We start from the raw sequence: 172,251 nt of genomic DNA, 5'->3' as shown, positions 1-172,251 counted from the left end.
GCCCTTCCGGGACCCTTGAGAACAGGACGTTCGAAAGGGAGCCTACAGGGACGTACTCGCGGCGTTCCCGGAAGGGCGTCGCGCCCTGAGCCGCGCCCCGGCTGGAGCAACCCTATGCCAGGTCCAGAAGCGCGAGGAGGGCGTCGGTGTCCAGGTGCTGGTCGATGGCGTCGGCGAGGCGGTTCAGGTCGTGCTGGCGGTGGGCGTGGTAGTCGACGGCGGCGGAGGTGTCGGTGAGGCCGGCCCAGCGCAGTAGGGCGTCGGTGGCGCCCGGGTCGTCGAACAGGCCGTGCAGGTAGGTGCCGCGAATCCGGTCGTCGTCGCTGATGGCGCCGTCGGGCCGGCCGTCCAGGCGCAGCAGTGGGCGGTCCAGGGCGGGGCCTTCGCTGACGCCGTTGTGGATCTCGTAGCCGTGGATCGGCACGCCGTCCGGCAGCAGGGTGCCGCTCACGTTGCGCAGCTGCTTGCCCGGGACCAGGGTGGTGCGCAGGGCCAGCCAGCCCAGGCCGGCGTCGCCGCCGGGGTCGCCTTCCAGGCCGTCCGGGTCCTCGATGCGTTCGCCCAGCATCTGGAAGCCGCCGCAGAGGCCCAGCACCTTGCCGCCGTAGCGCAGGTGCCGTTCGATCTCCCGGTGCCAGCCCTGCTCGCGCAGGAACGCCAGGTCGGCGCGGGTGGCCTTGCTGCCGGGCAGGATCACCAGGTCCGCCGCCGGCCAGGGCCGGCCTATTTCCGCGAAGCGCAGCTCGACGCCAGGGTGCAGGCGCAGCGGGTCGAAGTCGTTGTGGTTGCTCATGCGCGGCAGCAGCGGCACGGTCACCTTGAGCGCGCCGGCCCGGTGCTCGCCGCCGCCGGCCACCGCGTCCTCCGCGTCCAGCATCAGACCGTGCAGGTAGGGCAGCACCCCCAGCACCGGTTTGCCGGTGCGTTGCTCCAGCCAGTCCAGGCCGCTTTGCAGCAGCGCCGGGTCGCCGCGAAAGCGGTTGATCACGAAGCCGCGAATGCGCGCCTGTTCCTCCGGCGGCAGTACCTCAAGCGTGCCGACGATCTGCGCGAACACGCCGCCCCGGTCGATGTCCGCCACCAGGATCACCGGGCAATCGGCCAGCTCGGCGAAGCCCATATTGGCGATGTCGTTGGCGCGCAGGTTGATCTCCGCCGGGCTGCCGGCGCCCTCGGCGATCACCACCTGATAGCGGGCCGACAGCGCCTGCCAGGCATCGCGCACCGATTCCCGGGCGGTGGCCTTGAAGGCGTGGTAGTCCAGCGCTTCCATATTGCCGTGCACCCGCCCGCGCAGAATCACCTGGGCGCCCCGGTCGGTCTGCGGCTTGAGCAGCACCGGGTTCATGTCCGAATGCAGTGGCGTGTTCGCGGCCAGGGCCTGCAACGCGGTGGATCGGCCCACCTCGCCGCCGTCCTCGCTGACCGCGCTGTTCAACGCCATGTTCTGTGGCTTGAACGGCGCCACCCGCACCCCGCGCCGCGCCAGCCACCGGCACAACGCCGCCACCACCAGCGTCTTGCCGGCGTCGGAGGTGGTGCCTTGAACCATCAATGTCGTCACAACTCCACGCCTTTCTGCGCCCGTACGCCCTGATCCTTGAACGCATGCTTGACGACTTTCATTTCCGTGACCGTGTCCGCCAGCTCGATCAGCTCTTTCGGCGCGTAGCGGCCGGTGACCACGGCGTGTTGCAGGGGCGGGCGGTTTTGCAGGTCGTCGAGGACGCTGTCCAGGTCCAGGTAGTCGTAGCGCAGGGCGATGTTCAGTTCGTCCAGCAGCACCAGATGGTAGCTGTCGTCGCGCAGCATCTCGCGGGCCACCGCCCAGGCCGCTTCGGCGGCGGCCACGTCCCGCTCCCGGTCCTGGGTGTCCCAGGTGTAGCCCTCGCCCATGACGTGGTAATCCACCTTGGGCAGGTCGCGGAAGAAGGCTTCCTCGCCGGTGCTGAAGGCGCCCTTGATGAACTGCACCACGCCCACCTTCATGCCGTGGCCCAGAGCCCGGGCCAGCATGCCGAAGCCGGAGCTGCTCTTGCCCTTGCCCGGGCCGGTGAGCACCAGCAGCACGCCCTGGTCCTTGTCGGCGCGGGCGATGCGCTCCTGCATGATCCGTTGTTTTTTCGCCATGCGTTCGGCGTGGCGTTGCGGGGTTTTGGCGTCTTCGCGCATGGGTGTCTCCTGCTATTCGGAACCGACGGCAAGGGAGAAACGGCCGTCGAAAATCGACGCGACCAGGGCCGGCGCCGAAGGAAAATAACCGTGGAAGAAGCTGGCCACCAGACCGTTTTTCACGAATACCGGTTCGCCGCCGGTGCCGCTTTGTTTCTCGCTGAACAGTCGCGCCGCCGGCGCGTTTTCCAGGGTGCCGTGGTGGAAGGTATGGCCGCGCAGTTCGTCCTCGCCCAGGCGCAGGGCGTGCATGCCCAGCCCCTGGAGTTTGCCTGTGAGCCGGGCGGTGCCGGGCAGCAGGCCGAAGCCTTGATGGGCCTGGCCGTCGCCGTCCACCACGGTGTCCATGCAACTCATCAGGCCGCCGCATTCCGCCAGAATCGGTTTGCCGGCCCGATGATGGGCGCGGATCGCCTCGCCCATCGACACGTTGGCGGCCAGGGTGGCGCCGTGCAGTTCCGGGTAGCCGCCGGGCAGCCAGAGCGCGTCCACCTCCGGCGGCGCCGTGTCGGTGAGCGGCGAGAAGAAACGGAGTTCCGCGCCCAGGTCGCGGAGCAGATCCAGATTGGCCGGGTACAAAAAGGCGAAGGCCGCGTCCCGGGCCACGCCGATCCGTTTGCCTTCCAGCAGGCGCTCCGACGGCGCCGGGCGTGGCGCCTTGAAGGTCACCGGGGCCGGCAGCCGGTCCAGACCGGCCTCGGCGAGCACCGCGGCGGCCTCATCGAGGCGCCGGTCCAGATCGTTCAGCTCACCGGCCTGCACCAGGCCGAGATGGCGTTCGGGCAAAGTCATCGCCTCATGGCGCGGCACCGCGCCCAGCAGGGTCAGGTCCGCCGGCAGGCCCTCCGCGAGCAGATCGCCGTGGCGCGGGCTGGCCACGCGGTTGGCGATCACTTCGCGTACGGTCAGGTCGTCCCGGTAGCGGGCCAGGCCCAGGGCCACGGCGCCGAACGTCTGGGCCATGCCCCAGGCGTCGATCACCGGGATGGCCGGAATGCCGGCCAGCACCGCCAGATCGGCGCTGGACGGGGTGCCGTCGAACAGGCCCATGGCCCCTTCCACCAGGATCAGGTCCGCCTGCGTGGCCGCTTCCGCCAGTCGCCAGCGGCATTCCGCCTCGCCGGTCATCCACGGCTGCAGCTGATACACCGGCGCGCCGCTGGCGCGCTCCAGCACCATCGGGTCCAGATAGTCCGGGCCGAACTTGAACACCCGCACCTGGCGTCCGGCATTGCGGTGCAGCCGGGCCAGGGCGGCGGTGATCAGCGACTTGCCCTGGCCGGAGCCCGGGGCGCTGATCAGGGCGGCGGGCACGCGGCGGTGGTAAACATCAGGGTCGATCATCGTGAACTCCCGGTTCCGGGTCGGCGGGCACGAACACCGGCGCGCCGCCCACCCGGGCCATGGTCAGGGGCTGGCCGTACAGGTGCGCCAGGGCGGTGGGCTCCAGCATCGCCTCGGCGGGGCCGAAGCAATGCTGGCCATCCGGGTACAGCAGCAGCAGGTGGTCGCACCAGCGCGCCGCCAGATTCAGGTCGTGCAGGCCCATCACCACCGCGGCACCACGCTCGGCGCGCTCGTGCAGCAGTTTCATCACCGCCACCTGATGGTGCAGGTCCAGGTGGTTGGTGGGTTCGTCCGCCAGCCATACGGAAGGCGTCTGGGCCAGGGCGGTGGCGATGGCCACCCGCTGGCGTTCGCCGCCGGACAGAGTGGTCACCAGACGGTCCGCCAGGTGGTCCACCGCCAGGGCGGTCAGGGCCTCGCGGGCCAGCAGCAGGTCCTCCGCTCCCTCCCGGCGCCAGGGCGCCAGGAACGGATGGCGGCCGATCAAGGCGGTTTCCAGCACCGTGGCCGGGAAGCCGTCCTGGCGGTCCTGGAACACCAGCGCCAGCTGTTGCGCCACGCGCTTGCGCTTCAGGGCCTCCACGGGCGTATCGTCCAGAAGCACCCGGCCGGCGCGGGGCGCGCGCAATCCGGCCAGGGTGTGCAGCAGGGTGGTTTTGCCGACGCCGTTGGGACCGAGTACCCCCCAGCGCTGGCCCGGCGCCACGCGCAGGGTCAGGGGGCGGCCGTCGGCGCGGCCGGGGATGTCGATGACCAGATCCTCGGTGGTGAGCACGGTCATCAGCGGCTCCGATACAACAGCAGCAGGAAGGTGGGCACGCCGAGCAGGGCGGTGATCACCCCCACCGGCAGCTGCTGGGGTGCCAGCAGGGTGCGCGCCAGGGTATCCGCCAGGGTCAGCAGGGCGCCGCCGGCCAGCACGCTGGCCGGCAGGATCAGACGCTGATCGTTGCCCAGTGCCAGGCGCAGCATGTGCGGCACCACCAGCCCCACGAAACCGACGCTGCCGGCGGTGCTCACCGCCATGGCGGTGAGGGCGCTGGCCAGCACATAGATGGTGATTTCCAGAGGGCGCACCGCCACCCCCAGGGACGCCGCCTGCAATGGCCCCCGGGCCAGTACGTTGAGGGCGCGTCCCAGCGGCAGCACCAACAGGGTCGCCGGCACCAGCAACAACCAGGCCGGCCAGGGGGAACGGGCATAGCTGAGGTCGCCCATCAACCAGTAGAGCATGCCCGGCAGCCGCTCCGCCGGGCTCAGGGTAAGCAGGAAGGTGACCACCGCGCCCCAGCCGGCGGCCACCACCACCCCGGTCAGCAGCAGCCGGGTCGGGGTCCAGCCGCCCACGCCCTGGGCCAGGCCGAACACCAGCACGGTGGAAAGCAGGGCACCGACAAAGGCGGCGCCGGGCACCCAGACGGCGGCGGCTCCCAGCAGCATGGCGCCCAGGGCGCCCACCGCCGCGCCGCCGGACAGACCCAGCACATAAGGGTCCGCCAGGGGATTACGCAGCAGCACCTGCATCAGCGCCCCGGCCAGCCCCAGCAGGCCGCCGGTGGCGAACGCCGCCAGCGCCCGGGGCAGGCGCAGGGACAGCAGCAGCTCGCGGTGCAGTGGATCGCCGGCGCCGGTGAGCGCCGCCCACAATTCCGCGGCGCCGATCGGCACGCTGCCCACCGCCAGCGACAGCCCCAGGGCCAGAGCGCCGGCCAGGGCCAGCAACGCCAGCACCAGGGGCCGCCGGCTAACGCCGGGCACGGGCGCGCTCCAGGTGATCGCAGAGCCGCCGGGTGCCGTCCAGCATTTGCGGCGTGGGGCGCTGCAGGGTGGAGGGTGGTACGAAGAACAGGTTGTCCCGCTGCACGGCGGTGAGCGCCGGGAAGCGCTTCCAGGGCTCCAGCCACCGGGGATTGTTCTCGCCCATGCCGCCGGCCACGATGGCTTCCGGGTCGGCGGCGATCACCGCTTCGGTACCGATGCGGGGCGCCAGGCCGGGCAGGTCGGCGAACACATTGACGCCACCGCAGGTGCGGATCGCCTCGCTGATCAGGTGCTTGCCGTTCACCGTCATCAGCGGCTCTTCCCAGACCTCATAGAACACCGTTACCGGCTCGGCGTCGGCGAAGCGTTGGCGCAGCTCGGCGATGCCGGCACGGAAGCGGGCGGCGGCGGCGCGGCCGGTCGCTTCCGTGCCGGCCAGCACCGCCAGCCGTTCCAGGGTGTCGGCCACTCCGGCGAAGCGCAGCGGCTCGCCGCGATAGACGGTGAGGCCCAGGCTCTCCAGCCGCTCCACCTGGGTGGCTGGATTGCCGCTGACCCAGGCCACCACCAGGTCCGGTTGGAGGGCCAGGATCGCTTCCAGATCGAGCCGTTTGTAGCTGCCCACCCGGGGCAGCGCCTTGGCCTCGGGGGGAAAGTCGCTGAAGCTCACCGCGCCCACCAGTCGTTCGCCGGCGCCGGCGTCGTAGAGCAGTTCGGTGGCGCCCGGCGACAGGGCCACGATGCGTCGCGCCGGCTGTTCCAGGCACACCCGCCGGTCCGCGTCGTCGTCCACGCACACCCGCGCGGACGCCGCCGTGGCGAGCAGCGTCAGGCTCAGGGCGAGCAGCGCGGTGGGACGAATCATGGCGGTCTCCGATCAGTGCAGGTCGTAGCGCAGGCTCAGCATGACGAACCGGCCGGCGTTGAGATAGTCCCAGCCGGCGAAGTTGGTGGCCGTGCTATAGCGCTTGTCGAGCACGTTCTTGACGGTCAGGCGGGTGGACCAGCGCGGCGCGAATTGCCAGCCGGCGCGCAGATCGAGAATGCCGTAGCCGCCCAGCGGCTCTTCGTTGGCCGCGTCGTTGTAGCGGTCGCCCTTGAGCACCAGGCTGCCGCCCAGGGACAGGTCGCCCAGGTCGCGGTCCACATCCAGCCGCAGGCTGCGCTTGGAGCGGCGCTGCAGCACCTTGTCGGTGTCCCGGTCGCGCGGGTCCTGGGCGGTCACCGCCGCCGCCAGACGCCATTGGTCCAGTTCCACGCCGCCGCTCAGTTCGGCGCCGCGAATGCGTGCCTCGTCGACGTTGTAGGGCGCGTAGAGACCGCCCAGATTGGCGTAGGCGATCAGGTCTTCCACGTCGGTCTGATACACCGCCAGGTCCCAGAACCAGGTCTGGAACTGGCCGCGCACGCCCACTTCCAAGCTTTCCGAGCTTTCCGGTTCCAGCGCGTCGTTGCCGAACCCCGGATAGTAAAGGTCGTTGAAGGTGGGGGCGCGGAAGGCGGTGCCGTAGCTGGCGCGCAGTCGGTGCCGGTGAGTCACTTTATAGCCCACCGCCACGCCGCCGGTGGTTTTGTGCCCGAACGCTTCATTGTCGTCGTAGCGACCGCTGGCCTGCAGGTCCAGATCGCCGAAATCGAGCAGCACCTGGGCGAAACCGCCGCTGTTGTCGCGCTCGTCTTCCGCGTATTGGGTGGTGCTGTCGATGCTGTCACGAAGAAAATCGCCGCCCACCACCAGCCGGTGCTCGCCGAGCAGGAAGGTGTTCTGCCAGTTGGCGGCGCGGCTGCGGGTGTTGAAAACGCTGTCGCGGTCGCCGTCGGTAAAGCTTTCGTTCTCGTCGCGGGCGTCGCTGACCAGCAGCTTGCTTTGCCAGTTGTCGGTGACCCACAGGCTGCCTTTGACGCCGGCCACCTGCAGCACGTAGTCGGTTTCCTTGCGCTGCGCCGGAGTGCTGCCTTCGAATTCGGTGGTGCCCTGGGCACGGAAGCCGAACACGCCCAGTTCCGCGTCGTTGTCGAAACGGTGGGTCAGATGCACCACGCCGGAGGTGTTGTCGTAGCCGCGCTCGTCGCTGTGTTCGCGCAGGGTGTCACCGTCGGTGTCGAAGCGGTCCACCGACAGGCTGTAGCGGGTGCCGTCGCTCTCTCCGGCGGCGCCGGCGGCCAGGCGGCGGCTGTTCAGGTTGCCGGCGCCGGTTTCCACCCAGGCGCCAGGATCGGCGCTGCCATCGGTGAACACCTGCACCACGCCGCCCACGGCGTCGGCGCCATAGAGGCTGCCGCGCGGGCCGCGCACGATTTCCACGCGCCGGATCAGCTGTGGCGGCAGGAACTGCCAGGACGGGCTGCCGGCGGTGGCGGAACGCAGCCGCACGCCGTCCACCATCAGCAGGGTGGAACTGCTGCCGGTGCCGCGCAGGAACAGGCTGGAGGATTTGCCAAAACTGCCGTTGCCGACCATGTCCACGCCGGGCTGACCACGCAGCACTTCACTGAACTCCACCGGCTGCTGGCGGCGCAGTTGTTCTTCATCGATCACCGTGACCGAGGACAGGGAGGCGTCGGCGGTGCGGCTGGTCAGGGTGGGTGTGACCACCACCGGATCCAGGGCGGCGACTTGCAGTGAGTCGGTGTTGTCGGCGGCGGCCAACGGGGCTAAAGCGGAAAAACAAACAGGCAGGACGGCCAGTGCCGTCGAAAAACGCAAGGTCATGCGAAACGATCCCCTTCGCCGAGCTCACCCGCACGGCGTAATAGTGATTGCCGGGGAGAACGGGCGGGCAGGCACGGGGCCGGGCGGCTCCGGGTCATGCCGCCGTCGCCCTCCGCGACGCCAGGTGGGCACCGGCGGGGCCGATGTCCTTCCTCGCGGCCGGTATCCGGGCTGATGAGAGGGACACAGTCCCGGGGCCATCGCCTTCCCGTGTGAAGCACACAGTGGCGACTCCGATGGCCTTGCTCTCAATCACCGTTGCGGGGGCAGCGTCGGGCTGGCGCGGGTGCGCGTCACCGACTTCCCGTTTAACCCCGCCGTCGCGGGGCACCGTAAGGAGCGCGCAAGCTAGCAAGGGAAGGGATAATAATCAACGACGGCGGGCGGTTTTGCCGCCGATCTCAGGGCGCGGACCGGTTCGCCAGCGCCTGATCCAGCCGCCGCCAGCCGGCCTCGTCGCCGGGCAGCCCCAGACGCAGGCCGTCGGGCCCTTCCCAGAGTCGGGTCAGCACGCCCTGGCGGGCCAGGCGTTCGTGACGAACGGCGGCGTCGGCGGTGGCGCACCAGGCGAACAGGTGGCTGTCGCCCTGGGGGTTGAGACCGTATTCCCGGAGCAGGGCATCCAGCCGTTGCCGGTCGGCGCCCAGCCGCTGGCGGGTGGTGGCCTGCCAGTGGTGGTCCGCCAGGGCCGCGCCCATCACGTAACGGGCCGGGTGGCTGAGCGCCCAGGGGCCGAGCCGTTCATCGAGAGCCCGGCATAGCGCTGGCGGCCCGGCCATCAGGCCGGCGCGCAGGCCGGCCAGGCCGAAGAACTTGCCCAGGGAGCGCAGCACCACCAGCCCCGGCGCGCCCAGGTGCGGCACCAGGGAGGTGGCGGGGCTGGCCTCGATAAAGGCCTCGTCCACCACCAGCCAGCCGTCCCGGGCCGCCAGCTGCCGATGCCAGCCCAGCAGGGTATCGGTGTCCAGGGTGGCGCCGGTGGGATTGTTGGGATGAATCCAGACCAGGGCGTCCAGTTCCGGCAGGGCGGCGGGCACCTGGTCGGCGCTCAGCGGCACCACCCGGTGGCCGGCCCGCCGCCAGGCGGCGGCGTGTTCCTGATAGCCCGGGGCGGGTACGCCCACCCGGCCCGGGCGGCGCAGCAATGGCAGGGTCTGCAGGGCGGCCTGGCTGCCGGCCACCGGCAGACAGCCGGCGGCGGCGGGCAGGCCCAGCCAGTGCCGGGCGATCTCCGGCAGGCCGTCGTCGTCCTCCGGCAGCCGTTGCCAGACCCGCTCCGGGATCGCCGGCACCGGGTAGCCTTGGGGGTTGATGCCGGTGGACAGGTCCAGCCAGTCGGCCACCGGGATGCCCCACCGGGCGGCGGCGCGGTGCAGGCGACCGCCGTGGTCCGGGCGCTGTTCGCTCATGGCGCCGCCCCGATGATCAGCGCGATCAGAACGGCCAGCGCCAGCCACAGCACCAGGGCGCGCCGTATCAGGGCCAGGGCCGCGTCGATGGTGGCGGCGTCCGGGGCCGGGCCCAGGCCCAGCGGAGGGCGTTGCTTGAGCGCGCCGTGGTAGGGTGCCGGGCCGCCCAGGGTGACGCTCAGGGCGCCGGCGCCGGCGGCCATCACCGGCCCGGCGTTGGGGCTGTCCCAGTGCCGGGCCTGCTCGCGCCAGCAGCGCAGGGCCGGGCCCAGGTGGCCGCACAGGCCATAGCTGAGGGCGGTGAGCCGGGCCGGCACCCAGTTAAGCGCGTCGTCCAGCCGGGCGGCGGCCTTGCCGAAGCGTTCGTAGCGGGGCGTGCGGTAGCCCCACAGGGCATCCAGGGTATTGACGATGCGGTGCAGCAGCACGCCGGGCAAGCCCGCCACCAGAAACCAGAACAGGCTGGCGAACACCGCGTCGGCGCCGTTCTCCAGCATCGATTCGGTGGCCGCCCGGGCCACCCCGGGCGGGTCCAGCGCGTCGGTGTCGCGGCTGACGATGCGGGCCACCTGGCGGCGCGCCTCCGGCAGGTCGCCGGTGGCCAGCGGCGCCGCCACCGCGCGGCCGTGTTCGGCCAGGCTGCGCGCGCCCAGGGCCAGCCACAGGCCCAGCACCTGCAGCGGCCACAACAGCCAGATCGGCAGCCACAGGGTCAGCGCCAGGGCGGCCAGTACCGGCGGCAGGGCCAGCACGGCCACCGCCAGGGCACCCCGCCCCAGGTCGCCGTCGGTCTGGCGATTGAGCCGCCGCTCCAGCCGGTCCGCCGCCCGGCCCAGGGCGACCAGCGGGTGCCCGCGACCGGGCTCGCCCAGCACCCGGTCCAGGGCCACGGCGGCGAGGGCGGCAAGGGTCAGGCTCCACATGACGGCGGTTCCGGGCAGGGGTAGGGAGGCGCAGTGTAGCGGCAAGCGGTTACCAAAGGCCAAAGGTCCTCGCCTTGACACTACCGGAAGCCGGGAAGAGGATTGGCCCGCTTCCGCCACCACCCCGAGAGGAGTCCGCGTGACCGATACCGCCCGCTGGCAAGCCCCCATCGCCGCCCCCTGTCCGCAACACCGGGAACGGGCCCTGGCCCGCCAGGCCCGTCTTACCAAGCCGCCGGGTTCCCTGGGCAGGCTGGAAGACGTGGCGGTGGAACTGGCGGCCCTGCAGGCCAGAGACCGGCCGGATCTGGACGCGGTGGCGATCACCGTGTTCGCCGCCGACCACGGGGTCTGCGCCGAGGGCGTGTCCGCCTTTCCCCAGGCGGTGACCGGCCAGATGATCGCCAACTTCGTCACCGGCGGCGCCGCCATCAGCGTGCTGGCCCGGCACATCGACGCGCGTCTGGAAGTGGTCAATCTGGGCACGGTGGCGCCGCCGCCGGTGAGCGACGGGGTGGTGGACGAGACCATCGCCCCGGGTACCGACAACCTGGCGGTGCGTCCGGCCATGAGCATGGACCAATTGGAGGCCGCCCTGGCCGCCGGTGACCGGGCCGCCGCCCGTGCCGCCGAGGCCGGTGCGCGGCTGTTCGTGGGCGGCGAGATGGGCATTGGCAATACCACCAGCGCCAGCGCCGTGGCCTGTGCCCTGCTGGGCAAGCCGGCGCGCTCGCTGACCGGGCCCGGCACCGGGCTGGACCGCTATGGCGTGGGCCGCAAGGTGGCGGTGATCGAGCGCGCCCTGCGCCGCCACGCCGACCCCCGCGATCCGTTGCAGGCGCTGGCCTCGGTGGGCGGATTCGAGATCGCCGCCCTGGCCGGCGCCTTTATCGGCGCCGCCGCCCGCGGCCTGGTGGTGCTGGTGGACGGTTTTATCGTCACCGTGGCGGCCCTGGCGGCGGTGCGCCTGCGCCCTGAACTGCGCCCCTGGCTGCTGTTTTCCCACCAGTCCGCCGAGCCCGGCCATGTGCGTCTGCTGCAGACCCTGGAGGCGGAGCCGCTGCTGTGCCTGGGCCTGCGCCTGGGCGAGGGCTCCGGCGCCGCCCTGGCGGTGCCGCTGCTGCGTCAGGCCTGCGCCCTGCACAACGAGATGGCCACCTTCGAGGACGCCGGCGTCCAGGACCGCTCATGACCGCGCCCGCGCGCACCACCTGGTTTGATCTGCTGCGCCACGGCGAGCCGGACGGCGGCCCCAAATACCGGGGCCACCGGGACGACGCCCTGAGCCCGCTGGGCTGGCGGCAGATGCGGGCGGCGGTGGGCGAGGCGGACCAGTGGGACCATATCCTCACCTCGCCGCTGCTGCGCTGCCGGGCCTTCGCCGAAGGGCTGGCCGCCGAGCGCGGCCTGCCCTGCACCGTGGTGGAAGGCTTCAAGGAAATCTCCTTCGGGGCCTGGGAAGGGCTGACCACCGAGCAGGTGGCGGAGCGCTTCGGCGACGGTCAGGCGCGCTTCTGGTCCGACCCGGAGCGACACGCCCCGCAGGGCGGCGAACCGATCCTGGATTTTTACCGGCGCATCGGCGCGGCCTGGACCCACTGGCGGGACGCCCTGGCCGGGCAACGGGTGTTGCTGGTGTGCCACGGCGGCGTGATCCGCATGACCCTGGCCCATGTGATGGGGCTGCCCCCGGGCCGCGCCCTGGGCGCCTTTCTGGTGCCCTACGCGAGCCGCTCGCGGGTGCGCCTGGACGTCACCGAGCAAGGGCTGCTGGGCTGTCTGGTCAGCCACGGCGCGGTGGAGGCCGGGCCGTGAGCCGGCGCGGGCAGCCGGCCCTGCTGGCCCTGTCCCTGCTCACCCGCCTGCCGGTGCGGGTGGCGACGCCGGTGGACGAGCGCGACCAGGGCCGGTCGGTGGCCTGGTACCCGGCGGTGGGCCTGCTGATCGGCCTGCTGTCGTGGGCGCTGGCGGCGCTGCTGGCCGGGGCCCCGCCGTGGCCGGCGGCGGCCCTGCTGCTGCTGGTCTGGGTGGCGCTCACCGGCGCCCTGCATCTGGACGGTCTGGCGGACAGCGCCGACGCCTGGCTGGGCGGCTACGGCGACCGGGCGCGCACCCTGGCGATCATGAAGGACCCGTACTGCGGCCCCGCCGGGGCGGTGGCCATCGTGCTGGTATTGCTGGTCAAGGTGACCGCGCTGGCGGCCCTGCTGGCGGGCGGCGGCACCCTGGCCCTGCTGGTGGCGCCGGTGCTGGCGCGGGCCGGCTGCGCGGGGCTGTTTCTGGCGCTGCCCTATGTACGCGAGCAGGGCCTGGGCAGCGGGCAGGCCCGCCATATCGCGCGGTCGGCCGTGGGCCTGTCGATGCTGGCGGCGGCGCTGCTGGCGCTGCTGCTGGGGCAGGGTGCGGCCTTGCTGGTGACGGTGGCGGTGTTCGTCGGCGGCGCGGCGTTGATGCGCCGCCGTCTGGGCGGCTTTACCGGCGATACCGCCGGGGCGCTGGTGGAGGGGGTGGAAGCCGCCGTGCTGCTGGCGGCGGCGCTGACGCTTTGAGTGGCATCGCGACTGAAGTCGCTCCTACGGTAAGCACGTTGTAGTTGTAGGAGCGACTTCAGTCGCGATGCGGCGGTAACGGCGGGCCCTTGAGCACCTGGGGCAGGCCGGCCACGGTAAGCACCACCCGCTCCGCTCGCGCCGCCAGGTCCTGATTCAGCCAGCCCAGTTCGTCGGCGAAGCGCCGCGTCAGCGGGTCCATGCCGATCAGCCCCAGGCCCACCTCATTGCTGACCACGATCACCCGGCCCGGATAGGCCGGCAGCGCGTCCGCGAACGCCGGCCGCTCCCGCTCGAACACCGCCTCGCCGGCCAGCAGCAGGTTGCTGACCCACAGGCTCATGCAATCGATCAGCACGGTGGGGGCCGGCGCACGCCGGCCGAGGTCGCGCAGGGCGGCGCCCAGCGCCAGCGGTTCTTCCAATAGAGACCAGTGCGCGGGCCGCCGTTGCCGGTGGCGGCGGATGCGCTCGCGCATCTCGCCGTCACCGGGCCGGGCGGTGGCCAGGTACAGCACCGGGCCACCGCCATCGGCGGCCAGCCGTTCGGCCAGGCCGCTTTTGCCGGAGCGCACCCCGCCGAGAATCAGTTCAAGAGGCATGGAAGGAAGGGAGGGGCCGGGCTCAGACCCCGAGCCGGCGGGCCATGGTGTCCATCACCCGGCGCCAGGCGTCGGCGCCGGCCGGGCCCACTTCCTCGAAGGCGTGCAGCAGCAGGTCGTGCTGGATACCGGTGAGGCGCTGTTCCAGATCGGCGCCGGCTTCGGTGAGGGTCAGCCGTTTGACGCGCTTGTCGGCGCTGTCGCGGCTTACCGCCACCAGCTCTTTTTCCACCAGGGTTTTGAGCGGCTTGTGAATCGCCTGTTTGGTAAGGCGCATGGTGTCGACCAGCTCGTTGACGCTGAGGTTGTCGTTGTGGCCGATAAAGAACAGCAAACGGTGGTGGATCCGTGACAGCCCCTGATCCTTGAGAATGTTATCGGGCTCCGCGACCAGGCCGCGAAACGCGAAGTGCAAGGTTACCAGGCTGTCGTTCAAGCGCTCCCGAGAAGCGTCATCGATCATATTGACTCACCACCCTGTTTCATAGCTATATAGGTCACCAAGGTTGACCTTCGAGGAGGTCCAATGCAACCCATTTCGATCGACCCGGACGCCTTCGCGCGGCAGTGGCTGGAAGCCTGGAACCGACACAGCCTGGAGGACATTCTTGCCCACTACCAGGACGACGTGGTGTTCCGTTCCCCCATGATTCCCCGGATCACCGGTGCCCGTGAAGGTATTCTACGCGGGAAACCGGCGTTGCGCGCCTATTGGGGCCAGGCTCTGGCGGCCTTGCCCGATCTGCGCTTCGAGTTGCTGGACGTCCTGTCGGGTTATGAAACCGTGACCCTCTATTACAAAGGACATCGGGGTAACGTAGCGGAAACCTTTATACTTGGCGAGAAAGCCCTGGTGCGCGAGTCCATCGCCTGCTACGCCGCCGGCTGACCGCCGCCCCCGGATTCAAGCGGCGCAGTCTAACGGATTCGCGCCGAACTGGTGTGAACGGTATCGGCCGGGAAGGTTCCCGAAAACCGCACCCGTGGCGGTGGGGATGAACAAAAAACCGCCGGCGCGGAGACGCCGGCGGTTGTCGTTGCAGCGCGGCGTTGGCCGCGCTCGGGGGCGGTTCAGTCGAACAGACTTTCCACTTCATACACCGAGGTGGTGCCGCTCACTTCATTGCCCACCACCAGCAGGGCGGTGCCGCCCGGGGCGTCCTCGGCGGGGATGAACACCAGCCCTTCCGGACCCAGGTCGCCGGCGGCGGCCAGCACCGAGCCCGGATCGTCGGTGGTCCAGTCGTCGCGGGTGTTCAGGTAGTCCACCCGTTGCGGCGCGGTGGGGTCGGTGATGTCGTAGACCAGCACGCCGCCCATGCGCTCCAGCCCCAGGAACAGGAACGTCTTGTCGCCCAGATGGCCCAGGGTCAGGCCCTCCGGCTCGGGGCCCTTGGCGTCGCTGCGGCTGTCGAAGGCGTTGCCTTCATCGTGGCCGGAGTTGAAATAGTCCTTGCAGGGAATGCTGCGCTGGGTGCCCAGCTTGCACTCGTCGCTGGCCAGGAACTGCTCGATGGCGTCGCCGGAGTCGAACACCAGCTCACCGTCCTCGCTCCAGATCGAGAAGGAACGGCCGCCGTAGGCGTACAGCTTGTCGTACATCAGCCGGTCGCCGTTGACGTTGTCCTCGACGCCGGCGGCGGTGAACAGCACCGGGTCGCCGTTGTCGTCGGTGCGGTAGCCTTCGGTCCAGGTCACGTTCAGGCGGCCCAGCACGTCGTCCTCGCGGCAGTCGCCGGGATCGCCGGCGGTGGCGCCGCAGTAGCTGAAGGTGGCCGGATTCAGCAGGGCGCCGGCGGCCAGCCCGCGCAGCTGAGGCGGCAGGTCGTCGCCGCAGCGGCGGTCGAAGCCGCTGGCGTGGACCAGATGCTTGACGCGGAATTCCTCCACGAAGCCCTGGCTGGGATCGCCGGCGCAGCCGCTGCCCTCGGTGCCCCAGTAGGCGTCGTTGTCCTCGCCCCAGGCGCGGGCGTCGCCTTCGTTGGCGGTGACCAGCCAGGTGCCGCCACCGGCGCTGTAGGCGTGGATGGCGTCCGGCAGGTACAGACCGACCACGCCGTCGAAGGTGCGGATATTGATCTCGCCGTCTTCGTCGCTGGCGTCGATGCCGTTGCCGTCCAGGCTCAGATCTTTTTCGCCCAGCGGCAGGATATCGGTGACCGTGGCGCTGGCGATGTCCAACCTGGCCAGGGCATTGTTCTCCTGCAGGGTCACCCAGGCGGTGGTGCTGTCGTCGGCGATGGCGATGTACTCCGGCTCCAGGTCCCGGGCCACATTGGCGTTGGGGCCATAGATGCGCACACCGGCGGCTTGCAGGTCCGCCTGCTGGCCGTTGAAGGCGGTGAAGGTGGCGCGGGCTTCCTGCGGATCGGCCGGGTCGCGGATATCGATGACGCTGATCGAGCCTTCCGGGTCCACGCTGTAGTCGTCGTTGGGCTCGCCTTCGTTGGCGGTGAGCACATAGTGGCCGTCCGGGGTGAACGCCACCATGTCCGGCAGGGCGCCCACCGGCACGAAGCTGATCCGCTCCAGGGTGTTGGCGTTGTACAGGGCCAGGAAGCCGGTGTCGGTTTTGGTGCCGGCCTGCACGGCGATGGCCACCAGGTCGCCCTGCACGGCCACGCTGTTCACTTCCGAACCGGCGGAAATGTCGTCGGTGAGCAGGGTGTCTTCCAGGGTCGGGTTGGCCGGGTCCGCCAGGCTCAGGATGTCCAGAGCGCCCTTGTTGGCGTTGACCACGAACAGGCGCTGGGAGCCGGCGTGGTAGGCGGGGATTTCCGCCGCCGACTCGTCGAACTGGCCGGAGCTGTGGCGGCCCAGGAAATTCAGCTTAACGCTGGAGGGCGTGGGGTCCGCCGCCGGCGGGGCGACGTCGTTATCGTTGTCGCTGTCGCCGCCGCAGCCGGTCAGCAAGGTGGTGGCCAGCAGGGTGCCGGCGCCAAAGGCAAGCCAGGGTTTCATCAAACACCTCGTCATTATTCGTTCACGGATACCCGGGTAGTGGGCCGCAGATCCATGACAAGGGGATGACGTTTTTTTGAAGAAGAGCGCAAGACTGACGGCCGGGCCGGGTCTCTCCGGCGCCCTGGGACGTTGTGTCCAATGTCGAGGGCGGTTTGCCCGGATTAGACTTGTGCCGAGATCTCACAACGAGTCGAAATAATGGATTGGGTTCCGATCGTCCTGCTTACGTTCAAGCTCCTCGTGTTCGGCACGGGCATGTTCTTCGCCATCAAGTGGCATTACGACAAAGGCAAGAAAAAGAAAGAGGCGGAGAAAAACGGCCAGGCACCGTCCCCGCCTGTGGAGAAAAACGGATGACGCCGCGGTCGACCTTCAGTCGTCCTTCAACAACCGGCGCAATACCTTACCCGCCGGCGTCGCCGGCAGCTTATCGATAAAGGCCACCTGGCGCGGGTACTTGTACGCCGCCATATGTTCCTTGGCCCAGTCGATCAGCTCGCTCTCGCTGACCTTGCCCTGGTACTCCGGCTTCAGCACCACGAACAGCTTCACCGTTTCGCCGCGCTGATCGTCGGGGATACCGATGGCGGCGGACTGGGAAATCGCCGGGTGATCGAGCATCAGCGCTTCCACGTCCTCCGGGAACACGCTGTAGCCGGAGCACTTGATCATCTCCTTGATGCGGCCGGTGAAGAACAGATAGCCCTCTTCATCGAAATAGCCCACGTCGCCGGTGTACACGGCGCCGTCGCGCAGGGTTTCGGCGGTGGCCTCGTCGCGCTTCCAGTAGCCCTTGAACACCGCCTTGTTGCGCACCACGATCTCGCCGCTCTGGTTGGGCGCGCACTCCGCGCCGGTGGCGGTATCGAGAATGCGGATCTCATTCTCCGCCATGGGCACCCCGCAGCTGCCCCACTTGATGCGGTCCTTGGGCATGAAGGTGTCGGACGTATGGGTCTCGCTGAGCCCGTAGGCCGCCTCGTGGGTCTGGCAGCCGGTCAGCGCCTTCCACTCCCCGGCCAGTTTCTCGGTAAGAGGAATGCCGAAGCTGGTGCAGGGGTTGTTGGTCAGCGAGGTCAGGTCACGCTTTTCCACCCCGGGGAAATCCAGAATCGCGCGCAGCATCGGCGCGATGCTGTACCAGTTGCGCACCCGATACCGCTCGATGGCGTCGACGGTGGTGGCCGGATCGAAGCGCGCCAGGATCACCAGGGTCTGGCGGGCGTACACCGGCTGATAGACGCCGAAGTTCATGCCGGCGATATGGCACAGCGGCGCGATGCCCAGGCTCACGGTGTCCTCGGCCATGCGGTTGGCGCGGAACGACACCGCCATCTTGAACAGGCTGGATCCGTAACTGAGCATGGCGCCCTTGGGCCGGCCGGTGGTGCCGGAGGTAAAGGTCATCAACCCCACGCCGTGCCACAGATCCACCGGCTCAAACCGCTGCAACGGCGCGGTGTGCGTGAGGATGGATCGCAGATCGTCGGTGTCCGCCGGCGCCGAGGACGGCTCACCCAGCAACTCCTTGGGCACGGTCAAGGTGGGCCGTTCCGGCAGATAATCGCCGTAGGCGGTGCTCACCACCGTGGCCAGGGTCGGCACCTGATCGCGCACCTCGGCGACGATCGGATAAAGATCCCGCGCCACCACCAGCGCCTTGGTCTCCGCATTGCTCAACTGATAGGCCACCTCGGCGGCCTTGTACTGCGGATTCACCGGCGTGACCATGGCGCCCAGCGCCTGCACCGCGTAATGGGCGAAGATGTACTGCGGGCAGTTCTGCATGAACAACGCCACCCGATCTCCGGCCCCCACCCCGTGCTCGCGCAAATGCGCCGCCAACCGCCGCACCGCGTCCCCCACCTGGCCCCAGGTGATCTCGGTGCCGTAATAAATATAGGCAACGCGATCCGGCACCTCCTCGGCGTGCTGGAACAGATACTCGTGCAGCGGCTTCTCGCCACGCAGATAGGAAACGCTATCGCCGGCCCAGACCGAGCCAGGCACCGGCACCGGCTCAAACCCGGCCGCGGAAACGGTGGACATCTTTGTTCTCCTTAATGCTTAAAAACGATTGGCGAGTGACTTAAACCGAACGCCGCCCGACCGCTCCCACTCAAAAATCCAACCTACGGAGCCGCCGGCGACGCTACCTCGAAGCGTCTCGGCGAGGGCCCCCTTCCGGGACCCTTGAGAACAGGACGTTCGAAAGGGAGCCCCCAGGGACGGGTTCACGGCGTTCCCGGAAGGGGGCCCTCGCCGAGACGCGCCCCCGCTGGAGGGTCCAGCCTCAGCAACAAAAGCCCGGTCAGCCATGCCCCCGCGCCGTAGGATCCAACGCCGTCCGCATGGACTCCCCGAGCGCATTGAACGCCACCGCCGTGACCATGATGATCAACCCCGGCGCGTACATCTGCTCCGGCACCAGCGACATATACAGATAACCCCGCGCGATCATGGCGCCCCAGCTCACATCCGGCGGCTGCACCCCCAGCCCCAGAAAACTGAGGCTGGCCTCGGCCAGCAACGCCACCGCCAACAGCAGGGTGCTCTGCACGATCACCGGCTGGATCGCATTGGGCAGCACGTGCCGGCCCAGCAGCCGCAACGGCGAGGCGCCGAAGCAGCGCGCCGCGTCTACATACAGCTCCTGACGCACCACCAGTGTACGGGCGCGGATCAAACGCGCGATTTGCGGCGCGAACACCAGCCCCACGGAAAACATGGCATTGGTCAGACCGATGCCCATGGCGCCGGTCACCGCCACCGCCAGAATGATCGCCGGGAACGACAGGAAGGTATCGATCAGGCGACTGATCGCCACATCGGTCCAACCACCCACGAAGCCGGCGATCAGCCCCAGGGGAATGCCGATCAGCAACGCCACCGACACCGCCAGCAGGGCCGCGTACAGGGAATTGGCGCCGCCATGGATCAACCGGCTGAGCACGTCCCGGCCGAGATCGTCGGTACCCAGCCAGTGGGCCGCCGACGGCCCCTCCAGCATGTGCTCCAGATCCTGGTGAGCCGGGTCGTAGGGCGCCACCCAGGGGGCCAGCAGAGCGGTGCCGAGAATCAGCACCAGCACCAGCAAACTCAACGCGGCGCGCGGATCGCCGCGCAGCCAGCCCAGCACGCGCCGGGCCAGGCCCGGCTCGTCGGCGGCGTGGCTGGACGAAGAAGAAACGGAGGCGGTGGTCATGCGTGAATCCTCGGGTCGAGCACGGTGCAGGCCAGGTCGGTGCACAGGTTCACCAGAATCACCGTCACCACCATGGCGAGCACGGCGCCCTGCACCACCGGAAAGTCGCCCTGCAGCACCGCGTTGACGATGGAACTGCCGATGCCCGGGATGGCGAACACCGCCTCCACCACCACGGTGGCGGCGAGAATCTTGTTGAACAGCAGGCCGATCACGGTAAGCAGATTGACGCTCACGTTCTTGAGGCCGTGCTTCCAGAGAATGCGCGCCGGGCTCAGGCCCTTGGCGTGCAACGTGCGCACATGCTGGGAAGACTGGATCTCCACCAACGAACTGCGCAGCTGCCGGGCCACCTCGGCGATGCCGTTGGTGCACAGCGCCAGCGCCGGCAAGGTGGCGTACCAGAGCGCGCCGCTGAAATCCTCCCGGGGGGAGACGAAGCCGGTGGCCGGAAACCACTGCAGCCCCAGAGCCAGAAACAGCACCAGGATCATGCCGAACCAGAAGTTCGGCACCGCCACGCCCAGGGAGGCGGCGCCCATGATGCCGCTGTCCAGGGGCGAGCCGGCGCGGGTGGCGGCGAGGATGCCCAGCGGCACCCCCACCAGCACCGACAGCAGCACCGCGTAGACCGCGATCAGCAGCGTATTGGGAAAGGTGCGCGCGATGGTCTGCGCCACCGGCTCGCCGGACAGCAGCGAGGTGCCCAGCTCGCCCTGGGCGGCGTGCCCCAGCCACTGGCCGTACTGCACCAGGAACGGCTGGTTCAGGCCGTAGGCTTCGCGGATCTGTTCGATGCGCTCCATGGAGGCGTTTTCGCCGGCCAGGGTGACGGCCACGTCACCCGGGATCAGCTGCATCAGGCAGAACACGATAAAGGTGGCCAGCACCAGAATCGGCAGGGACTGCAGCAGGCGTGCCGCCACCATGCGCTGTTTGACGCGGTTGGCCACGGGTCAGCCCTTCAGCGAAACGTTGTTGAATTTAGGTTTGCCGAGCAGGTTGTTGCGCAGGTTTTGCACCTTGTCGTTGGTGGCGACGATGCTTTCCCGGAACGCCAGCGGCACCACCAGGGCGTCTTCCATGACCAGCCGTTGCACCTTGGCCAGGGCCTCCTTGCGGGTGGCCAGGTCATCGCTGCTGCGCGACGCCAGCAGCGCCTCGGCGAAGCCTTCCGGCGGCGCCTTGTCGCCGGCGTTGAAGTAGGACTCCTGGTTGTACATCAGCGAGTAGCTGAGACTCGGGTCCGGCCGGCCGGTCCAGGCCGACAGCAACAGGTCACCCTGCTTCTTGGCGAAGTATTCCGCCGACATGTCGGCGATGGTGCCGGTGCGGAAGCGGCCCTTGATGTTGGCGCGGGCGAACTGCGCCAGCAGCAGCTCCTGCATCTGCACCGAGGACTGGTCGTTGTAGCCGCGCATGTCCAGGGTCACGCCATCGGCGTAGCCGGCTTCCTTGAGCAGCGCCCGGGCCTTGTCCGGATCGTGGGGATACAGCTCGGCGGTTTGCGCGTCGTAGGCCCAGTGGGACTTCGGCAGGTTCATATAGGCGGCCTCGCCGGAGCCGGCCATGGCGCCGCGAATAAAGGCATCCCGGTCCACCGCGTAGTTGAGCGCCTGGCGCACGCGGCGGTCCGCCAGGGTGTCCCGGGACATGTTCAGATACAGCTGGTAGCAATACACCGTGGAGCCGACCACGCCGTGCAGGGTGGGCATCTTTTCCACCAGCGGCTTCTGGCGGCCGTCCAGGTGGTAGGCCAGGTCGGCCTGCCCGGACATCACCGCGCGCAGCCGGGTGGCGCTGTCGGTGATGATCGAGAAGGTGATGCCGGCCAGGGCCGGCTTGTCGTCGCCCCGGTAGCCCTTGAACGCTTTCAGCACGATCTCGCTGCCGTCGTTCCATTTCTCGAACGTCATGAAGCCGGCGCCCACCGGTTTGCGATCCACCCGGTTGCCGTTGGCCTGCAGCGCCTTGGGCGACACCATCATGCCGGCCCGGTCGGACAGGATCAGGGGCAGGGCGGTGTCCGGGTTCTTCAGATGCAGGGTGACGGTGTGCTCACCGTTCACGGTGACGCTGTCCACCGACCCCAGGTCGGAGCGGATATTGGAAAACTCCGCGGTGCGGCTGCGATCCAGGTTGGTCTTCACCGCTTCGGCGTTGAACGGCGCGCCGTCGTGGAAGGTGACGCCCTGGCGCAGATGCAGCACCAGGGTGCTGGGGTCGGTGAACTCCCAGCGTTCCGCCAGGCCCGGCTGCGCCTTGAGGCTGTCGAAATCCCAGGTCACCAGGGTGTCGTAGATCGGGAACAGGAAAACATGATCCGAGCCGGAGCCGCCGGTGGCCGGGTCCAGGCTGGACGGGTTGGCGTTGGCGCCCACGCGCAGCAACGACGCGCCGGCGGGCTGGGCCCAGAGCGCGCCCGGCGCCATCAGGGTGCCGGCGGCCAGGGCGCCGGACAGCACGCCGAGAAAGGTGCGGCGGGACACGGCCAGGCCGTTCACGTCGAGCAGATCCTGATCCTGGGGGTGGGGCTTCTTGTTCATGCGCTCTCCTGAAATTTTGTTGTTTTGTTCGTAAAAACGGGTCGCTCAGGCGGGGCCGGCGAAATGGCAGGCCACGCGATGGTCCGGCGCCACCTCCCGCCATTCCGGCACCTGCTCGGCGCAGCGCGCTTCGGCGCGCGGACAGCGGGTGCGGAACGGGCAGCCGGACGGCGGATTGAGCGGGCTGGGGATCTCGCCCTGCAGCCGGATGCGGCGCCGGTGGTCACGCTGATCGCTGGGCAGCGGCAAGGGCTCCGCGGACAGCAGCGCCTGGGTATAGGGGTGCAGCGGTTGTTCACAGACCGCGCCGGTCGGACCCTGCTCCATCAGCCGGCCGAGATAGAGCACGCCGACCCGGTCGCTGACGTGGGACACCACCGAGATGTCGTGGGTGATAAAGGCATAGGTGATGCCGAACTCGTTCTGCAGATCGGCGAACAGATTGAGAATGGCACCCCGGATCGACACATCCAGGGCCGCCACCACTTCGTCGCAGACAATGAAGCGCGGGCGCAGGGTCAGGGTGCGGGCGATATTGACCCGCTGCTTCTGGCCGCCGGACAGTTCATGGGGGTAGCGGCGCCCGATCTGCGGCGCCAGGCCGACCCGCTCCAGGGCTTCGTCCGCCACCCGCCGGCGGTGGGCGCGGTCGCCGTCGCGCAGAATGTCCAGCGGCTCCATCACCGACTGGGCAATGGTCATGCGCGGGTTCAGGGCGGCGTGGGGGTCCTGAAAAATGATCTGGTGATCGCGGCGCTGGCGGCGTCGTTCCGCCCGGTTCAGCGACGCCGGCTCGCGGCCGTCGTAGAACAGGCGCCCCTCGGTGAGCGGCTGCAGCCCGGCCAGGGCCCGACCCAGGGTGGTTTTGCCGGAGCCGGACTCGCCGATCAGGCCGAAGGTTTCGCCGGGGCGGATGTCGAAGCTCACGTCGTCCACCGCCTTGACGGTGCCGGCGCGGGTGGGGAAATGCACGCGCACCCGGTCGGCGCGCACGCCGGCGGCCTGGGTGGACGGGCGGGGTGTCAGGCTGGCGTTCATGGTGTCACCGCTCCCGGCAGAGTGAGTTCGGCGCTGCGCCAACAGCGCGCCAGCCGTTCGCGGTCCAGTTCGCGCAGCGGCTGGCCCTGTTCGCAGCCGTCGGCGGCATGGGGGCAGCGCGCCTGGAAGCGGCAGCCGGCGGGCATCTCCGCGGGCGCCGGCACACGGCCGGGAATCGACGGCAGCCGCCCGCCCCGTTCACTGAGGCCGGGCAGCGAGCGCAGCAGGCCGGAAGAATAAGGATGCGCCGGGCGGCGCAGCACGGTGTCCACCGGCGCGCTTTCCACCACTTCACCGGCGTACATGGTGAGCAGGCGCGAGCAGGTTTCCGCCACCACGCCCAGGTCGTGGGTAATGAACAGCAGGGCGGTGCCGGTGGTGTCGCTGAGCTCGCACAGCAGATCGATGATCTGCGCCTGCACGGTCACATCCAGGGCGGTGGTGGGTTCGTCGGCGATCACCAGCTTGGGCCGGCAGATCAGTGCCATGGCGATCATTACCCGTTGCCGCATGCCGCCGGAAAACTGGTAGGGGTAGTCGTCGATGCGCAGATGGGGCGAGGGGATGCCCACTTCCTCCAGGGCGGCGATGCCGCGTTCGCGGGCCTCCTTGCGGCTCACCGGGTAGTGGGCGCGCAGGGTTTCGGTGAGCTGTTCGCCGACCGTGAATACCGGGTCCAGGGCGCTCATCGGTTCCTGGAAGATCATGCTGATATCGCGGCCGCGCCGCCGGCGCAGTTCCCGCGCGGACATGGTCAGCAGGTCCTCGCCCTGGAACAGGATACGGCCGCGCACCCGGGCGGTGCGCTGTGGCAGCAGGCCGAGCAGCGACAGCCCGGTGACGGTTTTGCCGCAGCCGCTTTCGCCCACCACGCCCACCCGTTCACCGGCGCCCACGGTGAACGACACGTCCCGGGTAATGGCGGTTTCGCCGCCGGGATGGACGAAGGCGATGTTCAGGTCCTCCACCGCCAGCAGCGGTTGGGAACCGTTTTCCTCGTGCGCCATGCTTTCTCTCCGTGCCGGCACATCCACGGTCGGCCCGGTGGCGGGCCGAAGGGGATTGTTGTTATCGGGTGCCCGTTGTTATCGGGTGCCCTTTTTACTCGGTGCCATAGGCGGCGGTGACGGTATCGATCACCGCCTGATAATGATCCAGCAGTTTGTTCAGGCCGCTGTGCTGAGTGAGCAGCGAGCCGAAATACCAAAGCGGGGTGATCAGCATCACCACCTGCCGCACCGGCGTGTCCGGGCGCAGCTCACCCTCGCCGATGGCCAGCTTCACGGCGTGGGCCACGAACTCCTCGAAATGCCGGGACATTTCGGAAATGCCCTCCTGGGTGCGCTCGGAAATCAGATGCCGCTCGAAACGCACCCGCGCCGACAGGCTCCAGGGGTTGCGCCCCTTGGCGGTGTCGTTGAATTGGTAGAAACGCCGCTCGCAATCCCGGGCCACCAGGCCGATGCGCTCCGCCAGGGTCAGCCCTGGCCGGGCCCACACGTCCTGAAACTGGGCCTCCAGGTCGTCGAAGGTTTCCTGGAACACTTCCTCGATCAGCGCCGACTTGTTGCCGAAGTGGTAGTGCAGGTTGGCCCGGGTGGTGTTCACCACCTCGGCGATGTCGCCGTAGCTCACGTCGCTGATGCCGCGCTGGATGAACAGGGCGCGGGCGGCCTCCTTGATCTGGGCCTTCATGGGCGGCTGGCCAAGCTGGGATTTCTTTTCCGGTCGGGCCACGCCGGCCTCCTGACGTTGAGTGAGCGCTGTAAGTGCTGACTAATCTGCAAGTAAATAAAACCGGAGTCAATACTAATTGACGTGTAAGTCAGTATCTCGCTATCTTGCCGCCAAACCGATCACTAAAACGAACAAACCGGACCGCGCCATGACCCGTAAGCTTCTGATCGCCAACCGTGGCGAAATCGCCGTGCGCATCGCCCGCGCCGCCGCCGACCTGGACATCGCCACCGTGGCGGTCTATCCCGCCGACGACGAGCGGGCCCTGCACACCCGCGTGGCCGACCAGGCGGTGGCCCTGGAAGGGCGTGGCGCCGCCGCCTACCTGGACGCCGAGCAGCTGGTGCGGGTGGCGGTGGAGGCCGGCTGCGACGCGGTGCACCCGGGCTATGGGTTCCTCAGCGAGAGCCGCGATTTCGCCGAGCGCTGCCAGCAGGCCGGCCTCACCTTCGTGGGCCCCACCCCGGAAGTACTCGCCCTGCTCGGCGACAAGGCCCGCGCCCGGGTGCTGGCGGAGGAGTGCCAGGTGCCGGTGGTGCCCGGCACCGGCGCCGACACCACCCTGGAACAGGCCCAGGCGTTCCGCGATGGTCTCGGCGGCGACGCCACCGTGATCGTCAAGGCGATCGCCGGCGGCGGTGGCCGGGGCATGCGCATCGTCGGCCCCGGCGACGACCTGGCGGAGGCGTTCAAGCGCTGCCAGGCGGAAGCCGAAGCCGCCTTCGGCAACGGCGCGCTCTATGTGGAACGCTTTATCGAACGGGCCCGGCACATTGAAGTGCAGGTGGTGGGCGACGGCGGCGACGCCCCGGTGCACCTGTGGGAACGGGAATGCAGCCTGCAGCGCCGTAACCAGAAGCTGGTGGAGATCGCGCCGGCCCCGACCCTGTCGGAGAGCACCCGCCAGCAGTTGCTGGACGCGGCCCTGCGGCTGGCCGCCCGGGTCGGTTACCGCAGCCTGGGCACCTTTGAGTTTCTGGTGGACGCCGACGAAAGCCGGTTCGCCTTTATCGAAGCCAACCCGCGCCTGCAGGTGGAGCACACCGTCACCGAGGAAGTCACCGGCGTGGACCTGGTGCAGACTCAGTTGAAAATCGCCGGCGGCGCCTCCCTGGCGGATCTGGGCCTGAGCCGCGACACGGTGCCCGCCCCGAACGGCTTCGCCGTGCAGCTGCGCATCAATATGGAAACCATGGACGCCAGCGGCGAAGCGCGCCCCGCCGGCGGCACCCTGGCCACCTTCGAGCCGCCCTCCGGCCCGGGCCTGCGCGTGGACACCTTCGGCTATCGCGGCTACCGCACCAGCCCGCATTACGATTCCCTGCTGGCCAAGCTGATCGTGCACGGCCGGGGCGACTTCGCCACCGCCATCCGCCGCGCCTACCGGGCGCTGTGTCAGTTCCGCATCGAGGGCGTGGACACCAACATCGGCTTTCTGCAGAACCTGCTGCGGCGCGATGAGGTGGCGGACAACGCCGTTTACACCCGCTTCGTCGACGACCATATGGCCGAGCTGGTGAACGGCGGCGAACACCCGTCCCTGCACTTCGGCGCGGACGGCGCGGACACCGAATCCCAGGGCCCCTCGGTGCAGGCGCCGCCGGGCACCGAAGGCGTGCTCACACCCATGCAAGGGGTGGTGGCGGAGCTGCTGGTGGCCGAGGGCGACAGCGTCCGCGAGGGCCAGCCGGTGGCGTTCGTGGAAGCGATGAAAATGCAGCACCGGGTGGTGGCCGCCACCAGCGGCACCGTGCGCCAGCTCACCTTCGCCGTGGGCGACGCGGTGGCCGCCGGTGATCCGCTGCTGTTCGTGCAGCCCGGCGAGGTGGAAGCCGACGCGGACGCCGGGGAGGAAGAGATCGACCTGGATCGTATTCGTCCGGACCTGGCGAAGCTGAAAGCCCGCGAGGGCCTGCTGCTGGACGAAAACCGCCCGGACGCGGTGGCCAAACGGCGCAAGACCGGCCAGCGCACCGCCCGCGAGAACGTGGCGGCGATCGTCGACGAGGACAGCTTTATCGAGTACGGCGGCTTCACCTTCGCCGCCCAGCGCGCCCGCCGTGACCTGGACGATCTGATCCACAACACCCCGGCGGACGGCATGATCACCGGTATCGGCGCGGTCAACGGCGAGCTGTTCGACGAAAGCAAAAGCCGTTGCGCGGTACTGGCCTACGACTACACCGTGCTGGCCGGCACCCAGGGCACCATGAACCATAAGAAAACCGACCGCATTCTGCAGGTGGCCGAGCAGCAGAAACTGCCGGTGATCTTCTTCGCCGAGGGCGGCGGCGGTCGCCCCGGCGATACCGACAACGCCACCAAGGTGGCCGGCCTGGACGGCCCCAGCTTTATCCAATACGCGCGGCTCAGCGGGTTGGTGCCGCGCATCGCCGTGGTGTCCGGCCGCTGCTTCGCCGGCAACGCGGTGTTCGCCGGCACCAGCGACCTGATTATCGCCACCGAGAACGCCTGCATCGGCATGGCCGGCCCGGCCATGATCGAAGGCGGTGGCCTGGGCGTGTTCAAACCCGAGGAAGTGGGGCCGGTATCGGTGCAGCGCGCCAACGGCGTGATCGACTGCGTGGTGAAGGATGAAGAGGAAGGCGCCGCCCTGGCGAAAAAACTGATGGGCTACTTCCAGGGCACGGTCACCGACTGGGACTGCGAGGACCAACGCTGGCTGCGCCGGGCGGTGCCGGAAAACCGGCTGCACGCCTACGACATGCGCGCGCTGATCCGCATCCTGGTGGACATCGACTCCCTGGTGGAACTGCGCGCCGACTTCGCCCCCGGCATGATCACCGCCTTCGTGCGCATCGAAGGCCGCCCCCTGGGCCTGATCGCCAACGACCCGCAGGTATTGGGCGGCGCCATCGACGCCGCCGGCGCCGACAAGGCATCCCGCTTCATGCAGCTGTGCGATGCCTTCGGCATTCCCATGGTCAGCCTGTGCGACACCCCGGGCTTCATGGTCGGCCCCTCCGAGGAAGAGACCGCCATGGTGCGCCGCACCTGCCGCATGTTCGTCACCGCCGCCAGCCTCACCGTGCCGCTGCTGTCCCTGGTCACCCGCAAGGGCTATGGCCTGGGCGCCCAGGGCATGACCGGCGGCTCCTTCCACGCGCCCCTGTTCTGCGCCTCCTGGCCCAGCGGCGAATTCGGCGGCATGGGCCTGGAAGGGGCGGTGAACCTGGCCTACAAGAAAGAGCTGGCGGCCCAGGAAACCCCGGAAAAACGGGAAGCCCTGTTCCGGCAACTGGTGGACAAGCTCTACGAACGGGGCGAGGCCCTGAGCATGGCCGCCGCCCTGGAGATCGACGCCGTCATCGACCCGGCGGACTCCCGGCAATGGCTGATGCGCGGCCTGCGCGCCACCCCGCCCGGCGGGCTGGAGCCGATTGCCGGGAAGCGGCGGCCGATGATTGATACTTGGTAAAACGATAGTTGAAAGTGAAAAGTTAAAAGGGACGCGGGCACGGCCGTCCAGCCGCCCCCGGCCCCCACCCGCGTTTCAACGTTTAACTTTGAACTTTCAACTCTTTCCCCCGTACACCAAATTCTGCAACTCTTCCCCGTTGGCGATGCGCCGCACCTGCTCGCGCAGGTAGGCGGCCAGGCGCGGCATAAGCGCTTCGGAACGGCCGCCCACGTGGGGCGCCAGGTACAGGCCCGGGGCGTCCCACAGGGGATGATCGGCGGGCAGGGGTTCCGGGTCCACCACGTCCAGGGCGGCGCGCAGGCGGCCGCTTTGCAGCTCGGCCAGCAGAGCATCGGTGTCCACCACCGGGCCCCGTGCCACGTTCACCACCAGGGCGCCGTCCGGCAGGCGGGCCAGAAACGCCGCGTCCACCATGCCGTGGGTGTCGTCGTTAAGCGGCGTAATCAGAATCACGATCTCCGCGTTCGGCAACAGGGCGGGCAATTCGTCCACGCCGTGCACATGGCCGTGCTGGTCGTCCCGGGCGCGGGTGCCGACCCGGGTCAGTTCGACGCCGAACGGCGCCAGTCGCTCGGCGATGGCGGCGCCCACGCCGCCGGTGCCGATCATCAGCACCTTGCGGTCCAGCAGGCCCGGTGAGGTGAACGGCCGCCAGAGGTGTTCCGCCTGATCCCGGGCGAAGCGGTCCAGGCCGCGCTGGGCGGTGAGAATCAGCCCCAGGGTCAGCTCCGCGGTGGGGCCGGCGTGCAGGCCATAGGCGCTGGCCACGGCGGCGCCCCGGCCCGCCTCGATAAAGCCGTCGTAGCCGGTGGACTGGGTCTGGATCAGCTTGAGATTGGGCAGGGTGGACAGCCGCCGCTTGCCCGCTTCACCGGCGGGATGGTGAAACACCACCGCTTCCACTTCCTCCTCGCTCAACCCCTCGGGGTCGCCTTTCAGGTCCCAGACCCCCAGTTTCAAATCTCCGGCCTGATCCTTGACGGTGTCCAGGTGCCATTGGGTGGGAAGAGTAAGGGTGCGGATGTTGAGGGTGGTCACGGGGAAGCTCCGGGGGTGAAGACGTTGAAAGTGAAAAGTTGAAAGTGAAAAGGAAAGCAGGGCGGTCAGTGTACCGCATGGTGCGTTGCGGCGCGGGCACGGCGGTTCCGTTTTGCCGGGCCGGCCCCGCGCTTTCAACTTTTAACTTGTAACTTTTAACCCTGTCATGCCTTGCAGCCCGCCGCCCACGCCTCTATAACGGGTGGCCTGTTAAATGTTTACGGCTTTTGAAGCGGGAGAATGCTTGTGTCTCGACTGGTGCCCGAGGTGGATCCGGAAGGTCTGCTGGAATATTCCGTGGTGTTCACGGATCGCTCCCTGAATCACATGTCCCAGGCGTTCCAGCAGGTGATGCGGGACATCTCCACCACCCTGAAGCAGGCTTACCACGCGGACGCCGTGGCGGTGGTGCCCGGCGGCGGGACCTTCGCCATGGAAGCGGTGGCCCGCCAGTTCGCCACCGGCAAACGCTGCCTGGTGATCCGCAACGGCTGGTTCAGCTACCGCTGGAGCCAGATCTTCGAGATGGGCGACATCCCCGCCGCCGAGACCGTGCTCAAGGCACGGCCGGTGAGCGGCGAGGGCGAACCCGCCCCGTTCGCGCCGGCGCCCATCGAGGAGGTGGTGGAAGCCATCCGCCGGGAAAAACCGGAAATGGTGTTCGCGCCCCATGTGGAAACCGCCGCCGGGCTGATGCTGCCCGACGATTACCTCAAGGCGGTGGCCGAGGCGGTGCACGAAGTGGGTGGCCTGTTCGTGCTCGACTGCATCGCCTCCGGGGCGATCTGGGTGGACATGAAGGACACCGGCGTGGACGTGCTGATCAGCGCGCCGCAGAAGGGCTGGAGTTCGTCCCCCTGCGCCGGCCTGGTGATGATGAACGAGGCCGCCCTGGCGGTGCTGGAGAACACCCGCAGCACCAGCTTCGCCGCCGACCTGAAACGCTGGCTGGAGATCATGCGCGCCTACGAGAACGGCGGCCATGCCTACCACGCCACCCTGCCCACGGACAGCCTGACCCGGTTCCGCGATTTCATGGAGGAAACCCGTGCCCAGGGCTTCTCCGTGGTGCGCGCCGCCCAGGAGGAACTGGGCGGCCGGGTCCGGGCGCTGTTCACCCGCTACGGCATCCGCAGCGTGGCGGCGCCGGGCTTCGAGGCGCCGGGCGTGGTGGTCTGCTACACCGACGACGACGGCCTGCACAACGCCAGCAAGTTCATCGCCGAGGGCCTGCAGACCGCCGCCGGCGTGCCGCTGATGTGCGATGAGCCGGCGGATTTCAAAACCTTCCGGGTCGGCCTGTTCGGCCTCGATAAGCTCAGCCACGTCGATCGCACCGTGGAGCAGCTGGAAACCGCCCTTTCCCATATCGCCGGCTGATGCCGTCGGCCCGGAGCCCGCGCGGGCTCCGGGCCGGGGCGATTTGACGGTGTTTTAAACACCCGTCCCCTTTCCTATTTTTTAATGGATTCCTCAGAGCGAATACGGTTTGAGGGACATTTCTTTCTGTTTTGTTTACTCTCTCGGCCCCGCTCATCCCGTGGACTTTCTCCACGTTTTTCCGGAGGACCGTGTCATGATCAAACCGCTGATTTCCGCCGCCCTGCTCGGCGTGTGCGCCGTGGGCTGGGCCGCCGACGATTCCCATGCCATCGAAGGGGTCTGGGAAACCAAGACCGGTGGCTATGTGCAGATTTACCAGGACGGCGATACCTGGAACGGGCGCGTGGTCGGCTCCAGCGACGGCGAAGCCCGCTACGACGAGAACAACCCGGACGAAAGCAAACGGGACCGCCGTCTGCTGGGCGTCACCGTGCTGCAGAATCTCAAATACGCCGGCGGCGAAACCTGGGAAGACGGCAGCATCTACTCCCCGGACAACGGCAAGACCTACAGCGCCAAGGCCAAACTGACCGACCCGGACACCCTGGAAGCGCGCGGCTATATCGGCGTCAGCCTGCTCGGCCGCAGCCAGACCTGGCACCGGGTCGGCGAGGACGCCCCGCACCTGCATAAGGATTTGTTGAAGTAAAAAACGCTTACCGCTAGCCCGGGGCCGAAGGGCCCCGGGCCAATTCCCCTTCCACGAAATACCCCACCATATCCCCCAACCCGCGCACCAGATCGTCGAACGCCACCGTCGGGTGGGGATCGGTGAGATGGCGGATCACGGTGAAGATGCCGCCGTTGATCATGATGAAACCCATGGCCGGCAGGTTGCCCAGGCGGGTCAGGTCCGGGTGGTGCATGACGTACTGCACCAGCAGATTCATTAGCAGCCGGTTGATCGGTTCCAGTTGATTGCGCGGCGCGAAGTAGGCGGCGTAACTCATGTAGCGCAGGTAACGGCCGTCGTCCCGTTCCAGCAGATCGCGGAAGCGGTATAGCAGCTCCGCCACCAACGGCCGGATTTCCATGCGCACCAACTCCGGGATGCGCGGCTGCACCATCTCCACCACTTCCGCCACCACGTGCTGGTGCATGGCGTCGAAGATCTCTTCCTTGTTGGCGAAGTATTCGTACAGCGAGCCCACGCTGACCCCGGCGATCTCGGCGATGTGCCGGGTGGTGGTGCCTTCCACCCCGTGGTGGCTCAGTGAGATGAACCCGGCCTCGACGATGGCGCGCACGGTGGCCTTGGCACGGGGCTGGGTGGGGCGGCGCTGGCGGGAAGGCGGCATATCCGAATTGAATCCGAACAAATGATCGGACTACTTTGCCATTGATGAATGTCACGGTCAATTTGGCACCGTATGGCGAGGACTCCGAACATGACAGAACAAATCACCCGCAACGCCCGCGCCGTGGTCACCGGCGCCGGCAGTGGCATCGGCCGTGCCTTCGCGCTGGAACTGGCCGCCCGTGGCGGCCGCGTGGTGTGCGCCGATATCGACGAAACCAGCGCCGGCGCCACCGTGGAACGGATCCGCGAGAAAGGCGGGCTGGCGCTGGCGGTGCCCTGCGACGTGTCCGAGCTGGCGCAGGTGGAGGCGCTGGCGGACCGGGCCGCCGAATGGTTCGGCGAGGAACCGGACCTGGTCATCAACAACGCCGGCGTGGGCGCCGGCGGCAAACGGGTGGGCGAGATCCCCATGGCCGATTGGCACTGGGTGATGGGCGTCAATATGTGGGGCGTGATCCACGGCTGCCACGTGTTCGCGCCGCGTCTGCGCGCGCTGCCCCGCGCCGGCATCATCAATGTGTGCTCCACCGCCAGCTTCGCGGCGGCGCCGGGCATGGGGCCCTACAACGCCAGCAAGGCGGCGGTGCTGGCCCTGTCCGAGACGCTGGCGGCGGAAAGCGCCGGCAGTGGCCTGCACGTCACCGCCCTGTGCCCCACGGTGGTGAAAACCAACATCTTCACCAGCGGCCGCATCGACGCATCGGTGACGCCACTGATGAACCGCTGGGTGTCGCTCACCGGCGTGTCCGCCAAGGGCGTGGCGCGCACCACGCTCAAGGCCCTGGATCGTAATCGTCTGTACGTGCTGCCCCAGGTGGATGCACGGCTGATCTGGCGCACCAAGCGCTATCTGCCGGCGCTGTACGCCCGCGGCACCGGTCTGCTGAGCCGCTTTACCCTGGTTTCCTGAATCCTTCTGAAAAGGGAGAACAACATGGCTTCCATCGATCTCGACAAAATGCTCGCCAAGGTCAAGGCCAGCCAGTGGGCGCTGGCGGATATCGACTGGGACGCCCCCGGCGCCGAGTTGATCACCGATGAACAGCGCCCCAAGCTGAAAGCCTTCATGGCCGATCTGATGTGGATCGAGCACGTCGGCGCGCGCGGTTTCGCGGCCATGGCCCGCAAGGCGCCCAATGACACGCTCAAGGAAATCTACACCTACTTTCACGCCGAGGAGCAGCGCCACGCCAACGCGGAAATGGCGCTGATGAAGCGCTGGGGCATGCTCGACGGCGACCGGGTGCCGGAACCCAATAAGAACCTGCGGCTGGTGATCCAGTGGCTGGACCGCTACAGCGACGACATGCCGCTGGAGGTGCTGGGCTCGGTGATCCCGATGCTGGAAATCGCCCTGGACGGCGCGCTCTGCACCTTCCTGCTCGACACCGTGGACGACCCGGTGTGCCACCAGGCGTTCGCGCGCATCAACGACGACGAGTCCCGGCACCTGGGCGTGGGCTTCCATGTGCTGGAAATGCAGGGCCACGGCGACACTTACATCAAGGTGCTGAAAGCCATCGCCACCCTGATGGACCCGCGCCTGATTCTCGGCATTGCCTCCTATGTGCCGCTGCTCAACCGCATGCGTGACAACATCATCGACATGGGCCTGGGTGAGGAACGGTTGTACGCGGCCATGAAGAAGTTCGAGCGCATCGGTGGTCGCACCGCCGACGGCCGGCGCAATCCCTGGTACCAGATCATCAGCCGCCACGGGCGCATCGTGATCAACCGCCGCCACAGGCTCTACCACACCCCGGTGGACGCCATGGTGCGGTTGACCGACCGGATCCCGGATCGGGTGATGCCGTCGCGGGTACCGACCTGGGTCAAGGGCATCACCTATAAGCCGGTGGTTTGAACGAGTTGAAAGTTGAAAGTGAAAAGTTGAAAGGACAAGCGGACGGGTCAGCGATGAGCAATCGTGAGGAAAACATTCGTGAGGAAAAGATTGGCGGGCAGGAGCATCCGACGCCGGAAAATAAAACGGCGGTGAAGAAGGCCGCGTCGAGCAAAACCGCGGCAAGGAAGGCGCCGGCCAAGAAAACCGTCGCGAAAAAAGCCGTGGCCAAAAAGGCCGCCGGTAAGAAAGCGGTGCGTAAGGAAGCTGCCCGCAAAGCAGTCCCCAAGCCGGTGTCGGTGCTGATTGTCGGCGCCGGCTTCGCCGGGCTGGGTATGGCGATCCGTCTCAAGAAGGCGGGTATCGAGGACTTCGTGATTCTGGAGCGCGGCGATCGGGTGGGCGGCACCTGGCGGGACAACACCTATCCCGGCGCCGCCTGCGATATCCCCTCCAACCTTTATTCGTTTTCGTTCGCGCCCAATCCGAACTGGTCGCGCAGCTATTCCGAGAGCGCGGAGATCCTCGATTACATCGAGTACCTGGTGGCCGCCTTCGGGCTCAAGAAGCACATCCGTTTTAACCACAACGTGAGCGGCCTGGACTTCGACGAGAAGCAGGGCCTGTGGACCGCCCGGCTGAACGGTGGCGGCACGGTGCGGGCCCGCTCGGCGGTGATGGCCCAGGGCCCGCTCTCCAACGCCCGCCTGCCGGACATCGAAGGGGTGGACGCGTTCCGGGGCAAGAAGATTCACAGTGCCCGCTGGGATCACGATTACGATTTCAGCGGCAAGCGGGTGGGGGTGATCGGCACCGGTGCCAGCGGCATTCAGATCGTTCCGGAGCTGGTGGACCGGGTGGCCAGTCTGAAGGTGTTTCAGCGCACCCCGGCCTGGGTGATTCCGCGTCCGGATTTCCATACTCCGGCCTGGAACAAGACGCTGTTTCGTGCCGTGCCAGCCAGTCAGAAGGCTCTGCGCGAAGCGCTGTTCTGGACCCATGAGACCATGGCCATGGCGGTGATCTGGAATTCGCCGCTGACCCGCCTGGCGGAGCGGCTGGCCCGGCGTCATCTGCATCGGCAGGTGGCGGACGATTGGATGCGCCGGCAACTGACGCCGGATTTCCGCATCGGCTGCAAGCGCGTGCTGGTGTCCAACGACTATTACCCGGCGCTGCAGAAAGACAACGCCCAGTTGATTACCTGGCCCATCGCCAGGTTGTCGGAGAACGGTATTCGTACCGCCGATGGCGTGGAGCACGAGCTGGATTGCGTGGTGTTCGCCACCGGCTTCGATGTGCCGAAGAGCGGTACGCCCTTTCCGGTGCGCGGGCGCGATGGCCGTGAGCTGGGCGAGGAGTGGGCGCGCGGTGCCCAGGCCTACAAGAGCATCAATGTGGCCGGCTATCCGAATCTGTTTTTCCTGTTCGGGCCGAACAGCGGGCCGGGGCACAACTCGGCGCTGGTGTATATGGAGGCGCAGCTGGATTACGCGGTGCGTGGCGTGCAGCGGTTGCTGGACGACAATCTCAGGCTGCTCGACGTGAAACCGGCGGTGCAAGCGCGTCACAACGCTCTTCTGCAGAAGCGGTTGGCGAAGACCAATTGGAATTCCGGTTGCAAGAGCTGGTATCTCACCGAGGACGGTTTCAACGCCACCATGTTTCCGGGGTTCGCTACCCAGTACCGGCGGCAGATGGCGACCTTTGATGATCGGGATTATGAGCGGGTGGCGCTCAAGGCTTAGCGGAGTTTGCGAACGTTTGGACCCTCCATCTGGGGCGCGTCCCGGTGTGGCCCTCTTTCCGGGAACGCCGTGAACCCGTCCCTGGGGGCTCCCTTTCGAACGTCCTGTTCTCAAGGGTCCCGGAAAGAGGGCCACACCGGGACGCTTCCGGGTAAGCCTCGGCCTTGGTGGGTGGAATTGGCGGTACGGCGCCCGAAAAAGGCGGTAGGAGCGGCCGGGCGGCGTACCGCTTCAGCCGCGATGCCGTTGGCACGGCCCATGATCGCGGCTGAAGCCGCTCCTACGGGGGCTCCATATCCCGGCGGCGTTTCTACAGGGTGAAATAGGCGGCCGTGTCGCCCCGGTGTTCGCGGGCTTTTTTGAGTTCGGCGCGGGCCACGGTGCGCAGGTGCACTTCGTCCGGGCCGTCCATGAAGCGCAGGGCGCGGCCCCAGGTGTAGAGGTAGGCGAGGGGCGTGTCCGGGGACAGGCCCATGGCGCCGAAGATCTGGATGGCGCGGTCCACCACTCTGGTTTGCAGGCGGGCGGCCACCAGTTTGATGGCCGACACCTGGGTGCGGGCGGCGGCGTTGCCGTGGCGGTCCATCAGCCAGGCGGCGTGCAGCACCAGCAGGCGGGCCTGGTCGATTTCCAGGCGCGATTCCGCGATCCAGTCCTTCACATTCTCGTGCTCGCTGAGCAGCTTGCCGAACACGCGCCGTTCCAGGGCCCGTTCGCACATCATTTCCAGGGCCAGTTCGCACTGGCCGATGGTGCGCATGCAGTGGTGCACGCGGCCCGGGCCGAGTCTTGCCTGGGCCATGGCGAAGCCGTCGCCGGGGGCGCCCAGGCGGTGGTCGACGGGCACCCGCACGCCACGGAACACCAGTTCGCAGTGGCCTTCCGGGGAGTGGTGCTGAAGGATCGGGATGTTGCGTTCCACGGTGAGGCCGGGGGTATTCATCGGCACGATCAGCATGGAATGGTGGCGGTGCGGGTCGCCGTCGGGGCCGTCGTCACAGCGTCCCAGCACCACGGCGAAGGCGCAGCGCGGGTGGGCGGCGCCGGTGATGAACCATTTGCGGCCATCGACCACGTAGTGGTCGCCGTCGCGGCGGAAGGTGGTGCCGATATTGGTGGCGTCGGAGGAGGCCACGTCCGGTTCGCTCATGGCGAAGCAGGAGCGGATCTCGCCGTCCAGCTGCGGGCGCAGCCAGCGCCGGTATTGTTCGGCGTCGGCGAAGCGGTGCAGCAGTTCCATATTGCCGGTGTCCGGGGCGCTGCAGTTGAACACCTCGGCGGCCCAGGGCAGCCGGCCCATGATTTCCGCCAGGGGCGCGTAGTCCAGGTTGCTCATGGCGGTGCCCGGTTCGTGCTCGCGCAGTTCCGGCAGGAACAGGTTCCACAGGCCCAGCTCCCGGGCGCGGGCCTTGAGCGGCTCGATCACCGCCAGCGGGTAGTCGCCGGCCTCGGCGGCGCGGTGCCAGTCGTTGTTGCGCGGCAGCACCTCGCTGGCCATGAAGCGGCGCAGCAGGTCCTGGACCTGCACCGCGTACTCGGAAAAGCTGAAATCCATGGTGGCTCCGGGACGGTGGGGTCTTCAGGGTAGGTCGCCGGGCGACGGCGCGGCTTGATCCAGGTCAACGGTGGCGGAACGGGCCACGGGATTGACCGTAGCGACGACCGAACGGCCCGCTTTGCCCTTTCCCCGTGGCCGGGGCGGGGGCATCATGCCCTGCAATGAACTTGCCATTGAGTAATGTAATCCTGGTCGCCGGCGGCGACCGGGCTGGAGGTGGGAATGTCCCGGAATCACTTTGATGTACTGATTATCGGCGCCGGCCTGTCCGGCGTGGGCGCGGCCTGTCACCTGAGCCGCGATTGTCCGGATCGCAGCTTCGCGCTGATCGAACGGCGCCAGCGCATGGGCGGCACCTGGGACCTGTTCCGCTACCCGGGGATCCGCTCGGACTCCGACATGTACACCCTGGGCTACAACTTCCGCCCCTGGACCGATCCCAAGGTGCTGGCGGACGGCCCGTCGATCCGCCAGTACATCGTGGACACCGCCCGCGAGTACAAGATCGAGGATAAGATCCATTACGGCCTGCGCATGCTGGGCGCGGATTTTTCCACCGAGACCAGCCTGTGGACCGTGCAGGTGGAGCACGAAGGCAGCGGCGAACGGGAAACCTACACCTGCCAGTTCCTGCTGTGCTGCACCGGCTACTACAACTACGACACCGGCTATAAGCCGGAATTTCCTGGCGAGCAGGACTTCAAAGGCCAGGTGATCCACCCCCAGCACTGGCCGGAGAATCTGGACTACGCCGGCAAGAAAGTGGTGGTGATCGGCAGCGGCGCCACCGCCGTCACCCTGGTGCCGGCCATGGCCGGCGAGGCCGGGCACGTGACCATGCTGCAGCGCTCGCCCACCTACATCGCCACGGTGCCGGAGCGCGATGAGATTTCCGTGCGGCTGCGCCGTTTCCTGCCGGAGATGGTGGTGTACCGGATGGCGCGGGCACGCAACATCGCCTTGCAGCGGCTGGTGTTCAAGCTGTCCAAGACGCGGCCCGGCCTGGTGCGCCGGGCGCTGCTCGCCGCCGCCCGCCGTCAGCTCGGTGACGACGTCGACATGAAGCACTTCCGGCCCAGCTACAACCCCTGGGACGAGCGGCTGTGCGCGGTGCCCAACGGCGACCTGTTCCGGGTGCTCAAGCAAGGGCGCGCTTCCATCGTCACCGACCACATCGACACCTTCACCGGGAACGGCCTGCGTCTGAAGTCCGGCGAGGAACTGGAAGCCGACATCGTGGTGTCCGCCACCGGCCTGGACATGCAGTTGCTGGGGGGCGCGGAGCTGTCGGTGGACGGCGAAACCCGCGAGCCCAACGACGTGCTGGTCTACAAGGGCGTGATGCTGCGCGACGTGCCCAACATGGCGATGGTGTTCGGCTACACCAACTCGTCCTGGACGCTGAAGGCGGATCTGGTGGCGGAATACGTGTGCCGCCTGCTCAACTATATGTCCCGCAAGGGCCTGCGCCAGGTCACCCCCCGTGACCCGGAGGGCTGCGACACCGAGACCTCCTTCCTGGACCTGCAATCCGGCTATATCCAGCGCGCCGCCCACAAGCTGCCGCGTCAGGGCTCCAAGGCGCCCTGGAAGGTGCTGAGCAATTACCTCTACGATTTGCCGCGTCTGCGCTATGGGCGCATCGACGACGACACCCTGGAATTCGTCAAGGACGAAAACCGTAAACGTCGCGGCGTCGGCGCCCTGCTGCGCGGCTGAGCGGTGCGGGTTTTCCCGGTATCGGCGCCCGCCTTCACGGCGGGCGTTTTCGTTGCGGGGTTCACGGAGCAGCCCTCGGGGCTGTCATTTAGTTGTCACGGTAATTTTCCCGTGAAGGTCCCATAATCGGGCTCCCAATCTGGCTGCCCCGGGGGAACTTTCATGGGCCAAAAACCAGGCGACGAAACGGCGTTGATGGCACGCCTTATCGAGGCCGCGCGGGCTCAGGATGAGACCGCTCTGACCTTGCTGAAGGACCAGAGCACCCTGGACCCGGACCGCGTCCATGACCTGCGGGTAACGGTGAAAAGGCTGCGCGCCCTGTGGCGGCTGATGGCCACCCAGGGCCACCGTAAAACCGCCGACAAGCGGGACAAGGCACTGCGTGACGCCGCCCGCCAGCTTTCCGTGGCCCGCGACCGCCAGGTGATGGGCGAGACCCTGGACGCCCTGCGTGCCGGCACCCGCCGCGATTACGAGCAGGAGGCGGTGGACGCGGTGCGGCGGCTGGCCCTGCCGGAGGATGAAACGGCGGTGGCGCCGGCCCCGCCGGACGGCCTGGAGACGGTGTTCACCGACGACCGGGCCGCCTGGGACGCGCTCACCGCGGACCAGGGCAGGGAGGAGAGCACCGACCTGCTGCGCAAGGGTTTCGGCCGCCTCTACGCCGATGCCCGCCAGCGTGGCTTCGAGGCCATCGCCGAGAACCGCGCCACCGTCTGGCACGACTTCCGCAAAAGCGCCAAGACGCAGCTCTACCTGCTGGATCCGATCGCCGACCGTCTCGACGGCAGCGACGTGGCGATCAAGGACCTCAAGAAGCTGGGACGCCGTCTGGGCGAGCTGCACGACCTGCAGGTGCTCGACGAGTTTCTGCGCCAAGCGCGCAAGGAGGCGGACGACAAGGAGCCCTTCGCCCATGTGCGGCAGATGATCGGCCGCCGGGAGGCGGCCGTGGTGGAGGATTGCGAGAAGCGCACCCGGCGCTTCTTCGGGCCCAAGCCGAAAGCCTACCGTCAGGCCCTGCGCCAGGCGCTGAAGGAAAAAAAGAGCGGCTGACAACCGCGCCGGATCAGGACGGTTGGTCGTCGTCCTCCTGGTCCGGCGCCGACGGCTCGAAGGCCCGTTTGTCGTCGGGCAGCGCCACCCGGTCGCCCACCGCCAGGTCGCCGTGGCGGTCGGTGCGCTTGCCGGACTCCGGGTCGATGATCGCCGCCACTTCACCATGGCTGAGGCCGGCTTCCCGGTCGTAGGCTTCCACCCGTACCCGGATTACCCGGCCGCGATGGCGCGCCGACAGAATGCTGCCGGCGTGCGGTTCGGCGTCGATGTTCGGGTCCTTGGCGTAATAGTCGGCCACGCTGTGCGCGCCGGGGTCGTCCCAGACGATATGAGCCATCACAGTTCTCCATCCAGCTCGGGATAATGACGGAAAATGCCGTCCTCATTGAACGGCTGGCGCCGCTCGGAATTCAGATAGGCGCGGACCCGCTCCCGTTCGCCCACCCGCGCCACCAGGGCGTCGATCTTGGGCAGGTCCTGCTCGACCTGACGCATGGCGCGCGGAAAGGCATAGCGCAGCCCGGTGACGGTCTGGAACAGGGACAGATCCACGTAGCTGTGGCGCTCGCCCACCAGATGCTCCGCGCCCCGGGGGTTCTGCTCCAGCACCTGCTCGAAGTATTCCAGAAAGCGCGGCAGGCGATGGCGGCGGAACAGCGCGGCGCGGCGTCCGGCCTCGTCCCGCTGGTCCTCGTAATAGAGCGTGGACGACAACGGATGGTGCACGTCGTGGATTTCGGCGACGAAGTCGGTGAGGGTGAGCTGCAGGCCATGGGCCCAATACCGCTGGTCCTCGTCCTCGCCGATCAGTCCCAGGCGCGGCGCCAGGAATTGCAGAATGTTGGCGACATGGGAAATCACCCGGTCGCCGGCTTTCAGAAACGGCGGCGCGAACGGCGGGCGCGGGGTGGCGTCACCGCTCAGGTACATTTCCAGAGCCGGCACCCCCTGGTCCTGGTCCGGTGAACCCCGGCCCACGTCCAGGTACTCGGCGCCGGCGTCTTCCAGGGCCAGGCGCACGTATTCGCCGCGTCCCTGAATGCCCGGCCAATAGAACAGTTCGTAGCGCATCACGGTCTCCCTGTTCGCTCCTGTTGACGTTCAAACCCTAGGCCAACCATCGGACCCGCGTCCAGCGGGCCGCCCTAGGAACGGGCCGCGCCGCCGTCGCCCTGACCGCCCTCGCAGGGCTCCGCCCAGCGCGGGTCGGCGGTGAACACGGTGTCGGTCACCGTGTTCGGGTACACCTCGGTGACCGCCCGGCGCAGGCGCTCGCGGATCGCGTCCAGGGCCGCCAGGCCGCCCTGCGGCGGAAAGTCCGGGGGCAGTACCACATGGGTCATCACGTAAAGCTGGCGGCCGGGGCGCACCATGCGCACCTCCAGCTGGCGCACCGGCAGGTCCGCCAGGGCCGCGTCGATGGCGGCGCGCACCGGCCGGCGCAGGGTGCGCGGCGGCGCCCGGTTGAGCAGCTCCATCAGCGCGCCCCGGGCCATGCGGATCGGCATGCCCAGGCAGAACAGCACCACCGCGATCACCAGCACCGAGTCCACATAGGGCACGATCTGGTGCCAGCCCAGCCAGCGGGCCACCGGAATGAAGCTGAAGGTGAGCAGCACCGAGCCGGAAATCAGCGAGTTGATCAGCCAGTTTTCGAAATCCGCGCGCACCAGGGGCGTGTCCAGGCGTTCCTTGGCGCGGTACAGGGTCCAGGCGGTGAACGAGCAGGCCAGGGTGGCGAACAGGGCATAGAGAATGGCCGGGCCGGCGACGATGGCGCGGCCGCCGGAGAACAGCGCCAGCACCGCGTCGCCCAGGGCGAACAGGGACACACCCAGAATCAGCAGCCCCTTGCCGGCGTTCACCAGGGACTCAAAGTAGCCGTAGCCGAAGGGGAATTTACGGTCGTCCGGCTGGGTGGTCAGGGCACTGATGCGCACCGTCATCAGCGCCACCAGGAAGTAGACCAGATTGAACAGACCGTCCAGAAGAATGGCCTTGGAGTGGGTGATGCTGGCGGCGGTCACCGCCGCGCTGCCCACCACCAGGGCCATCAAGGTGGACAGGATCAGCACCCCGCGTTCGGTTTTCATCATCACCCTCGTGTCGCCGGAAACGAAAATACGAAAGGCAATCAGTCTACCCGAACGGGGCTCGCGGCTCAGTCCTGGTCGTTGGAGTAACCGCGGTAGGCTTCCAGTGCCTTACGGGTCACCACCGGCCCGGCGGCGCGGGTCAGAAAGCGCCGCGTGCCCGGGCTGGCGGCGATCAATACGCCGGCGGCCAGGGCGCCGATGGCCACCAGGCTGCTGTTGTCACGGGTCCAGCGCAGCGCGCTGTCGCCGATCAATGGCCGCAGGCTGTCTTCCAGCCTGGCCTCCGCCGCCGGGGTGTGCGGGTGGTCGGACGGGGTCTCTGGTTTGGAGGCCACCGCCCGGCGTACCAGCAAGGCCAGCAGCACGGTCACCACCAGCAGCCCGAGGCCGGTGTAGAGCGACGCCAGGGGCGCGCCCACGTGGGGCGCCAGCGCCAGCCACCCCGCCGCCGCGAAACACAGCAGGGTGGCCAGGCCGGTGAGCATGGCCAGCCACACCAGGGCGTTGAGGCTGAACAGGGACGAAAGGGGCCGGCGCAGATTCATGGCGTTAGCGGCTGATCAGTTTGCCGAGCAGAATGCCGACGCCGAAGGCGGCGAACACGCTGGTCAGGGGGCGTTCCTTGATTTGCGAACCCCATTGCTCGGTGTGCAGCTCGGCGCGGGCGCGCACATCGTCGAACTGGGCGCGGGCCTGATCGACGCCGGCCTGGGCTTTCTGTTGGGAGCTGCGCTTGGCGGCCTCGGTAAGGGCGCCGAGATCGCGACGCAGTTGCTCGATGTCCTTTTTGAGCGCTTCGGTTTCCTGGCTCATATTCACCACCTCCTGTCGGTTTTGATGGATATCCTTGAACAGGCCGAGCATAGACAACCAGGGCGGGTGCTGCCTATAGACGAGGATCAGGGAAAACGCGGGAAAGGCGGGGGACGCGGCGTCGAGAGGCCGCCCGGCGCGGGCCGGGCGGCTTTGCAAAAGATTGCTAAAGCGTGCGCTCAGAGATGTTTGATGAGCTCGTCGGTGAACTCGTCGGTGGACGCGCTGCCGCCCAGGTCCGGCGTGACCACCTGACCTTCGCCCACCACGTGGCGGATGGCGGCGCGCAGCCGCTCGGCTTTTTCGTTCATTTCCAGGTACTCGAGCATCATGCCGGCGCCCAGCATCAGCGCGGTGGGGTTGGCCACGCCCTTGCCGGCGATGTCCGGGGCGCTGCCGTGCACCGCCTCGAAAATACCGCGGTGTTCGCCGATGTTGGCACCGGGGGCGAGCCCCAGGCCGCCGGTGAGGCCCGCGCACAGATCGGAAAGAATGTCGCCGAACAGGTTGGTGGTGACAATCACGTCGAAGCGGTGCGGGTTCATCGCCAGCTGCATGGCGCAGTTGTCGACGATCATTTCCTCATGGTCGATGTTCGGGTATTCCTCGGCCACCGATCGGGCCACGCTGAGAAACAGGCCGGAGGTGGATTTCATGATGTTGGCCTTGTGCACCACCGTGACCTTGCGGCGGCCCAGGCGTTGGGCGGCTTCGTAGGCGAAACGCATCAGCCGCTTGGATTCCTTGCGGGTGATCACGCTGCGCAGCTCGGCCCGTTCGCCGTCGTCGCTGACCATCTGGCCTTCACCGGAGTAGATGCCCTCGATGTTCTCGCGGATGGTGAGGATGTCCACGTTGTCGTAGCGCGAGCGCACCCCGGGGATGGACAGCGCCGGGCGCAGGTTGGCGAACAGATCGAAGTGCTTGCGCAGGGTCACGTTCACCGAGCGGAAGCCCTTGCCCACCGGCGTGGTGATCGGGCCTTTCAGGGCCACCGTGTTCTTCTCGATCATGTCCAGGGTTTCCTGGGGCACCAGGTCCATGCCCTGATCGAGAGCGGTCTGGCCGGCGATGGCCCGGTCGTAGGCAAAGTCGCATTCCAGGGCGTCCAGCAGGCGCAAGGTGGCCTCTACGATGTCGGGACCGATGCCGTCGCCGGGGATGACTGTTACGCGTGTCTGCGCCATGGAAGAACTCCTTCGATTATCGGGTTGGATAATGGGTTGGCTGGCCTTCACCGTCGATACGACTTTCGCATCGCCGGGTGAACGGGCCGGGTCTGGGATCACCAGGAGGGCGCCAGTCTACCAGACAGGCGCCGGTTCGTGGGGGCGTGAAGGCAAGCTTCGTGCCAGAGGTTTCATGGGGCGGACTTCGGCGTCATCATATCCGGGTATTTTCGACGGGAAGGGGACGGCCTGATGTGGTTATCGGTGGTGGCGATTTCGGTGGGGGCGGCGCTGGGCGCCAATCTGCGCTGGTTTTTGAGTCTCGGGCTGAATGCCCTGTTTCCCGCCATTCCGCTGGGCACCCTGGCCGCCAACCTGCTGGGCGGCTGGCTGATCGGCGTGGCCCTGGGGGTATTCGCCGGCCTGCCGTCGCTGACGCCGGAGTGGCGGCTGCTGGTGGTGACCGGCTTTCTCGGCGCGCTCACCACCTTCTCCTCGTTCTCCGCGGAGATGTTCATCAACCTGCAGGCCGGCCGCTGGGGACTGGCGGCGGCGGGCATCGCCGCCCATGTGGTCGGTTCCCTGTGCATGACCGGGCTGGGCCTGGGCATGGTGGCCCTGGCCCGTCACTGGCTGACGCGCTGAACGCCCGGGCCGGCGCGCCTCAGGCGCGGGCGGTCTCCGGGTACTCGCCGCGCAGCTTGACCACGTCCGCCCGGGGCGGATTGCCGAACAGGCGGCTGTATTCGCGGCTGAAGTGGGACGGGCTCTCATAGCCCACCCGGAAGCTGGCGGTGGCCGCTTCCAGCCCTTCCGAGAGCATCAACCGGCGCGCCTCGTGCAGGCGCAGCTTCTTCTGGAACTGCAGCGGCGACATGCGCGTCACCTGCTTGAAGCTGTGAAACAGGGACGACTCGCTCATGTTCGCCATGTCCGCCAGGTCGCGCACCCGCAACGGTTCGCTGAACCGGTCCTTGAGCACCGAGATCACCTTCGAAATACGGTGCACCTGGCTGTCGGCCACCGCCAGTTTGCGCAGGCGCGGGCCGATCTCGCCGGTCAGCGCCCGGTAAAGAATCTCGCGCCGGGCCAGGGGCGCCAGAATCGGCGCGTCGGCGGGGCTGTCGAGCAAATTCAGCAGCCGCAGCATGGCTTCCACCTGCCCCTTCTCCGCCTGTACCCGCCCCAGGCCACAGGCGCTTTCGGTGCATTCCGGGTCGTCGTCGATGTCCAGGGCCGCGTCGCCCAATTCCAGCATCAGGTCGGTGACTTCCTGGGGCTCGATGGTGATTTTCAGGCCCAGGTAGGGCTCCTCCGGCGATGCCCGGGTGACCTTGCCGAGCACCGGCAAATGCACCGACGACACCAGACAGCTCAGCGGCCCGTAATCAATCTCCCGGTCGCCCAGCCAGATTGTCTTGGCGCCCTGGGCGATCAGACACAGGGACGGATCATAGATCGAGGACCCCATGCAGCTGGTGGTCGAGTCGGCCCGGAACAGGTCCAGGCCAGCGATGGACGTGGCATTGACCCCCTCGTTGGGGGCCCACTTCTGGATCTGGCTGGAAAGAGTTTTCGCCAAGCGGCCGAGTTCGGGGTCGGGCAGGTTGTGAATCTGTGGGCGGGCGGTCACGGGGCGTCCTCCGGTCGACGGTGAAACGGTGGTGGCATCAATAAGTGGCGAGTCTACGCCCGTATTTAGCGGCTTTTATGACAAAAAGCCAGATATTTGCAGGATTGGGCAAGCACCGCGCAGGAACGGGCAACCGACCTTCACAGTGCCCCGAAACGGGGCCCGGTGTCCGCAGGGCTGTGCCATCTTCTGGCACGCTCTTTACAGGATCAGGCAAGTAAGCGGCAGGAACTCGATAACGCCGTGGTGGCACCCGCCGCTACAGTACACCCCCATAACCTCCCTCTCAGAATAACAACGGCTTCGGGCTTGACCTGAACTTAAGTTGAGGAATTACCGTTCATCGCTTAACGCATACGGAGTACGACACCATGGAAAATCTCAACGACGCCCCGGCGGCGGGCGCGGGCCTGTACTGGGGGCTGGCCACGCTGCTGATGGCGGCCCTGCTGGTTCTGGCCGGCTGCGACGCCCGCGGTGAAGCGGACGCCGCCGCCGCGCCTCCGGCCCCGGAGGTGGACGTGGCCCGGGTGCTGGTGGAACCGGTGACCCTGTGGGAAACCTTCACCGGCCGGGTGGAAGCCCCGCAGACGGTGCAACTGCGCCCCCGCGTCAGCGGCTATATCGATGAAGTGGCCTTCGAGGAAGGCGAGCTGGTGGAAGCCGGCGCGCTGCTGTTCCGCATCGATCCGCGCCCCTACGAGGCCCGGGTGCGCGCCGCCAAGGCCTCGGTGAGCCAGGCTCGCAGCCAGCGCCAGCTCGCCGAGGGCGAGGCCGGCCGCGCCCGCAAGTTGCTGGACGCCCGCGCCATCTCCCGGGAGGAATACGACCAGCGTCAGGCGGCGCTGCTCAACGCCCGTGCCCTGGTGGACGAGGCCGAAGCCGCCCTGGCCAGCGCCGAGCTGGACCTGCGCTACACCCGCATCACCGCGCCGGTGGCCGGCCGTGCCGGCCGCGCCCTGGTCACCAAGGGCAACCTGGCCAACGCCGACCAGACGCTGCTGACCACGGTGGTGTCGGTGGACCCTCTGCACGTCTATTTCGACAGCAACGAGTCCGACGCCCTGGGCGTCCAGAGCCTGCTGCAAGAGGGAAAGAGCGCGCCGCTGCGCATCGGTCTCACCGGCGAGAGCGGCTTTCCCCACTCCGGCACCCTGGATTTCGTGGACAACCAGCTGAACCCGGACACCGGCACCCTGCGTTACCGGGCGGTACTGCCCAACCCGGATGGCATTTTTAAACCGGGCCAGTTCGCCCGCGTGGAAATGCCGGTGGCCCGGCTTGAACAGGCGGTGCTGATCAATCGCAAGGCGGTGATGGCCGACCAGGCACGGCGGTTCGTCTACGTGGTCGGCGACGACAACACCGTGGCCCGGCGGCCGGTGGTCACCGGCCGCGAGGTGCATGACCTGATCGTGGTCCGCGATGGCCTCAAGTCCGGCGACCGGGTGATCGTCAACGGCACTCAGAAAGTGTTCGCCCCGGGCCAGCCGGTGGCGCCCAACCCCATCGCCATGGGGGAGCCCACCGCCGCCGGTGAAATCGCCAACCGCTGACCCCCGGACGCTGACTTAACCCAGGCACTAATAACCCCCAGGGAACGACGCACAGGCGGCGGACACAGGTCCGCCGTTCAGGAGCCCTTTGTCATGAATTTTTCCCGTTTTTTCGTGGACCGGCCGATTTTTGCCGCGGTGCTGTCCATCATCATTTTCGCGGTGGGGGCGATTTCCATACCCAACCTGCCGATCAGTGAATACCCGGAGGTGGTGCCGCCCTCGGTGCTGGTGCGCACCGTCTACCCGGGCGCCAACCCCAAGGAGATCGCCGAGACCGTGGCCACGCCGCTGGAGGAAGCGATCAACGGGGTCGAGGACATGATGTACTTCAAGTCCGTGGCCGGTTCCGATGGCGTGCTGCAAATGACCATTACCTTCCGCCCCGGCACCAACGCCGAGGATGCCACGGTGCGTGTGCAGAACCGGGTCAGCCAGGCGCTGGCGCGGCTGCCGGAAGCGGTGCGCCGCCAGGGCGTGACCACCCAGAAGCAGTCGCCCACCTTTTTGATGGTGGTGCATCTGGTGTCACCGGACGCCCGCTACGACACCCTGTATCTGCGCAACTACGCCCGTCTGCACGTGCGCGACCAGCTGGCGCGCATCAGCGGTGTCGGCGAAGCGCAGATCTTCGGCGGCGGCGACTACGCCATGCGCGCCTGGCTGGACCCGGAGCGCATCGCCGCCCGTGGGCTCACCGCCGGCGACGTGGTGGAAGCCATGCGCGAACAGAACGTGCAGGTCTCCGCCGGCCAGATCGGCGCCGAGCCGATGCCGGACAGTGACTTCCTGACCCTGATCAACGCCAAGGGGCGGCTGACCAGCGAACAGGAGTTCGGCGACATCGTGCTCAAGGCCGGCGACGACGGCGAGATTCTGCGCCTGCGCGACGTGGCGCGGCTGGAACTGGGCGCCGGCGACTACACCCTGCGGGCGCGGCTGGACGGCCAGGACGCGGTGGCCATCGGCATCTTCCAGGCCCCCGGCGCCAACGCCCTGGACATCCGCGAGCAGGTGGTCGCCACCATGGACGAACTGTCCGAGCGCTTCCCGGAAGGCGTGGAGTACCGCACCGTTTACGACACCACCATTTTCGTCAGCGACTCGATCCGCTCGGTGATCCAGACCCTGCTGGAAGCGATACTGCTGGTGGTGCTGGTGGTGACCCTGTTCCTGCAGACCTGGCGGGCGTCCATCATTCCGCTGCTGGCGGTGCCGGTGTCGGTGGTGGGCACCTTCTCGGTGCTGTACTTGCTGGGCTACTCGATCAATACCCTGACCCTGTTCGGGCTGGTGCTGGCCATCGGCATCGTGGTGGACGACGCCATCGTGGTGGTGGAGAACGTGGAGCGCAATATCGAGGAGGGGCTGACCCCGGTGGCCGCCGCCCACCAGGCCATGAAGGAAGTGTCCGGCCCGATCGTCGCCATCGGCCTGGTGCTGTGCGCGGTGTTCGTGCCGATGGCGTTCCTGTCCGGCGTCACCGGTCAGTTCTATCGTCAGTTCGCGGTGACCATCGCCATTTCCACGGTGATCTCCACGATCAACTCGCTGACCCTGTCGCCGGCGCTGGCGGCCCGCCTGCTGCGGCCCCATGACGCGCCCCGCGACCGGCTCACGCGCATTATCGATGCGCTGTTCGGCTGGCTGTTCCGGCCGTTCAACCGCTTCTTCAATAAAAGCTCCGGCAAGTACCAGGGCGCGGTGTCGCGCAGCCTGCGCCGTCGCGGCGCCGTGTTTGTGATCTATCTGGTGCTGCTGGCCAGCACCGGCGCGCTGTTCAAAATGGTGCCGCCGGGCTTTATTCCGATCCAGGACAAACAGTATCTGGTGGCCGGGGTGAAGCTGCCCGAGGGCGCGTCCCTGGATCGCACCGACGCGCTGCTGCGTCAGGTCACCGACATCGCCATGGAGATCGACGGCGTGGAGCACGCCATTTCGTTTCCGGGCCTGAACGCGCTGCAGTTCACCAACACCTCCAACACCGGGCTGGTGTTCCTGACCCTGGCGCCGTTCGGCGAGCGGGCGCTCAGCGCCGAGCGGATCAACGCCGAGATCGCCGCCCGGATCGGCGGCCTCAAGGACGGCATCGCCTTCTCGTTCATGCCGCCGCCGATCCAGGGGCTGGGCAACGGCTCCGGCTATCAGCTGTTTATCGAGGACCGGGACGGCCTGGGTTATGGCCCGCTCCAGGAGGCGGTTACCGCCTTCCAGGGCGCGGTGATGCAGACCCCGGGCATGAGCTACCCGATCACCAGCTACCAGGCCAACGTGCCGCAGCTGGACGCCGAGGTGGACCGGCTCAAGGCCAAGGCCCAGGGCGTGTCGGTCACCGATCTGTTCATGACCCTGCAGACCTATCTGGGCTCCACCTACGTGAACGATTTCAACCAGTTCGGCCGCACCTGGCAGGTGATCGCCCAGGCGGACGCCTCCTACCGCGACAGCGTCGAGGACATCGCCCGTCTGCGCACCCGCAACAACCAGGGTGAGATGGTGCCGATCGGTTCCATGGTGGACGTGCGGCAAAGTTTCGGCCCGGACCCGGTGCTGCGCTTCAACGGCTACCCGGCGGCGGATCTGGCCGGCGAGGCCGACCCGCGGGTGCTGTCGTCCGCCCAGGCGATGGGCGCGCTCACCGACATCGGCGAGCGGGTGTTGCCCGCCGGCGTGGACTTCGAGTGGACCGACCTGAGCTATCAGCAGCACACCCAGGGCAACGCCGCGCTGGTGGTGTTCCCGCTGGCGGTGCTGCTGGTGTTCCTGGTGCTGGCGGCGCTCTACGAAAGCTGGACCCTGCCGCTGGCGGTGATCCTGATCGTGCCCATGTGTCTGCTGTCGGCGCTGGTGGGCGTGTGGCTGATGGGCGGCGACACCAACATCTTCGTGCAGGTGGGTTTGGTGGTGCTGATCGGTCTGGCCTGTAAGAACGCCATTCTGATCGTGGAATTCGCCCGTGAGCTGGAACTGCAGGGGCGCGCCACCGTGGACGCGGCGCTGGAAGCCTGCCGCCTGCGGCTGCGCCCGATCATCATGACCTCGATCACCTTCACCGCCGCCGTGGTGCCCCTGGTATTGGGCCACGGCGCCGGCGCCGAAGTGCGCCAGGCCCTGGGCGTGGCGGTGTTCGCCGGCATGCTCGGGGTGACCCTGTTCGGGCTGTTCCTGACGCCGGTGTTCTATGTGGCCCTGCGCAAGCTGGCCGGCCCGCTGAAAACCGATCACGTTTCCACGATGGACGGCGAAGCCGGCCATCTGCCGGGAGAGAACCATGCGTAATGTATTACTGTCCGGCGCGGCGCTGCTGTTGTTGAGTGCCTGCGCCGTGGGGCCCGATTACCAGGCCCCGGATCCTCAGGCGCCGGCCCGCTTCGAGGAGGCCCGCGACAGCGGTGCCTTCAACGGCGAACAGCGCCGCTTCTGGCAAGGTTTCCAGGATCCGCTGCTGGCGCGACTGATCGAGCAGGCCCTGGACGCCAACCAGGATCTGCGCGCGGCCCTGGCCCGGCTCGATCAGGCCGGCGCGCTGCTGCGTGGCGCCCGCGCCGACCAGTATCCGACCCTCAGTGCCAATGGTTCCGCCGGCGAACAGTATCTGGCGGAAGTGGAGCGGATGGACCCGAACCAGGAGCGGGTCACCCGCTACCAGGTGAACGCCGCCGCCCGCTGGGAACTGGACCTGTTCGGCCGTCTGCGTCGTGGTCGCGAGGCGCGCCAGGCGGACCTGGACGCCGCCGGCGCCGACCTGGCCACGCTGCAGGTGGCGCTGGTCGGGCGCCTGGCCAGCGACTATTTCGAACTGCGCGGGCTGCAACAGCAGCTGGCGGTGGCCCGGCGCAATGTGGCCAACCAGCGGGAATCCCTGGACATCGTGGCGGCCCGGCTGGACGCCGGTCGCGGCACCGAGTTCGACCGGGTGCGCGCCCGCGCCCGGCTGGACGCCATTCGCGCCACCCTGCCGGACCTGGAGGCGGGCATCCGCGAGCGCATGTACCGCATCGCCGTGCTCACCGGCCAGACTCCGGGTGCCCTGGTGGGGCAACTGACGTTGCCGGGTCCGCTGCCGGAGAGCCTGCCGGCGATTCCGGTGGGCAGCCCCGGTGACGCCCTGCGCCGGCGGCCGGACATCCGCGCCGCCGAGCGGCGGCTGGCCGCCGCCACCGCGCGCATCGGCGTGGCCACCGCCGATCTGTTCCCGAGTTTCAGTCTGGACGCGCTGATCGGTTCGGTGGCGGCGGATTCCTCCGATCTGTTCAGCGGCCCGGCGGAATCCCGCGCCGTGGCTCTGGGCGTGGACTGGACCTTCCTGGATTTCGGCGGCGTGCGCAGCCGCATCGACGCCGCCGACGCGGCCAGTCGGGCGGCCCTGGCGGATTACCGGCAGACCGTGCTGGAAGCGCTCGCCGAGACCGAGACCCAGCTGGTGCGTTACCAGCGCGCCCAGGTGCGCAGTGCGCGGTTGGAGGATGCCACCGACGCCGCCGGCCGCGCGGCGGAGCTGGCCCGCACCCGCTATGAGCAGGGCTACATCGGCTACTTCGAAGTGCTGGCGGCGGAGCAGGAGCTGATCGATACCCGCGATAATCTGATCGAGAGCCGCACCGCCGAGACGCTGGCCATGGTGGGCATTTACAGGACCCTGGCGGGTGCGCCGCTGCCGGCTGACGACAATGAGACGCAAGCGGTTGAGGCGGTACCGGCGGGGGGGTAATTTAGCCGCTTCTCCATCGTGGACGCGGTAGTTGGCCGGGGCTGGTAAATCGTTATGAAGAGGGAGTGTTCGTGATGGGTGGTATGCGCGGTGTGGTGGTGGGTTTGGGATTGCTGTTGCTGGCGGCCACGGCGCGGGCGGACGATGCTTTGATCGCTTCGGTGAAGCAGGTAGAGAACGAGCTGCAGGCCCGGGTCGGGGTGGCGATATCCGACACCGACAGCGGGCGTCGCTGGACCTATCAGGCGGACCAGCGGTTCCCGTTCGCCAGTACCTTCAAGGTGCTGGCCTGCGGCGCCCTGCTGCACAAGGTGGACGCCGGCGAGGAACGCCTGGACCGGCGCGTTCATTACACCCGCGACGATCTGGTGACCTATTCGCCGACCACCGAACGGCATCTGGAAGACGGCATGACCCTGGCCGCCCTGTGCGAGGCGACCATTACCCTGAGCGACAACACCGCCGCCAATCTGGTGCTCCGGGCCATCGACGGTCCCGCCGGGCTGACCGCCTTCCTGCGCGGCATCGGCGATACGGTGACGCGGCTGGACCGCTACGAGCCGGCCCTGAACGAAGCCACCCCCGGCGACCCCCGCGACACCACCACCCCCGAGGCCATGCTGGCAACCCTGCGCACGCTGCTGTTCGGTGACGTCCTGAGTCCCGCCTCGCGGCGGCAGCTGCTGGACTGGATGAAGGCCGACCGGGTGGCCGACGACCTGCTGCGCGCCGGCGTGCCGGACGACTGGACCGTGGCCGACAAAACCGGTGCCGGCGAGCACGGCTCCCGCGGCATCATCGCCGTGATGTGGCCGCCGGGCCATGGCCCGGTACTGGCGGCCATCTATCTCACCGAAACCGACGCCACCCTGGCCCGGCGCAACGCCGCCATCGCCGACATCGGCAAGGCGCTGGCCGCCGTGCTCCCCTGACCGCCGGCGGCCCGCCATGGACCCGGCGGGTGTTGGCCTTATAATGAGCGGCCGTGATTCTTCAGCGACCACCTCGGGGGCCCATGAACGACAATCGTACCCGGCTGCTGCGCGCGGCCGCGGATCTGTTCGCCCGCAAGGGCTTCCACGCCACCGGCATGAGTGACCTGGAGAAGGCCACCGGCCTGGGGCGCAGCTCCCTGTACCACTATTTCTCCAACAAGGAGGAAATGCTGTTCGAGATCACCACCCGCTATCTGCGCGAACTGGTGGCGCTGGGGGAGCGGCTGCTGGGCGAGGAGATGCCCGCCGAACAGCGGTTGCGCCGCTTTTCCCGGGCGGTGATGCGCAGCGTCGCCGACGACCTGTCGGAGCTGACCGTGTGTTTCCGCGAGATGCACGCGGTCACCGGCGACAACCGGCAGGCGCTGCTGGACCTGCACCGCCAGTATGAGGGGGTGTGGGCGCGCATCCTGAGCGCGGGCTTCGACAGCGGCGAGTTCGAGCAGACCGATGCGTTGTCGGTGAAGGCGGTGCTGGGCATGCATCACTACAGCTACCTGTGGCTGCGCCCGGATGGCCATCGCAGCCCGGAGGCGATCGCCGAGTCGTTCTGCGATCTGATACTGAACGGCCTGAAAAGCCCCGGCGCTTAGACCCTTTCGCTTTTAGATTTCCTTTCTTTATCGCTTTTTGATGTACCGCACGGTACAGGCAGTTTCCTCTTCAGCCCGGTGATTCCGGGCGCCTCAAGGGCTCCATTGGTAAAGCCGATGGAGCGGAAGCCTTTCATTGTTTTTTCTTATTTTAATTGAAAATCAATGAGTTAAGCTGATTCTTCTGTGCGACTTCACGGTATCGCTTAACAGCAGGCCCGGGCTTTACAGCGACCGACCGGTCATTCTAGTGTATGGACCAGTCGGTACAGTCCCGTGTTTGTCGGGTCGGCCGACCGCAACGAGAGCGTTCGAATAATAAAACCGACACGACAGGTGGAGGACAACAACATGCTGCAGGCCGCCGGCGCGATATGCGCGCGCGTTTCCCGTCAATTCATTCCCAACCCTTTTATTTTCGCCATTCTGCTGTCCGCGGTGGTGTATCTGCTGGGCATCGTCATCACCCACCAGAGCCCGGCGCAGATGGTCGGCCACTGGTACGACGGCTTCTGGAATCTGCTGCAGTTTTCCATGCAGATGGTGGTGATCCTGCTGTTCGGCTATGTACTGGCCAGCTCGCCGCCGGTGCGCCGGGCGGTGCGCCGCGCCGCCGCGCTACCGCGCAGCGCCGGCCAGGCGGTGATGCTGGTGACGGTGCTGGCGGTGGTGTTCGGCTTTCTGAGCTGGGGCCTGGGCCTGATCGTCGGCGCCATCGCCGCCCGTGAGGTGTGTAGCCAGGCCAAGGCCCGTGGCATCAAGGTGCACTATCCGCTGGCCGCCGCCGCCGGCTTCTCCGGGCTGATCATCTTCAACTTCGGGCTGTCCGCGTCGGCACCGCTGCTGGTCAACACCCAGGATCATTTCCTGATCGACCAGATCGGACTGATTCCGGTCTCCGAGACCATCTTCTCGCCGGCCAACCTGATCACCTTTATTGCCTATCTGATCATCATCCCGCTGATCTACCGGGCCATGCACCCGAACCCGGATGACGTGCAGGAAGTGAGTGACGATGAAGCGGAGCCCGAGGCACGGAGCGAGGCGCGCCAGGAAGACGGCGAAACCACCCTGGCGGAGAAACTGGAAAACGCCGCCATCCTCAACTGGATGCTGGTGGTTCCGGGCCTGGGTTATCTGGTCTGGCACTTCTACAGCAACGGCTTCGATCTGAACCTGAACCTGGTCAATTTCGCGCTGCTGGTGTTCGGCCTGATCGCCTACCGCACCCCGATGGCCTATGTGAACGCCATCGACGACGGCATCCGCGCCTGCGGCCAGATCGTGCTCCAGTTTCCGCTGTACGCCGGGATCATGGGCATGATGGCCGGCTCCGGCCTGGTCACCGTGTTCGCCAACTGGCTGGTGTCGATCTCCACGCCGGGCACCTTCCCGCTGCTGGCCATGATCAGCGCCGGGGTGGTCAACCTGATGGTGCCGTCCGCCGGCGGCCAGTGGGCGGTGCAGGGCCCGCTGCTGATCCAGGCCGGCCAAAGCCTGGGCGTGGACAACGCGGTCACGGTGCTGGCGTTCGGTTACGGCGACCAGCTCACCAACGCCATCCAGCCCATGTGGATGCTGCCGCTGCTCGGCGTCACCGCCCTCAAGGCCCGCGACGTGGTCGGCTACACCGCGGTGATGATGCTGTTCGCGTTCGCCATCTTCGGCCTCGGCATCACCGTGCTGCCGCCGCTGTTCGGCTGAGTTTCCCCTGAGAAAAAACAGGAGTGCATCAATGAGCTACACGGAAAACCTGGCGCCGCTGTGCTGGACGCCCACCCCGCAACAGGCGGCGGACACGCAGATCGCGCGCTTCGCCCGGCAGGTGGGTCTGGAAGGCGCGGGTTACGCCGACCTGCATCGCTACTCGGTAACCTGCCTGGAAGACTTCTGGGCCGAGTTCTGGCGCTTCGCCGCGCCCCTGGCCAGCGACTACGATCAGGTGCTGAGCCGCGACGGCGAGGCACGCATGATCGGCGCCCGCTTTTTTGTTGGCGCGCGGATGAATTTCGCCGAGAACCTGCTGGCCGGGGACGCCGCCGACATCGCGGTGATCGAAACCGGCGAGGACGGCGTCGGCCGGGAAGTGACCCTGGCGCAATTGCGTGAGCGGGTGGCCGGTGCCCAGCAGGCGCTGCGTGCGCTCGATGTGGGCGAGGGCGACCGGGTCGCCGGCCTGATGCCGAACACCCTGGACACCCTGGTGCTGGTGCTGGCCACCGCCTCCATCGGCGCCATCTGGTCCGCCTGCGCGCCGGAGTTCGGCGTCAACGGCGTGCTCGACCGCTTCGGCCAGATCGAACCCAAGGTGCTGGTGGCGGTGCCCCGCTACCGGTACAACGGCCGCCAGCATGACATCGGCGAGCGGGTGGCGGAGATCGCCAACAAACTGAACGTGGCTCACCTGCTGCTGTGCGGCGACGGCGAGGCGCCCGGGGCCAACGTCCCCGGCCAGCGGCTGGACGAGCTGGCCCGGGGCGCGCCGGCCCGGCCGGACTATGTGGCGCTGCCGTTCAACCATCCGCTCTACGTGATCTATACCTCCGGCACCACCGGCCTGCCCAAGTGCATCGTGCACAGCGCCGGTGGCACCCTGATCACCCATCGCAAGGAGCACATGCTGCACTGCGACATCGGCCCCGGTGACCGCGTCCTCTATTACACCTCCACCGCCTGGATGATGTACCACTGGATGATCACCGCCCGCGCCAGCGGCGCCACCCTGGTGCTCTACGACGGCGCCGCCCTGCCGAAACGGGACGGCACCCTGGACCACGACGTGCTGTGGCGCATCGCCGCCGAGACCGGCACCACCCATTTCGGCACCAGCCCCAAGTACCTGTCGTTGCTGGAGCAGGACGGGCGGCGGCCCGGCGATGACCATGATCTGTCCGCCCTGCGCATGGTGATGAGCGCCGGCGCGCCGCTCACCGAGGAGAACTTCCGCTGGGTCTACGGCGCGGTGAAGGCCGACCTGTGCCTGGCGTCGATTTCCGGCGGCACCGAAATCATGGGCTGCTTCGTGATGGGCAACCCGGCCGGGCCGGTGCGCGCCGGCGAGATCCAGGTGCCGGCGCTGGGCATGGCCATGGCCATGCTCGACGAACGGGATATTCCGGTGCTGGGCCGCCACGGCGACCTGGTGTGCACCGAGCCGTTCCCGTCCATGCCCCTGGGGTTCTGGGGCGACGACGGCTGGCAGCGCTATCTGGACACCTACTTCGGCGAGCGCGCCGACATCTGGACCCACGGCGACGTGGCCTACTTCACCGCCAGCGGCGGCATCGTCATCACCGGCCGCAGCGATACATTGCTCAAGCCCGGCGGCGTGCGCATGGGCCCCTCGGAAATCTACCGGGTGGTGGAGGCCCTGGACGGGGTGGAGGATTCCCTGGTGATCGGCTACCCGGCGGAGGGCGGCGATATGGACCTGTGGCTGTTCGTGGTCACCGGCCCGGAGCAGGCCATGGACGACGGCCTGGAGGAGCGCATTCGCTCGTCGCTGCTGCGCGAGGCGTCGCCCCGCCATGTGCCCAAGCGCATCTTTCCGGTACCGGAAATTCCCTACACGCTGAACGGCAAGAAGGTAGAGAAAGCGGTGCTGCAACTGCTCACCGGCAAGCCGGTGAAAAACAAAGGTTCGCTGCTCAATCCGGATTGTCTGGATGAGTTCGTGACGGTGGCGGAGGTCCGGGCATGAGCCACTGGGACTGCGCCATCGCCGGCATCGCCGAGCTGACCCCGACGCGCCGCACCGAGGGCGAAACCACCCTGGGCATGATCGCCCGGGTGAGCGCCGAGGCGGTGGCCGACGCCGGCCTGGAGCCGGCCGCCATCGACGGCCTGCTGGTGGGCCCGCAGGTGGGCGAGACGCCCCAGCACGTGCCGGCCACGGTCAGCGAGTACCTGGGCCTGCGGCCCACCATGAGCAATGTGGTGGACCTGGGCGGCGCGTCCGGCGCCGGCATGGCCTGGCGGGCGGCGGCGGCGATCAACGCCGGCATGTGCGAGGCGGTGCTGTGCGTGCTGGCCAATACCCGCGAGCCGACGCCGCCGCGCTCGCCCAACCGCAACCCGATCCGCGAGTTCGACGTGCCGTTCGGCGCCTCCGGCGCCAACGCCGCCTACGCCATGATCGCCCAGGCGCACATGCATCATTACGGCACCACCAGCGAGCAGCTGGCCACGGCGGTGGCCGCCCAGCGCCGCAACGCCGCCCGTCATCCGCAGGCGATTTTCCGCGACGCGCCGATCACCGTGGACGACGTGCTCAACTCGCCCTGGGTGGCGGAACCGCTGCGCTTGCTGGAAGTGGTGATGCCCTGCGCCGGCGGCGCCGCCTTCGTGGTCACCTCGGCACGCCGGGCCAGGACCCTGCGGCAGCCGCCGGTGCTGCTGGCCGGCGCCGGCGAAAAGGTAACCCACCGGGCCATCTCCGGCGCGCCGGACCTGCTCTCCGGTCCGCTTAAACCGGCCATGGCCCGGGCCTTCCAGCAGGCCGGCGTGGACGCCGGCCACATGGACCTGCTGTCGCTGTACGACTGCTACAGCATCATGCTGGCGGTGACCGTGGAAGACGCCGGCCTGTGCCCGCCGGGGCAGGGCGGCCCCTGGCTGGCGGCCCACGACCTGAGCGCGGAGGGTGACCAGCCGCTCAACACCCACGGGGGGCAGCTGTCGTTCGGCCAGGCCGATCTGGCGGGCGGCATGTCCCACCTCATCGAGGCGGTGCGGCAACTGCGACACCAGGCCGAAGGCCGGCAGATCGCCAACGCCCGCCACGCTCTCATTACCGGCAATGGCGCCACCATGAGCGAAGCCACCGCTCTGGTGCTGCGTCGGGAGGACTGACCATGACCCTCAGCAAACCCGGCCCCCAGGCCAGCCCGCTGTCGCAACCGTTCTGGGACGGCTGCCGTGAGCGCCGCCTGCGGCTGCAGTATTGCCCGGACTCCGACCGCTGGGTGTTCTACCCCCGCGCCCTGGACCCGCACGGCTGGTCGACCCACCTCCAATGGCGCGACGCCAGCGGACGGGGCACGGTGGCTTCGTTCATCGTGGTGCACAAACCCGGCCACCCGGCGTTCCAGGAAGACGTGCCCTATGTGGTGGCGCTGATCGATCTGGAGGAAGGCCCGAGAATGCTCTCCAATGTGGTGGGCTGCGCGCCGGAGCAGGTGCGCATCGGTCAGGCGGTGCGCGTGCACTGGGTGGAGCAGGGTGGTGAAGTGCTGCCGAAATTCGTTCCCGAGGAGTTCGCTCACAAGGAGAAAGACTGATGGACGCCCATCTTGAACCGGTGCTGCTGGACGGCATCCGCACCCCGTTCGGCCGCTATCTGGGTGCCCTGGCGTCGGTGCCGGCGCGTACCCTGAGCGCCGCGCCGGTGGCCGAGCTGGTCCGCCGCTATCCGGCTTTTCAGCGCGCCGACGGCGTGCTGCTGGGCCAGGTGCTGCAGGCCGGCCAGGGCCAGAACCCGGCCCGTTTGATCGCCGCCGAGGCCGGCGTCGACTGGCGGGTGCCGGCGCTGACTCTCAACAATGTGTGCCTGGCCGGGCTGGCCAGTGTCGCCGATGCGTCCCGGCGTATCCGCCTGGGCGAGGGGCGGCGCTATATCGTCGGCGGCGGCGACTCCATGAGCCGCGCGCCCCACGCCCGGCTGATGCGTCAGGCGGAACGCCGTCCCGGCGAGCTGGCGTTCACCGACATCATGATGAACGACGGCCTGTGGTGTTCGCTCACCGACGAGGGCATGGGCCCGCTGTCGGAGCGCGCCAACCGGGACCTGGGCATCCAGCGTCCGGAGCAGGATGCCTTGGCCGCCGCCTCCCACCGGCGCGCCGCCGCCGCCGTGGAAAGCGGCTTCTTCGACGGCGAGATTCTGCCGTTCGACAACGGTTCGGCACGGCTGGATCGGGACGAGGGCATTCGCGCCGACAGCAGCGAGGAAAAGCTGGCCGGGCTGCGCGCCGCCTTCGAGGAAGGCGGCACCATCACCGCCGGCAGCGCCTCGCAAATGACCGACGGCGCCTCCGCCGGTCTGGTCTGTTCCCTGGCCGAGGCGGAGGCCGCCGGCGTCACGCCTCTGGGCCGGATCCGCGCCTGGGCGGAAGTGGCCGGGCCGGACAACACCCTGCACTTGAAACCGGCCGCCGCCATCGAGCAGGCGGTGGCCCGCGCCGGCCTGCGCCTGGACGACATCGACGTGTTCGAGATCAACGAGGCGTTCGCCGCCGTGGTGATCGCCAGTTGCCGGCACCTGGATCTGCCCGCCGACAAGGTCAATGTGAACGGCGGCGCCATCGCCCTGGGCCACCCGCTGGGCGGCACCGGTTTCCGGTTGCTGCTCACCGCCGCCCGGGAACTGCGTCGCCGTCAGGGCCGCTACGCCGTGGCCTCCCTGTGCGGCGGCGGCGGCCAGGGCTACGCGGTGGTGCTGGAACGACTTGCCTGAACAACACTGAATCATGAATGAAAAGGAGTACCCATGAGCGCCAATGATCAAGCCAAGGCCGTTAACGGCTGGACCGAGACCCGTCACGGCATGCCCCGCGAAGGCCAGATCGCGGAACGCAAAAAGGACGTCACCGAGAAAGACATCGAGCTGTTCAGCGAAATGAGCGGCGACTACAACCCGCTGCACACCGACAAGGCGGCGGCGGAAGCCTCGCGCTTTGGCGGCCTGATCGTGCAGGGTGGGGTGACCACCGGCATTCTCAACGCGGTGGTGGCCGAGGACCTGCCCGGCCCGGGCAGCGTGTTCCTCAGCGTGGAATGGAAATTCTCCAAGCCGGTGTACGTGGGCGACACCATCACCGGCCGGGTGGAAGTGCTCAATGTGCGTGAGGACAAGCCGTTCTGCACCATCCGCACCACCGTGGAAAACCAGGACGGCGAAGTCTGCATCAGCGGTGAAGCGGTGACCTACACCGCCGCGCTGCCACGATGAACACTGTGGATCCGGCCGCCGTTATTCGCCGTGATCCGCGCGGCTGCTGGCGGGGACTGACGATCCTCGCCGGCGCCATGTTGCTGGGCATGACCACCTGGTTTTCCGCCACCGCGGTGGTGCCGCAACTGCGCGAGCTGTGGTCGCTGACGCCGGGTCAGGCGGCGTGGATGACGATCAGCGTGCAGCTCGGCTTCGTGGTCGGGGCCCTGGGCTCGGCGCTGTTCAACGTGGCCGATCTGATCCCGCCCCGGCGGCTGATGCTGTTCGGTTCCATTGGCGCGGCGCTGGCCAATCTGCTGCTGCTCAGCGAACCCGGGACCACCGGCGCCATGCTGCTGCGCGGGCTCACCGGCCTGTTCCTGGCCGGCGTTTATCCGCCGGCGATGAAGGCCATGGCCACCTGGTTCAAGGTTAAGCGGGGCACCGCCCTGGGCATCATGGTGGGCGCGCTGACGCTTGGCTCCGCCACCCCCCATCTGGTCAATGGCCTGGGCGGGCTGGACTGGCGTCTGGTGATCGTCGCCACCTCGGTGCTGACCCTGGCCGGCGGGCTGATCGCCGAGTTTCTGGGCAGTGACGGCCCCTTCGATTTTCCGCGCGCGCCGTTCAACCCGGGGCAGGCGTTGCGGGCCTTCTCCGACCGGCCGGTGCGGTTGGCGTCGATCGGCTACTTCGGCCACATGTGGGAGCTGTACGCCATGTGGGCCTGGTTCTCGGTGTTCATCACCCAGGTGCTGCACAACGACGGCTGGGCGGAGCCCGGCGGCACCGGCGCGCTGCTGGCGTTTCTGGTGATCGCCATCGGCGCCGTGGGCTGCTGGGTGGGCGGCGAACTGGGCGACCGCTGGGGGCGCGGCAACACCACCTCGGCGGCGATGATCGTATCCGGCGCCTGCGCGCTGCTGATCGGCTTTCTGCACAGCGCGCCGCTGCCGCTGGTGCTGCTGGTGGGCCTGGTGTGGGGCTTCGCGGTGGTGGCGGACTCGGCGCAGTTCTCCACCGTGATCACCGAGTTGGGCGATCAACAATACGTGGGCACCGCTCTGACCCTTCAGCTGGCCATCGGCTTCGTGCTGACGGTGCCGACACTCTGGCTGATTCCGGTGGTGCAGAACGCCTGGGGCTGGCCGGCGGCGTTCGGTCTGCTGGCCATCGGGCCGGTGGTGGGCACCATCGCCATGCAGAAGCTCAAGGAATACGAACGCTAACTCGCGAAAAAAAGTTATGGTTCGGCGCGGCGCAAGCCGCGCTTTTTTTAACTGTCTTCCCGCAAGTTCTCGAGCATTCGGTTACCGATCTCGATAAAGGCGTCCACGTCTTTTTTCGGGATGCCTTTCAGCAGCGTCTGTCTGACCTCATCCTCCGCCTCCTGAATGCGCGTCATCAGTCCCTGGCCGGTCTTGCTCAGCGCCAGCAACTGGCTGCGGCGGTCCTCCGGGTTGGGGGTGCGGGTGACCAGGTTCATGGTCTCCAGCTCCTTGATCACGCGGGTGATCTGCCCCTTGTCGCGGCCGGTGGTGGCGGCGATGTGCTGGGCGGTGCAGGCGGGCTGGCGCGCGATCATCTGCAGCAGACGCACGTGCATGCCGTTGATCGGCAGATCGTAGTCGCGGATCGCCCGCTTGCTGCTGACCTTGAACTGGAAGGCCAGCTGCCAGAGCACCTGGCGGATATCGGCTTGGTGTGGCATGGGTTTCAATGTGATGTAATTGGTTGACAATATCAACCAGTGAATTTATGGTTGATATTGTCTACTAATTGCCGGGGCGCCACAAGCGCCCCCGTTTTCCTTGAGGTGACCCATGCCCAGACCCGCGCCCCGTATCCTGGAGGTGCTGCGCACCGAGACCCTGACCCCGAACATGAAACGGGTGGTGCTCGGCGGCGACGACCTGAGTGATTTTCCGCAAGACCACGAAAGCGCCAATTTCAAACTGTTGATTCCCAAGCCCGGGCAAACCGACATTGCCCTGCCGCCGTTCAACGACACCCCGGAACAACACAAACCCTTCGTGCGGACATACACCCTGCGCCACTTTGATCGTCCGCGCGGCGAGGTGATCGTGGACTTCATGATGCACGCCGACCACGGACCGGCCTCGGGCTGGGCCGCCGCCGCCCGACCCGGTGACCGCATCGGCTTCGCCGGTCCCGGCGCCCCCAAGTTCGTGGACTTCGACGCCGACTGGTTTCTGTTCGCCGGCGACATGTCGGCGCTGCCCGCCATCGGCGCCAACATCGAGCGCCTGCCGGCGGACGCCCGCGGCTACGCGGTGCTGGATATTCTCGACCCCGCCGACCAGCAGCCGCTGCCGTTCCCGGACGGTATCCAGGTCACCTGGCGGGTCAATCCCTACCCGGAGCAGCCGGCGGTGGGGCTGGTGGACACGGTGCTGGCGCTGCCCTGGCTGGACGGCTCGCCGGCGGTCTGGGTGGCCGGTGAAAGCGGCGCCGTGCGCGCCCTGCGCCGCTACTTCACCCAGGAACGCCAGGTGGAGCGCGGCCGCCTCTACGCCAGCGGCTACTGGCAGATCGGCCTCACCGAGGACCGCCACCAGATCGAAAAGCGCAAAGAAAAGGAAGGATGAAGGAACCGGAGAGGCCGGGGCAGGATCGGGCAAGAAACGCGCGCGAACCGGCTATCGCCCCCGGCCCGGGGGCACCGATACTGAGCGCCACGATACAGACATGTCGTGATCCATTCTTACCCCCAGGGCCACGGAAGGCCCGCTCTTTTTTCCTTTCTCCCGTTACGCCGCGCAGCACTTCTTGAATTTCTTGCCGCTGCCACAGGGGCAGGGCTCGTTGCGGCCCGGCTTCAGATTGCTCACCTTGCTGTCGCCGTCCACATAGAACCAGTGCCCGTCCTCGCGCACGAAGCGGGAGTGTTCCTCCAGCACGGAAAACCCCTTACCGCGCCGGCGCAGGGCGCGGAAATGCACCCGCCCCCGGTCGCCGTCGGAGTCGCTATCCAGCACCCTGAGTTCCAGCCAGTGGTCGCCGTCATCCAGCATCAGCCCGGTAGGGCGGGTATCCGGATGCCAGCTTCTGGCCACATAGGTGGTGTCGTTGCGCACGAAAGCGCTGTAGCGCGAGCGCATCAGCGCCTCCGGCGTGAGCGCGGGCTCACCGCGATGCAGCGGGGCGCAGCAGTCCTCATAGGGCAGATCGGCGCCGCAGGGGCAGGCGTCGGAAGGGGTTGGGTGTCGCGGGTCGGTATCGGTCATGGGGCGCTATTCTGCCAGAACCGGAAAATTTCGCCTCCGGTGTGTTGAATATTTCGAGCGCTCGCTCTATTTTTAAGGGGCGTTGAAAAAAGAATCACGGCATCGCGCGGGCCCGGTAAAACCTCAGAGGTCGGTAATCGCCATGAACGATAAGTACAACAACGATAAGTATGAGAACGGGCTGGACAGGAACGCGGCCAACTACGCGGCGCTGACGCCCCTGTCTTTCCTGCGGCGCTCGGCCACCGTGTTTCCCGACAAGGTGGCGGTGATCGACGACGACATGACCCTGGACTATCGCACCTTCCTGGCCCGCTGCCGCCGGCTGGCGGCAGCGTTGGCGCAAAGCGGGGTGGGCCCCGGCGATACCGTGGCGGTGCTGGCGCCGAACGGCCATGAACTGCTCGAGGCCCACTATGGGGTGGCCCTGGCCGGCGCCGTGCTGAATGCGCTCAACAGCCGCCTGGACGGCGCCAGCCTGGGGTTCATCCTGGACCATGGCGAGGCCCGGGTGCTGATCTACGACACCGAATACGAAGCGGTGATCAAGGACGCCCTGGCCGGTCTGACGACACCGCCGCGAACCGTCGCCATCGAGCGCGACGGCGGCCCCGCCAGCCTGGACGGCGCGCGCTACGAAGCCTGGCTGGACACCGCCGGTGACCCGGATCAATGGCGCACGCCGGCGGACGAGTGGGACGCCATCACCCTCAATTACACTTCCGGCACCACTGGCAATCCCAAGGGCGTGGTCTATCACCATCGCGGCGCCTACCTGGCGGCCATGAGCAACGCCATGGCGTTCGAGATGAACGCCGACACCGTCTACCTGTGGACCCTGCCCATGTTTCATTGCAACGGCTGGGGCTACACCTGGGCGATCACCGCCGTGGGCGGCACCCATGTGTGTCTGCGCAAGGTGGACCCGGACCTGATTTACCGGCGCATGGAAGAGCGCGGGGTGACCCATCTTTGCGGCGCGCCGGTGGTGCTCAATATGCTGCTGGCGGACATGGACCAGCGTGGGCGGGCCCTGAGCCGGCCGGCGCGCTTTGCCCTGGGCGGCGCCGCGCCGCCCAGTTCGGTGATCCGCAAGGCCCGTGAGCTGGGCTTCGACATCACCCACCTGTATGGCCTGACCGAAACCTTCGGCCCGGCCACCCTGTGCGTGCCGCAACCGGACTGGGCGGCGCTGCCCACCGAGCAACTGGCCGCCCGCATGGCCCGTCAGGGGGTGATCAACTTCGCCGTCAACGACGCCCGGGTCTACGACCACGAACGCCGCCGGGTGGCGCCGGCGGACGGCGAGACCCTGGGCGAGATTCAGTTGCGCGGCAACACCCTGATGAAGGGCTATCTCAAGAACCCGGAGACCACCGCCGAGGCGTTTCGTGATGGCTGGTACAACACCGGCGACCTGGCGGTGATGCACCCGGACCACTACATCGAGATCAAGGACCGCGCCAAGGACGTGATCATCTCCGGCGGCGAGAACATCTCCAGCCTGGAGGTGGAGGAGGTGCTCTATCGGCATCCGCGTGTCTCGGAAGCGGCGGTGGTGGCCATGGCCGACGACAAGTGGGGCGAAGTGCCCTGCGCCTTTATCGACCCGCGGCCCGGTCCGGAGCTGGACGTGGATGACTTGATCGGCTTCTGCCGCCAGCACCTGGCCGGCTTCAAGATTCCCAAAAAGGTGGTGCTGGGCGCGCTGCCGAAAACCGTGACCGGGAAGATTCGCAAGAATGTGCTGCGCGACCGGCTCGCCGGTTAGCCACGGGAAAAAACATACGACAACAACACTGATAAAAAGAGAGGACCCGTCATGCAACTGCTCAAACCCGCACGACTCCTGATCACGCTGGTGGCCGTTACCGGCCTGGCCGGCGCCCCCGCCTGGGCGGACGACGATCCGATCCGCATCGGCGCCATCTATATTCTGTCCGGCAGCGCCGCCAACTACGGCAAGTTTGCCCAGCAGGGCATTCAACTGGCCATCGACGAAATCAACCAGGACGGCGGCGTCATGGGCCGCGATCTGGAAGTGATCACCGAGGACAGCCAGGGCAAGGCATCGGTGGCGATCCAGGCGGCCCGCAAGCTGGTCTACCAGGATCAGGCCGACGTGCTGATGGGCCTGGACAGCTCCGGCGTGGCCCAGGGCCTGGTGCCGGTGATGCCGGAACTGAAGAAGCCGCTGATCATCACCCACGCCGCCACCCCGGACGTGACCGGCAAACTCTGTAACGCCTACACCTACCGGATCAGTAACAACGTGGCCCAGAACATGAAGGCCGCCGCCATCATCGCCGGCGAAACCGGTGCCAAACGCTGGACCACCATTGGCCCGGACTACGCCTTTGGCCATCAGTCCTGGGAGTTTTTCGGTAAGGCCCTCAAGGAAGCCAATCCGGACGTGGAGCTGATGAGCGACACCGCCTTCCCGCGCTTCGGCGCCGAGGACTTCACCCCGTTCATCAATGGCGTGATGGCCGCCAAGCCCGACGGCGTACTGATCTCGGTGTGGGGCGGGGACCTGGTCAACTTCGTGCGCCAGGCCAACAACCTGGGTTTCTTCGAACAGGACATGGAAATCATGTTCACCGTGGGCGCCGCCACCGAGGTGCTTTCCGCCCTGGGTGAGCAGATGCCGGAAGGCGTCTGGCTGTCCACGCGCTACTGGTACGACGGCTTTGATAACGATGTGAACAAGCGCTTTGTCAGTGCCTACATCGACCGCTACGGCGTGCCGCCCAGCTACAACGCGGAAGGCGCCTACGCGGCGGTGTACGCCTACAAGAAAGCCATCGAGAGCGCCGGCTCCACCGACGGCGACAAACTGGCTCAAACCCTCAGCGGCATGAGCCTGGACGCCCCCAACGGCACCATCGCCTTCCGCGCCGGCGACCATCAGGCGCTGGTCGGCCCCAACTGGGGCAAGTCCGGCCCGATGAACGACAAGCACGGCATCCGCACCCTGGCGGACCTGCGTATCTTCGACGGCGAGAAGGTTTCCCGCACCATCGAGGAAACCGGCTGCAAGCTCTGACCACCCTGATGCCGCCGGCCCCGGCCGGCGGTTCCCTTCCCTGAATTCCGTGTTACGGGGGTGTCATGTCCGGCTTTGGCGCGGCTTTACTCAATAGTCTGGATATCGGCCTGCTGCTGTTCGTCATCGCGGTGGGTCTGAACATCGTGTTCGGCGTGCTTAACGTGATCAATTTCGCGCATGGTGCGCTCTATATGCTCGGGGCCTATCTGGCCTATACCCTGATCAATCTGGTCGGCCTGTCGTTCTGGCCCACCTTGCTGCTGGCGCCGCTGGGCGTGGCGGCGGTGGCGGTGCTGATCGACCGGCTGGTGCTGCGGTTTATCTATCAGCGCGACGTGGCGGACAGCCTGTTGCTGACCTTCGCGCTGCTGCTGATCATCAATGAATCGGTGCGGTCCATCTGGGGCTCCGGCATCCATGTGGTGGAACCGCCGCCGATTCTGCAGGGCACCGTGCGTGTGTTTGGTGGGCCCAGCTATCCCATTTACAGCCTGTTCGTGATTCTGGTCGGCCTGCTGCTGCTGGCCGGTCTCTGGTATCTGTTCAACCGCACCCGGGTGGGGCGCATCATGCGTGCCGCCGCCCTGGACCGGGACATGGCGGAGGCGTTGGGCATCAATACCAAGCTTGTGGTCACCGGTGTGTTCGCGTTCGGCGCCTGGCTGGCGGCGGTGGGCGGCACGGTGGCGGCACCCATGCGCGCCATCGACCCGGGCATGGGCGACAAGATCATTATCGAATCCTTTATCGTGGTGGTGATCGGTGGTCTTGGCAGCTTTCCCGGTGCGCTGATCGGCGCCCTGGCGCTGGGTTTGATGCACGGCTTCGGCGGGCGCTATATGCCCGAGATCAACATGTTGCTACCGTTCGTGGGCATGGCGCTGGTACTGCTGTTCAAACCCACCGGCATCATGGGCAAGGGGGCCACCGCATGAAACAGATGATTCTGCTCGGCGCGCTGCTGGTCGCTCTGATCGGGCTGGTCGCGCTACCCTGGTTCGCGCCGTATTTCTATATTTTCATCGTCACCGAAATCCTGATCATGGGGCTGTTCGCCGCCAGCTTTAATCTGGTGTTCGGCTACACCGGCATGCTCAGTTTCGGCCACGCGGCGTTCTTCGGCGTCGGCTGCTATGCCACCGCCATGACCTTGCTGCATCTGAAATGGCCGTTTCTCTATTGCCTGTTGCTGTCGGTGGGCGCCGGCGCGCTGCTGGCCCTGGTGATTGGCTTTTTCAGCGTGCGCCTCAACGAAGTGTACTTCGCCATGCTGACCCTGGCGTTCGGCATGATGGTGTTCTCGGTGGCCCATCACTGGCGTTCGGTGACCAACGGCAGCGACGGCATCGCCGGCTTCACCCTGGGGGATTTCGGCCTGGGATTGGACCTGACACTGGGTAATCCGGCGGTCTACTACCACGTGGTGCTGGTGTTCGTGGTGCTGGCCGCGGCGGTGCTCTACCTGATCGGCCGGTCTTCGTTCGGCATGATCCTGCAGGCGATCCGTCAGAACCCGGAACGGGTGGCGTTCTGCGGCCTGAATGTGCGCAGCTACCGGCTGGCCGCCTTTACCCTCGGCGGCGCCTTCGCCGGCCTGGCCGGCGGCCTGATGGCCCCGTTCCTACGCGTGGCCAGCCCGGAAATGCTGCACTGGTCGACCTCGGCGGAACCGGTGCTGATGTCGATTCTGGGCGGCACCGGCTATTTTCTCGGTCCGTTCGTGGGCTCGGCCATGTTCATCCTGCTGGAGACCTGGATCACCAGCATTACCCAGGCGTGGATGCTGTTTCTCGGCATCGTGCTGGCCTTGATGGTGATGTTCTTCCGGCGTGGCCTGCTGGGTACCTTCCTTGACTGGTGGCTGGAACGAAAATGAGCGAACCGATTCTGAGCATCCAAGACCTGACCAAGCACTTCGGCGGTAACGCCGCGGTATCGGGCATCACCCTGGACGTACAGCCCCGCGAGACACTGGCGATCATCGGTCCCAACGGCGCCGGCAAGACCACCTTCTACAATATGGTGTCCGGCCGCATGACGCCCACCCGGGGCAAGGTGTTATTGGACGGCCAGGACATCACCGGCCTGCCGCCGCACCGGATCAGCCGGCTGGGCGTGTCGCGCTCGTTTCAGATCAACAATATCTTCACCGAGATGACGGTGCGCGAGAACGTGGAAGTGGCGCTGGCGGCGCTGCATCACCACAGCCGACGCTGGTTCAACCTGGCGTCCCGCGACACCGTGCTCCAGGAAGAAGCCCAGGCGCTGCTGGACCGGCTGTCCATCGGCGAGCTGGCGGAGCGCCGTGCCGGCGTGATCAGCTACGGCGACAAACGCCTGCTGGAAATCGCCGTGGTGCTGGCCACCCGACCGCGCCTGGTGCTGCTGGATGAACCCACCGCCGGCATGACGCCGGATGAAACCCGCCGCGTTACCGCTCTGGTGAAGTCCCTGGCCGACAGCGGTGACTACACCTTCCTGATCACCGAGCACGATATGGAGGTGGTGTTCAGCCTGGCCGATCGCATCCTGGTAATGCACCGGGGTGAGGCGCTGGTGGTGGGCACGCCGGAGGAAGTGCGCAACCACCCGGAAGTGCGGCGCGCCTATCTGGGAGAAGAAGACCAGGAAGAACAGGAGGCCGGCGCATGATTCTTCAACTTGATGACGTCCACACCTACTACGGCGAGAGCCAGGCCCTGCAGGGCGTGACCCTGGCGCTCAACGAGGGCGAGACCGTGTGCCTGCTGGGCCGCAATGGCGCCGGCAAAAGCACCACCCTGAAAAGCATCGTGGGGCTGACGCCGCCGCGCGCCGGCACGGTGACCTGGCAGGGCCGGGACATCACCCGCCTGGCGCCGCACCGCATCGCGCGGCTGGGCATCGGCTATGTGCCGGAGGACCGGCGCATCTTTCCCGGCCTGAGTGTGCGTGAGAATCTGGACGTGGCGGACCGGCGCGGTCCCGGCGGCGAGAACGCCTGGAGCGTGGAAAGGATCTTCGACGAGTACCCGATGCTGGCGGAGCTGGCCGACCAGGACGGCGCCACCCTGTCCGGTGGCCAGCAGCAGATGCTGGCGGTGGCGCGCTCGCTGATGATTGAGCCGCGTCTGCTGTTGCTGGACGAGCCCAACGAAGGGCTGGCGCCGGTGATCGTGCAGCAGATCGGCCGCCTGATCGACGATCTGTCGCATACCACCACCATCCTGTTCACCGATCAGAGCGTGCACTTTGCCCTCAAGCACGCGGACCGCGCCTATATTCTGGAAAAAGGCCGGGTGGTCCACGAGGCGCCCAGTGCCGAACTGAAACAGGACGTGGACACCCAGAACCGTTTCCTGTCGGTCGCCTGAGGGCCGGCGGCGAATTGGCGGCGGGGTTTGGTGCAACCGGCCCCGCCTCTTTTATACTCACCGCTTTTCAGCCCATTGACGACCCATGATCCCCGATTACGACGCCTTTAAAGTGGACCTGCGTCTGTCCAAGGAAGACATCTGCCGGGAGCTGTTCCGGCAGAACCAGGACAAGATTCGCATAAAGAAGGAAGCGGTGGCGGTGCGCAATTTAGTGCGGATCATCGATTCCACCCTGCGCCTGGCCAACTCGAAAGGCTTTCACGCCATGAGCCTGCGGGACCTGTGCGCCGACTCCGGCCTCAGCATGGGCGGGCTGTACGCCTATATCCGCAACAAGGATGATCTGATCCACCTGATCCAGAGCCACGGCATCCTGCTCACCCGCCAGACCCTGCTCAGTCACACCCGGGACATTACCGACCCGCGCGACAAGCTGTTCACCGCCATCCAGGCGCATCTGTATCTCAGCGAAATCATGCGCGCCTGGTTCTATTTCTCCTACATGGAAGCCAAAAGCCTGCCGGAGAAAGAGAAGCGCGACGCCGTCGCCATCGAGCGGGAAGTGGAAGACATCTTCCGTGCCATCATCGAGGAAGGCATCGCCGCCGGCGCCTACCGCGACGTCAACGCCCGCCTGCTCGCCTCGCTCACCAAGGCGATGCTGCAGGACTGGTACCTCAAGCGCGGCAAATACCGGGAGCAGAAGATCTGCGTGAACCATTACGCCGAGGTGATCCGCGACGTGCTGGAGCGCTATCTGGATTCATAGGCGCAGCGAAAAACACCGTGCCTACGGGGTCTTGGGTCGATACATCTGGAAGCGGGTCGTCTCGTTGACGGTGAAATAATCCGCCGGGCCGCCGGCGCGCAGGATCGGCTCGGCGGCGGCGGTGTCGTAGATGCCGTCCTTGAGCAGATGCCGGGCGATGTGCACGCCCACCACCTCGCCCAGCACCAGCCAGGTGTCGGTCTCGGCGCCGTCGGCGCCGGTCAGGCGCAGTACCTGGCTGAGGCGGCATTCGAAGGACACCGGGGTTTCCTTCACCCGGGGCACGTCGATAATCCGTGACGGCTCCGGCGTCAGACCACTCAACTCGAACTCGTTCACGTCCGGTGCCACCGCCGCGCAGCTCTGGTTCATGGCGTCCGCCAGGGGGCGGGTGGCCAGGTTCCAGCCGAATTCCCCGGTGGCCTCGATGTTCCGCACGCTGTCCTTGTAGCCGATGCTGGCGAAGCCGACGATCGGCGGCCGGTAGTTGAAGGCGTTGAAGAAACTGTAGGGCGCCAGGTTGAGGACACCGTCCGGGCTTTTCGAGGAAATCCAGCCGATCGGGCGGGGTGCCACCAGTGCGTTGAAAGGGTCGTGGGGCAGGCCGTGGCCGGCGGAGGGCTGATAGAAATGAATGTCGTCGCTCATGGGGGCATGCTACCGCAGGCGGTAACGCGCGGGCCAGAAGTGACGTGAGCGGAAGCCGCTCGCGGTTGGACGGCCGCTCCTACAGGTAGGTGGTTCCGGTAGGAGCGGTCGTCCGACCGCGATGCCAGAGCCCTACCAGCGGTAGGTCACGGTGGCGGTGTAGGTGCGTTCCTGGCCGTAGAAGCACAGGTAGGTGCAGGTGGCGTAGTCTTCGTCCGTGAGGTTTTGCACGTTGAGCGCCAGCCGCCAGTCGTTGAGCCAGTAGCCGACCAGGGCGTCGTACACGGTGTAGTCCGGCACCCGCACGGTATTGCCCAGGTCATAGGTGCTGCCGATATAGCGGGCACCGGCGCCCACGTTCAGGTTGCTGAGTGCGCCGCCGAAGCGGTAGTCCGCCCACAGCGAGGCGCTGTGCTCGGGCACGGCACCGGGCTCGTTGCCTTCGTTGCCGTTGTTGCTCTTGGTGACCTCCGCGTTGGTGTAGGCGTAGCCGGCGATCAGGCTGAGGCCGTTGTCGAACTCCGCCCGGGCTTCCAGTTCCGCGCCGCGCGAGCGCACTTCGCCTTCCTGGATCTGCGGGCCGCCGGCCGGGTCGGTGGTGAGTACGTTCTGTTGGGTCAGGTCATAGACCGACAGCGTCACCGACAGATTGCGGTCATCCGGCGCATAGCGCAGGCCGGCTTCGTACTGCTCGCCTTCGGTGGGGTCGTAGTTGACGCCGGTACTGCCCTCCACCGGTTCGAAGGACTGCGAGTAGCTCAGGTACGGCGCCCAGCCGTTGTCGAACAGGTACACCAGGCCGGCGCGACCGGTGAAGGTGCTGTCGTCATAGGTGGTCGCGCGGTCGCCGGTGAGCCGGTCGCGCTGCTCGTTGTCAAAACGGTCGTAGCGACCGCCGAGCAGAATCACCCAGCGGTCGTCCACCTTGATGTGATCCTGGGCGTAGAACCCGAGTTGCTGGTTATCGGATTCATAGTCGGAGATCGGGGCGTTGCCCAGCACCACCGGCGACCCGTACACCGGCGCGTACAGATCCAGCGGTGCCACGGTGCCGCTGTACTGCTCGCGGGCAAAGCTCTGCTCGTTGTAGTCCACCCCGAACAGCAGGGTGTGGCGCACCCGACCCAGGTCGAAGACGCCTTCGAGCTGGTTATCCAGGCTCCAGCTGTGGTTGTCGTCCTGGCGGGCGTAGGCGCCGCGCGTGACGGTGCGCTGGTCGGCGGCGTAACCGCCGACGAAGATGTCGGCGTAGTCGGCGTCGGCGGTGAAGTAGAGCCCGTTCTGACGGAACGTCCAGTTGTCGCTGACGCGATGGTTGAGCAGGTAGCCCAGGGTGTAGCTCTCGGAGACGAACTCGTTGAAGCCCGGCTCGCCGGTGAAGCGGTCCCGGTCGATGCGGCCGTTGGGGTTGGGTTGCACGGTGCCGGCGGCGGGCAGGCCGTAGACATAGGTGGTGTCGTTCTTCTGGTAGGCGGCGAACACGGTCAGCCGGGTGGCGTCGGTGGGCTGCCAGGCCAGTGCGCCTTGCAGGAAGTCCCGGTCATCGGGAACGTGATCGACCATGGTGTCGCTGTCGCGGGTCAGGCCGGTGAGCCGGTAGGCGAGGGCGCCGTCGTCGGTGAGCGGGCCGCTCACATCCGCCGCCAGTTGGCGACGATCATGGTTGCCGCCCTGCAGCCGGATCTCACGTAATGGTTGTCGGGTGGGCAGCTTGCTGACCATGTTGACCACGCCGCCGGGGGCGGCGGCGCCGTACAGGATCGAAGCCGGCCCGCGCAGCAGCTCGATGCGCTCCATGCCGTAGGGCTCCACGGTGCTGCTGAAGGTGTTGCGGGCCAGCTTGGTGCCGTTCAGATAGAACGGGCTGGAACCGGTCACGTTGAAGCCGCGGATCTGCAGGCCGTCGCTGGTGGTGCTGTTGGCGCCGCCGGTGAGTGACTGCACGCCGGGGGTGTAGGCCAGGGCCTGGTCCAGGGTCTGGGCGTTCTGGTTCTCGATCTGCTCGCGGGTCACCACCGACACCGATTGCGGGGTTTCCTTGAGTGCCACGCTGCTTTTGGTGGCGGTGATGCTTTGCCGGGCCACGTAACCGTACACCGGCGCCAGGCCGGCGGCTTCCGCCTCGCCGTTCACCTGCACCGCTTCCAGGGTGTTGCCCTGCTCCAGAATGACGCTGTCGTCGCCGGTGACCCGGAAGCTCACGTCGGTGCCGGCCAGCAGCAGCCGCAGGGCATCCAGCGGCGCGTAGTCGCCGTTCAGCGCCGGGGCCCGGTGGCCGCGCAGCAGGCCGGCGTCACCGCCGATGGTCAGCCCGGTCTGGCGGGCCAGTTCGGTGACCGCCTGATCCAGCGGCTGGGCGGGCAGGTTGAGGGGCGCGGCGCCGGCGGGCATCGCCAGGGTGGCGATCAGGCAGGCACCGGCCAGCCGCAGAGTGGGAAAAGAAGGCATGAAGCGTCTCCTGTTGAGGCCTTTTACCTTCCATGACCGGCGAGGGAACAAATCGGGCAGAAAAAATTCAGCGCCCGGCGACCCACACCACATAAGGGGTCAGCCGGTGCACCCGCACCGGCAGCGCCTCGGCCAGCACCGCCAGGGCCCGGTCGCTGTCGTCGGCGGGCAGCACGCCGGTGAAGTGCAGGCCCGCCGGCAGCGACGGGCTGGCCAGCAGCAGCCCGGAGCGGTGCGCCCCCAACCGGTCCAGCACCCGGTCCAGCGGCGCGTCATTGAACACCAGCCGTCCGCGACGCCATTCGAAATCCCCCGGTGGCAGCGGCGCCGGCGGGCTCACCGCGCGGCGGGTGAGGGTGGCGCCCTGGCCGGCCCGAAGAACCCGGGCGGCGGACGGATGGCCGGCCGGCGTGACCCGCACCGAGGATTCCTTCACCGCCACCCGGGTGGCGTTGTCCACCAGCTGCACGCTGTACTCGGTGCCCAGTGCCTCGGCGGTGCCGTGGCGGGTGACGATCTGGAAGGGCCGGTGGGGATCCTTGGCCACCCGGGCGAACACCCGGCCCCGCAGCAGGTGCACCCGGCGCAGGTCGGCGTTAAGGTCCAGACGCACGGCACTGCCCGTGTCCAGGGTCAGGCGGCTGCCGTCGTCCAGGTTGATCACCAGCCGTTCACCGGCGCCGGTGTGGGCGTCACCCCGCCACAGGGTCCAGGGCAGCTGCCAGGCCAGCAGGCCGATCAGCAGCCACAGTACCCACAGGCCCGGCCGGGCGCGGCGCGGCGGGTCGGCGTCCAGGCCGTTCCACAGGGTTTGCATCTGGCGGAACAAGGTGCGGTGCCGCTCGTCCTGGTCCTGCCAAGCCTGGCAGCGCCGCTCCAGCTCCCCCCGCTCCGGGCCTTCAGCCTGGTGCAGGGCCACCACCCAGTCCGCCGCCTGGTCGCGCAACGCCGTCCGGTCACTCATGCCGGGCAACCCTGTTCCAGGGCGTCATAGAGCCGCTCGTGGCAGTGCGCCAGGCAGCGGGCCAGATACTGTTTGACGCTGCTTTCGGAGACGCCCAGCCGCTCACCGATGGCGCGATAGCCGAGGCCGTCCAGCCGCGCCAGCAAAAACGCCCGGCGCGGTTTCTCCGGCAGTTCCTCCAGCAGCAGATGCAGCACCCGGGAAAGCAGATCCCGGGCCCCCACCACCTGCTCCGGCCCGCGCCGGTCCCGCCCCTCCAGCAACACCGCCACGCTGTGCAGCGCCTCGCGCTCGATGCGCTGGCGCTGGTTACGGTTGATCAGCAGACGGCTGGCGATCACCAGCAGATAGGCGCGGGGCTCCACCAACTGCGGCGGCGCGCCGGTGATCAGACGGACAAAGGTATCGTGGGAAAGGTCGGCGGCGTCCTGGGGGCAGAGCAGCTTGCGCCGCAACCAGTTGAACAGCCAGCCGTGGTGTTGGTGGTAGAGCAGGCCGATGTCCGGGCCGCCACCGGGCAACGCCGCGGGCCGCGCCCGGCGCGCGGGCAATGACATCGACCGGTCTGACATGAAGGCCCCTCGCCCCGTTCTTGATAATGAAAACAATTATCATTAAACGGAGTGAGAGAGGCAAGCGGCGCGCCGGCCGCGCCTTGCCGAGGCCGGCGCCGCCGGTGGTGGGTGTCAGCCCGCGGCGATCTTCGCCGGCGCGTCGCCGTACTGGATGCCGTACTTGCGGATCAGCTTGTCACGCTTGGCCGGGTCGAAGTTGATGTTGCGCGCATCGTAGCCGGCGTGTTCCAGCAGGCGCTTGTCCATCACCTTGTACCAGAGCGGCGGGAAGTAGCTGATAAAGAACATGCCGAAGTAGCCGTTGGGCAGGGTGGGCAGGTTCTCGAAATGGCGCAGGCTCTGGTAGCGCCGGGTGGGGTGGGCGTGGTGGTCGGAATGACGCTGCAGGTGGAAGGTGGCCCAGTTGGAGAACATGTGGTTGCTGTTCCAGCTGTGGTACGGCTGGGTGCGCTCGTAGCGGCCGTTGGCGGTTTTGTGGCGCAGCAGCCCGTAATGCTCGATGTAGTTGGCGGAGGTGAGCTGGAAGGCGCCCCAGAAGGCGGTGCCCAGAATGTAGGGCAGCAGGCCGATGCCGAAGATCGCCAGCACCAGACCCCAGGCCACGGCGGTGATGATGGCCGGCTGGATGATCTCGTTCTCCAGGGACCAGACCGACTTGCCCTGGGCTTCCAGGCGTTCCTTCTCCAGGCGCCAGGCCCGTTTGGCGGCGCCGGGGATTTCCCGCAGCACGAACTTCCAGATGCTCTCGCCCATGCGCGAGGAGGCCGGGTCCTCCGGCGTGGCCACGTCCTTATGGTGGCCCTTGTTGTGCTCGATGAAGAAGTGGCCGTAGGCGCAGGGTGCCAGCACGAACTTGGCCAGCCAGCGCTCGCCCTTGCCCTTCTTATGGCCCATCTCGTGGCCCAGGTTGATGCCCACGCCGCAGGTGCCGCCGATCAGGTAGATCATCGCCAGCACGCCGTACCAGGGCAGATCCTGGGTGCCCACGAACCAGGCGCCGAAGAACCAGGCGCCCCAGATCAGCGGCACCAGGGCGTAGGTCACCCAGCGGTAATACGGGTCCGCCTCCAGCTGCGGCACGATCTCTTCCGGCGGGTTGCTCAGGTCCTCGCCGATGATCATGTCCAGCACCGGCACCGTCAGGTAGTAGAACACCAGCGGCAGCCACAGCATCCAGGCGTTGTCGGTGGCGAAGTAGAGCGCCGGGCCCACGAACACGATGGCCGGCACGAAAATGGAGGTAAACCACAGCTTGCGCTTGCGGTCCCGGTACACGACCCCGGAGGGTCCGGTGAAGACGCCTGCCTTACTCATAGTGGCCTCGCTGTTGTTATTCGTCGTCGGATTGATCCATGGAAACAGAATGTCTCCTCCGGACCTTGCGAAGCACCGAGTAAGGTGGCAATAAATCGTCATAAAGTGACAGCCGTACGCGGCAACCGGCGAACAAGGACAGCCCCATGGCCGACACCGACCGTCTGCGCCCCGCCATCCATCCGGTCTACCCCCGGCTGATGTGTGCCTATTTGCATGAAAAAGGCTTCAGCAACGAAGCCATCTTCGACGGCACCCGGTTGCAGTGGGAGCAACTGCTCGGCGAGCACCGCTACCTGAGCCTGGAACAGGTGTCGCGCCTGGAACGGCGCGCCGTGGCGCTCACCGGCCAGCCCTGGCTGGGTCTGGAAATCGGCGCCGCCACCTCGGTGTCCGCCCACGGCCCCCTGGGCTACGCGGTGGTCTCCGCGCCGGACCTGCGCGCCGTGCTCAAGGTGGTGACCCGCTTCGTGGCGGTGCGCTTCCAGCTGGTGGAACTTCACTTCGAGGAGGATGAACGGGAAGGGCGGCTGACGCTGTACGAAAAGGTGGACCTGGGGGAGGTGCGGGAATTCAACGCCGGCTCGATCCTGGCCACTTACTTCCAGCTGGTGGACACGGTCACCTCCCGGCGGCTGCGCGACGCCCGCATCCAGGTCCCCTTCGAGGCGCCGGCCTGGGCGGACCGCTACAGCGAACGGCTGGACTGCCCGGTGACCTTTGGCGCGGAGTACCTCACCATCACCCTGCCCAAGGCGGTGCTCGACACCCCCTGCCTCACCGCCGACCCGGGCCTGCACCGCACCGCCCTGCGGGACTGCGAGCACCAACTCAAGCAACTGCAAAGCGGCGGTCCGCTCAGCCAGCGCATTGGCATCGAACTGCTCGACGGTGACGGCCGCTACCCGTCACTGGAAGACATGGCCGAACGTTTCGCCATGTCGCCGCGCACCCTGATCCGCAAGCTCAAAGCGGAAGGCACGCGCTATCAGGAACTGCTCGACGACGTGCGCGGCGAACTGGCCGCCTGGTACCTGCTGGAAACCACGGTGCCGGTGGAGCGCATCGCCGAACGGCTGGGCTACCAGGACCCCTCCAACTTCAGCCGCACCTTTCAGCGCTGGTTCGGTGTCACGCCCCGGCAAATGCGTCAAAGCCCCAACAAGAACCGCTCCAACGCGAACACGTGATCGTCCTCCGCCCCCAACTCCCGCAGCGCCTCCGCCAGATTCAAAAGATAATCCCGATTCGGCCCACTGGGCCCATGGCTCCCGGCAATCTGCCGCGCAATCGCCGCCTCGGACGCCGGCCCCAGAAACGCCGCGTTGTCCTCCGTGGCGATGTACACCAGACCCTCCTCGTGCCCGCCATCGGCGAACGTCATCGCCGTGGAAAACCGCAAATAGCCGTTCTTCTCACGCACATCCAGATGATCGAACACCGCCGGCGCTACCCGGTACGCCATGCCCGCGCACACCGTCCCCGGGCTCTCCACCAGCGTCAGCACCCGCCCCGGCGATTCCGGCGTGCCGCGATGATCGTGGGACCCCTGCCAGAACCGCCGCGCCCAGCCGCGAATGCTCGCCGGCCGCCGCTCCAGATAGGGGAAATCCGCCTTGAAAATCAGCGACCCGTAACCGAACAGCCAGACGCTCTCGCGCCCGCTCAGATCCTGCCGCTGTTTATTGATCTCGATGGTATTGAATGACATGCCCACAGGATAACGAATCCCGGCCTGACCCGCCGCCCACCCTTGACCCCAAACAACCAAAACCTCCTACCATTTCCGCTACAATCCCCATACCACGAACAAACCCACAAGGGCTCCCATGAAAGACGTACGCCAGGAATACCACGCCCCCGGCCTCACCGAAGCCGACCTGCTGGCGGACCCGGTGGAACAGGCCCGCCGCTGGGTCGACGAAGCCATCGCCGCCGACCTGCCCCTGGCCAACGCCATGACCCTCGCCACCGTCTCCGCCCACGGCCGCCCCTCCAGCCGCGTGGTCCTGCTCAAAGGCATCGAGGACGGTGGCTTCGTCTTCTTCACCCACCACGACAGCCGCAAGGGCGAGGACATCGCCGCCAACCCCAACGTCTCCTTCGTCATGTTCTGGGGCCCCTTCGACCGCCAGCTCATCGTCAACGGCCGCGCCGAAAAACTCCCCGCTCAACAAGCCCGCGACTACTTCGCCACCCGCCCCCGGGGCAGCCAGCTCAGCGCCGCCATCTCCCCGCAAAGCCGCCCCACCAGCCGCGAACAACTGGAAGCGGACATGGCCAGCCTCGCCCAGCAATACCCGGAAGGCGAAACCATCCCCATGCCTGACACCTGGGGGGGCTACCGCATCACCCCGGAAGAGATTCAGTTTTGGCATGGCCGCCCCAGCCGCCTCCACGATCGCTTCCGCTACCTGAAGCACGGCACCGCCTGGACCCGGGAGCGCCTCGCACCCTGAGGCGTTCTCCTTTCGGCGGACCTCGATCACCCGCACCACACCCCTCTCGCGCGTTGTAGGAGCGGCTTCAGCCGCGATCAGCCTCTTAAATAACCATCAACCCCTCCATTTCAAAGAAGCAGCCGGCGATTCGCCTGGCCTGTAACGACGCCCTAAAACGGCACCGTGAACTGACCCCGTAACCCGCAACCCGGCGCCATAGATCAAAGAGACGATGAGTTTATGTGGCGCCGGCAACCGATCTATAACCGCCATCGCTTCGTTATGATTCAGAACAACGGGTAGTTTTGGAGGGCGCCTCACCCTGGAAATATTCTGGATGTCGCCCAGCGGCACCTTGATCACGTGGCGATATAGAAACAGCAGAGCGTTCAACGCCTGATTCTGAGTGGCGGCCGCTACGCCTCTCTTCGTCGCAAGCCAGGTCAAAAAGGCCAAAACTTCTGGCTCCGACATTTCAGCGAGGTGGCGCAGCTTGTGGAACCGAATGAAATAGCGAATCCAGTACCAATAGGTCTTCTCGGTCCGTGGGCTGTAATGGCGCACCCGAATGGCATCGCGAAACTGATCATGGAGCCTTGGGCGCCTGTCACTATCCGTGTGCATGGCTACTTTCTTGCACTGTCCATATGGACAGTATCATGGCAATTGGGAAATGAAGAAGCCAAGCGAACAGGGACAGACAACGCGGCAGCGTTTGTAACCTGTTGAGTTTTCTGGTTTTATTCGGTGCAGTAAAAAACTATAAAGTTATATGACGCTGGCGCGTTCATTGGATATTCGAGCCGGCGTCCTAATACCTGTTAGGGATGCACAAGGATCGATATGGAGTCATCTGCTTCTGAAGCTCAATACTTTTTCTACCTCGGGAATGGCGCAGGGATTACGATCCTTGATGTCTTATTGCTTGTCTTATGCCCAGTCGCAACCATGTTGGGCACAATGGTGGCTAACTCGGTTTCAAAGATAGTTAATAAGCCAGAATATGAGCCCGCCACAGAATTGCCGCCTCACTTGGTATCAAAGCTGAATCAGGAAGGCGGAGACGAGCATCAGATGCTTGCCGAATACAACGCGGATTTGCGCGAGTGGTATTCACTCAGAATGGCTCGTGAAAACAGGATTAACGCAATTCGCCTTCCGTTTGTGGGTTTGGTGCTCGGGTTAGTTATCGCTCTGTATTTCGTCGGTGCAATAACTAATGATGTGACGTCTTTGGCGCGCATTCTCGGTCTATGCGTATTGCTCGGTTATCAGGCACCAAATTTGTGGATTAATCAAGAGAAAGCGATAAAAAGGTTAGTAGACCGGAAGATCGAGTCTTTATTGGGAAAAGGCCCTAACCAATAAACAGAGGGCGGCTTTGCCGCCGCTGCCTTTAGCGTTAAGCGTTAGGTTGGAACAAGGAGAGGAAATGAGCACAAGACAGATCCACGTTTTCATCAGTCACGCCTGGAAATATTCAGGACATTACAAAACACTTGCAAGTTGGATCTTCGAAGAAAACTGGAGAGTAGGTCAAGCGTCCCTGGACTTTCGGAATTATTCCGTACCAAAGGATGATCCGATTCACAATGCGCCGAACGACAAGCAGCTCAAAGAAGCGATATTGAAACAAATTGCTATGAGCCACGTGATCGTGATTCCGACTGGGATGTATACCGGGTATAGCAAATGGATCGCAAAGGAAATTAGAGGTTCTACCGACTACGGAAAGCCAATTTTGGCGGTTAACCCACAAGGACAGCGTCGCACCTCGGGCGTGGTAGCTAATGTAGCATCGATGTCGGTCGGCTGGGCAAAGAAGTCCGTGATTGGAGGGATTTGGGAGCTGTATAACTAGTGGCCTCTATCGATATCGACTCAGAAGATTTACCTGGCTTGTATCAATCAGCTAATCAGGCGTCGCTAAGCGCGCAGAATGTCTACTACTCGAGTTTAAGGTGGTACCTTTTTCTGTTGGTGCTTGCGGCATTTGTTTCGTACTCGCGCCCAATCGATGTTGTGGGAGCACTGGTTTCGGCAGGCCTTTTCCTGATTACGCTCGGAATACTCATTTTCATCCGGGTTAAGAGACCCGACGACGTTTGGTATAACGGTCGCGCGGTTGCAGAATCGGTCAAAACGATCGCTTGGCGCTGGATGATGAGAGCGGAGCCATACGAAGACGATGAGAACATCGAAATCGTGTCTCGAGCATTTTTAAATGACCTCAAGACGATACTAGATCAGAACAAAAGCCTTTCACATTCACTTCAGGCAGGAATTGCCTTAAATGACCCAATATCTGAAAAGATGCGAGAGGTGAGAAAGCTCTCAGTTGCGGATAGGTTGCTTGTCTATGTGAACGATCGGGTGGCCGACCAAGCGAACTGGTATTGGATGAAATCGCGGTTCAATAAGCGCCGTGCTCAACAGTGGTTCTGGGTATCTGTTGTGTTGCATTCCGCCGCGATCCTTATGCTCCTATATAGAATTAAAGATCCATCCTTGGCTCTTCCCGTCGAGGTATTGGCGACCGCTGCTGGTGCCGTACTTACTTGGCTTCAGGCCAAGAAGCACAATGAATTGAATTCTGCATACGCATTGGCCGCCCACGAGATTGTAATAATCAAAGGTGAGTCCACGTCGGTGCATGATGAAGGGCAACTGTCCGATTTTGTAACTAATAGTGAATCAGCATTTTCAAGAGAGCATACGCAATGGGTCGCACGCAAGGGAGACTAGCCCCTAACAAGGCGCTGCTGTCGGACAAATTTTCCGCTGCACTCCAAATTTGCCGCAGAGCCCGGCGTTAGAAGCACCACATCGTCCGAAAAAGGAATTGTCGAGTGAAGTTTACGCACTACAAATTTGACCGGCTTCAAAGCGGCGACGTAATCGAAGTAACCCTACAAGGGAGCGCTGCGAATGTTCGCTTGATGAATAATACAAATTTTCAAGCTTATAGAAGTGGACGAAAACATCAGTACTATGGCGGTCTAGTAAAGCGCTCACCATACAGATTGGCCGTGCCAAGTTCAGGCCAATGGCACGTAACAATTGATATGGCTGGTTTACGCGGTCAAGTAAGATCCTCGGCTCGTGTTTTACCAGGTGCACTTCCAGTAGCTCGAGAAGCCTCACTTGCTTCAGTGCCAAGTCTAGTACATAGAGATGTGCCAGACCCTAATTTTCCAGAAGATGATTATCACAAAGAGTTCGATGTATTCATTTCCCATGCCTCGGAAGACAAAGATGAAGTTGTTCGTCCCTTGGCTACGGCCCTTAAAGGGCATGGTCTTGAGGTCTGGTATGACGAATATGAATTAAAAATTGGCGATAGCCTTCGAAGAAAAATTGATTCTGGCTTGGCTAAGAGCAAATTCGGAATTGTCGTATTATCAAAGCCGTTTTTGAGCAAAGGCTGGACTAATTACGAGCTTGATGGTTTGGTGACTAAGTCTGTTACCCAAGAGCAGGTTTTACTTCCGATATGGCACAATATCTCAAAAAAGGAAGTGATCGACTACAGCCCTTCACTTGCCGATAAGCTAGCAAGAAATACTGCGATGCACACTGTAGAAGAAATAGCTGCGGAAATAGCAGAGGTAATAAATGCGTCATAAGTTCGCTTCTAACAAAATCAGCCAGAGGGACAGCCAAACCGCTGCGCGCTTTGTCTGCCCCTGCTGGTGGCGTTAGGTGTAATTCAATAATGATCGATCGTAAGGAAAATGTATGTCGTTAAAAGATATTGCTCATCCGATTCTGTATTCGGCTATGACGACATTAGCCTACAATATTAATAAGAAATATTATGGCGATAAGCACTATATGTGGTGCACTCCGTATTTTGGCTCAGATTTCGAGTCTCCCCACTTTACTGTTCCACCAAGCTCATCCCCTGTGGAGATATATAACACCTTGAAAAAGGAAGTCGACGGTGCTGATCATCACAACACAAAAATAGAACTTAATAGACGAGGGATTCGGAAAGGCGCTTCAATCATGTTGAAGCTTGGAAATATTAGCAAGGATGCTCATGATGAAATCATCTACATTTCTAAGAATTCTAAAGATCAGGTCTTCAGACCCTTGCTTTGTGTTATTTCTCGTCTAGAAGCTGTTCCTTTTTATCAAAAAGTGGATGTTAAGGATAGGGCTAACCCCCTCTCACATGAGTATATTTTGTCGGATTTACCTCAGTCAGCATTTGATATTATTAGGATTGGTTAGAATGAATAATTTAGAAGAGATAATTAAGGGTTTTGAAATTCCTGATGTTAGAGCTGCGTTTTATTATTTAAGCAGGTATTTAAAGCAGGCCGACTATTTTGAGAAATATGAAAAAGACTTTTTTGAAGATGATTTTCAAAGCGCGCCCTCAGATATAGCAAAGAGGCTTACTCTTTCTCTTATCGAATTCATTGAGAAAAGCACTGAAAAGCATGCTTCAAATTTCAATGATGAAGAATATATACACTGGATGGATGAGATAAATGAACTTGAATCTCAACTGGATCCAGAACCTTCCCAAAATGTAAAAAACTCTGCAGAGCAGGTAATGAATGAACTTTTTGTTCCTAAAGTTGGAAAAAATACCCCGTAGCACACCTAACAAATCAAAGCACGCGGACGCAGCAAAGCTGCGCCGGTGTTTGAGGCGTTATGGAATCGCCGCTTGCAGCGCTGCGGCGGGAGAGCTAGGCTTGCAAAGCTTCCAAGGCGCAAGTCCGGCAAACCCTAAAAGGGCAAGCAAGGACAGATCTTCAGCTTCTCCAGAACGATCTCTGGGTAGCTTTGAATCAGCCGGGAACTCAACGTCAAAATTTGATTATTGGGTACCGGCCAATGTTAAAGCACCTCGCGCTTTGTCTAAGCATCCTAGGGGCATCGCCTCAACTCCGTGCATTTCTACTTCCTGTGGTGCTCTCAGTTCCAATCCTGTCTACAGCCTTGTTAATTTGGGTGTTCCGAATTCCATAACAATTGGTTCAAATCGCTTGCTTCGCTCACTGGGACCGGCTAAGGCCGGCCCCTTAACCAAACGTTAAGAGGTCCCGAGATATTTCGAAGCCTCTGCTTGTCGGTGTTAGCGGCCGCCATCTCGAACGATAGAAACCCGTCCATCCTCAACGGTTATAGATACCGGCGTATCCACGGCAAAGCCGGCTTGCTACAGTCAGATGCGCTTTAGAAGAATGAACGGGGCGACGCGATTTCCGCCGGATGGAGTGCTTTTTAGAATATAGTCCCAGTGGCCTCGGCGGACCTTGAGGTTACGCTTATCCATGGTGGTGCTCCTGTCGTGCAATTTCCAGGATGCGTAAATAGGGCGGTCGGGAGGCTAGAAACAGAATAAATTCAGAGCGTTATGATGGTCCGACCCCGGAGATTCTTCACCAAGGAGAGAAAGCGTGTTTGATCATATCTGTACCTATGCCACGGACTACCCGGCCACCAAGGCATTCTATGAGGCGGCGTTTTCCGCGTTGGGCTATTCGCTGCAGGTGGAGTTCGTGTCGAAGTGGAACGAGGATTTTCCCACCCAGAGGAGGTGTGGGTTTGGAATAAATGGCAAGCCCTCTTTCTGGGTTATCGAAACCCGGGAATCCTGGACGCCGAGGCATCTGGCGTTCGCCGCCGGCTCCCGCCGGGTGGTGGATGAATTCTATCAAGCGACCATGGCAAAGGGTGGCGTGGACAATGGTAAGCCCGGTCTGCGTCCTTCCTATCATGAGAACTACTATGGGGCCTTTGTGATTGATCCGGACGGCAACAATATCGAGGCCGTTTGCCACAGGCCGGAGCAGTGAAGAGATGTTGCGACATCGCGGGCCCGTGCCGTTGCTGGAAGGGCTTTCCATGAGCCAGATCGTTCAGCCGAGAACGTCGCGTTTGATACTACGCCAATGGCGTGCGGGGGACCGGGACCCCTTTGCCGATATGTGCGCCGATCCTGAGGTAATGAGGTATTTCCCCGCCACCCTGGATCGTGCCCGCAGCGACCTGATGGCGCGAGCGTGCGAACAGTTGCTCGCCGAGCGAGGCTGGGGAGTATGGGCGGTGGAGCTGCTGGAGAATGGCGCATTCGTCGGCATCGCCGGCCTGAACATCCCCGATCCGGATTTGCCGTTCTCTCCCTGTGTCGAGGTCCTTTGGCGCCTGGCCCGGCCATACTGGGGGCAGGGTTATGCCACGGAAGCCGCCGAAGCTGCCCTTCGGGTGGGCTTCGACCAGCTTGAGCTGGACGAGATCGTGTCCTTCGCGGTGCTCGGCAATCGCCGTTCCCGAGCGGTGATGGAAAGAATCGGCATGGCGGATACAGGTCGGACTTTCGATCATCCGCGATTGCCCGAAGCCAGCCCTTTGCGGCGGCATTGCCTGTACAGCCTGTCCCGGCGTGATTGGTCGAAAAAAAGCGAACGCCTCGACTGAGTCGGTGGAAATGGCTCGGGTAAATCCCTATACAGTATGGGATTCGTTGTTTTCAAGGAGGAACCCTTATGCCGTTTTCCCTGCGTACCGCCGGGCCTGTCGGCGCTTTGTCGGTCGGTGCCCTGGCCATCACTTTGATTGTCGGCTGCTCGGATCCGAGCTCGGAGTCCGCGCCGGAGCCGGCGAACCCTTCATCGGAACAACCCGCCGCGGAGGCGCCGGCCGATACGGCGACCCCGGAACCGGCGGCCCCTTCCGGGGAGACCACCGGAGGTGACGGTTCGGCGATCACGCTCAATGCCCTGACGGCGGAAGATATGCGCCAGGCGGACCTGCCCGGCGAACTCGGATGCCAGTTCACCACGGACGACGGGCAGGTGCTGCTGATCGCGATGGGCGATGTGGCGTCGTCGGACCCGGCCCGGGGCGTGGTCAAGGTAGCCGGCTACGTGGAACCTGTGTCGGCGCCGGGCGGCTTCGATGGCCTCACGGACTCTCCGAGCTTCACCGGCAAGGGCAAGACGGTCCGCATCCAGGTCACCGGCGAGCCCACCGAGGGCGGCGAGTCTCCGCCACGGCCGGCCACCTTGACCTACGACCGGGCCGATGGCGCGCAGCGGGCCTGGCCGGGCGAGTGGCAGTGCGGGCCTTAGCGTAAGGACGCTAACGCGGGTTTTCGATTGCAAAAAGGGCCCTCTAACCAGTCAGAGAGGCCCTTTGGGAAAAGAAGGTTAAATGGAATCAATGGGTTATGACGGTCCGACCCCGGAGGCTGGGACGGTTTATCGGGTTTCCCGAGAGGACTACATCGCGGCGGGTCGGTTGTTCGCCAGGCCCACTCGGAAATTGCTGGTGGTCTCGGCATCGATTCTCGGTGCCCTGGCGGTGGTGGCGTTTTGTGTGCCTGCCACCGTGGCAGGCGCCATCGTCGGCGGTATGGCCGGCTGGGTTTTGTTCTTTTCGGTGGTGATGCTGGTGGTGACGCCGCGTATGTTGGGTCGCCACTACGACAACTATAAGTCGATGCAGGAAGAAATCTCGGTGGAGCTGAAGGATGAGGGCGTGCTGTTTTCCACCGAGGACGGTGGCGGACTGGTCCGCTGGGACTCGCTCCATAAATGGCGTCAGAACGACCGGTACATCCTGATTCTCATCATGCCGAAGCTCTACTACGTGGTGCCGAAATCCCTCGGCGATCGTGGCTTCGACATTCCCCGGCTGCTCGATGCGTTGAAGAAGAACGCACCGGAAATCAGGTAGCGATCAGAGGTTGAGAAGAATGGAAGTGCGTCACTGTTCCAGGTTGATGCTTTTGAACGAGCAGAATGCCCTGTTGTTGTTTCAGTATCAGGATGAACATACCGCGTCGCCTTTCTGGGCCACGGCGGGCGGCGAGCTGAAGCCCGGGGAGTCCTATTTGCAAGCGGCCAGCCGGGAGCTGTACGAAGAGACCGGTTTGCGTGAGGAGATCGGCCCGCTGGTGATGGAGCGCGAGGCGGTGTTCGCCGTGGCTCGCTCTCAGCCGGCACTGTGGCATGAGCGTTATTACCTGGTGCGCTGCCCCGAGGCTGACCGGGTGTTCGCGGCGGATTGGACCGACGAGGAAAAGGCCACCATTCAGCGATGGAAGTGGTGGTCGCTGGAGGCAATGCGCGCCGAGGGGCCCCAGGCCTTCAAACCGGAGAACCTGGCGGATCTTCTGGCGGATATCATCAAGGATAAACCCGCACCATAGATCTCCCCGGCAAAGCACGAACATGGAGAGCAAGGATGAACCGAGCCTTCGTCATCACCGGAGGGCCCGGCGGCGGTAAGACCACCCTGTTGCAAGCGCTGGCGGAGCAAGGTTATCGGGTGGCGCCCGAGGCCGCCCGGCGGATTATCCGCACCCGGCTGGCGCAGGGGCTGCCGCCCCGCCCTGATCCGACCGCCTTCGCCCGGGAAATCCTGGCCTGGGACATGGACCAGTACCGGGCGGCGCGGGCCCATGACGGCGTCACCTTCTTTGATCGCGGCGTGCCGGACGCGCTTTATATGCTTGATCTGGCGGGCGCCATTACACGCCAGGAGGCGGCCGGTCTTGTCCAACGATTCCCCTACAACAACACCGTGTTTCTTCTGCCCCCCTGGGAGGACATCTACGGCACCGACGCGGAACGGGACCAAAGCTTTGAGGAGGCGGTGGCGGTGTTCGAGGGGATGAGCCGCTGGTACGCTCAGTGGGGCTACCAGACGGTGGAAGTGCCGCGGGTCTCCGTGGAGAATCGAGTTAGGTTTATTCTGAAAATCATCGGATCCGACTGATGGCAAACTTTGAGAACACGGCAGATTACTTACTGACGTTCGAAACCGATAAGACGGGCGAACAGGTCTCGATCCATGGCGACCCGGAGGGGCTGGCGTTCTTCGCGAGAGAGCTTCTCGCCATCGCGGAACGGGCCAAGTCCGGTGATTTCCCCCACGACCACTATTTCACCGAGGAGTGGGGCGGCTATCAATTGTCGTCGGAACTCCAGACGCACAACAGCAGGCTTGTAAACCACGTGAAGGTTTATGGTTGGCCTACCAAAGAAGGCGGCAAGCCTTACCGGTCTCCGGGGGGCGTCGCCTCGTGACCTCGTGCTTCTCAGCGGCGCGTGCGCTGCGGGCATCGACTCCCCCCGGGCGCCGGAATATCGTCGCTTTTGGCATCAGCGGCTGAGATAACCGAAAAGGGCACCGGATGATCGAACAATTGAGGGACTGCGAGCCTCTTTCCCAAGTCTGGTTTGTTCACGATTATATCCAGCTGCAGTTTCAGGATCGTACGATAACGATCCTGAATGAACCTCGCCTTCGTCTACCGTCCGGCGAACTCCTGGCACGCAGCGACGGCGGCTTCTGCGATAATCTGGTGCTTCAGATCGGTGAACGAATCCAGGATGCCCTCCTTGAGGAGCGAAATCATTTCACCCTGGAATTCGAATCTGGGGTGGCTTTGATCGTTCCGCTGAACCGCGACGCGGCGCGGGGCCCAGAGGCGTTGGAACTGCCCGGCGCCTGGGTCATTTTCAACGAATAAGGTCGGTGAGGTATCTCACGAGATGGGCGTCGGCCCTTTTTGGTAATGCGGCTTGGAGACCATGCTATCCAGCAAGTAGCGAATCATTGGGTTTTGGGGAAGAGAATGATCGGGTTAATGACTTTTTCAGAGAGCCGCCGGAACGCCTTTCAAGGACATGTTCTGTTAGTGATACTCATCATGTCGCTGGCGGGCTGCGCGGGCATGGGGAACCAGTTCGAAAAGTCCAGATACCAGGCGGGCGAGGTGTGCCCCGAACTGGTGGGGGTGTGGTACAACGATTTCACGGTTCAGACAAAGTCGGATGGGTCCGCACGTCATATCAACCAGATACAGCGCAAGGCGGACGGAACCGGCTACTTGAAGGGCATTACCTTCTATGATGCCGGCACGGATGTCAGGCTTTGGGAATTCCCGATGACCTGGCGATGCGATGGAGAGTGGTATACGGAAAAGAATGAATGGGGCTACACATCGTTCAAGATCAAAAGCGTGGGTAAAAACATCGTCTACACTGACGACCGCTATAATCTTGGCACAGAGCCGTATATCGTGATCGATTTCGACGCCTACACGCCGCCAAATGAGAAAATTCGAGAGTACTTTGGTCTGTAAACGCACAGGGCGACACCTTCTTTACGCGATCAGACCTTCGATGAATCCGTGGCGGTATTCGAGGGGATGAAGCACTGGTACCCACGGTGGGGTTACCAGACGATCCAAGTGCCCCGCGTCTCCATTGAGGCACGTATTCTGTTTATTCTTGAACACACGGCAGGGCGCGAATCATGACGATTAAATACGTTTCGCTGATCCAGGACGGTATGCTCCGCACCGGCGATTCACCAGAACGTACCTTTCCCTATCACGACGAGGCCGATCTTGTGCATCTGGTGAAGCGGATGGTCGAACAGGGGTACGCGTTCGCGGATGCGCCGGCGGGCTGGCCGCCGGCGGCGGTGCTGCAAGACCTTCAGGACCGAGGCGATCTGAATCTTTCGTTTACCGCCGTTACCTGGTCGGGGCCGGGGCAATACCGAACCTACCGGGTGGCGCCATGAATAAAAATGATTAATCTGCACACCGAGCCCGGAAATGCGCTTCTTGAAGCGCTCAAGCAGCAGGGCCGGAAGCAGGTCAAGCAATACCCGCCGCTGGCCTTCGACAAGGGTATCGATTTCGACAGCTATACCCTCAGGAAGGAGGGCCTGGAGCGGGTGCTTGAGTGGACCAAACTGGTTTGAGTGGGAAGTCCGAGGTGACCAGGCAGCGCTTCAGACGCTGGCCGAAGACCGTGGGCTGAACATCCGCGACGACGACCCCGGAAGCGCTTCCTGATATTTCTCTGATAATGGTTATGATGGCCTCTCCACCCAACAGCGAGGTCCATTGTTATGTCGGACGTTTCCTCCAGCGCCAAGGGGCGCTGCCGTTGCGGACGGGTTGAATTCGAAGTCCATGCCCGCCCTCTGGTCACCATGGCCTGCCATTGCACCGGTTGTCAGCGCATGTCCTCCAGCGCGTTCAGCCTGAGCGCGCTGTTTCCCGGCGAGGCGTTCAGCGTCACGCGGGGGGAGCCGGTGATCGGTGGCCTGCATGGCGCCACGCGGCATTTCTTCTGCGATTACTGCATGAGCTGGCTGTTCACCCGCCCGGAGGGCGTGGGCGATGTCGTCAACGTGCGCTCGACCATGTTTGAGAACGCCGCTGACTACCGGCCCTTTATCGAGACCTTCACCAAGGAAAAGCTTGCGTGGGCAAGCACCGGCGCCACGCACAGCTTTGACGGCTTCCCGCCGGAGGATCGTTTCCCCGCTTTGCTGAGCGAGTACGCGAGCCTGTCGGAGTAAAGCGCTTTGCGGTTAACGGCCGGTGGGAAAGGAACGGTTATGAAAAACCTGGAGTTCGTCGCGCTAGACCGGGTCGAACCGGAAGCGCTCCTTAGCCTGATGAACCAGGAGCCGCTTCGCAGGCATCTGGTCGATCATGCCTGTTTCGATTCGGCCAGTATCAGAGGCTGGGTGCAAGAAAAGCTCGCTGTGGACGTGCTGCCCGGTTGCGACCTGAAGTCCCGGAATATATGATTCGTATACGTTTCATATATAGAGCCAATCCATGGGCATCGTAAAGATCAACGACGACCTCCACGAGGAGATCCGCAAGGCCAGTTCGGTGATGGTGCGTTCCATCAACGCCCAGGCCGAGTTCTGGATCAAAATCGGTATGCTGGCGGAGGCCAATCCGGAGTTGTCTTTTTCCGAGATCGTGCGCGAGCAGTTGAAACTGGCCGAGGTGGATATTCGGCGGGTGGCCGGTGGCTGACGCGATTCTGAAGACCGAGGCCGAGCTGGCGCTGATGCGCGAGTCTGGGCGACTGCTGGCGTCGGTGTTCGCGTATGTGGACGGTTGGATGGCGGCGGGGCTCTCCACTCTGGAGATCAACGACCGGGTGGAGCGTTACATCGTCGATGAGCTGGGCGCCCGCCCGGCCAGCAAGGGGCAGTACGGCTTCGAGTATGTGCTCAATACCTCGGTGAATCAGGTGGTGTGCCACGGGGTGCCCTCGGCGAAGAAGGTCCTTAAATCCGGCGACATCATCAACGTGGACATCACCCTGGAGAACGGCGGCTTTATCGCCGACTCCAGCAAGATGTATCTGATCGGCAAGGTGTCGCCGCACGCGCGGCGGCTTGTCGACGCCACCTATGAGGCCATGTGGGCCGGCATCCGCGCGGTCCGGCCCGGCGCCACCCTCGGTGATGTGGGCCATGCGATTCAGGCCCTCGCGCAAAACTACGGCTATTCCGTGGTCCGCGAGTATTGCGGCCACGGCATCGGCCGCGAAATGCACGAAGCCCCGCAGGTTCTCCATTACGGCCAGGCCGGCACCGGCACCGTGCTGCGCGAGGGCATGACCTTCACCATCGAGCCGATGATCAATCAGGGCAAGGCGGCGGTGCGCACCCTGCCCGACGGCTGGACCGTGGTCACCCGTGACAAACGCCTGTCCGCCCAGTGGGAGCACACCATCGCGGTAACGGCGGACGGCTTCGAGGTGCTGACGCTGCGGGACGAAGAGCGCTTTCGGTTAGCCGATGGCGAGTGATTGGATGCGGTCGTCGCGCAGTTCGAAGACGTAGCGCAACACCGCCGGGCTACCGGGAAAATTACCCGAGACCCGGGCGCGCACTGTAACGGTTGCCTCATCTTCTTCCATTTCCAGCGGTTCCGCCGTATAGCTGTATTTCTTCTTGGCTTCGGTAAACCAGTTTTTGATTTCGGTGATCCCCCGGTGGGTTTGCTTTTCGTCATGCACGAGGGCCTCCGTTACGAAGCAGCGATCCAGTGACGTGCTGTCTTCCTTGTTGCTCAGCTCAAAAAAAAGCGCAATCGGGGGGCGGAGTAGTACGGCCATGGTTGGTTACCTGGATGATGAAGGAGAGGCGATGAAGTTTGATCATGACGTTTCCGTTCATCAAGAACGCACCAAAAAGTAAGTGGGTTACCTATGGGTAAGGAATACACACCGGAAAGCGCGGCAGCGGATGTGGCGGCGGCACTGAGTGTGCTGGAGGGACGCTGGAAGCTGATTCTGCTTTTTCATCTTTTTGGCGGGCAGGTGCGGCGCTATTCCGAGCTGGAAAAACGGATCCCGGGCATCTCGCCGAAGATGCTTGCTCAGCAGCTGCGCAAGCTGGAAGCGGATGGGCTGGTGGTGCGCAAAGTCTATCCGGAGGTGCCGCCCAAGGTGGAATACCGGCTCACGGATTGGGGGCAGTCTCTTTGTCCGGTGCTGGACGGGCTGCTCACCTGGCACGAGAACAAAGCGCCGGATCAGCCCGGTTAGCCCCGGTTTTGGGGGGTGAAAAGGCCCCTCTAACCGCCGCTGTGCGCTGTTTATGGAGAAAAAAGCATTCAGAAACAGTGGGTTACCGCGGTCCGACCCCGCCGTGGGTGCGGGCTTCGTGGAGCATGTGGAGGGTGATCTTGCGGACTTCGTTGCGGCTGGCTTCGATGTGGGCGCGCAGCAGCATCTGCGCCTGATCCACCCGGCGGTGGGCGATGGCGTCGAGGATGGCGGCGTGTTCCTGGTAGGTGGCGTCGATGCGCGGCGGTTTGGTGAAGTCCAGGCGGCGGATGATGCGCAGGCGCTCGGTGAGGTCGTGGTGGATGCGCGCCATTTCCTGGTTGCCGGCGGCTTCCACCAGAATTTCATGAAAGCGTTCGTCCAGGGCCGACACCGGCCCCACCCGTTGCGGCCGGTCTTCCTTGGGCGTGCGCCACAGGGTGGTGAGCGCTTCCAGTTGCGGCGCGGGGGTGTCCCGCTCGCAGAGCCGGCGCACGGCGGCGCATTCCAGCACCGTGCGCACGTCGTAGAGTTCCTCGAAGTATTTAAAGTCGAAGGGTTTGACCTGCCAGCCGCTGCGCGCCAGCACCTCCACGTAGTCTTCCCGTTCCAGGCGGAACAGGGCCTCGCGCACCGGGGTGCGGGAGGCGCCCATGCGTTCGGCGATTTCGTTTTCGCTGAAGCGGTCGCCGGGTAGCAGGCGGAAGTCGAAGATATCCTGCTTCAGTTGTCGGTAGATACGCTCGGCGAGATTTTCCCGAGTCTGGTTTTTCAGGACCATCTTCATTGGGGCCTCCTTCAGGCCACGTCCGTGTCGATCACCGCCACCGGGTCGCCGGCATTGATGATGGCGCCGGGCTTGCAGTGCAGGCCGGTAACGGTGCCGGCGGCGCTGGCGGTGATTTCGAATTCCATCTTCATGGCTTCCACGATCACCAGGGTCTGACCTTCCTGCACGGTGGCGCCTTCCTCCACCAGCAGCTTCCAGACGTTACCGCTGATCTCGGCGCTGACCAGGTGGCCGTCCACCTCGCCGATGTCGGCGCCGCCGCCGCCCAGCAGGGCGGATTCGATCTGGGCGTCCTCGTCCTGCCAGCGCGCCACTTCCTGCTGGTAGGCGGCCTGCTGGTTCTCCCGGAAGGCCACCATCTCCGGTTCGATCTCGTTCAGGAAGCGGTGATGATCGGCCAGTGAGAATTTCTCTTCGGTTATCTCCACCTCGAGCCGGCCTTCGCGGAAGGCATCGCGCATCCCCGCCAGTTCTTCCTCACTCACCGGGTAATAGCGCACCTGGTCGAAGAAGCGCAGCAGCCAGGGCTCACCGGTTTTGAACTGGCGGTTTTTGAGGTGCTTGTTCCAGATCGGCAGGGTGCGGCCGACCAGCTGGTAGCCGCCGGGGGAGTCCATGCCGTAGATACACATATAGACGCCGCCGATGCCCACCGTGCCCTCGGCGGTGTAGGTGCGCGCCGGGTTGTACTTGGAGGTCATCAACCGGTGGCGCGGGTCCACCGGCACGGCACAGGGCGCGCCCAGGTAAACGTCGCCCAGGCCCAGCACCAGGTAGCTGGCCTGGTAGACGATCTCCTTGACCCGTTCGATGGAATCCAGGCCGTTGATGCGGCGGATGAACTCCGCGTTGTTGGGCAGCCAGGGGGCCTCGCCACGGATGGTCTCCTGGTAGCGTTTCACCGCGTCCAGGGTGGCGCTGTCCTCGAACGCCAGGGGCAGGTGCAGCACCCGGGAGGTGACCACCATATCGGCCACGGAGCCGAGGGCCGCTTCCCGCTCCAGCAGGGTTTTCACCAGCTGGGCCTGGTGGATCACCCGGGAATCGTAGTGCACCTGCAGGCTGCGCACCCCCGGGGACAGTTCCAGAATGCCGCCCACCTTGTCGCCCTTGAGGTTTTCCATCAGGGCATGGACGCGGAAGCGCAGGTCCAGATCCAGCACGTTGTCGCCGTACTCGATCAGAATGTATTTGTCGCCGGCCTGCCGGTAGGTGATGCGCGGAGCCAGTTCGGTGGCGTCGAGCTCCGCCAGCATGGTCGGTGAGGTGAACTTGGTTCCCGGTTTCGGCAAAGAAGGCGTTTCGGGGCTCGCCGGTTGCAGGGCCTCGATGGCCTGGTCCCGGGCCTTTTCCAATGCCAACGCTTCATCAAACGCCATCGGTACGAAACGGATGCTGTCGCCGGGCTTCAACTGCCCCACCTTCCACAGCTCCGCCTTGGCAATGGTCACCGGGCACACGAAGCCGCCCAGGCTGGGGCCGTCCTTGGTGAGAATCACCGGGAAGTCGCCGGTGAAGTTAACGCTGCCCACGGCGTATTCGCAGTCGTGGATGTTGGAGGGATGCAGGCCGGCCTCGCCGCCATCGGTGCGGGTCCAGCTTGGTTTCGGACCCACCAGGCGGATGCCGAGACGGTTGGAGTTGTAGTGCACCTGCCAGTCGGCGCTGAAGAATGCCTCGATGGCCTCCTCGGTAAAAAAGTCCGGGGCGCCGTGGGGGCCGTACAGCACCTTGATTGCCCACTGCTGTGGGTAGTCCGGGATCAGCTTGGCATCCGCCGCCGCTGGTTCATGTTCCGGCGCCGGGGTGGGGCAGCCGGCCAGCTGCGGCTGGCAGATGGAGAGCACGTCGCCCTTGCGCAGGGTGCGCCCGCCGTGGCCGCCGAACTGGCCGAGCACGAAGGTGGATTTGCTGCCCAGGTAGTCGGGCACATCGATGCCGTTGCGCACGGCGATGTAGGTGCGGCAGCCACTGATCACCTTGCCGGTGACCAGGGTCTGGCCGGCCTTCACGGTCACCGGCCGCCAAAGCATCACCGGCTCGCCGTCCAGGGTGGCGTCGCAGCCGGCGCCGGTAAGCGCGATGACCGTGTCGCTGTGGAAGCGCAGGGTGGGGCCGACCAGCGTGGCTTCCAGACCGGCGGCGCTGGGGTGGTTGCCGACGATACGGTTACCCAGGCGGAAGGCGTAGTCGTCCATGGGGCCGGACGGAGGCACGCCGATGTCCCAGTAACCGGCGCGGCCCGGGTAGTCCTGCACCGTGGTATAGGTGCCCGGGTCGACGATCTCGAAGGCGGTGGGCGTGTACTGGAAGCTCTCCAGGTAGCGGGTGGAGACCTTGCCTTCGGCCACCGCCGGGTCGCGCAGAATCTGGCGCAGGTAATCCAGGTTGGTGGCGATGCCGGACAGGCGGGTGGCGGCCAGGGCGTCGCGCATGTTGTCGAGGGCGGCGGCGCGGTCGGCGCCGTGTACGATCACCTTGGCCAGCATCGGGTCGTAGTGCGGGCTCACCTCGGTGCCGGTGTCCACCCAGCCGTCCAGGCGGATGTTGTCCGGGAAGAACACTTCGGTCAGTTCGCCGGGGCTGGGCTGGAAATCCTTGAGGGCGTCCTCGGCGTAAATGCGCACTTCCATGGCGTGGCCGTCGGGCCGGTAATCCCGCTCCAGGGGCACGCTGTCGCCGCCGGCCAACTGAAGCATCCAGGCCACCAGGTCGACGTCGAACACGGATTCGGTGACGCCGTGCTCGACCTGCAGGCGGGTGTTCACCTCCAGGAAATAGAATTCGTCGCGCTCGTCGTCGTAGATGTATTCCACCGTGCCGGCGGACTGATAGTTCACCGACTCGCCCAGGCGCACGGCGCTGTCGTGGAGTTTTTCCCGAGTAGCTTGCGGCAGGTTCGGCGCCGGCGTTTCCTCCACCACTTTCTGGTTGCGCCGTTGCAGGGAGCATTCCCGTTCGCCCAGGGCCAGCACCTTGCCCTGGCCGTCGCCGAAGATCTGCACTTCGATATGGCGGGCGCGGGCCACGAACCGTTCGATGAACACGCCGGAGTCGGAGAAGAAACTTTCCCCCAGGCGCTTCACGGATTCGAACGCGGCCACCAGCTCCGCTTCATCGTTGCAGCGGCTCAGGCCGATGCCGCCGCCGCCGGCGGTGCTCTTGAGCATCACCGGGTAGCCGATTTGGGTGGCGGCCTGTTTGGCTTCATCCAGGCTTTGCAGCAGGCCGGTGCCGGGGGCGAGGGGCACGCCGGCGGCTTCCGCCAGGGCGCGGGCCTCGTGCTTGAGGCCAAAGCGGCGCAGCTGGTCCGGGGTCGGGCCCACGAACACCACGCCCCGGGCGGCGCAGGCCTCGGCGAACTCCGCGTTCTCGGAGAGAAAGCCATAGCCGGGGATCACCGCGTCGGCGCCGGTGTCGTTCACCGCTTGCAGAATCAGGTCGCTGCGCAGGTAGCTGTCCGCCGCGGTCTGGCCGCCCAGGGCCACCGCCTCGTCGGCGGCGGCCACATGCTGGCTGTTGCGGTCGGCGTCGGAGTACACCGCCACCGACGCGATGCCCAGCTGTTTGAGCGTGCGGCAGATGCGCACCGCGATCTCGCCACGGTTGGCGATCAGCACCTTCTTCAAAGCCATTTCATAACCCCTTGATGTAATTTCTCCAGCCCCCCAGGGCGGTGATGTCCTTGGCGTCGGCAATCGCCCAGCCTTCGCAGATAAAGCCTTTCACCTGTCGGCCGTCCTCGGTTTCCAGGGTGCCCATGCCCAGCGGGCCGGGGATCAGCGCCACGAAGCTGCCGAACTCGGTGATCGGCAGTTTCCACAGCTCGATCTCGATGGCGGCGCCGTCGTCGGCACGGATCAGACCGGGCTTGGGCGGCGTGGTGTTGGCCAGCGCGTAGAGGCGATAGCAGGGCGCGGTGCGAGTGGTTTCCAGCAGTACGCCGTTGCGTTCGGTGAGTTGGTAGTTAAGCGGCATGCCGGACAGATGGGCGCCCACCACCGCCACGGTGACGGTGCCGTCGTCCCGGTCCTTGTCGTCCTCCGCTTTCGGCAGCGCCGGTTGCTGGTCGGTGACGCCGGCCTTCCAGGGGCGGTGGCGCTGCCAGCGCCGGCCGAACTCCGCCAGGGCGGCGTCGTACCAGGCCGGGCCGATCAGGGTGATACCGGTGGGCAGGCCGTCGCCGTCCCGCAGGCCGCCGGGCAACGACAGGGCGCACATGTCGAGCAGGTTGACGAAGTTGGTCCAGGTGCCGAGCTGGCTGTTGAGCTTGATCGGGTCGGCGTTCACCGCCGCCCGGGTGTAGATGCCCGGCGTGCTGGGCACCACCAGGGCGTCGATGCCGGCCATCAGCTGATCCGCTTGCCGGCGCAGGTCCGCCAGTTGGTACTGGGCGCGGAAGCCGTCGGCGGCGCTCATATCCCTGGCTGGCAGGATCACATCGCGGATCACCGGCAGCAGTGCGTCCGGGTCTTCCAGCAGCGGCTCCGCCACGGTGTAGCGCTCCGCCACCCAGGGGCCCTGGTAAAGCAGGCGGGCGGTTTGGTGCAGCACCTCCATGTCCAACGGCACCAGTTCGGCGATGGCGTCCAGTTCCTGCAGTTGCCGTTGCCAGGCGGCGGCGGCCTGATCATCGCCGAACCAGGGCGTTTCCTTGGGCACGCCCAGGCGCGGTTTTTCCGGCAAGGCGGTGGGCACGCCGGTGGGCGCATGGCGGGCGTAGCCGTCCTGTTCGTCGTAGCCTTTGTAGAGATCGAACACGGTTTCCGCGTCGTCCACGCTCACCGCGAATACGCTGATGCAATCCAGGGTGCGGCAGGCGGGCACCACGCCCCGGGTGCTCATGCTGCCTTTGGTGGGCTTCAGGCCGACGATGTTGGTGAGCGCCGCCGGCACCCGGCCGGAGCCGGCGGTGTCGGTGCCCAACGCGAACGGCACCAGCCCCAGGCTGACCACGGCGGCGGAACCGGAGCTGGAGCCGCCGGTGACGTAGTCGCCATTGAACGGGTTGGGCACTTCACCGTAGGGCGAGCGCACGCCCACCAGGCCGGTGGCCAGCTGGTCCAGGTTGGTCTTGCCCACCAGAATGGCGCCGGCATCCAGCAGCGCCTGCACCGCCGGAGCAGTTTCCCTGGCGGTGTAGGCATAGGCCGGGCAGGCGGCGGTGGTGGGCAGGCTGCCCACGTCGATGTTGTCCTTCACCGCGAAGGGCACGCCGTACAAGGGCAGGGAGGGATCGCTGAGGCGTTCCGCCTGGGCCAGCAGACTGGATTCGTCGAGCAGGTGAATCCAGAGAGCCCGTTCGCTGTCCTGCAGCAGAGCGGACAGCGCCTTCATGGCGGAAACCGGCGTCAGTTTTTTGCGCCGGTAGGCGGAGCGCCATTGATCGATGGTCCAGCCAAGCACGTTCGCATACCTCGTTGTATACCAGTAGGTATGCCGATCAGTGCAAGGCCGGTGCCAGCTTCTCGGCGGCGCGGCGCGGTGCCAGTGTTTACGGGCGCTGGCGGTGGTTTGGTGAAAATGCGCGGTGGTGTTCCGGGGCGGCGTTCTGCTTCATCGCGGGGCGCGCGGCACTATTACTGTGCGGCGTCGGGGGCCGCGTTTCGACGGGGCGGGCTCTCCAGCCTGGGCGCGAGTCCGGGTTATGCCCTTCCGGGAACGCCGCGAGTACGTCCCTGTAGGCTCCCTTTCGAACGTCCTGTTCTCAAGGGTCCCGGAAGGGCATAACCCGGACTCGCTTGAGGGGGGCTGCGTGGGTGGGTCAGGCGTCGGCCAGATCGTTCTTGAGGTGCTCGACGAAGCGCGCGGTGGCCACCGGCAGGGCGCGGGAGTGTTCCATGCCCAGCACCAGACGGCCCCGGCTCAGGCCCCGGTCCGCCAGGGGCAGGGCGCGCATGCCGCCGGGCAGGTGCGAGGGCGGCATGCCGATCTGGATCTGGAAACAGACGCCGCCGCTTTTCACCGCGAAGTTACGCATCAGTTCGAAGGAATCCGATTCCAGCGCCGGCTCCAGGCGCAGGGAGCGGCGCGCCAGGAATTCATCCAGCAGGGCGCGCCCGCCCAGGCTGCGATCCGGCAGCGCCAGCGGGTAGGCCACGCAATCGGACAGCCGCACCTGGTCCAGCCGGGTCAGCGGATGATCCGGTGAGACGAAGGCGCACAACCGCTGTTCCACGTCCATCAGGGTGCGGATCTCCGGGTCCGGCGCCGGGTTGAACACCAGTCCGATGTCGGCGCGAAACTCCTTCAGGTACCGGTACACCTCCTCGCGGCCGCAGATAAAGGTGGTGAAGCGTATTTGGGGATGGGTTTTCTGAAAGGCGCAGATCGCCCGGGGCAGCAGCTCCGCCGCCATGCCCTCGATGGCGGCGATGCGCACCTCGCCGCGCCGCACGCTTTGCAGGTCCTCGATCTCCGAGAGGGTGCGTTCCAGCTCCGCCATCTGTTTGCGGGCGTAGGCCACGAACAGCTCGCCGGCGGCGGTGAGGCGCACGCCCCGGGCGCGCCGCTCGAACAGGTCGGTGCCGATCTCCGCTTCGATATCCAGGATGCGGCGGTTCACCGCCGACGACACCACGTTGAGCTGTTCCGCGGCCTTGCGGATCGAGCCGCAGCGCGCCACGGCGTCCACATAACGAAGAAAGCGGATGTTCTGCATCTCGTGCTCCGAGCAATGAGCGATGCCGAAACGGCATCGCTCTGACCAGAAAATAACGCTGGTGGGCTGCGCTCCGGGAATTCTATCTTGCCTCTCAATGAACGCCCAGGCACGGGCGGACTCGCCTGGCCGGCGTGCTAATGCCATCGCGGCCTGGTTGTCGCGATTCAAATTAATGGGAGGCTTTACCATGAAAACCCTCGTTCTGCGTTTGCCCTGCGCCGGTCCGGATGACCTGACGCCGCTGCGCGAGGCGCTGGCCGACGGCCGTCTGCACCCGGAGCGGGTGGTGGCGGTGCTCGGCAAGACCGAGGGCAACGGCTGCGTCAACGATTTCACCCGCGCCTTCGCCACCAGCGTGCTCAAGCGCTTCTTCGCCGAGCGGCTGGATTTGCCCGAAGACACCGTGGCCGAGCGCATCGCCTTCGTCATGTCCGGCGGCACCGAGGGCGGTCTGTCGCCCCACTGGCTGGTGTTCGAGGTGGACGATGCCGCCTCGCCGGCGCCGGAACAGCCGGGGCTGGCCGCTGGCATCGCCTTCACCGACACCTTCGCGCCGGAACAGATCGGCCGCCTGGACCAGGTGCGCTCCACCGCCGGGGCGGTGCGCGCGGCCATGGCCGGGGCCGGCATCGAGCGGGCGGAGGACGTGCACTATGTGCAGATCAAATGCCCGCTGCTCACCGCCGCCCGCTGCGAGGAGGCGCGCCGGCGCGGCGCCACCGTGGCCACCACCGACACCTACGAATCCATGGGCTATTCCCGTGGCGCCTCGGCGCTGGGCGTGGCCCTGGCCCTGGGCGAGGTGGACGAGCGCGCGCTCAGTGACGCCGCCGTCTGCCATGACTTCGCGCTGTGGTCCGGCCGCGCCAGCACCTCCGCCGGCATTGAGCTGATGCGCAACGAAATCCTGGTGCTGGGCAATGCACCTGGCTGGGACCCGGCCCTGCGCATCGGCCACGACGTGATGGCCGACGCGCTGGACGGCGAGGCCCTGGAGCGCGCCCGGGCCACCTTGGGCGACGGCCAACTGGTGGCGCTGCTGGCCAAGGCGGAGCCGTCCCGCAGCGGCGAAATCCGCGGGCGCCGCCACACCATGTGGGACGACAGCGACATCAACGCCACCCGCCACGCCCGCGCCCTGGTGGGCGGGGTGCTGGGCGGGCGCACCGGCGACCTGGCCCTGTTCGTGTCCGGCGGCGCCGAGCACCAGGGCCCGGACGGCGGCGGCCCGCTGGCGGTGATCGTGGAGAGCGGATCATGAGCTGCTGCCCGCGCGGCGACACCCCGGCGGTGACGGACATTTGCCTGGGCGTCGCGGGACGGAAGACGGTGCGCGCCGCTGGTGCGCGGCGCGCGGTTTTGCACACAAGCAGTGCGCGGGGTGTTTGGCGAGAACCGGTGATTTCGCGGGAAAGCCTTGTTTTTAAGGGGTTTACCGCGAATGGCATGAAGGCTGCTTACTTGTATACCAGCATGCATTCCAGGATGCACTCAACCTTCGCGCGTCGCCCGGCGGCGCCTTCCATCCAAGGTCAGTGTTAAAGGACGCCTCATCATGTCGCACATCAATCGCCGTAACTTCATCAAGGCCGCCGGCCTGCTGGGCGCCGCCGCGGCGCTGCCGTTCAACCCGCTGCGCGCGGCGCAGAAAGAGATCACCGTGGGCTTCCTGTACGTGGGCGCCCGCGATGACTTCGGCTACAACCAGTCCCACGCGGAAGCCGCCGCCCTGGTCAAGAAGATGCCCGGGGTCACGGTGGTGGAGCAGGAGAACGTGCCGGAGACGGTGGCGGTGCAGCGCGCCATGGAAGCGATGATTCGCCAGGATGGCGCCAGCCTGATTTTCCCCACCTCGTTCGGCTACTTCGACCCGCACGTATTGAAAGTGGCGCAGCGTTTCTCCGACACCCGCTTCGCCCACTGTGGCGGCCTCTGGGAGAAGGGCAAGCACCCGATGAACGTGGGCAGCTTCTTCGGCTACATCGACGAGGGCCAGTATCTGAACGGCGTGGTGGCCGGCCATATGAGCAAATCCGCCAAGCTCGGTTTCGTGGCCGCCAAGCCGATTCCCCAGGTGCTGCGCAACATCAACGCCTTCACCCTGGGCGCTCGCTCGGTGAACCCGGACATCACCACCTCGGTGATTTTCACCGGTGACTGGTCGATGCCGGTGAAGGAAGCGGAAGCCACCAACAGCCTGATCGACAGTGGCTGTGACGTGATTACCTGCCACGTGGACGGCCCCAAGGTGCTGGTGGAAACCGCCGAGAAACGCGGCGTCATGACCTGCGGCTACCACGCCAGCCAGGCGCAGCTGGCGCCGGAAGGCTACCTCACCGGCGCGGAGTGGAACTGGGTGACGCCCTACCAGGAACACGTCAAGGCGGCCATGAACGGCGAGCCGATGATCAACTTCCTGCGCGGCGGCCTCAAGGAAGGGTTCGTCAAAACCTCGCCCTATGGGCCGGCGGTGAGCGCCGAAGCGAAAAAGAACGCGGACGCGGTGAAGGCGAAAATGCTCAGCGGTGACTACGTGATCTTCGGCGGCCCGCTGAAGAACAATCAGGGCCAGGTGGTGATCGCCGACGGCACTGACTACCAACAAACCGCCGTGGAACTGGAGCGCATGGACTATCTGGTGGAGGGCGTGCGTGGCCAGCTCTGATCCTTTCCACGGGGGGAGCCCGTCATGTTGAAGCCCTGGCTCGGTCGGGCGGCGGTGCTGGCGCTGCCGGTGCTGCCCACGCTGCTGGCGATGCTCACCACGGCGGTGCTGTTCATCCTGTTTCTGCTGATTCAGGGCCAGCCCGCCTGGCAGGCCGGGCCGCTGGTGTTCGAAGGCGCCTTCGGTTCCATGTTCGCCTGGGAAAACACCCTGATGCGCGCGGCGCCGCTGATGCTTACGGCGCTGTGCGTGGCGCTGCCGGCCCGCGCCGGTCTGATCATCATTGGCGGTGAAGGCGCGCTGGTGCTCGGCGGTTTGGCGGCGGCGGTGACGCCGCTGTGGCTGCCGGCGCTGCCGGCCTGGCCGATGCTGATCGCCATGGGCGTGGCGGCGATGCTGGCCGGCGGCCTGTGGATCGGCCTGAGCGGCTGGTTGCGGCAGAAGCGCGGCGTCAACGAGACCATCGGCAGTCTGCTGCTGTCGTACATCGCCCTGGCGATCTTCCGCCATCTGGTGGAAGGGCCCCTGCGCGACCCCAACAGTTTAAACAAACCGTCCACGCCGCCGCTGGACGGCGGCTATCAGATCGGCGTGATCAGCGACAGCTTCTATGTGCATTGGGGGCTGGTGGCCGGCGTGGTCGCCTGCGTGCTGGCCTGGGTGTTTGTGCGCTACAGCGTGGTGGGGTTTTCCCTGCGCATCGTCGGTGGCAACCCGCGCACGCCACGCATGCTCGGCCTGCCGGTGGACCGGCTGGTGCTGCTCACCTGTGTGCTGGGCGGCGCCGCCGCCGGCCTGGCCGGCATGTACGAAGTCAGCGCCGTGCAGGGCAGCGCCAATACCGCGCTGATCTCCGGCTACGGCACCGCCGGCATCCTGGTGGCGTTCGCCGCCCGCCATCACCCGCTGGGCGTTATCGTCTGCGCGATTCTGCTCGGTGGCCTGGAAGCCAGCGGCGGCCTGCTGCAACGGCGCCTGGGTCTGCCCGACGCCACCACTCTGATTCTGCAGGGCATTCTGTTCATCAACCTGCTGGCCTGGGAGGCGCTCACCCGCCGCACTCTGGACTGGCGCCTGTGGCTGCGCGGTCACTGGATCGCGGCGCCGTCGTCCCGCACCGGCACCACGGAGGTCAGTCATGGCTGAGTCGGAACTGTCGATTTTTCTGCTGGCCCTGCTGGCCGGCGCCATCCGCGTGGGCACGCCGTTCCTGTTCGTCAGCCTCGGGGAATGCCTCACCGAGAAGGGCGGGCGCATCAACCTGGGCCTGGAAGGCATTCTGGTCACCGGGGCGATGACCGGCTACGCGGTGTCCTATTTGTCCGGCTCCCCCTGGTTGGGGGTGCTGGCCGCCGGCCTGTCCGGGCTGGCCCTGGGGCTGGTGCACGGTGTGATCTGCTCGCTGCCAAGGGTCAACGACATCGCCTTTGGTATTGCCCTGATTCTGTTCGGCACCGGCCTGGCGTTCTTTTTGGGCAAGGATTTCATCCAGCCCAGCGCGCCCATGCTGCCCTCCATTCCGCTCGGCTTCTGGAGCGACGACACCCGGGTGCGCTCGGCGCTCAACGTGAACGTGCTGTTCTTTATCGGCGTGGCGCTGGCCTTCGTGTTGCATTGGGGCCTGCGCGGCACCCGCTGGGGCCTGGTGCTGCGGCTGGTGGGCGACCATGAGGACTCCGCCCAGGCGCTCGGTTACCGGGCCGCCGGGGTGCGCATCGTGGCCACCGGCGTGGGCGGCTTTCTGGCCGGCGTGGGCGGCGCTTATTTGTCGCTGTACTACCCGGGCAGCTGGAACGAGGGGCTGTCCAGCGGCCAGGGCCTGATGGCGGTGGCGCTGGTGATCTTCGCCCGCTGGCAACCGATCAACTGCCTGTGGGCGGCGTTGCTGTTCGGCGCCGCCGGTGCCGTGGGCCCGGCCCTGCAGGCCATCGGCATTGGCTGGGGCTACTACCTGTTCAACGCCATTCCCTATGTGCTGACCCTGGCGGTGATGGTGATCACCTGCCGACCGGACCGCACCCTCAGTGGCGCGCCCGGCGAACTCAGCCTGAACCGATAACCCAAGAGAGAAGGTACTCCCATGTCCAGCGGACTCTCCGGTTTGAACAAAACCCCCAACGGCGTGGTGATGGGGCTGGCGCAACTGGCGTTGCCCGATCCCCATACCCGCGACCAGCTCTGGCAACAGACGCAACGAGTGATCGAGATGATCGGCAAGGCCCGGCGCTCCATGCCGGAAATGGACCTGATCGTGTTTCCGGAATATTCCCTGCACGGCCTGTCCATGGACACCTCGCCGGACATCCTGTGCGACCTGGACGGCCCGGAAGTGGCGGCGCTCAAGCAAGCCTGCATCGACCACAAGATCTGGGGCTGCTTCTCGATCATGGAAGCCAACCCCAATGGCAACCCGTTCAACTCCGGGCTGATCATCGACGACACCGGTGAGCTGAAACTCTACTACCGCAAGATGCACCCCTGGGTGCCGGTGGAACCCTGGGAGCCCGGCGACCAGGGTATTCCGGTGTGCGAAGGGCCCAACGGTTCCACCCTGGCGCTGATTATCTGCCATGACGGTATGTTCCCGGAGATGGCCCGGGAGTGCGCCTACAAGGGTGCCGAGATCATGATCCGCACCGCCGGCTACACGGCGCCGATCCGCCATTCCTGGAAGATCACCAACCAGGCCAACGCCTTCACCAACCTGATGCAGACCGCCAGCGTCTGCATGTGCGGCTCCGACGGCACCTTCGATTCCATGGGCGAGGCCATGTTCGTCAACTTCGACGGCGTGCCCCTGGTGGAGGGCAGTGGCCGCGCCGACGAAATCGTCTGCTGCGAGCTGCGCCCGGACCTGGTGCGCGAGGCCCGCGAGCACTGGGGCGTGGAGAACAACATCTACCAGTTCGGCCACCGCGGCTATGTGGCGGTAAAAGGCGGCGCCGGCGATTGCCCCTACACCTACATGCGGGACCTGGCGGCGGGCCGCTACCGGCTGCCCTGGGAAGACAACGTCAAGCACACCGACGGCAGCGCCTGCGGCTTCGCGCCGCCGCAGCGCACTTACACGCCAGGAGAACACTGATATGAGCGAGCACTTCATCACCGCCGATCCCTACCCCTGGCCCTACAACGGCGACCTGCGCCCGGACAACACGGCGCTGATCGTGATCGATATGCAGACCGACTTCTGCGGCAAGGGCGGTTACGTGGACAGCATGGGCTACGACCTGTCCCTCACCCGGGCGCCCATCGAGCCGATCAAGAAGGTGCTGGCGGCGCTGCGCGAACGGGGCTTCCTGATTATCCATACCCGCGAAGGGCACCGTCCGGATCTGGCCGATCTGCCCGCCAACAAACGCTGGCGTTCCCAGCGGATCGGCGCCGGTATCGGCGACGCCGGCCCCTGCGGGCGCATCCTGGTGCGCGGTGAGCCGGGCTGGGACATCATTCCGGAGCTGGCGCCCCTGGACGGCGAGGTGATCATCGACAAGCCCGGCAAGGGCTCGTTCTGCGCCACCGATCTGGAACTGATCCTCAACACCCGGGGCATCGACAATATTATTCTCACCGGCATCACCACCGACGTGTGCGTGCACACCACCATGCGCGAGGCCAACGATCGGGGCTTCGAATGCCTGTTGCTGGAAGATTGCTGCGGCGCCACGGACAAAGGCAACCACGACGCCGCCATCAAGATGGTGAAGATGCAGGGCGGCGTGTTCGGCAGCGTGTCCGACTCCGGCGCGCTGCTCGACGGCCTGGGAGCGCTGTGAGATGCGTGCCCTGAAGCTGGAAACCATCGGCGCCAGCAAAACCTTCGGCACCTTTCGGGCCCTGGACAAGGTGTCGCTGACCGTGCGCGCCGGTACCGTGCACGCCCTGCTGGGCGAGAACGGCGCCGGCAAAAGCACGCTGGTGAAAGGGCTGGTGGGCTATGCGCCCCTGGACGACGGCAACATTCTGGTGGACGACCGGGAGTACGCGGTGCGCCTGCCCCGGGACGCTCACGGCCTGGGCATCGGCATGGTCTACCAGCATTTCACCGTGGCGCCGGGCCTCACCGTGGCCGAGAACCTGGTGCTGGCGCGGGGTGACCTGCCGGCGCGCATTCACTGGAAAGCGGAGCGCGAGCGGCTGCGTGCTTTCATGGAAAAGATGCCGTTCAAGCTGGACCCGGAGCGCCCGGTGGCCGGACTGGCCGCCGGGGAAAAACAGAAGCTGGAAATTCTCAAGCAGCTGTACCTGGACCGGCGTCTGATCATTCTTGACGAACCCACCTCGGTGCTCACCCCCCAGGAAGCGGACGAAGTGCTGGGCCTGATGCGCGACCTGGCCCATGCCGGCCAGGTGTCGGTGCTGATGATCACCCACAAGTTTCGCGAGGTGACCGCCTTCGCCGACGACGTGACGGTGCTGCGCAAGGGCGCCCTGGTGGGCAGCTGCAAGGTGGCGGACACCACGCCGGAGGCCCTGGCGGAATGGATGATGGGGCGCAGCGACGACCGCACCGTGGCCGGCGAACGGCCGCCGGTGGATCGCAATCGCGCCCCGGCTCTGGAAGTGGCCGGCCTGGAGGTGAACAACGATAAGGGCGTGCGCGCCGTGCACGGCGCCTCCTTTCAAGTGCGCCCCGGCGAGATCCTGGGGGTGGCCGGCATCTCCGGCAATGGCCAGCGGGAACTCACCGAAGCGCTGCTTGGCCAGCGCAAGCGCGAAGCCGGCGCGGTGCGCGTGCACGGCGAACCGTATCACGCCACCCGCAAGCAGATGCTGGCGCGGGGCGTGCACAGCCTGCCGGAGGAGCCGCTGCGCAATGCCTGCGTGGCCAATCTGTCGGTGGCCGAGAACCTGGCCCTGCGCACCTTCGACCGGGCACCGATCCGGCGCCAGGGCTGGCGGGTCAGCCGCAAGGCCATGCGTGAGCAGGCGCGCGGTTTGATCGAGCGCTTTCAGGTGACGCCGCCGGACCCGGACCGGCCCATCGGCACGCTCTCCGGCGGCAATGTGCAGCGGGCGGTGCTGGCCCGGGAGCTCACCGACCAGGTCCAGGTGCTGATCGTGTCCAACCCGGTGTTCGGTCTGGACTTCAATTCCGTGGCGCTGATTCACCAGCGTCTGATGAACGCCCGCAACCGGGGCGCCGCCGTGCTGCTGCTCAGCGAGGATCTGGATGAACTGCTGGAGCTGGCGGACCGTATCCTGGTGATCCACGACGGCGAGCTGGTGTTCGAAACCGCCGCCGGCGACGCGGACCGCGCCGAACTGGGCGCGCATATGGCCGGCGGCGGCCACCGGGAGGCGTCATGATCCAGGTGGACGCCCGCCCCGGGCCCTATTGTTTTGAACCCGCCAGCACCGCGCTGGTGGTGATCGACATGCAGCGGGATTTTCTCGATCCCGGTGGTTTCGGCGCCGCCCTGGGCAACGACGTGACGCCGCTGCGCGCCATCGTACCGGTGGTGGCGGACTTGCTGGCTCTGGCCCGCCACCATGGCCTTACCGTGATCCACACCCGTGAATCCCACGCCCCGGATTTGTCCGACTGTCCGCCGGCCAAGCACCAACAGGGGAAGCCGGGCCTGCGCATCGGCGACCCGGGGGCCATGGGCCGCATCCTGATCCGCGGCGAACCGGGCAACCAGATCGTGCCGGAGCTGGCGCCGCTGGACCGCGAGTGGCAGATCGACAAGCCCGGCAAGGGCATGTTTTACGCCACCGGCCTGGACCAGAGGCTGCGCGAGGCCGGCATCGAGACCCTGCTGTTCGCCGGCGTTACCACCGAAGTGTGCGTGCAGACCAGCATGCGCGAAGCCTGCGACCGGGGCTATCGCGGCCTGCTGATCGAGGACGCCACGGAAAGTTATTTCCCCGACTTCAAACGGGCCACCCTGGAGATGGTCGTCGCCCAGGGCGGCATCGTCGGCCAGGTGGCCGGACTGACCGCCCTGCGGGCGGCTTTGCGGAACAAGGAACTCTGATATGAACGCTTCACCGGAGATCAACCGGCCCCGGGTAGTGGCGGAAGTACGCACCGCCTTCGAGGACTACGAGCGGGCCCTGCTGGACAACAACCTGGCGGTGCTGGACGGCTACTTCTGGGACCACGCCGCCACGGTGCGCTACGGCGTGGCGGAAAACCTGCACGGCGGCGACGAGATTGCCCGCTACCGGCGCCAGTGCCAGCCGGTGGGCCCCGGCCGCAAGCTGTTCAACACCGTGATCACCACTTTCAGTGATGACTGCGCCACGGTGAGCACCCAGTTCCGGGACGGTGTCAGCGAGCGGGTGGGCCGGCAGATGCAGACCTGGGTACGCTTCGCCGACGGCTGGAAGGTGGTGGCCGCCCATGTGAGCGTGGACCTGAGTACCCTCTGATCCGGCCTTCGGGCTTCCCTTGGGGTATTACATTCCTCTAACATTCTCCGATCCATTTTTTGCGTCCCGGGGACCCTCATGCCCGAGATTACGGCGAAAGCCCTGAACCGGCCGCCGCTTGGCCTTCTTTTGCCACCGTTATTGATCGCCCTGTCGGTGGCCTTCTGGTGGCGCTACCACCCGCGCCCGGAACTGCCGCCGATGACCGAACAGTCGCTGCTGCGGCTGGCCGCCGACACCGACTTCCACAACCTGGACCCGGCCCCGGCGCCGTTGCCCTGGGAGCACTACACCATCGCCCCCGGGGATTACCTGACCCACCTGTGGAAAGAGCAATGGCAGCTGCCCGCCGCCACCCTCTACCGGCTGATCGAGACCGCCGAGCACGGCGAGTTGCTCAACCGCCTGCGCCCCGGCCAGCATCTGGAATGGCGAGCGGACAGTGACGGCAACCTGCTGGCGCTGCGGCTGTGGGAGAACGAGGCGCGCGGCTACCAGTGGAATCTGGAGGCGGATTCGATCAGCGCGCGGCCCCTGGAAAAAGCCCGCACCAGCCACCGGGTCCGCATTACCGGCGTGGTGCAGAGTTCCCTGGGCGCCGCGCTGGCCGCGCAGCCGGATCTGGCCGGCGCCGCCGGTTCGGTGAGCGCCCAGCTCGCCGAACTGCTGCCCCTGGGCCGCCAGGCCCGCCGCGGCGACCGTTTCTCGGTGCTGGTGGACGTGGAGAACCTGGAAGGCAGCGAGCGTGCCTACTCCGCCAAACTGATGGGCTTCGATTATCAGGGCGCGCGCCTGCGGGCCAGTGCCGCCCGCTTCGACGACGACCGCTTCTATAAGCCGGACGGCACCAGCCTGCTGCCCAGCTTCTGGCGTTACCCCTACGCCCAGAACCTGCGTTACCGCATCAGCTCGCCGTTCAATCTGCACCGCCACCACCCGATCACCGGCCGCATCAGCCCCCATTACGGCACCGATTTCGCCATGCCGGTGGGCACCGCCGTGGAAGCCCCGGCGGACGGCGTGGTACGCCGCGCCACCCGTGGCGCCCTGGCCGGCAACTACCTGGTGCTGGACCATGGCAACGGCTACCAGACCCGCTACATGCACCTCAGCAAGCTGATGGTGCACGCCGGCGATACCGTCGAGCAGGGTCAGGTGATCGCCGACAGCGGCAACACCGGTCGCAGCACCGGCCCGCACCTGCACTACGAACTGCGCCTCAATGGCCGTCCGGTGAACGCCATGGAAGCGGCGCTGCCCACCAAGGGCCAACTGGCGAACGACGAGCTGACCCGTTTCCGGAACCAGTACGCGGCCTATTTCGATTTCCCGGCGCCGGGGCAGGGCGGTACCGAGGTGGCCGGTCGCGCTCAGTAGCGGCCGGGCGGCGGGCGTTCCGGTCGTTGCGGCCGGACTCCGTGGCCCAGGGTGTTGCCCATGCGATTGCGCAGTGCTGAGCGGCTGAACTGACCGATCCGGTTAGGCGTTTGCCGCACGATGTCTTCCGAGCCGAAGCTCGCCGGCGCGCCCCCCCGGGCGCCGTCGGAGGGCGTCATGCGCTGCTGCAAACAGTCCAGCGGCAGGGCACGGTGCCCGTCTACCTCCACGGTTACGCAGGGGTATCCGGCCTCGACCTGTTCCGTTTTGTCGGCACCCGCCCGGGTGGCGGCCAGCCCTGCTAGCAGCATCAGCGCCACGGTGCTCAGCACGCTCCGCCGGCTTTTCCCGTATAGCCCCATCGCAACGCCCTCACTTTGGTGAACGCCGAGCCTGCGTTCTGAGGACGTCCACGGCAATGTCGAAGCCCGCACTTTTCGTGAACTTTTCATGACCGCTTTGCGGTTTCCCCGTTCTGAAACACTCTCTCTCTTTGTTGATCGGAGCATGTTCACTTTTCCCGCCGCGGATCGGTGACCACGGTCGGCAATCAGGTGGCCGTCGTCGGCGAGCGTTCCCCAGGCCGGCGGCGGCCTTTTTTTATTGATGAATTTTTGGTGACAAAGCTTCGGTCGTGGCGCTCGGGTGGCATCTTAAAAAGTGTTAACTGGATCACCGGTTTTTAGCCGGTGGATATTTCGGTGGCGGTCGTCGATCAATGGGGCCTTCGGGATGAACGACGCCGTGGCACCTTTTTTAGCGCCGGGTTTTATTCATGTTCAATGCGCACGGAAGAATGCCAGGTTTGATCGCAAGGGGGGAGGCAAGGCTGTTCGTCCTTCTATGGCTGAGCCTGCATCTATGGCTGAGTCCGACGACGGCGAGGGCCGATGACGAATTGCCCGCGGTGGCCACCGTTACCATTAACGAGTACATCGTGCGCGGCAATACCGTTCTGGACAACCGCGACATCGAGCGCACGGTCTATCCGTTCCTGGGCCCGGACAAAACCCTTGATCATATTCAGCAGGCCCGGGAGGCGCTGCAGAAAGTCTATCAGCAACGCGGCTACCAATCGGTGTATGTGGAATTGCCGGAGCAGAAGGTGTCCGGGGGCGTGGTCTATCTGCTGGTGACGGAGGTCACGGTGGGGCGGGTGCGGGTGGTCGGCTCACGCTACCACTCGCCGCTGGCGATCCGCCGGGACGTGCCGGCCCTGAGCGAGGGGGCGGTGCCGGACTTCGAACTGGTTCAGGAGCAGCTCACCCGGGTAAACCGTTCCGGCAAGCGCCAGGTCATGCCCTTGGTCAAGGAGGGACGGATTCCGGGGACCATGGACGTGGACCTGTCGGTGGAGGATCGGCGACCCTGGAACGCCAGCCTTACCGCCAATAACGATTACAGCGCGGACACCGAAAAGCTGCGCACCATCGCCACTCTCTCGCATGCCAATCTCTGGCAGAAGGGGCACAGCGCCTCGCTGACCTTTTTTACCGCGCCGCAGGATACCGACAACGCGGAGGTGTGGTCCGCCAGCTACGAAGCGCCCTTGGCGGAACGCTGGTCCACCCGCGTCAACGGCTATATCTCCGACAGCGACGTGGCCACCGTGGGTGGCACCAATGTGGTGGGCAAGGGCCACTCCGTCGGTGTTTCGCTGATCTACAGCCTGCCGTTCAACGGCACCTGGGGGCATTCGTTCTCCGCGGGGATCGATTTCAAGGACTTCACGGAATCCCTGGTCTTTGGTCAGAGCGAGGACGATGTGCCGTTGGAGTACGCGCCTTTTACCTTTGCTTATAACGGCTACTTCTTCACCGATCACCATCAGGGCTACATCAATCTCAGTGTGGTGACGGCTTCCGATGAGGTCCCCTCCGGGGGCAGCGGCTGGGAGGAGTTCGATGACAAGCGCTACCAGGCGAGCCCGGATTTCGCCCTGTTCAAGGCCGACGCCTCTCTGGAATGGCAGCTGGATGAATGGGTGCTGGCAAGCAAGCTGTCCAGCCAGTTCGCCTCGGGACCGCTGGTCTCCAATGAACAGTTCGCGGTCGGCGGCGCCGGCACGGTCCGTGGTTACCTGGCCGCGGAGCAGGCTGGTGATGAGGGTTATCTGGCCAGCCTGGAATTGCGTACGCCGTCGCTGGATAGCTGGTTTGGCAATCCCTGGCGATTGTTGCGTTTCCACGTTTTCAGTGAAGGCGCCTGGCTGAGACTGCAGGACCCGCTGCCGGAGCAGGACTACCGGTTTGATCTGGCCAGCGTCGGTGTCGGCGCCCGCGCTCAGCTCTGGGATTTTCTCAGCGGCTCCGTGGACCTGGGCTACCCGCTGCTGGAAACCGGCGATACGGAAAAATACGACCCGCGTGTTCATTTCAGCGTGACCGCGCGTTTTTAACTACCCGGGACCATCCAAACCACACGAATTACAGAGTTATCTTCGGAGTGCCTGACCATGCGACAACGTTTGCTCGTCTTTATCCTGTCCTGCCTGGGGGCGCTGGCGCCTTCCCTGGCACAGGCCTGGTGGCAGGAAGACTGGAGTTACCGGAAACAAATCACCATCGACACCACTTCGGCGGGCGCGGACATCAGTGAGCCGGTGGGCCGCATGCCGGTGCTGGTGCGCCTGCATACGGGCAACTTCAGCTTCGATGGGGTGCGAGAGAACGGCGCTGACATTCGCTTCGTCTCGGCGGATGACGAGACCGTTTTCAGCCACCGGATTGAGAGCTTTGACGCTCTGCTGGGCGTGGCCTACATCTGGGTGGATGTGCCGGAGGTGCAGGGCGGCGCCCGCCAGGACATCTGGATGTACTACGGCAACGCCGAAGCGCCGGCGCCCGGCGACAGCCAGGTCTACGATGCGGACTACGCCGGGGTGTACCACTTCGACGGCGCGCCGGGCGCTACGGCGAGCGATGCCACGGCCTACGGCAACGACTCCGATAGCCCGGTACCGGCCTCCACGGCTGGTGTGATCGGTCAGGCCGCCCGCTTCAGTGGCGAGCCGCTGATGTTGCCGGCGGCCCCGTCACTGGCGATTGGCGCCGGCGGCGCGTTCAGCTTCAGCGCCTGGATCAAGGCACCGCAGGCGGCCGGCGAGCAGGCCCTCTATCTGCGCCGGGACGCCGGCAACAGCTTGCTGATCGGCATTGATAACGGGGTGCCGTTTGTGGCGATCAACGGTCAGCGTGCGCGCGCCGGTCAGCCGCTGGTCGCCGATCAATGGCAGCATCTGGCGGTCACCGTCGGTGCCCGGGGCGTGACTCTCTATCTCAACGGCCAGCCGGCGGGTCGCATGGCCGTCGCCTTGCCGGCCTTCAATGGCGCCGCCGCCCTGGGCGGCGATCCGCTTGGCGATCAGGCGGCGGTTGATCCGGGTGCCATCACCGATGGGGCGCAAGGCGTCGGAGAAGACGGTTCCGGCGAGCTCGCCGCGGGGGCCGGCGCGGAAAGCGAGACGCCCGCCACGGTCGCCGGCTTTAGCGGGGCCATGGACGAGGTGCGCCTGTCCCGCGTCGAGCGTTCCCCCGCGCTGATCCGTGCCAGCGCCCTGTCCCAGGGTCCGCGGGCAAGCCTGCTGACGTTCGGCGTCGACGAGGAGCAATCCGGTTTCGGCTTTGGCGCGCTGGGCTTCCTGCTGGCATCGGTACCGGTGGATGCCTGGGTCATCATCGGGGTGCTGGCGATCATGATGCTGCAAACCTGGGTGGTGATGTTCCAGAAGTTCCGCCAGGCACGGCGCACCGACGAAGCCAACGCCGAATTTCGCGAAGTTTTTGCCGGGGTCGGCACGCGGTTGGAGAAGCTGGCGGACGACCGGGCCCTGGGCGAGCGTCTGGAATACTCCTCGCTGTGGCGCCTCTACCAGGTGGCGGTTCGCGAACTGCGGATTCGCCGTGAACAGGGCGCCGATACCGATCGCATTTCCTCGGAAACGCTGGAGGCGATCCGCGCCTCCATGGACGCGGTTCGCACTAATGAGAACCGTGCGTTGGGCCATCGGCTGGGGGTGCTCTCCAACGCCATCGCCGGCGGCCCCTATATCGGCCTGCTCGGCACGGTGCTGGGCATCATGGTGGTGTTTCTCGGCACCGCCATGGCCGGCAACGTGAACATCAACGCGGTGGCGCCGGGGATGGCCGCCGCGCTGCTGGCCACCGCCGCCGGCCTGTTCGTGGCGATCCCGGCGCTGTTCGCCTACAACCGCCTGAACGGTCGCAACCGCGACATCAGCTCCGACATGCGCGTTTTTCTGGACGAGTTCGTTACCCGCCTGGCCGAGCTGCGCGGTGCCGGGGCCGGCGTGGTCCACCACGCCGACGACCGCACCGCCGGCACCCGACACGACGCCCTGGTGTAAGGAGAGCGACATGGCTTCAGTAAAAGCATCCATGGATGACGACGAGCAGGACGGTCCGGTCGACGGCATCAACATCACACCCCTGGTGGATGTGCTCATGGTGGTGTTGGTGATGTTCATCCTCACCGCCACCGCCCAGGTGGCCGGTATTCAGGTGGATCTGCCCAAGGCCAGCGCGTCGGTGTCGTTGTCGGAGCCGAAGACCAAGGCGGTATCGGTGGACAACGATGGCCAGATTTTTCTCGACGCCTACCCGGTGACCCTGGATGAGCTCGAGGACCGCCTGCGTACGGAAAAGGCCACCCATCCGGATTTTCCGGTGGTGGTGCGCGGTGACGCGGCGGTGCAGTACCAGAAAGTGGTGGAAGTGCTCGACATCCTGCGTCGCCTGGAGCTTGCCCAGGTGGGCCTGGTGACCGGCAAACCGAAGAACTGACTGGAACGGATCCGACCGAGATGCCACACCAATCACGCAAATCGAGCCGGACGCGGACGGCGCGGCAGCGACGCCTCGCCGCCCTGGCCTGGCCGCTGGCGGTGTTGCTGGCGCTGGTGGTACTGGGCGTACTGCTGTGGCGGTGGGCCCACGACAGCGCAGGCGTGCAACGGCAGGTCCCAAAGCCGGACATGATCGTGCCGCTACCGCCGCCTCCGCCGCCGGAGGAGCAAACCGAGCCGGAACCGGAACCGGAGGAAGTGGTGGAGCCGGAGCCGGTGCCGGAGCCCACGCCGGTGGAAGAGCCAACGCCGGAAGAGCCGCCGTCACCGTCCCAGGATCTCTCCGAGGCCATGCAGATCGATGGCGAGGCCCAGGCCGGCGGAGATGACTTCAATATCGCCGCCGGCAGTGGCGGCGGCCGGGGCGGATCCGGGGCCGGCGTGGGTAATGCGACCTATGGTCAGTACCTGTCCTACGCCTTTCAACGGCGGCTGCGCGAAGACCGTGACATCCGGCATCTGAGCTACCGATTGGAGGTCAATTTGTGGCTCGACCCGGACGGTCGGGTGACCCGGGTACAGGTACTGGAATCCAGTGGTGACGAGGACGTGGACCGGCGCATCGCCGCCGCTCTGCGCGAGCTCGAACCGCTCGACCAGAAGCCGCCCGCGTCGCTGACGTTGCCGGTGCACATGTCCCTGCAAGGGCGCCGTCCGGGATGACCCGCCGGCCGCCCTCCCTAAGACTTCTTTCAGGAGCCGATAGCATGAACAGGCAAATTTCTCGCTGGACCCTGGCCGTGGCGGTGGCCGCCACGCTGGCCGGCCCGGTCCGGGCACAGACCCCGGAACCGGAGACGCCGTCGGTGTCGGGCAATACCACGGTACACCTGATCCGCTTGTTGGTGGAGCAGGGCGTGATCACCGAAGTCCAGGCCCAGGGGCTGCTGGACCAGGCCCGCCGCGATGCGTTGGCGGAACAGCGTCGGCAGCCCCAGGTGCAAGAAGGCGATGTGCGGGTACCGTACATCCCGGAGACCGTGCGCGAAGGCATCCGCGAGGAGGTCAAGGAAGAAGTGATGGCGCAGGCCCGACGGGAAAACTGGGCGGCGCCGAATACCGTCCCGGATTGGGCTTCGCGCATCACCCTGTCCGGTGACGTGCGAGTGCGCAATGAGTCCCGCTTCCTGGCCGACGACAACAGCGACCTGATTGTCGATTTCCAGGAGTGGAACGAGGATAAGTACGACGTGCGTCTTGACGACGATACTCTTCCTCCATTGCTGAACACTCGTAAGGATCGCGAGAACCTCATGCGCATTCGTGCCCGTTTCGGTCTGGAAGCGGAACTGGGCAAGCAATGGAGCGCCGGTGTGCGGCTGGCCACGGGCAGCAGCGACAGCCCGGTATCCACCACCCAGACACTCGGCGGCGGGCTGAGCAAAAAGGACATCTGGCTGGACCGCGCCCATATCCGCTGGACACCGGGCGCCTGGAGTTTCACCGCGGGCCGCGCCGACAATCCGTTTGTGTCCACCGATATTCTGTATTCCGATGAGCTGGCCTTCGATGGCGTCTCGGCGGCCTGGCGCGGTACCGGCATGGCCCGGGGCGGCGGCTTTTTCGGCACGCTGGGGGCCTTCCCATTGGAATATCTGTCCGATGACTTTCCCTCCGACGAACAAAACAAAACGGAAAGCGAGGACAAGTGGCTGTTCGGCGCCCAGTTGGGTGTGAATTGGCGCTTTACCGACCAGAATAGCCTGCTGGCGGCGGTGGCCTATTACGACTTCGACAATATTCGTGGGCAGCGTTCACAGCAGTGTTTCCTGTATCTGGATTATCAGACCTGCGACACCGACTGGTCGGCACCGGCCTTCATGCAAAAAGGCAACACCGTTTTCCTGTTGCGTGACATCGCTTTGGAACCTGGTAATGAAGCCGCCACCGCCCAGCCGCAGCTGGTGGGCCTGGCCTCGGAGTTCCAATTGCTGGACATCAACCTGCGCTGGGACACGTCTTTGTTCCGCGATTACCAGTTGCGCATGGCCGCCAATTATGTGCACAACCTGGCCTACGACGAAGACGAAATGCTGGAACATTCCGAAGGCCAGATTTACAACAACTTCGACTTCAATGGCGAGCTGGAAAGCGGGTCCGACGCCTGGATGCTGCAGGCCGCCTTTGGCGAAGGCCTGGATCTGAAGCGTTCCGGTGATTGGCAGATGTTCCTGGGCTACAAGTATATCGAGCCGGATGCGCTGCCGGACGGTTTCAACGATTCCACTTTCCACCTCGGTGGCACCAACGCCAAGGGTTATTTCCTGGGTGGCGCCTACGCCTTTACCGACCGGCTCTCCACCCGTGGCCGCTGGTTGAGCGCCGAAGAGGTTTATGGTCAGCCCTTCGCCATCGATGTGTTGCAACTGGAGCTCAATGCGCGCTTCTGAGAGAGACGCCGGAGGAATGTCATGACCAATGCAAACCCAGGGTGGCGGCCGACGCCGCGGTTCTTTGTGGCTGGCCTGTGCCTGGTCTTGAGCCTGCCGGGCCTCGCCCAGACCGGGCAAAGCCTGGAAGAGCGCCTGCGTGCTGAATTGCGCAGTAATCGGCAGGAGTTGCAAGCGTTGCGCTCCCAACAGACGCAATGGGAGGCGCGGGCGGCCCGTGCCGAAGCGGAGCGCCGCGCCGCCGAGGAGAAGCTGGCGGCGATGCAAGCGCACCTGAGTGACAGCGACAAGAAGCTGGCCGCTCAGCGCCGGGCCAGCGCTGGCCGGTTGGCGGAAAGCCGCGAACGCAATCAGCAAGTGCGTGACGCCTACGACCAATTGCTGGGCATGGCCCGCGACAAGGAAGTGGAACGCCGGCAGCTGGCGCGGCGCGCTACTGAACAGGCCCAGGCGCTGGAAACCTGTGCGGCACGCAACGGTGAGTTGTACCGCGCCGGGCGTGAAATTCTTGACGCCTACGAGAGTCTGGGCGCCGGTGGTCTGTTCAAACTACGCCAGCCGCTGGCGGCCTCCGCGCGGGTGGAGTTTGAAGAAGGGGCGCAGGCCTACGGCGACCGGCTTTACAACAATCAGGTGGATGCGGTGGTACCGGATGCCGAGTCCAAACCGACACCCGACGGGGACCAGTAATGAGTGAAAAGCAGGACATTATCGAAGATATCGAGCTCGACGGCGTCGCCGCGCTGTTGCAGGAAGCGGGCTATCGCACCAACGATAGTGAACAGAACGGCACGCGGCAGTTGCTCAGCGCCAGCCAGGGGATCGGTTTCGCGGTACGCCCGGGCAACACCCGGGAGGGCGGAACCGGTTTGCTCGACTTTACGCTCAGCTGCGCCCTGCGCATCGACGGCGAGTTGCCGGAAGGCATGGTGACGGCCTGGAACCGGGGAAAACGCTTTGGGCGCCTGAGTGAGCAGGGAGATTTTCTGGTTCTGGAAATGGACGTGCTGGTGGCCGGCGGTGTCAGTCAGGGGTACCTGCGTACCGCCGTGGAGCTCTGGGACCGCCTGATGCGGGAATTTCTGTTGTTTCTCAGGAATTACACCGCACCCACCGGCTAACTGATGATCAGCACGCCGCCGGGCAGATCGCGCACGGTGGCGCCATGGACTTCGCGCACCAGTGCCGCGAAGTCCTGCAGCCGGTCCAGGGACAGGTAGGCTTGCACCGGGGTGCGGCCCAGGCGGTCATCGAGCAGCAGAATACGGCCCGGCCGGTAACGGTTCACTTCCTCGACAACCGCTGACAGGGGGGTCCCGTCAAAAACCAGCAGGCGCTCGCGCCAGGCGCTTACCCGGTCCGTGTTCACCGCCTTTACTCCGGTCAGCCTTTCCTCGTTGTACACCACCTGCTGAGCGGATTGCAGGCGCGCCCGGTCCTGCCCGTGGGCCACGGTCAGTTCGCCGCTCAGGCAGGTGACCTGCACCCGGTCGTCGGTAAAGCGCACATTGAAGCGCGCGTGCCGGGCTTCCACGCGGCCGCGTCCCGCCGCCACCGTGAAGCGCTGGCGGTTGGTGGTCGAGGTGGTCACCTCGGTTTCTCCGGCGCGCAGCATCAGCCCGGTGACGGTGTCGCCGCTTTTACGCAGATCAATACGGGTCTGGGTGTTCAGCTCCAGGGTGGCGGTGTGGGGGAGTACCACCCGGCGTTGTTCGCCGGTGGCGGTCCACAGATCCGCGCTCAGAACGTCGGCTCCGGGCCATAGATCCAGCGGCGAGCGCAGCGCCACCCAGCCGGCGCACGCGGCCACCGCCCCGCCCAGAAACGCCCGCCGGCTGAAGCCCGGCGCGCGGCGCGGCGTGAGCGGCACCACCTTGTGCTGCTGCTCGGCGTCTTGCTGCTCGGCACGGGCGGCCTGTCCCATGCCTTGCCAGACACGCCGGCAGTGAGAGAAGGCCCGGGCGTGGGCGGGGCTGCGCGCGCACCACTGGCGAAAGGCATCGCCGTCCGCCGCGGTGGCGCGACCGGATTCGAGCAGTATCAGCCATTCCCGGGCTTCTCGCTGGATCCGGTCCGCCTCCATCAGACCGGGATCATAGGGGTGGTTCATTCAGAGGGCCTTTTGCTTTTGGGTCCGAAACGTTGAACGTATTCACGATCGAGGCGCCGGCAACAGTGTTCCAATCCCGCGCGCAGTTCCTTTTCCACGGTTCTCAGAGACACACCGTGGCGGGCGGCGATTTCCGCGTGGGGCACTTCTTCCAGGCGCGCCGCGGTGACAATCGCGCGGCGCCGGCGGGGCAGTTCCGACAGGGCGCGGCGGAACAGGCGGATTTCCTGTTCGCCCAGCGCTTCCCGGGCCGGGTCCGCCAGTTCGTCGGCCATGGCATACAGATCTTCAACGTCATCGAGTGTCATCAGTCTGGACTGCTTGCGTCGCTGTTCCTCCGCCACGTTCAGCGCGATACGAAACACATAGGCGGCCGGGTGTTTTATCGCCACGGTGCTGCCGCGCAGGGTTTCCAGGCGCAGCCAGGTTTCCTGCAGGGCGTCCTCCGCCAGTTGATGGGAACCCAGTCGTGTACGCAGCCGTTGTCGGAACTCCTCGTAGCGTTCGAGGAACAAATCGCGCAGCGGTTGTTGCAGTGTATCGGGCATGTCAGCGGCTCCCCGAGGACGGGCAGGGCGTCGCCGCTTCCGACGGAATCAACAGTACCGTTACCGGATTGGGCTGGCCGGGCGGCGGCGGCGCCAGCCGACTGCCGGCCAGCGCCGCGCGCACCTTGTCCCCCCAGCGCGGCGCGTCGTGGGAATCCAGCACATGAATCCGTTCGACGGTGCCGTCGGCGGCGATCCAGAGCTGAACCGCCACGCGGATCCGACCGTATGCATCGCCAAGCCGCTGGCAAACCCGGTCGGCGAAGTGCTGTTGCAACCGGGCGGCGTAGAGGGAAGGTACCGGAACGGTGGCGGTATCGGTGGCGGCGGGTGCCGCCGGAGCCGGTACCAGGGTCAGGGCCGAGGGGCCGATGCGACGCGCCCGCAGTCCGGTGCCCTCCAATAGCCGGGTGAGCGCCGCCATCGGCCTGAAATGTCCGCGTGCCGTGCTGGATTTCTTATCGCTGGTCAGATCACTGGTCACCAAAATCGACACCCCCGTTTGTTCGCTGAATTGTTCGAGCGCACGGGACAGAGCCTGCGCGGGAACGTCGAATTCCCGTGCGTCGTCGTCGCCGAATACCGTGGTACCGATAAGCAGGGATCCGATTGCGAGAAGGCGCAATGTGGTTGAAACGGTCGCCCCAAAGCGTTTAACAGCGGCTACGGCCACGGCGCCAACGGTCCGGTCATGGATCGGGAAGAAACGGTTATGAATGCGCAGCTTCGCATTATGGCGTGGAAGTATGTCGGAAATATTTCACGGCTGGCGCGTTTTACCGGCTTTATGAATTTTCCATGAAATGGGTTCATTCCACGGCGTTCCGGAACGTCTATGCCAGGAAGACCGGCGATCATTGCCACGTCGGCCGGCCCTTTTTGTCCGCGTTGAGAGAACCCCATGAAGCTGAAGCATGCCGCCCCGCCGCGCCCGTCGGCGAAACGCCCCGGTGACGCCACCTTTACCCTCAAGCCGTTGGCGCGAGCGATGGCCCTGATGCTGGCGGTGGGCGCCTTGCCGGTGGCGGAGGCCGGATCGCGGGTGGCGGGTGCGGACTGGATGGCCGCCAAGGCCTCGGCGCGGGCTGCTGCCCAGGCGTCCGCCTCTGCGGTGAGTGGGCGCTCCCGGGCCGCTACCCTGGCGGAACAGCAGGCGGCGGCGAAGCTGCGTCACTCCATCGATAACCTGCGCCGCACCGCCGGCACCCTCGCCGCGCAGCGGGCCGCCCAGCAGGCGGCCCGCGAGGCGGCGCGGCACGCCGCATCGAATATTCCCAACGGTCTGGCCGAGGGCGGGCTCAAGGTGGACGCCAATCCGGATACCGCCGGATGGCACAACGCGGAAGGGCCCAGCCAGTCGATCAAGGACGGTCACACCACGGTGACGGTGAAGCAAACCGGGGATAAGGCCATTCTCAATTGGGAGACCTTCAACGTCGGCCGCGACACCACCGTCGACTTCGAACAGCAATCCAATTGGGCGGCGCTCAACCGCGTCAATGACCCGCAGGCACGACCCAGCCAGATTCAAGGTCGCATCCAGGGCGACGGCACCGTCATGGTGGTGAACCGCAATGGTGTGGTGTTCAGCGGCTCCAGTCAGGTCAACGTACGTAATCTGGTGGCCGCCGCCGCCGATATCAGTGACCAGCAGTTTCGTGAACGGGGCATCTACTTCGACGCGGAAGGCAGCCAGCCTGTGTTCACCGATGCCGCCGGGGATATCGATATCCAGGCTGGCGCGCGCATCACCACCCGGGCGCCGGGAGCCAGCACCCAGGGTGGCGGCTACGCCATGTTTCTGGGGCGCAGCGTCAACAATGGCGGCGAGATCGTCACCGACCGGGGCCAGACCACCCTGGCCGCCGGTGACGATTTCTATATCCGCAAGGGACAGGGCACCGAACAGAACACCGCCTCCACCACCCGGGGCAACGAAGTGGCCGCTTCGCTGGACGCCGGCAGCGAGGCCGGCCAGGTCATCAACGATGGCCTGATTCTTTCTCCGGAAGGCGACATCACGCTCACCGGCCATGAGGTGCGCCAGCAAGGGGTGGCGGTGGCGACCACCAGCGTGGACGCCCGCGGCACCGTTCATCTGCTCAACGCCGCCAGCGACGCTGAAGGCAGCGTCACTCTGGGGGCGGACAGCGTCACCGCCGTGCTTATCGACGAGGACAGCGGCACCGCCACGGACAGCCGCCGCCAACAACTGATCGACGAGTCCGCGGATCAGGACCTGCTCCGCGACCAGATGACCGATGGCCATTTCGATAATCTGGCGGACCTGCCGGATCGCCGCGACCAGTCCCGGGTGGAGATCGTCTCCGGCAACGACGTGGTGTTCGAAAAAGACTCCCTGACCCTGGCCACCGGCGGCCAGGTCGCCGTGGCCGCCGGGGACCGGGTACGCCTGGAAAGCGGCGCCGAAGTGGACGTGGCCGGCGCCGTCGGCGTGCGCGTGGCAATGGAGTCCAACAATGTGTTGGTGGATGTGCAAAGTAATGAGCTGCGCGATTCGCCCTTCAACCGGGACAGCGCGGCACTGAAGAACGGCGACGTGTGGCTTGACCGTCGTGACCTTATCCTGGTGCCGGCCGGCACCGGTGGTTACGAAGAAGACCGCTGGTACACCGCCGGCGGTCTGCTGGAAGTGAGCGGCTACCTGGACACCAGCGAACACTCCGCCCGGGAATGGGCCGCCGCCGGCGGCACCGTGCGCCTGCAAGGTAACGCGGTGGTCAGCCAGAGCGGTTCCAGCGTCAATTTGTCCGGTGGCACCCTCAACGTGGAAAGCGGCTATGTGCGTCAGACCTGGCTGATGGGCGCCGACGGCAATGTTTACAACGCCGCCTCGGCGCCGGGCTATCTGCGCTACACCGGCGTCTACCGGGGCTACCAGCGTCACAGTGCGCGCTGGGGGCAGACCGATGCCTATTACAACCCGGCCGTGATCCGCGAGCGCCGATTGGAAAGTGGTTATGTCACCGGTCGCGATGCCGGTGAACTGATCGTCAGCGCCCCCACCGCCGTCCTTGAGGGCGACATCGATGCCAGCGTCTACAACGGCGAACGTCAGGACCGTCCCCGTGACGCCGGCCTGGACGGCTACCAGCAAGCTCAGAATCGCGTCGCCCTGGGCGGACGATTGCTGATCGGGAAATACGGCGTGCGGGGGCTTGCCGGCGGCTTCGAATCCGATGTGCGCATCGGCGACTTCGACGCCATCGCCGACCAGCTGGAACGGGATGGGGAACTCGGCGAGCGACTCAACACCGTCTGGCTGGATGCCCAACACCTCAACCAGCAAGGTCTGGGCGGCGTGGACCTGGTGTCCGCCGGCGCCATCCGCGTGGACCACGATCTGACCGTCACCCCGGGCGGTTACGTCCGCCTGGCCTCCGGGCAAGTGGACGTGGACGCCACCGTTAACGCGCGGGGCGGTGACATTACGCTGACCAACATTATCGAGGCGTACAACAACACCGGTTCCCTGGTGCGTACCGCCCTGGAAGGCGCGGACGGCGAAACCCGGATGCGCCTGGGCGCCGAAGGCTTCCTGGATGCCCGGGGCCTGTGGAGCAATCAGCGCCGTGAACCATTCCGGGCTTCCCTGGCGCACCGCGATGGCGGTCGAGTCCAGGTCATTTCCAGCCAGGATGTCACCCTGGAGGCGGGCAGCCGCATCGACGTTTCCTCTGGCGCCGCCGTGGACGCCGACGGCAACCTGATGGGCGGCCGTGGCGGCGACATCACATTGAGCGCCGCCACCACCGTCAATGAAAACAGCGGTTCTCCGCGGAGCGGTGTGCTGACCCTGGATGGGGACCTGCTTGGTTTCGGCGTGGACGGCGGCGGCACGCTCACGCTGCGCACCGGGGAAGCGGTGGTGGTGGGCGGCGATGCCTTCGAAACCAGCGGGCTGCTGGCCGCCGGTGAAACGGCACCGGTGGATCTGACCTTGCTGGAGGAAGTGGTCATCGCCGCCGGCCAGACCCTGCCGTTCGACTATCAGTACCAACGCACCGTCGCCGTGCCCGGCGAGGCGCTCGGTAACAGCGCCATCACCATCAGTCCCACCAATACGCTGACCCTGGCGGCGGACTGGACCATACCCGAATCAGCCACCGGCACCTTCCGGGTGCTGGTCGGCGGGACCGTCTATGGTTCCAATCAGACGGTGCCGGCCGGATCGGTGATCACCAATGTGGTGGGCGCCTCCATCGGCACCTTGCCTTCCGATTACATCGTGCCCGCCGATGCTTTCCCCAACGGCATTCCCGTGCAGCCCAGCCAGCAAACGCTGCCGGCGGGTACGCCCCTGCCCAATGATGTGGTGTTCGCCGCCGGTGAAACCCTGGCCGCGGGCAGCGTCTTGGGTCGCGATGTGCGGGTGAAGCCGGTGCTGCAACTGGCCGCCGAGGATTTCCAGCGTGGTTTTTCCCATTACGACGTCAACGGCCATAAAGGGGTATCCGTCGCCGAAGGCGAGCGCATTGATGTAACCCTGCCGGTATACCGCTTCCGGTCGGACGCCGCCTCGGCGACGACCCGTGACGATGGCTTGGAAGTATGGACACCGCCTCTGTACCTGCCGATGGCGGACCAGGACGAAAGAATGTCCCGGCGGCCGGGAGCCAGCCTTACCCTCAGATCAGAGGGCCAGGGCCGGCCGGGTGCCATTAGCGTGGGCAAAGATGCGGTTATCCAGGTGGACCCGGAGCAGTCCATTGTGCTGCGGGGTGGCCAGACCACCGTGGACGGTACCCTGAGGGCCCGGGCCGGGCGTATCGATATTCTCAATCCGTCCAGCGATGCTCAACTGCAGGCGGCGACACCGGCTCGTTCCATCTGGATTGGCGAGAACGCGCTGCTGGACGTCTCCGGGGTTGCTCACACCGGCACCGACCTGAGAGGCCGGCGCTATGGAGAGGTACTGAATGGCGGGCAGGTGACCCTGGGCAGCAACCTGCCTGAGGAAAAGGTGGAGGGCCTTTATCCGGTCAACAATCAGTTCATCATTGTCCGGGATGGCGCGGTCATCGACGTGTCCGGCGCGCAGGCGGACCTGGATCTGGGCCTCGAAGGACCCACCACGGTATCCGGCGACGCCGGCGGCCTGGCGATGCGTTCCAATGCCGGCATCTATTTCGATGGTGAGCTGCGTGCCGAAAGCGGCGGTGATGGCGCCGCCGGTGGCCGCCTGGATGTGATGCTGGAAACCATCGGGTTGCCGGTGAACATCGGTGACGAACGCCAAACCGAGTTGCGTACCATCGTGGTTGGCGAGGGCATTGAGTCCGGTCTGCCCTCGGACCTGACCGCCGGCAAGGACGATTCCGCCCTGCGTTTCGGCCAGGCCCGGTTCGACAGCGAGGACATCGAGGCCTGGGGGATTGATAGTCTGTCGCTGTGGGCTCAAGACGCGATCCTGTTCGAGGGCGACACCGGCCTCGACCTGGGCGGCAAGATTGAATTGTCCGCCGCCGTGATCGGAGCCGCCCCGGAAACCCGGGATATCCAGGTGGCGCTGGCCGCGCCCTACGTCAGGCTGGCCGGTCGTACCGAGCTGCCGACGGTCCCCGGCAGCAGCAACCAGCAAGGCACCGGTCCGTTCTTCGAGTTCGAGAATGGCCATATCTCACCGAATTCCACCCATGAGAGCAGCCGCTTTTCGGTGAGCGCGGACCTGATCGATCTGGGCCAGGGGGCGGTGGCTTTCGGCGGGCATGGTACCCGGGGGCTGCTCGGCGGCGGTGAGGCGGAGGTGGATTTGCCAGGCTTCGCGCGGGTGACCCTGGACAGCCGGGGCGATATCCGGATGGACAACGCCGTGCTGACCGCGCAGCAGGAGCTGGAGGTGATCGCCGAGCGCCTCTATCCGGTTACCCACAGCACCAATAATGCCCTGCGAGTCGGTGATATCAATCCGGACATCGAAAACGCCGGCAACGCGGTGCTCAGTATCCGGCGGCGTGGGGAGGGGACCCCGGATCTGCCACCTTCGGTATTCGGTGCGCTGTATTTACTGGCACCGAACATCGAACAGAACGGCGCGGTGATGGCGCCGTTGGGGTTGATCTCGGTGGGGAAGGACGTCGTGAACACCGCTTTCGGAAGCGGGGCCAACCCGCCCTATGACGTCCGTAATGTGCAGGTGGATGTGGCGCTAGGGGCAAACAGCATCACCTCGATCAGTGCCGATGGTCTGATCCTGCCCTACGGGTACACCACCGACGGCATCAACTACTACTACGATGGCGAAAAGGTTGAGTTTGACGAACCGATATCCGACGCCGCCCAGAGGCAGCGTACCGGCGGTGGCATCGTCTTCGATGTCGCCACTTTCCTCGCCCGGGAAGGCGCGGTGGTGGACACCTCCGCCGGCGGCGTGCTCCAGGGCATCGGATTCCGGTCCGGCCAGCGGGGCTCAGTGAATATTCTTGATACCGCCCTGGCCAATGCGGCGCCCTGGCACGCTGGCGACGGTGATGCCGAAGTGTATGCCATCGTCCCGGGCCACTACGGCGATGTGGCGCCGATCGACCCGGCCCTGGCCGGGCCCGCCCGGGTGGGTGAGCGGATAACCATCGGCGCCGGCGTGCCTGGCCTGCCGGCGGGCACCTATACCCTGTTGCCCGCCGAATACGCCCTGATGCCCGGTGGGTACCGGGTGGAACTCGGCGCTTCCGAGCGTTTCGACCAGGGTGTTCGAAGCAGCGCGCCCGGGCTGTACGATGCCAGCGTTTATCTGGGGGTGGCGCATACCGGGCTGCTGGCCCGGCAGCCGCGCCGGGCCTCGATCATGTCCGGCGCCCAGGTACGCCGCTACGGCGACTTTGATGAGACCACGCTGACGCAATGGGTGCTGAACCGCCAGGCGGAGTTCGGTGCCGCGCGGGCGCCGTATCTGATTCCCGAGGACATGCGCAGCCTGACCTTCGATTTCGGTGGCGCGCGGGACGATGGGGAACAGGTCTTTCGTTTCGACGGGGAGCTGCGCAACCGGCAGGTCGAGGGCGGCGCCGGCGGCATGGTGGCGTTTACCGGCAAACCGCTGGAGGTGGTGGCCGAGAAAGGGCAGGGCGCGGGGGACCGCATCACCCTGGTGGACGACGACATCAACGCCCTGGGCGCCACTATTCTCGGTCTGGGGGTGAGCGCGCCGTCATTCGACGGCAGACTGGATTCCTACCGGGTGTCCACGGTGGTGCGTTCCGGCGCCACCCTGCGCGCGGGGACCGTGGTGCTGGGCGGGCAGGTCAACGGTGCCGATGACGTGGTGGTGGAATCCGGCGCCACCATCGACACCCGGGGCTTCGAGGCGGCGGGCTGGACCGCGGCCAACGGTATTGTTCTGGCTCCGGCCGAGGATCAGGCCCTGCTGGTGGTCGGCAATGATCTGATGACCTTCGGCGGCGCCAGCGGCGACGGCCGCCTGCGGGTCGAGGACGGCGCGGCGCTGTTCGGGGAAGGCTCGGTGGCGCTGCTGGCATCCGGCGGCGCGGAAATCGGTGATATTTCCCTGGGCGCCCGGGACCTGTTGCTGGGTGTGGAAGACATCAACGTGGGCACCGACGCGGCGCTCGCGCAGGCTGCTTCCGACGGTGTGCTGTCCTCCGGTTGGCGGCTGACTCAAAGTGTGCTTGATGGTCTGCTGCGCCCGGCCGACGGGCCCGGCATCGAAAGCCTGAGCTTCCAGGCCTCCAATTCCATTAACTTCATCGGGCCGGTCAGTCTGGATACCTTCGACCCGGGCACCGGCGAATCCAGCGCGGATCTGCGCTTTATCACACCGGCCATCTACGGCCTGGGTGGAGACGGGGACACCGCCACCATTCGCACCGAACGGTTCACCTGGAGCGGGCTGGGTTATATGGAAGGCGCCGATCCGGTGGCGGCGCAGCCGGGCCCGGTAATCGACGGCGGTGCCGGCACCGGCACGGGGGCCTTCCAGGTGGACGCCGATGAAGTGCTGTTCGGATTCAACGGGCCTCTCACCGATGAATCGACCAACCTGACCCTTGAGCGATGGATGCTGGGCTTCGCGGACGTGACCTTCAATGCCTCGGATCGCATCAGCAGTGAACGGGCCAGCCAGCTCTCGGTGTACCAGCGGACGATCGGCGACGGTGACTATCAGGGCGGTAACCTGACGCTGAACGCGCCGGTGCTCACCGGCCAGGCACGCTCGGACATGACCTTCCGCGCTGGCGGTGATTTGACGGTGGCCAGACCGGAGGGCGCCGAACCGGTGGACCGGAGCGGCCTGGACCTGGGCGGGCGGCTCACCCTGGACGGCAACCGGGTGCGCATCGACGGCACCGTGGCGGCGCCCAGCGGGCATATTGAAATCCGCGCCGAGGAAGATGTGGAACTGGCGGCGGGCAGCGTCCTGGACGTGGCCGGCCGGGAAGTGACCTTCTTCGATGTGACCCGCCACAGCTTCGGCGGTGATGTGGTGCTGGAAAGTCGCCAGGGCGATGTGCGCCAGGCCGCCGGCGCGATCCTGGACGTGTCCGCCCGGGGCAGCGACGCCGGCACCGTCAAGGCCACCGCCGCCAACGGGCAGGTGGCTCTGGAAGGTGACCTGATCGCCCGCGCCGGGGATCAGCCGGACAACGGCTTCGAGGGCGGCTCGATTCAGGTGGAGGGCCTGACCATCCTCGATTTCGTCGGCCTTAACCTGCGGCTCGGCGGCGGCGGCTTCGATTACCGCCGGGACTTTACCCTGGGTAGCGGTGACCTGGTCATCGGCGATGAACTGCGGGCGCGTCATTTGTCCGTGACCGCCGATGGCGGCAGCCTCACCGTGGCCGGCACGGTTCGCGCCGGCGGCGACCACGCCGGCAGCCTGCGGCTGGCCGCCCGTGACGATCTGACCATCGAGAGCGGCGCGGTGCTCGACGCCAGTGGCGACACGCTCAAGCGCGACAGCCACGGCGGCGCCATCGAGGGCAGCAACCGGGCCACCCTGGACCTCACCACCCGGGATGGCCGCCTGGTGCTGGTGGACGGCGCCACCCTGGACGTGAGCGCCGGCGGCGAGGCTCGTGGCGTGATCAACCTGAATGCCCCCCGTCTGGGCGGCAGCCAGGGCGACGACGTGGCGGTGGACGCCGGCGGCCCGCTCACCGTGCGCGGTGCCAAGCGACTGGCGGTGAACGGTTTCTGGACCTACGACGATGCCCCGGTGGACGCCGAGGACGACACCACTCAGGTGGTCGACGAAGCCTATATGGACGGCATTCACCAGGACAGCCAGGTCTTCGTCAACGGCGCGCTGGCCAATGCCGACCTGATGGCACGATTGGCCGGCCTGCGCGACGCCACCGATACCTTCCAGTTGCGCCCCGGCGTGGAGATCGTCTCCGCCACCGAGGACGGTAACCTGCGCGCGGAAGGGGATCTGGACCTGGCGAACTACCGCTACGGTCCGGATGTGGACCCGGCGGTAAGAGGTTCCGGCACCGCCGGCGTGTTCAACCTGCGGGCCGGCGGCGATCTCACCGTGAACGGCAATATCAGCGACGGCTTCGGTGTGCCGCTGACGAGCCCGGACAGTGAAATTTCCGTGGACTTCGAGTTGGAGCCGGGTCTGCTGGATACCGCTAATCGTTTCCAGTCAGACTACACTTTGCCGCAGGATTTAACCCTGGCCGGCGGATGGGACATCTCTCAAGTGGACGGGAGCCTTCCCTTCGCGATCAATCCCACAAGGGCGACCCTCCCCGCCGGAGTTCCAATCGAGGAAAGCGTGGTCATTGCCGTACAAAGCCTGGTTAACGGCGTCCTGGCGGCGGATATTGTCTTGCCCGCAGCGGTCAGGGACCTTCGTACGGGAGTAACTTATGGTCCGGGGGTGGTTCCTGCGGGCACCTCGGGGGTGTTCTTCGCGCCACCCGGGACGGAATTCGCCGCCGGCTATGTGTTCTTCCAACCGCCGCAGATTCAGGTGGATACCATCCCCGCCGGAACCGATCTTTCCAGGTATCAAAGTATTAGCTTGCCTCTCACGGAGACGAACAGAGAGATCCAGCTGACAGCCGGCATGGTTCTTCCCGAGGGGTTCAGAATTTCCAGTCTCAGCGGATCGGAAACGATCAATGTGCCCTTGCAACCGCTGGCACCGGTGCTGGACCAGGGCCAGGAGTCCTGGGATATCCGCATGGTGGCCGGGGCGGATCTGGCCTCCGCCAGCCGGCGCGCGGTGCGTGCCGGCGCCCTGGCCGGAGACCTGGTACTGGATAATCCCGATGCACCTCTGGTACTCCGGGGCATCACCAACGATGAGCGGCCAGTCACCAGTGTGATCCGCACCGGCCAGGGGGACCTGGAACTGCTTGCCGCCCGGGATTACCGGCATGACTCCGCCTATGGTGTCTACACCGCCGGCAATGCGCTGCCGTCCGGGGAGGTGCCCGACGTGGCCCGCCCGGACGGGGGAGAGCTGGGAGCGAGCTATGCCGAGTACCAGGATTCCGAGGCGGTTACCGATGTGCAGGCCGGTTTCCTGACCGGTGGTGGCGAGGTGTTGGTACAGGCTGGTCGTAACCTCCATGGCTATACCAGCGGCGATTTGAGTGGCGATCTACCGGCGTCGGATTGGCTTTGGACTCAGGGCGCCTCCGCCGACGGCGCCTTGGACGCCTGGTGGATTCATCCGGGCACCTATAGCAAAGAATATACCTACTCCAGGCCCAAATTCTCCACGTTCCAGGGCATCGGGGCCTTGGGTGGCGGCAATCTGTCGGTGTCCGCCGGCGAGCAGCTTGGCACCTACGCCTTTATCGGTGCCGACGCCACACCGGTGGGGGCCCTGAACCTGGTGGTGGGTGCCAGCGGTTGGCGTGACGCGGACAGTACCGTCCGGCAAACCGGGGGTGGCGAGCTTCGCGTCAGCGCCGGGGCGATCAATCCTTTGCCGGACGGTACGAGAAGTAACGTGGCCAATCTGCGTGGTGATATCCGGGTGCGGGCCGGCGCCATCGGGCAGACCTGGCAGACGTTTCAGGTGCCAGGCAACTCTGATCCTCGGCCGGACGATCTGATCACCAGGGCCCGTGTTAATGCCTACGGCCTTCTTTCAGTGACACAGGGTGATGGCGCGGCTCGTCTGTTGAGCGTGGGGGACGCGGTATTCCGGACCCTGGACCCGACCGCCGGTCTGCCGGGCGCCGGGCTATGGACCGACCGGACAAAAACCTCTGTTTTCGCGGCGGGTGGGGACATAACGATGAGCAGCCTATCAACGGGTATCGAGGCCCCCTCCACTCTCAGTCTGGTAGCGTCCGAAGGCTCTATTTACGGAACGCGTAACTCGGGGGATAGCATTCAAGTGCGTCCTTCATTGGATGGGGGGGTGGAGGTGCTCGCCGCGGATTCCATTTACCGCTTTGGTTTGGGGGGCGAGGCGTATGAAGACGCCGAGGGCGTTTCTGGTTTGGCGCCGACCCGCTTCTACGCGGTGGACGGCGATATCTACAGCCTGGGCTATGGAACCTTGCCGGCCACAGGACGCTCGGGGCTGCTGGGCCGGCCGGCTTGGATTCGTGCCGGTCGCGATATTGTGGGCTTGGGCGTGAACCTCGACGGTACCTTCCAGCGTCGCACGGCGGCTTTCGGTCACAACGCCTCGACGGACGTGTCCGTGATCGAGGCGGGCCGCGACCTGATCTATATCGACGCCGCCGCGGTAGGGCCGGGCACCCTGGAGGTCACCGCGGGCCGTAACTTCTACCAGGCGGATCGGGGCTGGGTGCGCAGCATGGCGGGCTTTTCCGGCGATATCGGCAGCGGCGCGGACATTGCCATCAACGTGGGCATGGGCGCGGACGGCCCGGATTATCAGGCGCTGATCGACGCCTACCTGAACCCGGCCAACCTGGCCGATCCGGGCCGGCCCCTGGCGGACCAGCCGGACAAGGTGGTCAAGATTTACGATCAGGAGCTGAGCTCCTGGCTGGAAGACCGCTACGGCGATGCCGCCCTGGAAGGTACCACCGCGCTGGCGTATTTCGAGGCGCTGTCGCCGGAACAACAACGCATCTTCCTGCGCGAGCTCTACTATGCGGAACTGCGCGCCGGCGGTCGGGAATACAACGATGCTGATGGTGACCGCACCGGCAGCTACCTGCGCGGTCGTCGTGTTATCTCTACCTTCCTGCCCAAGGTGGACAGCGAGGCGGGCACCTCCGACTACCAAGGTGATTACACCATGTTCTCCACCGGTGAATATTCCGGCCTGGTGCGCACCGAGGGTGGCGGCGATATCCAAATGCTGGTGCCCGGCGGCGATCTGATCGTGGGCGTGGACGGCGTGCGCCCGGAGGGCGGCGACAACGGCATCCTTACCCAGGGCCGGGGCGATATTCAGCTCTACAGCCAGGGCGACATCGCCCTGGGGCTGTCGCGCATCTTCACCACCTACGGCGGCGACATCTTCGCCTGGTCCGCCGCCGGTGACATCAACGCCGGCCGTGGCGCCAAAACCACCCTGGTGTACACGCCGCCGCGCCGGGTCTACGACGGCCTGGGCAATGTGAGCCTGTCGCCGGTGGCGCCGACCACCGGTGCCGGTATCGCCACGCTGGCCCCCATCCCGGAAGTGCCGCCCGGCGATATCGACCTGATCGCGCCGCTGGGGGTGATTGATGCCGGCGAGGCGGGTATTCGGGTATCCGGCAATGTGAACATCGCCGCCCTGCAAGTGGTCAATGCGGAAAACATCCAGGTGCAGGGCGAGTCCAGTGGCCTGCCGGCGGTGGCGCGGGTCAATGTGGGGGCCCTCACCAACGCCACCAACGCCGCTAACAGCGCGGTGCAGGCGGCGGAGCAGGTGAGCCGTGGCAATCGCGGCGACCGGCCCTCGGTGATCACCGTGGAGATCCTCGGCTACGGCGAGGAGCGGCTGGTGCCTGAACAGGATCGCAGCGCCGGTGCCACGGATTACCGGCCCGATGGCGCGGTGCGGGTGCTGGGCGCCGGCGCCCTGGACGAACGGCAAAGCGCCGAACTCACCGAGGCGGAGCGCCGCAGCATGTTGTAACTGCGAATACGCCGTCCCGTGCAGGGGGGCGTTTTATTAACGATAAGAAAGGAAGGGGGAACACGGATGTTCTACGAACAGGATACCGCCGGCCAGATACTGTCCCTGGCCCGGATCACCACCCCGGGCCGGTTGCGGGCCGGTTTAAGCTATCTGATGGAAGCCCACGGCTTCCGACATTATGTGTTCACCTGGCGGGGGCAGTCGCTGGGGGGCGCGGGTCTGTTCACGCTGCATAACCTCTCCCTGAACCCGATCTCACCGGACTGGCCGGTGGACACCGACCCGCTGGCCCGGTACGCCACCCAAGGGGCGCTGCCGATCGATTGGCGGGCGTTGATGATGCGCGCGGATTTCCAGGAACGGGCCTATCGGGTCACCATGCGTCGCCGTGCCGCCCTTGGGCTACGGGCGGGCTGCACGGTGCCGCTTTTGAATGGTCCCGGTGAACTGGCCTGGCTGGATCTGGCGATGGACCGTGATGACGACCAGGCCTGGCTGCATATCCGGACTTACCTGCCCTGCGCCACCTTGCTCGGCCGGGTGCTGCTGGAGCGGGTCGGGCGTTTTCTTGCCGATGCCGCCGAGCCCGGCGAGCGCCCCGAGGAACCGCTCAGTGATCGTGAACGGGCCTGTTTGCGGGGTGCCAGTGAGGGGCTTTGCAACGCCGAGATCGGTGCGGCGCTTGGTATCAGTGAACGCACCGTGTCCAGCCATATCCAGCGGGCCTGCCACAAGCTTCGTGCCCGTAATCGCCAGCATGCCATCACCAAGGCCCTGCTTTCTTATCAGCTGTACGACCGCTTCTTCCTGCCGACGCCGACGACCGTCCCCGAACAAACCGCATAAAAAAAGGGCGCCGGGTAGGCGCCCTCCGCACTGGCGTGCGTTTGACGGGTCGATCAGTTGATGCAGGTGCCGGCCAGTTGATCCATGGCGTTGGCGGTGCCCAGGCGGACATAGCCGGTGGGCAGGGAGCCCGAGCCATTTACCACTTCACGGGCCAGGGCACGCAGGGCCTGCGGATCGGCGTTGTTCGCGGTGTAGCCGAGCAGGTTGGTGACCGCGGCGATCGGGTAGCCTTGATCCAGTTGGGCGGCCGGGTCGATAACGTTGACACAGCCGTCCGGGGTGCTGGGGTTGCTAACCGGGATGTCCGAGACAGCCTGGGTATGCGGAAGACCGGTGACCTCATCTACATCGCCCAGAACGGTGTTGTCCAGCAGATCATCCGTGTCGTAGTTCACGGAAGTGACGGTGGCCGGGTCGGTGCTGTTTACGTCGGCGTAGTCCTGGCCGGCGTCCAGTACGTTGGCCAGGTTGGCGAAGCCGATGGACCAGGAATTGGCGCCGACGCCGGAAACCACACCGGCGTTGCCGGACTCTTCGCTGTAGTTGGCGTACAGGCTGGCGGGATTGGCCGGGGAAATGGCGGCGGTGAAGCTCTCGGAGGTTTTGAAGAAGTTGGATGCCAGGCCGAAGTTGCCGTTACAGGTGGCCGCCAGGTACTGAGTGAAGGCGAACACCGTGCCGCTGGTGTCCTGACGCACGATCACGTGGATGGGCTGGGTCGGCAGGCTGCTGTCCACGTCGTTCCAGGTCTGGGAAGTGCCGGAGAAGATCTCGCACACCTGCTGGTTGGACAGATCCGGGCGGGAGCTGCCGATCAGGTTCACGGGCAGCGCGATCAGAGCACCCAGGGCCGGCATCTGGAAGATGCCGTCGCCGGCGGTGTTGGGGCCGTTGACGAAGTCATCCACGTTGTCGGCGGTCAGCGGAGCGTCGGAGCCGATAAAGTCCGGGCGGCTCTGGCCGGCCGGAGCGCTGAAGCCCACCGGGCTGGCGCTGTAGTCACGGCAGTCGCCGTCGGCGCTGAAGCCGCTGACACCCACCAGAACCCGTTTGCCGGTGCCGCTGCCGGTCTGGCAGTAGCTGGCGGTGTGGGACGGGTTGGCGCTCTGGAAAGCGGCGAAGATGGAGCCAGGGGTAACGCCGACTTGCTGGTACGGGGTGAACGTCGGATCGAAGCCTGCGAACAGACCCGCGTCGGTGGACAGACGCGATTCCGGGTTGGTGGTGGTGAAGCCGTCGCCGATGTAGGCGAGTGCCGGCAGAGAGGCGCCGCCGCCGACCAGATCGGTGGCGGAAGCGGCCAGCGGTGCGCTGATGATGGCGGCGGCCAGGGCCGCCTTCTTGATGATGGTCTTCATGAGTCATTCCCTCGATATTGGGTGCGATTTATGAGTAATCCCCGCGGCGGGTGCCGCATGAATCACGCTATCGAGAGCGAATGTCGCTTTGGTTCCATTACGAATAATTTTGCGCTTCCGGAAAACGACAGATCGTTGTCAGGGGGGGCGGGGAAGGGCAGCCGGAGTCCGATCGGGCCAGGGGGGCCGCTAAGTGGTTGTTGTTGAGTGGGTGGGACTACGGGGAGGGTATTGGGGAATGACGGTTTGGTGGCCGGACGGTGCGGGAGGCCGCAAGGGGCCGGGTGCAAAAAGGCGCCGCTCTGGCGAGCGGGCTTTCCATTCCGGAGGCGGATTGCCAGACATACAAAAAGGCCCCTGCTCTCATGAGAGCAGGGGCCTTTTTGTATGTCTGGTGCCCGGAGACAGAATCGAACTGCCGACACGGGGATTTTCAATCCCCTGCTCTACCGACTGAGCTATCCGGGCGTGGGGGCGTATTAAAGCGGCTGGCTTTGGCCCCGTCAAGGGTGCGGGGCTATTGATTGGCGTCTTTGGTGGGGGGAACGTAACCCTCTGCTTTTTCTACGCTTTCGTTGTTCAAAAAACGCTCGCGTTGCTCGTCCAGGAAGGCCTTGGCCTTGGGGTCCATGACGTTCAGGTGCTTCTCGTTGATCAGCAGGGTCTGGTGGTGCAGCCATTCCTGCCAGGCCTGGCGGGACACGTTGTCGTGGATGTCCTGGCCCTTGGGGCCGGGGAAGGGCGGTTTGTCCAGGCCTTCCAGTTCCTGCTGGTGCTTGCGACAGAACACGGTGCGGGTCATGGCGTCCTCGTGGTTCGGGTTACAGCAGGCCCCGTTGGCGGGGGCCATGGAGCTGGTCGAGCAGTTTTTTCACCGGCGCCGCCAGGCCCAGTTCGCCGGGGGCGGCGGGGTCGATCCAGCGGCCTTGGGCGGCATCCTGCACGGCGTGGCCGTGGCTGTCCACCCGGATCAGTTGCGGTTCGATGTCCAGGTGAAAGTGGCTGAAGGTGTGGCGGAAGCCGGGCAGGTTTTCCTGGTGGCCTGCGGTCAGACCACGGCGTTCCAGGGCGTCGTCGCGGGCGTCTTCGGGGTTGTCGGGTGAGACGTCCAGTTGCGGAAAGCACCAGAGGCCGCCCCAGATGCCGCTGGGTGGGCGCGGTTCCAGCCAGACGCGGCCCTGGTCGTCCTGCAGGATCAGCATGCGGGTGGCGCGTACCGGTTTGTCCTTGGCCGGTTTGCGGCCGGGGTAGTCCTGGGGATTGCCGTCGGCGTGGGCCTGGCAGAGGTGGATCACCGGGCAGCGCGGGCAGTCCGGGCGGCGGGTGCAGAGGGTGGCGCCCAGGTCCATGACCGCCTGGGTGTAGTCCGCCAGGCGGGCATCGGGGGTGTGCTGCTCGGCCAGTTCCCAGAGGCGGTTTTCCACCGGCTTTTTGCCGGGCCAGCCGGGCACGGCGTGCAGGCGGGTGAGCACCCGTTTGACGTTGCCGTCCAGGATCGGGGCGCGCACGCCACGGCTCTGGGCGAGGATGGCGCCGGCGGTGGAGCGGCCGATGCCGGGCAGGGTGGCCACTTCCTCCACGGTTTCGGGGAAGTCGCCGCCGTGCTCTTCCACCAGTTGGCGGGCGGCCTTGTGCAGGTTGCGGGCGCGGGCGTAGTAGCCCAGGCCGGTCCACAGGTGCAGCACCTGGTCCACGTCGGCGGCGGCCAGGGCGTGCACGTCCGGGAAGGTGGCCATGAAGCGCTCGAAGTAGCCGATCACCGTGGCCACCTGGGTCTGCTGGAGCATGATCTCCGAGACCCACACCCGGTACGGGGTACGCGGGTGCTGCCAGGGCAGGTCGTTGCGGCCGTGCTGGTCGTACCAGGCCAGCACGGCGTCGCTGAAGGCGGGTTCGCTCATCCTTCGCTTAGCGATTGAACAGCCCCTTGAGTTTGTCGCCCAGCTCTTCCTGGATTTTTTCCTCGGCTTTCTGCTTGGCGGCGTTCTTGAGCACTTCCTCGGTGGTGTCGCCTTCCGCGTCGATGCCGAGCTTGTCCTTGAGCTTGCTCTTGGCGGCGTTGGTGGCCGCCTGCTGGGCGATCTTGGCGAAGCCGTCGCGGTCCGGGCCGCACCATTTGGCCGGGTTGCCGGCCAGGCTGCCCTGGCAGCGCAGCGGCCAGGTGGCACCTTCCAGGTACTTGCTGCCGCCCAGTTCCGGGGACTGCATGCCGATCTTGAGATCGAACTCCTGGGTCAGGGTGTTCAGCCAGCCGTTGCCGGAGATGGTGCCCTTGTCCAGTTTGGCTTCCAGGCTGTTCAGGTTGGCCACCTGCTTATCCAGGCTGGCCACGGTGGTCAGGTCGATGATCTTGGTGTCCTCGGACAGCGCCGCCGGCAGCTTGCCGGATTCCTGGTTGGGGATCAGGGCGCTGAGCGCCTGGAAGCGGCCGAGCATGTCGTTCACGCCGCCCACCAGGGTGCTGTAGAGGTTGAGCCCGCGCACGGTGCCGTCGGACAGATTGGCGGTGGCGTTGCCCTTGGCGGACTGCACCAGGGCTTTTTCGCTGTTGCCGGAGGCGCTGAAGTTCAGGTCCAGGGAGAACAGGCCCTTGGCCAGGTCCTCGCCCAGTGCCAGGGTGGCCAGCGGCTGCAGCTGCATGCTGGTGACCTTCTGCGTGAAGTTGATACGGGGCGTTTTGCCGGAGACGTCCAGGCTGCCGCTGCCGGAGAAGCTGCCGTTGAGGGTCTGGCCGGAGGCCTGGGCCAGGCGCAGCACGCCGTTTTTCGCGTCGACCTTGAAGGTCAGATTCTTGGCCTGGATGGTCTCGTAGTTCAATTCGTTGATCTTGAGCTTGCCGTCCATCAGCAGCGGGCGCAGGCTCTCCACCGGAATCAGCTCCGCCTCGGAGAGCTGCTCGGTGCCGGCCTGCTTGCCGGCGTTGCCGCCGGCGCCGGCGGTGCTGGCCGGCGCATCGTCCTTATCGCCGCTTTCCGGGGGCAGGTAGCCGTCCAGGGTGATCTTGTCGAGCACCAGGTCGAACACGATCTTGCCGGTTTCCAGGCTTTCCAGGCCGGCTTTACCGCTGAGGGTGCTGCTGTCCAGGGTCACCTTGAGCGGGTCCACCATGACGCTGCCGGCGGGGCCGGCCAGGGTGGCGTCCAGGGCCACCTTGCTGAGCGCCGCGTCGTCACGGGTTTCGATGGGCTGTTCGCCGATCGCCTCCAGAGCCTTGTTGGCGTCGAACGGCGCGGTGTTGAGCTGGCCGGCCACTTTCATTTCGCCGCTAAGGCCGGTAACGGTGGCCTGGCCGGTGGTGCGGGTGCCGGCGGCTTCCAGCACCAGGTCGGTGATGGAGGCCCGGTCCTCGTCCAGGTTCACGTCCAGCTTCTGCTGCAGATGCACGTCCACCGGATTGACGGTGAGGCCGCCGATCTGGGCGTCCAGGGTCATCGGGTCGAGCACGAAGTGGTTGGTGTTCAGGTCGGCGGCCAGGGTGGTGTCCAGGTTCAGGTCCACGCGCACGTCGCTCTGGTCCTGGTAGCGCAGGGAGAGCTGCATGGGGAACGGCTCTTCCAGGCTCACGTCCTGGGCATTGAAGTTGAAGTGCTCCACGCGGATGTCGGTGCCGTCGGTGGTGTTGCGGTAGCGCACCTGGCCGTTGGTGATGGCGACGCTGGGGATGGTCAGCGGAATGTCCATGGCCCCGCCTTCTTGCTCGTCGGCGGCGGGCTGGTCCGGGGTGGCTTCGTCGGTGGCGCCGTCCCGTGGGCCGATTTTCTCCCAGTTACCGCCGTCGGCGGTTTCCACCAGGTTCAGTTCCAGGCCGTCCAGGGTGACGCCGTCCATCCGCACATTGCCGAACAGCAGCGGCCATACGGCGACGCTGACGCTGGCGCTGTCGATGCCGGCGAACAGCTCTTCCTCGCCGGGCAGACGGGCCTCGGTGCGGCCCAGGCTGACGCCCAGGCTGGGCCAGAACTGCCAATCCAGCTCGCCGGGGATCTCCAGTTCCAGATTGGCCTGGGAGAGCGCTTGCTCACGGATCTGCGGTTTGAAGTCGTTGGGATCGATCACCTGGGTGATCACGAACACCGTGGCCGCCAGCAGCACCACAATGGCCACCAGGACTATAACGACGATTTTTATCGCGCGTGCCATAACAAGCCTCTCCTTGCGCCCCGGGCCGGGGGCCGGGATTATATCTGCGGGACATGATAACGCATGACAACAAGCCTCTGAGTATAGCGCGCGCGGACGGGCCGGCGCGAAGCTCGCGGGCGCATGCTCCAGTATCACGCTTTGGGGACCTTCTTTTGTTAAAGTTCCGTAATATCCTGGTGTTGTCGGGGTTACTGCTCCTGGCGGTGGTGTGCGGCGCGGCCCGTGCCGCCGACGGCGCCCCCGCGGTGCTCACCGGCGAGCGGGACGCGGTGGCCGTGGCGCGCCATATGGCGGTGCTGGTGGACCCGGAGGGCGGCTGGGACTTCCAGGCGGTGCGCGGCCGCTTCGCCGGCCGGTTCCAGCCCAATCACAGCGATGCCCTCAATTTCGGTTTCACCGGCAGCGTGATCTGGCTGCGCTTCGCGGTGGACGCCGGTGACGTGGCCGGCGAGGACTGGTACCTGGTGGAGCGCTACCCGATCCTCGACCACATCACCCTGTTCGCGCCCCTGCCCGACGGCGGCTACCGGCGGGTGGACATGGGCGACACCTTGCCGTTCGACCACCGTTTGATGGATCACCGGGCCTTTATTTTTCCGCTGGACACCTCGGTGGCGGCGGACCGGGACTATTTCGTGCGCGTCAGCGGCAAGGGCGCCCTGAACATGTCGCCGATGCTGTACAGCGCCAGCGGTCTGGTGGAATACACCTACCGGGACCTGCTGGTGTACGGCATTTTCTACGGCTGCCTGTTGATCATGGTGGTCTACAACGCGCTGCTGGCGTTGTCCCTGAAGGAGCCGGTGTACCTGTATTTCGTGGCGTTTCTGGTGGGCATCACGGTGTTCAACCTGAACGTGAACGGCTTCGGGCTGCAGTTTTTGTGGCCTTCGGTGCCCAAGCTCAATGAGTTCTACTGGCTGGGCATCTTTATCTGCACGCCGGCGCTGGCCATGTACTCGCGCCATTTTTTGAGCCTCAAAGAGCGCTTCCCCCGTTACGATCGGCTGATTCGGGGTTACCTGCTGGGGGTGGCGCTGCTGCTGCCGGTGCAGCTGCTGGTCGCCGCGCCCTGGTCCTATTACCTGTCCACCGCCCTGGTGGTGGTCACCGTGCTGCTGTTCAGCTGGCTGGGCTGGACGGTGTGGTCGGCGGGTTACCGGGCGGCGCGGCTGTACGTGGCCGCCTGGTTCGTGTTCCTGGGGCTGATCTTCGTGTTCGTGCTGGGCAATCTGGACTGGATTCCCTACGACTCGCTGATCAGCATGCTGCCGCACCTGGGCGCGCTCTGGGTGGTGGTGATGCTGTCCCTGGCCCTGGGCGACCGGATCCGCTTTCTGGAGCAGGAGCGCAATCTGCTGGCCCGGCAATCCCGGGAGAACCTGGAGCGGCATCTGGCCGAGATCGAGCAGATGAACCGGGACAAATCCACCTTTTTGCAGTACGTCAGTCACGAACTGAACACGCCGATCAACTGGATCGGCGCCGCCGATTCCCTGGGCGGCGGGGATGACCAGGAAGGGGTCTGGCAACTGGTGCGCAAGGGGCAGAAGCGGCTGATCGGCATGGTTAGCACCTCGCTGCGCTACTTCGACCTGGCCGACCGGGACCGGCCGCCGGCGGCCCGGCGCTGCCGCCCGGCCGCTCTGCTGGACGCCTTGCTGGCCAGCCGGGCCGGAGTGCTGGCCCGGCAGGGGCTGACCGTGAACGCGGATCTGGACGCGGACCTTGCCGTGCTCGCCGATGAAGGGGAGCTGGGCGAGGTGCTGGGCATGGCCCTGGACAACGCGATCCGCTTCGGCGCCCCCGGGGGCAGCATCGAGGTGACCGGGCGGGCCCTGGCCGGCGAGGCGCAGATCCGCGTGCGCGACCATGGGCGCGGCGCCGGGCCGGACCAGCTGGAAAGCCTGTTCGAGCCGTTCTTCGTGGTCGGCTCGCGGCATCATGAGGAGGGCTACGGCCTGTCCCTGGCCATGGCCCGGGTGATGATCGAGCAGGCCGGGGGGCGCATCTGGGCGGAAAGCAACGGGCCGGACACCGGCTTCGCCCTGGTGATCCGGCTGCCGCTGGCCTGAGCGCTTCGGCCGCGATCCGGCTCAGCCGCGCCGGCACTTCCCGGGCAGTTTGACCGCATGGCCCAGCTTCGCTTCGATGCCGCGCAGGAAATCCCGGCCCACGCCACGCCCCCGGGTGGCCGGGTGGATCACCATCCAGGCCAGATTGTCGCCGTTCAGCACGGCCACGCCCACCGGCCGGCCGTTGAAGTGGGCGGCGACGACTTCGTTGCCGTTGGCGGCACCTTCCTGCAGAGTCAGCGCCAGTTCGGCGGCGTAGTCCGAATCGTCGCGCAGCACCTGGGCGAAGGTTTGCGCCAGTTCCGGGCGGGACGGGTGGAATTCGACGGTAATCGGCATGCGGTCTCCCAAACGCGATGGCGCGCCCGCTGGTGAGGGGCGCGGGGGGCACGTATAATACGGGGTTCTGTTTTCTGGAGGTACCGATGAGCGAACGCCGCGCCACCGTGGAGCGTAACACCCTGGAGACCAAGATCCGCGTCAGCGTGAATCTGGACGGCACCGGGCACAGCAAGCTGGACACCGGTCTGCCGTTCCTGGAGCACATGCTCGACCAGGTGGCCCGCCACGGCCTGATCGACCTGGAGATCCACGCCGACGGTGACTTGCACATCGATGCCCACCATACCGTGGAAGACATCGGCATCACCCTGGGCCAGGCCCTGACCCGGGCCTGGGGCGACAAGAAGGGTGTGCGCCGTTACGGCCACAGCTATGTGCCCCTGGACGAGGCCCTGTCGCGGGTGGTGATCGACCTGTCCGGTCGCCCCGGCCTGGAAATGTTCGTGGATTTCACCCGTGGCCAGATTGGCGGCTTCGACGTGGACCTGTTCTACGAGTTCTTCCAGGGGCTGGTGAACCACGCCATGATCACCGTGCACATCGACAACCTGCGCGGCAAGAACGCCCACCACCAGGCCGAAACCGTGTTCAAGGCGTTCGGCCGGGCCCTGCGGGTGGCGGTGGAACCGGACGAGCGCATGGACGGCGTGACCCCCAGCACCAAGGGCACCCTGACCGAGGCTCCCTGAGGGCCGTCCCGGATCAACCAAGAGGCTCCCCCATGAGCGAAACCGTGGCCGTGGTCGATTACGGCATGGGCAATCTTCACTCCGCCGGCAAGGCGCTGGAGAAGATGGCCGCCGACGGCCAGCGCATTCACATCACCGGTGATCCGGACGCCCTGCGCGCCGCCGACCGGGTGGTGTTCCCCGGTGTCGGCGCGATCCGCGACTGCATCAAGGTGATCACCGACACCGGCCTGGACCGGGCCATCCTCGACGCCATCGACGCCCACAAGCCGGTGCTCGGCATCTGCGTGGGCATGCAGGCGATGATGGACCACAGCGAAGAGAACGACGGCGTCGACTGCCTGGGCGTGTTCGCCGGCCGGGTGCGCTTCTTCGGCGAGCAGTACGGCGAGACCGGCGGGCGGCTGAAAGTGCCGCACATGGGCTGGAACCAGGTGCAGCAGACCGTGGATCACCCGCTCTGGGACGGCATCGACGACAACAGCCGCTTCTACTTCGTGCACAGCTACTGCGCCACCGAGGTGCCGGAGGAGGAGATGGCCGGTCGTTGCGAATACGGGCTGCCGTTCGCCGCCGCCGTCGCCAAGCACAATGTGTTCGCGGTGCAGTTCCACCCGGAGAAAAGCGCCGACGCCGGTCTGCGATTGCTGGCCAACTTCCTGCGCTGGCAGCCTTGAATCCCCACGCCGGCGGCTTCAGCCGCCGGCTCGCTTTTTTGAAAACCCTGAATTGAAGAGAGAACCCCATGCAGCTGATTCCCGCCATCGACCTCAAGGACGGTAAATGCGTGCGCCTCAAGCAGGGCCGCATGGACGATGACACGGTGTTCTCCGAAGACCCGGTTTCCGTGGCCGACCACTGGGTGCAAAAGGGCGCCCGCCGTCTGCATCTGGTGGATCTGAACGGCGCCTTCGCCGGTGAGCCGGTGAACGGTGAGATCGTGCACGCCATCGCCCGCGCCCATCCCGGCCTGCCGATCCAGATCGGCGGCGGCATCCGCAGCGCCGAGACCATCCAGGCCTATCTGGACGCCGGCGTGCAGTGGGTGATCATCGGCACCAAGGCGGTGAAGGAACCGCAATTCGTCAAGGACATGTGCCGCCAGTTCCCGGGCCACATCATCGTCGGCCTGGACGCCAAGGACGGTAAGGTGGCCACCGACGGCTGGGCCGAGGTCAGCGATATCGACGTGGTGGACCTGGCGCGCCAGTTCGAGGACGACGGCGTGGTCGCCATCGTCTACACCGACATCAGCCGCGACGGCATGCTGCAGGGCGTCAATGTGGAAGCCACCGAGCGGCTCGCCGACGCCATTTCGATTCCGGTGATCGCTTCCGGCGGCATCACCGACCTGGAAGACGTGCGCAAGCTGTGCGGCAGTCAGTCCGCCGGCATCACCGCCGCCATCACCGGGCGCGCCATCTACGAGGGCAGCCTGGACTTCGAGAAGGGCCAGGCGCTGGCCGACGAACTGGATTCCCGTGGGCCCGGCATGTCCGGCACCACCGGCAGTGGAGTACGTGAATGAGGGCCGCGACATGACGTTGGCGAAACGCATCATCCCCTGTCTCGACGTGGACGCCGGCCGGGTGGTCAAGGGCGTGCAGTTCGTCGAGATCCGCGACGCCGGCGACCCGGTGGAAGTGGCGCGCCGCTATAACGAGGCCGGCGCCGACGAGATCACCTTCCTGGACATCACCGCCAGCCATCAGGACCGGGACACCACCCTGGAAACCGTGGAGCGCATGGCCAGCCAGGTGTTCATTCCGCTCACCGTGGGCGGCGGCGTGCGCGCCATTCAGGATATCCGCAACCTGCTCAACGCCGGCGCCGACAAGGTCAGCATCAACTCGGCGGCGGTCAAGGACCCGGACTTCGTGCGCGAGGCGGCCCAGCGTTTCGGCTCCCAGTGCATCGTGGTGGCCATCGACGCCAAGAAGGTGAGCGGCGAGAGCGAAAACAACCGCTGGGAGATCTTCACCCACGGTGGCCGCAAGCCCACCGGCATCGACGCCATCGAATGGGCGAAGCGCATGACCGATTATGGCGCCGGCGAGATCCTGCTCACCAGCATGGACCGGGACGGCACCAAGAACGGTTTCGACATCGCCCTGACCCGGGGCATCTCCGACGCGGTACCGGTGCCGGTGATCGCCTCCGGCGGCGTCGGCAACCTGCAGCATCTGGTGGACGGGGTGATCCAGGGCGGCGCCGACGCGGTGTTGGCGGCCTCGATCTTCCACTTCGGTGAGTACTCCATCGCCGAGGCCAAGGAATACATGGCCCGCGCCGGCATCGAGATGCGTCTCTGATGACCGGGCCCGGCCTGGCTATCTGGGTGGACGCGGACGCCTGCCCGGCGGTGATCCGGGAGGTGCTGTTCCGTGCCGCCAACCGCCTGGGCGTCACCACCACCCTGGTGGCCAACCATCACATCCGGGTGCCGCGCTCGCCGCACATCCGCTCCACCCAGGTGGCCTCCGGGTTCGACAAGGCGGACGATCATATCGCCGACCAGGTCCGCGCCGGCGATCTGGTGATCACCGGTGACATTCCGCTGGCCGCGCGGGTGGTGGAGAACGGTGGCACGGCGCTCAATCCCCGTGGCACGCTTTACGACGCGGAGAGCATCCGTGAACATCTCGGCCGCCGCGACTTCATGGAGGAGCTGCGTTCCGCCGGGGTACAGACCGGCGGGCCTTCGTCGCTGAGCAAGGGTGACGTGCAGGTGTTCGCCAACGCGCTGGACCGGTTTCTCGCCCGCGCCGGCTGACGCGGCATCGAAGACGCAACCTTCAAGGACGGACCATGCTGAACATCTCCAACAACGTGACCATCCCGGACGCGGAGATCGAATGGCAGGCGATCCGTGCCCAGGGCGCCGGCGGCCAGAACGTCAACAAGGTGGCCTCCGCCGTGCACCTGCGGTTCGACATCCGCGCCTCCTCCCTGCCCGACTTCTACAAGGAACGCCTGCTGGCCCTGTCCGACCGCCGCATCACCGGCGACGGCGTGGTGGTGATCAAGGCGCAGCGCTTCCGCACCCAGGAAAAGAACCTGGACGACGCCCTGGAGCGCCTGCGCGATTTGATCCAGAGCGCCACCGTGGAGCGCAAGAAGCGCAAACCCACCAAACCCTCCAAGTCCGCCCGCAACAAACGCATGGACAAGAAAACCCGGCACGGCCAGACCAAGGCCCTGCGTGGCAAGGTGCAGCCATGAGCCCGCCCGGGCGAATGCGCATCTTGTCGATGGGCGCACGGCGCTGATCCGGCAAGACGGTACCCTGCACCTTCCCGCGTTTTGCCCGTTGCCGCCGGACTCACCGATGAAACACGTTGCTCAAGGATTTTTCATGACCCTGCCTTCGCCGATTCTCGCCGGCCTGCTGGCGCTGCTGCTGAGTGGCCTGGCCGCTGCCGATACCCGTGCCCTGGACGGCAACATGCTGTTCACCGACGACGAGCCCTATTACCAGTTGCACTGGCCGCTGGAACAGGGGGATGAAGGCTGGCGGGTGGTGGTCGACAAGGCCGACGGCACCCTCTATTTCAAGGGCCAGATCGCCGACCCCAAGGCCGACGACCTGCTCGACGACGATAACCGGCGCGGCCCCTTCGTCTACTACTACGACAACGGGCAGCCGCGCATGGAGGGCCGCTACAGCGACCAGGGCCGGATCGACGGCCGCGCCACGCTGTATTGGCCCAACGGGCAGGTGCGCGAAGTCCGGGACTTCAAGCCAAACGGCTATCGCGTACTCAAGAGCTTCCACGAGGACGGCGGCGTGGCCCTGGAGAATCTGCCGGATAAGGGCGACCGCACCGCCCGTACGAAACAGTACCGGGAAGACGGCTCCCTGATGCTGAGCGAGTACTCCGAGCCCGCGGACGGCGGCGGTGTCCGCCAGGTGCAGCTGAGCTATGACGCGGATGGCGAGCTGACCCGGCGCCGGGTGACGGACGACGCCACCCATGTCAGTGAGGAACTGAAGGAAGACCGGGTGGTGGAGCGACTGACTACGGACCTGGCGGACACCTGGTCCGTGCGCGAGCGCTTCAACGAGGACGGCGAGCTGATGTCGCGGGAGCGCCGTTTGTTGCCGGAATACGAACAGGACGGCGAGCAGGTTTTCACCGACGACGACGGCGTGCGCCAGGTGGACCACTATCGCAACGGCAAGCGCGACGGGGAGTTCACCCGCCGGCGCGGCGACAGCTGGCTGGCCCGGGGCTTCTATCGGGACGATCAGCCGGTGGGCGACTGGTTCGAGGTGGACCCGGACAGCGGCCAGGTGACCGTGACCCGCTACGACGACAAGGGTGAATACCAGAGCGGCTATCAAATCGGCGCCGATCTGGTGGTCCTCGACGACGACGGCAAACCCGGCGTGCCGGAGGCGTTCCAGGAAGTGGCGCGCACCCTGCCCGAGGTGGGCACCACCTGGCTGTACCAGTTCAATGATGCGCAGCCGGTGGCGCTCACCCTCACCGAAAAGGACGGCGACCAGGCCCGCTATCAGGTGGGGGGCGGCGAAGCCACCCTGGAAGAGGACACCCGGCGCTACCAGCCGGCGGACCAGGAGAGCGGGCCCATGCTGCGCTTTCCCCTGCATCCCGGAGACGTGTGGCGCTACCGCACCGAGGAAACCGTCAAGGTGCCGGCGCGCGACGGTGCCCACTGGCAGTACCGCTACCGCACCGAAACCACCAGCAAGGTCAGTGCGGTGGAAACCATCCAGGTGGGCGCCGGCACCTTCAAGGCGCTGCGCATCAGCCGCGAGATCGCCTGGCGCAAGGATCAGGCCAGCGGCGAAGGCGACGCTCTGGAGCGCATCGAGAATGGCGGCGACGGGCAGGTGGACGGCTTCACCCGGGAGCTGCTGTGGTACGCGCCGGAGGCCGGCCGGGTGGTGCTCAAGGCGCACCTGGAATCCGGTGACCCGAACCTGCTGCGTCGCCCAGCGGAGCAACTGCTGGACAACGCCGCCACCTGGTTCACCGAGCTGGTGGCCCTGGCGGGCCCCGGCGACACCGCCGAGGCCGGCGAGCCACACCATGCCCGTGCTCCACAGGCGGGCTGGATCGGCTTCCCGATGCGGCGCAACAACACCTGGGAATACCTGATGCAGTCCCATTCACCGCAATAGCAGGAAATCCGTCATGTCCCGTTTGCCGATACTGGCCGGCCTGATGGCCCTGCTGATGAGCGGAGCCGCCGCCGCCGATGTGCGAGCCCTGGGCTCGGACTGGTTCTTCACCGACCGGGAGCCGGTCTTTCTTTTGCACTGGCCCCTGAAGGAAACGGAGCAGGGTTGGCGGGTGGTGATCGACCGGCCCGACGGCCAGGTGTTTTTTGAAAGCTATGTGGCTGATCCGGAGGCGCTGCTGTTGCTGGACAATCCCAATCGGCGGGGTCCCTTCACCTACTACCACGACAACGGCGAAGTGGAGCTGGAGGGTCGTTACAGCGACCGGGGCGCGGTCACCGGCGAGGCCCGCTTCTACTGGAAGAACGGTAACCTTCGGGAAATCCGTGACTACCAATCGCAAGGGTACGAGGTGATCAAGGCCTTCCATGAAGACGGGAGCCTGGCCATGGAAACGCTTCCGGACAAAGGGGATCGGACCTTTCGCGAAAAGCGCTACCGCCAGGACGGATCATTGCTGGCACGCGTTTACACCCATCCCGCCGAACAGGGCGGCCTGGAGGATGTGCGTCTGGTCTACGATCCACGGGGCAATCTCCAGACCCGCCTGTTCGCCAACGACCGGAGCCAGATCACCGAGAATTTCAAGAACGGGAACCTGGTGGAGCGGGTCACCTCCGACCGGGCCGGCGAATGGTTGCTGCGGGAGCGTTTCAACGAGAGCGGCGAGCTGACCCAGCGGGACCGCTATCTGCTGCCCGATTACAAGCTGGACGGCGAGCAGATGTTCACCACCGAAGACGGGGAGCGCCGCATCACTCACTATCGCAACGGCAAGCGCCAGGCTCCTTCGCCGCAATAGCCCCGAAGTGGTTGGCTAAGGTACGATCGTTCTATAACAACAATGCTGATAAAAGAACGAGGAACAACGTATGGACCAGGCCGCCCTGATTTCCGTGGGATTGCCCGCCGCCCTGTTTCTGATCATGGTGGGCATGGGGCTCACGCTCACGCCCCGGGATTTCCGCGAAGTGCTGGTCGCCCCCCGGGCCACCGTGTTCGGTCTGGTGGCGCAGATCGTGCTGCTGCCGCTGGTGGGCGTGGGCCTGGCGGTGAGCCTGGATCTGTCGCCGGCGCTGGCGGTGGGGCTGGTGATCATCGCCGCCTGCCCGGGCGGCACCACCTCCAATCTGTTCGCCTTTCTGGGGCGCGGCGACGTGGCCCTGTCCATCGTGCTCACGGTGGCCGCCAGCCTGATCACCATCGTCACCCTGCCCATGTTCACCAGTTGGGCCCTGGGCCACTTCCAGGACAGCAGCCGGGTGCTGGAACTGCCGGTGCTGCGCACCATCCTGACCCTGCTGGTGATCATCCTGGTGCCGGTGGCCATCGGCATGACCATCCGTCATTTCAAACGCCAGTGGGCGGAGAAGGGCGAGAAACTGGTCAGCGTGTTCGGGCTGCTGGTGCTGATCGTGGTGATCGCGCTGCTGCTGGTGGACCTGGGCGAGGAAGCCCTGGTGCTGCTGCGCCAGGGCGGGCTGGCGGTGGTGCTGCTCAACGTGATCGGCCTGGTGCTGGGCATGGTGGGTGGCCGCCTGCTCGGCCTGAGCCGGGCCCAGGCGTTCACCGTGGCCATCGAGCTGGGCATCAAGAACGGCACCCTGGGGTTGATGGTGACCCTGACCCTGCTGCATTCCGACGCCATGTCGGTGCCGGCGGCGGTGTACGGCGTGCTGATGTTCCTGTTCGGTTTCCTGATGCTGGGCTACAGCCGCCTGACCGGCATCGGCCGCGCCGCCCCGGCCCGCTAGCTAGCCCTCTTCGCGTCCCGGCCGTGCCGCCTCTGCGGTGGCCACCGGGGCGCTCAGCAGCTGCGACACCGGCACCAGCCGCACCCCGGCCTGCTCCAGCAACGGCAGCACCTGCCGCAGATAATCCAGGGTCTCCGGATAGGGATGGCCGATGGCGATGGCCTGGCCGTGGCGGCGGGCCAGCCGCAGCAGCCGGTTGAACTGGGCGTTGATGTGCGTCAGGTCGCGCTGGTTGTCCAGAAACACGTCCCGGCGGCCGGCGGCCAGACCCGCCTGGCGGGCGCTGCGCTCGGCCACGGTGGCGGCGTTGGTGCGGCTGTCGATGAAGTACAGATGGCGGTGGCGCAGCTGGTCCATCAGCCGGCGCATCGGTTCCGCCTCGGCGGTGAGGGCGCTGCCCATGTGGTTGTTGAGGCCGCGGGCATCGGGCAGGGCGCGCTGGGCGCGGTCCAGCACGGCGCCGATCTCGGCCTCGCTCATGCCGTCGTGGAGCGCGCCCGCATCGAGCCGGCGGGCGTCCAGGGTGGCCATGGGCAGGTGGATCATTACTTCCTTGCCGGCGGTCGCCGCTTCCCGGGCCAGGCGCCGGCCATGGGGCGTGTCCGGAATCACCGCGCAGGTCAGCGACGCCGGCAGCGCCAGCACCGCCTCGCCGGCGGCCCGGTTGTAGCCCAGATCATCGATGATGATGGCGATACGCGGCGCCGCCGTGGCCGGGACGGCCAGCAGCATCAGGCACAGCGCCGCCACCCGGGTGGCGGCGCGCGTCACCGTTGTTCGGTGTCGTCGCCGGCCCGGCGGCGCTCGGCCAGGTTGATGCCCTTGAGGATCGACAGGGCCTGCGACAGCGGATAGTCGCGGCTGGCCAGCGGCGCTTCCCCGGCGGCGGCCTGTTGTTCCTCGTCGCGCTGGTTGAGCAGGTGGTGGGGCAGGTCCGACTCCCGTGGCCGGTTCTCCTGCAGCAGCTCCACGCTGGACACCTCCACCGGGATATCCGGGTGGATGCCGTCGGCCTGGATGGAGCGCCCGTCCGGGGTGTAGTAGCGCGCGGTGGTCAGCTTCAGCGCGGCGTCGCCGCTGATCGGCAGCACCGTCTGCACCGAGCCCTTGCCGAAGGTGCGGGTGCCCACCACCACGGCGCGGCCCTGGTCTTGCAGGGCGCCGGCGACGATCTCCGAAGCCGAGGCGGAGCCGCCGTTGACCAGCACCACCAGCGGCAGGCCGCCGAGCAGGTCGCCGGGGGTGGCGTTGTAATCGTTGCGGCTTTGCGGATCGCGGCCCTGGGTATAGACGATCAGGCCGCGATTGAGGAACAGGTCAGCCACTTCCACGGCCCCGCCCAGCACGCCGCCGGGGTTGTTGCGCAGATCCAGGATCAGCCCGTGCAGCTGGCCGTCGCTGGCCATCTTTTCCAGGGCCCGCTGGGCGTCCTGGCCGGTGCGGCTCTGGAATTGGGAAATGCGCAGGTAGCCGTAGCCGGGCTCCAGCAGTTCGCTTTTCACGCTTTCCACCTGGATGCGGTCGCGCTTCAGGGTCACCGTGCGCGGCTTCTCGTCGCCCTCGCTGAGCACCGACAGGTTCACCTCGGTGCCCGCTTCGCCGCGCATCAGTTCCACCGCGTCGGCCAGGCCGATGCCCTTGGTGAAGGTGTCGTCGATCTTGAGGATCAGATCGCCGGCTTGCAGGCCGGCGCGGCTGGCGGGGGAATCGTCGATGGGCGCCACCACCTTGACGAACCCGTCCTCCATGGTGACCTCCAGACCCAGGCCGCCGAATTCACCGGTGGTGCTGGATTGCAGGTCCTCGAACTGGTCCGGGGTCAGGTAGGCGGAGTGCGGGTCCAGCTCCATGAGCATGCCGCGAATGGCCGCCTGGATCAGCTCCTTCTCGTCCACCTCCTGCACATAGGCGCCGCGTACCCGCTCCAGCACCTCGGCGAAGGCCCGCAGTTCGGTCACCGGCACGCCGTCCTGTTCGGCCAGCTGATCGGTCTGCGCGTCCCTGGCCTGGCTGGTCGGGGCAATCAATACCAGGGTCGCCAGCGCGAAGCGCAGCACAAGACGGGAGGTTTTCAGCATGTGTTTCCCCAATTCGGGCGCTCCGGTCCCGGGAGCGTATCAGTCATTGCGGGCAATGGGCGGCAGTGTAACACGGCGGTCGCACCAGCGCGCCGGGTTCACCACCTCGCCCTTGCGGCGGATTTCGAAGTACAGACCGCTGCTGGCGTTGCCGCCGGAGCGGCCGGCCAGGGCCAGCGGATCGCCGGCCGCCACCCATTCGCCCACGTCGCGCAGCAGGCTCTGGGCGTAGCCGTACAGGGTCAGGTAGCCGCCGCCGTGATCGACGATGGTGAGCAGACCATAGCCACGCATCCAGTCGGCGAACACCACCCGGCCCGGGTGGATGGCGCGCACCGGCGCGCCCTCGTCGGCGGCCAGCACCACCCCTTCCCAGCGCAGCTTGCCTTCGCGGGCGGAGTGGAAACTGGACACCACCTGGCCGGGCACCGGCCAGGGCAGTTTGCCGGCCAGGGTGCCGAACGGCTCGCCCCGGTCCGCCGGCGGGATCGACGGCATGCTGCGCTGCATGTCGGCGAGCAGCTTCTCCAGCCGTTGCTGGTCCGCCTTGAGGCGGTCGATGTCGCCGCCGCGCTGCTTGATCGAGCGATCCAGCTTGGCCAGGGCCTGCTCGCGCTGTTGGGACGCGGCTTCCAGCTCCTTCTTGCTGTCCGCCAGCCGGGTGCGGCGGTCGAGCAGGTCGGCGCGGGCGGTGGCCACCTGCTCGGCCACCCGGCGCAGTTCCACCAGTTCCCCTTCCAGTGAGGCCAGCCGGTCGGTGCGGGCGCGCTGGAAATACTCCTGATAGCGCAGCAACCGGGCGATGCGATCCGGTTCCTCCTGGTTGAGCAGCAGCTTGATGCGGGCTTCCCGGCCGCTCTGGTAGCTGGCGCGCACGGTGCGCGCCAGCCAGCTGAGCTGGGTTTTCTTCTCCGCCGCCAGTCGGGCCTGGTCGGCCTCGACCTTGTCCAGCCGCTGGCGGGCGGCGGCGGCCTCCCGCTCCAGGCGGCGGCCCTCCCGGGCCAGCTCGCCGACCCGGGTCTCGGTCTCGCGCAGGCGGGTCTGCAGGTCGTCGCGCTGCTCGGCGTCGCGCTGCTGCTCGGCGGACAGGGTCTCGATGCGGTCCTTGAGCTTGTCCAGGTCGGCTTCGCTGGGCGACTCCGCGCGGGCCAGCACGGGCAGGATCAGAAATAGCAGAAAAAGCGGCTTCATGGCTGCGGGTTTTACCTTAACCGACCGGTGATGTGTATACTTGGCGCCGATTTTCCGCCGGCAAGACGGCGCCAGCGCTAACAGGACCCCGTATGGATCGTCTGATCGAATTCGCCAGCAACCATTATCTCCTGGTTTCCGCCTTCTTTCTGCTGTGGGCGGTGTTCTTCGTGATCGAGTCGCGGCGCGGCGGCAACCCGATCTCGCCGCAGCAGGCCACCAATCTGGTGAACCAGAAGGACGCCGTGATCGTTGACCTGCGTCCCGCCGATGAGTTTCGTGCCGGCCATATCCCGGGTAGCCTGAATATTCCGGCGAGCCAGGCCACCGAGCGCATGGGCGAACTGGAGCGGCACAAGGATAAACCTCTTATCCTCACCTGCAAGATGGGCAACCAGGCGTCGCACCTGGGCCGCCAGCTGCGCGGCAAGGGCTTCGCCGACCTGTACCGCATGCAGGGCGGCGTTACCGCCTGGCGCAACGACGGCCTGCCGGTGGCCAAGGGCTGATCGTGACGGTCACGCTGTACAGCACCGCCTGGTGCCCGTTCTGCGTGCGCGCCAAGCGGCTGCTGGCCGCCAAGGGCGCCACCGTGCACGAGATCGACGTGGACCGGGAGCCCGGTGCCCGTCAGGAGATGATGACGCGCAGCGGCCGCCGCACGGTGCCGCAAATCTGGATCGGCGACCGCCATGTGGGCGGTTGCGATGAACTTTTCGCATTGGAGCGGGCGGGGGAACTGGACTCCCTGCTCGCCGACAGCTAACGGAGAAGGACCATGGCCGAAGAACAGAAGAAAACCTTCCAGTTGCAGCGTGTCTATCTGAAGGACACCTCCTTCGAGTGCCCGGGGGCACCGGACATCTTCCTCCAGGAATGGAAGCCGAAGATGAATGTGCAGCTCAACAGCGCCGCCCGCCGCCTGGGCGAGGGCAATGAGTACGAAGTGGAAATCACCGTCACGGTGACCGCCAAATCCGAAGACGAGCAGAAAACCTTCTACCTGGTGGAAGTGAAGCAGGCCGGCATCTTCACCGTCGCCGGCATCGAGGGCGAGGAGCGCGAACAGCTGCTGGGCGCCTACTGCCCGAACCTGCTGTTCCCCTATGCCCGCGAGGTGGTGTCCGACCTGGTCGCCAAGGGCTCCTTCCCGCAGATGCTGCTGCAGCCGATCAACTTCGAGGCGCTGTACCTTCAACAGCGCGAGCAGCAGCAGGCCGGCGCCGCCACGGTGCAGTAACCACCGCCGGTTGATCGCGGCTGAAGCCGCTCCTACAAATGCTGTGTAGGAGCGACTTTAGTCGCGATACCACGGCGCCAGTCAGAGCAAGTAGGAGCGGCCGGGCGGCGATCCGCTTCAGCCGCGATCAGCGCCAGGATAACCAAGCTGCCGCCAGGCCTCGTAAAGGGTGGCGGCCACCGCGTTACTCAGATTCAGGCTGCGGCTGCCCGCCACCATCGGCAGGCGCAGTCGCCGCTCCGCCGGCAGGTCTTCCAGGATCGCCGCCGGCAGGCCCCGGGTCTCCGGCCCGAACAGCAGCACATCCCCGTCCCGAAACGCCGCCTCACCGGGCGTCGGCCCGCCCTTGGTGGTGAGCGCGAACTGGCGCGCGCCGTCCATGGCCTCGAGGAAGGCCGGGTAATCCCGATGCACCCGCACCCGCGCGAACTCGCCGTAGTCCAGGCCGGCCCGGCGCAGGCGCTTCTCGTCCAGTTGAAAACCGAGCGGTTCGATCAGATGCAGGGCGGCGCCGGTGTTGGCGGCCAGGCGGATGATATTGCCGGTGTTGGGGGGGATTTCCGGTTCGAACAGGGCGATGTGCAACATAGCGGGGCAAGGCCGTGGTTGGGGCACCCATGGTAACCGCTGGTGGCGGCGTCGATAATGGCGCGATGACCAGGCGGCCGGAGGAGCCATGAAACGGGTCTACGAAGCGCGCGATGGCTTGGAGGCGCACATGGTGGCGGGGCTGATCCAGCAGGCCGGCATCATGGCGCAAGTGAACGGCGACATGCTGCAGGGCGGCGTCGGCGATCTGCCCGCCGCCGGGCTCGCCAGTGTCTGGGTGGCGGACAGTGACGAGCACCGGGCCCGGCAGGTGATCGGTGATTTCGAGGCCAGCCAGCCGCCGGCGTCCGGGCCGACCCTGCGGGAACGGATCCGCGAGCCGGGCCGTGGCGAGCCGGACAGTGGCCGGGCCTTTCGCCAGGGCCTGCTGGTGGGGGTGCTGTTGGGGGCGGCGCTGATGGCCTGGTTGCTGTAGGAGCGGGCAGTCGCGATCAGGGGCCGCGCCATGGCGCGGCCCCGATGGAGACAGACCGTGCTAGCGGCTGGCGCGTTTGCGTTCGGTCTCGGTGAGCAGCTTCTTGCGCAGACGCAGGTAGTGGGGGGTCACCTCCACCAGTTCATCGTCCTCGATGAAGTCCAGCGCCTGCTCCAGGCTGAAGCGTACCGGCGGGGTGAGAATCACGTTCTCGTCGGTGCCGGAGGCGCGCATGTTGGTGAGCTGCTTGCCCTTGGTGGGGTTCACCACCAGGTCGTTGCCACGGCTATGGATGCCGATCAACTGGCCTTCGTACACTTCCACGTTGGGCTCGATCAGCATGCGGCCGCGCTCCTGCAGGTTGAACAGGGCGAACGCCAGCACCTTGCCTTTCACCATGGACACCAGCACGCCGTTGTTGCGCTGGGCCATGTCGCCGGGCTTGTAGTCGCCGTAGTGGCTGAAGGTGCTGTTAAGGATGCCGGTACCGGAGGTAAGGGTCAGGAACAGGCTGCGGAAGCCGATCAGGCCACGGCTGGGTACCAGGAAGGTGAGGCGCACGCGGCCCTTGCCGTCCGGCTCCATATTGGTCATCTCGGCGCGGCGCAGCCCCAGATGCTCCATGATGGCGCCCTGGTGCTGTTCTTCCACGTCGGCCATGACGTTCTCGTAGGGCTCCTGCTTCTTGCCGTCCACTTCGCGCACGATCACCTGCGGGCGGCCCACGGCCAGCTCGAAGCCTTCGCGGCGCATATTCTCGATCAGCACCGACAGGTGCAGCTCGCCCCGGCCGGAGACGCGGAACTGGTCGGCGCTGCCGGTTTCTTCCACGCGCAGGGCCACGTTGTGCTTGAGCTCCGCTTCCAGGCGCTCGCGGATCTGGCGGCTGGTGACGAACTTGCCGTCCTGGCCGGCGAACGGCGAGGTGTTGACGTGGAACACCATGCTCACGGTGGGCTCGTCCACGGTCAGCGCCGGCAGTGCTTCCACATTGTTCGGGTCACACAGGGTGTCGGAGATGTCCAGCGGGTCCATGCCGGTGACGCAGACGATGTCGCCGGCCCCGGCTTCGCTCACGTCCACCCGATCCAGGCCGTGGTGGCCCATGATCTGCAGCACCCGGCCGTTGCGGACCTTGCCTTCGCGGTCGATGATTTTCACCGTGGTGTTGGTCTTCACCTGGCCGCGTTTAATACGGCCGATGCCGATCACGCCCAGGTAGCTGTTGTAGTCCAGGGAGGAGATCTGCATCTGGAACGGGCCGTCGGCGTCCACTTCCGGCGCCGGCACCCGGTCGATGATGGCCTGGAACAGGGGCGTCATATCGTCGGCCAGGTTGTCCTGATCGAGGCCGGCGATGCCGTTCAGCGCGGAGGCGTAGACCACCGGGAAGTCGAGCTGCTCATCGCTGGCGCCCAGGTTGTCGAACAGGTCGAACACCTGGTCCATGACCCAGTCCGGGCGCGCGCCGGGGCGGTCGACCTTGTTGATGACCACGATCGGCTTGAGGCCGGCGGCGAACGCCTTCTGGGTGACGAAGCGGGTTTGCGGCATCGGGCCGTCCACCGCGTCCACCAGCAGCAGCACGGAATCGACCATGGACATCACGCGCTCCACCTCGCCGCCGAAGTCGGCGTGGCCAGGGGTGTCGACGATGTTGATGCGGTAGTCGCCGTACTTGAGGGCGGTGTTCTTGGAAAGGATGGTGATGCCCCGTTCCTTTTCCAGATCGTTGGAGTCCATCACCCGTTCGACGTCGCCGGCGCGGTCTCCCAGAGTGCCGGACTGTTGCAACAGCTTGTCCACCAGGGTGGTCTTGCCGTGGTCAACGTGGGCGATGATGGCGATATTGCGCAGGCGTTCAATCACAGGTTGTGGCTCCGTAGGGATCAAAATGCCTCCGGCCGCTCAGCGGCGGTCGGCCGTGCGACGGGCAACGGCAAGGGGGGAGGCGGGCAAATAGGCGGCGCATTGTACAGTCCCTTCGCCCGATGAAGCCACCAATACACCGTGACACCGCGAAACTGGCCGGTTTCGTGGCAGAATAGGCCGCCGTTCGCGGCCGGACCGCCCAATGCAATCTTTTGCTCCCCGTGACCGCCCCGGGTCGGGCAGTTTTGACAACTATTTGCGTCCCGGGGGCGGTTTCGATGCCTCGGGACGGTGACATTGAGGCCCCGTTGTTGGACCATGTGCGGCGGTCGCGGCACCCTCGCCGAAGGATTGGAATAAGGCTGACAAATGCGTTCTGTTAAATTGCACGCCCGCCTGCTGGCGCTGTTTCTTCTGGTGCTGGGCGGCGGCAGTATTGCTTACCAGATTTTCATTCAGAAGGTGCCGGTGACCGAGAGCGAGAGCGATCCGGTCTGGGTGGTGGACACCCAGGTGTCGTTCCAGGCGCGTCCCAATACCCCCATCAAGGCACGCATGTACGTGCCGCCGCTGGCCAGCGGCTTCACCGCCCTCAACGAGAGCTTTATCTCCAACAATTACGGCGTCAACGTGAACCGCGAAAACGGTAACCGGCTGGTGACCTGGTCGGCGCGCCGTGGCGACGGCCAGCAGAACCTCTATTACCGGCTGATGATCACCGCCCGCTACGCGGAGCCGGCGCCGATGCCCGAGAACGGCCCTCAGTTCCGCCCCAGCCCGGCCCTGGAAGGCGCCGAGCGGGTGGCCGCGGACGCTCTGCTGGCGCCGATCCGCCAGCACTCCGCCGATGTGGAGACCTTCATCAGCGAGACCATCAAGCGGGTCAACAACGAAGACAGCGACAACGTGCGCCTGCTGCTGGGCGGCGACCACACCGACGGGAACAAGGCCAAGGTGGTGGACCTGCTGCTGGCGGTGGCGCACATTCCCGCCGAGCCGGTGCACACCCTCAAACTGGAAGAATCCAACAGCCAGCAGCCGGAACTGTGGCTGCGCAGCTTCAACGGCCAGAACTGGCTGTACTTCAACCCGGTGGACGGCCGCCAGGGGCTGCCCCAGGACCGGCTGGTGTGGTGGAGCGGCGACAAGCCGCTGCTGACCCTGGAAGGCGCCCGCAACTCGCGGGTGTCGTTCAGCGTGCACCGCAATGAAATGAGCGCCCTGCGGCTGGCCCAGACCCTGCGTTCCCAGGACGCTTCCAGCTTTATCGATTACTCCCTCTATGAACTGCCGGTGCCGTCCCAGCAGCTGTTCCGGGTGCTGATGATGATTCCGGTGGGCGTGCTGCTGGTGCTGCTGATCCGCTCGCTGGTGGGCATGGAAACCCTGGGCACCTTCACGCCGGTGCTGATCGCCCTGGCGTTCCGCGAAACCCAGGTGATCTGGGGCGTGCTGCTGTTCACCTTCATCACCGCCATCGGTCTGTCGGTGAGGGGTTATCTGGAACATCTCAAGCTGCAGTTGCTGGCGCGGCTGTCGGTGGTGCTCACTTTCGTGGTGATCATGATCGGCCTGATCAGCCTGATGACCTACAAGCTGGGGCTGTCCACCGGCCTGTCGGTGGCGCTGTTCCCGATGGTGATTCTGACCATGGTGATCGAGCGGGTTTCCATCGTCTGGGAAGAGCGCGGCGGCGCCCAGTCGCTGAAGGTGGCCCTGGGCACCCTGGTGGCGGCGGTGCTGTGCCACCTTTTGATGGTCTGGAAGCCGCTGGTCTATTTCGTGTTCACCTTCCCCGGCGTGCTGCTGATTCTGGCGGCGGTGATGGTGTTCATGGGGCATTACCGGGGCTACCGGCTGATGGAGCTGGTGCGCTTCCGGGCGATGACCGAGAAGGGTGAACGCTGATGTTCGGCATGCAGACCTGGAAAGCCCTGCGGCGCCGGGGCGTGATGGGCATCAACCAGCGCAACGGCGACTACGTGCTGATGTACAACGACCGCCGCCTGTACCCGCTGGTGGACGATAAGATCCGCACCAAGAAGATGGCGCTGGACGCCGGCATCCAGGTGCCGGACATGTACGGCATCGTCGACACCGAGCAGGGCATCAGCAAGCTGGAGCGCATCGTCGAGACCCATGGCGACTTCGTGATCAAGCCGTCCCAGGGCGCCGGCGGTGACGGCATCCTGGTGATCTCCGACCGCTTCGAAGGCTATTACCGCACCGCTTCCGGGCGCATGGTCAGCCCGGAAGAGCTGGAGTTCCACATCTCCGGCATCATCTCCGGTCTCTATTCCCTGGGCGGCCACCGGGACCGCGCCCTGATCGAGTACCGGGTGCGCTCCACGGACCTGTTCGACCGCATCAGCATTGGCGGCGTGCCGGACGTGCGCATCATCGTGCTGCAGGGCTACCCGGTGGCCGCCATGCTGCGCCTGCCCACCCGCCAGTCCGACGGCAAGGCCAACCTGCACCAGGGCGCCATCGGCGTGGGCGTGGACATCGCCACCGGCATTACCCTGAGCGGCACCTGGCACAACCTGAAAATCGACCGCCACCCGGACACCGCCCACCCGGTGGCCGGCGTGCAGATGCCGGACTGGCAGGAGTGCCTGGCGCTGGCGGCGCGCTGCTACGACCTCACCGGCCTCGGCTATCTGGGCGTGGATCTGGTAATGGACAAGCACAAGGGCCCGCTGATGCTGGAGCTCAACGCGCGGCCGGGGCTGAACATCCAGATCGCCAACGACGACGGCCTGCTGCGCCGCTGCCAGATCATCGAGAAGCACATCGAACAACGCGGTGCCAAGGCCGGCACCGAGGAAACCGCCAGCCGCGTGGCGCGCTCCAAGCAGTGGTTCGCCGTGGCGGAGCTGCCGGAGACACCCGGCGCCGGTTGACCCCCCCACCGGCGCATTAAGTTTTTATTAAGACAGGCGACGTACTGTCGGCGAATTATCAGCCGACAACCCCTCGCCATGACCTCCGCCCCCTCGCGCCCCGGCTTTCCCGGGCTGTTCTTCGTGCTCAACTACCTGCTGCTGCTGGCGGTGGGGCTGTACATCGCCCATGGCCAATGGCTGCCGCCGGAGGACGGGCCCGCCGCCCTGTTCGTGGCCGCCGCCCTGGTGGGCTACACCGCTCTGTACCTGCTGCCCGCCTGGCTGCTCAGCGTGCTCTGGCATCGCTGGGTGGATCCCCGCACGGCGCGCGGGCTGGCGGTGGCCCTGGCCTCCGCCACCCTGTTGTTGCTGCTGGTGGACAGCCAGATTCATCGCCTTTACGGCTTCCACATCAACGGTTTCGTCTGGAATCTGCTGATCACCCCCGGCGGCATCGACTCCATGGGCGGCGGCGATGGCATGACCCGGACCGTGGCGCTGATCGCCCTGGCGGTGGTGGGGTTGGAGGCAGGGCTGATGGCCCTGGCGCGGCGTCGGCCGCCCCTGTCCCTGCGCTGGCGCCGGGTGCTGGCGCTGCTGCTGTTGTGCATGGCCGGTGAGCGGGTGGCCTACGGGCTCAGTGATCTGGAGGCTTACCGACCGGTGCTCAACGCCGCCCGCGCGGTGCCGTTCTACCAGCCGGCCACCTTTGAGGGCCTGGCCCGGGATCTGGGCTATACGCCGCCGCCGCGAACCGAGCTGTCGGTGTCCGCCGACGGACCGCTCGACTACCCGCTTCACCCGTTGTCGGTGCCCGCCGATGCGCCGTCGCCCGACATTCTGGTGCTGGTGGCGGAATCCCTGCGCGCGGACATGCTGACCCCGGAAATCATGCCCAACCTTTGGCGCTTCGCCGAGCGCCACGGGCGCCGTTACACCGACCATATGAGCGGCGGCAACGGCACGCGCATGGGTATTTTTTCGCTGTTCTACGGCCTGCCGGGCAACTACTGGTTTCCGTTCCTGGAAAGCCGCCGGCCGCCGGTGCTGATCAGTGAACTGCAGCGCCGGGACTATCGTTTCGGCCTCTACACCAGCGCCCGCTTCAGCTATCCGGAGTTCGACCGCACCGTGTTCGCCTCGGTGCCGTCCTCGGCCATGGTCAGTGACGATCAGGGCCCCGGCTGGCGCCGCGACCGGCGCAATGTGGACCGGCTGCTCGACTTTATCGGCGGCGACCGGACGCGACCGTTGTTCGGCTTTATGTTCTTCGAATCGCCCCATGCCCGCTATTACTTTCCCGAGGAGAGCGTCATCCGTCCGGATTACCTGCGCGAGCTGAACTACGCCACCATGGACGTGCAGCGGGACATGCCGGGCATCTTCAATCGTTATATCAACGCGGTGCACCACCTGGACCAGCAGCTGGGCAGGGTGCTGGACCGGCTGGAGCGCGACGGACGTCTGGACGACACCCTGGTGGTGATCACCGGCGACCACGGCGAGGAATTCATGGAACACGGCCGCTGGGGGCACAACTCCGCCTTCCACGACGAGCAGGTGCGGGTGCCCCTGGTGGTGGCCGGCGCCGGCATCACCCCGGCGGTGGTGACGCGGCCCACCAGCCATCTGGACGTGGCGCCGACCCTGCTGCGGCGGCTGGGGGTGACCAATCCGCCCGCTGACTTCGCGGTGGGCGTGCCCTTGGAGCAGGCGCGACCGGACCGCTACCGGCTGGCCGCCAGTTGGGACGCGGTGGCCTACCTGGGCCCGGACTACAAGGTGGCGATGCCGATGAACGCCGGCGGCCTTGGCGAAATGACCGTGGCCCGGGCCGGGGACGAGCCGGCGGTGGACGCGGACGCGGTCATGGTGCGCGTGCGTGACCGGCTGGCCCGGGTGCTGAAAGACATGTCCCGTTTCTATCGGCGGTGACGGCCCCGTGATTTGAGGGCCCGGGATTTGCTATACTCTGCCGCCCAATTTTTGAGCAACGCGCTGAGCAGAGTTATGTCCGAGGCCGCAACCCCGATCACCCCACCCGAACCCCTCCAGCGGCGCGCCGTGGCGCTGGTGTCCGGCGGGCTGGATTCCATGCTGGCGGTGAAGGTGATGCAGGAGCAGGGCATCCATGTGGAAGGGGTGAATTTCTTCACCGGCTTCTGCGTGGAAGGCCACACCCATGCCATCCGCAAGAAGGATCAGGACAAGAACAAGCGCAACAACGCCCTCTGGGTGGCCGAAAAGCTGGGCATCAAGCTGCACATCGTGGATATCTCCGAGGAGTACAAGGATGTGGTGCTCAACCCCAAGCACGGCTACGGGGCCAACCTGAACCCCTGCCTGGACTGCAAGATCTTCATGGTCAACCAGGCCACCCTGATGCTCAACAAGGCCCGCGAGCTGGCCGGCGAAAAGGGCTTCGACTTCATCGTCACCGGTGAGGTGGTGGGCCAGCGGCCCAAGAGCCAGCGCAAGGAAACCATGCCCATCATCAGCAGCGAGTCCGGCGCCGACGACCGGCTGCTGCGGCCGCTGAGCGCGCGTAACCTGCCGGAAACCCTGCCCGAACGCGAGGGCTGGGTGGACCGGGAACAGCTGTTCGACTTCTCCGGCCGCAACCGCAAGCCGCAGATGGCCCTGGCCAAGCGCTTCGGCCTGGAGGAATACGCCCAGCCCGCCGGCGGCTGCTGCTTCCTCACCGACGAGTCCTACTCCAACAAGCTGGCCGACCTGTGGCGCGCCCGCAACGAGCGCCGCTATGAGCTGGACGACATCATGCTGCTCAAGGTGGGCCGCCATATCCGCCCGGCGCGGCACTACAAGCTGATCATCAGCCGGGAAGAGGGCGAGAACCGCTTCCTGGAAGGTTACCGCTACCAGTTCACCAGCCTGACCACGGCCAGCTGCCCGGGGCCCCTGGCCCTGGTGGACGGCAAGTTCGAATCCGACGACGAGCTGCGCCAGGCCGCCGCCATCGTGGCGCGCTACTCCAAGGGCCGCGGCGACGACCAGGTGGTGGTGGAAGTGAAGGAGCCCGGTGGCGTGGCCCGGGAGGTGGCGGTGGCCCCGGCGCGGCCGGATCAGATCCCGCTGGCCTGGAATGTGGGCTGAACCATGACCGATACCATTCATGATCTGGACGTGCGCCGCCAGCTGTGCCCCATTCCGGTGATCAAAACCCAGAACCGGGTGAATCAACTGGCGCGGGGGGAGGTGCTGCGGGTAACCTGCACGGACCCCGGCGCGCTCAACGATATTCCCGCCTGGTGCCGCATCAACGGCCACGAAGTGCTGGAAACGCGGCGTGAGGACCACGAGGTGGTGATCACCCTCAAAGTGGGGGAGCCTTCGGTTGCACTGTAGTGGTGCTCACATTTTGATGTGCGCACCAATTTAGTGCTTTGTGGCCCCGGCCAGGGCACTTTACGCCCCGGATGGCCGGGGATGCGCCAAAAAAGGGCTGGCACAATAATTGCTCTCCCTATTGGCGTGCAGGCCCAGGTGGCCGAGAATACCGGTTTTTCGCGTGTCCGCGCCGCGGCGGCGAGCAGCCAGAAACATACCCGTTCCAGGAGGACGCTCAACAATGTCTGAAAAGACGCTGAAACTGATCAAAGACAACGACGTGAAGTGGGTGGACCTGCGTTTTACCGACAGTCGTGGTAAGGAGCAGCACGTGACCCTGCCGGTGGGCGAAATCGACGACGATTTCTTCCAGGACGGCAAGATGTTCGACGGCTCCTCCATCGCCGGCTGGAAAGGCATCAACGAGTCCGACATGATCCTCATGCCGGAAGACGAAACCGCGGTTCTCGACCCGTTCACCGACGTGGCCACCCTGAACCTGCGCTGCAACATCGTTGAGCCCGCCACCATGCAGGGTTACGAGCGCGACCCGCGTTCCGTGGCGCTGCGCGCCGAGGAATACCTGAAGTCCACCGGCATCGCCGACAGCGCCCTGTTCGGTCCGGAGCCGGAATTCTTCGTGTTCGATTCGGTGCAGTGGAAGTCCGACATGTCCGGCTCCATGTACAACATCTACTCCGAAGAAGCGGCCTGGGTGTCCGCCGATGAGTTCGAGAAGAACAACATCGGTCACCGTCCGGGCGTGAAAGGCGGCTACTTCCCGGTACCCCCGGTGGACAGCCTGCACGACCTGCGTGGCGCCATGTGTGCCGCCATGGAGCAGATGGGTCTGGAAATCGAAGTGCACCACCACGAAGTGGGCACCGCCGGCCAGTGCGAGATCGGTGTGGGCGCCAACACCCTCACCAAGAAAGCCGACGAAGTGCAGATCCTCAAGTACTGCGTGCACAACGTGGCCCACGCCTACGGCAAAACCGCCACCTTCATGCCCAAGCCGCTGATCGGTGACAACGGTTCCGGTATGCACGTGCACATGTCCCTGTCCAAGGACGGCAAGAACCTGTTTGCCGGTGACGAGTACGCGGGCCTGTCCGAAGAAGCGCTGTTCTACATCGGCGGTGTGATCAAGCACGCACGCGCCCTGAACGCCTTCACCAACGGTTCCACCAACTCCTACAAGCGTCTGGTGCCCGGCTTCGAAGCCCCGGTAATGCTGGCGTACTCCGCCCGTAACCGTTCCGCTTCCATCCGGATTCCGTGGGTGAGCAACCCGAAAGCGCGTCGTATCGAGACCCGCTTCCCGGACCCGTCCGCCAACCCGTACCTGTGCTTCGCCGCGCTGATGATGGCCGGCCTGGACGGCATCAAGAACAAGATCCACCCGGGCGACGCCATGGACAAGGATCTGTACGACCTGCCGGCGGAAGAAGCCAAGGACATCCCGACCGTGTCCCATACCCTGACCATGGCGCTGGACGCCCTGGAACAGGACAAGGAGTTCCTGATGGCCGGCGACGTGTTCACCGAGGACATGCTGGACGGTTACATCCAGCTCAAGCGCGACGAAGTGGAGCGCCTGAACATGACTCCGCACCCGGTCGAGTTCGACATGTACTACAGCTGCTAAGCTCCGGCGACGCAGTCACGAAAAACCCCGCTCCGGCGGGGTTTTTTTATGGTCCGTCGCGGTGAAACCACCACGCCCTCCGGCCGGATTTGTGGCGCCGGCCCTTTTTTCGGAGGCCGCCAGCCCGCAGAATCGAACCACTACCGCACCGTACCCGGGGAAGGATCCATGAGCACCAGGCAGATTCTCGCAGCCGTTTCCATGTTGATGGTGGCCGTCGCCGCGCCGGCCCGGACCGTGGACGCCGATGTGGACCGGCCCGGCGAAGGCGGTGGCGCCATCTATCGCACCGTGGACGAAAACGGCAATGTGCTGTTCACCGACAACCCGCCGGACAAGGGCCGCGCCGAACCGGTCCAGGTCGGCCCGGTGAACACCATGGAGGGCCGCCGGGAGGCGTTGCCGGTGCTGGCGCCGGACCAGCCGGAACCGCGGGAAGACACCACGGAACCGGCGCCGGCGGACGCCGGTTACCGGGCCCTGCGCATCACCACCCCGGCGGACGGCGCCACCGTGCGCATGCCCCAGGACAATCCGGTGGCGGTGCAGGCCAGCGCCGAGCCGGCCCTGCTCAACGGTCACCGGCTGGTGATCCTGGATAACGGCCAGCCGGTGGACGGCGGCGCGCTGGATTTTCCCAACCCCGGTCCCCACCGGTTGCAGGCGGTCATCGAGGACGAAAACGGTCGCCGCCTGATCACCTCCTCCCCGGTGACGCTGCATGTGCACCGCACCAATATCGACAGCTCCGGAAAGGCGGGCGGTGGCAGCGCCTTTCCCACCCGCGCCGGCTCCGCCCAGCGCGGTGACGCCGCCGGCCGGGCCGGCGCCGCCCGTTCCGGCGGTGCCGCGCAACGGGGCAGCGGCGCCGCCCTGGGCAGTGGCGCCCAGCGCGTCACCCGCCCCGCCAAACCCTGATTGCACTAAATCGGTGCATTGTTCGCGCCGACTTTCTACACTGCACCGGTACGACCCGCCGGGTCGCCCGCTGACGGGGCCGCGAGCCCCGTTCCGGGTGGCCTGATAATTGCTTATGCCCTGTTATGGGCCGAATGATGAATACCGAAACGGTGCTGCAGAAACGATTGCTCGACCACCTCCGCACCGCGGTGATGATGCTCGACGCCGACCTGCGTGTGCGCTACCTGAACCCGGCGGCGGAAATGCTGCTGTCCACCAGTGCCGCCCGGGTGCTGGGCCAGCGCCTGCCGGACTATTTTTTCGATGACGAGGACGCCCGGGGCGCCCTCAAACAGTGCATCGAGGAAGGGCACCCCTTTACCCGACGGGAAGCGCGGCTCAACGTGGCGCCGGGCCAGCAGGCCATGGTCGACTACAGCGTCAGCCCGATCCACGAGCCCGGGCAGGCCATGGCGCTGCTGATCGAAATGCAGTCCCTGGACCGGTTGTTGCGTATTACCCGGGAGGAGGGCCTGATCCACGCCCACCAGGCCACCCGGGCACTGGTGCGCGGCGTGGCCCACGAAATCAAGAACCCGCTGGGCGGGATTCGCGGCGCCGCGCAATTGCTGGAGCGCGCGCTGCCGGACCCGGAACTGGCGGAATACACCCGCGTGATCATCGACGAGGCCGACCGCCTGCGCTCGGTGGCCGACCGCATGCTGGGCCCGCGCAAGCCGCCGGCGTTCGCCCCGGTGAATGTGCACGAATGCCTGGAGCACGTGCGCCAGTTGCTGCTGGCCGAATATCCGCAAGGCGTGGCCCTGGTGCGCGATTACGACGTCAGCCTGCCGGACGTGACCGCCGACCGGGATCAGCTTATCCAGGTGCTGCTCAACCTGATGCGCAATGCCATGCAGGCGCTGCTGGAAGCCGGCACCGAGAATGCCCGGGTGGTGATGCGCACCCGCGTGCTGCGCCAGTTCACCATCGGCTCCCAGCGCCACCGGCTGGTGCTGCGCGTGGACATCGAGGACAACGGTCCCGGCATCCCCGAGGATCTGCAGGAAACGATTTTCTATCCCATGGTCAGTGGCCGGGCCAACGGCTCCGGGCTGGGGCTGTCCATCGCCCAGTCGATCATCAGCCAGCATCAGGGCCTGATCGAATGCGAAAGCGTGCCCGGACGCACCCTGTTCAGCCTGCTGCTGCCCATGGAACCGCTGGATACAACGGAGAGTAATGGATCATGACGGCAACCATTTGGGTGATCGACGATGATCGTTCCATTCGTTGGGTGCTTGAAAAAGCGCTCAGCCAGGAAGGGTTCCAGCTGGCCTGTTTCGAGGACGCCGACGAAGCGCTGAACCGGCTGGACGAAGGTGCCGCCGAACCGGACGTGCTGATTTCCGACGTGCGCATGCCCGGCACCGACGGCCTGCGCATGCTCAAGATCCTGCAGCGCAACAACCCGACTCTGCCGGTGATCATCATGACCGCCCACTCCGACCTGGATTCGGCGGTGGCGTCCTACCAGGGCGGTGCCTTCGAGTACCTGCCCAAGCCGTTCGACGTGGACGAGGCGGTGGCGCTGGTCAAGCGCGCCATCAAGCATCGCCAGGAGGCGGAGCAGGAAGTGGCGCCCGCCGCCGAGGAGACGCCCACCGAGATCATCGGCGAGGCGCCGGCCATGCAGGAGGTGTTCCGCGCCATCGGCCGCCTCAGCCACTCCAACGTGACGGTGCTGATCAACGGCCAGTCCGGCACCGGTAAGGAGCTGGTGGCCCGCGCCCTGCACAACCACTCCATGCGCCGGGAAAAGGCGTTCGTGGCCCTGAACATGGCGGCGATCCCCAAGGACCTGATCGAGTCCGAGCTGTTTGGCCACGAAAAGGGCGCCTTCACCGGCGCCAACAGCCAGCGGGTGGGGCGCTTCGAGCAGTCCAACGGCGGCACCCTGTTTCTGGATGAAATCGGCGACATGCCACTGGAGGCCCAGACCCGGCTGCTGCGGGTGCTGCAGGAAAACGAATTCTACCGGGTGGGCGGCACCACGCCGATCCATGTGGACGTGCGCATCATCGCCGCCACCCACCAGGACCTGGAAAAACTGGTTCGCGACGGCGACTTCCGGGAGGATCTGTTCCACCGCCTCAACGTGATCCGTATCCATATCCCGAAGCTGGCCGAGCGCCGCGAGGACATTCCGCGCCTGGCCGGTTACTTTCTGCAGCATGCCGCCAGCGAGCTGGGCGTGGAACCCAAGGTGCTGCACAAGGACACGGAAAAATATCTGGCCGCCATGCCCTGGCCGGGCAACGTGCGGCAACTGGAGAACACCTGCCGCTGGCTGACGGTGATGGCCTCCGGCCGGGAAGTGCTGGTGGACGACCTGCCCCCGGAGCTGCGGCAAAGCGCCAGCAAGCCCATGGAAACCGGCGGCGACTGGCTCAAATCCCTGCGCCACTGGGCCGACCGGGCCCTGGCCCGCGGCGACCGTGGCATTCTCGATCAGGCGGTGCCGGCCTTCGAGCGCACCATGATCGAAGTCGCCCTGCAGCACACCGGTGGCCGCAAACGCGACGCCGCCGCGCTGCTCGGCTGGGGCCGCAACACCCTGACCCGCAAGATCAAGGAACTGGACATGGAGGCGGAGTTCAGCGGCGACGATTGAGGCATCTGGCCGGTGGGCCTTGGGGCCGTTAAGCTGGACCGACCCTGTCCACGGATGCCGTTTCCATGTCGTTGTTTCCTCCCCTCGAACCCTATCACCGTGACTTTCTGGATGTGGGCGACGGTCACCGCCTCTACGTGGAACAAAGCGGCAATCCCGATGGCCTGCCGGTGGTGGCGCTGCACGGCGGCCCCGGCGGCGGCAGCTCGCCGCTGCTGCGCCGCCTGTTCGACCCCACCCGTTTCCGCATCGTGGTCTACGACCAGCGCGGCGCCGGACGCAGCCAGCCCTATGCGGGTACCGAGCACAACACCCTGCCGCACCTGGTCGATGACCTGGAGCGCCTTCGCGAACACCTGAACGTGCCCCGCTGGGAACTGGTGCTGGGCGGCTCCTGGGGCGTGACCCTGGCGCTGGCCTACACCCAGGCGTACCCGGCGTCGGTGGCCGGGCTGGTGCTGCGTGGCGTCTTTCTCTGCCGCCAACAGGACATCGACTGGCTCTATACCGCCGAAGGGGCGGGCCGCTTCTACCCGGATCACTGGCAACGGCTGATTGACGCCCTGCCGGAGGGCGACGGGGATCTGATGCACCGCTATCACCGTGCCCTGAGCGGCGCGGACGGCGACCCGGACGGCGAACGGCTGGCCCGCGAATGGACGCTCTGGGAGGCGCGCCTGTCCAGCCTGACGCCCCCACCGGCATTGAACGTGGACCATAACGCCCGGGCCATGGCCCGGCTGGAAACCCATTACTTCGTCAACGGCGGCTTCCTGGACCGGCCGCTGCTGCCCCGGGCCCATCAGATCCAGTGTCCGGTGGAAATCGTGCACGGCCGCTACGACATGGTCTGCCCGCCGGAGCAGGCCTGGCTGTTGCATCAGGCGCTGCCGGACAGCCGCCTGCACTGGGTGGCGGCGGCGGGGCACTCCAGCGCCGAGCCGGCCATCAGTCAGGCTCTGGTGCGCTCGGTGAAGGCGCTGACTGCCCGGGCGGCACGAGCAGCATCAGATAATCGTAGCGCGCGTTATACACAGGAATCGTAGTGAGTTTGGGATCGTCGCCTTGAAACGACACCCGCGCTTCCAGGCGGCGCCCTTCATACAGACGCAGGGTGTTGTCCAGGCGCTCCAGGCGCCAGGGCGGACGTACGGTGAGCCGCAGACGGGCCTCCGGCCAGAGCGCCAGCTGGATATCGCCGATCAGCGCGTCCGCCGACAGGCGCGCGGGCAGCCTGGGGGTGCGACTGATTTCGCTGCGACCCGGGCTCTGCTCATAGCTCAGCACCGCCTCGCCGTCGTCGTCCAGCAGGGTGATCCGCGTGCGCTCCGGCGTCAGTGCCAGCGACACCCGATAATGCACGGTGCGGCCGTCCAGCCGTATGGTCAGATCGCGCTGGAAGTCTCGGTACTCGCCGAACGCCGGCGCCAGCGGCCGGGGCGCGGCGTCGGGGCCGGCCCACAGGGCGCAGCCGGCGAGCAGCAGTGTCAGCAACAGGGGCAATATTTTCATAGCGGGTTTAATACAGCACAATCGCGGGCCTTCATACAGGGGAAATCATGAAACTGCTTTTGCAGCGCGTACGCGAGGCCCGGGTGGATGTGCACGGAGAAACGGTCGGTCGGATCGGGCCGGGGTTGCTGGTGTTCGTGGGCGTGCAGAAAGACGATGACGAGCGCGCCGTGGCGCGGTTGGCGGAACGGCTGGTGGGCTACCGGGTGTTCAGCGATGAACAGGGCCGCATGAACCGCGATGTGCGCGAAGCCGGCGGCGCGCTGCTGCTGGTCTCCCAGTTCACCCTGGCGGCGGACACCGGCAAGGGCCGCCGGCCGTCGTTCTCCGGCGCCGCCGAACCGGCCCGCGCCGAGCAACTCTACGAGGCGCTGATCGCCGCCGTCGAAGCCCGGGGTGTCACCGTGGCGCGCGGGCGGTTCGGCGCGGACATGCAGGTCCATCTGGTGAACGACGGGCCGGTGACCTTTCTGTTGGAGTTGTGATCAAGGTCCGCTGGCTTTTTGTTGCCCGACATTTTTTGCGTCGAAGCCATATTGCAACCTTATGACCCTTCTTTATGATGAAGGCTCGGCTCCCGGGGAACCCGCATGGGGAGCGTATGGATAACATTTTGATAACAGGAGACTGACCCATGAAAAGAGCTTTTCTGGCTGCAGCACTGCTTGGTGCTTCCTTTTCCGCCCACGCCGTGGCACCCGGTGGTCCCGGTTGTGGTTGGGGTAACCTGATTTTCGAAGGCAAGTCCGGCGCGCCGGTGCACCTGCTGGCGACCATCGTCAACGGCACCTCCGGTAACGCCACCTTCGGCATGACCAGCGGTACCAACGGCTGTGACACCAGCGGCGCGCTGACCTACTCCGGTGAGAGCCTGCTGAGCATGAACGGCGTGCTCGAGGAAGTGGCTCAGGACATGGCCACCGGCGAGGGCGAAGCCCTGACCGCGCTGTCCGTTTCCATGGGCATCTCCACCGAGGACCGTACCCACTTCAACGGTCTGATGCACGACCACTTCGCCGCCATCTTCCCGCACCAGGACGTGAGCGCCGCCGAAGTAATGCAGAACATCACCGCGGTGATGCAGCAAGACCAGAAGCTGGCCAAGTACGTATAAGCTCGCTTCATCGGGCCCGCCCTTCCTGAAGGGCGGGCTTTTTCGTCTCTGTTTTCCCGGAAAACCTCATGCGTTTCGCGCTGCTGTGCGTGGTTGTGCTGTTCTGTGCGCCGGCCTGGGCCGATAACCTGGAAACCCTCGCCGAGCACCCCCGCTGGCGGGCGCTGTTGCACATCAATCCCGGTGCCACCCTCCGTGACCGCCACCGCAGTTACGTGGACGACGACGCTTTCTTTCTCGCCGAGCGCGGCGCCGACGATCCGCTGGAGGAATTGCGGGCGTCCGTGGTCGCCCTGCGGCCCGACGATGCCGAGGCGCGTTGCCGTTTCCCGGCCCGCTATCGTTTTCTCGCCGAACAGCTGAACTGGCGTGACCGGACGCCGTTCAGCCATTGCGCCGAATACCAGGAGTGGCGCGCGGCGGTGCACGCCAAGAGGGCGGTGCTGGTATTCCCCGCGTCCTACCTGAACAGCCCATCCTCCATGTTCGGTCACACCCTGATGCGCCTGGATCAGGGCGAGGACGGCGCCGTGTGGCTGTCCTGGGCGATCAACTTCGGCGCCGTCACCACCGAGCAGGACAACTCCCTGTTCTATATCTACCGGGGTCTGGCCGGCGGTTACCCGGGCCGGTTCAACCTGGTGCCCTATGTTCAGAAGATCCAGCAGTACTCCAATATGGAGAGCCGCGACATCTGGGAATACAGCCTGGACCTGAACCAGCAGGAGATCGATTGGATGATCGATCACCTGTGGGAACTGAAGGACATCAACTTCGATTACTACTTCTTCGACGA

162 protein-coding genes, 1 tRNA gene and 1 riboswitch (1 of these 164 only partly in view) are annotated in these 172,251 nt (G+C 65.9%); of the genes, 104 read left to right on the top strand and 59 right to left on the bottom strand.

Annotation, left to right across the window (positions count from 1 at the left end; all coding sequences use genetic code 11):
* Positions 1–112: 112 nt before the first annotated feature.
* The 9 genes from ACLD0W_RS15365 to cbiB all read right to left on the bottom strand — a co-directional run bounded on the left by ACLD0W_RS15365 (position 113) and on the right by cbiB (position 10,325).
* Positions 113–1,564, bottom strand: coding sequence for a cobyric acid synthase (locus ACLD0W_RS15365; RefSeq protein ID WP_410308355.1), 1,452 nt, complete (start codon positions 1,562–1,564; stop codon positions 113–115).
* The gene (cobO, locus tag ACLD0W_RS15360; RefSeq protein WP_410308354.1) at positions 1,561–2,172 is read right to left on the bottom strand and encodes a cob(I)yrinic acid a,c-diamide adenosyltransferase; all 612 of its coding nucleotides are present in this window, start codon (positions 2,170–2,172) and stop codon (positions 1,561–1,563) included. The genes ACLD0W_RS15365 and cobO overlap by 4 nt, the downstream gene beginning before the upstream one ends.
* Before the next feature lie 12 nt (positions 2,173–2,184).
* Complete coding sequence (locus ACLD0W_RS15355) at positions 2,185–3,516, bottom strand: cobyrinate a,c-diamide synthase (protein WP_410308353.1); 1,332 nt, start codon at positions 3,514–3,516, stop codon at positions 2,185–2,187.
* Positions 3,503–4,300, bottom strand: coding sequence for an ABC transporter ATP-binding protein (locus ACLD0W_RS15350; protein WP_410308352.1), 798 nt, complete (start codon positions 4,298–4,300; stop codon positions 3,503–3,505). The genes ACLD0W_RS15355 and ACLD0W_RS15350 overlap by 14 nt, the downstream gene beginning before the upstream one ends.
* Positions 4,300–5,277, bottom strand: coding sequence for a FecCD family ABC transporter permease (locus ACLD0W_RS15345; RefSeq protein ID WP_410308351.1), 978 nt, complete (start codon positions 5,275–5,277; stop codon positions 4,300–4,302). Before ACLD0W_RS15345 ends, ACLD0W_RS15350 begins: the two co-directional genes overlap by 1 nt.
* Positions 5,264–6,145 carry a cobalamin-binding protein gene (locus tag ACLD0W_RS15340; protein ID WP_410308350.1) on the bottom strand — a complete coding sequence of 294 codons (882 nt, stop codon included), beginning with the start codon at positions 6,143–6,145 and terminating at the stop codon, positions 5,264–5,266. The genes ACLD0W_RS15345 and ACLD0W_RS15340 overlap by 14 nt, the downstream gene beginning before the upstream one ends.
* A gap of 12 nt (positions 6,146–6,157) precedes the next feature.
* Positions 6,158–7,993, bottom strand: a complete 1,836-nt coding sequence (locus ACLD0W_RS15335) for a TonB-dependent receptor domain-containing protein (RefSeq protein WP_410308349.1) — start codon at positions 7,991–7,993, stop codon at positions 6,158–6,160.
* A gap of 139 nt (positions 7,994–8,132) precedes the next feature.
* Positions 8,133–8,343: riboswitch (cobalamin riboswitch) on the bottom strand.
* A 51-nt stretch (positions 8,344–8,394) separates the two neighbouring features.
* A complete protein-coding gene (gene cobD / locus ACLD0W_RS15330; protein WP_410308348.1) occupies positions 8,395–9,402 on the bottom strand; it encodes a threonine-phosphate decarboxylase CobD in 1,008 nt (335 codons plus the stop codon).
* Positions 9,399–10,325: an adenosylcobinamide-phosphate synthase CbiB gene (gene cbiB, locus ACLD0W_RS15325; RefSeq protein WP_410308347.1), complete on the bottom strand. Its 927-nt coding sequence runs from the start codon at positions 10,323–10,325 to the stop codon at positions 9,399–9,401. Before cbiB ends, cobD begins: the two co-directional genes overlap by 4 nt.
* Positions 10,326–10,464: 139 nt before the next feature.
* On the opposite strand from cbiB, the gene cobT reads away from it, so the two are divergent.
* The 3 genes from cobT to ACLD0W_RS15310 are packed head-to-tail and all read left to right on the top strand — an operon-like array spanning position 10,465 to position 12,874.
* Complete coding sequence (gene cobT / locus ACLD0W_RS15320) at positions 10,465–11,517, top strand: nicotinate-nucleotide--dimethylbenzimidazole phosphoribosyltransferase (RefSeq protein WP_410308346.1); 1,053 nt, start codon at positions 10,465–10,467, stop codon at positions 11,515–11,517.
* Entirely contained in the window at positions 11,514–12,140 is a 627-nt protein-coding gene (locus ACLD0W_RS15315) for a histidine phosphatase family protein (protein ID WP_410308345.1), read from the top strand. Before cobT ends, ACLD0W_RS15315 begins: the two co-directional genes overlap by 4 nt.
* Positions 12,137–12,874 (top strand): adenosylcobinamide-GDP ribazoletransferase, encoded by a 738-nt coding sequence (locus tag ACLD0W_RS15310; protein WP_410308344.1) that lies wholly within the window; start codon positions 12,137–12,139, stop codon positions 12,872–12,874. The genes ACLD0W_RS15315 and ACLD0W_RS15310 overlap by 4 nt, the downstream gene beginning before the upstream one ends.
* 58 nt (positions 12,875–12,932) lie before the next feature.
* Here the strand turns inward: ACLD0W_RS15310 and cobU are convergent, their stop codons facing one another.
* Together cobU and ACLD0W_RS15300 are read right to left on the bottom strand one after the other, a co-directional pair.
* Positions 12,933–13,475, bottom strand: a complete 543-nt coding sequence (cobU, locus tag ACLD0W_RS15305) for a bifunctional adenosylcobinamide kinase/adenosylcobinamide-phosphate guanylyltransferase (RefSeq protein ID WP_410308343.1) — start codon at positions 13,473–13,475, stop codon at positions 12,933–12,935.
* 22 nt (positions 13,476–13,497) lie between these two features.
* On the bottom strand, positions 13,498–13,938 hold the full coding sequence (locus tag ACLD0W_RS15300) for a MarR family winged helix-turn-helix transcriptional regulator (RefSeq protein WP_410308342.1): 441 nt from the start codon (positions 13,936–13,938) through the stop codon (positions 13,498–13,500).
* Between the two features lie 63 nt (positions 13,939–14,001).
* On the opposite strand from ACLD0W_RS15300, the gene ACLD0W_RS15295 reads away from it, so the two are divergent.
* Complete coding sequence (locus ACLD0W_RS15295; protein ID WP_410308341.1) at positions 14,002–14,364, top strand: nuclear transport factor 2 family protein; 363 nt, start codon at positions 14,002–14,004, stop codon at positions 14,362–14,364.
* A gap of 182 nt (positions 14,365–14,546) precedes the next feature.
* On the opposite strand, the gene ACLD0W_RS15290 is transcribed toward ACLD0W_RS15295, so the two are convergent.
* The gene (locus ACLD0W_RS15290) at positions 14,547–16,436 is read right to left on the bottom strand and encodes a choice-of-anchor I family protein (RefSeq protein WP_410308340.1); all 1,890 of its coding nucleotides are present in this window, start codon (positions 16,434–16,436) and stop codon (positions 14,547–14,549) included.
* A gap of 201 nt (positions 16,437–16,637) precedes the next feature.
* On the opposite strand from ACLD0W_RS15290, the gene ACLD0W_RS15285 reads away from it, so the two are divergent.
* On the top strand, positions 16,638–16,796 hold the full coding sequence (locus ACLD0W_RS15285; RefSeq protein WP_410308339.1) for a hypothetical protein: 159 nt from the start codon (positions 16,638–16,640) through the stop codon (positions 16,794–16,796).
* Between the two features lie 15 nt (positions 16,797–16,811).
* Here ACLD0W_RS15285 and ACLD0W_RS15280 read toward each other — a convergent pair whose 3' ends face one another.
* The 7 genes from ACLD0W_RS15280 to ACLD0W_RS15250 all read right to left on the bottom strand — a co-directional run bounded on the left by ACLD0W_RS15280 (position 16,812) and on the right by ACLD0W_RS15250 (position 24,965).
* The gene (locus ACLD0W_RS15280; protein WP_410308338.1) at positions 16,812–18,488 is read right to left on the bottom strand and encodes an AMP-binding protein; all 1,677 of its coding nucleotides are present in this window, start codon (positions 18,486–18,488) and stop codon (positions 16,812–16,814) included.
* Between the two features lie 262 nt (positions 18,489–18,750).
* A complete protein-coding gene (locus ACLD0W_RS15275; protein ID WP_410308337.1) occupies positions 18,751–19,644 on the bottom strand; it encodes an ABC transporter permease in 894 nt (297 codons plus the stop codon).
* Positions 19,641–20,597: an ABC transporter permease gene (locus ACLD0W_RS15270; RefSeq protein ID WP_410308336.1), complete on the bottom strand. Its 957-nt coding sequence runs from the start codon at positions 20,595–20,597 to the stop codon at positions 19,641–19,643. The genes ACLD0W_RS15275 and ACLD0W_RS15270 overlap by 4 nt, the downstream gene beginning before the upstream one ends.
* Before the next feature lie 3 nt (positions 20,598–20,600).
* Positions 20,601–22,190 (bottom strand): ABC transporter substrate-binding protein, encoded by a 1,590-nt coding sequence (locus tag ACLD0W_RS15265; RefSeq protein ID WP_410308335.1) that lies wholly within the window; start codon positions 22,188–22,190, stop codon positions 20,601–20,603.
* A 45-nt stretch (positions 22,191–22,235) separates the two neighbouring features.
* Positions 22,236–23,228 carry an ABC transporter ATP-binding protein gene (locus tag ACLD0W_RS15260; RefSeq protein ID WP_410308334.1) on the bottom strand — a complete coding sequence of 331 codons (993 nt, stop codon included), beginning with the start codon at positions 23,226–23,228 and terminating at the stop codon, positions 22,236–22,238.
* A complete protein-coding gene (locus ACLD0W_RS15255) occupies positions 23,225–24,235 on the bottom strand; it encodes an ABC transporter ATP-binding protein (protein WP_410308333.1) in 1,011 nt (336 codons plus the stop codon). The genes ACLD0W_RS15260 and ACLD0W_RS15255 overlap by 4 nt, the downstream gene beginning before the upstream one ends.
* Positions 24,236–24,329: 94 nt before the next feature.
* The gene (locus ACLD0W_RS15250; protein ID WP_410308332.1) at positions 24,330–24,965 is read right to left on the bottom strand and encodes a TetR/AcrR family transcriptional regulator; all 636 of its coding nucleotides are present in this window, start codon (positions 24,963–24,965) and stop codon (positions 24,330–24,332) included.
* Between the two features lie 148 nt (positions 24,966–25,113).
* Here ACLD0W_RS15250 and ACLD0W_RS15245 point away from each other — a divergent pair, with 148 nt between their 5' ends.
* Positions 25,114–28,404: a carboxyl transferase domain-containing protein gene (locus ACLD0W_RS15245; RefSeq protein ID WP_410308331.1), complete on the top strand. Its 3,291-nt coding sequence runs from the start codon at positions 25,114–25,116 to the stop codon at positions 28,402–28,404.
* Positions 28,405–28,500: 96 nt separating this feature from the next.
* On the opposite strand, the gene ACLD0W_RS15240 is transcribed toward ACLD0W_RS15245, so the two are convergent.
* Positions 28,501–29,445 (bottom strand): 2-hydroxyacid dehydrogenase, encoded by a 945-nt coding sequence (locus ACLD0W_RS15240; RefSeq protein WP_410308330.1) that lies wholly within the window; start codon positions 29,443–29,445, stop codon positions 28,501–28,503.
* Positions 29,446–29,691: 246 nt separating this feature from the next.
* Here ACLD0W_RS15240 and ACLD0W_RS15235 point away from each other — a divergent pair, with 246 nt between their 5' ends.
* Positions 29,692–30,825: an aminotransferase class V-fold PLP-dependent enzyme gene (locus ACLD0W_RS15235; RefSeq protein ID WP_410308329.1), complete on the top strand. Its 1,134-nt coding sequence runs from the start codon at positions 29,692–29,694 to the stop codon at positions 30,823–30,825.
* A gap of 196 nt (positions 30,826–31,021) precedes the next feature.
* Positions 31,022–31,477, top strand: a complete 456-nt coding sequence (locus ACLD0W_RS15230) for a DUF2147 domain-containing protein (protein WP_410308328.1) — start codon at positions 31,022–31,024, stop codon at positions 31,475–31,477.
* 13 nt (positions 31,478–31,490) lie between these two features.
* On the opposite strand, the gene ACLD0W_RS15225 is transcribed toward ACLD0W_RS15230, so the two are convergent.
* On the bottom strand, positions 31,491–32,126 hold the full coding sequence (locus tag ACLD0W_RS15225; protein WP_410308327.1) for a TetR/AcrR family transcriptional regulator: 636 nt from the start codon (positions 32,124–32,126) through the stop codon (positions 31,491–31,493).
* A gap of 90 nt (positions 32,127–32,216) precedes the next feature.
* On the opposite strand from ACLD0W_RS15225, the gene ACLD0W_RS15220 reads away from it, so the two are divergent.
* From ACLD0W_RS15220 to ACLD0W_RS15210, 3 genes are all read left to right on the top strand, one after another.
* On the top strand, positions 32,217–33,038 hold the full coding sequence (locus ACLD0W_RS15220; protein ID WP_410308326.1) for an SDR family NAD(P)-dependent oxidoreductase: 822 nt from the start codon (positions 32,217–32,219) through the stop codon (positions 33,036–33,038).
* Between the two features lie 24 nt (positions 33,039–33,062).
* Entirely contained in the window at positions 33,063–33,992 is a 930-nt protein-coding gene (locus tag ACLD0W_RS15215; RefSeq protein WP_410308325.1) for a ferritin-like domain-containing protein, read from the top strand.
* 203 nt (positions 33,993–34,195) lie between these two features.
* Positions 34,196–35,719, top strand: coding sequence for a flavin-containing monooxygenase (locus tag ACLD0W_RS15210; protein WP_410308324.1), 1,524 nt, complete (start codon positions 34,196–34,198; stop codon positions 35,717–35,719).
* Between the two features lie 310 nt (positions 35,720–36,029).
* Here the strand turns inward: ACLD0W_RS15210 and ACLD0W_RS15205 are convergent, their stop codons facing one another.
* Positions 36,030–37,274 (bottom strand): acyl-CoA dehydrogenase family protein, encoded by a 1,245-nt coding sequence (locus tag ACLD0W_RS15205; RefSeq protein WP_410308323.1) that lies wholly within the window; start codon positions 37,272–37,274, stop codon positions 36,030–36,032.
* Between the two features lie 225 nt (positions 37,275–37,499).
* Here ACLD0W_RS15205 and ACLD0W_RS15200 point away from each other — a divergent pair, with 225 nt between their 5' ends.
* Together ACLD0W_RS15200 and ACLD0W_RS15195 are read left to right on the top strand one after the other, a co-directional pair.
* Positions 37,500–38,996, top strand: coding sequence for a flavin-containing monooxygenase (locus ACLD0W_RS15200; protein ID WP_410308322.1), 1,497 nt, complete (start codon positions 37,500–37,502; stop codon positions 38,994–38,996).
* A 162-nt stretch (positions 38,997–39,158) separates the two neighbouring features.
* A complete protein-coding gene (locus ACLD0W_RS15195) occupies positions 39,159–40,055 on the top strand; it encodes a CHAD domain-containing protein (RefSeq protein ID WP_410308321.1) in 897 nt (298 codons plus the stop codon).
* A 13-nt stretch (positions 40,056–40,068) separates the two neighbouring features.
* Here ACLD0W_RS15195 and ACLD0W_RS15190 read toward each other — a convergent pair whose 3' ends face one another.
* The 6 genes from ACLD0W_RS15190 to ACLD0W_RS15165 all read right to left on the bottom strand — a co-directional run bounded on the left by ACLD0W_RS15190 (position 40,069) and on the right by ACLD0W_RS15165 (position 44,154).
* Positions 40,069–40,395 (bottom strand): hypothetical protein, encoded by a 327-nt coding sequence (locus tag ACLD0W_RS15190; protein ID WP_410308320.1) that lies wholly within the window; start codon positions 40,393–40,395, stop codon positions 40,069–40,071.
* Positions 40,395–41,129, bottom strand: coding sequence for a glutathione S-transferase (locus tag ACLD0W_RS15185; RefSeq protein ID WP_410308319.1), 735 nt, complete (start codon positions 41,127–41,129; stop codon positions 40,395–40,397). Before ACLD0W_RS15185 ends, ACLD0W_RS15190 begins: the two co-directional genes overlap by 1 nt.
* A 74-nt stretch (positions 41,130–41,203) precedes the next feature.
* A complete protein-coding gene (locus ACLD0W_RS15180; protein WP_410308318.1) occupies positions 41,204–42,151 on the bottom strand; it encodes a cation diffusion facilitator family transporter in 948 nt (315 codons plus the stop codon).
* Positions 42,152–42,219: 68 nt separating this feature from the next.
* Positions 42,220–42,699: a hypothetical protein gene (locus ACLD0W_RS15175; protein WP_410308317.1), complete on the bottom strand. Its 480-nt coding sequence runs from the start codon at positions 42,697–42,699 to the stop codon at positions 42,220–42,222.
* Between the two features lie 4 nt (positions 42,700–42,703).
* Entirely contained in the window at positions 42,704–42,967 is a 264-nt protein-coding gene (locus ACLD0W_RS15170; RefSeq protein ID WP_410308316.1) for a YqjD family protein, read from the bottom strand.
* Between the two features lie 179 nt (positions 42,968–43,146).
* Positions 43,147–44,154, bottom strand: a complete 1,008-nt coding sequence (locus tag ACLD0W_RS15165; protein ID WP_410308315.1) for an isocitrate dehydrogenase — start codon at positions 44,152–44,154, stop codon at positions 43,147–43,149.
* Positions 44,155–44,388: 234 nt separating this feature from the next.
* Here ACLD0W_RS15165 and crcB point away from each other — a divergent pair, with 234 nt between their 5' ends.
* A complete protein-coding gene (gene crcB / locus ACLD0W_RS15160) occupies positions 44,389–44,781 on the top strand; it encodes a fluoride efflux transporter CrcB (RefSeq protein WP_410308314.1) in 393 nt (130 codons plus the stop codon).
* Positions 44,782–44,800: 19 nt separating this feature from the next.
* On the opposite strand, the gene ACLD0W_RS15155 is transcribed toward crcB, so the two are convergent.
* Positions 44,801–45,769 (bottom strand): AraC family transcriptional regulator N-terminal domain-containing protein, encoded by a 969-nt coding sequence (locus tag ACLD0W_RS15155; protein WP_410308313.1) that lies wholly within the window; start codon positions 45,767–45,769, stop codon positions 44,801–44,803.
* 371 nt (positions 45,770–46,140) lie between these two features.
* Between ACLD0W_RS15155 and ACLD0W_RS15150 the strand changes: the two genes are divergently transcribed.
* The 12 genes from ACLD0W_RS15150 to ACLD0W_RS15095 all read left to right on the top strand — a co-directional run bounded on the left by ACLD0W_RS15150 (position 46,141) and on the right by ACLD0W_RS15095 (position 61,784).
* Positions 46,141–47,325 (top strand): efflux RND transporter periplasmic adaptor subunit, encoded by a 1,185-nt coding sequence (locus tag ACLD0W_RS15150; protein ID WP_410308312.1) that lies wholly within the window; start codon positions 46,141–46,143, stop codon positions 47,323–47,325.
* A 93-nt stretch (positions 47,326–47,418) separates the two neighbouring features.
* Positions 47,419–50,604, top strand: coding sequence for an efflux RND transporter permease subunit (locus tag ACLD0W_RS15145; protein ID WP_410308311.1), 3,186 nt, complete (start codon positions 47,419–47,421; stop codon positions 50,602–50,604).
* A complete protein-coding gene (locus ACLD0W_RS15140; protein WP_410308310.1) occupies positions 50,597–52,036 on the top strand; it encodes an efflux transporter outer membrane subunit in 1,440 nt (479 codons plus the stop codon). The genes ACLD0W_RS15145 and ACLD0W_RS15140 overlap by 8 nt, the downstream gene beginning before the upstream one ends.
* Positions 52,037–52,119: 83 nt before the next feature.
* A complete protein-coding gene (bla, locus tag ACLD0W_RS15135; RefSeq protein WP_410308363.1) occupies positions 52,120–52,968 on the top strand; it encodes a class A beta-lactamase in 849 nt (282 codons plus the stop codon).
* An 83-nt stretch (positions 52,969–53,051) separates the two neighbouring features.
* The gene (locus ACLD0W_RS15130; protein WP_410308309.1) at positions 53,052–53,624 is read left to right on the top strand and encodes a TetR/AcrR family transcriptional regulator; all 573 of its coding nucleotides are present in this window, start codon (positions 53,052–53,054) and stop codon (positions 53,622–53,624) included.
* 351 nt (positions 53,625–53,975) lie between these two features.
* On the top strand, positions 53,976–55,328 hold the full coding sequence (locus ACLD0W_RS15125) for a short-chain fatty acid transporter (protein ID WP_410308308.1): 1,353 nt from the start codon (positions 53,976–53,978) through the stop codon (positions 55,326–55,328).
* Between the two features lie 31 nt (positions 55,329–55,359).
* Positions 55,360–57,324 (top strand): acetoacetate--CoA ligase, encoded by a 1,965-nt coding sequence (locus ACLD0W_RS15120; protein ID WP_410308307.1) that lies wholly within the window; start codon positions 55,360–55,362, stop codon positions 57,322–57,324.
* On the top strand, positions 57,321–58,475 hold the full coding sequence (locus tag ACLD0W_RS15115; RefSeq protein ID WP_410308306.1) for a thiolase family protein: 1,155 nt from the start codon (positions 57,321–57,323) through the stop codon (positions 58,473–58,475). The genes ACLD0W_RS15120 and ACLD0W_RS15115 overlap by 4 nt, the downstream gene beginning before the upstream one ends.
* A gap of 2 nt (positions 58,476–58,477) precedes the next feature.
* On the top strand, positions 58,478–58,903 hold the full coding sequence (locus ACLD0W_RS15110) for a Zn-ribbon domain-containing OB-fold protein (protein ID WP_410308305.1): 426 nt from the start codon (positions 58,478–58,480) through the stop codon (positions 58,901–58,903).
* A complete protein-coding gene (locus ACLD0W_RS15105) occupies positions 58,903–60,078 on the top strand; it encodes a thiolase family protein (RefSeq protein WP_410308304.1) in 1,176 nt (391 codons plus the stop codon). Before ACLD0W_RS15110 ends, ACLD0W_RS15105 begins: the two co-directional genes overlap by 1 nt.
* 33 nt (positions 60,079–60,111) lie before the next feature.
* On the top strand, positions 60,112–60,573 hold the full coding sequence (locus ACLD0W_RS15100) for a MaoC family dehydratase (RefSeq protein ID WP_228233647.1): 462 nt from the start codon (positions 60,112–60,114) through the stop codon (positions 60,571–60,573).
* Positions 60,570–61,784, top strand: coding sequence for an MFS transporter (locus tag ACLD0W_RS15095; RefSeq protein WP_410308303.1), 1,215 nt, complete (start codon positions 60,570–60,572; stop codon positions 61,782–61,784). The genes ACLD0W_RS15100 and ACLD0W_RS15095 overlap by 4 nt, the downstream gene beginning before the upstream one ends.
* Positions 61,785–61,831: 47 nt before the next feature.
* Here ACLD0W_RS15095 and ACLD0W_RS15090 read toward each other — a convergent pair whose 3' ends face one another.
* On the bottom strand, positions 61,832–62,266 hold the full coding sequence (locus ACLD0W_RS15090; RefSeq protein ID WP_410308302.1) for a MarR family winged helix-turn-helix transcriptional regulator: 435 nt from the start codon (positions 62,264–62,266) through the stop codon (positions 61,832–61,834).
* A gap of 112 nt (positions 62,267–62,378) precedes the next feature.
* On the opposite strand from ACLD0W_RS15090, the gene ACLD0W_RS15085 reads away from it, so the two are divergent.
* Positions 62,379–63,164, top strand: coding sequence for a siderophore-interacting protein (locus tag ACLD0W_RS15085; protein ID WP_410308301.1), 786 nt, complete (start codon positions 62,379–62,381; stop codon positions 63,162–63,164).
* 162 nt (positions 63,165–63,326) lie between these two features.
* Here ACLD0W_RS15085 and ACLD0W_RS15080 read toward each other — a convergent pair whose 3' ends face one another.
* On the bottom strand, positions 63,327–63,803 hold the full coding sequence (locus tag ACLD0W_RS15080; protein ID WP_410308300.1) for a YchJ family protein: 477 nt from the start codon (positions 63,801–63,803) through the stop codon (positions 63,327–63,329).
* 142 nt (positions 63,804–63,945) lie between these two features.
* On the opposite strand from ACLD0W_RS15080, the gene ACLD0W_RS15075 reads away from it, so the two are divergent.
* The 7 genes from ACLD0W_RS15075 to ACLD0W_RS15045 all read left to right on the top strand — a co-directional run bounded on the left by ACLD0W_RS15075 (position 63,946) and on the right by ACLD0W_RS15045 (position 70,977).
* The gene (locus ACLD0W_RS15075; protein ID WP_410308299.1) at positions 63,946–65,574 is read left to right on the top strand and encodes an AMP-binding protein; all 1,629 of its coding nucleotides are present in this window, start codon (positions 63,946–63,948) and stop codon (positions 65,572–65,574) included.
* A gap of 51 nt (positions 65,575–65,625) precedes the next feature.
* A complete protein-coding gene (locus ACLD0W_RS15070; protein WP_204430760.1) occupies positions 65,626–66,849 on the top strand; it encodes an ABC transporter substrate-binding protein in 1,224 nt (407 codons plus the stop codon).
* 65 nt (positions 66,850–66,914) lie between these two features.
* The gene (locus ACLD0W_RS15065) at positions 66,915–67,787 is read left to right on the top strand and encodes a branched-chain amino acid ABC transporter permease (RefSeq protein ID WP_410308298.1); all 873 of its coding nucleotides are present in this window, start codon (positions 66,915–66,917) and stop codon (positions 67,785–67,787) included.
* Positions 67,784–68,728, top strand: a complete 945-nt coding sequence (locus ACLD0W_RS15060) for a branched-chain amino acid ABC transporter permease (protein ID WP_204430758.1) — start codon at positions 67,784–67,786, stop codon at positions 68,726–68,728. The genes ACLD0W_RS15065 and ACLD0W_RS15060 overlap by 4 nt, the downstream gene beginning before the upstream one ends.
* The gene (locus ACLD0W_RS15055) at positions 68,725–69,504 is read left to right on the top strand and encodes an ABC transporter ATP-binding protein (protein ID WP_410308297.1); all 780 of its coding nucleotides are present in this window, start codon (positions 68,725–68,727) and stop codon (positions 69,502–69,504) included. The genes ACLD0W_RS15060 and ACLD0W_RS15055 overlap by 4 nt, the downstream gene beginning before the upstream one ends.
* Positions 69,501–70,205: an ABC transporter ATP-binding protein gene (locus ACLD0W_RS15050; protein ID WP_239549866.1), complete on the top strand. Its 705-nt coding sequence runs from the start codon at positions 69,501–69,503 to the stop codon at positions 70,203–70,205. Before ACLD0W_RS15055 ends, ACLD0W_RS15050 begins: the two co-directional genes overlap by 4 nt.
* 85 nt (positions 70,206–70,290) lie before the next feature.
* Positions 70,291–70,977: a TetR/AcrR family transcriptional regulator gene (locus tag ACLD0W_RS15045; RefSeq protein WP_410308296.1), complete on the top strand. Its 687-nt coding sequence runs from the start codon at positions 70,291–70,293 to the stop codon at positions 70,975–70,977.
* Positions 70,978–70,998: 21 nt separating this feature from the next.
* Here the strand turns inward: ACLD0W_RS15045 and ACLD0W_RS15040 are convergent, their stop codons facing one another.
* The 5 genes from ACLD0W_RS15040 to ACLD0W_RS15020 all read right to left on the bottom strand — a co-directional run bounded on the left by ACLD0W_RS15040 (position 70,999) and on the right by ACLD0W_RS15020 (position 76,926).
* Entirely contained in the window at positions 70,999–71,625 is a 627-nt protein-coding gene (locus ACLD0W_RS15040) for a flavin reductase family protein (protein WP_410308295.1), read from the bottom strand.
* 132 nt (positions 71,626–71,757) lie between these two features.
* Positions 71,758–74,073 carry a TonB-dependent siderophore receptor gene (locus ACLD0W_RS15035; protein ID WP_410308294.1) on the bottom strand — a complete coding sequence of 772 codons (2,316 nt, stop codon included), beginning with the start codon at positions 74,071–74,073 and terminating at the stop codon, positions 71,758–71,760.
* A 67-nt stretch (positions 74,074–74,140) separates the two neighbouring features.
* Positions 74,141–75,037, bottom strand: coding sequence for a FecR family protein (locus ACLD0W_RS15030; RefSeq protein WP_410308293.1), 897 nt, complete (start codon positions 75,035–75,037; stop codon positions 74,141–74,143).
* On the bottom strand, positions 75,034–75,594 hold the full coding sequence (locus tag ACLD0W_RS15025) for a sigma-70 family RNA polymerase sigma factor (protein ID WP_410308292.1): 561 nt from the start codon (positions 75,592–75,594) through the stop codon (positions 75,034–75,036). Before ACLD0W_RS15025 ends, ACLD0W_RS15030 begins: the two co-directional genes overlap by 4 nt.
* Before the next feature lie 129 nt (positions 75,595–75,723).
* Positions 75,724–76,926 (bottom strand): alkane 1-monooxygenase, encoded by a 1,203-nt coding sequence (locus tag ACLD0W_RS15020; RefSeq protein ID WP_410308291.1) that lies wholly within the window; start codon positions 76,924–76,926, stop codon positions 75,724–75,726.
* Between the two features lie 146 nt (positions 76,927–77,072).
* Between ACLD0W_RS15020 and ACLD0W_RS15015 the strand changes: the two genes are divergently transcribed.
* On the top strand, positions 77,073–78,116 hold the full coding sequence (locus ACLD0W_RS15015; RefSeq protein ID WP_410308290.1) for an AraC family transcriptional regulator: 1,044 nt from the start codon (positions 77,073–77,075) through the stop codon (positions 78,114–78,116).
* Here the strand turns inward: ACLD0W_RS15015 and ACLD0W_RS15010 are convergent.
* On the bottom strand, positions 78,077–78,637 hold the full coding sequence (locus ACLD0W_RS15010; protein WP_410308289.1) for a gamma-glutamylcyclotransferase: 561 nt from the start codon (positions 78,635–78,637) through the stop codon (positions 78,077–78,079). The two genes, ACLD0W_RS15015 and ACLD0W_RS15010, sit on opposite strands and share 40 nt — an antisense overlap.
* A 118-nt stretch (positions 78,638–78,755) precedes the next feature.
* Between ACLD0W_RS15010 and pdxH the strand changes: the two genes are divergently transcribed.
* Positions 78,756–79,385 (top strand): pyridoxamine 5'-phosphate oxidase, encoded by a 630-nt coding sequence (gene pdxH, locus ACLD0W_RS15005; protein WP_410308288.1) that lies wholly within the window; start codon positions 78,756–78,758, stop codon positions 79,383–79,385.
* A 96-nt stretch (positions 79,386–79,481) separates the two neighbouring features.
* Here pdxH and ACLD0W_RS15000 read toward each other — a convergent pair whose 3' ends face one another.
* Positions 79,482–79,991: a phage integrase N-terminal SAM-like domain-containing protein gene (locus ACLD0W_RS15000; protein ID WP_410308287.1), complete on the bottom strand. Its 510-nt coding sequence runs from the start codon at positions 79,989–79,991 to the stop codon at positions 79,482–79,484.
* Between the two features lie 219 nt (positions 79,992–80,210).
* Between ACLD0W_RS15000 and ACLD0W_RS14995 the strand changes: the two genes are divergently transcribed.
* The 21 genes from ACLD0W_RS14995 to map all read left to right on the top strand — a co-directional run bounded on the left by ACLD0W_RS14995 (position 80,211) and on the right by map (position 91,972).
* On the top strand, positions 80,211–80,735 hold the full coding sequence (locus tag ACLD0W_RS14995; RefSeq protein ID WP_410308286.1) for a hypothetical protein: 525 nt from the start codon (positions 80,211–80,213) through the stop codon (positions 80,733–80,735).
* Between the two features lie 64 nt (positions 80,736–80,799).
* Complete coding sequence (locus ACLD0W_RS14990) at positions 80,800–81,228, top strand: TIR domain-containing protein (protein WP_410308285.1); 429 nt, start codon at positions 80,800–80,802, stop codon at positions 81,226–81,228.
* Positions 81,228–82,112: a DUF4231 domain-containing protein gene (locus tag ACLD0W_RS14985; protein WP_410308284.1), complete on the top strand. Its 885-nt coding sequence runs from the start codon at positions 81,228–81,230 to the stop codon at positions 82,110–82,112. Before ACLD0W_RS14990 ends, ACLD0W_RS14985 begins: the two co-directional genes overlap by 1 nt.
* Positions 82,113–82,216: 104 nt before the next feature.
* Positions 82,217–82,993 (top strand): DUF1883 domain-containing protein, encoded by a 777-nt coding sequence (locus ACLD0W_RS14980; protein ID WP_410308283.1) that lies wholly within the window; start codon positions 82,217–82,219, stop codon positions 82,991–82,993.
* Positions 82,994–83,105: 112 nt separating this feature from the next.
* On the top strand, positions 83,106–83,603 hold the full coding sequence (locus ACLD0W_RS14975; protein ID WP_410308282.1) for a hypothetical protein: 498 nt from the start codon (positions 83,106–83,108) through the stop codon (positions 83,601–83,603).
* Between the two features lies 1 nt (position 83,604).
* Positions 83,605–83,976, top strand: coding sequence for a hypothetical protein (locus tag ACLD0W_RS14970; RefSeq protein WP_410308281.1), 372 nt, complete (start codon positions 83,605–83,607; stop codon positions 83,974–83,976).
* An 808-nt stretch (positions 83,977–84,784) separates the two neighbouring features.
* Positions 84,785–85,183 carry a VOC family protein gene (locus ACLD0W_RS14965; protein WP_410308280.1) on the top strand — a complete coding sequence of 133 codons (399 nt, stop codon included), beginning with the start codon at positions 84,785–84,787 and terminating at the stop codon, positions 85,181–85,183.
* Between the two features lie 49 nt (positions 85,184–85,232).
* Entirely contained in the window at positions 85,233–85,805 is a 573-nt protein-coding gene (locus ACLD0W_RS14960) for a GNAT family N-acetyltransferase (RefSeq protein WP_410308279.1), read from the top strand.
* Positions 85,806–85,873: 68 nt separating this feature from the next.
* On the top strand, positions 85,874–86,458 hold the full coding sequence (locus ACLD0W_RS14955) for a hypothetical protein (RefSeq protein WP_410308278.1): 585 nt from the start codon (positions 85,874–85,876) through the stop codon (positions 86,456–86,458).
* 82 nt (positions 86,459–86,540) lie between these two features.
* Positions 86,541–87,065, top strand: coding sequence for a YcxB family protein (locus tag ACLD0W_RS14950; protein WP_410308277.1), 525 nt, complete (start codon positions 86,541–86,543; stop codon positions 87,063–87,065).
* Positions 87,066–87,084: 19 nt separating this feature from the next.
* Positions 87,085–87,540 carry an NUDIX hydrolase gene (locus tag ACLD0W_RS14945; RefSeq protein WP_410308276.1) on the top strand — a complete coding sequence of 152 codons (456 nt, stop codon included), beginning with the start codon at positions 87,085–87,087 and terminating at the stop codon, positions 87,538–87,540.
* A 35-nt stretch (positions 87,541–87,575) separates the two neighbouring features.
* Entirely contained in the window at positions 87,576–88,109 is a 534-nt protein-coding gene (locus ACLD0W_RS14940; protein ID WP_410308275.1) for an AAA family ATPase, read from the top strand.
* Complete coding sequence (locus ACLD0W_RS14935) at positions 88,109–88,420, top strand: Imm32 family immunity protein (protein WP_410308274.1); 312 nt, start codon at positions 88,109–88,111, stop codon at positions 88,418–88,420. The genes ACLD0W_RS14940 and ACLD0W_RS14935 overlap by 1 nt, the downstream gene beginning before the upstream one ends.
* A gap of 107 nt (positions 88,421–88,527) precedes the next feature.
* Positions 88,528–88,866 carry a hypothetical protein gene (locus tag ACLD0W_RS14930; RefSeq protein ID WP_410308273.1) on the top strand — a complete coding sequence of 113 codons (339 nt, stop codon included), beginning with the start codon at positions 88,528–88,530 and terminating at the stop codon, positions 88,864–88,866.
* Positions 88,867–88,971: 105 nt separating this feature from the next.
* Positions 88,972–89,481: a hypothetical protein gene (locus ACLD0W_RS14925; RefSeq protein ID WP_410308272.1), complete on the top strand. Its 510-nt coding sequence runs from the start codon at positions 88,972–88,974 to the stop codon at positions 89,479–89,481.
* 173 nt (positions 89,482–89,654) lie between these two features.
* On the top strand, positions 89,655–89,927 hold the full coding sequence (locus ACLD0W_RS14920) for a hypothetical protein (RefSeq protein ID WP_410308271.1): 273 nt from the start codon (positions 89,655–89,657) through the stop codon (positions 89,925–89,927).
* A 6-nt stretch (positions 89,928–89,933) separates the two neighbouring features.
* Positions 89,934–90,110: a hypothetical protein gene (locus ACLD0W_RS14915; RefSeq protein WP_410308270.1), complete on the top strand. Its 177-nt coding sequence runs from the start codon at positions 89,934–89,936 to the stop codon at positions 90,108–90,110.
* Between the two features lie 150 nt (positions 90,111–90,260).
* Positions 90,261–90,716, top strand: coding sequence for a GFA family protein (locus tag ACLD0W_RS14910; RefSeq protein ID WP_410308269.1), 456 nt, complete (start codon positions 90,261–90,263; stop codon positions 90,714–90,716).
* Positions 90,717–90,755: 39 nt separating this feature from the next.
* Positions 90,756–90,950, top strand: coding sequence for a hypothetical protein (locus ACLD0W_RS14905; protein WP_410308268.1), 195 nt, complete (start codon positions 90,756–90,758; stop codon positions 90,948–90,950).
* Positions 90,951–90,981: 31 nt separating this feature from the next.
* Positions 90,982–91,188 (top strand): ParD-like family protein, encoded by a 207-nt coding sequence (locus tag ACLD0W_RS14900; RefSeq protein WP_194296896.1) that lies wholly within the window; start codon positions 90,982–90,984, stop codon positions 91,186–91,188.
* Entirely contained in the window at positions 91,181–91,972 is a 792-nt protein-coding gene (gene map, locus ACLD0W_RS14895; protein WP_410308267.1) for a type I methionyl aminopeptidase, read from the top strand. The genes ACLD0W_RS14900 and map overlap by 8 nt, the downstream gene beginning before the upstream one ends.
* Here map and ACLD0W_RS14890 read toward each other — a convergent pair.
* Positions 91,955–92,281, bottom strand: a complete 327-nt coding sequence (locus tag ACLD0W_RS14890; RefSeq protein ID WP_410308266.1) for a nuclear transport factor 2 family protein — start codon at positions 92,279–92,281, stop codon at positions 91,955–91,957. The genes map and ACLD0W_RS14890 overlap by 18 nt on opposite strands.
* Before the next feature lie 93 nt (positions 92,282–92,374).
* Here ACLD0W_RS14890 and ACLD0W_RS14885 point away from each other — a divergent pair, with 93 nt between their 5' ends.
* Positions 92,375–92,713, top strand: coding sequence for a winged helix-turn-helix transcriptional regulator (locus ACLD0W_RS14885; protein WP_410308265.1), 339 nt, complete (start codon positions 92,375–92,377; stop codon positions 92,711–92,713).
* Positions 92,714–92,795: 82 nt separating this feature from the next.
* Here ACLD0W_RS14885 and ACLD0W_RS14880 read toward each other — a convergent pair whose 3' ends face one another.
* The 4 genes from ACLD0W_RS14880 to ACLD0W_RS14865 all read right to left on the bottom strand — a co-directional run bounded on the left by ACLD0W_RS14880 (position 92,796) and on the right by ACLD0W_RS14865 (position 100,164).
* Positions 92,796–93,494, bottom strand: coding sequence for a GntR family transcriptional regulator (locus ACLD0W_RS14880; RefSeq protein WP_410308362.1), 699 nt, complete (start codon positions 93,492–93,494; stop codon positions 92,796–92,798).
* Positions 93,495–93,511: 17 nt separating this feature from the next.
* Positions 93,512–97,138 (bottom strand): urea carboxylase, encoded by a 3,627-nt coding sequence (gene uca / locus ACLD0W_RS14875; protein WP_410308264.1) that lies wholly within the window; start codon positions 97,136–97,138, stop codon positions 93,512–93,514.
* Between the two features lies 1 nt (position 97,139).
* Positions 97,140–98,909, bottom strand: a complete 1,770-nt coding sequence (atzF, locus tag ACLD0W_RS14870; RefSeq protein ID WP_410308263.1) for an allophanate hydrolase — start codon at positions 98,907–98,909, stop codon at positions 97,140–97,142.
* A 358-nt stretch (positions 98,910–99,267) separates the two neighbouring features.
* A complete protein-coding gene (locus ACLD0W_RS14865) occupies positions 99,268–100,164 on the bottom strand; it encodes a LysR family transcriptional regulator (RefSeq protein ID WP_410308262.1) in 897 nt (298 codons plus the stop codon).
* 190 nt (positions 100,165–100,354) lie between these two features.
* Here ACLD0W_RS14865 and ACLD0W_RS14860 point away from each other — a divergent pair, with 190 nt between their 5' ends.
* The 10 genes from ACLD0W_RS14860 (at position 100,355) to ACLD0W_RS14815 (ending at position 110,587) form a co-directional block, all read left to right on the top strand.
* Positions 100,355–101,428 carry a ring-opening amidohydrolase gene (locus ACLD0W_RS14860; RefSeq protein WP_410308261.1) on the top strand — a complete coding sequence of 358 codons (1,074 nt, stop codon included), beginning with the start codon at positions 100,355–100,357 and terminating at the stop codon, positions 101,426–101,428.
* Positions 101,429–101,722: 294 nt separating this feature from the next.
* Positions 101,723–102,832 carry a BMP family ABC transporter substrate-binding protein gene (locus ACLD0W_RS14855; protein WP_410308260.1) on the top strand — a complete coding sequence of 370 codons (1,110 nt, stop codon included), beginning with the start codon at positions 101,723–101,725 and terminating at the stop codon, positions 102,830–102,832.
* A 24-nt stretch (positions 102,833–102,856) separates the two neighbouring features.
* Positions 102,857–103,978 (top strand): ABC transporter permease, encoded by a 1,122-nt coding sequence (locus ACLD0W_RS14850; RefSeq protein WP_410308259.1) that lies wholly within the window; start codon positions 102,857–102,859, stop codon positions 103,976–103,978.
* The gene (locus ACLD0W_RS14845) at positions 103,971–104,891 is read left to right on the top strand and encodes an ABC transporter permease (RefSeq protein ID WP_410308258.1); all 921 of its coding nucleotides are present in this window, start codon (positions 103,971–103,973) and stop codon (positions 104,889–104,891) included. Before ACLD0W_RS14850 ends, ACLD0W_RS14845 begins: the two co-directional genes overlap by 8 nt.
* 21 nt (positions 104,892–104,912) lie before the next feature.
* Positions 104,913–105,917: a formamidase gene (locus ACLD0W_RS14840; RefSeq protein ID WP_410308257.1), complete on the top strand. Its 1,005-nt coding sequence runs from the start codon at positions 104,913–104,915 to the stop codon at positions 105,915–105,917.
* 1 nt (position 105,918) lies between these two features.
* A complete protein-coding gene (locus tag ACLD0W_RS14835; protein ID WP_410308256.1) occupies positions 105,919–106,608 on the top strand; it encodes a cysteine hydrolase family protein in 690 nt (229 codons plus the stop codon).
* Position 106,609: 1 nt separating this feature from the next.
* Positions 106,610–108,142 (top strand): ABC transporter ATP-binding protein, encoded by a 1,533-nt coding sequence (locus tag ACLD0W_RS14830; protein WP_410308255.1) that lies wholly within the window; start codon positions 106,610–106,612, stop codon positions 108,140–108,142.
* Positions 108,139–108,813 (top strand): cysteine hydrolase family protein, encoded by a 675-nt coding sequence (locus ACLD0W_RS14825; protein ID WP_410308254.1) that lies wholly within the window; start codon positions 108,139–108,141, stop codon positions 108,811–108,813. Before ACLD0W_RS14830 ends, ACLD0W_RS14825 begins: the two co-directional genes overlap by 4 nt.
* A 1-nt stretch (position 108,814) precedes the next feature.
* The gene (gene hpxZ, locus ACLD0W_RS14820) at positions 108,815–109,210 is read left to right on the top strand and encodes an oxalurate catabolism protein HpxZ (protein ID WP_410308253.1); all 396 of its coding nucleotides are present in this window, start codon (positions 108,815–108,817) and stop codon (positions 109,208–109,210) included.
* Positions 109,211–109,288: 78 nt separating this feature from the next.
* Positions 109,289–110,587 carry a peptidoglycan DD-metalloendopeptidase family protein gene (locus ACLD0W_RS14815; RefSeq protein WP_410308252.1) on the top strand — a complete coding sequence of 433 codons (1,299 nt, stop codon included), beginning with the start codon at positions 109,289–109,291 and terminating at the stop codon, positions 110,585–110,587.
* Here the strand turns inward: ACLD0W_RS14815 and ACLD0W_RS14810 are convergent.
* On the bottom strand, positions 110,581–110,949 hold the full coding sequence (locus ACLD0W_RS14810) for a hypothetical protein (protein ID WP_410308251.1): 369 nt from the start codon (positions 110,947–110,949) through the stop codon (positions 110,581–110,583). The genes ACLD0W_RS14815 and ACLD0W_RS14810 overlap by 7 nt on opposite strands.
* A gap of 545 nt (positions 110,950–111,494) precedes the next feature.
* Between ACLD0W_RS14810 and ACLD0W_RS14805 the strand changes: the two genes are divergently transcribed.
* Genes ACLD0W_RS14805 through ACLD0W_RS14775 form a run of 7 tightly spaced genes read left to right on the top strand, consistent with a single transcriptional unit; the run spans position 111,495 to position 118,962 of the window.
* Complete coding sequence (locus ACLD0W_RS14805; RefSeq protein WP_410308250.1) at positions 111,495–112,985, top strand: ShlB/FhaC/HecB family hemolysin secretion/activation protein; 1,491 nt, start codon at positions 111,495–111,497, stop codon at positions 112,983–112,985.
* A gap of 57 nt (positions 112,986–113,042) precedes the next feature.
* Positions 113,043–114,953 (top strand): DUF2341 domain-containing protein, encoded by a 1,911-nt coding sequence (locus tag ACLD0W_RS14800; RefSeq protein ID WP_410308249.1) that lies wholly within the window; start codon positions 113,043–113,045, stop codon positions 114,951–114,953.
* Positions 114,954–114,963: 10 nt separating this feature from the next.
* Positions 114,964–115,389: an ExbD/TolR family protein gene (locus ACLD0W_RS14795; protein ID WP_228233595.1), complete on the top strand. Its 426-nt coding sequence runs from the start codon at positions 114,964–114,966 to the stop codon at positions 115,387–115,389.
* A 20-nt stretch (positions 115,390–115,409) separates the two neighbouring features.
* The gene (locus ACLD0W_RS14790; RefSeq protein ID WP_410308248.1) at positions 115,410–116,114 is read left to right on the top strand and encodes an energy transducer TonB; all 705 of its coding nucleotides are present in this window, start codon (positions 115,410–115,412) and stop codon (positions 116,112–116,114) included.
* A 44-nt stretch (positions 116,115–116,158) separates the two neighbouring features.
* Positions 116,159–117,841, top strand: coding sequence for a putative porin (locus ACLD0W_RS14785; RefSeq protein WP_410308247.1), 1,683 nt, complete (start codon positions 116,159–116,161; stop codon positions 117,839–117,841).
* Positions 117,842–117,862: 21 nt separating this feature from the next.
* The gene (locus ACLD0W_RS14780; RefSeq protein WP_228233592.1) at positions 117,863–118,531 is read left to right on the top strand and encodes a DNA repair protein; all 669 of its coding nucleotides are present in this window, start codon (positions 117,863–117,865) and stop codon (positions 118,529–118,531) included.
* Positions 118,531–118,962 carry a YbjN domain-containing protein gene (locus ACLD0W_RS14775; RefSeq protein ID WP_410308246.1) on the top strand — a complete coding sequence of 144 codons (432 nt, stop codon included), beginning with the start codon at positions 118,531–118,533 and terminating at the stop codon, positions 118,960–118,962. The genes ACLD0W_RS14780 and ACLD0W_RS14775 overlap by 1 nt, the downstream gene beginning before the upstream one ends.
* Here ACLD0W_RS14775 and ACLD0W_RS14770 read toward each other — a convergent pair.
* From ACLD0W_RS14770 to ACLD0W_RS14760, 3 genes are read right to left on the bottom strand one after another with little or no spacing between them, the layout of a single operon-like run.
* Positions 118,959–119,951 (bottom strand): FecR family protein, encoded by a 993-nt coding sequence (locus ACLD0W_RS14770; protein ID WP_410308245.1) that lies wholly within the window; start codon positions 119,949–119,951, stop codon positions 118,959–118,961. The two genes, ACLD0W_RS14775 and ACLD0W_RS14770, sit on opposite strands and share 4 nt — an antisense overlap.
* Positions 119,948–120,499, bottom strand: coding sequence for an RNA polymerase sigma factor (locus ACLD0W_RS14765; protein ID WP_410308244.1), 552 nt, complete (start codon positions 120,497–120,499; stop codon positions 119,948–119,950). Before ACLD0W_RS14765 ends, ACLD0W_RS14770 begins: the two co-directional genes overlap by 4 nt.
* 1 nt (position 120,500) lies before the next feature.
* Positions 120,501–121,172 carry an STN domain-containing protein gene (locus ACLD0W_RS14760; protein ID WP_410308243.1) on the bottom strand — a complete coding sequence of 224 codons (672 nt, stop codon included), beginning with the start codon at positions 121,170–121,172 and terminating at the stop codon, positions 120,501–120,503.
* Between the two features lie 228 nt (positions 121,173–121,400).
* On the opposite strand from ACLD0W_RS14760, the gene ACLD0W_RS14755 reads away from it, so the two are divergent.
* Together ACLD0W_RS14755 and ACLD0W_RS14750 are read left to right on the top strand one after the other, a co-directional pair.
* Positions 121,401–133,547: a filamentous haemagglutinin family protein gene (locus ACLD0W_RS14755; RefSeq protein ID WP_410308242.1), complete on the top strand. Its 12,147-nt coding sequence runs from the start codon at positions 121,401–121,403 to the stop codon at positions 133,545–133,547.
* Positions 133,548–133,613: 66 nt separating this feature from the next.
* Positions 133,614–134,396 (top strand): helix-turn-helix transcriptional regulator, encoded by a 783-nt coding sequence (locus ACLD0W_RS14750; RefSeq protein WP_410308241.1) that lies wholly within the window; start codon positions 133,614–133,616, stop codon positions 134,394–134,396.
* Positions 134,397–134,449: 53 nt separating this feature from the next.
* Here the strand turns inward: ACLD0W_RS14750 and ACLD0W_RS14745 are convergent, their stop codons facing one another.
* From ACLD0W_RS14745 to ACLD0W_RS14725, 5 genes are all read right to left on the bottom strand, one after another.
* On the bottom strand, positions 134,450–135,757 hold the full coding sequence (locus tag ACLD0W_RS14745) for a PstS family phosphate ABC transporter substrate-binding protein (protein ID WP_410308240.1): 1,308 nt from the start codon (positions 135,755–135,757) through the stop codon (positions 134,450–134,452).
* Between the two features lie 392 nt (positions 135,758–136,149).
* Positions 136,150–136,225 (bottom strand) — tRNA-Phe (locus tag ACLD0W_RS14740).
* A gap of 49 nt (positions 136,226–136,274) precedes the next feature.
* Positions 136,275–136,559, bottom strand: coding sequence for an oxidative damage protection protein (locus ACLD0W_RS14735; RefSeq protein ID WP_410308239.1), 285 nt, complete (start codon positions 136,557–136,559; stop codon positions 136,275–136,277).
* 19 nt (positions 136,560–136,578) lie between these two features.
* Complete coding sequence (gene mutY, locus ACLD0W_RS14730; RefSeq protein ID WP_410308238.1) at positions 136,579–137,658, bottom strand: A/G-specific adenine glycosylase; 1,080 nt, start codon at positions 137,656–137,658, stop codon at positions 136,579–136,581.
* A gap of 7 nt (positions 137,659–137,665) precedes the next feature.
* The gene (locus tag ACLD0W_RS14725) at positions 137,666–139,897 is read right to left on the bottom strand and encodes an AsmA family protein (RefSeq protein WP_410308237.1); all 2,232 of its coding nucleotides are present in this window, start codon (positions 139,895–139,897) and stop codon (positions 137,666–137,668) included.
* Positions 139,898–140,052: 155 nt separating this feature from the next.
* On the opposite strand from ACLD0W_RS14725, the gene ACLD0W_RS14720 reads away from it, so the two are divergent.
* Positions 140,053–141,975, top strand: coding sequence for a 7TM diverse intracellular signaling domain-containing protein (locus ACLD0W_RS14720; RefSeq protein WP_410308236.1), 1,923 nt, complete (start codon positions 140,053–140,055; stop codon positions 141,973–141,975).
* Between the two features lie 21 nt (positions 141,976–141,996).
* Here ACLD0W_RS14720 and ACLD0W_RS14715 read toward each other — a convergent pair whose 3' ends face one another.
* Positions 141,997–142,314: a GNAT family N-acetyltransferase gene (locus ACLD0W_RS14715; protein WP_410308235.1), complete on the bottom strand. Its 318-nt coding sequence runs from the start codon at positions 142,312–142,314 to the stop codon at positions 141,997–141,999.
* Positions 142,315–142,400: 86 nt separating this feature from the next.
* Here ACLD0W_RS14715 and hisB point away from each other — a divergent pair, with 86 nt between their 5' ends.
* The 9 genes from hisB (at position 142,401) to ACLD0W_RS14670 (ending at position 149,969) form a co-directional block, all read left to right on the top strand.
* Positions 142,401–143,006 (top strand): imidazoleglycerol-phosphate dehydratase HisB, encoded by a 606-nt coding sequence (gene hisB / locus ACLD0W_RS14710; protein WP_410308234.1) that lies wholly within the window; start codon positions 142,401–142,403, stop codon positions 143,004–143,006.
* A gap of 32 nt (positions 143,007–143,038) precedes the next feature.
* The gene (gene hisH / locus ACLD0W_RS14705; protein WP_410308233.1) at positions 143,039–143,683 is read left to right on the top strand and encodes an imidazole glycerol phosphate synthase subunit HisH; all 645 of its coding nucleotides are present in this window, start codon (positions 143,039–143,041) and stop codon (positions 143,681–143,683) included.
* Positions 143,684–143,751: 68 nt separating this feature from the next.
* The gene (gene hisA / locus ACLD0W_RS14700; RefSeq protein WP_410308232.1) at positions 143,752–144,534 is read left to right on the top strand and encodes a 1-(5-phosphoribosyl)-5-[(5-phosphoribosylamino)methylideneamino]imidazole-4-carboxamide isomerase; all 783 of its coding nucleotides are present in this window, start codon (positions 143,752–143,754) and stop codon (positions 144,532–144,534) included.
* 10 nt (positions 144,535–144,544) lie between these two features.
* Positions 144,545–145,318, top strand: coding sequence for an imidazole glycerol phosphate synthase subunit HisF (hisF, locus tag ACLD0W_RS14695; protein WP_410308231.1), 774 nt, complete (start codon positions 144,545–144,547; stop codon positions 145,316–145,318).
* Positions 145,318–145,779, top strand: a complete 462-nt coding sequence (locus ACLD0W_RS14690; RefSeq protein WP_410308230.1) for a YaiI/YqxD family protein — start codon at positions 145,318–145,320, stop codon at positions 145,777–145,779. Before hisF ends, ACLD0W_RS14690 begins: the two co-directional genes overlap by 1 nt.
* A gap of 35 nt (positions 145,780–145,814) precedes the next feature.
* Positions 145,815–146,228: an alternative ribosome rescue aminoacyl-tRNA hydrolase ArfB gene (gene arfB, locus ACLD0W_RS14685; RefSeq protein WP_410308229.1), complete on the top strand. Its 414-nt coding sequence runs from the start codon at positions 145,815–145,817 to the stop codon at positions 146,226–146,228.
* A 133-nt stretch (positions 146,229–146,361) separates the two neighbouring features.
* Complete coding sequence (locus ACLD0W_RS14680) at positions 146,362–148,155, top strand: hypothetical protein (protein WP_410308228.1); 1,794 nt, start codon at positions 146,362–146,364, stop codon at positions 148,153–148,155.
* A gap of 13 nt (positions 148,156–148,168) precedes the next feature.
* Positions 148,169–149,017 carry a toxin-antitoxin system YwqK family antitoxin gene (locus ACLD0W_RS14675; protein WP_410308227.1) on the top strand — a complete coding sequence of 283 codons (849 nt, stop codon included), beginning with the start codon at positions 148,169–148,171 and terminating at the stop codon, positions 149,015–149,017.
* 70 nt (positions 149,018–149,087) lie between these two features.
* On the top strand, positions 149,088–149,969 hold the full coding sequence (locus ACLD0W_RS14670; RefSeq protein ID WP_410308226.1) for a bile acid:sodium symporter family protein: 882 nt from the start codon (positions 149,088–149,090) through the stop codon (positions 149,967–149,969).
* On the opposite strand, the gene ACLD0W_RS14665 is transcribed toward ACLD0W_RS14670, so the two are convergent.
* From ACLD0W_RS14665 to ACLD0W_RS14655, 3 genes are read right to left on the bottom strand one after another with little or no spacing between them, the layout of a single operon-like run.
* Complete coding sequence (locus tag ACLD0W_RS14665) at positions 149,970–150,740, bottom strand: divergent polysaccharide deacetylase family protein (protein ID WP_410308225.1); 771 nt, start codon at positions 150,738–150,740, stop codon at positions 149,970–149,972.
* Positions 150,737–152,047: a S41 family peptidase gene (locus ACLD0W_RS14660; protein ID WP_410308224.1), complete on the bottom strand. Its 1,311-nt coding sequence runs from the start codon at positions 152,045–152,047 to the stop codon at positions 150,737–150,739. Before ACLD0W_RS14660 ends, ACLD0W_RS14665 begins: the two co-directional genes overlap by 4 nt.
* A 39-nt stretch (positions 152,048–152,086) precedes the next feature.
* Positions 152,087–153,238 (bottom strand): murein hydrolase activator EnvC family protein, encoded by a 1,152-nt coding sequence (locus tag ACLD0W_RS14655; protein WP_410308223.1) that lies wholly within the window; start codon positions 153,236–153,238, stop codon positions 152,087–152,089.
* 92 nt (positions 153,239–153,330) lie between these two features.
* On the opposite strand from ACLD0W_RS14655, the gene ACLD0W_RS14650 reads away from it, so the two are divergent.
* From ACLD0W_RS14650 to secB, 3 genes are read left to right on the top strand one after another with little or no spacing between them, the layout of a single operon-like run.
* Positions 153,331–153,747 (top strand): rhodanese-like domain-containing protein, encoded by a 417-nt coding sequence (locus ACLD0W_RS14650; RefSeq protein ID WP_410308222.1) that lies wholly within the window; start codon positions 153,331–153,333, stop codon positions 153,745–153,747.
* Positions 153,747–154,004: a glutaredoxin 3 gene (grxC, locus tag ACLD0W_RS14645; protein WP_204427843.1), complete on the top strand. Its 258-nt coding sequence runs from the start codon at positions 153,747–153,749 to the stop codon at positions 154,002–154,004. Before ACLD0W_RS14650 ends, grxC begins: the two co-directional genes overlap by 1 nt.
* A gap of 12 nt (positions 154,005–154,016) precedes the next feature.
* The gene (gene secB, locus ACLD0W_RS14640) at positions 154,017–154,478 is read left to right on the top strand and encodes a protein-export chaperone SecB (RefSeq protein WP_410308221.1); all 462 of its coding nucleotides are present in this window, start codon (positions 154,017–154,019) and stop codon (positions 154,476–154,478) included.
* A gap of 117 nt (positions 154,479–154,595) precedes the next feature.
* On the opposite strand, the gene ACLD0W_RS14635 is transcribed toward secB, so the two are convergent.
* Entirely contained in the window at positions 154,596–155,066 is a 471-nt protein-coding gene (locus tag ACLD0W_RS14635; RefSeq protein WP_410308220.1) for a tRNA (cytidine(34)-2'-O)-methyltransferase, read from the bottom strand.
* Between the two features lie 88 nt (positions 155,067–155,154).
* Here ACLD0W_RS14635 and ACLD0W_RS14630 point away from each other — a divergent pair, with 88 nt between their 5' ends.
* On the top strand, positions 155,155–155,502 hold the full coding sequence (locus tag ACLD0W_RS14630) for a DUF2007 domain-containing protein (RefSeq protein ID WP_410308219.1): 348 nt from the start codon (positions 155,155–155,157) through the stop codon (positions 155,500–155,502).
* A 60-nt stretch (positions 155,503–155,562) separates the two neighbouring features.
* Here ACLD0W_RS14630 and typA read toward each other — a convergent pair whose 3' ends face one another.
* The gene (gene typA / locus ACLD0W_RS14625) at positions 155,563–157,371 is read right to left on the bottom strand and encodes a translational GTPase TypA (RefSeq protein WP_410308218.1); all 1,809 of its coding nucleotides are present in this window, start codon (positions 157,369–157,371) and stop codon (positions 155,563–155,565) included.
* A gap of 372 nt (positions 157,372–157,743) precedes the next feature.
* Between typA and ACLD0W_RS14620 the strand changes: the two genes are divergently transcribed.
* The 10 genes from ACLD0W_RS14620 to pip all read left to right on the top strand — a co-directional run bounded on the left by ACLD0W_RS14620 (position 157,744) and on the right by pip (position 169,875).
* Entirely contained in the window at positions 157,744–159,282 is a 1,539-nt protein-coding gene (locus ACLD0W_RS14620) for an inactive transglutaminase family protein (protein ID WP_410308217.1), read from the top strand.
* The gene (locus ACLD0W_RS14615) at positions 159,282–160,277 is read left to right on the top strand and encodes an alpha-L-glutamate ligase-like protein (RefSeq protein ID WP_410308216.1); all 996 of its coding nucleotides are present in this window, start codon (positions 159,282–159,284) and stop codon (positions 160,275–160,277) included. Before ACLD0W_RS14620 ends, ACLD0W_RS14615 begins: the two co-directional genes overlap by 1 nt.
* 78 nt (positions 160,278–160,355) lie before the next feature.
* Positions 160,356–162,194 (top strand): sulfatase-like hydrolase/transferase, encoded by a 1,839-nt coding sequence (locus ACLD0W_RS14610; protein WP_410308215.1) that lies wholly within the window; start codon positions 160,356–160,358, stop codon positions 162,192–162,194.
* 75 nt (positions 162,195–162,269) lie between these two features.
* Positions 162,270–163,373 carry a tRNA (5-methylaminomethyl-2-thiouridylate)-methyltransferase gene (locus ACLD0W_RS14605; RefSeq protein ID WP_410308214.1) on the top strand — a complete coding sequence of 368 codons (1,104 nt, stop codon included), beginning with the start codon at positions 162,270–162,272 and terminating at the stop codon, positions 163,371–163,373.
* A 3-nt stretch (positions 163,374–163,376) separates the two neighbouring features.
* Positions 163,377–163,625, top strand: a complete 249-nt coding sequence (locus ACLD0W_RS14600; RefSeq protein ID WP_410308213.1) for a sulfurtransferase TusA family protein — start codon at positions 163,377–163,379, stop codon at positions 163,623–163,625.
* A gap of 223 nt (positions 163,626–163,848) precedes the next feature.
* Entirely contained in the window at positions 163,849–165,255 is a 1,407-nt protein-coding gene (gene glnA / locus ACLD0W_RS14595) for a glutamate--ammonia ligase (protein ID WP_410308212.1), read from the top strand.
* Between the two features lie 168 nt (positions 165,256–165,423).
* Positions 165,424–166,173: a DUF4124 domain-containing protein gene (locus ACLD0W_RS14590; RefSeq protein ID WP_410308211.1), complete on the top strand. Its 750-nt coding sequence runs from the start codon at positions 165,424–165,426 to the stop codon at positions 166,171–166,173.
* A gap of 137 nt (positions 166,174–166,310) precedes the next feature.
* Positions 166,311–167,408 (top strand): nitrogen regulation protein NR(II), encoded by a 1,098-nt coding sequence (gene glnL, locus ACLD0W_RS14585; protein ID WP_410308210.1) that lies wholly within the window; start codon positions 166,311–166,313, stop codon positions 167,406–167,408.
* A complete protein-coding gene (ntrC, locus tag ACLD0W_RS14580; RefSeq protein WP_410308209.1) occupies positions 167,405–168,829 on the top strand; it encodes a nitrogen regulation protein NR(I) in 1,425 nt (474 codons plus the stop codon). Before glnL ends, ntrC begins: the two co-directional genes overlap by 4 nt.
* A 65-nt stretch (positions 168,830–168,894) precedes the next feature.
* Entirely contained in the window at positions 168,895–169,875 is a 981-nt protein-coding gene (pip, locus tag ACLD0W_RS14575) for a prolyl aminopeptidase (RefSeq protein ID WP_410308208.1), read from the top strand.
* Here the strand turns inward: pip and ACLD0W_RS14570 are convergent.
* Positions 169,778–170,341, bottom strand: a complete 564-nt coding sequence (locus ACLD0W_RS14570; protein ID WP_410308207.1) for a DUF3261 domain-containing protein — start codon at positions 170,339–170,341, stop codon at positions 169,778–169,780. The two genes, pip and ACLD0W_RS14570, sit on opposite strands and share 98 nt — an antisense overlap.
* A gap of 47 nt (positions 170,342–170,388) precedes the next feature.
* Between ACLD0W_RS14570 and dtd the strand changes: the two genes are divergently transcribed.
* The 3 genes from dtd to ACLD0W_RS14555 form a co-directional block, all read left to right on the top strand.
* Entirely contained in the window at positions 170,389–170,826 is a 438-nt protein-coding gene (gene dtd, locus ACLD0W_RS14565) for a D-aminoacyl-tRNA deacylase (RefSeq protein ID WP_410308206.1), read from the top strand.
* Positions 170,827–170,975: 149 nt separating this feature from the next.
* The gene (locus tag ACLD0W_RS14560; RefSeq protein ID WP_410308205.1) at positions 170,976–171,455 is read left to right on the top strand and encodes a DUF3015 domain-containing protein; all 480 of its coding nucleotides are present in this window, start codon (positions 170,976–170,978) and stop codon (positions 171,453–171,455) included.
* A gap of 68 nt (positions 171,456–171,523) precedes the next feature.
* Positions 171,524–172,251 carry the start of a DUF4105 domain-containing protein gene (locus tag ACLD0W_RS14555; protein WP_410308204.1) on the top strand. It continues 1,087 nt past the right edge of the window, so 728 of the gene's 1,815 nt are visible here — the first part of the coding sequence; its start codon is at positions 171,524–171,526; its stop codon lies beyond the right edge, outside the window.

This window comes from Alloalcanivorax sp. C16-1 (genome assembly GCF_046507805.1).
Lineage (GTDB): Bacteria > Pseudomonadota > Gammaproteobacteria > Pseudomonadales > Alcanivoracaceae > Alloalcanivorax.
This window is presented reverse-complemented; position numbering and strand designations above follow the sequence as displayed.

Coding starts and splice junctions, on each gene's coding strand:
- ACLD0W_RS15105 (WP_410308304.1), top strand. CDS start 58,903: ATGGACGCCCATCTTGAACCGGTGCTGCTGGACGGCATCCGCACCCCG.
- ACLD0W_RS15285 (WP_410308339.1), top strand. CDS start 16,638: ATGGATTGGGTTCCGATCGTCCTGCTTACGTTCAAGCTCCTCGTGTTC.
- arfB (WP_410308229.1), top strand. CDS start 145,815: ATGCTGAACATCTCCAACAACGTGACCATCCCGGACGCGGAGATCGAA.
- ACLD0W_RS14605 (WP_410308214.1), top strand. CDS start 162,270: ATGTCCGAGGCCGCAACCCCGATCACCCCACCCGAACCCCTCCAGCGG.
- secB (WP_410308221.1), top strand. CDS start 154,017: ATGGCCGAAGAACAGAAGAAAACCTTCCAGTTGCAGCGTGTCTATCTG.
- ACLD0W_RS14765 (WP_410308244.1), bottom strand. CDS start 120,499: ATGCCCGATACACTGCAACAACCGCTGCGCGATTTGTTCCTCGAACGC.
- ACLD0W_RS14810 (WP_410308251.1), bottom strand. CDS start 110,949: ATGGGGCTATACGGGAAAAGCCGGCGGAGCGTGCTGAGCACCGTGGCG.
- ACLD0W_RS15080 (WP_410308300.1), bottom strand. CDS start 63,803: ATGACCGATACCGACCCGCGACACCCAACCCCTTCCGACGCCTGCCCC.
- ACLD0W_RS15020 (WP_410308291.1), bottom strand. CDS start 76,926: ATGAGTAAGGCAGGCGTCTTCACCGGACCCTCCGGGGTCGTGTACCGG.
- ACLD0W_RS14905 (WP_410308268.1), top strand. CDS start 90,756: ATGAAAAACCTGGAGTTCGTCGCGCTAGACCGGGTCGAACCGGAAGCG.
- ACLD0W_RS15130 (WP_410308309.1), top strand. CDS start 53,052: ATGAACGACAATCGTACCCGGCTGCTGCGCGCGGCCGCGGATCTGTTC.
- ACLD0W_RS14885 (WP_410308265.1), top strand. CDS start 92,375: ATGGGTAAGGAATACACACCGGAAAGCGCGGCAGCGGATGTGGCGGCG.
- ACLD0W_RS14940 (WP_410308275.1), top strand. CDS start 87,576: ATGAACCGAGCCTTCGTCATCACCGGAGGGCCCGGCGGCGGTAAGACC.
- ACLD0W_RS14890 (WP_410308266.1), bottom strand. CDS start 92,281: ATGGCCGTACTACTCCGCCCCCCGATTGCGCTTTTTTTTGAGCTGAGC.
- cobU (WP_410308343.1), bottom strand. CDS start 13,475: ATGCCTCTTGAACTGATTCTCGGCGGGGTGCGCTCCGGCAAAAGCGGC.
- ACLD0W_RS14650 (WP_410308222.1), top strand. CDS start 153,331: ATGGATCGTCTGATCGAATTCGCCAGCAACCATTATCTCCTGGTTTCC.
- hpxZ (WP_410308253.1), top strand. CDS start 108,815: ATGAACGCTTCACCGGAGATCAACCGGCCCCGGGTAGTGGCGGAAGTA.
- ACLD0W_RS14715 (WP_410308235.1), bottom strand. CDS start 142,314: ATGCCGATTACCGTCGAATTCCACCCGTCCCGCCCGGAACTGGCGCAA.
- ACLD0W_RS15145 (WP_410308311.1), top strand. CDS start 47,419: ATGAATTTTTCCCGTTTTTTCGTGGACCGGCCGATTTTTGCCGCGGTG.
- pdxH (WP_410308288.1), top strand. CDS start 78,756: ATGAAAGACGTACGCCAGGAATACCACGCCCCCGGCCTCACCGAAGCC.
- ACLD0W_RS14830 (WP_410308255.1), top strand. CDS start 106,610: ATGCGTGCCCTGAAGCTGGAAACCATCGGCGCCAGCAAAACCTTCGGC.
- ACLD0W_RS14615 (WP_410308216.1), top strand. CDS start 159,282: ATGTTCGGCATGCAGACCTGGAAAGCCCTGCGGCGCCGGGGCGTGATG.
- ACLD0W_RS14860 (WP_410308261.1), top strand. CDS start 100,355: ATGAAAACCCTCGTTCTGCGTTTGCCCTGCGCCGGTCCGGATGACCTG.
- ACLD0W_RS14690 (WP_410308230.1), top strand. CDS start 145,318: ATGACCGGGCCCGGCCTGGCTATCTGGGTGGACGCGGACGCCTGCCCG.
- ACLD0W_RS14945 (WP_410308276.1), top strand. CDS start 87,085: ATGGAAGTGCGTCACTGTTCCAGGTTGATGCTTTTGAACGAGCAGAAT.
- ACLD0W_RS14815 (WP_410308252.1), top strand. CDS start 109,289: ATGCCCGAGATTACGGCGAAAGCCCTGAACCGGCCGCCGCTTGGCCTT.
- ACLD0W_RS14785 (WP_410308247.1), top strand. CDS start 116,159: ATGAACAGGCAAATTTCTCGCTGGACCCTGGCCGTGGCGGTGGCCGCC.
- ACLD0W_RS14825 (WP_410308254.1), top strand. CDS start 108,139: ATGATCCAGGTGGACGCCCGCCCCGGGCCCTATTGTTTTGAACCCGCC.
- ACLD0W_RS14930 (WP_410308273.1), top strand. CDS start 88,528: ATGATCGAACAATTGAGGGACTGCGAGCCTCTTTCCCAAGTCTGGTTT.
- ACLD0W_RS15180 (WP_410308318.1), bottom strand. CDS start 42,151: ATGAAAACCGAACGCGGGGTGCTGATCCTGTCCACCTTGATGGCCCTG.
- ACLD0W_RS14950 (WP_410308277.1), top strand. CDS start 86,541: ATGGAATCAATGGGTTATGACGGTCCGACCCCGGAGGCTGGGACGGTT.
- ACLD0W_RS14600 (WP_410308213.1), top strand. CDS start 163,377: ATGACCGATACCATTCATGATCTGGACGTGCGCCGCCAGCTGTGCCCC.
- ACLD0W_RS14910 (WP_410308269.1), top strand. CDS start 90,261: ATGTCGGACGTTTCCTCCAGCGCCAAGGGGCGCTGCCGTTGCGGACGG.
- ACLD0W_RS14915 (WP_410308270.1), top strand. CDS start 89,934: ATGATTAATCTGCACACCGAGCCCGGAAATGCGCTTCTTGAAGCGCTC.
- ACLD0W_RS15225 (WP_410308327.1), bottom strand. CDS start 32,126: ATGCCGCCTTCCCGCCAGCGCCGCCCCACCCAGCCCCGTGCCAAGGCC.
- hisA (WP_410308232.1), top strand. CDS start 143,752: ATGCAGCTGATTCCCGCCATCGACCTCAAGGACGGTAAATGCGTGCGC.
- dtd (WP_410308206.1), top strand. CDS start 170,389: ATGAAACTGCTTTTGCAGCGCGTACGCGAGGCCCGGGTGGATGTGCAC.
- ACLD0W_RS15290 (WP_410308340.1), bottom strand. CDS start 16,436: ATGAAACCCTGGCTTGCCTTTGGCGCCGGCACCCTGCTGGCCACCACC.
- ACLD0W_RS15260 (WP_410308334.1), bottom strand. CDS start 23,228: ATGAACGCCAGCCTGACACCCCGCCCGTCCACCCAGGCCGCCGGCGTG.
- ACLD0W_RS15205 (WP_410308323.1), bottom strand. CDS start 37,274: ATGGATTTCAGCTTTTCCGAGTACGCGGTGCAGGTCCAGGACCTGCTG.
- ACLD0W_RS15085 (WP_410308301.1), top strand. CDS start 62,379: ATGCCCAGACCCGCGCCCCGTATCCTGGAGGTGCTGCGCACCGAGACC.
- ACLD0W_RS14755 (WP_410308242.1), top strand. CDS start 121,401: ATGAAGCTGAAGCATGCCGCCCCGCCGCGCCCGTCGGCGAAACGCCCC.
- ACLD0W_RS15055 (WP_410308297.1), top strand. CDS start 68,725: ATGAGCGAACCGATTCTGAGCATCCAAGACCTGACCAAGCACTTCGGC.
- ACLD0W_RS15200 (WP_410308322.1), top strand. CDS start 37,500: ATGTCCCGGAATCACTTTGATGTACTGATTATCGGCGCCGGCCTGTCC.
- ACLD0W_RS14775 (WP_410308246.1), top strand. CDS start 118,531: ATGAGTGAAAAGCAGGACATTATCGAAGATATCGAGCTCGACGGCGTC.
- ACLD0W_RS14865 (WP_410308262.1), bottom strand. CDS start 100,164: ATGCAGAACATCCGCTTTCTTCGTTATGTGGACGCCGTGGCGCGCTGC.
- ACLD0W_RS15050 (WP_239549866.1), top strand. CDS start 69,501: ATGATTCTTCAACTTGATGACGTCCACACCTACTACGGCGAGAGCCAG.
- ACLD0W_RS14655 (WP_410308223.1), bottom strand. CDS start 153,238: ATGAAGCCGCTTTTTCTGCTATTTCTGATCCTGCCCGTGCTGGCCCGC.
- hisH (WP_410308233.1), top strand. CDS start 143,039: ATGAGCGAAACCGTGGCCGTGGTCGATTACGGCATGGGCAATCTTCAC.
- ACLD0W_RS15275 (WP_410308337.1), bottom strand. CDS start 19,644: ATGACCACCGCCTCCGTTTCTTCTTCGTCCAGCCACGCCGCCGACGAG.
- ACLD0W_RS15040 (WP_410308295.1), bottom strand. CDS start 71,625: ATGAGCGACGACATTCATTTCTATCAGCCCTCCGCCGGCCACGGCCTG.
- ACLD0W_RS14635 (WP_410308220.1), bottom strand. CDS start 155,066: ATGTTGCACATCGCCCTGTTCGAACCGGAAATCCCCCCCAACACCGGC.
- ACLD0W_RS15195 (WP_410308321.1), top strand. CDS start 39,159: ATGGGCCAAAAACCAGGCGACGAAACGGCGTTGATGGCACGCCTTATC.
- ACLD0W_RS15340 (WP_410308350.1), bottom strand. CDS start 6,145: ATGATTCGTCCCACCGCGCTGCTCGCCCTGAGCCTGACGCTGCTCGCC.
- ACLD0W_RS14750 (WP_410308241.1), top strand. CDS start 133,614: ATGTTCTACGAACAGGATACCGCCGGCCAGATACTGTCCCTGGCCCGG.
- ACLD0W_RS14790 (WP_410308248.1), top strand. CDS start 115,410: ATGCCACACCAATCACGCAAATCGAGCCGGACGCGGACGGCGCGGCAG.
- ACLD0W_RS15140 (WP_410308310.1), top strand. CDS start 50,597: ATGCGTAATGTATTACTGTCCGGCGCGGCGCTGCTGTTGTTGAGTGCC.
- glnL (WP_410308210.1), top strand. CDS start 166,311: ATGAATACCGAAACGGTGCTGCAGAAACGATTGCTCGACCACCTCCGC.
- uca (WP_410308264.1), bottom strand. CDS start 97,138: ATGGCTTTGAAGAAGGTGCTGATCGCCAACCGTGGCGAGATCGCGGTG.
- ACLD0W_RS14630 (WP_410308219.1), top strand. CDS start 155,155: ATGAAACGGGTCTACGAAGCGCGCGATGGCTTGGAGGCGCACATGGTG.
- ACLD0W_RS14745 (WP_410308240.1), bottom strand. CDS start 135,757: ATGAAGACCATCATCAAGAAGGCGGCCCTGGCCGCCGCCATCATCAGC.
- ACLD0W_RS15350 (WP_410308352.1), bottom strand. CDS start 4,300: ATGACCGTGCTCACCACCGAGGATCTGGTCATCGACATCCCCGGCCGC.
- mutY (WP_410308238.1), bottom strand. CDS start 137,658: ATGAGCGAACCCGCCTTCAGCGACGCCGTGCTGGCCTGGTACGACCAG.
- ACLD0W_RS14800 (WP_410308249.1), top strand. CDS start 113,043: ATGCGACAACGTTTGCTCGTCTTTATCCTGTCCTGCCTGGGGGCGCTG.
- ACLD0W_RS14960 (WP_410308279.1), top strand. CDS start 85,233: ATGAGCCAGATCGTTCAGCCGAGAACGTCGCGTTTGATACTACGCCAA.
- ACLD0W_RS14675 (WP_410308227.1), top strand. CDS start 148,169: ATGTCCCGTTTGCCGATACTGGCCGGCCTGATGGCCCTGCTGATGAGC.
- ACLD0W_RS14845 (WP_410308258.1), top strand. CDS start 103,971: ATGGCTGAGTCGGAACTGTCGATTTTTCTGCTGGCCCTGCTGGCCGGC.
- hisF (WP_410308231.1), top strand. CDS start 144,545: ATGACGTTGGCGAAACGCATCATCCCCTGTCTCGACGTGGACGCCGGC.
- cobD (WP_410308348.1), bottom strand. CDS start 9,402: ATGAGCGAACAGCGCCCGGACCACGGCGGTCGCCTGCACCGCGCCGCC.
- ACLD0W_RS15030 (WP_410308293.1), bottom strand. CDS start 75,037: ATGAGTGACCGGACGGCGTTGCGCGACCAGGCGGCGGACTGGGTGGTG.
- ACLD0W_RS15265 (WP_410308335.1), bottom strand. CDS start 22,190: ATGAACAAGAAGCCCCACCCCCAGGATCAGGATCTGCTCGACGTGAAC.
- ACLD0W_RS14735 (WP_410308239.1), bottom strand. CDS start 136,559: ATGACCCGCACCGTGTTCTGTCGCAAGCACCAGCAGGAACTGGAAGGC.
- ACLD0W_RS15175 (WP_410308317.1), bottom strand. CDS start 42,699: ATGAATCTGCGCCGGCCCCTTTCGTCCCTGTTCAGCCTCAACGCCCTG.
- ACLD0W_RS15035 (WP_410308294.1), bottom strand. CDS start 74,073: ATGCCTTCTTTTCCCACTCTGCGGCTGGCCGGTGCCTGCCTGATCGCC.
- ACLD0W_RS15190 (WP_410308320.1), bottom strand. CDS start 40,395: ATGGCTCATATCGTCTGGGACGACCCCGGCGCGCACAGCGTGGCCGAC.
- ACLD0W_RS15100 (WP_228233647.1), top strand. CDS start 60,112: ATGAGCGCCAATGATCAAGCCAAGGCCGTTAACGGCTGGACCGAGACC.
- ACLD0W_RS15280 (WP_410308338.1), bottom strand. CDS start 18,488: ATGTCCACCGTTTCCGCGGCCGGGTTTGAGCCGGTGCCGGTGCCTGGC.
- ACLD0W_RS15230 (WP_410308328.1), top strand. CDS start 31,022: ATGATCAAACCGCTGATTTCCGCCGCCCTGCTCGGCGTGTGCGCCGTG.
- ACLD0W_RS15165 (WP_410308315.1), bottom strand. CDS start 44,154: ATGGCGCAGACACGCGTAACAGTCATCCCCGGCGACGGCATCGGTCCC.
- pip (WP_410308208.1), top strand. CDS start 168,895: ATGTCGTTGTTTCCTCCCCTCGAACCCTATCACCGTGACTTTCTGGAT.
- ACLD0W_RS15065 (WP_410308298.1), top strand. CDS start 66,915: ATGTCCGGCTTTGGCGCGGCTTTACTCAATAGTCTGGATATCGGCCTG.
- ACLD0W_RS14920 (WP_410308271.1), top strand. CDS start 89,655: ATGACGATTAAATACGTTTCGCTGATCCAGGACGGTATGCTCCGCACC.
- ACLD0W_RS15070 (WP_204430760.1), top strand. CDS start 65,626: ATGCAACTGCTCAAACCCGCACGACTCCTGATCACGCTGGTGGCCGTT.
- ACLD0W_RS14610 (WP_410308215.1), top strand. CDS start 160,356: ATGACCTCCGCCCCCTCGCGCCCCGGCTTTCCCGGGCTGTTCTTCGTG.
- ACLD0W_RS15115 (WP_410308306.1), top strand. CDS start 57,321: ATGAGCCACTGGGACTGCGCCATCGCCGGCATCGCCGAGCTGACCCCG.
- ACLD0W_RS15255 (WP_410308333.1), bottom strand. CDS start 24,235: ATGGCGCACGAGGAAAACGGTTCCCAACCGCTGCTGGCGGTGGAGGAC.
- ACLD0W_RS14855 (WP_410308260.1), top strand. CDS start 101,723: ATGTCGCACATCAATCGCCGTAACTTCATCAAGGCCGCCGGCCTGCTG.
- ACLD0W_RS14620 (WP_410308217.1), top strand. CDS start 157,744: ATGCGTTCTGTTAAATTGCACGCCCGCCTGCTGGCGCTGTTTCTTCTG.
- ACLD0W_RS15150 (WP_410308312.1), top strand. CDS start 46,141: ATGGAAAATCTCAACGACGCCCCGGCGGCGGGCGCGGGCCTGTACTGG.
- ACLD0W_RS15120 (WP_410308307.1), top strand. CDS start 55,360: ATGAGCTACACGGAAAACCTGGCGCCGCTGTGCTGGACGCCCACCCCG.
- crcB (WP_410308314.1), top strand. CDS start 44,389: ATGTGGTTATCGGTGGTGGCGATTTCGGTGGGGGCGGCGCTGGGCGCC.
- ACLD0W_RS14850 (WP_410308259.1), top strand. CDS start 102,857: ATGTTGAAGCCCTGGCTCGGTCGGGCGGCGGTGCTGGCGCTGCCGGTG.
- ACLD0W_RS15090 (WP_410308302.1), bottom strand. CDS start 62,266: ATGCCACACCAAGCCGATATCCGCCAGGTGCTCTGGCAGCTGGCCTTC.
- ACLD0W_RS14880 (WP_410308362.1), bottom strand. CDS start 93,494: ATGGTCCTGAAAAACCAGACTCGGGAAAATCTCGCCGAGCGTATCTAC.
- ACLD0W_RS15315 (WP_410308345.1), top strand. CDS start 11,514: ATGACCGCGCCCGCGCGCACCACCTGGTTTGATCTGCTGCGCCACGGC.
- ACLD0W_RS14935 (WP_410308274.1), top strand. CDS start 88,109: ATGGCAAACTTTGAGAACACGGCAGATTACTTACTGACGTTCGAAACC.
- ACLD0W_RS15185 (WP_410308319.1), bottom strand. CDS start 41,129: ATGCGCTACGAACTGTTCTATTGGCCGGGCATTCAGGGACGCGGCGAA.
- ACLD0W_RS14975 (WP_410308282.1), top strand. CDS start 83,106: ATGTCGTTAAAAGATATTGCTCATCCGATTCTGTATTCGGCTATGACG.
- ACLD0W_RS15215 (WP_410308325.1), top strand. CDS start 33,063: ATGGCTTCCATCGATCTCGACAAAATGCTCGCCAAGGTCAAGGCCAGC.
- ACLD0W_RS15220 (WP_410308326.1), top strand. CDS start 32,217: ATGACAGAACAAATCACCCGCAACGCCCGCGCCGTGGTCACCGGCGCC.
- ACLD0W_RS15045 (WP_410308296.1), top strand. CDS start 70,291: ATGATCCCCGATTACGACGCCTTTAAAGTGGACCTGCGTCTGTCCAAG.
- ACLD0W_RS15060 (WP_204430758.1), top strand. CDS start 67,784: ATGAAACAGATGATTCTGCTCGGCGCGCTGCTGGTCGCTCTGATCGGG.
- ACLD0W_RS14560 (WP_410308205.1), top strand. CDS start 170,976: ATGAAAAGAGCTTTTCTGGCTGCAGCACTGCTTGGTGCTTCCTTTTCC.
- ntrC (WP_410308209.1), top strand. CDS start 167,405: ATGACGGCAACCATTTGGGTGATCGACGATGATCGTTCCATTCGTTGG.
- ACLD0W_RS15335 (WP_410308349.1), bottom strand. CDS start 7,993: ATGACCTTGCGTTTTTCGACGGCACTGGCCGTCCTGCCTGTTTGTTTT.
- ACLD0W_RS15110 (WP_410308305.1), top strand. CDS start 58,478: ATGACCCTCAGCAAACCCGGCCCCCAGGCCAGCCCGCTGTCGCAACCG.
- ACLD0W_RS14955 (WP_410308278.1), top strand. CDS start 85,874: ATGCCGTTTTCCCTGCGTACCGCCGGGCCTGTCGGCGCTTTGTCGGTC.
- ACLD0W_RS15010 (WP_410308289.1), bottom strand. CDS start 78,637: ATGTCATTCAATACCATCGAGATCAATAAACAGCGGCAGGATCTGAGC.
- ACLD0W_RS15025 (WP_410308292.1), bottom strand. CDS start 75,594: ATGTCATTGCCCGCGCGCCGGGCGCGGCCCGCGGCGTTGCCCGGTGGC.
- ACLD0W_RS14780 (WP_228233592.1), top strand. CDS start 117,863: ATGACCAATGCAAACCCAGGGTGGCGGCCGACGCCGCGGTTCTTTGTG.
- ACLD0W_RS15245 (WP_410308331.1), top strand. CDS start 25,114: ATGACCCGTAAGCTTCTGATCGCCAACCGTGGCGAAATCGCCGTGCGC.
- ACLD0W_RS14990 (WP_410308285.1), top strand. CDS start 80,800: ATGAGCACAAGACAGATCCACGTTTTCATCAGTCACGCCTGGAAATAT.
- ACLD0W_RS15300 (WP_410308342.1), bottom strand. CDS start 13,938: ATGATCGATGACGCTTCTCGGGAGCGCTTGAACGACAGCCTGGTAACC.
- ACLD0W_RS14770 (WP_410308245.1), bottom strand. CDS start 119,951: ATGAACCACCCCTATGATCCCGGTCTGATGGAGGCGGACCGGATCCAG.
- cobO (WP_410308354.1), bottom strand. CDS start 2,172: ATGCGCGAAGACGCCAAAACCCCGCAACGCCACGCCGAACGCATGGCG.
- ACLD0W_RS14725 (WP_410308237.1), bottom strand. CDS start 139,897: ATGGCACGCGCGATAAAAATCGTCGTTATAGTCCTGGTGGCCATTGTG.
- bla (WP_410308363.1), top strand. CDS start 52,120: ATGCGCGGTGTGGTGGTGGGTTTGGGATTGCTGTTGCTGGCGGCCACG.
- ACLD0W_RS14925 (WP_410308272.1), top strand. CDS start 88,972: ATGATCGGGTTAATGACTTTTTCAGAGAGCCGCCGGAACGCCTTTCAA.
- ACLD0W_RS14660 (WP_410308224.1), bottom strand. CDS start 152,047: ATGCTGAAAACCTCCCGTCTTGTGCTGCGCTTCGCGCTGGCGACCCTG.
- ACLD0W_RS15170 (WP_410308316.1), bottom strand. CDS start 42,967: ATGAGCCAGGAAACCGAAGCGCTCAAAAAGGACATCGAGCAACTGCGT.
- hisB (WP_410308234.1), top strand. CDS start 142,401: ATGAGCGAACGCCGCGCCACCGTGGAGCGTAACACCCTGGAGACCAAG.
- ACLD0W_RS15000 (WP_410308287.1), bottom strand. CDS start 79,991: ATGCACACGGATAGTGACAGGCGCCCAAGGCTCCATGATCAGTTTCGC.
- ACLD0W_RS14835 (WP_410308256.1), top strand. CDS start 105,919: ATGAGCGAGCACTTCATCACCGCCGATCCCTACCCCTGGCCCTACAAC.
- ACLD0W_RS14570 (WP_410308207.1), bottom strand. CDS start 170,341: ATGAAAATATTGCCCCTGTTGCTGACACTGCTGCTCGCCGGCTGCGCC.
- ACLD0W_RS15075 (WP_410308299.1), top strand. CDS start 63,946: ATGAACGATAAGTACAACAACGATAAGTATGAGAACGGGCTGGACAGG.
- ACLD0W_RS14590 (WP_410308211.1), top strand. CDS start 165,424: ATGAGCACCAGGCAGATTCTCGCAGCCGTTTCCATGTTGATGGTGGCC.
- ACLD0W_RS15015 (WP_410308290.1), top strand. CDS start 77,073: ATGGCCGACACCGACCGTCTGCGCCCCGCCATCCATCCGGTCTACCCC.
- ACLD0W_RS15295 (WP_410308341.1), top strand. CDS start 14,002: ATGCAACCCATTTCGATCGACCCGGACGCCTTCGCGCGGCAGTGGCTG.
- cbiB (WP_410308347.1), bottom strand. CDS start 10,325: ATGTGGAGCCTGACCCTTGCCGCCCTCGCCGCCGTGGCCCTGGACCGG.
- ACLD0W_RS15125 (WP_410308308.1), top strand. CDS start 53,976: ATGCTGCAGGCCGCCGGCGCGATATGCGCGCGCGTTTCCCGTCAATTC.
- ACLD0W_RS14840 (WP_410308257.1), top strand. CDS start 104,913: ATGTCCAGCGGACTCTCCGGTTTGAACAAAACCCCCAACGGCGTGGTG.
- ACLD0W_RS14670 (WP_410308226.1), top strand. CDS start 149,088: ATGGACCAGGCCGCCCTGATTTCCGTGGGATTGCCCGCCGCCCTGTTT.
- ACLD0W_RS14900 (WP_194296896.1), top strand. CDS start 90,982: ATGGGCATCGTAAAGATCAACGACGACCTCCACGAGGAGATCCGCAAG.
- ACLD0W_RS15355 (WP_410308353.1), bottom strand. CDS start 3,516: ATGATCGACCCTGATGTTTACCACCGCCGCGTGCCCGCCGCCCTGATC.
- ACLD0W_RS14970 (WP_410308281.1), top strand. CDS start 83,605: ATGAATAATTTAGAAGAGATAATTAAGGGTTTTGAAATTCCTGATGTT.
- ACLD0W_RS14995 (WP_410308286.1), top strand. CDS start 80,211: ATGGAGTCATCTGCTTCTGAAGCTCAATACTTTTTCTACCTCGGGAAT.
- glnA (WP_410308212.1), top strand. CDS start 163,849: ATGTCTGAAAAGACGCTGAAACTGATCAAAGACAACGACGTGAAGTGG.
- ACLD0W_RS14680 (WP_410308228.1), top strand. CDS start 146,362: ATGACCCTGCCTTCGCCGATTCTCGCCGGCCTGCTGGCGCTGCTGCTG.
- ACLD0W_RS15095 (WP_410308303.1), top strand. CDS start 60,570: ATGAACACTGTGGATCCGGCCGCCGTTATTCGCCGTGATCCGCGCGGC.
- ACLD0W_RS14795 (WP_228233595.1), top strand. CDS start 114,964: ATGGCTTCAGTAAAAGCATCCATGGATGACGACGAGCAGGACGGTCCG.